The sequence below is a fragment of the Paenibacillus sp. FSL R5-0636 genome (assembly GCF_037974255.1).
Lineage (GTDB): Bacteria > Bacillota > Bacilli > Paenibacillales > Paenibacillaceae > Paenibacillus_AQ > Paenibacillus_AQ odorifer.
The window spans coordinates 230,686-461,371 of record NZ_CP150232.1 but is presented as its reverse complement, the minus strand read 5'-3'; the positions used below and the strand labels follow the sequence as shown (position 1 = coordinate 461,371).

At 45.4% G+C, this 230,686-nt stretch carries 182 protein-coding genes, 1 tRNA gene, 2 pseudogenes and 1 riboswitch (2 of these 186 running past the window's edge); of the genes and pseudogenes, 63 read left to right on the top strand and 122 right to left on the bottom strand.

What is annotated here, in order from left to right; all coding sequences use genetic code 11:
* Window positions 1-1,691: the 5' portion of an ABC transporter ATP-binding protein gene (locus tag MKX34_RS02035; protein ID WP_076297278.1), read on the bottom strand. 25 nt of this gene lie to the left of the window's left edge; the window shows 1,691 of its 1,716 coding nt (coding positions 1-1,691); its start codon is at window positions 1,689-1,691; its stop codon lies off the left edge, out of view.
* Between the two features lie 306 nt (window positions 1,692-1,997).
* Window positions 1,998-4,250 carry a glycoside hydrolase family 127 protein gene (locus tag MKX34_RS02030; RefSeq protein ID WP_076297277.1) on the bottom strand — a complete coding sequence of 751 codons (2,253 nt, stop codon included), beginning with the start codon at window positions 4,248-4,250 and terminating at the stop codon, window positions 1,998-2,000.
* 145 nt (window positions 4,251-4,395) lie between these two features.
* Here MKX34_RS02030 and MKX34_RS02025 point away from each other — a divergent pair, with 145 nt between their 5' ends.
* Complete coding sequence (locus tag MKX34_RS02025) at window positions 4,396-5,289, top strand: helix-turn-helix transcriptional regulator (protein WP_076297276.1); 894 nt, start codon at window positions 4,396-4,398, stop codon at window positions 5,287-5,289.
* A 47-nt stretch (window positions 5,290-5,336) separates the two neighbouring features.
* On the opposite strand, the gene MKX34_RS02020 is transcribed toward MKX34_RS02025, so the two are convergent.
* The 5 genes from MKX34_RS02020 to MKX34_RS02000 form a co-directional block, all read right to left on the bottom strand.
* Window positions 5,337-6,314: a phosphotransferase gene (locus MKX34_RS02020; RefSeq protein WP_038568402.1), complete on the bottom strand. Its 978-nt coding sequence runs from the start codon at window positions 6,312-6,314 to the stop codon at window positions 5,337-5,339.
* 102 nt (window positions 6,315-6,416) lie between these two features.
* Window positions 6,417-8,807, bottom strand: coding sequence for an ABC transporter permease (locus tag MKX34_RS02015; protein ID WP_076297275.1), 2,391 nt, complete (start codon window positions 8,805-8,807; stop codon window positions 6,417-6,419).
* 266 nt (window positions 8,808-9,073) lie between these two features.
* On the bottom strand, window positions 9,074-10,648 hold the full coding sequence (locus MKX34_RS02010; RefSeq protein WP_076297274.1) for a sigma-70 family RNA polymerase sigma factor: 1,575 nt from the start codon (window positions 10,646-10,648) through the stop codon (window positions 9,074-9,076).
* Window positions 10,649-10,733: 85 nt separating this feature from the next.
* Complete coding sequence (locus MKX34_RS02005) at window positions 10,734-11,063, bottom strand: carboxymuconolactone decarboxylase family protein (protein WP_036682746.1); 330 nt, start codon at window positions 11,061-11,063, stop codon at window positions 10,734-10,736.
* Between the two features lies 1 nt (window position 11,064).
* The gene (locus MKX34_RS02000) at window positions 11,065-11,469 is read right to left on the bottom strand and encodes a tautomerase family protein (protein ID WP_076297273.1); all 405 of its coding nucleotides are present in this window, start codon (window positions 11,467-11,469) and stop codon (window positions 11,065-11,067) included.
* 110 nt (window positions 11,470-11,579) lie between these two features.
* On the opposite strand from MKX34_RS02000, the gene MKX34_RS01995 reads away from it, so the two are divergent.
* Both MKX34_RS01995 and infC read left to right on the top strand, forming a co-directional pair.
* On the top strand, window positions 11,580-12,485 hold the full coding sequence (locus tag MKX34_RS01995) for a LysR family transcriptional regulator (protein ID WP_036682751.1): 906 nt from the start codon (window positions 11,580-11,582) through the stop codon (window positions 12,483-12,485).
* 61 nt (window positions 12,486-12,546) lie between these two features.
* On the top strand, window positions 12,547-13,065 hold the full coding sequence (infC, locus tag MKX34_RS01990) for a translation initiation factor IF-3 (RefSeq protein WP_076297272.1): 519 nt from the start codon (window positions 12,547-12,549) through the stop codon (window positions 13,063-13,065).
* Window positions 13,066-13,598: 533 nt separating this feature from the next.
* Here the strand turns inward: infC and MKX34_RS01985 are convergent.
* The 9 genes from MKX34_RS01985 to MKX34_RS01945 form a co-directional block, all read right to left on the bottom strand.
* Window positions 13,599-13,775 (bottom strand): histidine phosphatase family protein, encoded by a 177-nt coding sequence (locus tag MKX34_RS01985; RefSeq protein WP_143763766.1) that lies wholly within the window; start codon window positions 13,773-13,775, stop codon window positions 13,599-13,601.
* Window positions 13,776-13,793: 18 nt separating this feature from the next.
* Window positions 13,794-14,396: a response regulator transcription factor gene (locus MKX34_RS01980; RefSeq protein ID WP_076297271.1), complete on the bottom strand. Its 603-nt coding sequence runs from the start codon at window positions 14,394-14,396 to the stop codon at window positions 13,794-13,796.
* On the bottom strand, window positions 14,393-15,547 hold the full coding sequence (locus MKX34_RS01975; RefSeq protein ID WP_036682757.1) for a sensor histidine kinase: 1,155 nt from the start codon (window positions 15,545-15,547) through the stop codon (window positions 14,393-14,395). Before MKX34_RS01975 ends, MKX34_RS01980 begins: the two co-directional genes overlap by 4 nt.
* Window positions 15,548-15,551: 4 nt before the next feature.
* On the bottom strand, window positions 15,552-16,286 hold the full coding sequence (locus MKX34_RS01970; protein WP_036682760.1) for an ABC transporter permease: 735 nt from the start codon (window positions 16,284-16,286) through the stop codon (window positions 15,552-15,554).
* 2 nt (window positions 16,287-16,288) lie between these two features.
* The gene (locus tag MKX34_RS01965; protein WP_076224891.1) at window positions 16,289-17,197 is read right to left on the bottom strand and encodes an ABC transporter ATP-binding protein; all 909 of its coding nucleotides are present in this window, start codon (window positions 17,195-17,197) and stop codon (window positions 16,289-16,291) included.
* A 195-nt stretch (window positions 17,198-17,392) separates the two neighbouring features.
* The gene (gene nfsA / locus MKX34_RS01960; protein ID WP_076101226.1) at window positions 17,393-18,145 is read right to left on the bottom strand and encodes an oxygen-insensitive NADPH nitroreductase; all 753 of its coding nucleotides are present in this window, start codon (window positions 18,143-18,145) and stop codon (window positions 17,393-17,395) included.
* 31 nt (window positions 18,146-18,176) lie between these two features.
* Window positions 18,177-20,639, bottom strand: a complete 2,463-nt coding sequence (locus tag MKX34_RS01955) for a heavy metal translocating P-type ATPase (protein WP_036682766.1) — start codon at window positions 20,637-20,639, stop codon at window positions 18,177-18,179.
* Window positions 20,640-20,752: 113 nt separating this feature from the next.
* Window positions 20,753-20,953 carry a copper chaperone CopZ gene (copZ, locus tag MKX34_RS01950; protein ID WP_036682768.1) on the bottom strand — a complete coding sequence of 67 codons (201 nt, stop codon included), beginning with the start codon at window positions 20,951-20,953 and terminating at the stop codon, window positions 20,753-20,755.
* A gap of 53 nt (window positions 20,954-21,006) precedes the next feature.
* Window positions 21,007-21,354, bottom strand: coding sequence for a metal-sensitive transcriptional regulator (locus MKX34_RS01945; protein WP_051491259.1), 348 nt, complete (start codon window positions 21,352-21,354; stop codon window positions 21,007-21,009).
* Between the two features lie 266 nt (window positions 21,355-21,620).
* On the opposite strand from MKX34_RS01945, the gene MKX34_RS01940 reads away from it, so the two are divergent.
* From MKX34_RS01940 to MKX34_RS01905, 8 genes are all read left to right on the top strand, one after another.
* Window positions 21,621-23,141 (top strand): MDR family MFS transporter, encoded by a 1,521-nt coding sequence (locus MKX34_RS01940; RefSeq protein WP_036682771.1) that lies wholly within the window; start codon window positions 21,621-21,623, stop codon window positions 23,139-23,141.
* Window positions 23,142-23,152: 11 nt separating this feature from the next.
* The gene (locus MKX34_RS01935) at window positions 23,153-23,713 is read left to right on the top strand and encodes a PadR family transcriptional regulator (protein WP_339204290.1); all 561 of its coding nucleotides are present in this window, start codon (window positions 23,153-23,155) and stop codon (window positions 23,711-23,713) included.
* An 89-nt stretch (window positions 23,714-23,802) separates the two neighbouring features.
* On the top strand, window positions 23,803-24,018 hold the full coding sequence (locus MKX34_RS01930; protein ID WP_051491260.1) for a hypothetical protein: 216 nt from the start codon (window positions 23,803-23,805) through the stop codon (window positions 24,016-24,018).
* A 52-nt stretch (window positions 24,019-24,070) separates the two neighbouring features.
* Window positions 24,071-25,048: an aldo/keto reductase gene (locus MKX34_RS01925; protein WP_036682775.1), complete on the top strand. Its 978-nt coding sequence runs from the start codon at window positions 24,071-24,073 to the stop codon at window positions 25,046-25,048.
* Between the two features lie 379 nt (window positions 25,049-25,427).
* Entirely contained in the window at window positions 25,428-26,603 is a 1,176-nt protein-coding gene (locus MKX34_RS01920; RefSeq protein WP_038568378.1) for a hypothetical protein, read from the top strand.
* Between the two features lies 1 nt (window position 26,604).
* Window positions 26,605-27,195 (top strand): signal peptidase I, encoded by a 591-nt coding sequence (locus MKX34_RS01915; protein WP_076101220.1) that lies wholly within the window; start codon window positions 26,605-26,607, stop codon window positions 27,193-27,195.
* A 90-nt stretch (window positions 27,196-27,285) separates the two neighbouring features.
* On the top strand, window positions 27,286-27,894 hold the full coding sequence (locus tag MKX34_RS01910) for a TasA family protein (protein WP_036682781.1): 609 nt from the start codon (window positions 27,286-27,288) through the stop codon (window positions 27,892-27,894).
* A 169-nt stretch (window positions 27,895-28,063) separates the two neighbouring features.
* Window positions 28,064-28,393 carry a helix-turn-helix domain-containing protein gene (locus MKX34_RS01905; protein WP_036682795.1) on the top strand — a complete coding sequence of 110 codons (330 nt, stop codon included), beginning with the start codon at window positions 28,064-28,066 and terminating at the stop codon, window positions 28,391-28,393.
* Between the two features lie 107 nt (window positions 28,394-28,500).
* Here MKX34_RS01905 and MKX34_RS01900 read toward each other — a convergent pair whose 3' ends face one another.
* Complete coding sequence (locus MKX34_RS01900) at window positions 28,501-28,656, bottom strand: anti-repressor SinI family protein (protein WP_232061118.1); 156 nt, start codon at window positions 28,654-28,656, stop codon at window positions 28,501-28,503.
* A gap of 27 nt (window positions 28,657-28,683) precedes the next feature.
* Window positions 28,684-28,768, bottom strand: a riboswitch (cyclic di-GMP riboswitch).
* Window positions 28,769-29,238: 470 nt separating this feature from the next.
* On the opposite strand from MKX34_RS01900, the gene MKX34_RS01895 reads away from it, so the two are divergent.
* Together MKX34_RS01895 and odhB are read left to right on the top strand one after the other, a co-directional pair.
* Window positions 29,239-32,106: a 2-oxoglutarate dehydrogenase E1 component gene (locus MKX34_RS01895; RefSeq protein WP_036682783.1), complete on the top strand. Its 2,868-nt coding sequence runs from the start codon at window positions 29,239-29,241 to the stop codon at window positions 32,104-32,106.
* Between the two features lie 52 nt (window positions 32,107-32,158).
* Window positions 32,159-33,445, top strand: a complete 1,287-nt coding sequence (gene odhB / locus MKX34_RS01890; protein WP_076297270.1) for a 2-oxoglutarate dehydrogenase complex dihydrolipoyllysine-residue succinyltransferase — start codon at window positions 32,159-32,161, stop codon at window positions 33,443-33,445.
* Window positions 33,446-34,091: 646 nt separating this feature from the next.
* Here the strand turns inward: odhB and MKX34_RS01885 are convergent.
* The 17 genes from MKX34_RS01885 to MKX34_RS01805 all read right to left on the bottom strand — a co-directional run bounded on the left by MKX34_RS01885 (window position 34,092) and on the right by MKX34_RS01805 (window position 55,927).
* A complete protein-coding gene (locus MKX34_RS01885; protein ID WP_076297269.1) occupies window positions 34,092-35,054 on the bottom strand; it encodes a hypothetical protein in 963 nt (320 codons plus the stop codon).
* Complete coding sequence (locus MKX34_RS01880; RefSeq protein WP_339204285.1) at window positions 35,015-35,584, bottom strand: RNA polymerase sigma factor; 570 nt, start codon at window positions 35,582-35,584, stop codon at window positions 35,015-35,017. Before MKX34_RS01880 ends, MKX34_RS01885 begins: the two co-directional genes overlap by 40 nt.
* Before the next feature lie 365 nt (window positions 35,585-35,949).
* Window positions 35,950-37,698 carry a hypothetical protein gene (locus tag MKX34_RS01875; protein ID WP_076297267.1) on the bottom strand — a complete coding sequence of 583 codons (1,749 nt, stop codon included), beginning with the start codon at window positions 37,696-37,698 and terminating at the stop codon, window positions 35,950-35,952.
* Between the two features lie 28 nt (window positions 37,699-37,726).
* Window positions 37,727-38,413, bottom strand: coding sequence for a hypothetical protein (locus tag MKX34_RS01870; protein ID WP_038568362.1), 687 nt, complete (start codon window positions 38,411-38,413; stop codon window positions 37,727-37,729).
* On the bottom strand, window positions 38,413-39,363 hold the full coding sequence (locus tag MKX34_RS01865; protein WP_076297266.1) for a TIM barrel protein: 951 nt from the start codon (window positions 39,361-39,363) through the stop codon (window positions 38,413-38,415). Before MKX34_RS01865 ends, MKX34_RS01870 begins: the two co-directional genes overlap by 1 nt.
* Window positions 39,364-39,397: 34 nt before the next feature.
* Complete coding sequence (locus tag MKX34_RS01860) at window positions 39,398-40,270, bottom strand: carbohydrate ABC transporter permease (protein WP_038568356.1); 873 nt, start codon at window positions 40,268-40,270, stop codon at window positions 39,398-39,400.
* Window positions 40,271-40,295: 25 nt separating this feature from the next.
* A complete protein-coding gene (locus MKX34_RS01855) occupies window positions 40,296-41,198 on the bottom strand; it encodes an ABC transporter permease subunit (protein ID WP_038568353.1) in 903 nt (300 codons plus the stop codon).
* A 74-nt stretch (window positions 41,199-41,272) separates the two neighbouring features.
* On the bottom strand, window positions 41,273-42,883 hold the full coding sequence (locus tag MKX34_RS01850; protein ID WP_038574040.1) for an extracellular solute-binding protein: 1,611 nt from the start codon (window positions 42,881-42,883) through the stop codon (window positions 41,273-41,275).
* A 379-nt stretch (window positions 42,884-43,262) separates the two neighbouring features.
* Window positions 43,263-45,512 carry a helix-turn-helix domain-containing protein gene (locus MKX34_RS01845; RefSeq protein WP_038568352.1) on the bottom strand — a complete coding sequence of 750 codons (2,250 nt, stop codon included), beginning with the start codon at window positions 45,510-45,512 and terminating at the stop codon, window positions 43,263-43,265.
* A 281-nt stretch (window positions 45,513-45,793) separates the two neighbouring features.
* Window positions 45,794-46,690 (bottom strand): myo-inosose-2 dehydratase, encoded by an 897-nt coding sequence (gene iolE / locus MKX34_RS01840; RefSeq protein ID WP_076297321.1) that lies wholly within the window; start codon window positions 46,688-46,690, stop codon window positions 45,794-45,796.
* Between the two features lie 39 nt (window positions 46,691-46,729).
* The gene (gene iolD / locus MKX34_RS01835) at window positions 46,730-48,694 is read right to left on the bottom strand and encodes a 3D-(3,5/4)-trihydroxycyclohexane-1,2-dione acylhydrolase (decyclizing) (RefSeq protein WP_076297265.1); all 1,965 of its coding nucleotides are present in this window, start codon (window positions 48,692-48,694) and stop codon (window positions 46,730-46,732) included.
* Window positions 48,695-48,720: 26 nt separating this feature from the next.
* Window positions 48,721-50,181: a CoA-acylating methylmalonate-semialdehyde dehydrogenase gene (locus MKX34_RS01830; RefSeq protein WP_076297264.1), complete on the bottom strand. Its 1,461-nt coding sequence runs from the start codon at window positions 50,179-50,181 to the stop codon at window positions 48,721-48,723.
* A 120-nt stretch (window positions 50,182-50,301) separates the two neighbouring features.
* A complete protein-coding gene (gene iolC / locus MKX34_RS01825) occupies window positions 50,302-51,312 on the bottom strand; it encodes a 5-dehydro-2-deoxygluconokinase (RefSeq protein ID WP_038568343.1) in 1,011 nt (336 codons plus the stop codon).
* Window positions 51,313-51,576: 264 nt separating this feature from the next.
* Window positions 51,577-52,587 carry a LacI family DNA-binding transcriptional regulator gene (locus MKX34_RS01820; RefSeq protein WP_076101202.1) on the bottom strand — a complete coding sequence of 337 codons (1,011 nt, stop codon included), beginning with the start codon at window positions 52,585-52,587 and terminating at the stop codon, window positions 51,577-51,579.
* Window positions 52,588-52,768: 181 nt separating this feature from the next.
* Window positions 52,769-53,599 (bottom strand): 5-deoxy-glucuronate isomerase, encoded by an 831-nt coding sequence (gene iolB, locus MKX34_RS01815; RefSeq protein ID WP_038568337.1) that lies wholly within the window; start codon window positions 53,597-53,599, stop codon window positions 52,769-52,771.
* Window positions 53,600-53,637: 38 nt separating this feature from the next.
* The gene (gene iolG, locus MKX34_RS01810) at window positions 53,638-54,684 is read right to left on the bottom strand and encodes an inositol 2-dehydrogenase (RefSeq protein WP_076297263.1); all 1,047 of its coding nucleotides are present in this window, start codon (window positions 54,682-54,684) and stop codon (window positions 53,638-53,640) included.
* Between the two features lie 127 nt (window positions 54,685-54,811).
* Entirely contained in the window at window positions 54,812-55,927 is a 1,116-nt protein-coding gene (locus MKX34_RS01805; RefSeq protein WP_038568335.1) for a glycoside hydrolase family 88 protein, read from the bottom strand.
* A gap of 190 nt (window positions 55,928-56,117) precedes the next feature.
* On the opposite strand from MKX34_RS01805, the gene MKX34_RS01800 reads away from it, so the two are divergent.
* Window positions 56,118-57,029 (top strand): AraC family transcriptional regulator, encoded by a 912-nt coding sequence (locus MKX34_RS01800; RefSeq protein ID WP_038568333.1) that lies wholly within the window; start codon window positions 56,118-56,120, stop codon window positions 57,027-57,029.
* A gap of 215 nt (window positions 57,030-57,244) precedes the next feature.
* A complete protein-coding gene (locus MKX34_RS01795) occupies window positions 57,245-57,673 on the top strand; it encodes a hypothetical protein (protein ID WP_339204278.1) in 429 nt (142 codons plus the stop codon).
* Window positions 57,674-57,686: 13 nt separating this feature from the next.
* Here MKX34_RS01795 and MKX34_RS01790 read toward each other — a convergent pair whose 3' ends face one another.
* The 3 genes from MKX34_RS01790 to MKX34_RS01780 form a co-directional block, all read right to left on the bottom strand.
* Complete coding sequence (locus tag MKX34_RS01790) at window positions 57,687-58,943, bottom strand: OFA family MFS transporter (RefSeq protein WP_143760543.1); 1,257 nt, start codon at window positions 58,941-58,943, stop codon at window positions 57,687-57,689.
* A 126-nt stretch (window positions 58,944-59,069) separates the two neighbouring features.
* The gene (locus MKX34_RS01785) at window positions 59,070-59,798 is read right to left on the bottom strand and encodes a LytTR family DNA-binding domain-containing protein (RefSeq protein ID WP_076297261.1); all 729 of its coding nucleotides are present in this window, start codon (window positions 59,796-59,798) and stop codon (window positions 59,070-59,072) included.
* Window positions 59,795-61,399 carry a sensor histidine kinase gene (locus MKX34_RS01780; RefSeq protein WP_280513476.1) on the bottom strand — a complete coding sequence of 535 codons (1,605 nt, stop codon included), beginning with the start codon at window positions 61,397-61,399 and terminating at the stop codon, window positions 59,795-59,797. The genes MKX34_RS01785 and MKX34_RS01780 overlap by 4 nt, the downstream gene beginning before the upstream one ends.
* A gap of 260 nt (window positions 61,400-61,659) precedes the next feature.
* Between MKX34_RS01780 and MKX34_RS01775 the strand changes: the two genes are divergently transcribed.
* Window positions 61,660-62,175 (top strand): nucleotidyltransferase family protein, encoded by a 516-nt coding sequence (locus MKX34_RS01775; RefSeq protein WP_256717656.1) that lies wholly within the window; start codon window positions 61,660-61,662, stop codon window positions 62,173-62,175.
* Between the two features lie 74 nt (window positions 62,176-62,249).
* Here MKX34_RS01775 and MKX34_RS01770 read toward each other — a convergent pair whose 3' ends face one another.
* On the bottom strand, window positions 62,250-63,764 hold the full coding sequence (locus tag MKX34_RS01770) for a methyl-accepting chemotaxis protein (RefSeq protein ID WP_051491509.1): 1,515 nt from the start codon (window positions 63,762-63,764) through the stop codon (window positions 62,250-62,252).
* A 234-nt stretch (window positions 63,765-63,998) separates the two neighbouring features.
* On the opposite strand from MKX34_RS01770, the gene MKX34_RS01765 reads away from it, so the two are divergent.
* Window positions 63,999-65,093, top strand: a complete 1,095-nt coding sequence (locus MKX34_RS01765) for a GGDEF domain-containing protein (RefSeq protein WP_038568323.1) — start codon at window positions 63,999-64,001, stop codon at window positions 65,091-65,093.
* A 118-nt stretch (window positions 65,094-65,211) separates the two neighbouring features.
* On the opposite strand, the gene MKX34_RS01760 is transcribed toward MKX34_RS01765, so the two are convergent.
* Window positions 65,212-68,334 (bottom strand): EAL domain-containing protein, encoded by a 3,123-nt coding sequence (locus MKX34_RS01760; protein ID WP_051491508.1) that lies wholly within the window; start codon window positions 68,332-68,334, stop codon window positions 65,212-65,214.
* Window positions 68,335-68,639: 305 nt separating this feature from the next.
* Between MKX34_RS01760 and MKX34_RS01755 the strand changes: the two genes are divergently transcribed.
* Window positions 68,640-68,783: a hypothetical protein gene (locus MKX34_RS01755; RefSeq protein ID WP_167348483.1), complete on the top strand. Its 144-nt coding sequence runs from the start codon at window positions 68,640-68,642 to the stop codon at window positions 68,781-68,783.
* 174 nt (window positions 68,784-68,957) lie between these two features.
* Window positions 68,958-71,240 (top strand): TPM domain-containing protein, encoded by a 2,283-nt coding sequence (locus tag MKX34_RS01750; protein WP_076101188.1) that lies wholly within the window; start codon window positions 68,958-68,960, stop codon window positions 71,238-71,240.
* Window positions 71,241-71,331: 91 nt separating this feature from the next.
* Here the strand turns inward: MKX34_RS01750 and MKX34_RS01745 are convergent, their stop codons facing one another.
* From MKX34_RS01745 to MKX34_RS01650, 20 genes are all read right to left on the bottom strand, one after another.
* Complete coding sequence (locus MKX34_RS01745; protein ID WP_036687435.1) at window positions 71,332-72,948, bottom strand: ATP-binding protein; 1,617 nt, start codon at window positions 72,946-72,948, stop codon at window positions 71,332-71,334.
* A gap of 192 nt (window positions 72,949-73,140) precedes the next feature.
* A complete protein-coding gene (locus MKX34_RS01740) occupies window positions 73,141-73,929 on the bottom strand; it encodes a formate/nitrite transporter family protein (protein WP_038568317.1) in 789 nt (262 codons plus the stop codon).
* Window positions 73,930-74,345: 416 nt separating this feature from the next.
* Window positions 74,346-75,446 (bottom strand): toxic anion resistance protein, encoded by a 1,101-nt coding sequence (locus tag MKX34_RS01735; protein WP_036687432.1) that lies wholly within the window; start codon window positions 75,444-75,446, stop codon window positions 74,346-74,348.
* An 11-nt stretch (window positions 75,447-75,457) separates the two neighbouring features.
* Complete coding sequence (locus MKX34_RS01730; RefSeq protein WP_036687454.1) at window positions 75,458-76,165, bottom strand: hypothetical protein; 708 nt, start codon at window positions 76,163-76,165, stop codon at window positions 75,458-75,460.
* A gap of 34 nt (window positions 76,166-76,199) precedes the next feature.
* Window positions 76,200-77,255, bottom strand: a complete 1,056-nt coding sequence (locus MKX34_RS01725) for an ATP-grasp domain-containing protein (RefSeq protein ID WP_036687430.1) — start codon at window positions 77,253-77,255, stop codon at window positions 76,200-76,202.
* Entirely contained in the window at window positions 77,252-78,085 is an 834-nt protein-coding gene (locus tag MKX34_RS01720; protein WP_038568311.1) for an HAD family hydrolase, read from the bottom strand. Before MKX34_RS01720 ends, MKX34_RS01725 begins: the two co-directional genes overlap by 4 nt.
* The gene (locus MKX34_RS01715) at window positions 78,082-79,233 is read right to left on the bottom strand and encodes a cysteine protease StiP family protein (RefSeq protein ID WP_076101184.1); all 1,152 of its coding nucleotides are present in this window, start codon (window positions 79,231-79,233) and stop codon (window positions 78,082-78,084) included. The genes MKX34_RS01720 and MKX34_RS01715 overlap by 4 nt, the downstream gene beginning before the upstream one ends.
* Window positions 79,214-80,524, bottom strand: coding sequence for a phosphoribosyltransferase family protein (locus MKX34_RS01710; RefSeq protein ID WP_076297320.1), 1,311 nt, complete (start codon window positions 80,522-80,524; stop codon window positions 79,214-79,216). Before MKX34_RS01710 ends, MKX34_RS01715 begins: the two co-directional genes overlap by 20 nt.
* Before the next feature lie 76 nt (window positions 80,525-80,600).
* On the bottom strand, window positions 80,601-81,809 hold the full coding sequence (locus tag MKX34_RS01705) for an HpcH/HpaI aldolase/citrate lyase family protein (RefSeq protein ID WP_256715561.1): 1,209 nt from the start codon (window positions 81,807-81,809) through the stop codon (window positions 80,601-80,603).
* A gap of 224 nt (window positions 81,810-82,033) precedes the next feature.
* Window positions 82,034-82,774, bottom strand: coding sequence for a TerC family protein (locus MKX34_RS01700; RefSeq protein WP_036687425.1), 741 nt, complete (start codon window positions 82,772-82,774; stop codon window positions 82,034-82,036).
* A 27-nt stretch (window positions 82,775-82,801) separates the two neighbouring features.
* Window positions 82,802-84,082: a TerD family protein gene (locus MKX34_RS01695; protein ID WP_038568304.1), complete on the bottom strand. Its 1,281-nt coding sequence runs from the start codon at window positions 84,080-84,082 to the stop codon at window positions 82,802-82,804.
* Window positions 84,083-84,215: 133 nt separating this feature from the next.
* The gene (locus tag MKX34_RS01690; protein ID WP_036687422.1) at window positions 84,216-84,797 is read right to left on the bottom strand and encodes a TerD family protein; all 582 of its coding nucleotides are present in this window, start codon (window positions 84,795-84,797) and stop codon (window positions 84,216-84,218) included.
* Between the two features lie 57 nt (window positions 84,798-84,854).
* A complete protein-coding gene (locus MKX34_RS01685; RefSeq protein ID WP_036687420.1) occupies window positions 84,855-85,430 on the bottom strand; it encodes a TerD family protein in 576 nt (191 codons plus the stop codon).
* Window positions 85,431-85,459: 29 nt separating this feature from the next.
* Window positions 85,460-86,056: a TerD family protein gene (locus MKX34_RS01680; protein WP_076107382.1), complete on the bottom strand. Its 597-nt coding sequence runs from the start codon at window positions 86,054-86,056 to the stop codon at window positions 85,460-85,462.
* 124 nt (window positions 86,057-86,180) lie between these two features.
* Window positions 86,181-86,627 (bottom strand): tellurite resistance TerB family protein, encoded by a 447-nt coding sequence (locus tag MKX34_RS01675; protein ID WP_036687417.1) that lies wholly within the window; start codon window positions 86,625-86,627, stop codon window positions 86,181-86,183.
* A gap of 155 nt (window positions 86,628-86,782) precedes the next feature.
* Entirely contained in the window at window positions 86,783-87,505 is a 723-nt protein-coding gene (locus MKX34_RS01670) for an amino acid ABC transporter ATP-binding protein (protein ID WP_076107444.1), read from the bottom strand.
* A gap of 10 nt (window positions 87,506-87,515) precedes the next feature.
* Window positions 87,516-88,166, bottom strand: coding sequence for an amino acid ABC transporter permease (locus tag MKX34_RS01665; RefSeq protein WP_036687415.1), 651 nt, complete (start codon window positions 88,164-88,166; stop codon window positions 87,516-87,518).
* 93 nt (window positions 88,167-88,259) lie between these two features.
* Window positions 88,260-89,075 carry a transporter substrate-binding domain-containing protein gene (locus tag MKX34_RS01660; RefSeq protein WP_076297259.1) on the bottom strand — a complete coding sequence of 272 codons (816 nt, stop codon included), beginning with the start codon at window positions 89,073-89,075 and terminating at the stop codon, window positions 88,260-88,262.
* Window positions 89,076-89,300: 225 nt separating this feature from the next.
* A complete protein-coding gene (aguB, locus tag MKX34_RS01655) occupies window positions 89,301-90,176 on the bottom strand; it encodes an N-carbamoylputrescine amidase (RefSeq protein WP_076297258.1) in 876 nt (291 codons plus the stop codon).
* 54 nt (window positions 90,177-90,230) lie between these two features.
* Complete coding sequence (locus MKX34_RS01650) at window positions 90,231-91,259, bottom strand: agmatine deiminase family protein (RefSeq protein ID WP_076297257.1); 1,029 nt, start codon at window positions 91,257-91,259, stop codon at window positions 90,231-90,233.
* 244 nt (window positions 91,260-91,503) lie between these two features.
* Here MKX34_RS01650 and MKX34_RS01645 point away from each other — a divergent pair, with 244 nt between their 5' ends.
* Together MKX34_RS01645 and MKX34_RS01640 are read left to right on the top strand one after the other, a co-directional pair.
* On the top strand, window positions 91,504-91,686 hold the full coding sequence (locus tag MKX34_RS01645) for an Lrp/AsnC ligand binding domain-containing protein (protein WP_076297256.1): 183 nt from the start codon (window positions 91,504-91,506) through the stop codon (window positions 91,684-91,686).
* Between the two features lie 19 nt (window positions 91,687-91,705).
* Window positions 91,706-92,344 carry a LysE family translocator gene (locus MKX34_RS01640; protein WP_076297255.1) on the top strand — a complete coding sequence of 213 codons (639 nt, stop codon included), beginning with the start codon at window positions 91,706-91,708 and terminating at the stop codon, window positions 92,342-92,344.
* Between the two features lie 13 nt (window positions 92,345-92,357).
* Here the strand turns inward: MKX34_RS01640 and yfcE are convergent, their stop codons facing one another.
* From yfcE to MKX34_RS01615, 5 genes are all read right to left on the bottom strand, one after another.
* The gene (gene yfcE, locus MKX34_RS01635; protein WP_076297254.1) at window positions 92,358-92,906 is read right to left on the bottom strand and encodes a phosphodiesterase; all 549 of its coding nucleotides are present in this window, start codon (window positions 92,904-92,906) and stop codon (window positions 92,358-92,360) included.
* 125 nt (window positions 92,907-93,031) lie between these two features.
* The gene (locus MKX34_RS01630; RefSeq protein WP_076297253.1) at window positions 93,032-94,516 is read right to left on the bottom strand and encodes a glutamate synthase subunit beta; all 1,485 of its coding nucleotides are present in this window, start codon (window positions 94,514-94,516) and stop codon (window positions 93,032-93,034) included.
* Window positions 94,517-94,766: 250 nt separating this feature from the next.
* Window positions 94,767-96,722 carry a type I pullulanase gene (gene pulA / locus MKX34_RS01625; RefSeq protein ID WP_076297252.1) on the bottom strand — a complete coding sequence of 652 codons (1,956 nt, stop codon included), beginning with the start codon at window positions 96,720-96,722 and terminating at the stop codon, window positions 94,767-94,769.
* Window positions 96,723-96,829: 107 nt separating this feature from the next.
* Window positions 96,830-97,453 carry a C39 family peptidase gene (locus MKX34_RS01620; protein WP_036687404.1) on the bottom strand — a complete coding sequence of 208 codons (624 nt, stop codon included), beginning with the start codon at window positions 97,451-97,453 and terminating at the stop codon, window positions 96,830-96,832.
* Entirely contained in the window at window positions 97,450-99,951 is a 2,502-nt protein-coding gene (locus MKX34_RS01615; RefSeq protein WP_076297251.1) for a PAS domain-containing hybrid sensor histidine kinase/response regulator, read from the bottom strand. The genes MKX34_RS01620 and MKX34_RS01615 overlap by 4 nt, the downstream gene beginning before the upstream one ends.
* 280 nt (window positions 99,952-100,231) lie before the next feature.
* Between MKX34_RS01615 and MKX34_RS01610 the strand changes: the two genes are divergently transcribed.
* The gene (locus MKX34_RS01610; RefSeq protein ID WP_076297250.1) at window positions 100,232-101,047 is read left to right on the top strand and encodes a hypothetical protein; all 816 of its coding nucleotides are present in this window, start codon (window positions 100,232-100,234) and stop codon (window positions 101,045-101,047) included.
* Here MKX34_RS01610 and MKX34_RS01605 read toward each other — a convergent pair.
* Complete coding sequence (locus MKX34_RS01605) at window positions 101,040-101,816, bottom strand: YheC/YheD family protein (protein WP_036687402.1); 777 nt, start codon at window positions 101,814-101,816, stop codon at window positions 101,040-101,042. The genes MKX34_RS01610 and MKX34_RS01605 overlap by 8 nt on opposite strands.
* Window positions 101,817-101,997: 181 nt before the next feature.
* On the opposite strand from MKX34_RS01605, the gene MKX34_RS01600 reads away from it, so the two are divergent.
* A complete protein-coding gene (locus MKX34_RS01600) occupies window positions 101,998-103,137 on the top strand; it encodes a glycosyltransferase family 4 protein (RefSeq protein ID WP_052096721.1) in 1,140 nt (379 codons plus the stop codon).
* A 448-nt stretch (window positions 103,138-103,585) separates the two neighbouring features.
* Here MKX34_RS01600 and MKX34_RS01595 read toward each other — a convergent pair whose 3' ends face one another.
* Window positions 103,586-104,827: a DUF445 domain-containing protein gene (locus MKX34_RS01595; protein WP_038568289.1), complete on the bottom strand. Its 1,242-nt coding sequence runs from the start codon at window positions 104,825-104,827 to the stop codon at window positions 103,586-103,588.
* Between the two features lie 305 nt (window positions 104,828-105,132).
* Between MKX34_RS01595 and MKX34_RS01590 the strand changes: the two genes are divergently transcribed.
* Window positions 105,133-106,005 (top strand): Cof-type HAD-IIB family hydrolase, encoded by an 873-nt coding sequence (locus MKX34_RS01590; RefSeq protein ID WP_076107368.1) that lies wholly within the window; start codon window positions 105,133-105,135, stop codon window positions 106,003-106,005.
* A gap of 472 nt (window positions 106,006-106,477) precedes the next feature.
* Here MKX34_RS01590 and MKX34_RS01585 read toward each other — a convergent pair whose 3' ends face one another.
* Window positions 106,478-107,857, bottom strand: coding sequence for a sugar phosphate nucleotidyltransferase (locus MKX34_RS01585; RefSeq protein WP_076297249.1), 1,380 nt, complete (start codon window positions 107,855-107,857; stop codon window positions 106,478-106,480).
* Window positions 107,858-107,859: 2 nt separating this feature from the next.
* The gene (locus MKX34_RS01580) at window positions 107,860-108,696 is read right to left on the bottom strand and encodes a DUF6492 family protein (protein ID WP_076107365.1); all 837 of its coding nucleotides are present in this window, start codon (window positions 108,694-108,696) and stop codon (window positions 107,860-107,862) included.
* 1,308 nt (window positions 108,697-110,004) lie between these two features.
* Here MKX34_RS01580 and MKX34_RS01575 point away from each other — a divergent pair.
* Window positions 110,005-112,302 carry a UvrD-helicase domain-containing protein gene (locus MKX34_RS01575; protein WP_076297248.1) on the top strand — a complete coding sequence of 766 codons (2,298 nt, stop codon included), beginning with the start codon at window positions 110,005-110,007 and terminating at the stop codon, window positions 112,300-112,302.
* Window positions 112,303-112,366: 64 nt separating this feature from the next.
* Here the strand turns inward: MKX34_RS01575 and MKX34_RS01570 are convergent, their stop codons facing one another.
* The 3 genes from MKX34_RS01570 to MKX34_RS01560 all read right to left on the bottom strand — a co-directional run bounded on the left by MKX34_RS01570 (window position 112,367) and on the right by MKX34_RS01560 (window position 114,245).
* Window positions 112,367-112,951, bottom strand: coding sequence for a 50S ribosomal protein L25 (locus MKX34_RS01570; RefSeq protein WP_052096720.1), 585 nt, complete (start codon window positions 112,949-112,951; stop codon window positions 112,367-112,369).
* An 87-nt stretch (window positions 112,952-113,038) separates the two neighbouring features.
* Window positions 113,039-113,983 (bottom strand): DUF1861 family protein, encoded by a 945-nt coding sequence (locus MKX34_RS01565; RefSeq protein WP_038568279.1) that lies wholly within the window; start codon window positions 113,981-113,983, stop codon window positions 113,039-113,041.
* Complete coding sequence (locus MKX34_RS01560) at window positions 113,949-114,245, bottom strand: helix-turn-helix transcriptional regulator (protein ID WP_051491502.1); 297 nt, start codon at window positions 114,243-114,245, stop codon at window positions 113,949-113,951. Before MKX34_RS01560 ends, MKX34_RS01565 begins: the two co-directional genes overlap by 35 nt.
* Window positions 114,246-114,461: 216 nt before the next feature.
* On the opposite strand from MKX34_RS01560, the gene MKX34_RS01555 reads away from it, so the two are divergent.
* From MKX34_RS01555 to MKX34_RS01545, 3 genes are read left to right on the top strand one after another with little or no spacing between them, the layout of a single operon-like run.
* Window positions 114,462-115,643, top strand: a complete 1,182-nt coding sequence (locus tag MKX34_RS01555; protein ID WP_036687342.1) for a glycosyltransferase family 4 protein — start codon at window positions 114,462-114,464, stop codon at window positions 115,641-115,643.
* Window positions 115,643-116,749 (top strand): glycosyltransferase, encoded by a 1,107-nt coding sequence (locus MKX34_RS01550; RefSeq protein ID WP_076107360.1) that lies wholly within the window; start codon window positions 115,643-115,645, stop codon window positions 116,747-116,749. The genes MKX34_RS01555 and MKX34_RS01550 overlap by 1 nt, the downstream gene beginning before the upstream one ends.
* Complete coding sequence (locus MKX34_RS01545) at window positions 116,742-117,821, top strand: mannose-1-phosphate guanylyltransferase (protein ID WP_036687341.1); 1,080 nt, start codon at window positions 116,742-116,744, stop codon at window positions 117,819-117,821. Before MKX34_RS01550 ends, MKX34_RS01545 begins: the two co-directional genes overlap by 8 nt.
* Before the next feature lie 104 nt (window positions 117,822-117,925).
* Here MKX34_RS01545 and MKX34_RS01540 read toward each other — a convergent pair whose 3' ends face one another.
* The 13 genes from MKX34_RS01540 to MKX34_RS01480 form a co-directional block, all read right to left on the bottom strand.
* Window positions 117,926-118,162: a hypothetical protein gene (locus MKX34_RS01540; protein ID WP_036687339.1), complete on the bottom strand. Its 237-nt coding sequence runs from the start codon at window positions 118,160-118,162 to the stop codon at window positions 117,926-117,928.
* Window positions 118,163-118,272: 110 nt separating this feature from the next.
* Window positions 118,273-118,590, bottom strand: coding sequence for a hypothetical protein (locus MKX34_RS01535; RefSeq protein WP_036687337.1), 318 nt, complete (start codon window positions 118,588-118,590; stop codon window positions 118,273-118,275).
* 57 nt (window positions 118,591-118,647) lie between these two features.
* Window positions 118,648-119,523, bottom strand: a complete 876-nt coding sequence (locus MKX34_RS01530) for an alkaline phosphatase family protein (RefSeq protein WP_052096718.1) — start codon at window positions 119,521-119,523, stop codon at window positions 118,648-118,650.
* A gap of 4 nt (window positions 119,524-119,527) precedes the next feature.
* Entirely contained in the window at window positions 119,528-120,571 is a 1,044-nt protein-coding gene (locus tag MKX34_RS01525; protein ID WP_038568274.1) for an ABC transporter ATP-binding protein, read from the bottom strand.
* The gene (locus tag MKX34_RS01520) at window positions 120,568-121,371 is read right to left on the bottom strand and encodes an ABC transporter permease subunit (RefSeq protein WP_051491499.1); all 804 of its coding nucleotides are present in this window, start codon (window positions 121,369-121,371) and stop codon (window positions 120,568-120,570) included. The genes MKX34_RS01525 and MKX34_RS01520 overlap by 4 nt, the downstream gene beginning before the upstream one ends.
* Window positions 121,368-122,288 carry an ABC transporter permease subunit gene (locus MKX34_RS01515; protein WP_076297247.1) on the bottom strand — a complete coding sequence of 307 codons (921 nt, stop codon included), beginning with the start codon at window positions 122,286-122,288 and terminating at the stop codon, window positions 121,368-121,370. Before MKX34_RS01515 ends, MKX34_RS01520 begins: the two co-directional genes overlap by 4 nt.
* Window positions 122,289-122,379: 91 nt before the next feature.
* The gene (locus MKX34_RS01510; protein WP_076141409.1) at window positions 122,380-123,492 is read right to left on the bottom strand and encodes an extracellular solute-binding protein; all 1,113 of its coding nucleotides are present in this window, start codon (window positions 123,490-123,492) and stop codon (window positions 122,380-122,382) included.
* 274 nt (window positions 123,493-123,766) lie between these two features.
* Window positions 123,767-124,546, bottom strand: a complete 780-nt coding sequence (locus tag MKX34_RS01505) for an ABC transporter permease (RefSeq protein ID WP_036687327.1) — start codon at window positions 124,544-124,546, stop codon at window positions 123,767-123,769.
* A 15-nt stretch (window positions 124,547-124,561) separates the two neighbouring features.
* Window positions 124,562-125,338 carry an ABC transporter ATP-binding protein gene (locus MKX34_RS01500; RefSeq protein WP_038568268.1) on the bottom strand — a complete coding sequence of 259 codons (777 nt, stop codon included), beginning with the start codon at window positions 125,336-125,338 and terminating at the stop codon, window positions 124,562-124,564.
* Window positions 125,339-125,350: 12 nt separating this feature from the next.
* The gene (locus MKX34_RS01495) at window positions 125,351-126,391 is read right to left on the bottom strand and encodes an ABC transporter substrate-binding protein (RefSeq protein ID WP_036687322.1); all 1,041 of its coding nucleotides are present in this window, start codon (window positions 126,389-126,391) and stop codon (window positions 125,351-125,353) included.
* Window positions 126,392-126,413: 22 nt separating this feature from the next.
* Window positions 126,414-127,868 (bottom strand): aryl-sulfate sulfotransferase, encoded by a 1,455-nt coding sequence (locus tag MKX34_RS01490; RefSeq protein ID WP_076107352.1) that lies wholly within the window; start codon window positions 127,866-127,868, stop codon window positions 126,414-126,416.
* A 25-nt stretch (window positions 127,869-127,893) separates the two neighbouring features.
* Entirely contained in the window at window positions 127,894-128,433 is a 540-nt protein-coding gene (locus MKX34_RS01485; RefSeq protein ID WP_036687318.1) for a MarR family transcriptional regulator, read from the bottom strand.
* Between the two features lie 575 nt (window positions 128,434-129,008).
* Window positions 129,009-134,900 carry an S-layer homology domain-containing protein gene (locus MKX34_RS01480; RefSeq protein ID WP_179089317.1) on the bottom strand — a complete coding sequence of 1,964 codons (5,892 nt, stop codon included), beginning with the start codon at window positions 134,898-134,900 and terminating at the stop codon, window positions 129,009-129,011.
* 256 nt (window positions 134,901-135,156) lie between these two features.
* Between MKX34_RS01480 and MKX34_RS01475 the strand changes: the two genes are divergently transcribed.
* Entirely contained in the window at window positions 135,157-135,543 is a 387-nt protein-coding gene (locus MKX34_RS01475; protein WP_038568262.1) for a hypothetical protein, read from the top strand.
* 107 nt (window positions 135,544-135,650) lie between these two features.
* On the opposite strand, the gene MKX34_RS01470 is transcribed toward MKX34_RS01475, so the two are convergent.
* The 3 genes from MKX34_RS01470 to MKX34_RS01460 form a co-directional block, all read right to left on the bottom strand.
* Entirely contained in the window at window positions 135,651-136,667 is a 1,017-nt protein-coding gene (locus MKX34_RS01470) for an AI-2E family transporter (RefSeq protein ID WP_076101160.1), read from the bottom strand.
* 140 nt (window positions 136,668-136,807) lie between these two features.
* Window positions 136,808-137,992: a polysaccharide deacetylase family protein gene (locus MKX34_RS01465; protein ID WP_081384015.1), complete on the bottom strand. Its 1,185-nt coding sequence runs from the start codon at window positions 137,990-137,992 to the stop codon at window positions 136,808-136,810.
* A gap of 210 nt (window positions 137,993-138,202) precedes the next feature.
* Window positions 138,203-138,760 carry a transcriptional regulator gene (locus MKX34_RS01460; RefSeq protein WP_076297246.1) on the bottom strand — a complete coding sequence of 186 codons (558 nt, stop codon included), beginning with the start codon at window positions 138,758-138,760 and terminating at the stop codon, window positions 138,203-138,205.
* A 195-nt stretch (window positions 138,761-138,955) separates the two neighbouring features.
* Here MKX34_RS01460 and MKX34_RS01455 point away from each other — a divergent pair, with 195 nt between their 5' ends.
* The 6 genes from MKX34_RS01455 to MKX34_RS01430 are packed head-to-tail and all read left to right on the top strand — an operon-like array spanning window position 138,956 to window position 144,177.
* Window positions 138,956-139,861, top strand: coding sequence for a sugar ABC transporter permease (locus MKX34_RS01455; RefSeq protein WP_339204255.1), 906 nt, complete (start codon window positions 138,956-138,958; stop codon window positions 139,859-139,861).
* Between the two features lie 25 nt (window positions 139,862-139,886).
* On the top strand, window positions 139,887-140,732 hold the full coding sequence (locus MKX34_RS01450; RefSeq protein ID WP_076101155.1) for a carbohydrate ABC transporter permease: 846 nt from the start codon (window positions 139,887-139,889) through the stop codon (window positions 140,730-140,732).
* 35 nt (window positions 140,733-140,767) lie between these two features.
* The gene (locus tag MKX34_RS01445) at window positions 140,768-142,114 is read left to right on the top strand and encodes an ABC transporter substrate-binding protein (RefSeq protein ID WP_081382605.1); all 1,347 of its coding nucleotides are present in this window, start codon (window positions 140,768-140,770) and stop codon (window positions 142,112-142,114) included.
* 15 nt (window positions 142,115-142,129) lie between these two features.
* Window positions 142,130-142,918 carry an HAD family hydrolase gene (locus MKX34_RS01440; protein ID WP_076297244.1) on the top strand — a complete coding sequence of 263 codons (789 nt, stop codon included), beginning with the start codon at window positions 142,130-142,132 and terminating at the stop codon, window positions 142,916-142,918.
* A gap of 11 nt (window positions 142,919-142,929) precedes the next feature.
* Window positions 142,930-143,256 carry a multidrug efflux SMR transporter gene (locus MKX34_RS01435; protein WP_038574002.1) on the top strand — a complete coding sequence of 109 codons (327 nt, stop codon included), beginning with the start codon at window positions 142,930-142,932 and terminating at the stop codon, window positions 143,254-143,256.
* A gap of 51 nt (window positions 143,257-143,307) precedes the next feature.
* Window positions 143,308-144,177: a metallophosphoesterase gene (locus MKX34_RS01430; RefSeq protein ID WP_076297243.1), complete on the top strand. Its 870-nt coding sequence runs from the start codon at window positions 143,308-143,310 to the stop codon at window positions 144,175-144,177.
* A gap of 94 nt (window positions 144,178-144,271) precedes the next feature.
* Here the strand turns inward: MKX34_RS01430 and MKX34_RS01425 are convergent, their stop codons facing one another.
* The 7 genes and pseudogenes from MKX34_RS01425 to MKX34_RS01395 all read right to left on the bottom strand — a co-directional run.
* A complete protein-coding gene (locus MKX34_RS01425; RefSeq protein ID WP_036687301.1) occupies window positions 144,272-144,721 on the bottom strand; it encodes a hypothetical protein in 450 nt (149 codons plus the stop codon).
* Window positions 144,722-144,754: 33 nt separating this feature from the next.
* A complete protein-coding gene (locus MKX34_RS01420; protein ID WP_280513446.1) occupies window positions 144,755-145,672 on the bottom strand; it encodes an ATP-binding cassette domain-containing protein in 918 nt (305 codons plus the stop codon).
* Entirely contained in the window at window positions 145,665-146,684 is a 1,020-nt protein-coding gene (locus tag MKX34_RS01415; RefSeq protein ID WP_036687296.1) for an ABC transporter ATP-binding protein, read from the bottom strand. The genes MKX34_RS01420 and MKX34_RS01415 overlap by 8 nt, the downstream gene beginning before the upstream one ends.
* Before the next feature lie 15 nt (window positions 146,685-146,699).
* Complete coding sequence (locus MKX34_RS01410; protein WP_036687295.1) at window positions 146,700-147,545, bottom strand: ABC transporter permease; 846 nt, start codon at window positions 147,543-147,545, stop codon at window positions 146,700-146,702.
* A 4-nt stretch (window positions 147,546-147,549) separates the two neighbouring features.
* Complete coding sequence (locus tag MKX34_RS01405) at window positions 147,550-148,500, bottom strand: ABC transporter permease (RefSeq protein WP_036687292.1); 951 nt, start codon at window positions 148,498-148,500, stop codon at window positions 147,550-147,552.
* A gap of 69 nt (window positions 148,501-148,569) precedes the next feature.
* Window positions 148,570-150,186: an ABC transporter substrate-binding protein gene (locus MKX34_RS01400; protein ID WP_076141416.1), complete on the bottom strand. Its 1,617-nt coding sequence runs from the start codon at window positions 150,184-150,186 to the stop codon at window positions 148,570-148,572.
* A 127-nt stretch (window positions 150,187-150,313) separates the two neighbouring features.
* Window positions 150,314-150,474: pseudogene (locus MKX34_RS01395) on the bottom strand (peptidylprolyl isomerase); the annotation flags it as partial.
* A gap of 434 nt (window positions 150,475-150,908) precedes the next feature.
* Here MKX34_RS01395 and MKX34_RS01390 point away from each other — a divergent pair.
* On the top strand, window positions 150,909-152,486 hold the full coding sequence (locus MKX34_RS01390) for a glycosyltransferase (RefSeq protein WP_076297242.1): 1,578 nt from the start codon (window positions 150,909-150,911) through the stop codon (window positions 152,484-152,486).
* 56 nt (window positions 152,487-152,542) lie between these two features.
* Here the strand turns inward: MKX34_RS01390 and clpB are convergent, their stop codons facing one another.
* The 3 genes from clpB to MKX34_RS01375 form a co-directional block, all read right to left on the bottom strand.
* Window positions 152,543-155,185, bottom strand: coding sequence for an ATP-dependent chaperone ClpB (gene clpB, locus MKX34_RS01385; protein WP_076297241.1), 2,643 nt, complete (start codon window positions 155,183-155,185; stop codon window positions 152,543-152,545).
* 1,230 nt (window positions 155,186-156,415) lie between these two features.
* A complete protein-coding gene (locus MKX34_RS01380) occupies window positions 156,416-157,438 on the bottom strand; it encodes a J domain-containing protein (protein WP_179089316.1) in 1,023 nt (340 codons plus the stop codon).
* A 176-nt stretch (window positions 157,439-157,614) separates the two neighbouring features.
* Window positions 157,615-158,088 (bottom strand): Hsp20/alpha crystallin family protein, encoded by a 474-nt coding sequence (locus tag MKX34_RS01375; protein ID WP_076101144.1) that lies wholly within the window; start codon window positions 158,086-158,088, stop codon window positions 157,615-157,617.
* A gap of 409 nt (window positions 158,089-158,497) precedes the next feature.
* Between MKX34_RS01375 and MKX34_RS01370 the strand changes: the two genes are divergently transcribed.
* Window positions 158,498-160,144, top strand: a complete 1,647-nt coding sequence (locus MKX34_RS01370; protein ID WP_076107338.1) for an SWIM zinc finger family protein — start codon at window positions 158,498-158,500, stop codon at window positions 160,142-160,144.
* Window positions 160,141-163,161 (top strand): DEAD/DEAH box helicase, encoded by a 3,021-nt coding sequence (locus MKX34_RS01365; RefSeq protein ID WP_076297238.1) that lies wholly within the window; start codon window positions 160,141-160,143, stop codon window positions 163,159-163,161. Before MKX34_RS01370 ends, MKX34_RS01365 begins: the two co-directional genes overlap by 4 nt.
* 49 nt (window positions 163,162-163,210) lie before the next feature.
* On the opposite strand, the gene MKX34_RS01360 is transcribed toward MKX34_RS01365, so the two are convergent.
* Window positions 163,211-164,011 (bottom strand): hypothetical protein, encoded by an 801-nt coding sequence (locus MKX34_RS01360; RefSeq protein ID WP_036687271.1) that lies wholly within the window; start codon window positions 164,009-164,011, stop codon window positions 163,211-163,213.
* A 527-nt stretch (window positions 164,012-164,538) separates the two neighbouring features.
* On the opposite strand from MKX34_RS01360, the gene hflX reads away from it, so the two are divergent.
* Window positions 164,539-165,804, top strand: a complete 1,266-nt coding sequence (hflX, locus tag MKX34_RS01355; protein WP_036687269.1) for a GTPase HflX — start codon at window positions 164,539-164,541, stop codon at window positions 165,802-165,804.
* Window positions 165,805-165,960: 156 nt separating this feature from the next.
* Here the strand turns inward: hflX and MKX34_RS01350 are convergent, their stop codons facing one another.
* The 4 genes from MKX34_RS01350 to MKX34_RS01335 all read right to left on the bottom strand — a co-directional run bounded on the left by MKX34_RS01350 (window position 165,961) and on the right by MKX34_RS01335 (window position 171,430).
* Window positions 165,961-166,689 carry a hypothetical protein gene (locus tag MKX34_RS01350; RefSeq protein ID WP_036687267.1) on the bottom strand — a complete coding sequence of 243 codons (729 nt, stop codon included), beginning with the start codon at window positions 166,687-166,689 and terminating at the stop codon, window positions 165,961-165,963.
* 75 nt (window positions 166,690-166,764) lie between these two features.
* Complete coding sequence (locus MKX34_RS01345; RefSeq protein ID WP_038568227.1) at window positions 166,765-168,027, bottom strand: helix-turn-helix domain-containing protein; 1,263 nt, start codon at window positions 168,025-168,027, stop codon at window positions 166,765-166,767.
* A 761-nt stretch (window positions 168,028-168,788) separates the two neighbouring features.
* Window positions 168,789-169,922, bottom strand: coding sequence for an alanine dehydrogenase (ald, locus tag MKX34_RS01340; RefSeq protein WP_038568222.1), 1,134 nt, complete (start codon window positions 169,920-169,922; stop codon window positions 168,789-168,791).
* A gap of 281 nt (window positions 169,923-170,203) precedes the next feature.
* The gene (locus tag MKX34_RS01335) at window positions 170,204-171,430 is read right to left on the bottom strand and encodes a Zn-dependent hydrolase (protein WP_076297236.1); all 1,227 of its coding nucleotides are present in this window, start codon (window positions 171,428-171,430) and stop codon (window positions 170,204-170,206) included.
* A 220-nt stretch (window positions 171,431-171,650) separates the two neighbouring features.
* Between MKX34_RS01335 and MKX34_RS01330 the strand changes: the two genes are divergently transcribed.
* From MKX34_RS01330 to MKX34_RS01315, 4 genes are read left to right on the top strand one after another with little or no spacing between them, the layout of a single operon-like run.
* Window positions 171,651-172,709, top strand: a complete 1,059-nt coding sequence (locus MKX34_RS01330) for a glycosyltransferase family 2 protein (RefSeq protein WP_076101136.1) — start codon at window positions 171,651-171,653, stop codon at window positions 172,707-172,709.
* Complete coding sequence (locus tag MKX34_RS01325; RefSeq protein ID WP_076297235.1) at window positions 172,706-173,833, top strand: polysaccharide pyruvyl transferase family protein; 1,128 nt, start codon at window positions 172,706-172,708, stop codon at window positions 173,831-173,833. Before MKX34_RS01330 ends, MKX34_RS01325 begins: the two co-directional genes overlap by 4 nt.
* On the top strand, window positions 173,808-175,355 hold the full coding sequence (locus tag MKX34_RS01320) for a sugar isomerase (RefSeq protein WP_076297234.1): 1,548 nt from the start codon (window positions 173,808-173,810) through the stop codon (window positions 175,353-175,355). Before MKX34_RS01325 ends, MKX34_RS01320 begins: the two co-directional genes overlap by 26 nt.
* Window positions 175,356-175,374: 19 nt before the next feature.
* Entirely contained in the window at window positions 175,375-176,691 is a 1,317-nt protein-coding gene (locus tag MKX34_RS01315) for a glycosyltransferase family A protein (protein WP_051491495.1), read from the top strand.
* On the opposite strand, the gene MKX34_RS01310 is transcribed toward MKX34_RS01315, so the two are convergent.
* The gene (locus MKX34_RS01310; RefSeq protein WP_076297233.1) at window positions 176,677-177,777 is read right to left on the bottom strand and encodes a beta-eliminating lyase-related protein; all 1,101 of its coding nucleotides are present in this window, start codon (window positions 177,775-177,777) and stop codon (window positions 176,677-176,679) included. The two genes, MKX34_RS01315 and MKX34_RS01310, sit on opposite strands and share 15 nt — an antisense overlap.
* A 157-nt stretch (window positions 177,778-177,934) precedes the next feature.
* Here MKX34_RS01310 and udk point away from each other — a divergent pair, with 157 nt between their 5' ends.
* The 5 genes and pseudogenes from udk to MKX34_RS01285 all read left to right on the top strand — a co-directional run bounded on the left by udk (window position 177,935) and on the right by MKX34_RS01285 (window position 183,081).
* Entirely contained in the window at window positions 177,935-178,561 is a 627-nt protein-coding gene (udk, locus tag MKX34_RS01305; protein WP_036687251.1) for a uridine kinase, read from the top strand.
* 146 nt (window positions 178,562-178,707) lie between these two features.
* Window positions 178,708-180,298, top strand: a pseudogene (locus MKX34_RS01300) (spore germination protein).
* A 36-nt stretch (window positions 180,299-180,334) separates the two neighbouring features.
* Window positions 180,335-181,459, top strand: coding sequence for an endospore germination permease (locus MKX34_RS01295; RefSeq protein WP_143763765.1), 1,125 nt, complete (start codon window positions 180,335-180,337; stop codon window positions 181,457-181,459).
* Window positions 181,460-181,509: 50 nt separating this feature from the next.
* Window positions 181,510-182,709: a Ger(x)C family spore germination protein gene (locus MKX34_RS01290; protein WP_076107318.1), complete on the top strand. Its 1,200-nt coding sequence runs from the start codon at window positions 181,510-181,512 to the stop codon at window positions 182,707-182,709.
* A 141-nt stretch (window positions 182,710-182,850) separates the two neighbouring features.
* Window positions 182,851-183,081, top strand: coding sequence for a hypothetical protein (locus MKX34_RS01285; RefSeq protein ID WP_256717652.1), 231 nt, complete (start codon window positions 182,851-182,853; stop codon window positions 183,079-183,081).
* A 394-nt stretch (window positions 183,082-183,475) separates the two neighbouring features.
* On the opposite strand, the gene MKX34_RS01280 is transcribed toward MKX34_RS01285, so the two are convergent.
* The 4 genes from MKX34_RS01280 to MKX34_RS01265 form a co-directional block, all read right to left on the bottom strand.
* The gene (locus MKX34_RS01280; protein WP_076107316.1) at window positions 183,476-184,507 is read right to left on the bottom strand and encodes a LacI family DNA-binding transcriptional regulator; all 1,032 of its coding nucleotides are present in this window, start codon (window positions 184,505-184,507) and stop codon (window positions 183,476-183,478) included.
* Between the two features lie 164 nt (window positions 184,508-184,671).
* Window positions 184,672-185,505, bottom strand: a complete 834-nt coding sequence (locus MKX34_RS01275) for a carbohydrate ABC transporter permease (RefSeq protein WP_036687243.1) — start codon at window positions 185,503-185,505, stop codon at window positions 184,672-184,674.
* Window positions 185,505-186,347: a sugar ABC transporter permease gene (locus tag MKX34_RS01270; RefSeq protein WP_036687240.1), complete on the bottom strand. Its 843-nt coding sequence runs from the start codon at window positions 186,345-186,347 to the stop codon at window positions 185,505-185,507. Before MKX34_RS01270 ends, MKX34_RS01275 begins: the two co-directional genes overlap by 1 nt.
* 156 nt (window positions 186,348-186,503) lie before the next feature.
* On the bottom strand, window positions 186,504-187,886 hold the full coding sequence (locus MKX34_RS01265; protein ID WP_036687237.1) for an ABC transporter substrate-binding protein: 1,383 nt from the start codon (window positions 187,884-187,886) through the stop codon (window positions 186,504-186,506).
* Window positions 187,887-188,219: 333 nt separating this feature from the next.
* On the opposite strand from MKX34_RS01265, the gene MKX34_RS01260 reads away from it, so the two are divergent.
* From MKX34_RS01260 to MKX34_RS01250, 3 genes are read left to right on the top strand one after another with little or no spacing between them, the layout of a single operon-like run.
* Window positions 188,220-188,870 (top strand): N-formylglutamate amidohydrolase, encoded by a 651-nt coding sequence (locus MKX34_RS01260; protein WP_076101130.1) that lies wholly within the window; start codon window positions 188,220-188,222, stop codon window positions 188,868-188,870.
* Window positions 188,836-189,984 (top strand): hypothetical protein, encoded by a 1,149-nt coding sequence (locus MKX34_RS01255; RefSeq protein ID WP_143759130.1) that lies wholly within the window; start codon window positions 188,836-188,838, stop codon window positions 189,982-189,984. Before MKX34_RS01260 ends, MKX34_RS01255 begins: the two co-directional genes overlap by 35 nt.
* A 14-nt stretch (window positions 189,985-189,998) precedes the next feature.
* The gene (locus MKX34_RS01250; RefSeq protein WP_076107311.1) at window positions 189,999-191,348 is read left to right on the top strand and encodes a Mur ligase family protein; all 1,350 of its coding nucleotides are present in this window, start codon (window positions 189,999-190,001) and stop codon (window positions 191,346-191,348) included.
* Here MKX34_RS01250 and MKX34_RS01245 read toward each other — a convergent pair.
* The gene (locus MKX34_RS01245) at window positions 191,343-192,140 is read right to left on the bottom strand and encodes a hypothetical protein (RefSeq protein ID WP_076107309.1); all 798 of its coding nucleotides are present in this window, start codon (window positions 192,138-192,140) and stop codon (window positions 191,343-191,345) included. The genes MKX34_RS01250 and MKX34_RS01245 overlap by 6 nt on opposite strands.
* A 363-nt stretch (window positions 192,141-192,503) precedes the next feature.
* Here MKX34_RS01245 and MKX34_RS01240 point away from each other — a divergent pair, with 363 nt between their 5' ends.
* From MKX34_RS01240 to MKX34_RS01210, 7 genes are all read left to right on the top strand, one after another.
* Entirely contained in the window at window positions 192,504-193,397 is an 894-nt protein-coding gene (locus tag MKX34_RS01240) for a sugar ABC transporter permease (RefSeq protein ID WP_036687229.1), read from the top strand.
* Window positions 193,394-194,272, top strand: coding sequence for a carbohydrate ABC transporter permease (locus MKX34_RS01235; RefSeq protein WP_038568194.1), 879 nt, complete (start codon window positions 193,394-193,396; stop codon window positions 194,270-194,272). The genes MKX34_RS01240 and MKX34_RS01235 overlap by 4 nt, the downstream gene beginning before the upstream one ends.
* Before the next feature lie 52 nt (window positions 194,273-194,324).
* The gene (locus MKX34_RS01230; RefSeq protein ID WP_076107308.1) at window positions 194,325-195,710 is read left to right on the top strand and encodes a sugar ABC transporter substrate-binding protein; all 1,386 of its coding nucleotides are present in this window, start codon (window positions 194,325-194,327) and stop codon (window positions 195,708-195,710) included.
* 134 nt (window positions 195,711-195,844) lie between these two features.
* Complete coding sequence (locus MKX34_RS01225; protein ID WP_076101123.1) at window positions 195,845-196,834, top strand: LacI family DNA-binding transcriptional regulator; 990 nt, start codon at window positions 195,845-195,847, stop codon at window positions 196,832-196,834.
* A 31-nt stretch (window positions 196,835-196,865) separates the two neighbouring features.
* A complete protein-coding gene (locus MKX34_RS01220; RefSeq protein ID WP_076107306.1) occupies window positions 196,866-197,861 on the top strand; it encodes a BadF/BadG/BcrA/BcrD ATPase family protein in 996 nt (331 codons plus the stop codon).
* 6 nt (window positions 197,862-197,867) lie between these two features.
* A complete protein-coding gene (locus MKX34_RS01215; protein WP_076101120.1) occupies window positions 197,868-199,178 on the top strand; it encodes a 6-phospho-beta-glucosidase in 1,311 nt (436 codons plus the stop codon).
* A 189-nt stretch (window positions 199,179-199,367) separates the two neighbouring features.
* Complete coding sequence (locus MKX34_RS01210; RefSeq protein ID WP_076297230.1) at window positions 199,368-200,846, top strand: acetylhydrolase; 1,479 nt, start codon at window positions 199,368-199,370, stop codon at window positions 200,844-200,846.
* On the opposite strand, the gene MKX34_RS01205 is transcribed toward MKX34_RS01210, so the two are convergent.
* A complete protein-coding gene (locus MKX34_RS01205; protein ID WP_256717074.1) occupies window positions 200,828-201,802 on the bottom strand; it encodes a MerR family transcriptional regulator in 975 nt (324 codons plus the stop codon). The two genes, MKX34_RS01210 and MKX34_RS01205, sit on opposite strands and share 19 nt — an antisense overlap.
* Window positions 201,803-202,260: 458 nt before the next feature.
* Window positions 202,261-203,601, bottom strand: coding sequence for a PLP-dependent aminotransferase family protein (locus tag MKX34_RS01200; RefSeq protein WP_076297229.1), 1,341 nt, complete (start codon window positions 203,599-203,601; stop codon window positions 202,261-202,263).
* 142 nt (window positions 203,602-203,743) lie between these two features.
* On the opposite strand from MKX34_RS01200, the gene MKX34_RS01195 reads away from it, so the two are divergent.
* Window positions 203,744-204,667, top strand: a complete 924-nt coding sequence (locus MKX34_RS01195) for a DMT family transporter (protein ID WP_036687214.1) — start codon at window positions 203,744-203,746, stop codon at window positions 204,665-204,667.
* A gap of 96 nt (window positions 204,668-204,763) precedes the next feature.
* Here MKX34_RS01195 and MKX34_RS01190 read toward each other — a convergent pair whose 3' ends face one another.
* Window positions 204,764-205,411, bottom strand: a complete 648-nt coding sequence (locus MKX34_RS01190; RefSeq protein WP_076297228.1) for a hypothetical protein — start codon at window positions 205,409-205,411, stop codon at window positions 204,764-204,766.
* Window positions 205,412-205,571: 160 nt separating this feature from the next.
* Here MKX34_RS01190 and MKX34_RS01185 point away from each other — a divergent pair, with 160 nt between their 5' ends.
* The 3 genes from MKX34_RS01185 (at window position 205,572) to MKX34_RS01175 (ending at window position 209,109) form a co-directional block, all read left to right on the top strand.
* Window positions 205,572-206,309 carry a response regulator transcription factor gene (locus MKX34_RS01185; RefSeq protein ID WP_076297227.1) on the top strand — a complete coding sequence of 246 codons (738 nt, stop codon included), beginning with the start codon at window positions 205,572-205,574 and terminating at the stop codon, window positions 206,307-206,309.
* Window positions 206,287-207,639 (top strand): HAMP domain-containing sensor histidine kinase, encoded by a 1,353-nt coding sequence (locus MKX34_RS01180; protein ID WP_076297226.1) that lies wholly within the window; start codon window positions 206,287-206,289, stop codon window positions 207,637-207,639. The genes MKX34_RS01185 and MKX34_RS01180 overlap by 23 nt, the downstream gene beginning before the upstream one ends.
* Window positions 207,640-208,353: 714 nt before the next feature.
* Entirely contained in the window at window positions 208,354-209,109 is a 756-nt protein-coding gene (locus tag MKX34_RS01175) for an SDR family oxidoreductase (protein WP_076297225.1), read from the top strand.
* 103 nt (window positions 209,110-209,212) lie between these two features.
* On the opposite strand, the gene MKX34_RS01170 is transcribed toward MKX34_RS01175, so the two are convergent.
* The 6 genes from MKX34_RS01170 to MKX34_RS01145 all read right to left on the bottom strand — a co-directional run bounded on the left by MKX34_RS01170 (window position 209,213) and on the right by MKX34_RS01145 (window position 221,951).
* On the bottom strand, window positions 209,213-213,562 hold the full coding sequence (locus MKX34_RS01170) for a glycosyl hydrolase (RefSeq protein ID WP_081384014.1): 4,350 nt from the start codon (window positions 213,560-213,562) through the stop codon (window positions 209,213-209,215).
* Window positions 213,563-213,958: 396 nt separating this feature from the next.
* The gene (locus MKX34_RS01165; RefSeq protein ID WP_076297224.1) at window positions 213,959-214,303 is read right to left on the bottom strand and encodes a hypothetical protein; all 345 of its coding nucleotides are present in this window, start codon (window positions 214,301-214,303) and stop codon (window positions 213,959-213,961) included.
* A gap of 218 nt (window positions 214,304-214,521) precedes the next feature.
* Window positions 214,522-215,622: a glycerol dehydrogenase gene (locus MKX34_RS01160; protein WP_076297223.1), complete on the bottom strand. Its 1,101-nt coding sequence runs from the start codon at window positions 215,620-215,622 to the stop codon at window positions 214,522-214,524.
* A 164-nt stretch (window positions 215,623-215,786) separates the two neighbouring features.
* Complete coding sequence (locus tag MKX34_RS01155) at window positions 215,787-217,181, bottom strand: MATE family efflux transporter (protein ID WP_076297222.1); 1,395 nt, start codon at window positions 217,179-217,181, stop codon at window positions 215,787-215,789.
* A gap of 118 nt (window positions 217,182-217,299) precedes the next feature.
* Window positions 217,300-217,383, bottom strand: a tRNA-Leu gene (locus MKX34_RS01150).
* Between the two features lie 227 nt (window positions 217,384-217,610).
* Window positions 217,611-221,951: a bifunctional 2',3'-cyclic-nucleotide 2'-phosphodiesterase/3'-nucleotidase gene (locus MKX34_RS01145; protein WP_076297221.1), complete on the bottom strand. Its 4,341-nt coding sequence runs from the start codon at window positions 221,949-221,951 to the stop codon at window positions 217,611-217,613.
* Window positions 221,952-222,637: 686 nt separating this feature from the next.
* On the opposite strand from MKX34_RS01145, the gene MKX34_RS01140 reads away from it, so the two are divergent.
* The gene (locus tag MKX34_RS01140) at window positions 222,638-223,075 is read left to right on the top strand and encodes a hypothetical protein (RefSeq protein WP_076141432.1); all 438 of its coding nucleotides are present in this window, start codon (window positions 222,638-222,640) and stop codon (window positions 223,073-223,075) included.
* A 36-nt stretch (window positions 223,076-223,111) separates the two neighbouring features.
* Here the strand turns inward: MKX34_RS01140 and MKX34_RS01135 are convergent, their stop codons facing one another.
* From MKX34_RS01135 to MKX34_RS01115, 5 genes are all read right to left on the bottom strand, one after another.
* A complete protein-coding gene (locus MKX34_RS01135) occupies window positions 223,112-224,026 on the bottom strand; it encodes a polysaccharide deacetylase family protein (RefSeq protein ID WP_076105215.1) in 915 nt (304 codons plus the stop codon).
* Complete coding sequence (locus MKX34_RS01130; protein WP_076141434.1) at window positions 223,998-225,320, bottom strand: MFS transporter; 1,323 nt, start codon at window positions 225,318-225,320, stop codon at window positions 223,998-224,000. Before MKX34_RS01130 ends, MKX34_RS01135 begins: the two co-directional genes overlap by 29 nt.
* Before the next feature lie 154 nt (window positions 225,321-225,474).
* Entirely contained in the window at window positions 225,475-226,008 is a 534-nt protein-coding gene (locus MKX34_RS01125; protein WP_051491493.1) for a DUF1854 domain-containing protein, read from the bottom strand.
* Entirely contained in the window at window positions 226,001-228,196 is a 2,196-nt protein-coding gene (locus MKX34_RS01120; RefSeq protein WP_076224489.1) for an ABC transporter ATP-binding protein, read from the bottom strand. The genes MKX34_RS01125 and MKX34_RS01120 overlap by 8 nt, the downstream gene beginning before the upstream one ends.
* A gap of 160 nt (window positions 228,197-228,356) precedes the next feature.
* Window positions 228,357-230,686 carry the 3' portion of a phosphoketolase family protein gene (locus MKX34_RS01115; RefSeq protein ID WP_170914216.1) on the bottom strand. It continues 52 nt past the right edge of the window, so only the last 2,330 of its 2,382 coding nucleotides appear in the window; its start codon lies beyond the right edge, outside the window; its stop codon occupies window positions 228,357-228,359.

The window sequence follows — 230,686 nt, the reverse complement described above, 5'->3', positions numbered from 1 at the left end:
TTTCTATTCCATAACGCTTTAAAAGCTTCGCACTGTTCTATTAAATCATCAAACTTCCCTTCCCCAACAATTGACCCTTGATCCACTACCAGTATCTTATCAACGTCTTTTATAAAATTAAGCCTGTGGGCCACAATGATGATAGTTTTGTCCTTAAATTCATTCATAATCGTCTCCATAAGACTCTGCTCAGTGATATTATCAAGCGCTGACACAGGCTCATCCAGAATTAGAATATTTCTTTTTTGGGCAATGATTCTGGCAAAGGCTAATCGCTGTCTTTCGCCTCCTGATAATTTTAGACCTTTTTCGCCCACCAAAGTATCTAAGCGATCCGGCAAATGGCTTACTTTTTCCTGCAAATGAACTTTTTCCAAAATCTCATATAGCTCTTCATCGGATAGAGTATCCTCATCGAATACAATATTATCTCTTATCGTAGCATCGAAAATCGGCGTGTCTTGGGATAGATAGGAAATATGATCATAGTAGCTATTCAAACGAATCTCATCGATATCCTTACCGTCCAGTAAGAGTTCACCTTCGCCCTTTTTTAATAACCCCACAATCAATTTAATCAGCGTAGATTTCCCGCCTCCACTTAATCCGACAATAGCAACAGAAGTTCCTCGCGTAAGCGAAAATGACAGGTTATTCAGTATCTGCACATTCCCATAAGTAAAGGACACCTCCCTAAACTCAATATTGCCTTGGAGCTCAGTGATGGCTTCTCCGGATTCCAAGTTCTTATCTTCTGGGGCAGCAATAAATTCCTCGAATCTTCTGTAAGTCACTTTATTCAGTCTGTAATCTACAAATAAAACATTGAAGATGGCAATTGGGGTATAAATTTTATCGATGAACATAAACAATGCGACCACAATACCAAGTGAGGTCTCGCCTGCGACAATGCTTTTCACACCATAAATCAGGACAACAACTTTAATGATCGTGACAAATAACTCGAATATAGCAAAAAAAGCTTCATGAATCATTTTTAGCTGAGCATTTTTATGAATGATAGTGCGTGCGGTCTGGCTTAATTTATCGATCTCTTTCTCATATCTCTTGTTGGTTCTAAAGACGACCAATTCCATAAATCCGCGGATAGAGAATCTGGACATCTTTTCTTGCTCTTGGAGAATGGTTGCCTTCATGGCATACAGAAATTTCAACAACAGATTTGTTATCAGAAAGACGACCACATAGCCAGCTGCAATCACTAACATGATCCTTAGGTCATAGAAGCTGATAAAGACTAGACTGAATAGAAGAGTAGGTAACAACTCATGTAGTGTTTTGAGAAAAAAAGAAAAAATAATGCTGTTTCCAGCCGCTGCCCCGTTTTCGATTACCTTAATCATTTGCCCTGTTCCCATATCCTGATACGCTTGATAATCCATTTTTGATATTTTGGACAGTGCAATAATCTTTAACCTCTCCGTGATGCTGTTCGATAAAAACACACTCGGGTATTCGTCTATATAATTCAGGATCGCCACCCCAGCCAGCAGAACCCCATACACTATAATTAATGTGGATATTTCACCAAAACTGTTGATTACCGTGGCCTTATCTAATATTTTTTGAAAGACAACAACACCTAAACTACTTAACAGCTGAATGGCAAAACCCAATAAAATATAACCACCTACCCACCATTTTAGGTGAGCTAGACTCTTTTTTAACATATCGTTTATCCCCTCTTTTAATTGAATTCAAAAAAGCCAGGCACCCCTATCCCACTGTAAAAAACCATCCACAAATAAACGGTTCTCTAAGTTAAATAGGTTAAGTGCCTGGCTCTACAAAAACAGCTGCCTATGGCACCGTTCAAAGCTCTAGTTAGTTGTAATCAAAAGGGTAGACTCCCCCCTTGATAGCTGGTACGCGTTTCACCCAGCCCGATAACTAGTTCCTTGTAACGGTACGGAAAGACATCCATTTCACCTCAATTAAAAGAATTGTTCCTATTATAATTCTGTAAGCCTTTTTATTCAAGAATTACGTTTAACGATACGTAGTCCGGCCACTTGGCCAACCTTATGTCCTTCATGAGAAGCAAACTTGATCGTAACCGCTGATTTGCCGCTCGTGATCGGTTGCGGGAGTTCATAACGAATCGTCTCCAGCTTATTCATCTCCTCAGACTCAAGAGTGCCTACACCAAGTTGCTCCCCATCCGCCAAAATATCGAATGCCAGCGAAGTATCGTTCGACTTCAGATACGTGACCACCAGATCCACTTGCTCATCCGGCAAAACTTCCATCGTGAAGGAGAACCAGCCATTGATCCAGCTGTCCCGATACTTGCGATTGTGGATTTTGCCTAAGCCTACAAATTCACCTGTGAAATTATGATCGCGTTCAGGCTGCATTTCAGCAGGTTGTACCGAATCGACAGTTAACTGCTCAAGCAGCAAGTTATTCTCCACGGCTTCGCGATATTCAGCCTCTGCCAGCTTCCACTCTTCCGGTGTGAATAAATCCCAATACACGGAATAACGATGATCATGCATAGGGTAGAACGGACGAAGCTCATGATCCCCTGTATACCCTAAACCTTTCATCCGGAACACATTTTTGCTCACATTAGATTGGATGAGGTTGTCCGTCAGTGTGTCCCGATCTCCGATTAATACGGAAGCAAGGGCGCGATCGCTATTGGCCTCTGCATTTATAGACCCAAAATCACCTGCGAGCACAAGTGGCCCGTAAAGGAAGGCAACTCGGTTGGGATTATCCGGCATCGTCTCGATTCTCACCGACATCGGAATATCGTATTCGACAACGTCTCCATCCTGCCACTCTCTATCCAAAGTAAAGTAGTTAGATTTGCCTACATTTACTTGAACATCTTCACCATTTACGCTAACACTCATCCCTTGCTCAGCCCAGTAAGGATGTCTTAGCTTTAATGTGAATTTCGTTGGCTGTGCTGCACTGATCCGCAGTACACCTTGTCCCTCTGCCGGGAACTTGGTCTCTTGCTGCAAGCTAATGCCTTGCTCTTTCCAAGCCACTGTAGAAGGTACGTACTGATTGACATAAAGCTCATCTGCACTATGGAAGTATATCGCCGAGCCATACATAGAATGGCTTTCCATTCCCGAGCCTACACAACACGTAAAGCTTTCGAACTGCGAATTAAACGATTTATGTCCACCCATCTCAAGAGATACGAAGTAACATACCCGGCCATCTACCGGCTCCTGAGAGGCTAAGATGTGGTTATACATCGCACGTTCGTAGTAATCCGCATACGCTGCATACGCATCCCATTGGAACATATGCTTGGTCAGCTTCAGCATGTTGTACGTGTTGCATGTCTCACAGGAGCCTTCACCCAATCGGTCATTTAACTTATCCGGTTCACCAAAATGCTCATTATAGCTGTTGCCGCCGATCACATAAGAATGATGATTCACGACCCGATCCCAGAAGAAGCGGGAAATACCTGCATAATGCTCCTGCCCTGTTACCTCATATTGTCTAGCAGCTCCGATGATTTTTGGAATCTGTGTATTAGCATGTCTTCCAGCTAGGGTATCTTTTTCTATAGCAAGATCATTAAGCACTTCCCCATGATAAAAGCTTTCCGCTAACGCGAGGAAACGCTCTTCCCCGGAATCCTCTGCCAAATCCGTCAGCGCTTCATTCATGCCGCCAAACTCACAACGCAGCACCTCTTGGATCTGATCTTTACTCAGCCCTGCAAAAATATCCTCAAGCCACAGGCCCAGCTTCGTTTCAATAACGAGCGCCTTCTGATTGCCGGCCAGTCGATAAGCATCGCGAAGACCTGCAAACAGCTTATGCATCGTGTAAAGTGGCACCCAACCTCCGTTGAGGTCAAAGCCCTGTGAGCGAATGTCGCCTGCCTTCACTTCCTCAAATAACTCCTTGCCACGAGGAATGCCGGAAATAAAGCCATTGCCATGCGCATCCTGACATTGCTCTAATTCATCTACTACATAATTCACGCGTTGTAGCAGCTCTTCATTTCCCGTAGAGGCATACATTAACGCACATCCAGAAATATAATGGCCTAACGTATGGCCGCTAATGCCCTGAGATTCCCAGCCCTCGTAGTGAGCAGCCTTAGGCTCTAAGCCAGCATATTCGCGAAAACGCGACAGAAGCCGATCTGCCTCAAGCTTGAGTAAATAATCAGTATTTAACTCCATCGCATGGAGAAGTGGACCTGAATCAATTCGTACGTTCTGTAGATCAAAAGCTTGCGTCTTCAATGAAATCGCTCCCTCGCAATCTTGTCAGGGTTAGATGACAAGTGTATATTTGTATCCATAAGATAACACCGGAACGTTGATTTGTCGGTAGATCAGTCGTACAAATAGTGGACAAACCCGACTTATTGATTGCTAGGAGGACCGCATGAGCTATTTAAAAATAAATGCAGATGTACCTGTTCATTTTACAGCGGCAGGTGAATTCATCTCAGAAACACCATGGAAGCATTTGGAGCGTGTTATGGGGAACTACGAACTAATCATTGGCGTGAACGAAACAGTATATTTGAGTGAGGAAAACAAACAATTTGAAGTAGGCCCTGACGAAGCTCTTCTGCTCATGCCTAATCGCACACATGTCGGCTATAGAGAGTCACGACCCGGGGTTAAGTTTTATTGGTTTCATTTCGAACTGACAAACGAGGGGCTATTGCTGAGTGAGGAGGAAATGAAGCCTGAGGCAGAAGAAATCTTTTCGCGCACACAGCGCTTATGGTCCGTACATGATCTATATCTGCCCCAAATCATAAAAATCGAACATAGTGACCGGATTCATATTCTGGCGAATCAAATCCTTCATGTGGCCAATTCGGGGTATTTAACCTATTCCAGCGTTAATTATTTGCTGACCTCGCTTTTAATTGAGCTATCTGAGCATGCACTTCAGCCGTTCGCCAGTAAGCTGATCCGCGCACAGCAAGATGTCACCTTCGTCAAAATAGCTGAGTGGACAAGGATACATGCAAGCGAACCGCTTACCGTGGCCATCATCGCGGATAAATTCAATTACAACAAGGACTATTTAGCTCGGCTATTTAAACAGCATACCTCCATGGGGCCATTGGAATATATCCATTCAGCACGTGTGACTAAAGCGAAGGAGCTACTAACCAGAACCGCATTAAGCGTGAGGGAAATCGCGACAGAGACGGGGTTCACCGACGATAAATATTTCATGCGCCTCTTCCGAAAATACGAAAACATGACGCCCACCCAATATCGTAACGCTTATCATAAGACGTTTATGAATAATGACTGAAGTAAAGCCACCCCTAAATATGGAGTGGCTTCTTGTTTGGGTATTGTCTATTGGATAGAATGAACTTCACACCAATTACGTAGGAATTGCAGATTAGTATTGAAGTAATGATCGTTTTGCCACCCACAACTCCAAACCTGTGCGTTCCCTGTGTGCAGACCCATCAACCATATCTCCCGGATAGCAACAAATATAGGGATTGCCTTTAGATCGTTCTCAGATAATACTTTATGCTTTTGGTATGACTCCAGGAAAACAGTCCATTGTTCATTGTCAAAATGCTCTCGTTCTTTCCCTCTAACCCTTGACCACAAAAACACGGAAACATCATAGGCCCTCCAGCCAAAACCTCCGCAATCAAAGTCGAAATGAGTCAGGGTATCCTCGTAGAAATGTACGTTCGCTCCATGAAGATCACCATGACATGCCCCCCAATCCAGCTCTGATGAGATTTCAGCTATGCTATTTGCCAATACTTCCGACAAAGATTCTAGATAATCGATATCCTCTTGCCTGTGGGATAAAGGCTTGCGAATCGATTGAAGCGGTTCTTTAAGCAGATGATCCAGATTAAGCGTAAATCTTTGCTGCCCACATTCGAAATCATCCATAGCCAGATGCATCTTAGCCACTTGTTCACCGTATAATTCACAGCTAGTTTTTTCATCGGAATAATTGCCTTTTGCAAAAGTAAACAGTACTGCGTAACGTGTTCCTTCAGGAGCCTCCAGCTCAATTAGGTAACCACCATCCCTGCTGATTACCGGAGCCGATACAGGGATATTCTTCTTATTTAAGTGATTCAATACCTCCACTTCAAAATCAATCTCATGTTTATTTCGCCAATGAGCTTTATAGATCCTAAGAATGTATTTATCAATAGAGGTCTTTAGTAAATAGGTATCATTAAGTCCGTTCTCATAAAAACTACACTCCAAAACATCCCCGATTTCATAAAGATCATTAATTACGGGTACTAAGGCATGGGAAGAAATAACGGAATGATACACCGGTAGTTTCAGCATATAAATCACCCTTCAACGTTAATTGCTACTCACTATTTATTTTCACGTTTGGCCCGTATAAAGGCGAGGGATTTATTAAATATAGCTAAACTTTCCGCATCGTTAATTTAATTGCTCTATAATGCTCTGCTTCGATATTGTTCGTCTAACAAACTGAACCATACCAGTCTGGACAAGTAAAATAACCAAGAAATACAGGAAAATAGCACTCCAAGGGAATTGGTATTGAATGTAGGAAAGCCCCCCCATATTCCCCGCACTCTTACTTATCATGTATCCCATTAGATTGCCCGTAACAAGAGCCATCGTAAAGCTTCCGACAACTAAAAATCCTGTTTCATAGGTTAACATAGCCATTAATTGTTTTCGGCCCATTCCTATGGCTTGCATAAGGCCTAGCTCCCCTTTTCTTGCAGAAATAGTGGAGATTATGGTGTTCAAGAGATTGATCATACTGAATACTGCTATAAAAACCATAAAACTATACACTGAAATAGTGATAGTTCTAAAAGCAATTCTATTGGATTCCACAACTTCGGAAAAAGACAATAATTTGAGTGTATCCTCATTGAGAATCATACCCTCTAACTCACTCTTTATTAACTCTTCATTCGCTTTATCCATAGTAATAACTTCGTAGCTCTTATTGCTATTAAAAGGGGCTGTAGTTTGCATTACTTTGGGTGGAAGATAAAATGAAGTTCCTGAATTCTTATCCGGAATATCTCCAATGATCTCAAAATCATGTTTGGCCTTCTCCTGATCATTAGCAATTATGAATGAAATATGATCACCGACAGCGTAATGAGCCCCGTAATAATCTAAGTCACTACTGGCGCTGTTCAAGAGAATGTAGGATGCATCCGATGAATCAACATCCGGGATCTTCCCCTCAGCCAAATGACTACTCCATCTTTCGTTGTTTAACGTAGGGATATTCTCAATACTGACTATCGCGGCCCCGTCATCCGTTTTTATTCCTTCGATAGCAGCTTCAATATACTGATGTTCGATTACGTCCTCAACTTCATTTATAGCTAGGATTTTATTTTTTAAAGAAGTAGATAGTTGCCTTTCCGTCTGAAGATCACTTAATGAGGTTGTTTCAGAATACAAATCATTATTAATTTGAATATCAAACTGACCATGATTTGGAAAATATTTCTCTGCTTTTGAGATTGGGTCGACCGAGTTTAACAATGTCCCCAAGGAAACAAATAGCGTTCCGCTTAAAAAAAGAGACAGCAAAGTTAACACCGTCTTTTTCCTGCTTCTTGATAAGTTCAATGCAGCTAAAGAAAATGATGTTAGTCTTTTAGAGTTTCTTTTCTCCTTTTTTGTATTAACATCGGCATCTACATGTCTAATCGCTGTTATAGGGGAGATTCTTGATGCGAATTTAGATGGTGCGTTTAATGAAGCTCTAACTGTTACTTTGGTGAGCAAACCTGCTAAAAAAGCAAGTGAAAAACTTGGAGCTGCATTCCAGTGAAAGCCACTTAAAATCCAGCTCATTAAACATCCAAAGATAACTCCAATAGGGATATATTTTCTTGAAAGATTTTTCCCTTCATATAGAACAAGCTGTTTTATCTGCTTTTTTGTTGCACCGATTGCTCTAAGTTGTCCGTATTGTTTAATTCGCTTAGTAATTGAAATATAAAAGATATTGTAGATGACAAGCCAACAAGCCAGTACGATAATCAGCATGATAGACAGGATGGTTATCACAGTGCTTCCTGACAGATTATTACTATCCACATTCACATTATTGATCTGAATATTTCTCTCAGGGATACCCATTCGCTGCCCTATTTCTTTGATTTTTGACTTCAGTTCCTCGTTAGAATAACTGCTGCTATTGTTGATGCTAATTGCCGCGGAGTAATCCTCTTTGGAAAGAAACGGATCCGCCTCAACGAACGCGCTTGATACCAGAGCATTGTAACCGATTCGATTCTCGTTACCTGATGCGGTTGTTTGCAGAATTCCAGTAATCACAAATTGGCTGGTTTGAAATTCTTTGCTGGCGTTGTTTCTAAATTGCAAAGAAATAGAATCGCCAAGCCCCAGGCTTCGATCATCGGATAACTGAAAGTCTTTTTCTATTGCAATTTCATTTTCTTTTGTAGGAAATTTCCCCAGAACGATATTGGCATTTGATAAATCCATCATGGCTGGATCCGTGTAGAGAATGGACAATAAACGTTCTTCTTTTTTCTCTCTGCCTATTTCCTTATAGAGTCCGATTTTATTAATTTCCTCTATTTCTTTCAATCGTGAGATTTCATTGTTATTGAGGTTATAGAATAAAGCTTGGAAATTCGACTCATTTTGTAGGTTAGTAAAAGAATTATAACCAAAGGTCATTACAACAGTTAATAAAAATGCAGCTAAAGCTATTACACTGCCTACAAAGTAATTTTTGGTTTTTTCCGCTTTTAAATTCGCTTTTGCAATTCTTATCATTACTGTTTTATTCTGTATGGACATTGATACATCATCCTCCTATCGTGTAACAAATATTCCTCCCTTTACATCAACAAGTGAATACTTTCACTATTTATTCTATAGATAATATTCTCCAACAAAGATCAATCACCCTTTAAATAGATGATATATACTATATTTACTATTCATATAATATATGGATACAACAAAAAAAGACTTCCCCCTCTGGAGCGCTTGAGTATCTCCAAGTTAGTGGAAGTCTTTTTATGCTCAATATGCCTTGTGTAGCAAACATTTAGATTAATAAATTACGCCTCGGCACTTCTATCCTGAAGCGCACCGACCAACGGATTCCACCGCCAGCGCGGAGTCAATCCTTGCAGATGTACACCTCCAAACCACTCATCGCTGCCATTCTTCTGCACCCAGTTTTCGTTTCCAGTTATTACACTCTTACCTAGCTCTGTTAATACAAGCTCACAGTCTTTAAATTGCATTACTGAATCGTTATAAACAGGGAACTCATTGCATCCATGGGTTTGTAGCAAAGGGTACGGGCCTTGCACCAGCTTTCTTAGAATATGCCAATATTGCAAGTCGCCCATTCCCAAGATATGAAGCTTATCACCCACATTTTTGAACAGCTCATAGGGTGATTTTATTCCCTCATAGATCATCTCCAGCGTGAGTTGTTCTACGATACCAAGTCCGTTTGTAGTAGAGGGAAAGCGCGATAAATGCGCCTGAAAAGCGTCATGTGCAAAGGGCAAAGCCGATGTATCGGTAGTTAATCGTTGTTGCAGCAATTCTGGATTCGGTGATACATAGGCTTCCCAGAGTGCTTGACCTGCTTCTAGTTCTTTGGCTCCGATTAGCTTCCATGTGCCTGATAATGTTTCCATCTGCTCTATAGAAAGTTGTCCAAGTCCTCGAAATAACCTTATTCCCGGATATTCTCCAATGCATAGTAAGCTTAGCTTGGTGGTTAATATTTTCTGCTTCGAGAACCAATGGAGTAAATAACTGAGCATCGTCTGATCGAAAAGATCATGCTCGAACCATAACACCACTTCTTCATATTTATGAAAATCAGCTAAAATCTTCTCTTGCCTCTCACTATTTTCAATAAATTCCCTCTGCGGAATTCCCATCGTTTGTTCCAAATATTGCGCTCGAACTGCACGGTTATCTCCATCGGCAGGATCCAAAAATACGGGCCCATGCGAATATACCTCTCTCCACACCAGTACATCACCTTTAACGATTCCTTGCCGCAGCTTCTCTCCCACTACATCTCCATTTACAATGTGAAGCACATCTTTTCCCCCTTCGTACAAATGGTTGAATACGGAAAGAACATCTGCTACAGGTAATGCACCTTTCAGTTTGCGGCGGGCATCAAAAAGTCGCTTCTTCAATACCGAAACCGAAGTCCCCAGAAAGTCAGCAATCTCTTGTAGTGAGTATCCTTGAAAATAATATAATTGAACAGCAATCCGCATATTGGACGTTAATGCAGCTATAGACTCGTGAACCAGCCGCTGGGTTTCCTTTTTCTCAATAATATCTGCTATAGAAAATGAAGATTCTGTCGCTTGCGCAGCTTCATCGTAGGGTAATGCAGGATGCTGCTTTCTTCGCAAGATGCGATAACATTGCCGCACCACAATAGCTTTAAACCAGCCCGGGAATGCCTCTACTGCTCGTAATTTATTCAAATGCAAAAAGGCTTCTGTGAAAGCTTCCTGCACAGCATCTTCCGCTAATTGATAGTCACGCAGCTTTTCGGACGCAACTGCAATTGCCATCGGTGTAAAGTGCCTAACAATCTGTTCAAAAGCTTGTCGGTCTCCTTGTTTAGCCTCTTCGATATACTGAAGCATTTTCTCCCCCGCTCCCTTCTTCCGTATTATATACAAGTGCCAATGAAGTTCCTAAAGGTTACGGATGGGATTGAAAAGTTAGACGTTATTTATTTTTTCCTATTACATCCTTTGCAACCTCTAGAGCTGAAGAGGCTCGCGGCCAACCTACATAAAAAGAAAGGTGGGTGATAGCCTCCACGATTTCTTCAAGTTGTAAGCCGTTCTCTAAAGCCAAGCGCAGATGATAGGGGAGTTGTTCCGTCATGCCCCCCATCACCAAGGCAGAAATCGTAATCATGCTACGATCCCGAAGTGATAATTGCTCACGTCTCCATAAGTCCCCAAACAACACATTTTCCGAGTATTCGACGAATGCCGGAGCGAACTCGCCTAACGATTCCCGTACATTTGTGGCGATTTTCTGATGCGCCATATTACGCCTCCCTAACCGGAGGTTGTAGCATTTGAGCAACACCGTTACCAAACGACCAATCTTCGAATTCCGTATCGACGAGCACAATGAATATATCTTCTTTTCTGATGTTTAGCGTCATCGATAATTCCTCGGCTAGCCTCGCGTAAAAGCTTTTCTTCTGTTCCGTTGATCTTCCGGATTTTAGCGTAACTTGGATATATATCAGTCCGTCGCTTCGTTCAATATTTGAATAATCTTTACTATAAAAATATTCCCCCGCTTTATGCGCATGAAAAACCTGAAACATATCATCCTCCGGTACATGGAAATGCTGAATTAACGCGCTCATAATCGCTCTGCATATTCCTTCTAGCTGATGAATGTCGTATTGTTGCTCCAGATAACTGACTCTAATGAAAGGCATTTTAATTCACTCCTTCTTTGGAATTCTTTTATTGTACTCTCAGTATTTTGATTTATATAATTGAATAAGATAATAATCTTAATCAATTATACCGATAGAGGTGACAATCGATGGATCTAAAAGAACTGATGGCTTTTAAGACCATTCTTCAAGAAGGCACTTTCTCACGCGCTGCCGAGAAGTTGAATTATGCGCAGTCTACCATTACCAACCAAATTCAACGACTTGAAAAAGAACTGGGCATACAACTCTTTCACAGAGGCTGGGAAGTAGAACTGACAAGTGCTGGGCAAGTTTTTGCAGCGGAAATCGATAACCTTATTCAACACTGGAACTATGTATCAGAACTCACCAAAGCTTTACAGCATGACGAAATTGGCACACTTCATATCGGAGGCATTGAATCCATGATGGAATCCGTCCTACCGAACGCCTTGCGAAAGTTTCAGGAGCAAAAACCAAAGATGGCATGTAACTTCATTCAGGGTAACACTGATTCCCTCTCACAGCTTGTCCTCCAAAGTGAGCTGGATTTCGCCATCTGCGGTGAGCCGTCCGACCTGTCTTTCATTTATTTCGAACCGCTCTATCACGAGAAAATCGCTTTTATAGTAGATGAAAATCATCCTTTAAGCGGACGAGACGATATTTCATTTCGAGAAATTCTTGAATATCCAATTATAGCTGGAGGGCGCACTTGCTTATATTACCTTCGGTTAGCTAAGCAATTTTCGAGATTCGAATCAAAGCCCACTTTATCCACCATAAGCCAAATTTCTGCTATTCCTCATTTTGTAAGAAAGAACCCTGGGGTAGGGGTAGTGCTTGATTCGACAGCTTTAATGACAGATATCGTAAAAATAGATGTTGCACTAAGCGAACCGTTCATACAAGTAGGTATATTGCAGCGGCGCAACCGAGAATATCTAGCAACATCATCTAAAAAACTAATCCTAAAAATCATAAAAGAAGAAATTGAGAGGATTAGTAACGCTAATCCTACGCTCCACATTTGAACCTCAAGCTAGTTCCATATATGATAGCTTTATCATCGTTATCAGGGGAGGATTCATAGAAGTGGCAGTATTAATCAATGAACAAATCAGAGCATCCGAAGTAGTCCTTACAGGACTTAGGGGTGAGAAGCTGGGTATCGTCTCCCGGGAAGAGGCGCTGGCCATGGCCAGATCAGCAGGTGCTGATCTGGTATGCACCTCGCTAATGAGCAGCCCACTGCCCTGCAGCCTAACTGCAAAAGGCAAAGCAAAAGCGGCCGCGCAGAAAGAAGCAGCCTCAGCACGCAAGGCCAGTGGGGGTTCAGCTGCAAAGGGCGGCAGCAAGGAGAAGGTCAAAGAACTCCGCTTTACTGCTCATATTGAAGAGCACGACTACGATACTAAGCTCCGTCAGGCTGATAAGCATCTCCGCTCCGGCAAGCCGGTGCAATTAGTCGTGAAGGCATCCGGCGCCAAAGAAGCGGCTGCCTCCAAGGCCGTATTGGAGCGACTAGTGACTGACTTGAAGGAAGTTGGAACGAAGGAAACGGGCATACAGACAGGCGGCAAAGGTTCACAGGTGAAATTAAATCCACGGTGAAGAGTGGAATTTCAGATAGAGTAGGCTCAAAACTAAAATGAGTCGACCATTTCATGAAAAGCTGCTGCTATCTGCCAATGTAGCTTTATTGCGAGCAGAATTCAGAATTGCGTTCGGACACCACAGCCCTTATTCGTAACTATTTCGCTGTTCTGGGATGCTAACGGACTTCAGAGACTTTATATCACTAAAATAGCACGATATTCCCTCCATTTATGGAAAATAAGATCTCTCGAGTCCACAACTTCCTCCAAAAGGCTTAAAATGTACAAATAGCTGCATCTAAGTCCGTTAGTACAATAGCAAGTGGAAATCAGGAACTGGGCAAGGGGCACGATTCTTATATGCAAGCAAAAATGCCTTCGATGTCCCTAAAGAACGGTAAGCGCTTATGCGAGAAATAGAAGGATAATGTATCGTGCCGAACTTATACGTTCTTGTTGTATTTAAAAAAAAGGCCATCCTCTGCGGGATGGCCTTTCACTTCATAGACAATATCCTAGCTCGCTCTTAATCAGTCACCTTAAACATGATTACCCATTAATCCCCTTGGGCGATAGTTCATACCCCAATGGTGAAGCATATAATTCATCCAGACCGATAGATGCCATGCGTTTTCCCAATGCCGCTGCTGCTTCCTGATGCCCGAATTCCGTTAGATTATCTATGGAATAGTCCGGATCACCATGACGAATCAGAAATATTTGCATAACAATACCCTTCTCCCCTCAAATCCAGCCTTTTTCTTCCGCCAGCCGTACCGCCTCAATCCGGCTTTTCACTTCCAGCTTGTTGAGTATTTCAGAGATGTAATTGCGGACAGTGCCGTAAGACAGATGCAGCGAAAAGGCTATCTCGCTCGCGGTTTGCCCTTCTCCAGCCAGTTTTAAAATCTCTCGCTCCCGTGCTGTTAATGGATTCTCCTCCCGCAAACTGCCAAAGACTAACTCCGGAGATACCTCCCGATGTCCAGCCATGACACGACGAATAGATTCAGCTAGCTTATCTACAGGCTCGTCCTTCAACAAATACCCTTGAATACCAGCCTTTACTCCACGCTCAAAATATCCCGGACGGGCAAAGGTAGTCAAAATAATAATACGGGTCGGACACCCCTTACTCCGCAATATTTCTGCAACCTCCAGCCCGCTCTTGAACGGCATTTCAATGTCCATGAGACAGACATCCGGCTGAAGCTTGTCGATTAAAGCTAAAACCTCCGCCCCATCACAAGCTTCTCCGACTACTTCGATATCGTCTTCAAGATCCAGCAAAGAAGCCATCGCTCCCCGAAGCAGACGTTGATCCTCCGCTATAACAATGCTTATCATGCAGTCTCACCCCCTTGTGCATCTTTTACGATTAGCGGGATGGCAACGATCAGCTTAGCTCCCTGACCCTCAGCTGAGCTTAGCGACAGGGAGCCATCAATCAGGGATAGGCGCTCCGCCATCCCCTTCATGCCATTTCCATCGTTAAGCCCGCCGTTCCCTTTCTCCCCGTGCTGTAGGCCAATACCGTTATCTTTAACGGTAATTCGCACTTCTCCAGCCAGCTTTGCCACTCCTATGAAGCATTTATCCGCTCTGCTATGCTTCACGATATTAGTCACCGCTTCTTTGATACAGAGGCTGAGGATATTTTGCGTCAGGTCGGATACCCCCTCCAGAGAGATATCCCCTTCCACTTCTAAGGCGATCTCTGCCGTCCGCAGCATCTCTCCAGCTTCAGCCAGTTCCTCTGCTACTGAGACCGCACGCATTTCCGACACTAGCTCACGCACTTGACGGAGCGCAGCCCGTGAAGTGCGCTGGATTTCCCGCGCTTCCTCTTGGGCTCGCTCCGTATTTTTCGTCACCAGCTTCTCTACGAGTTGGCTCTTTAACGTAATCAAGGACAAGGTATGGCCAAGGGTATCATGCAGGTCACGGGCGATTCGCATTCGTTCCTCACGCTTCACCAGCTCTTTAATTACCTCATTCGCTTGATCCAGCTCTTTCTCCAGCTTCTGATTCCGATTCATGGACCTCACTCCGAACGGACTAATCAACATAATAACAATAAACGGAGCTAAAAATATCACACTTCCCCACTCCATCCCACGACCCACTAAGACCAGCACCGAAAGGATCATGATCACAAAAGAAGTAAATGCAATTTTGAAACCTTTATTCTCCGTATAATATGCGATAAAATTTGCGGTGAAAAAGCCCATGTACAGATTATAGGGGGTATAGAACACACTAAGCACCACGATGATCAACATTTGAATAATTAACCAAACATTAAACACTCCACCCCGCACCCAATACAGCTGGCGATAGCTGAGGGCAAATACCGCTATCATAATCCCGCCCAGAATGAGCTTCATTCCAGTCTCCCCGCGCAAATTCAGGATGGGCAAAACCAGATAAACAGCCCATACAAAAGGGAAAAACCCCTGTTTTTGTGGAAATAACCGGAACTTCGCACGCTCAGCCATTCATTCACACCGCTTCCTGTTTTTTTCGAATATAGACCGATAGTAACATAAAAACTACCAAATATCCGAGCAAAATCAAGACATTACTCCACGTCGGAGCTGATCCACGAACGATCTCCCAGGCTCCATTCCCATAGTTATAGGAAGGCAACCAATGACCAATCCGCTGCATTAATCGTGGCAGAATCTCAATCGGCATCCACATGCCCCCTGCTACAGCAAGAGCCATATAAATCACGTTGCTGACTCCACTGGCTGTATCCACCCGTTTCATAGCACCTACAAGCGTACCAATCGCTAAAAATGGTAGAGAACCGATCAGGATCCACAGCCCGCTAAGTACCCATTGACCTGCGGATAAAGAGACGCCATTGATTAAATAGCCTGCGATAAAAATACAAATGACTGAAAACAGATGCATCATCGTCTGTCCGAACATTTTTCCGAAAAAATAGATCGAACCCGGCAGCGGTGTAATCCGAATAAAGGTGGTCCAGCCTTGTGTTCGCTCTTGCACCAACCGGATGCCAAGCGTCATAATGGCTGAGCCCATTACACTGAAGGTCGCCATAGACATTAAATAATGAGCACGCCACGTTAGGTCATCGCTACCTGTATTGACCACCCGGGTGAAGATGAAATAGAACATGATGGGCATGAGCAAAGACCAGAACACATAATAGGGATTACGGATGATCCGCAGCATTTCTGCTTTACACTGTACAGTAATTAGTCTCATGGTTAGACAGCCTCCTCTTGGTTCATGGTCAATTGTTCAAAAGCCTCATCCAAACGTCCCTGATCAATTCGAACATCCTTCACGGGAAGTCCAGCCACAAAAATCGCTTTAAGCGCCTCATCTGTATCCTCTGTGGTCACATGAATGCGGCCATCTTTTTCATAACAATCCTCTATAGCAGCTAGGTCTAGCAGGTTGCTGCGCAATTGCGAGCGATCACCCACAGGCAGGAAGGACACGGAACGCTTCACAATCCGCGATTTAATCTCATCTGGACTTCCGTCCGCAACTAAGTGGCCTTTACTGAATAACAGAATACGATCCGCGATATCTTCTGCTTCCTGCAAATAATGGGTCGTGAACACAATCGTTTTTCCTTGCTCCGCAAGTCCACGAACCGTTTCCCAGAACCGCCGCCGGGAAGTAATATCAAGTCCGACTGTAGGTTCATCGAAAAAGATCAGCTCCGGATTACCCGCGAGGGCTAGCGCAAAGCCCAAACTACGCTTTTGACCGCCCGAGAGCTTCTCGGCGTATCTATTCAAATCGGCTGGCGCAAGTCCAGTAGCCTTAATTAGAAACTCCATATCCATAGACTTTGGATAATAGCTGCGGATCAGATCAATGATCTCCCGCACCTTTAGCCGATCCATTACACTTACTTCCTGCAGCATCGCTCCAGTCTTTTCACGTACTGCTTTATCCTTCGGATGATGCCCGAACAACTCCACTGTACCCTCGGTAGGCTCTATTAGCCCCAGCAGCATGCCTAATGCCGTTGTTTTACCCGCTCCGTTCGGTCCCAGAATAGCTGTAATCGAACCTTTAGCAATGTTAAAGGTGATATTATCTACGGCCTTTTTATCCTTATATATTTTGCTGACCCCGTGCATTTCTATAATATTATCCATAACGTAATCCCTCCGCTTCCGAATGCGTTTGATCTATTTCAATCATATGGAAAAAGAAGACATGACATTAGTATGGACTGTCATTTCTTTAAGATGACAACTGTCACCTTCCTGGCTCCGAATAAAAAAGAGAGGCTGCCCTATCAGTAGAATGAACTACTAATAAGGCAGCCTCTTTAGGTGAAGAAAGTTTAGTTATCTTCGAAGGAATCCTTTTTCCAGCAGGAACTCCTTCATATGCAGCCGTGCTGGCTGTGCCAATCGCTCCGCCATAATGGCCGACCAAGGGGTGTCTTTGGCGCCGTGGGTCCGCTCACGCATATAGTCTGAGGAGACTTTATCGTAAGTTTTGACCTGCTCCACAGTGGTTTCCGCATTGTAGCGATTACGATGCAGAACAGCCTCTAGTGGAAGCCGCGGACGCAGGCCCGAAGCTCCGTCAGGATAACCCACACACATCCCAAATATCGGGTAGACCAATTCAGGCAGTCCCAGCAATTCCGATACCTCCGCGATCCGGTTACGGATTCCACCGATATATACAATTCCAAGTCCTAGTGATTCCGCAGCCACTGCAGCATTCTGTGCGGCAAGCGCAACATCAACGGTAGCTACAATCAGGTTCTCAGCAGAATCTTCATAAGAAGTCTCTCCCTGCAAATGAGGTTTCGTCACCTCGCGCAGCCGATACAGATCAGCGCACCAGACCAAAAACACTGGGCATTGTTCTATATAAGCCTGATTGCCCGCTAATCCCGCAAGCTCCGTCTTTAGTGCCGGGTCAGTAACTGCAATAACACTATAGGCCTGAACATTGCTTGAGGTTGAAGCCATCTGAGCTGCTCCAATAATAGCGCTAAGCTGATCTTCACTTACTGGCTTATCCTGAAACTTGCGGACAGAGGCATGTTTCATTAACAGAGAAATTGTATCGTTATTTACTTGCACTGTGGCCACTCCCTAAATAGTGATGGTGATATTACAGCTTTACCCGCTGTAGCCGAAGTGCATTCAAGACAACAGACACGGAGCTAAATGCCATCGCAGCTCCTGCCAGCCATGGGGCTAGAAACCCAAGTGCAGCAATCGGTATTCCTATTGTATTGTAAGCAAGCGCCCAGAACAAATTTTGTTTAATATTTCTCATCGTTTTGCGGCTCATCATAATCGCATCAGGAATACTCTTCAAATCCCCGCGCATCAGCGTAATATCTGCTGCTTCCATAGCTACATCCGTTCCTGTCCCAATCGCCATACCCGTATCGGCAGTAGCCAGTGCCGGAGCATCGTTGATCCCATCCCCAACCATGGCAACCTTAGTTCCATTTTGCTGGAGCTTGCGTACCTCTTCAGCTTTGCCCTCTGGCAGAACCTCTGCTAACACTTTTTCGATCCCTGCCTGCTTCGCAATAGCCTCAGCTGTGATTTTATTGTCACCAGTGATCATAACGACTTCAATACCCATATCATGAAGCGCGGCTACAGCCGCTTTTGAGGTCGGTTTAATCGTATCAGCAACGGCCACAATCCCAGCGATTTCTCCCTCTACCGCTACTAGCATAGCGGTCTTTCCCGACTCCTCGAGCTTCTTCATAATTGGAGTCCATTCTGTGATATCGAGCTGATGATCTTCCATCATCCGCCGTGTGCCTACCATAACCTGCTGATCAGAGATAACCGCCATAATTCCACGTCCGGGCACATTATCAAACTGCTCAGCAGTAGGCAAAGCCAAACCTCTATCAGCGGCGCCAGCAACAATAGCTTCCGCAAGTGGATGCTCTGATAGCTTTTCGGCGGCTGCAGTTAAAGCTAACAAACGGTTTTCCGCGTTTTCTTTTCCATAAGCTGCAATTCCAGTAGTAGTCACAACATCGGTAAGCACGGGTTTACCATTCGTCACTGTACCTGTTTTATCTAGCACAACGGTCTGGATCCCTTGCGCTCCCTCTAAATGCTCCCCACCCTTGAAGAGGATTCCAAGCTCTGCTGCCCGGCCCGATCCTGCCATAATGGAGGTTGGCGTTGCCAGACCTAGCGCACATGGACAAGCGATTACGAGCACTGCAATAGCTTTTTCGAGGGCATCAGCGAACTGGCCAGGGGCTGCCCAGAAATACCAGATCAGAAACGTTATCACAGCAATACCCACAACAATCGGCACAAAAATCCCTGAGATTACATCGGCAATCCGTTGAATCGGAGCTTTGGAGCCTTGAGCTTCCTCCACTACTCGGATAATTTGAGCCAGCGCAGTGTCGCGACCCACTTTATTTGCTTTGATTCTCAAGATACCATTCTTATTCATAGTGGCACCGATCACGGTATCCCCTGGTTTTTTCTCCACAGGAATACTTTCCCCGGTCAACATCGACTCATCCACAGAAGAAGATCCCTCGACAACTTCGCCATCCACAGGCACCTTAGTACCGGGCTTCACCAATACAATATCGCCAGGAATGACTTCATCTGTCGGGATATTCATTTCTTGCCCATCCCGAATTACGAGGGCGGTTTTTGCCTGAAGACCCATTAAGCTTTTGATTGCGTCAGAGGAACGGCCTTTCGCCAGCGCCTCAAACCATTTACCGACGAGGATAAGGGTAATGAGTACAGCACTCGTCTCATAATACATTTCTACAGTATGATTCATTCCCTTCATGCTTAAGGAATCAATGGTCAGATAAAGACTGTAGAAATAAGCTGCTGACGTCCCTAATACGACCAACACATCCATATTGGCACTCCGGTTACGAAGGGCTTTATAAGCACCGACGTAGAACTGCCAACCGATGATAAATTGCACAGGGGTAGCCAGAACAAGCTGGAACCAAGGATTCATAAATATATCCGGTGTTGGAATCCAGCCGGTGAAGGAGAAATGACCCGCCATCGCCCATAACAATGGGAACGAAAGAATTGCAGAAATGATCCATTTCCACTTTTTATGCTGAATTTCTTTTCCACGACGATCCACATGATCCTTGCGGTCTTCTTTAAGAGAAGCTTTATAGCCGATACTGCTTACCTTCTCCATGATCTCCCTTGGACTGATATTACCGGGTGTATATTCTACATGTGCTGTTTCCAGCGCCAAATTCACATTAACTGCTGCTATGCCCGGTGTACGGCTCAACACTTTTTCAATCCGTGAGGAACAAGCAGCACAGGTCATCCCCGATATATCAAAATCCGCAGATTCTTTAATAGTGTCATAACCAAGAGAACGGATTTTATCTTCAATTTGTGGCAACCCTGATACTGTCGGATCAAATCCAACAGTAGCCTGTTCCAAGGCTAGATTCACATTCGCACGAGATACGCCGTCCATTCGGGACAAACCTTTCTCAATCCGGGTTGCACAAGCGGAACAAGTCATCCCTGTAATCTGTACAGTTGCCTGCTGTTCGTTTGGTGAAGCTGTTGTTTTGGTTTTATCCATGATTTCCACGCCTCCACATACCCCTATAGGGTATGATAATTTCTAAAAGAAAAGGCATTGGAGCTTCGGGTTGCTTCCCCATATCACTCCAAGCCTTATTACTGTGCTTCAAACTAAACTACGTCATACCCTTGATCTTCAATCGCTTCTTTAATCGCGCCAAGGCTTACTTTGTTCTCATCATACTCGACGGAAACTTTCTTAGCAGCAAGATCAACTTTAGCTGTGGCTCCAAGATTGCCTACGGCTTTCTCTACGGAGTTAACACAGTGACCACAAGACATTCCTTCAACGTTTAATGTAGCGTTTGACATTAATATAACCTCCAATAAATGTTGTGAAGCTATGCTCTAGAAGCATTAGCTTATTATTTCATTAATTTGTTAACCGTAATTAGGAGCTCGTCGATAACCTCATGTTCACCAGCTTCGATTCGCTCAACAATGCAACTTTTCATATGCCCTTCTAGCAGCAACTTACCGACACCATTTAACGCCGCCTGTACCGCTGCGAGCTGGTTGAGCACATCATCACAATAGGTATCCCGCTCAATCATACCCTTTACCCCGCGGATCTGGCCTTCAATCCGGTTGAGGCGCGTATTCAAGTTATTCTTGAATTCTGCCGAATGATGACTTTTTCGTTCTCCTGATGATGAAGAATGACAATTTATGTCGCAGGATTCTGCTGCTTGCTCTTTCTTGGCAGTAGACATAAGAATCAGCCTCCTTGGTTATAATATAATATACCCCCGCAGGGTATGTCAAGAGGCATTCCTAATTCATCCACAGATGATCTCCACTGGTAGTTTGTCCCTATATTACCGCCGTATTCTTCTACGGTTGGCTATACATCTCTATTTTTTAAAAAAAACTATTGCCTCCCTATTCAAATTTGAATATAATAAATTTTGCTTCTAATTATGAACATTTTTCGAACAGAACTATCACTATCACTATTAAGAAAAAGGAGCTGCGAAGCATGCATACTAAAGAAAGTAATCTTAAACTCGTAGTGGTTGGCCTGCTGCTTGGTATTCTTATGTCCGCAATGGACAATACCATTGTAGCTTCAGCTATGGGAACGATAGTCTCAGATCTTGGCGGTCTGGATAAAATCGTATGGGTCACCTCCGCTTACATGGTAATGGTAATGGCCGGAACCCCTATCTTCGGCAAGCTCTCTGATATGTATGGACGTAAACGTTTCTTCATTTTCGGATTGATTGTATTCCTGATTGGCTCGGCTCTGTGCGGTACTGCCACCAGTATCACACAGCTCAGCATTTACCGTGCCATTCAAGGGATCGGCGGCGGTGCACTAATGCCAATCGCCTTCACCATCGTTTTCGACATTTACCCGCCTGAAAAAAGAGGGAAATTGACCGGTCTCTTTGGAGCCGTCTTCGGAATTTCCAGTGTACTTGGACCTTTACTCGGTGCCTATATTACCGACTATGTTGGTTGGCAGTGGGTATTCTACATTAACCTGCCGCTAGGAATTATTGCACTGTTCCTGATTGCAACTTCTTATAAGGAGTCGATCTCCCACGCTAAACAGCGCATTGACTGGGGCGGAGCCTTCACTCTGGTTGGCGCGATTATCTGCCTAATGTTCGCTCTGGAACTTGGTGGTAATCAATATGCTTGGGATTCCAGTGCCATCCTTGGCTTATTCGTAGGTTTTGCTGTTCTCTTGCTGGCGTTTATCCTTATTGAGAGAGTAGCTGCTGAACCTGTGATCTCGTTCGCTATGTTCCGCAAACGGTTGTTTGCAACAAGCAGCGTGACCAGCTTATTTTATGGTTCTGCTTTTATCGTAGCTACTATTTATATCCCTATCTTTGTGCAGGGTGTATTTGGCGGCTCAGCTACGAACTCAGGGCTGATCCTTATGCCGATGATGATCGGTACGGTCGTTGGCAGTCAGACCGGGGGACTGCTTACAACAAAAACCAGCTTCCGCAACATTATGATCCTATCCGCAGTCTGCTTTGTCGCAGGGGTCTACAGCCTAAGCACTTTATCACCAGATACCTCCCGCCTCATGCTTAATGTATTTATGGCTCTGACTGGGTTCGGCGTAGGCTTTTCCTTCTCCGTGCTGAGCATGGCAGCTATTCATAATTTCGATATGCGCCAACGGGGGTCGGCAACATCAACCAGTACCTTCATGCGCTCCCTTGGAATGACGCTGGGAATTACGATCTTCGGGATTATTCAGCGGAATAGCTTTACTAACAGTCTTAGCGATGCTTTTGGCGGTAGTGAACAGTCAGCAGCCTTCGGAGATCCACGCGCTGCGTTAACACCTGAAGCAAGAGCGAAGATCCCTGCTGAAATATTAGAGAAAATATCAAGTGCGTTATCCACCTCTATTGCACAAACCTTTATGTGGGCCTTGATTCCTGCAGTGCTCGGTCTAGTCTTTGTACTGCTCATGCCAAAAGACCGTCTTACCATTCCTGCTAAAGCTGTTCAGGCGTCAGAGGGCAAAAGGTAACCATTATGTCCATGAAATTAGCCATTTTAGGTTTACTGCTGGAGCGGAACATGCATCCCTATGAAATCACATTAGTGATGAAGGAACGTTCCATGGACCGGATCACCAAGCTGCAGATGGGATCACTCTATTATGCTGTGGATAAGCTTGCACAAGATGGTTATATAGAAGCTTTAGAGATCATCCGCAGCAGTGATCGGCCGGACAAAACAATCTATGCCATAACGGAGCAAGGTAAAGCTTTATTCGAACAGCTTATCCTGCAACAAATTAAGAAAAACGAACCCTTCTATCATCCGATGTATATGGCCCTGGCTATGTCCCGTCATATCGATCAGAGCAAGGTTGAGAAGCTGCTCGAGGAACGCCTCCGGGAAACAGAACATCAGGTTAATCTGGCTTATCAGGTATACGAGGAGCATATCTCCATCGTGCCTCGTTCTGCCCTGCATCTAATGTACGGTACATATGAGCACACCCTGACTGAGCTGAAATGGCTGCAGCGCCTATACGATGATGTTGTAGCACGCAAGCTAAAAGACGTAGGGACACCGTTGAATTTAGAGGCCTAATGGCCTCTTTTTCTGTTTAAGGGAGTCAAAATACGTTTATTAACGAGCACAATATCCATTAAATCTCAAAGGAAGGCGAGGCGGTAAAAATGACCCAAGAAAAACATCAGCTGAATAGTGACAAACGGGATCACCCGGAACAATATCCAACAGAGAAAGAAAGTCTATTCGATCTTCATGAAAGTGAGCAGAATGTAGACCCGATTCCGATGGAAGATTTGACACTGGAAAAGCAAGAAGAAAAGAATAAAGAGGAGACCAAACACCGCTCTTCCAGCGACAAAAAATACCATACGGGCTTCTGAGAGTGTACAATAACTACAAGTACGCAATCATATTTTCCAAGGAGGAATCACATTGTTGAAAGCGTTACCTTTAAACAAGCGCGGGATTCCCGCAAGCCGCATTGCTTTAGGCTGCATGGGACTAGGCGGTGACTGGGACCATGAGCCGATTACTGCGGAGAATGTTAAACAAGGGCATGAAGCGGTCGATGCCGCACTTTCTATCGGCATCAACATGTTTGATCATGCAGATATTTACACTCGTGGCAAGGCGGAGAAGGTATTCGGTCAGATTTTTAAGGATCGTCCAGGACTACGTGAAGAAATCATAATTCAATCTAAATGTGGAATTAAGCTAATGGAGCCTGGGGACAGCACTAATACGTTTGATTTCTCTGGCCAACATATTCTGAACAGCGTGGATGGAATATTGTCACGACTTGGGACCGAATACATTGATATTCTTCTATTGCATAGACCCGATCCCTTAATGGATCCTGAGGAAGTAGCCTCCGCATTACATCAACTGAAGGCCGCTGGTAAGGTTCGTCATTTCGGGGTTTCCAATATGAGCGCCGCTCAGATCAAGCTGCTGCAGACTTATTGCGATGAACCTTTTATCGTAAACCAGCTGCATATGAGCTTGGCTAAGATCAGCTGGGTGGATGCTGGAATCAGTGTAAATCGTGAACCCTGGAAGGATATTATCTTTCCTGAGGGAACCCTTGAACATTGTCGAATGGAGAACATTCAGCTTCAAGCCTGGGGGCCACTCGCCCAAGGTCTATTTAGCGGGCGTTCATTAGAGGATCAACCGGAGAATATCGTCCAAACAGCAGCTATGGTCCAACAGCTTGCAGATGAAAAAGGAACAACACCCGAAGCTATTGTATTGGCTTGGCTAATGACACATCCAGCTGCCATTCAGCCTGTTATTGGAACTGTGAATCCGAAGCGTATTACTGCCTGTGCCGATGCGGACAAGCTGGAGCTTAGCCGTAAGGAATGGTACGACCTGTATGTTAGTTCACGTGGTTCAAAACTTCCGTAACATATACATTTATATTCTCAACTTCATTACTCCACTTATACCCGGCTCGCGTTTTTACTGCGAGCCGGGTATTTTTATGCGAATCACCCTAATAGATCGTTCTTTATTGCGAATATATTTAGTAATCGAGCGATAAATGGAGTTATTTAGAGATAAATTATCATTTTTGTTCTTTATAGAGTACAAATGCGCGTTATTGGCAGTTTTCTTTTTGTTTTATTCCATGTATGATTCATTACAGAAGTTGTTCTTAATAAAGAACGATAATAACGAACCAAAGAAACAGACATTGAGGGGAGGTATTCCTCTGAGACCCAGATCAGCAAGGAGAAGACCTAGAAGAAACAGGAAAATTGGTTTACGTATACTGCAATCAGGAATGGCTGTCTCCGTCTTATTTCTATATACCTCGCAGCAAGTTGGTGGTACCTATGGAGGCTTTGGAGCTGCTGCGCAAACCACTAGCACGATTAGCTTTTGCGAAGTATTTCCGAATTCGATCAAGGCACTGCTTACAGAGTTCAAAGAACATGTTAATCGAGCGCTCACTTTAAAAGAATCACTACAACCCTTTTCCTCATCAGCTAACTACTCGGACGTTTCGGGAATAGAAGGGATGTCGCTGGAAGAGCTTGATGTCGCTGCACAAGAGATTTCTTCGCAAATAGCGGCGCTTCAATCCCAAATAGATAGCGTTAACGAGCAACTGGCGGCTAACAGCCAAATTTGGAATCAAATCCACAATGAGCTAAGTGCAGCAGCAGCCTTACTCTTCCAGATAGGAGGATATATGACTTCTCTAGATTCAAACTGTCTAGAAATCAAGGATGAGCAATTTTTCAGAGATTTACAAAGCAGCCTGAATCAAAGTGGTGTGATCTCGGAATCCTTGAATGCTTCCTTAAATGGAGTTATTAGTTACCTAACCTCCATACACGATGTCGGTCTTCCATTCGCTTCGGTAGTTACCAGTGATGTTTATGGACAACTTGAATTACGCGAAGGAGAGTTCCCACAGCCGCTGCCATTCCTGATTACCTTCACTCAACCAGATGGCGTGATCTCTAGCGACCTCACCTCCACTTATGAAGCTCTAAATACCGAATTGACTAACCTTAAAGAATCGGCAACCTCAGGTATCACTACCCTTCAAGATAAACTCCAAATGATCAGTCAGACTCGCGAGCAAAAACTAGAAGAGCTTGAAAAAGCTCGGCTAGAAGAAGAGCAAGCAAAGAAAGAAGAAGAAGCGAAGAAGGAAGAAGAACGTTTGGCTGAGGAGAAAAAGCAACAAGAAGCCGAGGATAAAGCGAAAGCTGAGGCAACCCCTCCAACGTCAGGTGAAGCTGCTCCGGAAGCCCCAAATAAAGAACAACCTGAAGCCCCAGCCACTGACCCGGTTAAGCCGGAAATTGGTGAAGAGCTCACAATTCCAAAAGATGTTCCTCAGCAAGAGGCTCCACAAGAGACGCCAAAGGCGGAAGACAGTACGACTACCCCGCCGGTAGCAACCCAAGCTCCTTCGGACCCTCAACCTGAGAAAGGTGGAGAATAAGATGCGAATTAAAAAAATTATCAATAATACCTTATCGAGCTTAATGCTTGTGATCTTTATTCTGCTGGTGGCAGCCGTAGTGTTATCCAAGGCCTCCGGTGGTGAACCTGCTTTCTTCGGATATGAGATCAAAACCGTACTCTCAGGATCGATGGAACCAGGAATTCAGACAGGCTCAATTGTCGCATTAAAACCCGGAGGGGATATGAATCGTTTCAAACCAGGCGATGTCATCACCTTTAGGAACGAAGATAATCTGCTCATTACTCACCGGATTGTAGAAGCGACCGTCAATAACGCTACTGGTGAAGCTGTTTATCGCACTAAAGGCGATAACAACGACGCACCCGACATGAACCCTACCAGTTCTGCGAATGTTGTAGCTCAGTATACCGGGGTCACTGTACCCTATGTCGGTTACGCTATGAATTTCGCGGTTTCCAAAGCTGGAAGTGTAGTCCTCATGATCGTGCCTGGCTTGATGCTTCTGCTCTATGCTCTGTATACCTCTTGGAAGGCTGTAGCTGCATTAGAAAAGAAAAATGCTGCCCTACTGCCAGCCTCACCGTCCCCAACAGAAACACAGCCCTAAGTTGATTGTCCACTTCCGCTTACGAACCGGAAGATACAATATATAAATTTTATAAAAAATTCAAACACAAATTTGAGGAGGAATTTTATTATGGGTATCAAGAAAACATTGGGTCTTGGCGTAGCATCTGCAGCACTGGGTTTATCATTAATCGGCGGAGGAACCTTCGCATACTTTAGCGACACTGCGCAAAGCACAGCTACATTCGCAGCGGGTACACTCGATCTGAACTCCGACCCTTCTGTCATCGTTAATATTCCTAACCTGAAACCAGGTGATACTGTAACTAAATCCTTCAAATTGAAAAACGATGGTTCGCTCGATATCGGATCTATCATTCTGAATACATCGACTCAAATCACGGATGCTAAAGGAGATAACTACCTGGATTTAGCCGAGTTCATTAAAGTTAAATTCCTTAGAAATAATGATAAAGGAGTACCTATCGTCTCTCCTGAAAATGTAGTTTATGAGACTACACTTGCTGCTTTAAAAAGTCAGCATCCGGATCTCGTAAAAAATACAGGTTGGGATCAACTCTTTACCGAAGCATCCGGTATTAAAGCCGGTACCAATGACAGCTTCTCCGTCCAATTCGAATTTGTGGAAAATAACCAAGATCAAAATATTTTCCAAGGCGATAGCTTAACACTGACTTGGGATTTCGTAGCTAAACAAGGTGCGAAAAAAGACTACTAAGATCAATAAAGTAATTTAATAAAATACTCGAAGAGCAGCAGATCCTGAATCCGGCCACGGATAAGCAGATTGCTGCTCTTCTCTTTACAATAAACTTTGTCCGATTTATTGATATTTGCTATACTAATAACAAAAATTACGGAGGGGCGTCAGCATAGTGCCACAGAATATGGGCCAACGTATCCAGCAGCTCCGCCTAGACAAGGGTTTCTCCCTATCTGAGCTTGCGGACAGAGCAGATGTGGCTAAGTCGTATCTTAGCAACGTGGAGAGAAACATCCAATCCAATCCATCCATCCAGTTTATCGAAAAGATCGCTGACGCGCTTCAGGTATCCATTCATGCCCTACTCTATGGAGAACCAAATGATGCAGAGGAATCACATTTAGATTCGGAATGGTTCCGATTGGTGCAGGAAGCTATGGACTCAGGCATTAGCAAACGCGAATTCAAAGAATTTCTGGACTATCAGAAATGGAAGCTCGATCAAAAGGATTAATACTTCCTACTAATCTGGTACGATCCTCTCTTCTACTAAATCATATCGAAAAAGGACACAGCGAAGAACCGCTGTGCCCTTTTTCGATATGTAACCCCTCTAATGTATTACTGCACGATCTGCACAGTTTTCTCATGAAAGAACTGGCGGATTTCATCTGCCTTAATGCCAGCCTTCTTAGCTGCTAATAATAAATGTACCCACTCTTGATCCAGATCAATAAACTGCTGTTCTCTGTTGCTACCCTGGTTGGACTTTTCCAAAAAATCTCCCCCTAAGATTTTACGTCCCCAGGCAATCCGGCTGTCATAGTATCTCTACCTTAGACCCGCGACTTTGTGCCCCTGCCTTTCGGCAAGTTTACCTTTTACTGGACCCTTTTCACGAAAGGATCTGCTTAAAAAACTATAATATTACTATCTGCAATAACATTATACAAAAAGAAAGCGGAAAAGTGTGTCGATTCCTGGTTACTTTCTATTTTAAAAACGAAAAATAAAAGATTTTTTTTCAAAGATCTTGTCCGATTATCACGATACTCGTCCGTTACATAAAATAAATTGTACTAGCAAAATAAATATTTACTGACCTAATAGTTAAAAATAAGGATAATAGAATCATTTTAATAGGCCTTTAGAATGGGTAATGAGAAGAAACACCCTTCTTTTCATTAGAACAAGCTAACCTATACCATTTTGCGAACGTATTGGACGAAAGAATGAATTGATTACAGTGGCTGAAAGTAGCACAATAAGATGAGAAATGAAACCGCAATCATCACAGCTCCAGTAAGCGTTGACACAAAATGTCACGTATGGAGTTCATCCGTTAAGGAGGATGTATTCATGGCAGCCAAAGAGCCCTATAACGAATCCATTTGGAGTAAGTATTACGGACCCAATTTAGGCTACATTCAAGAAAGATATGAACAGTTTGTGAAAGATCCCTCCACCGTAGAAAATAATTATCGCGAGCTTTTTACAAATTCGGGACCCCCTCCCCTAACTCCGGATAGCGAACCGGCTCCTCAGCCGCGCATCTCGGGAGACACCGAATGGCTTAGAAAAGCAGTAAGAGCTTCCAAGCTAATCGCCAATATTCGTATATATGGCCATATGGCCGCTGAAATTGATCCGCTGGTACGCGATCAGAATCCCATGGCAAAATATCTTGAGCCTGAAACCTATGGGCTGACCCGCGAAGACCTGATTGCACTACCTGCCACGCTTATATGGGAAAATGCGCCGAATGATGTGCATACCGGGTGGGATGCCGTGCAACGTATGCGTCAGGCATACACCAAGACTATCGCCTATGAATTCGGGCATGTGCATGAAGAAAAAGAACTGCAATGGCTAAATAGACAGGCAGAATCCACCAGCTCACCAGCACCCCTGAATAATACAGAACGCAAAGAGCTCCTGAACCGCCTGATTCAGGTAGAGCAATTTGAAACCTTCCTCCACAAGACTTTTGTAGGTCAGAAGCGTTTCAGTCTTGAAGGCAATGATGCTCTTGTGCCGATGTTAGACGAAATCGTACGCGCTGCTGCACATGACGGTGCAGAGCATATTTTGATGGGCATGGCGCATCGCGGTCGCCTCAACGTTCTTGCACATATTTTGGGCAAACCTTATGATATCATATTTTCAGAGTTTCATCATTCTCCGAACAAGGAGCTTTTCCCTTCCGAAGGCTCCACAGGCATTAACTATGGCTGGACAGGTGATGTGAAATACCATCTCGGTGCAGACCGTGCTGTCCGTGAAGGAGAAACCGTACGCACAAGAATAACACTAGCGAATAACCCAAGTCACTTGGAATTCGTCAATCCTGTCGTGGAAGGTTTCACTCGTGCCGCACAAGAAGACCGGAGCACTGCAGGATTGCCGAAGATTGATACCAGTAAAGCTATGGCGGTGCTGATGCATGGTGATGCTGCTTTTCCAGGTGAAGGAATTGTTGCAGAAACGCTTAATATCGGCAAACTTCAAGGTTATCAAAATGGTGGGACGATCCATATCATTGTTAATAACCGAATTGGTTTTACGACTGAAAGTGAAGATTCCCGTTCTACGCATTATGCGAGTGACATCGCCAAAGGGTATGAAATCCCGATAGTCCATGTCAACGCTGATGACCCAGAGGCCTGCGTAGCAGCCGTACGTTTAGCTAGCGCATACCGCCATCAATTCAAAAAAGATTTCGTAATTGATCTCATCGGCTACCGCCGTCATGGTCACAACGAAATGGATGATCCTGAAACCACACAACCTATTGTCTACGGCAAGGTTCGCAATCATCCGACCGTCTACAAGGTTTATGCAGAGAGACTGAAAAACGAAAAGGTTCTTACCGCCGAAGACGTACAAAAGATGAATGCTGAAGCAGAAAGCGTATTGCAGCGTGCGTACGATAATATGAAGGAAGGCAATCATAAGAAAAAAGAACCCAAAGCCTTCATTCCTCTACAAACGGACCGCGCAGCGGCAAACACTACAGCGGTATCCATCTCCAGCCTGCAGGAGATCAATCGTGAACTGTTGACGGTTCCAGCTGGATTCCAGGTTTATCCGAAGCTGGAGCGCATTTTACAACGTCGTAAAGATGCACTGAATGAGGGTGAAAAGGTCGACTGGGCACTGGCTGAAACGTTAGCCTTCGCTACCATTTTGAAAAATGGGACGCCCATCCGACTGAGCGGTCAAGATGCCCAACGCGGAACCTTCGCACATCGCCATCTGGTGCTGCACGACAGTAAAACAGGAGATTTATTCTCTCCGCTACATCAGCTAAGCGATTCCCGTGCCTCCTTTGGCGTATACAACAGTCCATTGTCAGAGGCATCAGTATTAGGCTTTGAATATGGTTATAATGTGTTCGCACCGGAAACCTTCGTAATCTGGGAAGCACAGTATGGTGATTTCGCCAATGCGGGTCAGGTTATTTTTGACCAGTTCATTGCGGCTGGACGCGCCAAATGGACACAGCGCAGCAATCTCGTCATCATGCTGCCGCATGGCTACGAAGGACAGGGACCTGAGCACTCCAGCGGTAGGCTGGAACGGTTCTTGCAGCTATCCGCTGAGGAGAACTGGACAGTCGCTAATCTGACTACCGCTTCGCAATATTTCCATCTGCTGCGGCGCCAAGCAGCGTTATGCGGGCAGGAAGATGCTAGACCGCTAGTCATTATGACGCCGAAAAGTCTCATTCGGAATACGCGCAGCACTTCTGCCGGAACCGAGCTGGCTTCAGGACAATTCAAGCCTGTATTAGCTGAATCTTTGCTTGGCCAGAAACCAAGTGAAGTTAAACGGCTCGTAGTCTGCAGCGGTAAAGTGGCTATCGACATCCAAACAGAACTGGAAGCAGCACAGGATAAGGATTGGTCATGGCTGCATGTTCTTCGCCTAGAGCAGCTTTATCCGTTCCCGGAACAAGAGTTAAGCGAACATTTAAACTCCTTCAGCTCCCTTCAGGAAATTGTCTGGGTGCAAGAAGAGCCGAAAAATATGGGCGGCTGGAGCTATAGTGAGCCTCGGTTACGCGCCATCGCACCAAAGAATGCCGGCGTAAGATATATCGGCCGTCCGGAACGTTCCAGCCCGGCCAGTGGTTATGCAGATGTGCATAGCTTCGAACAACGTAGAATTGTAACAGAAGCCCTAAAATCAAATTCGAACGTACAAGCGGCTGTACCGTCCTCTTAAGAGGACGGTATCACAATAGCGTAAACCATTATGTTTGGGGAGGAAACGGCCTGTGTCAGAAATCTTAGTACCCGATCTGGGAGAATCCATATCCGAAGGAACCATCTACAAATGGCTGGTTAAAGAAGGCGACACGGTAGGTCAAGGCGATGTGCTCGCTGAGCTGGAAACGGATAAAGTCAATCTGGAAATTAGTGCAGAGGTGGAGGGTGTCATCTCCACCATCCTGCGTCAAGCGGGCGAGAACGTAGCCGTTGGCGAAGCCATCGGCATCATTGGAGCCGCAAGCGGCAGTACGCCGCGGGCCGCTGAAAGCGAAGCCGAAGCGCCTAAAGCGGCACCGGCAGGCGGCAACGCAGTAGCAGCCGTCGCGCCTGTAGCCGCGCCCGAAGTGCCTGCAGCAGGTGGCGACAGCCACGCTGCATTGGCATCGCCGGGCGCACGCAAGCTGGCACGGGAGCGCGGCATCGACCTCGGCGAGGTTAGCGCCCGTGATCCTATCGGCCGGATTGGTCAGGCCGATGTGTCCGGTCATGGTGCAGCAGCGCCGCAGGCCGCTGCACCGGTAGCTCCGGCGCCGCAAGGCAAGCCGGAGCCAGCGAAGCCGGCAGCGAGCAAAGCCACGCCGGACGAGGGCAAAAACGTGGAGCGCAAGCGCATGTCGCGCAGACGGCTCACGATTGCCAGCCGCTTGGTCGAAGCGCAGCAGACCGCGGCCATGCTTACCACCTTCAACGAGGTGGACATGACAGCGATCCTCGACATCCGCAAGCGCCGCAAGGATGCATTTAAAGAGAAACATGAAGTTGGACTAGGCTTCATGTCCTTCTTCACCAAAGCCGTGATCGGTGCGCTTAAAACCTATCCACTGCTGAACGCCGAGATCGACGGTGAAGATCTGGTCGTTAAGAAATTCTACGACATCGGTATTGCTGTTGCAGCGAAAGAAGGACTTGTAGTTCCAGTAGTCCGTGATGCGGATCGGCTCAGCTTCCCGGAAATCGAGCGCCAAATTGGCGAGCTCGCTTCCAAAGCACGCGCCAATACGCTCAGCCTCTCCGAGCTGCAAGGCGGAACATTCACCATCACCAACGGTGGCGTATTCGGCTCCTTGTTATCCACACCGATTCTGAATACACCACAGGTGGGTATTCTAGGGATGCATAAGATCCAACTGCGTCCGATCGCGCTGGACGAAGAAAGAACCGTAAACCGTCCAATGATGTACATCGCCCTTTCCTATGATCACCGGATCGTTGACGGCTCTGAAGCGGTAAGCTTCCTCGTCAAAGTGAAGGAATTGCTGGAAGATCCAGAAGCACTGTTGTTAGAAGGCTAACGCTCTTCGACTTTTCGACTTAAGAATATAAAGAAGGTATCCCTGCAGCTCTCGCTTGGGGGATACCTTCTTTTATATCTGGATCGACTTGCTGCCTTCCCTGCATACGATTTAACTGTATTTTATACACTTATTTATTTCTAATCCGCTCATATCCTCTTCTCTAATTGCATTCTCTACAACTAAAATCCGTAAAAACGTCTATTTCCACTAATCTAACCAGTAATAACTGTATCAAATACAACTAAAGGACCTATATACAGAATATTAGTGAACTTTAATTGCACATAATACAACTAACTTAGCGAATGCACCTACAAACTACTAACTACTAACTACTAACTACTAACTACTAACTACTAACTACTAACTACTAACTACTAACTACTAACTACTAACTACTAACTACTAACTACTAACTACTAACTACTAACTACTAACTACTAACTTCAAACCTCAAACCTCAAACTTCAAACCTCAAACTTCAAACCTCAAACCTCAAACTTCAAACCTCAAACTTCAAACCTCAAACCTCAAACCTCAAACTTCAAACTTCAAACTTCAAACTTCAAACTTCAAACTTCAAACCTCAAACCTCAAACCTCAAACTTCAAACTTCAAACTTCAAACTTCAAACTTCAAAACTCTACTTCAATAGCTCCTCAGCCAGCTGTAAAAATTGCTCCATGGTCAAAATCTCATCTCCATAGCTGGTGAGTGTATAATACGCGTCCTGCTTCTCGTTATACCAATTCAGATAATCATAGCTGACTTCTTCCCTTACTACCTTGTTATAGATAACTTCTGTGCCTGCGACTGTGAGCTTATTAGCTTGATTCTCAGATGTTTGTTCCACGAAAACCTTGCCGCCATGCATGAGCGTTGCTGAGATCCCTATAAAAGCATTGTTCTTCGAATAAGTTACACTTAGCCCCCCTGGCTCGGACCACGGTATAGCCTTCATAAACAAATTGCGCGTCCCCTTGTCCTTATTTGCCTGAGCGGTAAGATCATTTAATGTTTCCTTATACAGAGAACCTAGCTTAGCTGTATCCGTAGTCGGAGAATTAGGATGGATTACACCATATTTAAAAGCGTACCCCGCTGCCGTTTCGGGAAGCATTGGCGCCCCTGTTCTTTTGATTTCTTTTATAAAGTCAGAATACGCATCTATCCGCTGCTCTTTATACTTAAACTGCAATTCTGTCGCCAAGCCTGCTGCACCTGCTTTATTTTTCACAAGATAGCCGATCAATTCACCCGGTTTAGCGAACTGTTCTGCTTGCTGCGCATATTTATCATAAGAAGACCTCTCTGCAGATTCGGTCGGCGCAACATGTTGAACCTTCACTACTCCTTCACTATTGCGGATTTGGATATATTCAGATGCAGCATACGCAGTCACAGAGATCAGCAGAAACAGCGTTAACATGCTAGCCACTGCCGTTGTTTTATTCATCACCCGCAGCGAGAACGATCGCTTTCGACCTGTTATGCCAGTAATACGCCCCATGACCTTATCTTCTACATCTACCTCATCCAAAAGTTCATTGCCAGCCGAGGCATAAATTATATCTTGGTATTCATTGCTGATTTTGTTTCTTTCCATGTGATCTCCTCCTCCGACTTCATAGCTTCCTGAACCTTTAGCTTGATCCGATTCATTCTTTTAGTTAGCGCATTGGGACTGACCCCTAGAATCTCACTTATCTCTGCATAAGTTTGTTCCTCAAACACCCGCAGAATAAGCATGTTTCTCTCCTCAAGCGACAATCGCGCTAAAGATGCAGACAATGAAGGACTATACAACCGAGCATCCAGCTCCTGTTCAGGGCTTGCAGACAGTACTTCCGGACGAAAAATACGCATGACTTGCTTGTGCAGACGACGCCTGCGCAGCAGATTTAAGCAATGATGATATGCGATACGATAGAGCCAAGCCGAGAAATGCATTTGCGATTTGTATTGCTGGATAGATTGATAACCCTTTACCAAAATATCCTGAACCGCGTCCTCCGCATCCTGCTTGTTTTCTAACAAACGATAGCAATAGCGATAGATCGGCTTTTGGAATGCTCTGACAATTAAAGCATACTGCTCGGAATCCCCCTCCTGAATCCTAACGATTAGCTCTTCCAACTCTGTCGAGTCTAGCGAATCCTGTGGCGATGTAAGCACCTCCTTAACCTTTATATCTCTATAACACTTGACTGCCGAAAAAAGTGCCTATGTAAACCAAACTAAAGGAAATTTTATAAAAGGTGATAATCACAGCTTCGGAGAATATTTGAATTTCTGACGGCTGGTGTGCCCGGATTTCTTACTTATACCATTATGCACGGTTAAAATCTGGTGAGTCTATGCTTAGCAGATGCATAACAAAACCTCCCATTAGACCTGATAACTCCAGGTTTGCTTCTAATGGAAGGTTTTTTAATAAGGCTTCATTATTCTAAGACTGAGGTGTAACTTCAAAGCCTACTAGATTGTAAATTGTACAAAGGCTACTCTCTTATCATGGAAGGAGATAGAGTGATCGTAATCGTCTTATCGAACGAGGTCATAAAATTGACCAACACCGCCTTGCAGTTATCCTGCAGCTTCGCCTCACGCACCGTAGCCGCCAGATGGCCAAGCTCGCCCCCTGTCAGTTCAATCCAGTCCTCTTCACAACTATAGCGGAGGTTACCGCCGTTCCAGAGATAATGGTCCTCTCCGACAGCCTGCAATTCGCCCGAAGTGAAACATCCTTCCCGTCCAAAAACGAAAGACAACTGTGTCATAACCTCTCTAGGCTCCTCAGCATGCAACCGGAGGGTCCACCCTCTGTCCGTACGCTGAACCTCCGTCTCCACACGGAATGTCTGTTCATGCGTAAGTGCGCGGCTCTGGTGCGGGAGCAGATACCAAGGGCTTACCGGCTCCGCAGATGTTTGCGGAAGCAGTTCGCCTTCGACAGGACCGTAATACCCCTTCTTTTGTTCTCCTGACAGGTGGTATCCTTCCGGCAATTTGACCATTTTCTGCATCGGTACATATCCCGGAGAAAAGTAAGAAGCCAGCTGCACTGCAAGCAGCCTGACGGCACCGTGACGGAGTGCAAAAAAAGACGGCGTCTCCGTAATTAAGGTCACGCTAGTGTTCCCGTCCCTGTAGCGCGCAACCGGTGCTCCGAAATCAGTATGCAGCCGGCTGTGGTAAATTCGCCCTTGATGGCCGGACTTCTCCATACCCTGCAGATAGCCGTGTCGCGGAAAATCGCCGTTCAGTATTTTCTCATATTTTACAGGCAGAGCTGCCGAATCTTCAAAAGGTTGCTGAAGCTCCGGCTCCAGCAGCATCCGTACAAGTACGTTGACAGAGCAGACCCCCGGATTTTCCAGTGCACTGCCTGCCCATTCGGCCATCCCCGCAAACAATGGCTCCTTATCGAAACGGGCCAGAATAGCGTACGGTAAATAATATGGAGACAGGTCGTGAAAGCTCCCCAGATCCTGGCGCCCAGAATAATCGGTCACAACTTCGCCCTTAGGATGCACCAAATAGACCATCATGTGTAAATTCAGACGAACTGGCTCCAGCAACTGGGGCCGATCCAGCAGACGAGCGGCATGAATCAGCATGATGTCGCTGACCGCACTATAAATACCGTTGCTGCGTTCCGTCCATTCTCCATCAGGTGTAATATCCATCCCTTCCGCCAACCACTGATCCGCCCGCTGGACAGCCTCCTCCAGTCCGAACAGTTCATGCAGAAATCCCAGTGCTGCACACAATACCCAACGGTGATTCGGCGTGTGACAGCCCCCTGTAAGCATGACGGGAATAGTTCGCTTAAGAAACAGAAGCATATTATCAAGCACCTGTTGCAGTGGTGCCCAATCCTGCGACGCCAACAGTTGGTATAGCTGAGCGTAGCCGACGATGACAAAGGCTGTGTCCGGGGGAGAATGATAGTTCGTCCAGCCCGGAGAGATCGAGCCATCCTCATGTTGTGCACGCAGCACGAACTCCGTCGCCAGCAGCAGGCGGGCCAGAAGCAGCTCATCACGGTAGAATGCGGAACCCGGGTTAACCAGAGCCGCTCCCCAATAACACATATCGGTTGGTGTGCCGGTCGTATGATTAACCCAGGCAACGCCAGTACCCGGATCTATTGTCCCTCCGTAATAGCGGCTCGTCGGATCAAGTACCTGCCGGGATAATCCCTCCACTGACGCTCTATCATTACTGGCTACCAGTTGCTTGTACATTATACTTCCCTCCATGTTAACAATCTGCTCAATGTCTGGGTGGTAACAGGAGCTGAAGCCGCACCAGCTCTTGTCGGATACGTTCAGGAATTTCCGTGAACAGTTGAATCCAAGAAACGAACAATTCCTCCCGGTCCGCATATTCCCAGATCGAATAGGACAGGGAAGGCGTGAACCGGCAGGTTTGCAGATAACGGTGGACAAGACGGTCAGTTTCTTCATCCGATGCCAGTATATCGCGGAAAAAGTCACCATAAATCAGACCCTCCGCACCTGCCCCATCCTGTGTACTGGATGCGAATCCTGGTAACAGCTCAAAGACTTCAGGGAACGGGGCGAGGGCATGCTTGCCGGGTTGGACATAGAGGTCCACCCGTGTTCCGCTTAGATTGCTGCCCCCGCGCAGCAGCGCTTTAAGAAATTTCCCGTGAAAGCTCGCTTCGGCATCCACCACTTCCCCGTTTCTACCGATGTAAACCCACACATGCTCCAGATCATATAAATGCTGAATATCATAATCGTAATAAATCGCGTATTCCACAACGAACTGCACATCCGGATGCTTCACAGCTAGACGGCGCCGGAAGGAAGGAGACTCCTCCTCCTGCCGCATCACCGTTATACCGAGACGTACCGGAAAAAACGGCTCGTTCTGATCGAAAAATAAGCGCGGAGCATACTTCATAGCTAACCTACGGTCTTCATCGTTCAACATCAGACCTGCCCTCTACGCGCCAATTTGGCCATAAGCAGCCGATGACTTTCATCAATTTCTTCCGGCTGGCAAGCTGCCTTCAGCTCATACACTTTGACCTGCGCCCGTTCAATCATCGGCAGATACGCATCATAGAATTCCATATTCCCGCTGTTTACATAAGGGCACCAGTGGTCAGACAGACCGATGGTCTCATGAATGTGAACACCTACAATATCATCCATCAGACCTTCCATTTCCCCCACACTGTCGTACAAACCCAAACGGTCCATCATAATGGCATGCCCGGTGTCATACCATATGCCCACAGGCGCTCCCTTTAGCGCCTTAATAATCGTTTTGGCTTCCGCAAGCGTCGGAATCTGCTGCGGTTTGGAACGTGTTTCGATACCAAAGCGGACGTTTAGCCCCTCAGAAACTGCCCGGTTACATACTTCATCTAGGCTTTCAATAATTTTCTGCACATAGCCGGCGCTGTAAGCTTCCCGCCGCTCCATCAGTTCCGCCCATTTGCTGCGATAAGCGTTAGAATCTCTACCCTCTCCGTTATAAATTTGCTCCAGCTCTTTGCTGATATCATTTGGAAAGGGTACCTCACCGGGATGCACAACAACGGCTTCTCCTCCGTAACGCTGAGCGTACTTAGCCGAGCCAATCAGCAGCTCAATCGCCCGCTGCCGCTTCTCCTCATCCTCAAAACCTAGCAGCACGGAATCTGTGCCATAATCGGAGTCATGCACATGCGGGAAGGTGTTGTGGACACTGGAGATCCCCATCTCCCCCCGCTCAAGCATCGGCTCGATCGTTTCCAGCATTTCCTTAGTCACATTATAGTTCAGCTCCACCCGCTGAAAGCCGAGATCGCGGATTTCCCGCAGCATGGCGTCACCGGCAGTGTGGCGTTTAATGTTCCAGCAAGTTGAGAACGAAAATATGCCTTTGTCCTCCATAATTATGTTTTCCTCCCTTGTTACAGCTTACGGTTCAACCTTTTACGGCACCAAGCATTACCCCGCTGACAAAATATTTCTGCAGCCATGGATATACGGCAAGGATCGGTACTGTTGCAAAGATAACAGTGGCCGCTTTTAGGCTCTCTGGTGTCAGTGGGGTCCGGTTAGCACCTTCCATTTGTGTCAGTTCGGATACCATGTTGTTCTGCACCATCTGGAACAGCTTAAGCTGGAGCGGATACAAATCAGGATTATTGATATACATCAGAGAATCCTGAAAGCCGTTCCACCTTCCCACTGCGTAGAAAAGAGCCAACGTGGCCATAACCGGCATGGATAGCGGCAATATAATACTCATCAGTGTACGAAGATGGGAACTGCCATCGATCTCGGCGGATTCCTCCAGGCTGGCAGGAATGTTATTGAAAAAGGAGATCAGGATAATCAGGTTAAAGGGGCTGACCAGACCTGGCAGAATAAGCGACCAGACCGAATTAATCAAATGTAAATCACGGATCAACAAATATTCAGGAATAATACCACCGCTGAAAAACATGGTGATAACGATCAGATACATAAAAAATTTGCGGCCCTTCAATTTTCTTTTGGTCAGCGGATAAGCTGCTGCGACAGTGAAAAGCATACATAGCACCGTTGTGGCAAACGTCAGAATAACCGTAAAGACAAGAGAGCGGATCATCGCATTATTGGAAAAAACATTAATGTATGCATTCCAGTTCAATTCAATGGGGAAAATCGTTACTTCTCCAGAAGTAATTGCCCGGTTGGAACTAAGCGACACGGCAATCACATGCAAAAACGGAGCCAAGCAGAACAACACGAACAAGGCAACAAACGTTATATTGACGATATCGAATATCCGGTTTGAGGTACGTTCACTCATAGCACTCCGCCTCCTTCTTTCTTTATCATAAAATACCGTCTCCGGTCACTTTTTTCGAAATATAGTTGGAGCCAAAAATAAACACCAGTCCCACCACAGCCTGGAACAATCCGACTACGGTAGCCAACGTATATTGTCCGGATTCTAGACCCACCCGGTACACAAAGGTACTAAGCACATCAGAATACTCACGCACAGCAGTGTTACCGATAATGTAAGGACGGTCAAAACCGATGCTGACCATCTTCCCCAGATTGAGGATAAGCAGCGTCACGATAGTTGGTTTTATACTGGGAAGCGTAATGTAACGGATTTTCTTCAGCCTTGTCGCTCCATCCACTTCAGCAGCTTCAAACAGCTCTCGGTTGACACCGGTTAACGCCGCCAGATAAAGGATAGTCCCCCAACCAGCACTTTGCCAGACGCCTGTGAATAAGTAAGTGATCAGCCAGGGATTTTTTTCAGTCAGAAACGGAATGGGAGTAAGGCCTAAGCTCTCCAGCACACCGTTCACCATACCGGACTGGTTGCCGAATAATTGATACACAATCCCCCCGATGATCACCCAGGAAATAAAGTGGGGGATATACAAAATCGTCTGCGATATTTTCTTGAACCACACCGAACGAATTTCGAACAGCATAATCGCCAGGATAATCGGAGCCGGAAAAGAGACCAGCAAATCCAGAAAATTCAGCATAAAGGTATTGCGCAAGGTGGTATAGAACTCTCTCATTCCAAAAACCTCGCGGAACGCATCAAAGCCGATCCACTCGCTGCCTCCAATCCCTTGAAACAAATTGAAATCCTTAAAAGCAATCTGCACACCATACATCGGACCATAGCGGAAGATCAGGAAATAAATAATAGGCAGCGAAAGCAGCGCGTACAATTGCCAATACCGTCTAAAGTATGTCGCTTTGCTCAAGTCGTTTTCCTCCTAAGGAGAAAAACCGGGTGGAGCGCAGCACCATCTCCCCCCGGTTTTCACTATATATTTGTTTATTGAGCTGAAAGTTCCTTAAACGACTTCTCCAGTTCCTCTTTCAGCTTGGTTCCGCCCAAAGTCATATAATCTTTCATTTCCTGCTCGTAAACCGCTTCAAATTGCTCCGGTTTGGCCATTGCTGTCTTTACAATAATTACGTTGAGCTTATCTTTAAGCGTTGTGCCATATTGGGATTCCGCTTCTATCGGCTTGCCGAAGACGAGCGGACCCACCGTGTCAGCGTTGGCGATAGCGATTGATTGAGTCAGCATCTCCCGGTTACGTTCCGGGAAGCCCAGCGCCCATGCTTTTTCATTAGTGGCCTGATCACCAATGTTTTTGCCGTTGGAGATAATGGCCATGTCACCCGCGTTAAACAGACGATCGGCGAACTCCTGGGAAACATCTGTTTTAGCCACTGGAATACCGTCTACCAGATCGTAGTTTTCACCTTCAACGCCATTTTGGATATCAATCAGATTATTATCCGAAGCCATCCAATCGAGATACTTAACGGCTTCCACGGCGCGTTTACTACTCTTCGGAATCATGATGTACATGCCGTTGGAGGCATACCGGGATTTAATGTGCTTGTTATCAACGTTGGCGTTGGTTAAGACGTCTACCGGCAGCACCTTGCTTCCCTCTACATTTTTGTAGAGATTATCTAGGGTACCATCGGCATAGAACAAGACATCCACATCCTCCGACCAGTAGCCTACATTGCCGTTCTGGATATCCTTGGCCAACTGTGTTTTATCCTCGTCCAGACTGAAGTCCTTACTGATCATCCCTTCATTGTAGAGCTTATTAAGAAATTGCAGGGCATCCTTAAAGCCCTCATGCAGCGGCAGCTCATAACGTTGGCTGTAGGTCAGATCGCCGCTGATCGGCTTCATGAAAGAGAAAATCAACGTCTCGAATTGGGCTGGTGCCAGTGCCATGCCCATCGGGATGTTTTTGCTGCCGAGATTGCCCGGATCCTTTTCTTTAAACGCTTTCAAAGTGGTGTACAGCTCATCGGTCGTCGTTGGCACAGGCAATCCTAATTTATCTAACCAATCCTGACGGATGTAGGAGCTATAACGGCCTGTGATCGCCCGTTTACCAGGGATCGCATACTGTTGGCCTTCAAGCTGGCCGAACGCCAGCGTATCCTCGCCAATAAACTTTTTCAGATTCGGGCCATATTCATCGAGAATTTCTCCGACATCAGTCAAGCCACCTTGCTGGGCATACCGATAAAACACACTGGAATCATACGTAAATACGATATCGGGCACATCCGTATTGCTCGCCATCAAAACATTCAGCTTGGTAACTTCCTCAGAACGTTGGATAGGTACAAATTCCACATCAATGTTATTCGGATCTCCGAACTTTTCCTGCACTAGTTTAGTTAAGTAGTTATTGGTAATGGTATGAGGGGCTGGGCTGTTGCCGCGATCAAACACTTCCACCTTTAATGTAACGCGCTTGGCACTTTCGCCGGCTGCGGCACCCTCGGATGCTGTGTTGTTTTTAGAATCATTGGAACAGCCTGCTAGCAGAGAAACGCCCATTATTGCGGTTAATCCGATCCCGATTGCTTTCTTCAGAACTCCTTGATGTACGTTCACTGTCATTTTTCCATCCCCTTCGCCCTTGCAGGCTTTAATGGTGTATTTATGATCCCCTAGCCTTAACTCTATCCATCCCCAGCGGAATCCATAGCTCGTGATGCTTTTTACTGCCGTGCTACTGGGTCGCTTGTTGTTCTGGATGCCCACAGTATTTCACGAATTTCGGCAGTCTGACAATAAACCTCTTTCGGATGCTCATATCCCAGCAAAATCGGACTTCCGGTTTATCTATACAAACCATTTTCGTAGAATAAACCGCTTTCAAAAGTGTGAAAATAAAGACCGCATCGGTGTTCGCGCCCCCATCATAGAGGTTGGCGTGCACAGATGCGGTTATAAAAAACTATTGTTCACTTGCTATTGGATTAATAAAGTCGGCAGCCTATAGTCTGGAGGTCCCGCGCCCGCGCTTTAAAGAACGGTAGTCACCCGGCGTGATTCCTAATACTCGTTTGAATACCCTGCCGAATGTAATTGCATTCGCATACCCCACCTGGAGTGCAATATCCTGCAGCGAACATTCCGTTTCCACTAAAAGCTTTTCGGCTTCCTTCATGCGTAGCTCTGTTAGAAAATCAACAAATTTCATTTTAAATTCTGTTTTAAATAGATAGCTGGCATATTTGCCGGATACCTGAAACCGGTCGCTCAAATGCTTTAAGGAGAGATCGGGATTTGTAAAATTCTCTTCTATATAGTTCTTCATCTCGGTTACCATCGCCCGGTAGCTTTTAGTCTCACTGACAGAAACATAAGTGCGGAATAAATCAGTCAAATACTCAAACAAAATCCCCTTCATTTCATCTATGGATTCTGCCTCTTCCAGCCGCTTCAGCTGCTTCTCCGCATTTTCCGCTGACAGCTCATCCTGCAGCTGCTCAGACATGACAGCCACTTCCCGGCTCAGCATCTGTAGCATGGCCTGAATTAGAGAGCGAATATCATCATCTTGTAAATAATCCTGTTTAAAACCATCAAAAACACCTTCCAGCAGTTCCCGCCATTGGCCGCTCGACATCCGGAACTGCTTAACAAACTCAGCAATCATTTGTAGATACTTGAATGTCTCAAGAAGCGGCTGGCGCGTTTCTCCAAATTCCGTTAAAGCGATGTCTTCGTACATTAAAAGCTTGTGCTGCATCACATTCTCCGCTGCCGCATAGGAATCGCGAATCTCCCCTGGCCCAGCCGCCACTGGCCCGATAGCGAAGCTTAGGGAGAGGCGCAAATTCTGCTCCACCCAGGTGCGGCAGTCCTCAGCGAATACACGGATTTTCTCTGCCATCTCTTCATCACTTCCTGTGGTCAGGAAGAGAATTGCCGCCCGGTCAGTCCCAATCCACTCCGCCCAAGCCTGCAATTCCGCACTCCGCGCCAATTCTTGAAAGACATTCATCAGGGCAAATTTAAGCGTGTTCTGATCGCCCCTTGTATACCGATCTTGAAAAACCTTGTCGTAGCGGTTGATTTCGCTTAGCACAACCATAAAGCGGGATGTGGAATGAGCTCCGGAGAGCGGCGACAGCTCTTCCATCCGCTGGACGACATTGTCCAACCGTTCGCTTTGCAAGAGATCGTTGAAAAGCTTGCTGCGCTGTAACAGCAGATTCTCTCTGCTTTTCTTATCATAATCCGTCATATGGTTGATTAGATCTTCCAGCACCCCGTCAATGAGCATCATTTCGTCCGGTCTGTCGTTGGATTGGTCCAGCTTGCGAATTTGATGGCCTTCAATCCGGTTCATAATCACCTGAATTGGTTTATAGTTCCGCCGCGTAACATAGATCAGGTAAAAAATCGCGCACACAACCGTACCTAAGGCAATAGCTACCCAAAGGTAAGAAATCACCGACACCCAGCTGAATAGACTGCCCGTTTTGATCCCGCTGGAAAACGTCCAGCCAAGCCTTTCCATATATAAAGTGTTCAACTGCTTCCCATTCTTGGCACCTTCACTGTCCGAATGGGCCTGATAGACCACCTGTCCATCTGCGCCAAAGATGGTCAGAAAGGACAACTGTTCGTTGACCATACCGTCGACGATCTGTTCCATTCCGCTCATCTTGAGATTGATTACGAGCACTCCCTCCGAGCCGAAGGGCAGCGGCATTCCTTTATTTATGGTAAGCACACGTATAGACGTACGCTGAAATTCATCTTTGTATTCCCTAACAGGCTGCCAGCCTTCCGATAAAGAGCCGGAGGTGATGCGGCCAATCCAATCCTCGTCTACAAATCCTGAAAGGTCCTTTAATCCAGTTTCTGTTAAAACGCTTTCATTTCTCTTGTCATAAAGATAGATGGACTGAATATAGGGCGATTCACGCGTCAAGCTGCGTAGATTCTGGGCAACAGCGTAGACGGTCGCCATATCAATCTGGCCTTGATTGTTAAAATAACGTTTATAAGCATCGCTGCGTTCAGCAGCCTCCAGCACTGACAATTCAGCTTCCTTGATCGTTCGGTCCACATTATCCATAAGATAGCTGGCGGTGATACGGTCCGCTTTTTTGGTTTCCATTCGTGAAATATCATTAATAAATACAAAAGAGGCAAAAATCAGTATCGTCACAGTAAGCAAAAAAATAGGAAAGTAGGACAGCAGTAATCGGCGATACCAGGAACGGAACAATAGATAACCCCCTCTGTACAACCGTTAGGATACCCGGCCACGGTTCAGCCGTTAATGCACGAGTAGTTCATAGATATTTGGCTGCACCATCATGGAAATGGAAACTCTTCCGCCTAATTTGCTGCCATTATAACACATACAACATGAACCCGACCAACGAAGCCATTCGTATTTTACACCTGCTCATTAAAAAGGCGAGGTGCGCACAGCCATAGCCGTGAACCCCCGCATATAAATCTGTCCGAGCAGCCGCCAAGCACCAAGTAGTGGCCCTCCTCGGCCTATAAACCACTCAGATCTCTGATATAACGGCGCGCCTTGATCGCATATTCCAGCGGATCGGCAAGTGCCGGATCCTGCTCCGCTTCCACTACAAACCATCCCGTATAAGAGTAACTTGCCAATTCGGTGAAAATCTCCGCAAAGGATATACATCCATCGCCAGGTACGGTGAATGCGCCCGCTTTTACAGCCTGGAGAAAACTGAGCTGATCCCGCAGCACACGCTGAACAACCTCCGGACGTATATCCTTCAAATGGACATGTTTAATCCGAGGTAAATGGATATGCAGCACTTCTAAGGGATTCTCACCGGCAAAAGCTAGATGACCGGTATCGAACAGCAGGGACACCTCTTCCGGTTCCGTGAGCTCCATTAGCTTAGCAATTTCGGCCCCAGTCTGCACCCCTGTCCCCATATGATGATGGTATACAAGCGCCATCCCTTTTTCAGCAGCCAGTCGGCCAAGCCCACCCAGTCCATCGGCAAGTGCGGCCCACTCCACTTCTGTGAATACAGGTTTATTAGCAAATAGCGGCGTATCCATTTGTCCCTGAATACTCCGCCCTTGCTCTGAGACGACAATCACCTTCGCACCCATCTCATATAAAAAATCACGATGCGCGCAAAAAGCCTCCGCTGTCTCCTCATATGGCCGCACAGTCAGATACGCGCTGAACCAAGCGCTGGCAATCTCAAGTCCACGAAGCTCCAGTGCCCGGCGCAGCCGTTCCGGAGAGCGTGGATACTTGTTGCCCACCTCGCTTCCCTGAAACCCGGCAAGCGCCATTTCGCTAATGCACTGTTCAAAGGTATTGTCTTTTCCCAGTTCAGGCATATCATCATTAGTCCAAGCGATAGGAGCAATCGCCAGCTTGACCGCATGTTCTTTGAACATCATCGATTCTACCCCTTCCGTTTCTCAGTATTACTAATACTAATAACTGCGGGCCTTTCCAAGCTGTTCAAGCTTCTGCTCGTGGGCAGCCCGAACAGCCTCACTGCCGGACACTTCTGGAACACCAACATTCCACCAGGCTCCGTAACCATGTGTCATTGTCTTGGGCAGCACCTTAATGTCGATTAGGGTGGAACGATCCTGCAGCTGAGCCTCCCTCAAAGCGTCACGCAGCTGCTCAGCCGTTGACGCACGGAAGGTCTTCACTCCATATCCCGCGGCACTTGCTGCATAATCTATGCCTATCAGTTCGCCGCTCAGCTGACCTTCCGGGCCCCGGTAGCGGAATTCAGTCGCCATGCTATCCAGTCCTTGCTCCATCTGCAGGTTGTTAATGCAGCCAAACCCCATGTTATCTAGCAGAATGACGTTGATCTTCTTATTCTCCTGAAGGCTCGTCACTAGTTCTGAATGCAGCATTTGATAGCTGCCATCGCCCACCAATGCATATACCTCCCGGTCCGGTTCCGCCAATTTCACACCGAGTGCACCGGAGATTTCATACCCCATACACGAAAAGCCATATTCCATATGGTAAGTATCCGGCACAGTGGAATTCCACATCCGCTGCATGTCGCCCGGTAAGCTGCCTGCGGCTCCTATCACAATGGCGTCTTTCGGAAGATATTCATTGAGAATCCCGAGTACCTGTGTTTGCGCCAGCGAAGTGTTCAACTTCGCCGCATATTCAGATAGCTTCTCGTCAAGATGTCCGGCAACTTCCGGCACGAAGGAAACTGAAGAACGATCTGAACGATCTGCCTTCTGATTCACCGTATACTCCACGTCAGATAGACGCTTTCTTTCCACTTCCCATGCCCTTTTTGCCACTACAATTTCATCTGTATAAGCGGTGCGGTAACCGCGCTCCTCCAACGTGGCAGACAGCGCTCTAAGACCTTCGGCAGCATCGCAGACCACAGCCAGCGCATCCAGCTTGGAGGCATGGTAGAGGGAAGCGTTAATTGTCAGGAACTCCACCTCGGGATGGGCGAACAAACTCTTCGAACCTGTCGTGAAGTCCGTAAACCGGGTACCCACACCGATCACCAGATCCGCTTCTGCGGCCAACGTATTAGCACAGCCATTCCCGGTAACTCCTATGCCACCGAGATTGTAGGCACAGTCGCTTGCCACGGCACTTTTTCCGGCTTGCGTCTCACCGAATGGGATGGCGAATTTCTCTGCAAATGCACGTAATTCCATCCCTGCATCTGCATACCGGACTCCACCCCCACAGACCAGCAGAGGTCGCTGTTTGCTGGCAATAAGATCAGCAGCCGCAGCAAGCTCATCCGGATGCGGAGTACGGGAAACGATCCGATGGATGCGCTTGCGGAAGAACTCAAGTGGATAGTCCCAGGCCTCCCCTTGCACATCCTGCGGCAGCGCAATCGTGACTGCCCCGGTGTCTGCCTGATCAGTCAGCACACGCATCGCGTTCAGCAATGCTGTCATCAGTTGCTCTGGCCGATAAATCCGGTCCCAATATTTGCTCACCGCTTTGAAGGCATCGTTGACCGTTATCGACAGATTGTAGGTGTGCTCCATTTGCTGAAGTACCGGGTCCGGTTGACGGGTGGCAAAGGTATCGCCGGGGAGCAGCAGCACGGGAATCTGATTCGCCGTCGCAGTGGCAGCGGCTGTCAGCATATTGGCTGAACCCGGCCCTACCGAAGCGGTGCAGGCCATGATTCGCCGTCTGCGGCTCTGCTTCGCGAAGGCAGTCGCCGTATGAACCATTCCTTGCTCATTTCTCCCCTGATAGACCGTCAACTCACCCGGCGCCTCCTGAAGTGCCTGCCCCAAACCAAGTACATTGCCGTGGCCGAAAACGGTGAATATACCGTGTACAAAACGCTCCGGTCCATTGCCAAAGTCCACATATTGCTGGTTCAGAAATTTCACCAGCGCCTGCGCCGTCGTTAATCTAATCGTATCCACATGAAGCCTCCCTTTCGCCGTTTTTGTTACTGCCAGCGGGCAGTGACGACTTTTTTGCGTGTATAAAATTCAACCCCGTCGCTTCCATTCGCATGCAAATCGCCATAGAAGGAATCCTTCCAGCCGGAGAAAGGGAAAAAGGCCATCGGTGCTGGCACTCCCACATTGACACCCAACATGCCTGACTCGATATTTTCCCGGAAATAGCGCACTTTCCCGCCGTCATTCGTAAAAATACATGCCCCGTTGGCAAAACGAGAGGTATTGGCAATTTCAATCGCCTCTTCTACATCCTTGACACGGATCACTGCCAGGACAGGCGCGAAGATTTCCTCCTGCCAGATTTTCATTTCCCGGGTCACTCCATCAAACAACGTTGGGCCGATAAAATACCCCTGTCCCTGCACCGCATCATCCGCCCGGCCGTCTCTTAGCAACTTAGCACCCTCGGCCACGCCTTGTTCAATATAAGCGACCGTTTTGTCTTTGTGACTTTGGCGGATAACCGGCCCAAGAAACGTGTCGTCGTCCAAACCATTGCCGATGTTCATCTGCTCACATTCCCTCAGGAGGATGGAGATCAGCTCATCAGCAGCCTCTTCCTGCACCGTTACCACGGAGCAAGCCATACAGCGCTCTCCCGCCGAGCCGAAGGCTGCGTTGACAATCTGTGTTGCCGAAGCCTCAAGATTCGCGTCTGCCAACACGATAGAGTGATTTTTCGCCCCTGCCAACGCCTGAACCCGCTTCAAACACGCCGTACCCTTCTTGTAGACATATTCGGCCACTGGCTGTGAGCCAACGAAGGAAATCGCCTTCACATCAGGATGCTCCAGCAGGCCGTTTACCACCTCATGCGCACCGTTAACCAGATTGAGCACGCCTTTCGGAAGCCCGGCTTCCTCTAGCAATTCGACCAAACGCGCTGCCAGCAGCGGTGTGCGTTCGGAGGGCTTCAGCACAAAGGTATTCCCACAGGCGATGGCCAACGGGAACATCCAGCAAGGCACCATCATCGGGAAATTAAACGGTGTGATCCCGCCGACTACACCGATAGGGTAGCGATACATTCCAGACTCGATGCCTGTCGCGATATCGGGCAGCTGCCGGCCCATCATCAGCGTAGGCGCACCTGCCGCAAATTCCACACACTCAATGCCGCGCTGCACCTCTCCGTAGGCCTCTTTGAAGCTTTTTCCATTCTCCAGCGTGATCGTCTTCGCCAGTTCATCCCAATGGTCCACCAGCAGCTGCTGATATTTGAACAAGATCCGCGCTCTGCGCGGCACCGGTGTCTTGGACCAGCCTGCAAAAGCCGCCTTTGCCGCCGCCACTGCCCGATCAACATCGACTCTGCTGGACAGCGGAACACTTGCCATCTCCTCACCAGACGCTGGATTGTATACCGTTTCTGTCTGCTCCGCAGCCGCCTCTACCCACTGCCCGTCAATATAGTTGTTCAGCACTTGCACGGTTTGCTGTGCCATTCTACTCACTCCTTCATCTCTATTAATGCGATCCCGCGAATGTAATCTAATCTAATCTAATCTTGCATAGCTATTCGATCCGGGGTTGTTTGAGTTGTGTCCTCTCCAACCTCCGCCTACTTACTCTGCACCTGAAGTGATTTCCTCGTTAGACAATAAAAACGCTTCCAATTCATCCAAGGTTGGCATGGCATCCGAACAGCTGTGGCGGGAGATGACAATGGATGCCGACGCGCTGCCGCGGCGCATGGCCTCACCCACGCTTTCCCCCCGCATTAGACTGTGAATAAAGGCTGAGGCGTAAGAATCTCCGGCTCCAAATGTCTTCAATACTTTAGCGGGAAAAATACCACTCCGATGCTTCTGCCCATCCGCCGTGTAGGAGATTGAACCACTCCCGCCATGCTTGATAACGACCAGCTTTGCTTGGTGCGAGAACCAGCGGTTAACTGTTGCTTCGTCATCTGCATCTGTTACATTGTACAGGCTCTCCATCATATTAAATTCCTCACGGGTACCGATGATACAATCGCATTTCTCAGCTGCCAGATTATAATAAACCGCTGTTTCTGCGGCTGACTTCCACGTATAGGGGCGATAATCGAGATCAAAAAATACAGTGACATTGTGCTTGCGGGCGAACTCCAAAGCGACAAACACAGCCTCACGGGACGGACTTTGTGCCAGTGCAGTACCTGAGATCAGCAGTGCCTTGGACTTCCGAATATACTCTTCCGAGATCTCCTCCGTACTCAGCAGCAAATCAGCCACATGATCCCGGTACATCAGAATGCTGCACTCCTGAGGGCTCTTTATTTCAGTAAAAGCAAGCCCAGTCACTGCACCAGTCTGGTCAACACTCACCTGGCTATCGTCAATGCCATTCCTTTGCAGATAAGTTCGGATAAAACGGCCCATCTGATCATCGGATATCTTACCGATAAAGCCAGTGCGCATCCCTAGCCGTGCTGCTCCAATTATGATATTGGCAGGAGAGCCGCCAACATATTTGGTAAAGGTCAGTGTCTCTTCCATTGGTCTTCCGGTTTCATTAGCGTTCAAGTCAATACAGAGCCGACCGACAGCGATTAAATCCAGCGGTCGTGCAGGATCGAACTGTAAACCGTTCATTATGACGCCTCCTTGAGAAAACTTCAGTGAAATGGATTAATGAGATACAACAATCATCGGGGGGATGGGTTAAGCGCTTAACCTAATTTCCATTAGTATAGTTTAGAAATTGGAGTTTGGCAATCCTGAACTTAAACGAAGTTGGGATCTGAACTCATGTATCAGAAAAAAGCAAAGAAAAGACCTGTATCTCGCCGCTAAGCGAAGTACAGGTCTTCAGATAGGAGTCGGCGTTCTTACTCCGTTTGTAGAGTTTGTGTCTTCCTAATGCGGTGCCGGTCCGGTGGAATGGCGGACTATCAGTTCCGGCATCAGCATGATCTTGCGCTTAGGACTATCGGGATTGTCGATAGATTCGTTCAGCAGAATCATCGCCTGTTCCGTCATCTCACGCAGAGGCTGAGCAATACTGGTCAAGGTGGGATGGCAAATTTCAGCCAGCATTGTATTGTCAAAACCCACTACGGACAGATCACGGGGAATTGACAAGCCTGCGCTGCGTGCCTCCTTCAATATCCCAATCGCGAGCAGATCGTTGCAAGCGAATATCGCGGTCGGCCGGTCTTCCTGCGCCTGAGCCAGCATCGCGGCAGCCGCTTTGCGGCCGTTCTCCAGCGTGGCTGAGGTATGCGTGAGATTAGCCGGATTGTCAAAGCCAACACCTGCTGCCTTGAGCGCATCCATAAAGCCTTCCACGCGCAGCTTACTCCCCGGTAAATTGTCAGAGATAACGCCGAGCCTGCGATGGCCCAAGGACAACAGATATTCTGTCGCCTGATAGCCTCCCTTATAGTCATCCACCGTGACGCTGTTGCTCTCCATCATCCGGATATCAGCCGAAAATAACACAAGCGGCACGTGATCAGCCAGCAGGCGGCGGACCATATCCGGATTCCCTGTATGAGAAGCAATGATTATACCGTCCACCCGTTTGCGCAGGAGCAGTGAGATATACCGGGCCGCCTTCTCATCATCCCGGTCTGTACTGCATACAATTAAGTCGCTTCCCTGCTCCTGAGCATAATCCTCAATACCTCGGGCCGCCTCAGCAAAAAAGGGGTTGGAAATATCGGGAATCATCAACCCGATTGTTCCCGTTCGGCGACTCGTCAGCGCAGAGGCCACCAGACTCGGCTGGTAATTCAGCTCCTCCATGATCCGATGAACCTTCTCCCGTGTCTTATCGCTAATTCTCCCGTTCTTGTTCAACACCTTGGACACCGTAGCGATGGAGACTCCCGCTTCCCGTGCCACATCATATATCGTAGGTTTCATCGTTAGTGAGCCCGCCTTTACGTTCGTACAATCCTATACCTAGATTATAAGGAACTCTTCTGACAGTGTCTATTAAGCGGTGCAAGGGACTCTGTTACTGTGGCGAACATTTGGTCAATACATCGACACAAAGAAGGAGCCTCCGCCTTGCGGAAGCCCCCTTTTCGTGCGTGCTGCTACACTATTCCTTCTTATCCTTCTGGTGTTGCTGCATCTCGAACAGCCATTCATGTTCCGGATCATTATGAAAAACCCATGTGCGGACCGGACCTGCCATCACATTGAGATAATAAGAATCATAACCCGGCGGTGCCGATACAGGATGATAGCCCTCCGGAACCAATACAATACTGCGGTCAGACACCGCCATCGTCTCATCGAGGCTGCGGTCATCATTATACACCCGCTGCACTACAAAACCATGAGCCGGGTTAACCCGGTGGTAGTATGTCTCTTCCAGATAAGACTCAGCAGGTAGATTGTCACAGTCATGCTTGTGCGGAGGATAGCTGGACCAATTGCCGCCACCCGTACGCACTTCCACGACCAGCAGGCTCTCGGCTTCACTCTGCTCAGGCAAAATGTTGACCACTCGCCGTGACATGCTGCCAGAACCGCGGGCTTCGGCTACAGTATCGCACGGAGTGATCAAACGTGGCGCATATTTGCCCGTTCCTGGTGCAAGGCAAACCGCAAGTTCCAGCTCCGTCAAGGCCGTAACTTCATAATGCCCTCCCGCCGGAATATACACCGCATACGGCGGCAAATCCTCAAATACAGACATACGTTCACCGATCCCGGCGAACAACTGGGCGCCTGCTCTCACATCCGCCTTGCCCGCCAGCAGCACCAGACAGATTTCATTCCCTTCCGCGCTGCGGCTCAGCGTATCCCCAACCTGCAGCTGGTACACTTCAAAACCTACATACTCCCATCCAGCGCTCTCCTTGCTAACTGCCGCTACAAGTCCATCTTTGCCGGGTGCTCCGGCTTTTATGATTAGATTGGACATCTTCACAGACCTCCCCCATCTTCAGCATCTGCATCCGCTTACAAAGCATGTGTCGCCGATATTCCCTCTCCGGCACAAGAAGACAACTTGACCGGAAGCCCGGTAAGATAGGATTCTTTAGCGGCTTCGGCAATCCGTTCCGCCTGTTGCCCATCAAGCCCGCTGCAAATGATAGGCTCCTGCAAGCGGATTGCCCGGGCAAATGCGGCAACCTCTTCCACGAAAGCCTGGTTATACCGCTCGAGAAAGAAATGAAGCGGCTGATCGCGTGTGACCGAAGCAGCGGTTGAAACCTCTACAGTTGTTGGACGGCAGTTGTCGGCGGTGGCTGAGCCGCAGGAACCGAACACCTCCACACGTTGATCATAACCATATACAGCCTTACGGCTGTTATCAATGACGCAGATTGCGCCACTGGCAAAGGTCAGCGTGATGACAGCTGTATCCACATCATCGCAGCGCCCAAACATCGGATCAACGAGATTGGCACCTCGGGTATAAACTTCTGTTACTTCCTCACCCATCAGATAACGGGCCATATCAAAATCGTGAATCGTCATATCCATAAACATCCCGCCGGAAGACCGCACATAAGCCTCACCCGGAGGCTGCGGATCACGTGATGTGATCTTCACAACATGTGGACTGCCTAGCTCTCCTGACTGAACCAGTTGCTTAAGTTTGCGGAAGCTAGGGTCCATTCGCCGGTTGAAGCCGACCTGTAGCAATACACCCTCATCCTCCACTATCTTCAGTGCCTGGTGGGTAAACTCTGACGACAGGCTGATCGGCTTTTCACAGAAAATATGTTTCCCAGCCCGGGCTACTAGCTCAATCCATGAGGCGTGGGTATCCGTAGGTGTGCAGATAAACACAGCCTCGATCTCAGGGTCATTCAGAAGGTCTTGCCCATTCACAAATGCAGAGCCAAGATTCCGGCTCTCTGCCCAGACCAGCAATTCCTCACTTACCACAGCCTCCGCAATTGATTTCAACTTAAACGACGGCATCACACGCAGATTATCTGCATGAAGCCGGCCAATTCTGCCTGCCCCAATAATGCCAACTACGATCGGATTTACCATGTTTGCTTATCCTCCTTCGAGGTAAGCGCTTAACCATCCCGAAAATAGTATACTCCAAGCACCAGCGAAGTTACAAGCAAATATTTCTCCAGCTTTTTTGACTCTCGCCTTAGCTATTTACTCAACCTCAACAGTAATGTAACGCTTCACCTAGTGCGACTAAAACCATGGCCTGCCCGTAGGCCATAGGGGCAATAATGATTTGCTTATAATCTTCTTTTGCAGCACCAATCGGAGTACCGCCGGATACACCAAGCACCGTGCCTTCATCGTCAATTCTGTCCAGCACCGCCCGGATCGCTTTCAGGGCATGACCTGCATACGATTCCGGCAACAACCCCCTGCGTACGCTATGCAAAATACCCGCTGCGATAGCTGCTGAGCCTGACGTTTCAGTATAACTGCTAGAGTCGTCCAGCAGCGTATGCCACAATCCATCTCCGCTCTGGCAGGCTAATAAAGCTGTTGCCTGTGCGTTCAGGATCTGTTGAAGATATTCAAACACTCCACTGTCCAGATACGGCCCCATCAAATCCAGGTATTCAGGCAGGCCGAGTGTAAACCAGCTATTACCCCGGCACCAGAAGGCTTCGCTGAAATTATGCCGGCCGCCAAAATGCCAGCCATGAAAAAACAGCCCTGTCTTTTTATCATACAGGTATTTGATATGCAGCAGCAGTTGGTAAAGCGACGCTTGCCGCCATGCGGAATTATCGTATTTCACACCCATTTTTGCCGTGAACAAAATAGCCATAAATAACGTATCAATCCAGATTTCATTATCGTTGAGCGTAACTTCATCCTTGCTCGCTCCTGTTGTGACATGCTGATAACCAGACTCCTTCGTCCGCGGCAGGCCATGCATCAACCACTGTACCCATTCCAGGCTTAATTCCTCCGATTCCTTCAGTTCCATCAATGACAGCAACGGCGCTGTTGTATTGATATTCCGGCTCGGCAGCCCCTTGCCCAGCTGCTTGCTCATCCAAAGCTTGGCATATTCTTGATAACGCTCATCCTTGAAATGCTGCTCAAGTTTTTGAAGTCCGTAAAGCCCCACTCCCTGCGGCCAATCCCATTCCTCCATGCCAAAATCACGAGCAAAATACCCCCGTCGTCCCGCATCCTCCCCTAAATTTTGCAGTTCGGCTTCGTTTTCCGGCCGCTCCAGCTTCAGCAGCTTATCCGTCACGCGGTTCAGCTTTTCAATGATCTCAACTTTACTAATCCGGCTGTTGTTCATCTGTTTTCCGCCCCTTCGCCTGCCATTTTGGGTCTTCCCTCATGTTGGCTAGTTCCATTCACCCGTAATATATCAAACCATTCCATACAAAAACTACTTTATATTTGCTGTAATAACCCTCATATATTGCAAATCTTGCTTTTCTGAACATATAATAAGTGCATATTACAGAATAAGGCGGTGAGAGCATTTGCTTGAAAGCGACTTACTGTACGAACAAGGATATAGCGTACGTATCAACACGCCCGTTGATCCCCTTTTTTACTATTTTGATTATGACCAGCGTTCTCACGATATCAATATGGAGTTTCAGCATTTTCATGATTTTTACGAGATTCATATCTTAATGGATTCCCGAGCCACTCATATTATCGATGGGAATGTCTGCGCCCTCCAGCAGTATGACATCGTGCTCCTGCGTCCTTATCGGATGCATAAGACACAATATCCGGAAGGGCCGCCGTTTAAGCGGCTGATCATAAACTTCGCCATGCCCAAGGATATACCCGGTTTAGAGAACGCTTACAAAAGTATGTTTCTCTCATTTTGGGAAGAAATACCGATCTACCGTTTGCCAAAAGAGTTGCGCAAAGCCGTGTTTGATCCTCTTAACGCTATCTTCACCTTATCACACAGCACTTCACCATTAAATCCAGTACTGATTCACAGCCTTTTCCAACAGTTTCTATGTGCTTTATACCAGCGCAGGGATCAGAACAGCTATGTCCCAGAGGAGATCGGAAATGCCATTATGCAAAAAATCTACTCGATCACCGCATACATCCATAGCCATTACAACAGCGAGTTATCCCTTGATTTCCTCGCTAAAGAGTTCTTTATCAGCTCCTATTATTTATCACACCAATTTAAGTTAATTACCGGCTCCACGCTGACAGAATATATTCAGATGACCCGGGTCCGTAATGCCCAGCAATTGCTGATTTACACCCGCCTGAAGATTTCCGAGATCGCCGGGCAATGCGGATTCAACAGTTTCTCCCAGTTCAACCGCATATTCAATAAACTTAGCGGGGTCTCCCCATCCGAGTTCCGCAAGAATCAGATCACATCCAACACTGCTTCGACCACACTGTCCTATTGATGTACTTGCTTACCTAGTTACAAAAAATCCGCTGTGCGTCCGACAAATCTATCCACCCTCTAAATAAACATATTGAGCAGTAACGGAGGCAATGTTTAGACGCAAAAGAGAGACGAAGGGAAAGGAATGGCAAAAGTGATGGTGCAGGCGCACAGACGTTGGTACAGATGCAGGTACTGATGTAGGTGCTGGTGTAGGTGCCTGTAGTGATATAGGTGCTAGGTGCTCCTAGTGATGTAGCTGGTGCTGGTGCTGGTGCTGGTGCTGGTGCTGGTGCTGGTGCTGGTGCTGGTGCTGGTGCTGGTGCAAGGGTAGTCACGTTTAACTGTATTTCATACAACTATTTTTTCACGCATCACGCCACCATTAGATATAGCTGTATTTGGTGCAACTATTTCCTTGGTTTTTTCGCCTCTAAGCAACATCTCGAGGTTTTAGTTGTACAGAATACAGCTAAAATCCGAAGATTCACTATTTCATACGGAATAGTTGCACAGAATGCAGTTACTTCTCAGATCCCATCAAAACCCCTTCTCCCAATTGAAGATAATCCGCCCAAACAAGTCTCAGCTCAGCAAGCCACCGCAAATCAAAAAACCAGGCAGCGATTCTCCACTAACCGGAGAATCGCTGCCTGGTTCTAGCTTCAATTACATCTTAAGCTGTACGTTCCGTTGCTTTGAGACGCAGCGCTTTTTTCTCTTTCGACTTCGCCACTGGCGGCTTCAGAGAAATCGCGATGATGCAGGCCAGCAGGCACAAGAGGCCAAAGATAACAAAGGTTGGTTTGAACCCGCCTAGGAAGACGGCGATAAACGAACCGGAAAGGGCACCAATACCAAAACCTTGGTAGACGATTCCGTAGTTCTTACTGTGATTTTTCAGTCCGAAGAAGTCGCTGACAATGGCTGGGAACACCGTGATATTCCCGCCAAAGCAGAACGCAATGGCTGCTACACAAGTGAAGAAAAGTCCGAAATTCAGGGTCGCGTAGCTGAGGGTCAGCATAGCCGCCGCAGTTACAGCAAGCGATGCGCCTACCAGCTTCAAGCGGCTCATTTTGTCAGATAAAGCACCCAGAATTAAACGTCCCGCTGTATTAAAGATCGCAATCATAGCCACCGCACTAGCTGCTGTCTGTACATCAAGTCCAGCCAGCTGCACGCCGATATCTTTTACAATACCGATCAAATACAGACCACACATACAAGCGGTGAAAAAGATGATAAATAGCAGATAAGCTTCTTTTGTCCGCAGCATTTCTTTGACCGTATAGTCTTTCGGTGAACTCATTACTGCAGCTGTCGTTGAACCCGCTGGTGCTGGGGCCGCTTGAACCGGAGCTTCTCTTACGAGCAAGGAACCGATTACAATCATGCCCATAACAATCAAACCCCAATACATAAATGTATTAGACACACCCACTGAGTCAATCAACCCGCCGTTAATATATTTAAAGATCAAACTCCCTGTTCCATAAGCACCAACGGACACGCCGGAGATTAAACCTTTATTATTCGGAAACCATTTAATTAAATTAGATAATGAAGTGATATAAGCTGTCCCATCCGCAAAACCAACGATCACCCCAACCAATAAATAGAACATGAAGAGTGAATTGGCCTGCGAGCTAAGGATCAATCCTAGTCCGAGCACAATCCCAGCAGTAGCAGTCAAACGGCGAAGCCCGAAACGATCCTGCAGCTTCCCTGCGAACAAGGTCGCGAAAGCGAGTGCAAAGCTCGTTATAGAAAAAGTAATCGAAACGGAGTTAAGCTCCCAGCCAAATTTTGTTACCAGATGCGCATTAAATAAACTCCATGTATAGATGGTACCTAGACCCATTTGCATAATTACTGTACCTAATACGATTAGCCACCGTTTGGTGCTTTTGCTGTCCATTGTCGTAGTCATGGTCTTTTCCTTCTTTCTCTCTCGTTGTCTGCTACAAGAGCTTCTATCGCCTCTTTATTGTAGCTAAACCAGCCGATGTTGAGAGAAATCCGGCATGAGATGACGGGAATGAAGAATGAATTGCATTTATAAGCGCATAATCTGCCTGAATTCTTTTACCTTACTACGACTTACCGGCACTTCAAAATCTAAATCATGCAGGCGCAGCAAATACGTATTGTTGAACCACGGGATGATTTCCTTGATCTTGGACAGGTTAACAATATAGGAACGATGGCAGCGAAAAAAACGATCCTGCGGCAGCCGCTGAAAGAAATCGCTAATACTAAGTGCCATGCTGTATTCCTCACCTTTAGTCATCACACTTGTACTTTTTTCCTGCGCGGAGGCGTAATAAATATCGTCGGCATTCACTACGATAATCTTTTCATTTTTCCACAGATTAACCTTGTCACTGACCGGATTACGCTCCTCTTCCCCCTGTCGTCCACGGCTGGCAAACGCATTTTCCAGCTTGTGCAGCATGGCTTTAATGCGAACCTCGCTATACGGCTTAAGAATATAGTCAAAAGCTTCAATCTCAAACGCCTCAGCGGCATGCTCCTTATACGCAGTGATGAACACTATGTAGGGTTTTACCGAGAATCTACTGATATTCTGTGCCAACAGCACCCCATCGATAGAGGGAATATTAATATCCAGAAAAATCACATCTACCGTATCACTCTGCAAAAATTTAAGTGCGTCCAGCCCATCTTCAAACTGTACCGTTATATCGATCCCGCTGTGCGTCTCTATTAAATAAGCCAGCTCCTGTCTTGCCAGCTCTTCATCCTCTACGATGATCGCTCTCATTGGTCCTCCTTTTTAACATCAAAAAAGATGTTCGTCCCTTTATCCAATCTCTGAATGGTAAGTCCAGTCCCATAGATCAGCTTTACCCGTTGGTGTACATTAAACAGCCCGATTTTATTCTCCGGCATATCGCCAGTATAGACTTTCTCTATCGTTTCCTCGCTGATGCCAGCTCCGGTATCGCGAATGCCCACCCGTACGGTATCCCCGTGGTCTTTTACAGAAATCGTTACTGTTCCTGTCCCTCTTACCTTCAGTATGCCATGTATAATCGCATTTTCTACAAGCGGCTGAATGATCAGACTCGGAATCCGAACCTGAACCTCATCAATATCATAAAGCACGTTAAGCCGGCTTCCAAAACGCGCCTTTTCGATCTCTACGTATTGCTGGACCTGCTGTAGCTCTCGTTTGATATCAATGAATTCATCGGTAAGCTCCAGATTGTATCTCATATAACCGGACAGATTCACAATCAGCTCACGCGCCTTATCCGGATTAATTCGAATCGAGGACGCAATCGCATTCAGTGCATTGAATAAAAAATGCGGGTTAATGCTGGTCTGCAGTGCCTTCAGCTCCGCTTTGTTCGCCATTTCCTTAATGCCTTCCACCCGCGACACTTCCATCAAGGTAGAGATCATTTGCGACAGACCCACGGCCATAGCTTGAAGTGAGTAGGTAATCTTGTGGGCTTTGGTGTAATAGATTTTGAGCGCTCCCGTCACCTCACCCTTTTCCTTTAAAGGAATAATGATCAGCGACTTGATCTGCGGATTCACGTAATCACTATCATCATTACGGATGGTAATTTCACCACTGGACAACGTTACTTTAGTTTCCTCACTGATAATATCGTTAGTTGTCTCATAATCCTCCTCACCCACACCAACATAGGCACGAATAAACCGAGTATCAGTAATCGCTACAGCGTCTGCACCGATATCCTCTTTGATGATCTGGCAGATGGTGTGCAGCGACTCCTGGTTAATATTGCGAAAATACGGCAAGGTCTTATTGGCAATATCAAGCGCCAGCTTGGACTGCTTAGCCGCAATCCGTTCCTTCTCACCTTCCACGCTCTGCACTAACACGACAATCAGGCCGACACTAATCTGGCTCATAATCATCGGAAAAGCGATCTTGGACACGATATCCACACCCAGCGACATCGGCTGAGCCATCGCTAGAATGAGCAGCATCGTCAGTGCCTCACAGGCCATTCCCGCCAAGATGCCTGCTATCCAGCGACGCTCACCAGAGGTGCGGCGATAGATTATCCCAGACACTATGCCCGCGGTGATACTCGTAATCAGACAAGGAAGAGAGGTTACCCCTCCGATATCAATCAGAAAACGGTGAACCCCTGAGATGATGCCTGTTATAAGTCCAACCCATGGCCCGAACAAAATCCCGCCAGATACGATGGCGATAATTCGTACATTCACAAGCGAACCTTCCACATTAATTCCGCTATAAGTGCCGAAAATGGCAAATAAGCTGAAGATCATCGTTGCAATAGCAAGCTCTTGCGGAGCGTAACTCCCTTTTTGAAAAACCTCTTTAAACCGCGGCAGACGAGTCAATACAAATAGACACATCAGCAATAACGCAGCTCTTTCCAACAATTGCAGTAATATAGTAAACGTATATTGCACGGTCACCGCCTCCAAAGGTCTCGATGTCGATTCATTATAAAGATAGTTCATGCCTCTGTCCATTCAGCCTGTCCCTTTATACCTCTATTGAAACTCTTGTTGTATGATATTAACAGATTGGAAGCATGAATATCGGAGGTGACAGTTTGCACAAAATAGAACACGAGGCAGATATCATTCAGCTTGTACATAATGATCCCTGGATGATGGATATTTTAGAAAATGCCAGATCGCTACAGTTACCTGACTGGTGGGTTTGTGCTGGGTTTGTACGTTCAAAAATCTGGGACACCCTACATGGCTTTGAAGAACGGACCCCTTTGCCAGATATTGATGTTATTTATTATGACGGCAGCAATCTTCATGAGGAAGTGGAAAAGCAATGGGAGGCAAAACTGAGAGAATTAAATCCCCATGTGCCATGGTCCGTTAAGAATGAAGCAAGAATGCATACCATTAACAACCTTGCACCCTATACGTCATCTGTAGATGCCATCTCCAAGTTTCCGGAAACAGCTACAGCGCTTGGGCTTTCCTTAGATGAATACGGCAAGGTTATCCTAACCGCTCCGCATGGGATTGCGGATGTTATTAATGTAGTGTTGCGGGCTACCCCTCATTTCAACAATAATCCAAGCTTACTCCCTATTTATGAAAAACGAATTGCACAAAAAAACTGGCAGGCAACGTGGAAGCAATTGCAGGTCAGCGCTACCTAAAGCTAAGTTGTGTTAGCATCGGAATAAAAAAACAGCAAGCCTCTGCTACAGAAGGGCTTGCTGCTGTTGCTTTATTACACCGCTAAATCAATACCCACCACGCCTACTACATCTCCCTGACGATTCCGGATTGCTCTAGATAATGTAATACAAGAACGTTTCGTAATCGCAGATACGTAAGGTTTAGAGACATATTCACCTTCATTCATGGCCCCATTCCACCAATCACGCCGCTTAGCATTCAACAAGCCAGCCGCTGGCTCGGAGTAGATAAAGGTTCCATCCGTCCGATTAGACCAAATGGCTTGTACATCTGGAATTTTCTTAATGTAAGCGTTCAAAACACCTTGATGAACTTCAGTATCTGGAGCGTAAAGTTCTTCCTTGGCGGAAATCGTCTCCAAGAGACTCTGCATTTCCTGAAGCCGGGCTGCATATTGGCTCATCTCAATTTCCGCTCTGCCCGCAATGCTAGTAACCGATTGCTGCAAGGATTGCGACTCCGCTAACAGATTGGCGCTGACTTCGTTCAGCTGCCCAATTTGATCCCGCTGCCGTGTCACCTGCTCCAGCGTAAGGTCTACATTGGCAATCGTCTCATTCACGATCGCCACCGCACCGCTCAGCTCCGTTGTCACTTCTACAATCAGCTTGCCCTGCTTCGCGGCAGCATCGATTGTTTCCGTCACGGCGCTGCCTACTTCATCTACTCTCGACGCGATATCATCGAGTCGAAGCTTCACCGTGCCGACCTCGTTCACCCCACGCTCCACTGAGACTTGCTCTTTCGTAACGGATTCCAGCACCTGCTGTACTCCATTATTAATGTCAAGCAAGATGCCTGAGGAGCGGTCTACCGAGCTCTTGCTTTGATCAGCCAGCTGCCGAATCCGGCTGGCCACTACTGCAAATCCGCGGCCCTGTTCACCGGCCCGGGCCGCTTCAATAGAAGCATTCAGCGCGAGCAATGAGGTCTCATTCACAATGGAGTTAATCAATGTATTGATCTCCTCTACCATCGCAATATGATTACTCAGGGTAGTAAACTTAGCTAACATGTCCCCACTCTGTGTTTGCAGATCCTTCATCACCCCATCTGCAATGCTCAGGGAATCTACCATTGCTGTCATTCCTTGCCGGGCATATTGCATATTCGAGCCTAGTTTTTCCGTCAATTCTTCGATATGTGCTGTAACTGAAGCTACACCGCCCATCGTCTGATAGGCCCCTTCAATATTGGCTTTAGCTTCGTTGCTGCGAATCCTTAAATCCGTTTCATACGCGTGTGAATAATCCGCTGTCTGCTGCAGCTGCTCTGTATGGCGGCTGATTTCTTCAAGTGCACCATGCAGCCGATCCGAGGTAACTACAATCTCATTGCCAAGAAGCTCCACTTTGTTCTGTGACTCCTTCAGCAGCGCTTCTTTGCGATAACCGTAGCGGGATGTATTCAGCGAGAACCATCCTAGAGAACCCATAAACAGAATAATCACCAGCTTATGAATCCAGAGCATGTCAATCAATAAGCTGTACACACTGACAAGAAGCAACAGGACGACTACAAAAATCTGGTTTGGACGGATCTGCATCTTCAATTCCACTCCACTCGATTGATGTTATGTATTCTAACATTATATCAGCAGAGTTAATTAAAGGAAATACTTTCTATAGTATTCCTTTTCGTTCAATCATTCCCCGGGCCAGGCAATCTCCCCTTATAAAGATGCTTGTTGAACTCCCGCTTCCAAGAAAGCCATCAAGAGGAAACCTGAGCTTATTGTCGAATATATAAGCATATTGCCACTGGAAAAGAGGATCACATTATGCGCGCCACACCTCAAACTCCTCGTCAGACCTATTGGAATCGTGTGCTTCTCAATTCATTCTGGATCATCCTGATTGTGTATTTAAGTATTCAGTTCATTGTTTCTCTATCCTTATGGAGCCAGCGTCCGGAAACCCCAACCAGGAACGATTATATTGAGCACTCGTTGATTTCTGATTCCATCATAGTGAGTTTGATCATTATTCTAGAAGTAATCTATAGATGGAGGCCTCTGTGGGCCCAACTCGCCATTACGGTTGCAAGCCATCTATTTGCGGTTTTGATTATCGTCAATCTCAGCGATGAGTTGCATGTTAAATCATTAATTATGCTGTTCCCGCTACTAGTCTCGATGATCTATCTGAAGAGCAGTTATATGATAGCCACTTCTGCTATTTCTCTACTGTACACGATCATTTTATTCATCAGGACACCCATTCACGAGTACTTACCGATCACCCAAACTATCATTATCGCTCTTATTTTTGCAGGCACTGCTTTGGCAGGTTTTGCAGTAATCGTTCGTGGACGTGATTTGATGCAATCCCTGCAGAACTCCGTTAAGTCAGAACAGGAATTACGCATTCAGAATATAATTATGGATCGTCTATCTAAGATAGACCCCCTGACTGATCTGTATAATCACAAGACTTTTCACGAATATTTAGGTTGGCTAATTGAGCATCAGCAGAGTAATCCATTCTCCATGCAGCTTGCCGTTATGGATATCGACAATTTCAAAAAAGTAAATGATTGCTATGGACACTCCGTTGGAGATATCGTATTACAAAAAGTCGCAGCGATTCTGCTCGAGTATATCGGTCCTGATGATTTCGCCGCGCGGTACGGTGGCGAGGAATTCATTGTCATTTTGACTACCAAAACCTTTGAGCGATCCTATGAAATCATGCAACAAATTCTAGCCAAAGTAGCCGATACCCCTTTTGCCGAAATGGAAGGTAAAAGCATAACCGTCAGTATCGGGATGCATGATTACACAGGCGCAGACTCCAAAAATTCCACTTTTCAGCAGGCTGATGATGCACTTTACGAAGCTAAAAACACCGGGAAGAATAAAATTGTCATCAGCTAGTGACAAGCTCCACAGACACTGTTTATCTGTCGGAGCTTGTTTTTTTGCAAAGACTTAATCTCAGAAGCATTACACACCAAAAACCCCCACCTTGTAGATGAGGGCTGTGTATCAACTGCTATATTCCGTAACGCTTCTGCGGTTCCAAAAGCTCCACCACTTCCTGCTTCGGAACAGGTCTGCTAACCAGATACCCCTGTACCTTATCGCAGCCCGATTTTCTGAGGAAATCCAGCTGGCTGATCTCTTCCACTCCCTCCGCAACGACCTCCAGCCCCATATTGTGTCCCAGCTGTATAATGGTCTGCACAAAAGACTGGCTGTAAGCTTTTTCCGAAAGCGAATCGATAAAGGTTTTATCCATTTTAAGCGTAGAAATCGGCAATTGCTGCAAATAACTAAGAGATGAGTACCCCGTTCCGAAATCATCCAGCGCAATACGAATGCCTTGGGATTTGAGGAATTGAAGCTTATTCACGATACTCTCAAACGATTCCATAAAGATAGACTCGGTGATTTCCAGTTCAAGACAACTAGGCTTTAGCCCGCTTTCAGCCAGACTTTCCTGCACCATCTCGACGAAATCATCCTGCAATAGTTGAATAATGGAAATGTTAACTGATATCTTGTAAGGAATGCCCATACGATCTTGAATGCCCTTCATAAAGATGCACGATTCCCTAAGCACCCATTCTCCAATATAAATAATCAGCCTGGAATCCTCGGCGATTTTGATAAAAGAAAGTGGAGATACAAAGCCCAGCGTTGGACTATTCCAGCGAATTAAAGCCTCAAAACCAGAGATTAATCCAGACTGGATATCCACCTGCGGTTGATAATATAGCTCAAACTCATTATTATTCATGGCACTGCGCAAATGCTTCTCTATATTCATCCGTTCATTAAACGCAGTATGCATGGATTTGTCATATACCACATAAGTCCCCTTGCCATCCTCTTTTGCCCGGTACATAGCGACATCCGCATTTTTTAAGATTTGCTCGGTGGTCTCCCCATCTTCCGGATAAAAGGAAATTCCGATGCTTACGGAAACGTACAAATAACTCTCTCCGATTAAAAAGGACTGCCTGAACGCTCTCATGATACGCTCCGCCAGGTCTAACACATCCTCGTGGTCTTCTATATCCTTAATAAAAATCACGAATTCATCCCCACCGAGCCGAGAGAGCATATCCCCTTCACGCACCAACGACTGCAGCCTTTTGCTAGCCTTCTGAATGAGAACATCACCGGATTTATGCCCTAAGGTATCATTGATGTATTTAAAATTATCGGTATCTACGAACAACAGCGCCGCCTTGCCTCCTGAACATTGCAGATATTTCTCCATAGATTCCAGTAGACATACACGGTTGGGTAAATTACTAAGCTCATCCACATAAGCTAGACGATGCATGTGTTTTTGATTCTCCACCAGCATATCGTATTGCTCTACAAGCTCCTGCTGTGTGGCTGTTAGCTGTTCATAGGTTGCCTCAAGCTCCTGATAACTGTTGCTCAGCTTTAGCTCTACCTGCTTCCGCTTACTAATATCAATCAGTGAACCGATAAATAACACAACTTCATCCTTTGGATCAACGATAGCTTTACCACTTACCTCAAACCAGACGAATTGATTATCTTTGGTCCGCATGCGGTATTCCGTCTCGTAGATAGGTGTTAAACCTGCCAGATGATCATGTCTTGCCTTTTGGGATGATGGCTGGTCATCGGGATGAATAATACTAAGCACCCCATTTTCGAATGAATTGATTTCATCCTCCGTATAGCCCATGAGCTTGTACCAGCGATCCGATAGATTATACAGTCCTGTCTCCCAATCAAGCTCCCACATGTAAGCACCAGAACCCTCTGTCGCGAGACTGAACCGTCGTTCACCTACCTGCAGCTTAGCAAATTGCTCCTGTAGCTCGACCTCTGTCGCTGACAGCTCTTCGTAAGTAGCTTCCAGTTCCTCATAACTTTGCTGAAGCCTTAGCTCATTTTGTTTGCGCTCATCGATATCCACTCCTACAAGCACAAAAATATCAGCTGCCTGCTTATCCAATCCTTTTAACAAGGTGGTCCGAAATGAAAAATACCGCGCTGCTGGCGAATTGTCCGGAAGTTTATGCTCGATATTATCAACATAGTCAAGCTGTACGGCTCTTTCCAGCAGATTCCGAATAGCCGCCGTACTGCCTGTCAGACCCTCCATATCCGCAATGTTTTTGCCCACTACTTCATTCTCGCATAGGCCCGTCATTCGCTCAGCGTAATTGTTAAACCGAACTACCTTTTTATCCGCCTGCACAGCCCAAACCACCATACCGCTATGCTCTATTACATCCTCAAAAAATTGCTGTTCCGAATAAACCGCACGCCGTAAGTGATTAATATACATTTTTAGCAAAACCGCACTAATGATTAGAAGACCAAGCAGAATAATGGCTCCCACAATAAATCTATTGCGCATCATAACTTTATAATAATCTGAATGAACGTAGAAATAGTGCTGATACAGCTCTTCAAAAGCACCGGAACGATGCAGGCGATCCAATCTCTCGTTAACATAAGTTACTAGCTCCGGAGCGGATTTACTTATTGCAAAAGCAACATCCCTAGGGTAGAGATTGCTCATTTTTTTGATAATACTCCCCTTCAATTTCTGTTCAGCAATCAGATAATCGATCACTTCCTGATTCTCAAATAGAAGGTCGATTTCCCCTTTTTCAAGAGCCTTTAAAGCTTCAGGAGTCGTTGCATACTCTATGTAATTTGTAATCCCCACCTTGCTGTTCAGCACGGTTGCAGAATACTGTCCATTCCCTAACCCAATCTTATAACTTCCCAACGTCTTTAAATCGATCTCATCCTCAAGCTCTCGCCTTGCATAGATGGAAATATAGTTTTTAATAACCGGATCTGAAAATAACACCTCTTGGTTACGCGACTCCGTAATTGCCATAAGACCTGCTATCTCAATATCTCCTTGAATCAGCCGACTGTAAACTTCATCCCATTGCCCAGTACTGTAGTGAATAAGATAATCCTGCTTCTCAAAAATCATCGTGCTCAAATTAATATCAAACCCGGTCAAATACCCATTTTCTACATATTTATACGGTGGATATTCCAGTTCTACTTGGTACCTTATATCCTCTCTTTCGGCGTGAGCGGCTGTAGGAGGTACGAGCAAAAGCAGAAAAATAATCAGAAGCAACATTGTGCACCGCTTCATTGCCCAATTCCCCTTTTTGCAAAAATTTAGAATTTAAAGCATTATTCTAAAAAGTATTCGACAAAATATGGTAAGATTCCTGCTAATTCTTTCCTAAAACCACACATTATACGCAAATCCCCATCTTTCGATGGACTCTTTTATTTGTAAATGATAAAAGTTACGAAGTCTGGATTTTTATATTGCTTTTTACATAGAAAATGTGGATAATAGCAATAACGACAAACGATGATAATGATTATCATTATTATAAGCGTTAATAATTTCAATTTACTATATTTAAGTTAAAAGGAGACTGATCACCCATGAACGTTACCTCTACCCGAACAACATTACAGGTTGACGATTATCTGGATCTGCTCAATCTTGCCGTTAAAGTTGGAGATTTGAAATGGCAAAAAGAAATTAAATCCAGACTGCAATACATTCTCTGTCTGCCGACAAGATAATGCTTCTGAATATACGCCGTGTTCCCTTATTGGGAGCATGGCTTTTTTTGTTAGTATGCCGACATAGCTATATAATAATAGGAGTATCTCCAGGTCACCTGATGGTTAATGATATAGTATAATTATCAGCATAATATATAGAATAAAAAGCCCTTCAGATCGGAGCGTGTCAGCTTGAAAAAGTATATAGCTTTATTCTTAATGCTCAGCCTGTTATGGATACCCGGTGCATATGCCGCTGGAATTCCTGCACAGCAGGGATTCGTTACCGATAACGCTGAAATGTTCAGTTCCGCAGAAGCCGCGTCTATTTCTGCTACCGCTACTGGAGAACTCCTGACCATCCACGTACTCACTGTAGATTCCACAGACGGTACTCCAGCTGATAAGTATGCAGACAAGGTTTACGACTCGTGGAAACTGTCCACGCGGGATCTTCTACTGCTGATCTCCGCTGGTGACCAGTCCATTGAGCTAAATTTCTTAAATCCAGACTTTCAAAGCTCGTTAAATACTTGGTCTAAGAATCAGGGAGGGTCCTCGGGAAGTTCAGCCATCCAAAAACTGCTCGACACTTATTTCATTCCTTATGCCAAAAAAGGGGACTTCGCTGGCGGGACAAAGACTTTGATAAATGCCATCCATTCTATTGGAGATCGTGCCGGCAATACTGGAGGAACCGCAGGAAGCGGGAGCGCAGTCGGCGCCGGGAATGGTGTAAACCGCTCCAGCAGCTCCATGTTTATGATTGCAGCGATTCTTATCGGAGCCCTTCTAATCCTCCTTGTACTCTTTGTAGTGGTTACGGGCCTGCGTCGCCGCAAGCAGCTTAGCGAGCAACAGAAACAGTTATCTAATTTAATGGTCCAGGCAAATCGGGCACTGGAATCGCTAAATCCTTTTCAAGGGATCGTTCAAGGCAAGACGGGAGAGCTAGTCGAGGGTATTTCTAAGCGGCTGTCTGCCAAGCTCGTTGAAATCTCTGCACTACAAAGTGAAGGTCAAGGCGTTCAGCCGGCATTTTATCGCTTGGCTGCCCTCAAGACAGCTGTGAAACAATTACAGCTGACCGAAGCTTCCTTCCGCGCAGCGCTTGAAGAGGAAGAGAAACACATTGCTGTCATCAGCGAAGCTGACCGCAATGTCAAACAGCGTATTACAGAGCTGAAAGAGGATACGCCGGAGCTTGAAGAGCAACTGCAAGGTGCAGTTAAAGAAACCGGGTATGAACTTCAAGAAATTGTAGAAGAACTTAAGGAGCTTGCGGAGGAGACAGCTAAGGCAGACCAATTAGAGCTTTTTGATCCCATTGCTGCACAAGAGGTTACCGAGGATGCACAGGAACGTCAGGAAAAGATCGAACAGGATCTGAAGGATGTTGATCTCTATGATGATAAGCTAAACAAATTCCCTACGGTATTAGCTGCGGCACGTGCCAAAATCACCGGGATCATTGAACAGAATTCACTGCACAATATGAAGGTTAAGCCATATGATCACCTGGAGCAGGCCCGCGCAGAATCGTTGACTCTTGAAGCGCCACTGCGTATAGGAGATATGGATGAGGTGCGCAGAATCGGCGCCAGTCTAGACCTTCTTCTGGATGAAGCTATTGCTATGACAGAGCAACAAGCACTGCTGCGGCAGAATAACCGTAGAGATCTAGAGACATTCCGCACCACATGGAGCCATTTGAAACAGCGGCGAGACGAGCTGCAGGCACGAATTACAGAAGCACGTGTACATTTCGAAGAACAGCATGTAGCTACTATAGAGAATATTCTGACGGAGTGGAGCACACGTCTTCGGGAAGGCGCAGGTGAAGTGGCGCAAATTGAGAACTGGACCAGTGATGAACGGGGCGAATATGACAAGGCCCACGATGCGCTGGAGCGCTTGCTGTCATTGCAGGATGAAGCTGGCCGGCAATATGACGGTGTCTCTGAAAGTCTAAATGTATTAAATGAAAGACTTGATAAAGTACAACGTCTCTTCTCCGAAGGACAAAGCCGGGTAGAGACGACCCAGCGAATGCTGCACAGCAGAGGCTTGTCTTCCAGAATCCGCTTTGAGTTGTCCTTATTGCCGGAATATAGCCAGTTGGAGCAACGGCTGTCATCCCGGCCTTACAACCTAGAGGAACTGGAATCGATTGGCCGCGCTTATGACGCTCACATCACTTCCTTTGTGAATGAAGCGAACCGAATCATTCGCCAAAAGGAAGAGGAAGAACGGCTGGCCCAGCTAGCCATGATGAGAGAGCAACAGCGGCGTGCACAAGCCCGTAAACGAATGTCCTCTGGTCCTCCTTCTTCAGGTGGATTCGGTGGGGGACGTTCCTCCGGCGGCTCTTCCTGGGGCGGAGGCGGCAGTGGCGGCAAATCCTCCGGCGGTTCTTCTTGGGGCGGTGGCGGCGGCAAATCCGGTGGAAATTCATCGGGTGGCTCAAAGTGGTGATTCCTCACCATTAGATGCAAATGGATATACAAAAAGACTCTTTCGCCTATACCGGGCGGAAGAGTCTTTTTAATTATGAATTATTGCTGTTTCATTTGTGGTATGAATGTGCCATTGGAAGATAAATTGTAACGGCTGTGCCCACTCCCTTTTCACTAGCTATTGCCACATATCCTCTGTGGGCAGTCACGATTTTTTTGACAATCATGAAGCCAAGTCCATTCCCATCACCTCTGGTCGTGTGAAAGGGCTCCCCTAATTTCTCCAGAACTTCCTTGTTCATACCCTCTCCATTATCGGTAAAGGTAATCACCTGGAATTCATCTTTCACATCAAGAGTTACTGTAATGCTCCCGCCAAAAGGCAAAGCTTCCATTGAATTTCTTAGGATATTCAGGAAAATCTGCTTAATCTGATTGCGGTCACATTCGATCTCAGCATCATAATGGATCTTTGTATTCAACGCTATATTATTCATCTCCACCTGAATCGCGAAGATATTCAATACTTCCAGAAGGATCGTACTACATTGTTCAGTCATATAATGCGCAGCCTGCGGCTTACCCAGAATAAGAAACTCGCTCACAATGAGATTCATTCTTTCCACTTCTGACATAATGAGATCATAATGCAGCAGACGTGAATCTTTATTAGCCAGTTGAAGCATCCCTTTCACCGTAGTCAGGGGATTGCGAATCTCATGTGCAATGCTCATGGCCAGTTGTCCTGCGACCACTAGCTTTTCTGTATTGCGCAGCACTTCTTCCGTTCTTTTCATCTCCGTGATGTTGCGCAAACTTCCAATCACACGCGCTAAGTAACCATTCGCATCGTAAACGGGTAGTACATCTAACATATAATGCTCGAACAACCCGTTTTTCTCCTGAATCACTTCTAACCCGGCACATGCGACATGATGTATGATGACATGTTGAAAGTATGCGCCCACATTCCTAATTTCAAAGACACTAGTTCCAACAACAGACTCTTGATGCTCACCACCCAAATGAAGCATGGCTAAACCGTTCTCATTTATATTCACGACTGTTCCGAATTGATCTGTTATGATTACCCCTAAGTAATTGGTCTCTAGCAAAATCCGATTTAATAATTGCAGCTGAGAATTTCCTCTCCGCAACAAAATCTCACGTTCAATCGAGTCAGCCATCGTACAGAGCAGAGGCAGCAAATGGGGATGGGCTACATCTATATCTGCCATAAATGAAATTGTACCTAAGATTTCCTGCCCATTTTCTTTATAAAATGGAGCCGTACAGCATACTAAATGATGCAAAATATGATGGAAATGGTCTCGTCCTGTCAGCTGGAATGGCCTCTGATATTCAAGGGCTAAAGCGATTGAATTGGTACCCACCTCTTTGTTCATCTGCACGCCTTCTTTGATGCCTACCTGTCCTACGAGATCAATAATCGTCGCATCTCCCTGGAACGCCAATAGATAACCTGCATCATCCGAAATCGTAATTAGGATCGGGTTCCCCTTTACTGAGGACAGAAATTTTTTGACAAAAAATTCGATAACCTCAATCACTTCACTATATACGCTAAGCTGCGCTCCCAATTCATCAGCAGAATATCCCTTTGCAAAGACAGGCGGTTGCTCAGGATCAATTCCTTGGTCTATACAATGCTGATTGGAAGCCTTAATAATGGTCTCATCCGTCAGTATCCCTGTTGTCTCATCCAAAGCCCTTACCCCATTCTGTATGAATCTTCAATTTTGCATTGCATAATTATGTATTCTACCTCTCTCCCTCTAATCCTTTTCAATCCTTAAAAATCAAATAATCCCAATGTTAAAAAATAACTTTCTGCACAAAAAAACTCCACCCCTGTAAAAGAGCGAAGTTTTGGAGGATTATTTTTTTCTGTTTTTCTGTTAATGCTTAGTGTCATCCAAAAAAGGTTTATTCACATAATAATACATTACCCCCATCAGTACGCCACCGCCAATTAAATTGCCGATCGTAACGGGGACAAGGTTATGGAACACTCCATACCACGATACCGTTCCGGGATGATCAAGTACAAGCGCAATCGCAAAGGTACACATATTGGCAATACTATGCTCATAGCCGGAGATGAAAAAACAGAATACGAATAAGACCATTGCGAACATTTTGGCCCCATCGCCTTTCATATTCATGGGTATAAAAAAAGCCATACAAACGAGCCAGTTACAAAGAATGGCCCGAAAGAAAAGCTGACCTGCCGGGGCTTCCATCTTATGCTCCACTACATATAACAAAAATCCGTTTACATCTGAGCTATAGAACAGTCCTGTCAAAAAAATCAGCAAGGCAAAAACGGCAGCTCCAAGAATATTACCGATATAACTCATGATCCACATGCGGACAACCTCAGACCATTTCATTTTCCGTCTTAGTGCCGTGTATGTGTAATAAAAAGTATCTCCGGTGAATAAATCCCCACCACCAAAAGAAATTAGAATAATAGCCGCTCCGAAAGTTATCGCAGCCATTGGATATGCAAAGGGGGATTGCTCCATAAAGAAATAGTTGCCTGTCTTAAAGGCTACAATTACACCGAATCCGATAAACATACTGGCCAGCATGGCTCTGGCAATATAGCGCATTACGCTTTGCCGGAATATCTTCTGTTTCTTAAGTGCTAAATGTTCAACCTGAAGCAGCGCCTCGTTCTCCATGTGACCTCCTTAGGGATTTTGGTATTTCCAGCTGATTATGGGCTAATCGTACAGCCTTGCGTTATTATACCCAATAACCCGCTGGAAATTACTTGAACCAATTCACGCCAAAAAATCCCTGAATACTTACGGGGAAGCGAAGCTACCTCTTGCTAATTGTCTTCATTGATTTTAGCAATGGCTTCTGCTTTTTCACTGCTGGCGACGATGATAAGCACGAGTATCAAACAGCCTAAAACCATAGCCTATCCCCACTTCCTCCACATGTAGTCTTGTGACAACTTATGTATGTGGATAGGGCTTTATGTTTGGCTACAGCAAACTTCATTTGATTAGACCAAAAAAAGCAGAGCAGCGAGCCCCCAGAAACGAAGGCTCACTGCTCTGCTATATTTTTACGGTCTTTTTTTAACTAATTAGTTCAAGAAACTGCTCAGTTGGCTCTCTGCTTCACCTTGTTTCAGCGCCTCAGGCTTGTCCGCTTCATTGAGACCTAGACGATTGCCCAATTGGGTATTGATCGTCGTCATTTTGGATGTATAATCCTGGCAGCTCTCGATAATACGACGGTTTGACTGTTCCGAAGTGTCTAATGCGCTAAGCAGATCGCCGATCGCTTGATTCACGGCTTCCATAGACATGGAAGGTTTGGATAGAAGCTCGGTCGTTTTTTCTGTAGTCGTACGCAGCAAGCGTGCATTTTCTTTAAACTGATCTTCAATCGTCTTATTTGTTGCTTCTACAGCATTGATAACATTCTCCTGATCGGCCAGCGACATCGCAATCATTGCCGACACTGTGATCAGATTAGAGGTCTTATCAATCGCATTATTCACGGAATCGATCAGTTTATCATTATTGTCATTGATGATATCTGTAGCAGCGATCGCTTGATTGTACAATAGAATCATCTCTGTCATGGACTGAATACGAACCATCACTTTACGTAGACCACGCTCCAGATAAGCTTTACGGAACTCATTCTCAGGCTTCGCAATCTCCACCTCGAACAGCTCTTTTAGCTTATTGCCGAAGGCAATTTTGGTCTGCAGGTTATAGATCTCCTCCATAGAGGTACGTTTCAGCTGGCGCATATTTACAATACTCTCTTCGAGGGTATCTCTGCCGTCGCGTAGGCCGGTAACAATCGCATCAATATTCGTGCGGACAGACTGATATTTGTACACATAGTTCTTCATCGGACTCTTCCGCAGCATTTTGCCGAAAAAGCTAACATTCTTACTCTGTTGCAGATTTTCACACTCATTCCGCAGCTTCATAATCATGTTAGGCACTTCAACACGCTTACCGGACATCAGGTCATTTACCGGACGATCCAGCAGTTTGAGGGTTTGGCCTGCTTTTTCCTGCGTCTTCACCCCAAGCTTCCCGATATCATCCATTAAAGAATCCAGTGTGACTGTATCTGTTTGGGATACCTTCTCGATCAATTGTGCCGCTTCTTCGACTACCTTTTGTTCATCTTCTTTTTTTAATTGGATCAACTGCGTGGACATGGGTTTCCCTCCTATAATTCGGAACTGCTATACCGCTGATGAATCAGTTCCGCCTTCGTCTGAAGTTCCATCAGGTCTTTATGTTCGATCGTCGAAGCAATATCCGATATTTTGGAATCAACATCTCTTAGACCGTTCAGCAGCGTTCTCCGATTCTTCGTCTTTGCTTCACCACTTAGGCGCAAAAATGGGTTAATCACACCATTCAAATCCTTCAGAATCAATCTGCGGACCGTGTGATTAATATCGCCATTATTGAGCTCCTGCAGCAGCGGAATTACACGTTGAAGTCTCGCAAAAAGCGCCAGTGATTTCTCGACAATTTCATTGTCCAGTGTATCCTTCTGCCCTTCGGAGATAATCATATCTTCCAGAATGCTAAGGTACTCAACTACCGGAGCAAATTCCGGTCCAATCTTCGTCGGTTCTGCCTCAGTTCTACCACTATTGCCCGGATTAAATGGTGCAGCATTATTTGCCGCACTATTTAATTGCGGAGCATTTGCAGAGGGAGCTGGAGCAATAGGTACCGTCTCTGGACCTGCTGGCAGCACCTCAGCCGGAAGGTTGGTTCTCGGACTTCTCGTTGCAAGAACCCCTACAGCAGCACCTGCTACAGGCAACAGCAAGGAGAGTAACTCAGGCAGAAAAGAGCTCGTTAATACAGCGACAACATAGCCAATACCGGCATACAGCAATATTTTCGATTTAAATTTAATTTTTCTCACCTCTTGTGAGCGAGATTGCGAACGCTCAATTCACGGGATCCGAAATTACGGATTCGCCGTTTATTTTCATAATTAACGGCTGCTCTACATGGCTGGCAAGCACATTATCGCCGAACTCCGCAGGCTGTACCTCTCCGCCGAGTGCACTTTTGACAGCCAGGTATGGAAAGTTAATTCCAGACAGACAAGAAATATGAAGACCTCCAGACATCCGGGGGTTAATCTCCAGCAGTTTAGGAATTCCACCACTATACTTCATTTGAATATTGAAATTGAAAGGTATTTTATATACCTCTGCTACCCGAGAAGCGATCTCCTCCAGCTCCGGAATATGCTCCATCAGCCGCAGACGGCCGCCAGCTTTACGACGGGGCACAGCCGCTAACAGTCTGCCGTTCTCATCTGACAAGCAATCTATACTGTATTCATAACCTTCCAGCAATTCCATCACCATAAGTTCAGGGAATGTAGCTTCACTTCCCAGAATACGATAAGCCTCTTCGAAGGATATCAGCGGTGTTACATGACCAAACAGCTCCTGCAGAGGACTACGTGTGTTATCAATGATACGGAAGCCGAGGCCCCCCTCTGTCTCCGTAGGTTTAAAGCATACGCGATGCCCTTTGGCTACAAGATCATGATAAGCCTCTTTGAACTGCTCTGCTGTACTGACCACATGATAATCAGGAATTGTCATAATCCCGGTTTCCTTAACACTTTCGTAGAACTTACCCTTATCCATGATGGTCTCCAACAAGTCCAAATCTCTACAGACCAGAACCTTGGTACCAATCGCATCAAACATAGCAGCATGCAAAGCTATATCCAGCATATGTAACCGTGGAATAAAGATATCGATCTCATTGCGGCGACAGAAATCCACACAAAATTGAACATATTCTATTCCAGTCAGTGCCGGTTCAGTCCCAGCAACATCAGCCCCTTGAAGTGACATATGGTGAATATCTGGGTGCGTGGCGAAGATTTGTACAGGAACGCCATCCTCATTATTGCGGATGAGATTCATATAATGGTAAGCGACGGAAAACCAGCGATTGAAATAAATGTTTACCTTTTTCATAGTGGCCCAACTCCCAATACGGTTAAGTTATTATAGATCATGTTTACATACTGTAGAATTTCATCACCAGCAAAAACACCCGCTTGCTTCGTAAAGGGATACCTTGATTTTACAAGACCACTCTGCTGCTCTGCAAATATTTCTCCATGACAAGGAGCAATCGCATAGTCCGCACTTTCTAGTAAACTCTTATCCAACAAGGAATCTCCCGATGCTACCATCGGTTCTGACCGAACCGTCCGGCGTACATAAACAATCGCATCACTTTTATTTACAGCGGCAGGAACGACATATAGCTTGCGCCCTTGTAAGGATACCCGCCAGCCCAAATCGTATAATCGCTCTGCCAGATTCGTAATCTCATCCATAGGTAATAAATCACGCACTACCACAAAGGTATAGAATAAATCATCACAATACCGCTCACTAATGATCCATTCCTCGTGCACTACAGACCTAACGTGCATTCTAACTTCTTCTGCCGCAGCCGATTCATTTTGAACAAGCCTGCCCACAGAAGCTCTCCAGCTCTTATCCACTTCGCCACCAATCAGAATATTCCCGCCATTACTAGTAATCGCGTAGTCTGGAATAATCGTGTCTTGAAACAGATTAATACGCTTATACTGCGCGATTGTACGTGTTGTAACGGGCATAAAGATAATACGGGAAGTAAGCTCCATCAGATCAGCCAATGCTTTTTGGGAAATGTATGAAACCGTCTTGCCATCCACAACCTCCGCAGGAACCAGGCCCGGAGTATTCTCCGGGACACCGATTGCATTTAGGGAATAGATTAACGTTCGGTCCAAATCACTGGCATAGATCATTCCGTCTCACCTCTCAGCGGTTTAATAATCCCGCAACAGGAATAGGTGAGTCCAGGGAATACTTCTACTGGAACCCCCCTATCCTCTGCTAAGAGAATAATATGACGGAGATTTGGATTATCCATAGTATCGACAAGAATCTTCCACGGTACTCTGCGCAGCAGCACTCGGGTTGTTTCTCCGACTCCGGGCTTGACCAAATTGATGTTATCTATGCCGAACACTTCTTGAATACTCTGAATATCACGCAGCCCCTGCCATGTAATTTCTGGCGGGGATTGCTGCATCTGTTCAGCAATCGCTTGTGCTTCTTCCGCAACGGAGGAGAAATACGGGCAGATCGCCGCAATGAATACATTAGATACATCCGTATCGAGCCATTCCTTGTAGAATTTAGCCCCATGGAATTCTTCCGGACCGATTAAATCGTCGCGCAGCACTGTCCGGCTCATCAGCCCTGACACCGTAGAATTGAGGCATGCACTAGGAATAAGATAATCCTCTCTAGTACCGAACGTGCCTGAACAATTCCCGGGATCAGCCAATACGGCCAGGTCATCATTTAGCCGAATGCCATATTTCTCATACAGGCTGTTGCACGCTTCAATCAATACCTGGCGAATAGCTCCTTTCCCCGTCCATCCATCGACAAACTGCAAATCAGCGTCAAGCCCGTGCTTTTGCAGAATATAGAGGATTGCGTTCTCATCAATCCCCTTGCCCCGAATGATAGAGATACTATAATGCGGCAAATCAGCATCATATCGCTCTTGGATATAACGCTTAATCAGTACACCAATTGGTGTTCCCGCTCTTGCCAAAGAGACTAACACCGTATCAAGTCCCCGTTGAGCGACAATCATCTCAGAGACTACCGCTACTGCTAGAGCGACCTTCTCCGCAGATTGCTCCAGCGTCTCGTGAAATAACTCAATATACTGCTCAGTAGGCTGATATTCCACGGGCAGCATCTCAGAGTAATGTACACCTGATTGAATGGCGGCCTCTCTTTCGTCAGTCGCCCGCTCCAGTGAAACATCACTCAGATCCTTTAGCAAAAATATAACATCTGATGGAGAATAGCTGCCTAGCGGAACCGGTTCGGCTATACTTCTGTTTAGAATTTCTTCAGTTACTGTTCCCTTCATTGGTAGGGCCTCCACTTCTTCTTTCCGAGGTCAGTACAATAAGATGCACTTTATGGCGGGCCAGTTTCTTCAGTATATCAAGCATAGGTTTCATACGTTCATGCGGTACATCACGCTCAATCAGCACAAATATATCATCGTATTGATCAGGAGCTACATTATAGATAAAGTTTGTGATCTCCGGGTCGCCGGCTGAAGGATAGGCAGCAGCACTATGCACCCCATAATCCGGTCGACGCTCAGGGTGGATTGGACTTCTAGTGGAAGACTGATAAGCAATCCCTTCCCCCATTTCCGCCGCCACTCTCATCGGAAGATACATAAATTCCCCTACGCCCATTACCAAGGCTTTCTGTCCTCTACGCAATTGCCGCAGCTGTTCAGCTATTCGTTTCACACCCTGATCAAGCCCCGGATTATCCTGCGACACAATTCCGAAACGTCCACTATATTTCATATACGGCGCTGTGTTAATCTCACCATATGAATCGATAGAGGATACCTCCAGTCGTTCCATTCCATCTGGAGCATAAGTGGTTACAACCTCACACTCTAAAGCAGCCTCTCTATCCAGCTGCTCTGTATCCTTATTAAATACTGGTGAACCTATCACTTCAATATTCCCTTGCAGCAGACATAACGACTTAATGCGAATCCCCAGCTCCTGCTCAAGATCACTATAGCGTTGAAGATTGCTGCCGCTTCTCCAGTCCAAAAGGGAGACTACCACATATTCCTCCCGCGGGAACTTTGACTGAATATCCCGAATCGTATTGATCGCGGTTTTCCCAGTCGTTATCTCGTCATCTACCAATATAATGGGCTCTGTCCCAGATAAGAGTTCGGCATCCAAGGCATAACATAGATGATCAACCGCATGAGAATGTTCTTCTACAAAACTTACAACAGACTCCAAATCAGGAATATGCTCACGCGTAGTATGAATATATGATGCCTGCTCAGCAAAGATGTTGTACACACTGTGACCCAGTGCAGTTGCCGTTTCTGCGAATCCAATAAAAACCACAGGCTTGGGCAAAACCAGCTGGACCGCTAGCAAATGTTGATAGGCTTCCTTAGCAAATTCAGGATGAATCAGCCCATGAACCGCCATATCCAATAACTCTGTCATACGATCACTGTCCACGGAATCACCGTTCATCTCCTGATATAACAGCAGCGCCAATGCTGCTCCGCTTAGAAGTGAAGTATACGGATCGACGGGGATATGCTTGCCAAGCACCTTACTGACAAACAGAAAAGTCCGCTTTTTATTAATTCGCGCCGCCATAGAGAATAAAGAATCCAGAGGCATATGAAAGGGGTTAAAGGTTTCGGTTACATTCACTTGCAGGTTCTCGACTATGTTATACGTGCGTAAATTCGTTTTCGGGTAATAATCCGACAAAATGCTGTTGTTCATGTAACACCCCGTATATTTGAGATCGTAGTAAAGTTCGTCTTGCCCAATTGAGATGGGGCTTAATTTCATTCATTTTATTAAAATATTGACTCTTAAACACGCCCAAACTGCCATCATTACTTTCTACAATGCTTAAAGCATCTACGTATTCCTCATGCATAACCGTATACATCGCCTGAACAGGTCTGAGGTGAGAAGGATGGATAATCGTCTTGCCTACAATTCCATTCTCTTTATCTAAAATAACCTCACGAATTAGCCCGTCTACACTGCTCGAAATATAGCTATTCCGCATATCACGGCCGTTTTTTCCGTAAGTATCCTCAAATGGCGTCTGCCGTAGCTGCGGCCGGAGAACTCGATGGCCTTTATTCGCAAAATACTCCCAGACGGGTCCTGAGATCACATATCCCTCTTCAACCCGCCCAAACACATTGATAATGTCCGAGATACAGTCACGAATAGGAGTAAGATCATAAATACTAACATCAGGACTGCGACGCAGTCCGAACAGACTGGAGAAATCCGTTGCCCCAATTCTAACGTTTAGGACAAGTTCACGGTAATTACGGAGTAAATCACGGATAGATAGCAGACTGTCCACTCGACTTTCCCGATAAATAATAGGTGCAGTTTCCAAGATTGGCATCCCGTAAAGCACAGGATCATTATAACCACGCGTATTGTTGTACTCAGCTAACGTTTCAAAATATTGAATTCCATTGTCCACAGAGAACTTAGGAAAAACAAACCCTGTTAACATCGTTACCAAGGATCCCAAGCGGAAAATCATTTGCCGGAGTTGGTCCGGGTTACGTACTCGTATAAAAAGAAGCGGGAGGCTGTTTGCCGAATCCAGCTCATTTTCTGCGTAAGCAGCTAGATAAATAAGATGCTGGATAATAGACTCCTCTGCATTGTCAACCTGGTCATCTCCGATTGCGTCCTCCAGATCTATAATAACCGTCACCAGACCTGCATTCTTGAGCTTAATGATGTCTTCTGCAACACTTGCACGGGTAGCCGGCATATAGAGGGCAGCGCCGACAGCGTAGGCTAGCAGTTCCTTATTCGTGGTATGATCAAATGAGATAGGCGAAGTGTAAAACAAAGAGTTTTCTTGTTCTTTCGTCAGGTAATCGAAGTATCTCAAATCGGTTCCCCCTTATAGTTTTGCGAAGCCAAGCAAAACAAGCGTAGACCTCTCCTCATAGAGAGTGTCAGAACCGGCAATACTGTCCCTTGGGATGGCATCTTGGCTCTCTCAAATATAAGTGAAGGCCTACGCTATAACATATACGATTACCTGAAAGAAGCAGGCGTTTCTATTCTTGCATGATCGGCTCCGACTTCTCTATGGTGCAATTACTTTTTTAATCATGCACTTTTGTGGGCATCTTTTTTCTTACGTCTAGCACTGTAGAGGATCGTACCCACGAACACCGCTATAAGGATTGTAAAGAATACGACATGCGGCAATTCAAAGCCAAAAGCACCCGCTAGCATCTTACCCGCAATAATGGCGATAAGCAGGAACGCTGCCTGTTCCAATTCAGGGAATTTATCAATAAGCTTCAAGAATACCTGCGCCACTCCGCGCATCATCAGAACTCCTAATATACCACCCATAAAGAGAACCCAAACCTGATCGCTAAGTCCAAATGCAGCAATGACACTGTCAATACTGAAAGCAATATCCATTAATTCAACAAGGAGTACCGTCTTCCAAAAAGAAGTGCCTTTATTCTCCGTATGCTCTTCGCCACTGCCCTTAAATAAACCTTTATATGCGATATAAAAGAGATACAGCGCACCAAGAACCTTAACCAAAGTAAACTTAATAAGAAATGTCCCTAGTCCAATGGCCAGGAATCTGAACAAATAAGCCCCTAAGATACCGTAGAAAAGTGCCTTTTTCTGCTGCTCCTTAGGTAGATGCTTAACCATAACGGCAAGCACAAGCGCATTATCTGCAGAGAGCAAACCTTCTAGTAGAATTAAGCTTCCGATAATCCCCCAGCTCACAGGATCAGAGAGCGTGCCTACTACATCACTCCATGAGAAAAAATGCCCGTAATTCTCACTAATATTTCTAAAAAAATCTGCGAACCAATCCATTACACTTTGCGCCTCCGGTAAAATCGATTATTTGCTGCCCGCAACCCAGCGCAGCCCCCATCCATAGGCTTCATCCATCTCACGATGACCACTGTAATATTGCACCAGCCGTTCAACACTAAATGTTTCATTGCTTACATTCCGGAATAACGCAATGGCACACATCCCTTTTCGGTTGTTATGCTCGTCCAAATTTACAATGATATCAGGTCCTCCGCCTTGTTTGATGGTGACAACCCCATCGGCCTCCGACCAGTTGGTTACCCCTTTATAAATAAAGGAAAACACTAGAATGCGTTCAATCTCGGAAATTTTGATACCATTTATACGCAAATTCTCACCAGTAGTTACGGAGCCTGTACGATCATCCCCATCAAGCATGACATAAGGAGGTTGATTTAATGAGCCAAAGGCATTGCCTAACGCTTGTACCACTCCTTTACTGCCATTCTTCAGTTCATACAGACAAGCAAGATCTAGATCTACGCCATTTTTACGACTAAAGAGTCCGCCCTGTTTCTGGTTCCAGTTGAGATTAATCAACACTTCCCCCAGATCACCACTGGCTGATTTTTTCAAATTGATGGAATCGCCTTTTTTCTTCAGCTCGATTTTCTTCAAGTTGAGATTTATTGGCGAAGGCGGAGGTGTGGGTGGAGGGCTCTCTTCACGTTTCACTGGCTGCGCAGGCGGCGTTGCGAAGATTTGTGGTGGAATCTGCGGCTTAACCTCCGGCTGTGGAGCAGCAGGAGCAGGCTCCTCATTCGCTTCAATACCAAAGTTGCTGCATATCTCTTTCAAACCTCCGGCAAACCCCGCTGCAATGGCACTGAACTTCCATTCACTGTTATATCTATATAATTCCCCTACCACAATGGCCGTTTCCACGGAGAAAAGATTGTCGAGATCACATCGGAGCAGTTCCGCACCTGTTACTTGATTCAGAATCCGAAAATAGGCCTGACTTACTTGCCCAAAACTTTGACCCCTTTTCTCCCCATCATAGATGGTAAGTGTAAAGGCAATCTTCATCACATCGGAAGGAATCTTATCCAATTGAACTTCGAATTGCTTGCGGTCATTGAATCCTGGCACATCCTTATACCTAATATAAGAAGTGGCTGGATTATTATAAAATATTAAATCCTCGTCTTTACTTACCTTACCCTCTGATCCAAGCAGGAAAGCAGAGCTATCAATCTCCAGAGCAGCCGGAGCATTCCAGCCGATTTCTACGATTATAGAATGAAGTCCAGCATTGCCTTTGGTCAGATCAGCTTTTTGCCCTTTGACTACGTTAACACTCATTCTTACGCCACCTTTATAAATGGAGTAAACCAACCCATAATTTTGTAAAAAAGAACCCCACAAAGTGGAGTCTGTACTGCTCTAAATATTTAGAAAAAGGGCAGGATCGGTAATGACCCCGCCCACTTGGATGCTATTGCGCGTCCAGTCCATAGTTTCTGCATAAAGCGCTTAGACCGCCGGCAAAGCCACTTCCAATCGCCTGGAACTTCCAATCCGCACCATTGCGGTAGAACTCACAGAATACAACAGCTGTTTCAGTTGAGAAGTCTTCACCCAGATCAAAGCGAAGCACTTCACGATCGTTAGAAGCATCTACCACACGTACAAAGGCATTGGAGACTTGTCCAAAGTTTTGTGCCCGAGTTTCGTAATCATAGATCGTTACCGTTATTCCGATGCGCTGAATATGAGCAGGGATTTTGCTGAAGTCAACAACAATCTGCTCATCATCTCCGTCCCCCTCACCCGTACGGTTATCCCCCGTATGAGTCAAAGAACCTGCGCCACCCGAGGGATTATTGTAGAATACAAAATCATCGGAGCCCTTGGCTTTACCATCTTCATGCAGTAGAAAGGCTGAAGCATCAAGGTCAAAATCTTGGCCGCCGCTATACTTATTAGTATCCCAGCCCAATCCTACTACTACCTTCGTCAAACCCGGATTAGTCTTGGTAAGATCAATCCGTTGTCCTTTAGAGAGACTGATCGTCACTGACAAAACCTTCTTTCATTTATGAATTCAATTCATCTTTAGCATGCAGAATGAAATTTATTGCAGGCCGTAGTCGCGAGTCAAACCGCTCAAGCCGTCTTTGTAGCCACTGCCGATAGCATTGAACTTCCATTCTGCACCGTTACGATACAATTCGCCTACAACAACACCAGTTTCAATAGAGAAATCCTCACCGAGGTCGAAACGAATCAATTCTTCATTGTTCAGATCGTTTACGATACGTACGTAGGAACGGGAGACTTGTCCAAAGTTTTGGCTTCTTGCTTCAGCATCATAAATTGTAATAGTAAAAGCTACTTTGTCTACATCAGCAGGGATGTTCTGAAGATCCACTTGAACCTGCTCATCATCACCATCGCCTTCACCTGTACGGTTATCGCCGGTATGAACAACAGAAGCATTTTCATTTTGCTTGTTATTGAAGAAAATAAAGTTTGTTTCTTTATCAACTTTACCACTAGCATTGGTCAAAAAGACGGATACGTCCAAATCGAAATCTTTTCCGCCGTCATATTTATTAGTGTCCCAACCAAGACCTACTGTGATTTTGGATAGACCTGGGTTTGTTTTCGTTAAATCGATCTTTTGACCTTTGGATAGATTAATTGCCATGATTACATACCTCTTTTCTTATATTTGGATTATACGTAGCGTTCTGCAAGTTGATTGATATGAGCGGCGTGGCTGCCTTCACCAATTGCAGCGAATTTCCATTCCCCACCTTGGCGGTAAAGCTCTCCACAAATAAGTGCCGTAAAACCTGTGTAGTTGTCTGATAAGTTAAATTTAATCAACTCATTATTCCCGGCAGCATTCATTACCCGAATATACGCTGATTTGATCATTCCAAAATCCTGTTTGCGATTCACTGCATCGTAAATGTTAACGACAACCAGAACCTTGTGAACATCGGCAGGAATGGCTTTCAAATTAACCATGATTTGCTCGTCATCTCCGTCGCCTTCACCCGTCAGATTATCTCCGGAATGAATAACCGAGTTGCAAGGACTTTGCTTGTTGTGGAAGCAGATCAGGTTACCCTTCTTAGTTAGCTTACCATCCTCATTTAATAGCAGTGCTGAGGCATCACAGTCGACATTCGCCTGTTTCTTGACTCCAAAGAATCCCCGCGAGGCTTCAATCGGATCCCAGCCTAAGCCCACAATTACATTGGACAAGCCCGCATTACCTTTAGTCAAATCAATCTTTTGACCTTTTACCAGATTAATTCCAGCCAAATCAACGTACCTCCGTTTCCGATAAAAATCATTATCTGTTAGTCTAGCTTTTAGGTGTTATATCAGTGATACGATAAAGATTAAATTACGTTTCAACGAACTTTCATCTATGACTCCACCTAATTTATAAACTGAATTCGCTAGGGTTTAATCCCAAGACGCTACAAATATTCCGCACAACTGCTTTTTCATAGTCATCAAAATCGCCATCGGCCGATCCAATTGCTGAGCATACGCCCACGATTAAACGTCCTGCATCTGGTTTGCCGCTAAACTTTGCGATGGCCTTCAAAGCCTCTTGTTTCCCTATTTCCGGTGAGAATTCGAAGTTGCTTACATAATAGTTAAATTGAGCAATGACATCTCTCATGTCAAATACCTTCAATTCATTACTCATATTCATATAGCCGGCCATTTTATTTTTCTCTGCTTCTTCTATTTTACCGTCAGCCGCAGCTACCAAAGCGCAGCCCGCAACTACAGCATTCATAAAATCTTTATTTTTGAATTTTTTCACTTGATCTGTTAGTCCGCTTTTGGTTGTGTTTAACCAGTTTTTAAATGTGCTCATCGTATTCTCCCTCTATCACTGCAAGATTATGATAACAAAAGATATCCCCAGAGCCTCCTCTCCACGTTCCGACAGATTTTGCATATAAATCCCTGAAATAACCGTTACTCTTCTAATATACCTGATAAAATAACAAGATTCTACTTTCCACAAAATTACAGCACCTTTGATAGAAAGGAGCGTGTCCGTTCTTGCACAGGATTTCCGAACAGCTGCTCCGGACTTCCTTCCTCCACAATCTCACCTTGTTCCATAAACAGCACACGATCTCCCACCTCACGCGCAAAGCCCATTTCATGCGTCACCACGACCATCGTCATCCCCTCACGGGCCAGCTCCTTCATCACAGCCAGCACTTCCCCCACCATCTCCGGGTCAAGCGCCGAAGTTGGTTCGTCAAAGAGCATAATCTTGGGCTCCATAGCCAGCGCCCTCGCAATCGCTACCCGCTGAGCCTGACCCCCAGACAATGAGGCTGGGTACATCTCTGCTTTTTCACTTAGACCTACTTTTTGCAGCAGCTCCAGCGCTTTTTGCCGCGCTTTATCGGGAGACCATTTACGCACCTGAACCGGTGCCAGCATAATGTTCTCTATAACCTTCATATGAGGAAATAAATTAAACTGCTGAAACACCATCCCAAGCTCTGTACGGATATCGTTAATCTTCGTACTAGCCGCCATCAAAGAAGTGCCTTCAATTACAATCTCGCCACGCTGCGGCTGTTCCAGTAAATTAAGGCAACGCAAAAAGGTCGATTTACCCGATCCGGACGGACCGATAACCACCACTACCTCCTGACTGAAAATATCGATACTTATGTCGGCCAGCACCGTATTTGTTCCAAATGATTTATGTAAGTTCCGTACTGAAATCATAGGCTCCATCCTATTTCAGCCTCCGTTCAACGTAATTCAGCAGCTTGCTAAGAGAATAGGTAAGAATGAAATAAATAAGTGCCGCTGTCAAATAAGGCTCCCATATCCGCAAATATTGCCCTTTCATCGTGTTGGTCCAATACATTATTTCCGGTGCAGCCACCAAAGCCAGAAGAGAGGAGTCTTTCACAAGCACAATAAACTCGTTACCAAAAGCCGGAACCATCCGTTTGATCGCTTGCGGTAAAATAATAAATCTCATCGCTTGCCGATTAGTCATCCCCAGTGAAATAGCGGCTTCCCGTTGCCCACGATCAACCGACTGAATGCCCGCCCGAAAAATCTCAGCCGAATAAGCAGCCGAATTAAGCGACAGAGCGACAAACGCAGTGATTAGGGCGTTGGTTTTGCCGTAAAGCGGGGGAATCACTCCAAAGTGAACAATCAGAATCTGCACATACAGCGGTGTTCCCCGAAAAAAGTTGATATATGAATGAAAAGGCCAGCGCAAATACCATTTTGGGGCCATTTTGCCGAATCCGATTCCCAGTCCCAAAATAGAGCCAAATAAAATAGAAACTACAGAAATGCCGATAGTCAGCAGTGTCCCTTTTAAAAGGACGGGCAAATAATGAATGATAATGTCCATTCTAAAATCCATAGGGCTCTCCCCTTCTCTTCTTTATGTCATATCTCTTTAAAAAAATAAGCATGCGCAATAGCTATCATCACGCATGCTTATTAGGTTCTTTCCTTATTTTGCGTTCAATAAGCTATCCAAGTTAGGTTCTTCGCCGAACCAAGTTTTGTAGATTTCCGCGTACTTTCCGTTTTCCAATACCTTCTTAATAGCCGGATCCAGTTTCGCTTTTAACTCACTGCCCTTAGGGTAAAGAATGCCATAATATTCCGCTCCGAAGTTCTCCGTGTCTACAATCCCCACCAGCTTCTGCTTAGGATTGTTTTTCATGTATTCACGTACAATGGCAATATCCGCTACGACCGCATCGGCTCCGCCGCCATTCAGTTCCATCAATGCCACCGCATTGCTGTCAAAACGTTTCAAGTTAGGGTTGTCGACGCCCATTATTCCGCTCATCAGGTCATCTGCAGTTGTGGCCCCTTGTATTGCAACTACTTTATCTTTAAGATCAAGTGCATTTTTGATGTCGCTGCCTTCTTTAACCATGATCATATTGGTAGATTCGAAATAAGGGATGGAATAGTCATAGGTTTCTTTACGTTCATCCGTAATGGATACTGAAGACAGTCCTGCTTGATACTCCGTTCCCTGCTTCACACTTTGAAGCATCGTTTCCCAGCCTGTGTTCGTTACGTCATAGTCTATTCCCGCTTCTTCCATAACTGCCTTAATGAAATCGATGTCGAATCCTTTGATTTTATCCGTGTCCATGTACTCCATAGGAGCGTAGCTGGCATCACTGGCAAACTTAATTTTCTCTGCCGGGGATTCGTTACCAGCTTTACTGTTATTTGCTCCACAACCTACCAATCCAACCACCACCAATGCGATAAAAACTGACATTAAAGCGCGAATTTTTATTGTCATATCTCCATACCCCCTATTTTTGGAAATAACTTAAAGAGATTTTAACAGATTAAAGGATTCATGACAATTAACTTTTCTATTTTATGTAAGGTTATATAACATAATATTATTATTTTATAAGTTTTATACGTACATCACTCTCAAAAAATTACCATCAAACACAAAAAGGCACTGCCAGAGATTGTATTCTCCCTAGCAATGCCTTTAGATTTAACCTTAAACCTATTAAAGTGTGATATCTCCATCATAAGTACCGATCAATTTATACAGATCCGGCCGGCGGTCACGGAAGATTCCCCACTCGATCCGTCCAACTTCCAAAGCATCCAGATCGAATTCGCTTACCAGCACGGTTTGCTCATCACGTCCAGCCTCAACGATTTTATTGCCCTGAGGACCTGCAATGAACGATGAACCGTAGAAATTAATGCTCGAATCCTCATCAATTTCTTCACCAATACGGTTGGAAGCCACGACTGGAATAAGATTAGCAGCTGCATGTCCAAGCATACAGGTCTGCCAATGATCCTTGGAATCGATCGATCCATCCTGCGGTTCAGAACCAATAGCCGTTGGATAGAACAGAATTTCTGCTCCCATCAGGCTCATTACTCTAGCCGCTTCTGGATACCATTGATCCCAGCAGATACCTACGCCAATCTTGGCATAACGAGTGTTCCATACCTTAAAGCCAGTATCTCCCGGATTAAAGTAGAACTTTTCTTCATAACCTGGGCCATCTGGAATATGACTCTTGCGGTATTTACCAAGCACCGTTCCATCAGCATCGATTACAGCAAGTGAATTGTAACGCGCGTAATTCTTTTTCTCATAAAAACTAATTGGCAGCACCACTTGCAGCTCCTTGGCTACTGCTTTGAAATGATTAATCGCCTTGTTATGCTCAAGCTCTGTTGCATATGCGTAATAATCAGCTTTCTCTTTTTGACAGAAATACGGAGTCTCAAACAGCTCCTGCAGCAAAATTATTTGCGCACCCTGTGCTGCCGCTTCTCTGACCAATGTCTCGGCTTTGCTGATATTCTCATCAATATTGCTGGAACAACTCATTTGTGTCGCAGCTACTTTTACATTTCTCAAGAATCTGTCCTCCTTGTATATAAATGTCCCTTTGGACGTTTAGTTTCCTTCAAATTATTGCTGTGCAGGCATTTGCTGCGTAGTGCAATGTACATTCCCGCCTTCGGTGATAACGGCCATTCCGTTAACTGTACGAATCTTGCGATCCGGGAACAAACCAGCGAGCACTTTCTCAGCAAGTGTATCCGTTTCTGTTGCGGTGCCGCCAAACACAGGCAAGATAATTCCGCCGTTCACGAAATAAAAGTTCAAATAACTGAGCGTCAGACGACTGCCGTCATGATCGACCCGTGGTGGCTGCTGAATCTTGATAATCTCCAGCTTACGCCCTTTGGCATCTGTAGCGTTCTCCAGAATACGCAGATTTTCTTGCGTAATCTCATAGTTCTCATCCTGCGGGTCCTCACAGACCTGGATAATAACTTTGCCTGGTGCAGCAAAACAAGCAATATTATCAACGTGACCATCGGTTTCATCGCCGCTAAGGCCACGTCTCAGCCAGATAATAGCTTCTGTACCTGTATAGTTCCGCACGTACTCTTCGATCTCTTCGCGCTTCAGCTCCGGGTTGCGGTTTAGGTTAAGCAGACACTCTTCTGTAGTAAGCAAAGTGCCTTCTCCATCCGTATGAATCGAGCCACCCTCCATCACAAGCGGTGCATCAAAACGGGTGATCTGTGCATGCTCCAGAATCTGCGGAGCCACTTCGTCATCCAGATCCCAAGGTGAATATTTACCGCCCCAAGCATTAAACTTCCAGTTCACACCTGCCATTTTTCCTTCTTTATTAACAATAAAGGTAGGTCCGTTATCACGCAGCCAAGCATCGCTATGCGCAATAGGCAGCAGCGTTACATTCGGTCCGCCGACCAGATGTTCTACCCGCTCCACGTCCTCCGGGTTCACAATGACCGTGATCGGTTCAAACTCGGCGATGGCTGTGATAATGTCAGCATAACCTTGACACACTGACTCGTGGTTGTCCGGGAAACACATAGATTCCTGCACCGGCCAGGAGATAAAAGTACGTTCATGCTTGCCCCATTCCGGTGGCATTGTATAGTTCAAATCTTTAGGATTCATGTGTTAACTACCTTTACTAATATATTTGGAGCCAGTCCTACCCTTAAAACTCCTTCCTCATCATACAATAATATGTTCTAGTGCTCAATTCCCTGGGACATTAATAATGTTGGAAGGAATTTTTTTGTTCGCAGCCCTCATTTTGCAGTTAAAAAATTTAAGTTTCATCCGTTACAGCAAAGCTAAATTTAATTATTTTAATCTAAAGAAGGATATCATTTAATAATTTTACTTCCGCACAACCATTATTCAATCGCCGCTAGTACTGGAATGTCATCATATCTCAGGGGAATACGACTATCTCTTGAAGGTGGGTCTGCCGGATTTATCCGAATTAGAGGGTTTTATAACGCATACGCTCAAGGCCAATCATGACATTATAAGATCAAATACCGTATTTATTTTGTCCACGTTAAAAGAAGAATAGATAAAAGGAGTGAAGCCTTATGCCTTGGGAGTGGATGGCAAAAGGAATGCTGTTGGGGCTTTCTATTGCGGCTCCTTTAGGGCCTATCAGCATCTTATGCATCAAGAAAACCTTAAGCTCAGGTTTCAAAACTGGTCTATGCTGCGGCTTAGGGGCTGCCACAGCTGACGCAGTTTACGGTAGTATCGCCGGATTCGGCTTATCCGCCCTCACCGCTTTTTTGGTTGATTATAAAACGGTACTGCAAGCCTTGGGCGGATTGTTTATTTGTTATCTTGGCATGAAGTCGCTATTAGAACCTCCTGAACCGGAGAGCACAGAACCCAATTCCCCAAAAAGCTCACTGAATTCATACACGGTAACGCTGTTGCTGACGTTGTCCAATCCCATGACAATTATTTTTTTCCTTGGCGTATTCAGCGCATCTGGCGTCCTTCTGTCTCATAGCAGCTCCAATATGCCGTTTCTAGTTAGCGGCGTCTTTCTGGGTTCCGCATTATGGTGGATGGGTTTGACAGGGAGCACCGCTTTGTTCAGAAACAACATAATGTCAGGACGTTCGAAACAGCTCATGTTCAACAAACTATCCGGATTGGTAATGTTGTCCTTTGGCATTGTCTCCCTTGTTCAATCTCTCAATCTTCAGGAGTTCCTTTAAACGATCCCTCTCACTATACGGTAATCTTTTTTACCACATTGCCTTCAAAATCCTTAACGATAAATTCCCCGCCCTCTAGAACAGCATAGGAATTAGGATTATTCTCTTTAGGCAGCGATATGGAGCCGGGGTTCAGCACGTATACTCCCTCGTTTACATCGGCAACTGGTATATGGGTATGTCCCTGAATAAAAATATCCTTCTCGGAAAGCGCCGGCAAATGCTCAATGCTAAAGCCATGACCATGTGTAGCGTAAATCCGTCTGCCTTCGTGCAAAAGCATTACATAATCGCCCATCATCGGGAATTCCAGCAGCATTTGGTCTACCTCGGCGTCACAGTTTCCACGCACTGCGGTTATCGGCTTGTTTTTGTTATATACGTTAAGCTTATTAGCAACCTCTTGTGGGTTATAGTCCTTCGGCAGCGGATTTCTTGGACCATGATATAGGAAGTCTCCTAGAATAATAAGACTGTCCGGCTGCTCTTCTTCTACCTTTTCCAAAGCCCGTTCCAGCCAAAATAAAGATCCGTGAATGTCGGAAATAAACATTAACTTCATCATGTATTCTCCTTTTCAACTTAACTTAAGTAAATATGCGCTTAGACAATAATCTTAACCTTGAACATACCACAACGCAAAGCAGACGTTCCCAAAGGAACGCCCTGCTCGCTATATCTTAACACTCACGGCAAATTCGAGGATCCCATCAAAAAGCGGTCTACTTCGCGCGCAGTCTGACGCCCTTCGTCAATAGCCCATACTACAAGGCTTTGCCCGCGCCGCATATCACCTGCTGTGAACACACCTTCTACATTGGTTGCTTGTGCTCCGAACTCTGCTTTGGCGTTCCCCCGCTCATCGCGTTCCACCCCAAGCTCGCCCAGTACAGTTTCTTCAGGCCCTGTGAATCCCAAAGCCAGCAATACCAGCTGCGCTTGCAGGGTCTCCTCACTGCCCGGTACTTCGACCGGTACCATTCGTCCCTGTTCATTACTTCTCCATTCAATGCGCACTGTACGCAGCTCCTGCACTTGCCCGCCCTCATCGCCGACAAACCGTTTCGTCGAAACCAGATAACGGCGTGGATCTTCTTTATACAGTGAAGCGGCCTCATGCTGACCATAGTCCACTTTAAGCACCTTTGGCCATTCCGGCCAAGGATTGTTAGGCTGACGAGTCAGCGGCGCCTGTGGCATAATCTCGAGCTGAGTTACACTGCGGCAGCCGTGGCGGATTGAGGTGGCCACACAGTCTGTTCCAGTATCCCCACCGCCGATTACAACTACATCCTTACCTGCTGCAGATAAATACTCGCCATCTGCAAGCCCTGAATCCAGTAGGCTCTTTGTATTCAGCGTTAAAAACTCCATAGCTTGATGAATCCCACGCAGATCACGTCCTTCTATCGGAAGATCACGTGCCTGTGTAGATCCACCACACAGTACCACAGCATCATGCTCTGCCTTGAGCTGTGAAGCTGGGAGATCTCGGCCGATCTCTGTTCGAGTTACGAAGGTAATACCCTCAGCCGCAAGCAGATCCACCCGGCGCTGCACAGTCTTTTTATCCAGCTTCATGTTGGGAATACCATAGGTAAGCAGACCGCCAATCCGGTCCGCCCGTTCATACACAGTCACCGTATGTCCAGCCTTATTAAGCTGTGCCGCACAGGCAAGGCCTGCCGGACCTGAACCCACTACAGCAACCTTCTTATCCGTGCGATGAAGTGGCGGCTCAGGCACAATCCAGCCTTCTGCAAAACCTCTATCTACAATTGACTTCTCAATAGATTTAATGGTGACAGGTTTGCCGTTCATCCCTACCGTACAAGAGCCTTCACAAGGAGCAGGACAGACACGGCCTGTAAATTCAGGGAAGTTGTTTGTCTTATGCAGACGTTTTAGCGCTATCTCCCAATTTCCACGATAGACCATATCGTTCCATTCAGGAATCAAGTTGTGCAAAGGGCAGCCGGAAGCCATACCAGACAACAGACGTCCTACATGACAGAATGGCGTACCGCAATCCATACAACGTGCCCCTTGCTCGCGCAGCTTTTCTTCATCCATAGGAATCGAAAATTCATTCCAATTCTTAATTCGCTCCAATGCCTCACACTCGGAGGGTGTCTGTCGTTCAAACTCTAAAAATCCGGTTGCTTTCCCCATCTCTTTCATCCTCTCTACCAAAGAAAAGTACTCTCTGTCACTTTCTGCTGTTATGCCACTCTAAAGCGCCAAAGTAAATGCCTTAATATTAGCATCCTAGATCTTTAACGAAAATGAGTAATGTCACCTTTTTATGTAAAATAAAAGCATCCTTTCAAAAGAAAGTTCCGCGCAAAAAAGCACACAGCGCACTGTACTCATTGAGCACAATACTCCGTATGCTTTTGACGAATTATCTATAACAAACCATCTAGTTCACCGTCAGCACTACCATTCCAATCCCACTTACATTTAGCTTATTACCCGTCAGATTCTGCACAAGATCGGCTCCAAAAACCGTTTTCCATGCCCCGAGCTGTGGCAGAACCAAAGTCGTCTGTTCAACATTAGCATTAAAAAGCACATAGATATGCTTCGCCGCATCTCCTCCAGCATGGCCACGCAGCGTATAAGCTACCGAACTTACCGGTGCTTTTTCAAATACTAGATGATTCCGAATGTCATCTGCCGTTCGCATACGGAAAGCCGGATGCGCTTTTCGCAAGGCAATTAGCTGCTTCAGATAAACCACATCGTCTTGATGAGCAGCGCACAGTTCCCAATCCAATTGGTTGATCTTCACCGAGGATTTATAGCTGTTCTCCACCCCGTTTTTCGTGCGCATAAATTCCTGACCCGCATGGACAAAGGGGATTCCCTGACTCATGAACACTATCGCAGAAGCTAATCTATGCATAGATTGGCGCTGTTTGTCCGTCTCCCCTTGTGTGGACAGTAATATTTTATCCCATAACGTATGATTATCATGACATTCCACATAATTGACGGTTTGCTGAGGCTCCACGGCAAATTGTCCAATGCCTGGGGCAAAAGCAATGCCTCCCGCGACTCCTGCCTTTATCGCAAGCTCCAGACCCATCATTCCGCTGATGAAGCCCGGTTGATCATGAAGAAAAATATTCCCTTTAATTGCATCCCGGAAATCATCATTAAAATGTCCGATTCCCGGCAAAAGCGCCGCATTCTTCTGATGGGCAAGCCGCTCCATCGGCAACTCTGTCCCCATCATCCAACCTTCACCAATCGTCATGATGGACGGGTCAATCCCATCCAGACGACGCCGGATTTCCTCCATCGTGTCGAGATCAATCAAGCCCATCAGATCAAAACGAAAACCATCGATATGGTATTCTTTGGCCCAATAAACTACGGATTCCACAATGAAGCTGGACATCATCAATCGTTCCGAAGCCACGTCATTCCCGCAGCCAGAGCCATCCGACAGGCTTCCGTCTTGCTTGTAACGCAAATAATAGCCGGGAACCAGCTTGGTAAAATTCACGCGGTAGCCATCGTACACATGGTTGTAAACCACATCCATAATGACGCGGAGGCCCCGATCATGAAGTGCTTGAATCATTGTTTTTAGTTCACGGATACGCACTCCAGGCACATAAGGATCTGTAGCATAGGAACCTTCTGGCACATTATAATTCTTCGGATCATAACCCCAGTTATAATGCGGTTCATCCAGCCTCGTCTCATCTACACTCTCTGTAGAATAATCATAAACCGGCAATAGCTGTACATGGGTTACACCGAGGTTCGCGATATGATCGAGACCAGTGAGAATACCCTCCGGTCCGCGGGTCCCTTCTTCCGCCAAAGCAAGATATTGTCCTTTATGGGTCATACCACTTGCTGGATGGATAGATAAGTCACGCAAATGAAGCTCATAAATGATGGCATCTACAGGATCATCCAGGGGTGGTTTATCTTCCGTCCACCGCTCAGGATCTGTTTTGCGTAAATCTAAAATAGCTCCCCTATCACCGTTCACTCCTACAGCACGTGCATAAGGATCAACCGCCTCATTCCACTGTTCTCCAAGACGTACTCGGTAGGTATAGAACTTGCCATCTAAATCACCGTCAACTGTAATTCTCCACGTGCCCCGGATATCACGGATCATAGAATACTTACACTCGGCTGCTCCCTGCCATGAATTATAAAGTACCAGCTCCGCTTCTTGAGCGGTGGGCGCCCACAAACAAAAAGCTGAACTACCCGGTGAGTACGTTAGGCCAAGATCGTCCCCATCATAGCTGAATAACTGATCAAACTCCTGAGCAAACACGGAAATCCCTCTAGTAGCCGCAGGGTCCCCATAATAAATGGGTTCCTTCATTTCCCTTTGTACGGACAAAGCACCTATCCCCTTTTCCAGTTATTAACTGGATTATAGTATGATCGTCTAAGTAGTGCAAACGTTTGGACTCGAATTTTTCAAGCTATTTTGTCAGGACAACCCCTCTACCTCGATGCATCTGCAATATCTAACCCGACCATCGTAATAATGTCTTTATTTGCAAAATACGGAATACGCCGTTCTTTACCTAGAGTAACTCTACCATCCTTGTACCGCACACCATTATCGTGAACAATCAGGGTAGGACGCTCTCCGTCATCAAATACCTCATATCCTATACCTAGTACCCAATGGTAATCGTAAGTAAACTTGCCTCTCCACCGCAGACGAAACCACTTATCAAATTTAACAGCCACAGGCCGGCCGGCATCAATTTCTGTTTTATATACTTCAAAATCATTAAACGTAGTAATGAGTAACTTTTGCTGATCCTTAGGTAAAGTCGATGAATGGATATAGTTCTTCAGTTCTTTGGTAAAACAGCGCACACTCATCCCCCAAGGTCTTCCGCCGTGATGGCTGTATATGTAATTAATATGAGCGGCTTTGGAAGGAAAATGACCTTTCCCCCGAATAAAGTCCGCTCCGAAATGGGTGTTCCAATACTCCGTTAACGCTGCCATCGTAGCTGGGCCACACGCAGAGGACGGGGATTCGACCCCAACCTCCCACTGTGTATATGGCTCCGCAGGCAGTTTGTTGCTAATCCGAGGCTGTCTATGCTTCATTCAGATAGATCCCCTCTTAAAGGGCTAGACTTAGGAGTAATATGTGGAGTCGCCTCCGGAAGTAAAATCACATTTGTACCGGCATCCAATTCTCCTTCTACAACTGCTGCCCCTTCCATTGTTGTCTCCCGTTCTTCTGTCTGCACTGTATCTTCCACATCTATCTCAGCTTTACTATCAGGATTGATCTGCAGCGTGAAATAGAAATTAGAGCCCTCTCCTTCACTGCTCTCTACAGCGATAGCTCCGCCCATCAGCTCAACGAGCTTTTTACAAATCGCCAGCCCCAATCCGGTCCCGCCATATTTGCGGTTAAACGAGGAATGCAGCTGATAAAAAGACTGAAACAGCCGATGCTGCTTCTCTAGAGGAATACCGATTCCCGTATCCCTAACATTAAATTTCAAAGTTAATTTCTTTTGATCTGCGGACAGCTTCTGCTCTACGTAAATACTGATACTGCCCCGATCTGTAAACTTGATTGCATTGCTGACCAGATTGACCAATACCTGACGCAACCGCCCGGCATCGCCCATAATCAGTGGCGGCACTCCAGGTGCCATGCTGCATGATAACTGAATATTTTTCTCCAAAGCCTTCGCTGTAAATAGATCGATTACGCTGTCCAATACGGCTTGAAGCTGCACGGGCTCATTTACAATCATCATTTTTCCGGCTTCAATTTTGCTGTAATCCAGTATTTCATTCAAAATAGATAGGAGCGAGCTGCTGCTCTCCTTAATAATGTCAGTATATCCAAGCTGTTCTTCATCAAGCTCCGTCTCCGCCAGGAGATCCGTCATCCCTACAATTCCGTTCATCGGAGTACGGATTTCATGGCTCATAATAGCTAAGAACTCAGACTTAGCCTGGTCTGCTTTTTCCGCAGATTCCTTCGCCCGAATGATTTCCTTCTCATCCGTGATATCCCGGAACACTACAACAACACCCTTCGGCTCCCCCTTATCAAACAGAGGGGTTACCTGATATTCCGCAAGAAAGCTAGAACCGTCCTTACGCCACAAGACCGCATCATTACTCTGATAAGATACACCTGACTTAATAGCCTTCATTAGTGGAGATTCCTGCGGCCGATAATGGCTCCCATCGAGTGCTATCTGCTGAATTTGATCCAAATAAGGATGGCCCATAATTTCATCATGTTCATAGTCCAGCATTTGCAAACCTGCAGGGTTAATGAACGTCACCTTCTCCTCCATGTCGAGTCCAAAGATGCCTTCCGAAACTGCATTTAAAATAAGAGTGTACTCATTGCTAAGCTTCTCAATTTGTTCTGTATAACGGATGCGCTCTGTAATATCACGGGAAATCCCATACACACCTACTACTTGATCATCTACAATAATCGGAATATTGGTAGTATTAATCTCTACAAAGTGTCCGTCTTTATGAATAAGCGTTAGATCATAGCTTTGAGGATAACCCTGGGCGGCTAAGTTAAAATGATACAACGTCTTCTCTATGTCCTTCTCATGGACAATGGGGCCAAAGTACATTCCGATCAGTTCATCCAGCGAATACCCGGTCAACTTCTCCAAATTCGCATTGGCGGTCAAATAATCTCCATGCAAATTCATAGAGTACACGGCAGATGGATTATATTCGAACAAAGATTTATACCGTTGCTCGCTCTCCTTAAGCTTGAACTCGAACTGCTTGCGCTCCGTAATTTCACGTCCAATCGCTATAATCTCCATGACATTCCCCTCATCATCATAGGTATAACGACTGCTCGACTCGAACCAGACATAGGTGCCATTCTTATGGCGGTAGCGGTAAGCTACAGCCGGAATAACGCCAGAGCTGCGGCTCTGCTCCATTAAACCTTGCATCATAACTAGATCATCCGGATGGAGATAATTATAGGCGCTTGTCCCAACCATCTCTTCAGGCTCATAACCAAGCAGGGTACGACTAGCCGAAGAACAATATAAGAAAATACTGTCTTTGACCGCATGACGCGAGATTAAATCCAGTGAATTCTCGGACATTAATCTATAATTGCGTTCACTTTGACGAATTTGTTCTTCCATTTGCTGCTGCTGATCCAGATGATCCACCGTTTCCTGAGCTGCGATCTTTAGTTCCGTAATATCCTCGGCATATACTATAATATACGAAGGCGCTTGTCCTTCTTCTGCTCCTAACCCAGAGAACATGAGAGACAGGCAGACGGGTTGACCTTCTTTGTTTAAAAAACAATGCTCCTTCTTCCAGCTGCCCGCTGGCGATTTCTGAAGCTCATCCATTACCACTCTATAGGAGAGCTCTTTTGAATGTGCCTCTCTATTTTCCGATTCTGTAAAAAGAGCCCCGGCAAGAAACTCGGCTTCCGTAAAGCCAAGTAGATTGCAAAAAGCCGGATTGACTTTTATCCAGTTGAAATTGCCGTTATTCGAAAACAGTACGGCCATTCCTTCTGGAGACCTCATAAATGCATGATCCAGAATTGCGTTAAATTCTACCGAGCTGCCCATTTAAGCCAGACCTCCTTTGTTGCTAGCGCTAAAGCTCTCATACCTTCTTATGTCAGTATACGATAAGAGAACTGGGGAAAGAAATGTCTAGCGCATTATTTTAAATTGGAAATATTTAAATTTAAATTATTGACGCAAGCAAATAAACAACTTATATTTAACAATAAATATATCGTTCGTGACCTATTACGATGGAAGCACCCGTAATAAAGGCTTTTGCCTTTGCTACGGGTGCTTTTTTGTTGTCTTCAGGAATACGGACAAAAGGAGGAGCGAATCAATGAACGCACTAAAGTCATTCCCCTTACTACTACTGGTGATCCTGCTATCGTTAAGCACATCAACAGGAGCTTTTGCTGCAGCAACGACTGAATTAACACCTTCTATTCAAGCGGCTTTTGATCTAACAGCTGCCACTGCCGAGGCTCCTGCAAGGATGAAGATGACTAATCTGTACAATGAATTATCTACTTTAAAGATGCAATACAATAACCGTGAGGAGCAGATCCGAACCCTTCACTATAACAATGAGCAAACACTGATTGCGGTACGTAAGCAAATTAAAGAGATTGATTTAGAAGCCGTAGCTCAGCTGGAGGTCACCGTTAAGAGCTGTAAACAGCACTATCAGCCCTTATTCGACCAATACAATGCGCTTAATAAACGTATCAAGATCGCCAAGGGTCTTAAAAATAAGACTTTGAATACCGTACTACAAGCCCAAGGCGATGCTATGAAGGTCCTGGTTCAGTTGGCTCGCAAAGAGATTAGCGAAAAACAGAATCAGTTGAATGCAGCCAAACAGACACGTACCCGAAAGATAACCTATGCCCGCAAAACCTTGTCTGGCATTGATAGCCCACAAGTCTCAATTAAATCTAACAAAAGCGTAGTCACCTCATTGAATAAACGGATTTCCGCAGATTGGAGTGACTTCAAAGCAGCGATTCGCAAGCAAAACCTTACATTAACCACTCAGTCTCTGTCCTCACTCGTCTCGGGTTACCGCCAAATCGCAACGCACAAGCAAAAGATCATAGAATTAGAACAAAAGATTTCTGTTGTCATTGCTAATACGAGGAAACAGATCATTTAGTATTTTTTTTCTTCTCATTCGCTCTGCGGTAAGCCATTACTTTGCGGTACATGCTTTTATCAGAAAGATGTTTAAAAATATATGGGTCCGGACTAGTATTCACTTCAATAATCCAAGGCGTCATGGATCTATCCAATCCTACATCGACACCAATCTGTCTAAACCCAGGATATTTCTTATGGTAGAAACGTCCGGTATCTTCTCCTAGCTTTCTCAGTATCCTAAGCATTTGCGCTTGCTGAGCTTCGTTCAGATAAGGAGACAGCAGCTTTTCCATAGCAGTTAGTTTGCCGCCGCTATGATAGTTGGTAACAATCTTACCTTTCTCAGCTACCCGACCAATCAGACCGGTAGTTTCCCATTTGCCCTGCGGGCTGAGCTGGACCATCACACGGATATCAAAGCGGTGTTTCCCGTGCTTTAGCAATACTATTCCTCTCTGGATCAGGTAACTACGTCCACGCGTCGCTTTCTTTAAGGATAAATGGAAGGCGTCGAAGGTTCTAAAAGTCTTAAGTCTTGTTCCACTTTGGTACTTGTATTCTGTTCCATAAGTCTCTCTACTCTGTTCAACCTTCATCACACCATTGCCATAGGTACCGTATTCTGGTTTGACATAAACCATTCCATATTTCAGCAGCATAGCTTTCAGATTGACTTTACTGAATTTTACTGTTTCGGGAATCAACGGTGAAATTTCAGTGCTTCGCATGAGCACCTTGGTTTTAATCCATTTGCTGGTCAATGCAGACTTTAACTTCTTTCCCAACTGTCCTCTCCCCTGTCCCTCAGAAAATAATCACGGCCTTAGTAAGCCTTAGTATTTTATGCTGCAACTGTACAAATGGCATGAGTGAAACGCCCTCTCCGCTTTCGGATGTATCTACTGTTTACTGTGTTGCATATGGTGGAAGAGGATATCCATTAGCGGATAAAAGGAGGCGTGAACCATGCACATTTGTATCATTGCACCGGAGCAGTTCCCAGTTCCGGGAGACGGTTCAGTAGAAATCTGCATTTGGGCCATTGCCAGAAGGCTCGCGGAGAGACATAAGGTAACCATTGTAAGTCGGAAGTTACCTGGACTACCTGCTGCCACTATATTGGAGCAGGTCAGAATTATCCGGTTGCCCGCAAGCACCCCAGCCCATTATCTTACTTCGGTATTAGAATACATTCAGAAAGAATCCTTTGATATCATTCAGGTTGATAATCGCCCCCATCTTATGTCTGCTGTAAAGAAACAGCTTCCTCATATCCCGGTATTTCTGTTCCTGCACTCTCTTACCTTCACACCGGGTACAGATAAAGTGGCAAATGCCTTGGCAAAAGCAGATCTGATCATTGCCAACAGCCACTCCTTACAGCGAAGATTGGATCGCCGCTTCCCTCAACTGACCACAGGGATTCACATTGTCTTATTGGGAGCCGATCTTGATCGGTTTACCCCTGTGCAGACATCTGAAAAACAACAGCTTCGTAGTTTTTACAGACTTCCGCAGACCTTTACCGTTTTGTTCGTTGGTCGGGTTATACCCCGCAAAGGAGTGCCTATATTAATACGTGCTATGTCGCATTTAAACAAACACCTCCCCGCTCATCTCGTCATCGCAGGCAAGGGCAAGCCGTCGTACATACGGCAGTTGAAGCTACTTGCACGGCGGCTGAGAGTGTCAGTTACTTTTCTAGGAAATGTAGCTCATGAGAATATTCACACCCTTTATCAGGCAGCAGACTGCTTTGTATGCCCTTCCCAGAATCATGAATCCTTCGGGCTTGTTAATGTAGAAGCTATGGCCTCCGGTCTACCTGTTATCGCTTCTAATAATGGGGGAATCCGAGAGATTGTCGCCTCTGGCCATAACGGTTATCTGGTAGAACGATATCGCGAGGCTTTACCCTTTGCCCGACATTTGCTGCGGATAGCCCGCAATCCACAATTGGCAGTTACCATCGGATCACAAGGGAGAACAGATGCGCTTGAAGCCTTCAATTGGTTGCGTACAGCGAACCATTTAGAACAGCTGTACCAAGCTTCTACATCACCACAGCAGGGGTACAGAACTCTTGCAGGCGGAATGCAATTGTAGACTCAAGAAAAGTAGGGGGGCCCATAAGCCATCAACTGGCTGCTGGGTTCCCTTCTTTTTGGTGTTTGCTTGAGCTAAACAAACACCAATCTCCGATTGAATTAGGTCATATATGCGTATAAAAGGTAGCTATCGGACACAGCTGACCCCAAACGCAGCTTTATCCCACATTTGCAATGCTAAAGGACCCTATAACCACTATTGGCATGAAAAATGCCCAATATGAACGCATCCATAGGAATAACGTCGGTGGAGTCCGCAAACATGTTCCAAAGGCCAAAAACTAACAAATAACGTCATATGGGTCCGTAAGCCTCAGAGAAGGATTATTACTCCACGATGCAGACAGGCCATAAGCAACAACAAAAAGCAGCGATCCTCCAACACGGGAGAATCGCTGCTCTGCTTTTTTTGTGAATTTTACATTAAATAGGTAATTTCCTTCAATTCAAATCAATTGAATAACTGTAAGCACAAGCCCTACGACAAACCCGCATAAGGCTCCGTTCACACGAATCCATTGCAGATCTTTACCCACTTTATCTTCCAACATATTCACTAGACTAGCGTCATCCATGCTGTCCAGATTCTCTTTTACCAAAAGACCTATTCTGTAGTGGTTAGCCTCTACAAAAGCAATTAATGAAGCGCGAATCCGCTCTTCCCAGCTACTGATCCATTCTTGTTCCTTACCAATACGACGTACAAGCAGGGTATATAACGTGAACAGCTTGCGTCCGCCAGCCGCCCGATCTTCTTCCAGTAGGGAAATTGCTTTGCTGCGAATGTTCTCCAATTGCGTATGCAGAAATGCGGTTGCTGCTTCGCCTTCAAGCTCATTCAGTGCCCATTCTTTTAATGAAGCCAGTCTAGCCTCATCATTAACAATCTGGAACAGGGCCACTCGAATCTCACGGATAATCTCTTCACGGTATGGGCTATCCTCTTCCCGAAAATCGCGGATACCGGACTGCAACATACCTTGCAGCATTTCACCAAGCATATCTGCATCCATAAACCCGACAAAAGCCTGAAAGGCCATGCCTTTAAGTCCGCCAAGCTTCACTTCAGCCAATTTCTCGCTGGCGATCTTGCCAAGCATAGCTTTCGTTTCAGGACGTCCGCTCCAATTAGATACCCCTTCCAGCGCATAGTCCAGAGCAGCTACATCTTTACCGTCATTCATTAACTTAGTAACTATTTTATCGGCCGCAGCGCCAAGCTCAGCTTCACGAACATATTCGGAGGCTGCCTTTTGCAGAAACGGTACTGCCTTCTCTACCGGAAGACGAGACACGAATTCGCCAAGCTGCTCCAATATTTGTACTCTTGCCTTCTTTTTACTAAAAAACTTTGTCAGCAGCTTGGAGCCCATTGATATAAAGCCAAACTTACGCAGCTTGTTCTCAATGCTTTCCTTGTTAAGAAGCTCAGTCTCCATCGCGGTGATTAGTGATTGGATGATCTTATCGCGATTCTTGAGCAGTAGTGAGGTATGTGGAATACGTAATCCCATCGGATGGCGGAACAACGCCGTTACCGCGAACCAGTCGGCAATCCCCCCCACCAAACCAGCCTCGAAACCACCTCTCAGTAGAATCACGGCTAGGTTTTCAGGTAGAAACAGTGTAATCAGAAACCCACATGCCATAAAGGCGAGTGACATGGTGGCTAAGTTTTTGGATCTCATAAATAGTCCCCTTTACATAAGCAGCTGCCGATGTCCTTACGCAGGAAAAATACCGTCGGTCACATTCCTCGAACATAAGCTGACGATAGATTCGGCTAGTCGGTTAGTTTGACAACTATTGTACCACGCCTGAACTATTTTCTAAAAATATACTGTAAAAACCTTTTATCTCCTGTTGGACGTTCATTATTGTACAGTTGCATGAAAATGGTTTTTGGTTTTCAGAATATTAATGATAAGATACAAGTAACGTTTCAATACCCCTTAAAAAGTACCACTTTACCTGGAAAAGGAGCTCATACAATATGCTGATTGCTTTAGATATGGATGGAACATTACTGAACGAAGAAGGAAACATCAGTCCAAAAAACCGCGAAGCTATTATAAAAGCTCAGAAACTAGGTCACATTGTTATCATTGCTACAGGGCGCTCTTTTATGGATGCAGAACGTCAGCTTCGGCTAGCGGATCTGGAATGTCCTGTAGTCAGTCTAAATGGCGCAGTCGTCACATTATCTGATCGCACCCTCGCGGCAAGCACGCCGCTGAATAAAGCGGACATCATTCCCGCTCTACGCTGGATGAACGAAATTCCGGACTTGTATTACGAGGTATACACTGAGGATAACGTTTATGTAGAGCTGAACAAACGTGTACGGTTAGAGAAATTATCTGCACTAAGCGATGATGAAGTTCCTGAAGAAGTCAGCTGGCTGCTAAAAGCAATGATCGATCAACAGTTTCAACAAGCAGCGGTAACCTATGTGGAGAGTATGGAAGAGGTGTGGAGCAAGGAGGAAAATGTTATTTATAAAACATTGGCTTTTTCTCTAAACCGAGAGCTGCTCAAGGAAGCCTCCACCCGCTTCGCGGCTATTCCGGGCTTAATTATCACCGCCTCCCATGTGAATAATATCGAGATTAACCATGAAGAGGCCAACAAAGGCTCCGGTGTAACCATGCTTGCTGACCATTATGGTATATCGCTAGCGGATGTAGCTGTCATGGGCGACAGTTATAACGATCAGCCGATGTTCGAGAAGGCCGGCTACCGGATTGCTATGGCTAACGCAGCGCCAATTCTTAAGGAAATGGCGGAATTCATCACCACCAGCAATGAGGAAGACGGAGTCGCGGCAGGAATTGAGCATCTTTTGAATAGAAATTCTAAAGAGTAATTCCTGTATAAAGCAGTGAATGCACAAATAGCATCGTGGGCAGTTCTGCTCACGGTGCTATTTGTGGGTTTATTTTTGTTAGGCAGGGATCTCTCATTTACACTTTAGGTTTAGCTCGTGGCGTGCCTATAGCTTACTTGTGGCTTACCTATAGCTTACTTATCGCTTTCCTGTAGCTTACTGTGGCTTGCCTATTGCATCCCCGTCCCTCTCAAGAATTAGTTGTACTTCGTACAGTTAAATGCTCTCTTTTAAGAGCTAATTCGGATTTAATTGCACTCTGTACACTTATATTCAGCAAATCTATTCAGAACGCAAAAATTCGCTATTTTTAACTGTACAAACTACATCTATATCGCAAGGCATTCGCTACTCCACGAAATAGTTGCACTGGATACATCTATTTCACTTCAGCCGCGCAATCTATCCATATCTATAACAGCCTCCGGGTTAAAGCGAACTACCTTTCCATTCATCCCAAATCATCAAGGAAGCTGTCCTCCCCCTCCCATTCGGCAGACACTCGTACATAGTCATCCACCTCAGGAAATTCCAACAGTTCAATGATAATCAATTCGAGCGCTGTAATTGCCCGCAGCCCATGCTTCGTACCAGCAGGAACCGTGACCGTGTCCCCGGCGGCAACCGTATGAAGTTGACCATTCATCCGGTATTCTCCATTTCCAGAAAGAAAAGACCAAACTTCTTTAGTATGTTGATGAAAATGGTAGCTGGTGTGCTCACCTGCCAAAATGGTTATTTTGGAGGTCGTAACCTCAATACCTGCTGCCGTGCGAGAGAAGTCCAAAATGCGTGAGGTGCCCCAGCGTTTTTCTTCAATCATCGGCTTCGCCGCATGGCCCTCCAGCTTCTGCTTAATTCGTTTTGCCTGCTCTATCCCAGCTACCAATATACCATCTGGCCCTGCCGCCACGATTAAACCCGGGGCTCCGATAATATGCACAGGGCAAGAGAGTTCGTTGATCAAATGGGTACCTTTTGAATCCTCTGAGATACTCCCCTCGCCAATCACCGTTCCTTGCAAATGGGGAACAAGCGCATCCCAGCTGCCAATATCCGCCCATACCCCAATATAAGGGATGACTACCGCACGCCGCGTGTGTTCCAGCACCTCATAGTCAAAGCTTCGTTCTGGCAATTGATCATAATGCTCCATAAATTCCATGTAATCTACTGGAAGATCCCGTTCCACCATACTTGATAGCAAATATCCTAATGAGCAGGAAAACACGCCGCAATTCCACAGTCCTCCCTGAGAAATGAACTCAGCCGCTGTCGATTCGTTCGGTTTCTCTGCAAACTGCTCAACATTTAAAAAAGACGTCCCTCCTACCCCTGACCCTTCACCAGGCAGAATATAACCGAACTGTGTAGAAGGAAATTCAGGTAAAACACCAATCAAAGCAATATCTGCTTGTGATTCGGCAAGTACACTTGGAAATTGATGAAGCTGTTTAAAAAAAGAAGCCTCCACATACGAATCCACCGGAATGACCACTACGATCTCTTTTGAGTCCATACCCTTCACAGAATGCAGATAACTCGCCGCCAGAGCTACTGCAGTAAAAGTCCCCCGTTTCTGCGGCTCCGCTAATAAAGGGACTTGAGCACCAACGGATTTGCGAGTAATCTCCACCTGACTGCGATGAGTCACAATGCAGCTTGAATCCAACAAGCCTACTTCTTCCAGCCCTCTGCATACCCGCTCGATCATCGACTCCACACCGCCAGCTTCTGTTGGAAGCAGCCTTAAAAAAGCTTTAGACCTGATCTCATTTGATAGCGGCCATAACCGCTTCCCCGATCCCCCTGAAAGGAGTACGATCTGCAACCCTATCGCCCCCCTGCGCTGGATTTAGCCCCCGGTGTTCTCACATACCCCTTTCGTTTATGAAAAGACAATGATCTATACTTCTCAGCCAGCTGATTCACTCTCTGCTTGGATAGCTGTCCTGCATTCATATGGAGACCTTTATTACGCGCTTTTTGAATCTTCATTCCCTCGCGATTCTTCGAATACAGGTAATTGGCATAGGTTTCGAATTCAGAAAAGGCAAATTGCTTGGAACGGTTCATACTGTGTAAAATAGCTCGATACCAAGGCATTTGGTGTTTTGCTTCTATCTCTCTTTTCATTTGAGTCAATTGACTGCGTTCAAACAGCATATAATGGGTCACAAATGACGATTTTGCGGTCACCTTGCGGCCCATGAGTTTCCTATAGGTTACAAAATACTGTGGTTGGCTCCAGTTCCGGCTGTAAAAGAGTGTCTTGCCGTCCGCCCGAAAACGGTGGGGGGTGATCAGAACGGTATCGGCATCAATAACCAGAAAATAATCCGCCGTGCAGAGCTTGTCGCCATTCAGCTTCAGCAGCTGTTGGAATAGCCAGCCGGAACGTTCCCAGGTGCGTGAGCGATAATGAATGTCTTTTTTCGTAATCGGCAGCACCGTATTCTCATCAATAAAGGTACAGCCTTTTGTGCGACAGAACTCAATCATCCGTTTCTTTTTGGGAGCAACAATTAATATCCGGCCGATGGGATGCTTAACCTGCTTTCTAACAGCGTCAATCACATGGGGAAGGGTCTGTAAATCTTTTTCAATCGCGGGAATCAGTACGTCTATAGTAACGGCATGTCTGATGCGGACCTTACTGGGCGAGGGCATAGGGTCATCTCCATATCATGTTTTTGCTTTAGGATATGAGCATGATAGGAAAAGGGAATGGGCATCACAGAATTGTTCAGGGGAGTGGCAAACGTGCGCTGAACAATTCTGTGATGCGCGGGGCGGAAATTTTTATATTATAAAAATAGAAACAGACCTGCACCCAGCGCCCTTTAGTAGGGCGAATATGCCTCTCATTTCGCTTACGGAGGCGGATTCATCCTTTTCTAGGGCATTTTTGCCTCTCATTTCGCCCACGTGGCCACATTCCTGCCTATCTGCGGGATTTATACCGTACATTCCGCCCACGCAGCCACATTCCAGCTAATCTACGGGATTTATACCGTACATTCCGTCACGCAGCCAGATTCCAGCCTATCTACGGGATTTATACCGCACATTCCGTCCACGTAGCCACATTCCTGCCTATCTGCGGGATTTATACCGTACATTCCGCCCACGCAGCCACGATCCAGCTAATCTACGGGATTTATACCGTACATTCCGTCCACGTAGCCACGATCCAGCTAATCTGTGGGATTTTTACCGTACATTTCGCCCGCGCAGCCACGATCCAGCTAATCTGCGGGATTTATACCGTACATTTCACCCACGCAGCCACATTCCAGCTAATCTACGGGATTTTTACTGTACATTTCACCCACGCAGCCACGATCCAGCTAATCTGCGGGATTTTTACCGTACATTTCACCCACGCAGCCACATTCCAGCTAATCTGCGGGATTTATACCGTACATTCCGCCCACGCAGCCACAATCCTACCTATCTACGGGATTTATACCGTACATTCCGCCCGCACAGCCACGATCCAGCTAATCTGCGGGATTTATACCGTACATTTCACCCGCGCAGCCACGATCCAGCTAATCTGCGGGATTTATACCGTACATTCCGTCCACGTAGCCACATTCCTGCCAATCTACGGGATTTATACCGTACATTCCGCCCACGTAGCCACATTCCTGCCTATCTGCGGGATTTATACCGTACATTCCGCCCACGCAGCCACATTCCAGCTAATCTGCGGGATTTATACCGTACATTCCGTCCGCGCAGCCACAACCCTACCTATCTACGGGATTCATACCACCGTTGTGTCCCACTCCCACACCAATCCCCAGATTTTTACTGGCTCAATATCCAACACTTTTCCTGTGCAGCAAAAAGCTTGGGATGGTATATTGTAGATTGGCTAAATTTTCGGCACATTTTAAGATGAACTCAAACATCATAGAACTAGGTTTGTTGAGATCACTACTCTATACAGAAATAATGAAGGTGAATCTATTGAATAAGCTTTTATTTCATACTATCCCGCTGGGAGCTACTGGTGAGCGGATCCCGCAAGCGGCTGTGGCCTCAGCGCAGACAAGCCAAGAACTGGTAAAGCGGGAGGATGAGGACTCCGCTTATTTCCGCAGGCTGGAAGAAGGCGGCATCCTGCTCAACCGTCCGCAGATTTCTGCGGTACGGCATCATAAAGGGCCGCTTCTAACACTGGCCGGCGCAGGCTCCGGCAAAACCTCGGTTCTGATCTGTAGAACCGGTTATTTGTTGTCCGTGCGCGGCATCTCGCCAAGTCAGCTGCTATTGCTGACTTTTTCGAGTAAAGCTGCGGCGGAAATGCGCGAGCGGATCGCCCTATTACCGGGAGTAGGCCCAGCGGATGTCGCGCGGCTGCAGGCCCGCACGTTTCATTCCTTTTTCTTATTTTTCTTGCGCAGACAAGGATTGCAGCAAGAAATTTTCAGTGAGACGCGGCGCCAGCACATTCTGTTGAAACAAATCATGCGTGAGCTCGGGCTACCTAAAGATGCCTATCCACCGGAAACGCTACTCTCCCTGCTCTCTTCCTGCAAGATGAACATGGGTACCGTAGAAGGCTTGCCTGAAGGAACCACCGCTGAAAAAGAAATGAAATCCATTCTGGAAATCTACGAACAATGGAAACTAGACAATTTCAAAATCGACTTCGATGATGTCCTCTTAATCGCCTATCGGATGCTGAAGGAGCGTCCAACGCTTTTGCAGGAATTGCAGATGAGATATCTATACGTGATGGTGGATGAGTTCCAGGATACCAATGCCTTGCAGTATGAGTTAGTCAAAATGATTGCTCACCCGCAGCATAATCTGATGGTAGTTGGCGACGATGACCAGACGATTTATTCCTTCAACGGGGCACGCAGTGAATTCATTCTGGAATTCGAGAAGCTGTACCCGGGAGCAAGGGTTATTACACTTGATATTAATTACCGCTCTGGTCCAGCTATAGTCGGGCTCGGCAACGGTATTATCCGGCACAATACGCGCCGGCGTTCCAAAACCCTGCAAGCTGCCAAAGGCAGCGGGAGTCAGCCCCGGTATATGCGTCCGCAGACAGCAGACGAGGAAGCTGAGCAGATGGTTGAGCATATTTTAAACGAGGTTTCGAGCGGCAAAAGAGAATATAGCGACTTCGCCATGTTATATAGAGCGTCCAGCAGCAACCGGGCCGTTCTGGAATTACTTCTTTTACGCGATATTCCCTATATTGATTATGGAGAAGGCCAATTACTGTACGAACACTGGCTAATTTCCCCGGTCGTGGATCATATGCGTCTCTCCGTGAATCGGCGGAATTTTGCGGCTATGGAGAACATCCTGCCTACTCTATATATGAACCGTGAAAAAGGTATGAATCACATCCGGCAGATGGAAGCCAGACAACCAAAGCAAGGCCCACTAATCCATCTGTTGTCCATGCCCGGCATGGAGGATTTCAAGGGCACTAAGCTTAGAGAGCGGCTGGATCTAATTCGCAATATGCGCGAGTTAACCCCAGTCCAAGCGATTCGCCAGATCCGCACGCAATTCTATGATTATTTCATCGAAGCGAATGAGCGGCATCAAGCAACCTTGCATCGCGAAACGTTAAAAGAAATGCTAGATGAACTAGAATCGTCTGCAGAGCGATTTGATAGTATTCCTGCCGTTCTAGATTTCATAGATAATGTTACGGAACGTAATGAACATAATCGTCAGCCAAGCACCAAAGAACAAGGGAATCGGATCGCGCTTATGACCATTCACAAATCCAAGGGCTTAGAGTTTCCTGTGGTCTTTTTGATTGGAGCCTCTGAAGGAATTCTTCCGCATAGCTCCGCACTGGAGGGCGACCGGCTCAAGGACCGCAAGCTGGCCGCTGCAAATAGTGGTAGTTCAAGCTTGGCTGCACTGGAAGAGGAGCGAAGACTGGCTTACGTAGCTGTTACTAGAGCCCGGGAAGAGCTATTTATCAGTTCACCTGCGAGGCATCGAGGCAAAAAAGCAGAGGTCTCCCGCTTCATGTTATCAGCCTTCCGCTCTGCTGTTTCTTCCACAGCAACGACTACGGTGAGCAGAACAGTAACAACAAGATCCTTACCTACCAGTCGCACAACTGCGACAAGAACCCATGTCGTTCCAGTATGGAATTGTACCAGCAATACCTGTCCTGGCTGGACACGCATGAAAGCGGGCGGAGCTGAGGATCATTTAACCTCAAAGCCCTGCCCGTTATGTAGTTCCTCTATGGCAAAGGACCAACGAGAAGTTCCTGTATGATTCAACGCAAAAAAAGCAAGTTTCCTCTTCCCTGGAAACTTGCTTTTTTAATAAAAATATAGGTTTAGGCTGGAGTTACTACCGCTTCTTCTTCCTCTTCTTCATGCACGGTCTTGATCTGGATCATTACGGTTGACGGTTCGGTCAACACTTCAATCCCGTCCTTAAAGATCAGATCAGAGACAAGCAATTGGTCGCCAATATCCAATCCGCTAATATCCACTTCCATGGAGGTAGGAAGATCTTCAGGCATACAGCGAACTTCCACTTCATAAATTTCAACCTGAAGCGTACCGCCTGCTTTAATACCTACGGCTTCACCTGCAAAATGAATAGTCACCTTGCTGTCCATGCTCTTTTTCATATTTACATGTTGAAAATCAATATGCAGAATTTTGCCGGACAGGGTATCCTTCTGAATGTTCTGAACCACGACCGGAACCTCTAGATCTTCCGATACCTTACCTTGCAGAATTGCGCGCGGATTCTTTTTGAGAATGTCCAGAAGTTCTTTTTCATTCACTTCCAACGTCAGAGTCTCTTTACCAATACCATATAATACAGCCGGAATACGTCCTTGCTTACGCGCCTGATTGATGTTGGACTTGGTGTCAGTCTTACGTGTGTTGAATTGAATAAACTTATTCATTGGGTTTCCCGCTCTCTTTGACCATAAATTCTTGTCACACTAAGTGTAACATGACCATATAATCTAGTCAAACCAACTGAAAGAACGCTAGGATTCATATTCGTCAAACGGGTCCGCGATCTCAATCTGATACGCTTCTGCGTCACTCACCCCTACAGACAATACCGCCCGGCCTCCTCCAAGACGTTTCAAGCCACCGCTGAAGATGACATCCTCCAGTTCTTTGCGCTTGCCCGGGCCCGCCGGAAAATCACTGCGGACTGCTATTATTTTGACCGGAGTTGCCTTATAAGTCTCAGGATTCAGCGAAAAAGCCATGGCATAATAGTGTTTGTTTCCGGCGCTATCGAAGCAAGCAATGTGGCCCAACACGCCCACCTTCCCACCCCGCAGCAGATGAGCTTCATTGGCTCCACCCCACTCTTCGGGCACGAATTGATCCTGTAGCACCTCGGCATCAATGAAGGTCTGCTCATTCAGTTCGTCCAGCGAAGGAATCACTGTGAACCCAATCTGCCCTCGCCCACCCCGTTCGCCCTGCGGCCGGGTAAATACGCCTACACTGCCATTATCAAGCTCGATAAGCCGGATATCCTTCATCGTGCCGGGGCCTGAAGAAAAGTGGGTCAAAGAATCGATGTGATAACCCCGGTAGAACTGGGTCACCCAGGAGATAATCCGATGCGGATCATCCGCTGCCGTAATCACTTCCACCCCGCCCACAATAAGTTCCCCCCTGATCCGGGTCCAGCACGGGTCCTGTAAATTGTACGTATGCGTATGCGCACGAGGTCTCCAAACCCCATCATGGCATGTAAAAAAGAAGACTTGAGAGAACTCACTGTCCCGTTCCTCAACTCTTCCCATTAGTACCTCTTCCCCGTTATACATAAACGGGGCGGTTATATTATAGACATCCCGGTGCCCAACACCGGTGAACGTCAATTTATTTACAGTGGTTGTACCGCGTCCGGCATGATATGTATCCAGAAGCTGCTTACAGGTGGCTGTCTGTGCCGGGTTCCTTGTCATCGCCGTCCTCCTCATAATCATTTGAACGATCGATCACCCAATCGTTGTCTTCCGCATCCATGGCAATCAGCTCGCCGGGCTGGACATTAAAGTATACACATAATTTTAGCAACAGATCCCTTGGATACTGCACCATCTCATTCTTATACATTCGGCGTACCGAATCAAAATGGTAATTGATCTCTTTAGCAAGCTTGCGGATCGATAATTTCGGATCATGCCTCTCCATGACCTCACTCAGTTTACTGCGTATGACTGGCATTCATACACCTCCTCCAATAATATATCCGTACTAACCCCAAGGCGTCAATCGAATTGACAAGATAAAACGGTCATGTTACAGTTGGATTAGGAAATAATTTGCAACATTTCTAATTTTAGAAAACCAAATACCTTTCCCTATTCAGAAAATAGAGTCTTCTTTATTTTCTTTTTTTGTATCCAGACCAATCGCAAGACCATTAGGGAGGCTCTTTGAATGAAAAATACAGTCCGTAATCACAACATCGTGTTCCTGGGAACCAGTCTGCCGCGAGAGTGCGGTATCGCCACGTTCACACAGGATCTGCTAGATGAACTTATCCACCTTCCCGGCTTTAACCCGCCCCGGATTATTGCCATAAACAACAATGAAACCTACGCTTACGATCAGCAGGTAATACGGCAGATCGACCAGCATAATTACGCAGATTATATAGATACGGCCGATTTCCTCAACAATTCTGATACCGATTTGTTGGTCATCCAACATGAATTTGGCATCTACGGCGGAGAAAGCGGTGAATACCTGCTCCCCTTTGTCGAACGTTTGAACATTCCGTATGTTGTTGTTTTTCACACAGTGTTGACCAAGCCCTCCCCTAAGCAGCATCAGATCATCCGATGTCTGGCCGAGCGTAGCGTGCAGGTCGTGACGATGGCAGAATCAACCCTTACCGATTTATCTACTATTTATGAGATCCCAGTTTCCAAAATCACATTCATCCATCACGGTGTCCCTCAAGTTAGCACAGCCTCACGCACCAGCCTTAAAGCACAATACGGTTATCCAGACCGCAAGATCCTCTCCACCTTCGGCTTCCTCAGTCCCGGCAAAGGGATTGAATACAGCATCGAAGCCATGCGCGGCGTGGTCAAGCGCCATCCCGAAGCACTTTACATTGTCTGGGGCAAGACCCATCCGGTCGTCAAGCTGGAATCCGGGGAAGTTTACCGCCAGAAACTGACGGACCTCGTAGAAATGTTTGACTTGCAGGACAATGTCCAATTCGTCGATAAGTTGCTGACCCAAGAAGAAGTAATAGAGTCCTTGGTCATGTCAGATATCTATGTGACTCCTTATCTGGGTAAGGATCAGGCCGTCAGCGGCACCCTGGCCTACGGAGTCGGTTATGGCCGGGTCATCGTGTCGACCCCTTACCGCTACGCCCAGGAAATGCTGGCAGAAGGCCGCGGTCTACTGGCTGATTTTCATGATTCTGCTTCCTTGGAAGCCTGCATTTTGCGCTTGCTGAACAGCCCTGCTCTGGTGCAAACGATGGAAGACCGCACGTTGAAGCTCGGGCTCACTATGCGCTGGAACGAAATCGCCAAAATCTATGCCGCCTTGTTCCACAGCCATATCCAGAGCTCGGCGTCAGCTGATCGGAGCGTGATTTAATGGAAACCTCCACCACAGTACAGTCTAAACCAGGCTATATGCGCAGAATCACGGACGATACAGGAATCTTTCAGCATACCAAGTTTGGGGTTCCGGACCGCTCAAAGGGCTACACTACCGATGATAATGCCCGCGCCCTGATTGCTGCGGTCTTAATGTACGAGAATTCCCGGGATGCCGTGGCACTCGATCTCATTCATACGTATATCTCTTTTATCTATCATTCCCAGACAGCGGACGGCAATTTTCGCAATTTCATGGATTATAACCGCTCCTTTATAGAGGATAAAGGTTCTGAAGATTGCCAGGGACGTACCTTGTGGGCACTAGGGTTCGCCTTGTCGCATGCAGCTTCCCTGCCTGACAACCTGATGAATACCTGCCGGTATTTGATCAATCAGGCACTGCCGCATCTGGAAGCCTTGGGCTCACCTCGGGCCGGAGCCTATGCCATCATCGGCTTAAGTTATCTTACCGAAGCACCCGGCCCATTAGGTTATGCTTTTCCATACCCGCATACTGAAAACACGACCGAAGAAGCCGCCTTTCTGCCAAGGGCAACCATTGAGAGTCTGATCGAAAATATTGCGGTTCGGCTGCATAATCAATATACCCGCTATAAGGGGCACGGCTGGAATTGGTTCGAGGACAGCATCACTTATGGCAATTCCATGCTGCCCTGGGCTCTGCTTCGGGCCTACCTAATCTCCGGGAATAAAAACCTGCGGGAGACCGCCAAGGAAAGCCTGGATTTCCTAGCTTCAACCACCTTCTCCAGCAAAGGCTACTATAAACCGATCGGCAGCCATGGCTGGCTGCTGCGCGATGGGCTGGCTGCACCCTATGATGAACAGCCCATTGAAGCCTGCGAGATGCTGCTGGCCTGCCGGGAAGCAGCTGTTGTTCTTGAGGACCCCTCTTATCTTGCGCAGGCAGAATTATGCTACAACTGGTATCTAGGGCATAATTCCTTGGGAATCCCCCTAATCGATCCGCAGACTGGTGCTTGTTATGACGGTATTCATGCGGCGGGGCTCAACCTGAATCAAGGCTCGGAGAGCATTATATCCTTCACAATTGCCCGGTTGGTGATGCATCATGAATAAATATGCTACGATCCTAGCCGGCGGGGGCGGAACACGGTTTTGGCCCCTGTCCAGACAAGAAATCCCAAAGCAGCTGCTGAACATTAGTGGCAACGACATTATGTTAAACGATACGATTGAACGCTTCAAAGGGATTATTCCTCAGGAGAATACAGTTATCGTTACTAATCGTACCCAAGCAGTATTGTTGGAGAGTATTATGCACAGCAGCGTTCTCAAAGCTAATATTCTAATTGAACCTGTGGCGCGAAATACAGCCGCTAGCATTCTTTTTGCAGCATTATCTATAGAGAAGTCTCATGGCAATTCTTTAATGGTCGTCCTTCCTTCCGATCACTATATAACGGATGAGGAACAATTCCGTCTTACACTAGACGAAGCCTGTACTGTTGCCATGGAGTCAGACAAAATAGTAACCATCGGAATCAAGCCTACTTTCCCATCTACTGGCTACGGCTATATTGCCTTTGATAAGACGCCGATTGCGACAAGCCCAGTGGCTGTATATGATGTAGATGAATTTGTAGAGAAACCAAACTTTCAGAATGCACAGAGTTATCTGGCATCCGGTAATTATCTATGGAATAGTGGGATTTTTATTTGGCAGACCTCTGTCATTATTGATAATTTCAAACGTTATCTACCTCGACTCTACAAAACCATGCTGCCCATCAGTGATTGTTTGGGTACAGATCAGGAAGAGGAAGTTATTAATGCCATCTACCCAACGCTTCAGAATATTTCGATTGATTACGGCATTTTAGAACGCTCTGATGAAGTTGTCGTGCTTTCCGGACAATTTGGCTGGAATGATATCGGTAGCTGGGATGCACTGGGTTCAATCTTCCCTCCGGATGATGCAGGCAACATTATAAAAGCAAATCATGTGGGAATAGATACCCATAACTCAATCATTTATGGAAATGGCAGACTTATCACGACCATTGGTGTAGACGGGTTCATCATTGCGGATACTGGGGATGCACTGTTAATCTGTCCCAAGGATAAAGCGCAGTCAGTCAAAGATATCGTGGAGCTTCTAAAGGAACAGGGAATGACAGAATATATCTAACTAAAAAGAATGCAAAAAGACGGGCCATTGCAGTACATGCATGGTCCGTTTTTTATCTAATTATATAAGTTGAACAGTTTGTACATGTTTTGTAAGCGCCAAACTTAGGTCCAAGCCCACAAGAACCCGTCTCGATCCCAAGCAATTCTCCCGCCATGGAGTTTCCGGAAAGCTTTCTTCACTTCTTTGGAGAGTGAGGCATTGCCGTTCTCATTCACAAATACAAATTGTTCTCCAAAATTCTCTTTCACATATTCAATCGCCGCCGTCTGATGCAAGGTACCCGTAAAACGAATCTCCTTCACCATCCATTCTGCTACTTCTTGTGCGGTTATTTCCATATGGATGCGCCTCCTCTCTGTGCTTACTGCTAAAATGTGCCCTCATTATAACATGAATACAGCCCAACCGGACAAACGTCCGAATTGGGCTGTATTGAAGTCATTTTACATCACTGTGGATAGATATGGTTCGAAGGATAACGGGACTTCTGTCCTCCACTCACCATCAACAGAATCCCAGTAATTAAGTGCAAGAACCAGCCCACAAAAGGAATCCATGCCAATAAAGAAGTTATAATTCCTAGCACTGAACCGTAGATAGACTCACGGTCTCTTGAAGATAAAATCAATGTAATCACATGTAGAATAAACATCAACCCCAGAACGGAATACCCCGTGCCAATAACAATAGCAGCACCCAGGATTGGAATTGCCAAAATAATTTCACAGGAACCCGTAATCCATTTCATAGCTTTAGAAGCGCTCAATAGACAACCTCCTAATTGGTTGAAATATATGATTTTTCTCGTGCTAATTATTTTATTTCATACCAACGGCAAAGGTTCTTCCACTTTGTCATGGGATTGCTTCTGCACAAGTGGAGGCAAGCCCTCCTTACTCATTGCTGCCGAAGGGGCCAGCCCCAAACAGTGGCACATTAAAGGAGCCAGTCGCAGCTGTGGCAGTACTTCTTCCTCTTTTTCCGAAGATAATACATCTACCCCAAACGTATATAATGGCACATCTCGCTCGGAAGGGGTTATCCCGCCGTGGTACCCATTTGCGTTCATTCCATGATCTGCCGTAATCATAATCTTATAGCCCTGTTCCATCCAAATGGGCAAAACAGTGGCCAACAGACCGTCAGCATTACGCACTGAAAACTCATATTCCTTGCTCTCTCCGCCATAACGATGCCCGGCGTCATCTATATTCATGGAGTGAATGTATAGGAAATGCGGATCATAGGCACTCCGTAAATACACAGCGTCGGCAAACACATGACTGTCGGGATAGTGATCCTCGAAATAAAAACTGCCATGCTGAATGGGCTTCATCACATTGTGCTGATGGCGATCAGCAAGCGGATCAAAAGGGGCCGAATTATAAAGCTCACTGACCCAATGATAGGCGACAGCAGCTGTGCGCAAATTAGCGCCCACTGCCAGATGGAATACGCTCTCTTCATGGCTTGGTCTCACAATATGGTTAGCCGTAATTCCATTTTTGGACACGGGTGTACCCGTCAAGAGCACTTCATAAAGCGGGCGTGACAGACTGGGTAATTCCGATTTCACTCGGTGACATGATATTTTCCCCTGCTCCACCAGATGCTCCATATACCCCATATATTCACGTGCGGCCTCATATCTAAGTCCGTCCAACACTACCACAATAAGTTTATTGTTCATTTCAGTCATCTTATTACGCTCCCTCTCGTTCCAGATGCAGCAGCTCAGAAGGGTTCAGAGCCAAGGTGACGTTAGCCCCTTCCACCAGCCTCAGCCAGCGTCCGTCATTTAAAAGATCAACCGTTAAAGAAATGTCTTCCACCTCTACCGTACACCTAACAATATTGCCCAATACGGAGACAGATTTAATGATGCCATCCACCAGTTGCAGTCCGGCAGCAACCTCGTGAAGTCCCGCGCCCTCATGCAGCAGCGTAACCGCCTCAGGCCGAATAGCAAATCGGTCCTTCGTGCTATCTATCCCCCGGAACAACGTCATCACTTCTGATCGGGTCAATACATTGTAACTGCCCATAAACCGGGCAACGAACTCTGTTCGTGGTGCGGAGTACAACCCCTCAGGTGTGCCATCCTGCACAATCCGGCCACCGTTCATAATACAGATGCGGTCAGAAAGAATCAGTGCTTCCTCCTGATCATGCGTCACGAATAGTGTCGTCATGTTAAACCTTTTTTGAATATCACGGATTTCAGCACGTAAATTCTTGCGTATCTTAGCATCTAGTGCGCTTAAGGGTTCATCCAGCAGCAATACTTTGGGCTGCACCGCTAGAGAACGAGCCAGCGCTACCCGCTGCTGCTGTCCACCAGAGAGGGACTGCGGATATACATCCCGTTTATCCTCCAGATCGACCAATGCCAGCAATTCCGCGCAGCGATGATGGCGGGCTGATTTCGATAGTCCCCGCATTTTCATTCCATACTCGATATTTTGGCTCACCGTCAGATTGGGGAACAAGGCATAAGACTGAAACACCATTCCTACCTCGCGCTTACGGGGCGGCAAACTCCCCAGATCTTTATTTTCCAAAAGAATTCTGCCGCCATCCAGCTCTGAAAGACCGGCTATGCAGCGTAGCAATGTGCTTTTTCCACAACCGGAGGGGCCTAGCAGTGTCACAAGCTCACCTTCACGGATCTCCAAATCAACATTGTCTAACACACAGGTATTCCCAAACATTTTGCGTACACCCTGCAGCTTTAGATAATCATTCATCCCTTAATACCTCCCCCCATCTTTTTACCGAGCTTCATTAGTACCATCGAAAGAATTAGAATAAACAGAAAATAAGAGATCGCAATCGCACTGGCCAAATGTCCACTTTCACCAACCCTTTGATATAGATATACCTGAATCGTCTGAATATGTCCGCCAACTAACATGTTCGTAAGAACAAATTCGCCGAATAGAACTGAAAATGATAACAGTGTAGAGACGATAACCCCAGGCCATATATTAGGCAAAATCACATTCAAGAAGGCCGTTCTTCGGCGGGCACCAAGCAGCTCGGCAGCATGCAGCAGTTCTACGGCATTAACCGTTAACAGACTATTGCGAATGCCCTGATACATATAGGGAAGGATGACCACAAAATATGCGCCCACCAATAAATACGCTGTTCCAGCGATATCAAAAGGACCAGAGGAATAGGTACGAATAAGACCTACCGCAGCCACAACACCAGGCACCGCATAAGGCAAAACAACAATACCTTTCATAAAGCTCTCCCAGCGCGGAAAATAGAGGGTGATGACAAAAACAGCTGGCAGCATCACGGCCAGACTCAGCACCACGCTGATCAGGCATAAATAAAGCGAGGTCCAAAGCGCCTCCAGAAAGCGAATATCCTCAAACATTTCCCCAAACCAATTCAAGGTCCAAGCTCGGGGCAGCAAGGTATTCTGCCAATCTTGTGCAAAAGCATAAATGCCCGTTGCCAAAAGAGGAAGCAGCAAATATACCATGAGCAGCAGCATGAAGGTGCGTGGAGCAAAGCCTGCTTTACGTATATTCATTGCCCTACCTCCTCACGAGCTGTCCATAAACGCCGGGGAGCTGTGGTTTTCACATCCGGTTTACTGAGCGCTTTCGTTCCGAACCTCTCCGCGCGCCGCACCATTAAATGGTTCAGATAAACCGCCAAAATCGTAGTCAGACCAAGCAGAACAGCAAGCGTACTCCCCATTTGTGGCTGTGTAACCACATCTCCGGCAACCAGTGAACCGATACGTACCGCCAACAGATTGTAATTTCCGCCAACCAATGCGTAAGCCGTGGCATAAGCCCCCATTGCATTAGCAAAAAGAATTCCAAGTGTGCCAAAGATCGCTGGAGTTAGAATAGGCAGGCCAATCGTCTTCCAGAACTGCCAAGGCCCAGCCCCCAGTAAGGACGCTGCCTCTCTCCACTGCTCACGGATTCCGTAAAAGGACGGGTACAAAAGCAATAAGGCTAACGGAACCTGAAAGTATACATACACCAGTATTAGACCTGACCAGCTATATAGATCAAAATCGGCAAAAACACTCCAGCCCCACTGTTTAAATAAGAGTGTAAACACCCCATTATTTCCGAGCAAAATGATATAAGCAAACGCCAGCGGAACACCTGCGAAATTAGAGGTCATATTCGACAGCATTAGAAGTCTATCGCGTACTCTCGGGGTAAACCGGGTAATGCAATAAGCACAAAAAAGTCCGATAATGATCCCTATCAGACTTGAGGTTATGGAGATTAGCAGACTGTTCTTAATCGCCTGCATGTAATAGGCACTTTGCAATGCATGCAGATAATTGCCTAACGTAAATCCCGTTCCGTCCGCTGTGCGTAAGCTTCCCGTCAGCATGGATATTATAGGTACCAGTTGAAAGGCTAACACCATTAGTGCAAATGGAATAAGTGCCAGGATCACACCGCGGCTTATTTGTTTCATCTTACTCGCTCCTTGTCGCGGGAATAGAACAAAGGCGCCTTACGGCATCATGACGAAGGCGCCCTGCTTCTTTTTTGGGGAGAAATGCATACTAGTTCAAATGCACAAGCACACGTTCCTGCCACAATTGAGGAATGGTTTTTGCCGTCTCTTCCCATACCTTGTAATCACCAACAGGCTTAGCGTTGACATATTCGTCTTTTGGTAGCAGCTTAGCTGCAACATCATCCGGCAACGTTACACTGTCACGGATCGGACGAGCGTAACCTTTGGCAAGATTAATCTGTCCTTCATCACTAAGGATGTATTGGCGTGTAAGCTTCGCCGCGTTAGGATGCGGCGCATATTTGTTGATGATCGTGGCATACCCGCTCACGACACTGCCTTCTTGTGGAATGGCTACAGCGAAGCCATCTTTGTTGATCTGGTCTCTATAATTCAAAGCGTTGAAATCCCACAGCAGGGTAACTTCCACTTCACCTTTTTCAATGTTGGCAAGGGAAGCCTCTGCATTGGAGAGACGTCCTTTTTTAGCTAAATCCTCGAAAAAAGCAATCCCTGGTTCAATGTTCGACTCGTCGCCACCAAAGGCAATCGCTGCGGCCAATACAGCCATCTGTGCTTGAGCAGCTTTGGTTACATCACCAACGATGATTTTGTAATTGCCGTTCTTCAGATCTTCCCAGCTCTTCGGCGGATTCGCCACGAGCTTAGTGTTAGTCAGAAAAGAGATGGTGCCTTGATAGCCGACGATCCAATTTCCGTCCTTGTCCTTAGCCCAATCAGGGATTTCATCCCAGTAGGATGTTTTATAAGGCTGGGTTACCCCTTTCTCCACGGCAACCGATCCAAACGCAATCCCCACATCTCCGATGTCGGCCGTTGGTTTGTCTTTTTCCGCATCAAACTTGGCAATTTCCTCCGCGCTCGACATATCGGTATCCGAATGTGTAAGACCATACTTACTGTCCATATCACTCCATGTATCTTTCCAGTTCGCCCAAGAATCCGGCATTCCTACACTGACGATACTGCCCTCTTCTTTAGCTTTACTCTCGATCTCAGTCAGACTTAATTCTTTGGTGCCAGCCTTTCCATTCGTTGTTTCTTCAGCCTTGGCTGAATTTCCACAAGCAGCAAGCAACAGGACGAGCAAGGATAACATTAGACCCATTGATAATTGATTTTTGATCCCTTTTTTCATGATTTCCCCTTCACTCCTATTTCTTATTTGCGGGCTTCTTTATGCTCCAACTGTTAGGCACCCAATTGCAGTATAGGCGTGTACTATTTTCGCGGCATTAAGGAGAATAGGAATATTTGTAAATAAAAAGAAACGACCTGTCGTCTTTTTTAGATGACCGCCGTTTCCCTTAGAAATACAATTTACTTACAATGACAAAAAATATTCGTATAAACTTCAGTCCAAGTAAAAAACTGCCCGACATTTCCAGGCAGTTTTACATGTATGAATATAACTACCGTCTACGCGCTGCCACACTGACAACACCGTATCTGTAAAGCACCTTCTTACCGAACCAGCCAAAAAGCCGATCCGTAAAGAAGCCCATAAAGCCAAGGCAGAACAACCCGACAAAGATCCAATCCGTACGGAAAAACAACCGGGAATTCCAGATCAGATAACCTACGCCTTCGTTCGAAGCAATCATTTCCGCGCCGATAATCGCCATATATGAGGTGCCCATCGCTAAGCGGATACCCGTAAAAATATAAGGAATCGTCGCCGGAACGACCACATGAATCAGAATTTGCCACTCACTGGCGCCCATACTGCGGGCTGAGCGGATTTTGTCCTCTTCCACGGACATCACACCGGTTAAAGTATTCAGCACCACGATAAAAAAGGTAGCGTACATAATTAACGCAATCTTCGACTGCTCCCCAATACCAAACCATACTAGGAACAAAGTAATGAATGCAATCGGCGGGATAAAACGGATAAAGTTCAGGAAAGGCTCCGCAAAAATACGGATCAAGTTCACCTTCCCAATGATTAGTCCTACTGGAATCGCCAGTAAACTGCCGAGTACCCAACCAATGAGCACCCGATAAAAGCTAATCCCTATATATTGCAGCAAGGTTCCGTCTTCCAGCAGCTCCCGTCCGCCCTTAAGTGTACTCCATGGTCCGGGGATCACATCGGGGCCATAGATTACAGCTCCAAGCTGCCAGACGCAGAGCGCGGTAATCCATAGAAGGGTTACGGAAACCCACTTCTTCTCCACCCATTTCCTCATCTGTCTCACCCTATCCTATTCTTCGAAATGACCTTGAATTTGATTGTATAACGAGTAGAATTCCGGTGAGGTTACGTCCCGCGGATACGGCAGTGTATTGTCATAAATATCTGTAATATTAGAGGACGGTCCTACTGACATAATGCCAATTCGTTCTCCCAGCAATAACGCCTCCTGAATATCATGAGTTACAAAAATCACCGTCTTATGTGTCTGGCGCCAAATGTTGACCAATTCCTTCTGCATCGTTCGGCGCGTCATCGCATCCAGCGCACCAAATGGCTCATCCATTAGCAGAATCGCTGGATCATTCGCCAGCACCCGAGCCAGCTGAACACGCTGCTTCATACCCCCAGACAGCTCCTTCGGGAACTTCTCCTCATGCCCGTTCAGCCCAACAAGCCCGATGAACCTATCCGATATTGTGTGCCGTTCCGCCTTTGCGATTTTCTTCATCCGCAATCCGAACTCCACATTCTGCCGGACGGTTAACCAAGGGAATAAGGAGGAATCCGCCTGCTGGAACACAACCGCCCGATCTCTGCCGGGCTTATTCACCTCTACATTATCCACCCGTAGATGCCCACCGGATTTGGAGACAAACCCGGCGATCATATTCAGCAGTGTTGATTTCCCGCAACCACTCGGCCCAAGCAGAACGAAGAATTCCCCACCTTTAATTACGAGATCTACATCTTTTATAATGTAGTGAATGTCCCCAGCAGTTGGTTCGCTGTAGCTTTTACGGAGCTGCTCAATATGAATGGTATGCTGCTTAGCAGGTAATGACATTCTGAACTCCCCCTATTTCTTGTACGTAACCTCTTCTGGCAATGCCTTCGCCAGCGGCTCAAGATTCAGCTTGCTATCCAGATCGAAATCCTTCTCGATGATTCCGTTGTCGACCATATATTTCTTCTGCTTGGTCAAACTGTCATACGCTGCTTGAGTAAATCCTAGTGCCCACGGATTATTCGGCAGGTCTTTTATCGTAGATTCCTTAGGCTGCTTCACTTCCTTATACATCAGATCAGCAACCTCATCTGGGTGAGCCTGAGCATAGGCTCCAGCTTCATCCACCGCTGCTAGGAAATTCGCTATACCTTGCGGATTCTTAGCCGCAAAATCATTTCCCGTTACAATCCCCATCCCCAATCGAACCGTGGTTTTAGACATATCCGTCAGTTCATGAACACCTTTAAGCGCATAGAGCTTATCATTCAGAACCGAACCATAAAACCATGCTCCATCCACAGCACCTTGCTTCAAAGCGATATAAGCTTCATCAAAGGCACCCTGTCCTATTAACTCCACATCACTGAGAGCGGCATTATGCTCTTTCAAATATTCATCCCAAAGGTACGGAATGAAGGTGCCGCGTATGAAACTCAGCTTCTTTCCCTTCAAGTCTTCAGCCTTCTGAATATCGTCCTGTACGAACAATTTCCATTCAGTGGACGCTTCATCAGTCGCTAATCCCGCCGAGGCGATAATAGCATAATCGCCCTTCGCCACTGCGTTCAGCAATGGGAAGTCTGCCCCGAAAGCCACATCCACCTGTTTAATAAAAAGGGCATTTACACCTTCCGCAGGGGAACCAAAGTTGACTAGTTCAGCGTCAATCCCGTGTTTGGCAAAGATGCCTTTATCTAATGCCACCCGAAAAGTGGGATTCGTATTGATGTCAGCAATTTTTATCTTTAATATCTCATCTTTGCTGTTCGCCGCTCCCTCTTTAGAGGCATTAGAGGCAGCCGCATCGCCCTTGGAGCTGCAGCCCGATAAAAGGATAACCACTGATAAAGATAAGAGCAGAAAGCTTGAGCTGATCCATGATTTTTTCAACCGACACATCTCCTCAAATTTGTTAATTTACCTTGCGGCTGCTGCCTTCATCCGTCGTCGCCACACAAGCAGCTCCTTCAACAAAGGGCAGGGTTGTCGCCACACTTACCACAGAATCCGATCCTTTAGGTGCAGCCCCCGGGACTCTGAACTGTGTTACGTCTATTGGCTCAATCGCTTGTTCAACTGGTGCTTCCAACTGTGGTACCCAGGCATAAGGCACACGGTAGGAACGATAGACCATGTTGGTATTTCTGGAGTCCGTAAATGGCGAGATATATTCCCATACCAGTTCATGTTCTGGCGTAACCTCAAAGAGTCTGCCGTTAGAACCTTCTGTAATTAAGGTATTGCCATTCGGAAGCCGTTGAGCTGAGCTGATATATGGACTGTAGAATTTATAAGAATCGGTTGGGACAGAGAAACCAGCTTCTGCCGCTGTATATTGCCACTCAATCTCAAGGGTCACGGGATTAATCTCCAGAATTCGCGAGTGGTCGCGGAGTGCATTTTTTTGCCCAAAAGGAGAAGATGGATTTGGAAGACCATAACCGCCCCAGCCCCCGTTATCGAATACAAGTAAGTTACCTTCTCCCGGCAAACCTTTCGGAATGATGTGCGCATGATGCTGGCCAATGATCCAGTCGATATGCTTCACTTCTGGCAGCGAGTAATCCGGACCGATTCTCCAAACGATGGCTCCGGTACGCTTATCCGTTATCGCAATAATATTTGCTTCCCGCGCATCCCAGATCACGTTATCCGGATGGAAACGCTCGTCACCTGCATCGTAAAACTTATTGGGTCCTACATAAGAAGCCGAATTGATATGCAGCCAGTCCCCAACACCGCCACCTAGATTTCCGAAAGAGCGTGAGTTAGGATCACGGAATAGTACATTTTTGGCAGCTTCATCAAAGCCTAGCTCATCAAAATGTTCATTTGGAGCCCACTCCCAGACGATATTCCCCTCCCAGTCCACCTCAAGGATCGTGTCATCAAGCAATTGTTTGTCGGAGATCTGAGGATTGTAGATATTTTTGTGAGCAAGAATTAGCGTTTTGCCACTGTCTACCTTGGGTTCAAGCCCTGGTGCAAAATATCCGACCGGATTGCCTTCGCGCTGATAGTCATGATGCTGGCGGGCATACCAGAGGGGTTCATAACCCGGATCTTCTATATGTTCATAGCTGTTATATTTCCACACGATGTTCCCATCCCAGTCCACCTGTACCAGATCTACATTATCCTGTATGCCGAATTTGGGATCTCTTCTTCCTGTGCTGCCCAGCACATAACCACCCGGGAAGATTTTAGCCGGAAATCCAAGCAGCCCCTTCCACAAATGTACCTCTTTACCGTTCATATCTATCAGTACAACACCTTCTTCACCAGCTTGAAATACAGTATAGCCACTCCAGGCTTTGTCAGGGTTATATACGGTTGCTCCAGTTGGATAAATGGTTGAATGTCCCATCGTTCATCTCTCCTATTTTCAATTTTTAGTAGCTAAGATAATTACTTTTTTTGGTGGTTGTTCGTGGCTTCTGTTCAAGGGTTGGAGAGGTCTCTGCATTCTCCTTGGCGAGCTTCAGCAGGATATCCGAGAATCCTTCTAAATTGCTAATGATCCGCTGATAAAAGTCATTTTGCTGCGCCAATTCCTCCTCCGTAAACCCCTCAAACAAAAGCGAAATACATCGTTCTCCGATGTTGCTGTTCTGCTCCGCCAGCTTGCGGCCTTTATCCGTAATATCCAGCATTACCGTTCTACGGTCGCCTTCTTTACGTCTGCGCACGGTATATCCACCCGCCTCAAGCTTATCGCTCAATGCGGTAATCGCACCTGAGGTGAAGTCTAGTTCATCCGCTAAGTCTCCTAGCCTTTGCTCACCATCGCGAATGATTTTGTGCAGAATCAGCATGCCTGGTAAGGAGATGCCTGCTACGGCGACCTTATCCCGCTCTTTCACGAATCTGCGAACCGCCTTGCGAAATGCCCAATCTGTCTCCTCCAGCTGTCTCCAATATTGTTCGCTCATGCTTACCTCTGCTTTCTCCCAATCAGCCCATAAAAAAAGACTCCCAGCACCTACCCCTGACAAGGGAAAAGTACGGGAGCCTTTGGTGGTCCAATCAGCTCGGTTGAATTATTTCACTGTTCATTTAATTACTGTTTAAGTATTGGTGATATCATATACCCCTTTATTCCTACCTGTCAAGTGCGTATTTTTAAGAATTCAAAAAAAGAGCACTCACAAAGGTGCACTCCAACTTGTAAGCTTATTGACCACTTTCCAGTACAAGCGCATGACTGTCTTCATCATAAACCTGCATAAAAGATGATACGGCCGGTAAATAACGCTCTAACCGGTAAATATATTTTACCCGATTCCTGAAGTGGCAGATTGGAGATATTTAATTTCACTTGCACTCCTTGCAATCTATCTTTTATTTCGAAAAATTTGAAAATTAAAAATTAATCCAAAATATTATATATAAAAAATCATATGAGTAGTGAGAATTTCCTTTTTTTCATAGAAGAACATGAAGACTACACGCCAAAAATGACAAAAAGCAGACCAGAGTCACCTCTGCCTGCCTTTGCCATCCAATCTTATAAATTAATTATTCCATATAACAGTTTTGCGATTTCAGCGCGGGTTACTTTACCACGAGGGTCAAAGTTATTGTTGCCCTTGCCGTCAAGGATTCCCTTAGCCTGTAAATCAATGACTGCTTGCTTCGCCCACTCAGATACGCTATTCATATCCTTGAAGCTTGCAGTAGCAGCAACGGAAGCTTGCGATCCAGCTTTATACTGCATCAGTTTCTGCAAGACAACTGCCGCTTCCTCACGGGTAATTGCATCTTTAGGGCGGAACTTGCCATCACTGCCTTGGATCAATCCAAGCTGGACAGCTTTGTCTATCGACTGTGCATAATAAGCATCTTTAGATACATCTGCGAAAGCACTCTGGGCGATAGCTCCACTTGCCTCATCCAATCCGAGAGAACGAATGGCCAGTGTAACAAAGTCTGCGCGGGTTACATTCGCCTGTGGTCCATAATGCGTATCGTCAATCCCTTTAATCACATGCTTAGCCGTCAGCTTGGAAATATACGACTCTGCCCAGTGGCCAGCAGTATCCCTAAATTGCTTATGGTATTCCAGCACCGCAAAGGAGGAAAAGTGATTTGTTGTGAAGGTAACGGTATTATCCTTAAACACTCCACCCAAATATTCCAACGTGCTGCCATTTACATAATAGACACCCGCAAAATCCGTATCGAGCTTAGCAAACTGTTCCTTAGTCAGCGTCAAGGTAACCGTAACAGCACCTTTAAGCTGATGGATAGCTGTTTCTTTGCCGCCTGCTGATGTACTGAGGTTCATCGTAACGGTAGCTCTAGCTGGACCCATTCCAGCGACATTGGCCTGTACAGAAATCATACTCATATCAATGCTTAGTAGCAGCAGATCACTGCCTGCCGGGATGGCTGGTAAGGAGCTTGTCGGTACGCTCAATGTAACGTTAGAAGACACAATATTCAGGTTCAGCTTCTTATCGATAGCCTGTTGTATACTCGCTGCATCAAGAGCAATTCTAATCTGATCTTGAGCCGAAGCGGCTCCGCCTACGCTAATCTTTAGGCTTCCCCCTGTAGCAGCTTCTTCTATCCGCTTCTTCAAGGCTGACGGATCAGCTGTATACGTTCCATTACTTCCTAATGTAAGTTCAATGTTTCCTTTTTCCGCTACCGGTGTGGTGGTAGGCGTTGGAGTCACTATTGGCACTGGTGAAACTACTGGAGGTGCCGTTGTCACCTCAGGTGTTGGTGTCGGCGTCACTTCTGGCGATGGCGATACCTCAGGTGTCGGCGTTACCTCTGGCGACGGTGTTGGTGTCACCTCTGGTGTCGGCGTCACATCCTCTTTTCCAGTGTAAAAGCCCCAGATATCTGAAAGCACACTGCCGGAGTGATCATCCTCAACCTTTGTGTACCATTGGTAGTAGCTATCCGGATTTAGCTTACTCCAAATGACCTGAGTCTCCGCGCCACTCTCTACTTGTTGATTGGCCGAAATTTCCTGATCGCTGTAAACCTTGACTCCGATATAGTCGGTAGCCACACGTTTAGTCACAGGCTGTAGATCCAGATCCAGAACGAACTCATCTTTGCCTGGATATTCGTCTTCATCATAGTAGTTATAATCATCCAAATAAGGCGAATAAGTCTTCACGCGAAGTTTGTTATTAGCAACATCGAACTGAAGCAGACGGATATAGCCAAGGCCTCCTTCTTCAGCACCTTGATAATCTGCCAGCATTTGATAGACACTGCGGTCTGGAATACCGTCACCGTTATCATCCAGCTCGTCCACCTTAAGCTCAGCATCATGATAATGGCCGGACAGTGCTGCGATTACGTTTTTGTTAGGTTTCACAACCATCTCAAAAATCTTATCCGCAATAGGTGCACGGTTATTAGAAACCAGCAAATATTCATGGAGACAAAGAATCGCTTTACGCTCTGGATAACGGGCAACGATCTCATTCATCCATTCGATTTCTTCCTCAGCCAATCCCCAGCCCATGTATACAATAACAAAATCATTTCCGTTCGCAGACACTAAATCGTAATGGCCCCTGTTGTTGTCATAAGAGCCACCGAAGGTCGGCATATTCTTGAATCTCCACTCCCCAAAATACTCCCAGAACTTCGTGTAATCCCCGGTTTGATGGCCTACGTCATGATTACCCGCAAGAACACCATAAGGAATGTTAGCTTCCTCCAGAACCTTCATGTTCCGGTCAGCTTCCTTCCACTCATACTCCTGATAGGATTTATCCACGACATCTCCTGTATGGATTACATATTTCAGGTTCAAGCTCTCTTTGTTGTCAGCTATCCATTCTACATTTTTACGGTAAATGTAAGGGTAGCTCTGTGAATAATATTGTGTATCAGACATCCATACAAAAGAGAAATCATACGTATCTTGTGTTACTGTAGGTGCTGTCTTAGCCACAGAAGCAATTTCGTCCTGAACCATTACAGCAATGCTATTTCCATTAGCATATGCTCCAGCTGTAACCGTGGATTTCAGCTCAAAATCCTCTGTTCCAGCGATTAAATGATCCAGATGTAACCATTTTTGTTGAGCAGGGCTCCAAGCGTAGAGACTTACTTTACGTCCCGGCAACGAATTCCCTTTCCATTTAATATCTACACGATCTGACGCCTTAACCGACTCATCCAGCTTAATTTCATAACGCTGATAAGGGAATTGATCAACAGCATCATTAATTAAATATTGTCCGTCCACCGCACTTATTTTACTGTAGTCGTCACCGCTAAGCGCTTGTTCGCCCGCAGGTTCGGATTGTTTCGGCGGCTCTGTATCGGATGCGTTTATAAACCCAGCAAAGCCGTGCTCTGGATGGTTAGCATCGTACTTGAATCCTCTAAAGAAGGTAACGTTTATCTTATCCTGATTAGGATCTTCAACCTTAACCTTTAAAGTCGGATTAGTACCTACAGCAGTCTCCCAGTTCGTAGGAGAAATAAGCAGTGGTGCAAATGGATTCTCATTCGGCACATGGAATGCAATTACCTTTTCTGTCTGATTGCCGATCTTATCCAAGGCTGTGATAGAAAGCGTATGATCCCCAGCGGATAACTTCCCGGATGAAGTAGCATAGGGCAGTTCAATGACATTACCGTCCAGCTTTACACTGACCTTATCTACACCCGCATAGGTATCCTTAACTTCAGCAGCAATTTCAAAATTGCCACGGTAAGTTTGTCCTTCTTCTATCGATGCTTTAATGGATGGTGGCGTGTTATCGACAATCACGTTTGATGATACTTTCGTTCCACCTTCGGTAAGCGTTACTTTATGTTCTCCGTCAGGTACTTCTTTAGTATTCCAGTTATACGCCTTTGAACGGAACAAATCCGCTTTCAGATCAAACTGGAAGCCGAGGGATTCGTGCTTACCTGCGCTGTCCCCCATCTTGATTTCCTTATCACGTTCTGCATAAGCCGGATCCCAAATTTCGGTACCGTCTGCCAGCAGGAGACGAACATTTTTCACTTCAAAATCATCCTTATTCTCCTCAGGACGAGGGTCAAAGGGGGAAGATTTAGAGCCCGCCCGAATGTAAATCACATTATCCGCGCCCACTTGTAAAGCGGCAGAAGAAATAGGAAAAGTCAATGTAGTATACGTAGTAATCGGGTCCAGAAAGGTATACAGAATACTGGCATCTCCTAGTTCTTCCGGTCCCATCGTGATGGCATTTTTAAAATAATAATCCACATTTTTGGCTTCAAATACAAAGTAGGCATCATTCTCAAGTGCAGTATATGCCTCGTTATTGCCCAGTAGCAAACTGTCGATGCTCAAGCCTAAATCATCAGCCTTAGCGGTGGCAGAGGTTCCTTTTACGGTCACAGAACCATTGATCAATTGCCCCTCCTTCACGTTCAAACGAAGTGGGGATTGATCCTGTCCTCCTGTAACTTTTACTTTTATTACTGGAGATTGTGTTTCATTCGTTCCATCAGAAACGACAAAGTAATATTGAATTTCATTTCTGCCAATCAAATCAGCAGAGGTCAATTTAAAGTGATACAAGCTGTCGTTGAAGTCTTGGGATAGATTGTGGCTAACAGCCTCCGGCTGCTTGTCCGAAGATACTCTAACCTCCACAGAAGTAACAGCTTTATTGTCATCAGCAAAAGCCTTCAAATCGAGACCCATCGACTGGTCAATCTCCGTTACGCCCGTCAGATCTTCTACTGATGGTTTCTCTGTATCCGGCTCCACATGGATCGGCGTGTTTGGAAGTTGTGTTACATCCGTATGGCCTGGTGACGGAACGGCTGAGCCCGTACTGATCTTGAGCATTTTGCTTAGTCCATTGACAGGATACTTGTATAGAAGGGCTTTATTTTCTTTAGTATCGTCACCTTTAGCTCCGCCATCGTAGGTGAGGTCTGCATCATAATACGCGGAGGAAATTTCTTTCTCCGTGTTACTTTTGATTACGACTGCCCGGCGGCCTGAGTTCGCCATACCATCGCTTTTGATCAAAAAGAGATTGGTGCCTTCAATTAAGTTTGTGTTGAATTCTGTATTGAAATCATTAGCAGTGTAAGTGCTATTTGCACTATTAATAACCCAAAACACCACGGACTGCTGTGCAGGAATCAGAAAGTTCTCTGGTGTCGAAGGCCACTTCACATCAGAAGCGTTACCTTTATCAGGATAACGATAATAGACCTTGTAGTCCTTGAAATTAACTGGTGCATCGGTATTGTTATAGACCTCAATGAATTCAAAAGCGTCGCTGCTCGTTCCTTTTACATTCGTCGAGTTTGGCAGCAGCTCTGTGATTAACAACGGTGGCACATTGTTCGGATCGAACGCCGGCAGATTCACATGAACAGAATAACTCTCTGTCACATTGTTAACGCGGATGCTGTAATGCAGCTCCGGCTCTTCCAGCGCAGCTGCAGGAATCATTGCCGCATAATCGTCCCCACCTTTTGAGGTCATGGTGATTACCGTATCTTTCACCTGAGAAGGAGAGCCATACTGTAGCTTCACTACGGGTAGTGATCCATCTGCCCCGCTTTCCAGATTAGTAATCTTCGCACTGATAGGAAGATCGGCTGGATCAACACTACTCTGTGCGATATGTTCAATCACTGGCTGCTTGTCCCCAGGAACTAGCTCAGGCACTTGTTCTGCCTCTACGGTTCCAGGCGTAGCCACAACCGTTCCCGAATTCGCCATGAGGTTCATAACAGAGCTATCTGCCTGCAAATATTGATAGAAGATCCCGTTATTCTCCTTCACCTGTTCTTTTCCATAGGAAGCAGAAACAATTAACGTATCTCCTGCATTGCTTTTAATTTGTAAATTACGCGCAGAAGTATTAGCCATCCCCCCGCCACCGTTGATCCGGAACAGATTCACTCCTTCCTGCAAAGCTGCAGAAGGACTAAAGTTTTTGATGAAATCCTCCGTAGGAACATTCAGATTATTGCCGTTCATAATCCAGAAAACAATATTTCCATGCGCCGGTATTACAGCATCACCATTAGGTGCCCATGTATCTTTGTCATTATAAAAGAAATAATAATCCTTAAAATTAACCGGCTTGTCCGTATTATTGTAGATCTCAACAAACTCGTAACCATCTACAGAGGTTCCATCTGTCCCTTTTACATTTTTAGTATCCGGAACAACTTCTGTAATCAGTAATGCTCCTGGATGGTTAGGTACCGCGTACACATCTGCCATTACAGTCGGTTGACTTAAAAGCGTGTCGAGCTCAACCTGTTCATCAAAATGCGCCTCTAATTCGGAAGATGTCTGCTCCATCTCCAGCTGCTGCTCCTCGGCATATCCTGCTGGAACCATGATTCCAAACATCAGACTGCTGGCAATTACGCTGGATAGAAAACGTTTAGCTTTTGCTGTTATTCTCAAAACTCCGAACACTCCCCATTTGTTTGATTGTGATTCAATGCATAAATATGCATTGAAGCTCATCTGGAAAGTATACCTGTGGTGTATTATCGCTATATCATAGCCGTGTTAAATCTTTAGGTTATTTTTAATATTGCTTAAGCTTCAGTTCAGCTTCACGGGTTACAATATAACTAGTTAGAACCCATTTTAAACGATACTTTAGACGGATGCTTAAGCAAGATAAGTTATTGCAGAACAAGAAAAGAGGACTCTAATGGATATAAAAAGAGTGATCATAGTCGGAACGGTAGTTGTAGTGATGTCTTTTGGAAATGCTTGGACTAGTCTTACCGCTAATGCAAGTTCGCCTGTAAAATGGTCCACCGCAGAGGTCGCGGATCAAGACGAATTATTGGAGGTACTTAACCAGCCAACGGACGAGGATCTATACGAGGCCATATATGACGGTAAGTCACTTCAAGATATTGCATCAGAACAAGGCCAAGATATTGAAGCTGTAATCGATCTACAGGTTGCCCAGCTAACGGATCAATTGGATTCACGGTTAGCCGCTGGAAGCATAACAACCGAGCAGTATGCGGCATATAAAGCGGAGCTGAGGGACATCGTTTCAGATAGTGTCCATACTTCCTTCGGTTAAGGGAATACATACAGCGACGCTGTAACATACACACAAAAAAACCGGCTAAATGGATCTTCCATTTAGCCGGTTTTTGTATATCTAATACTTATTTTATAACAGAATCCCTAAGTTCCTATCTTGTTCTCTCTATTAATCTCCAGAATATCAAGGAAGAATACAAAGATCGGAATCCCCAGAATCAGACCCCATACCCCGAGATAATGCTCAGAGAATAACAACACGATAAACGTATAGAACATAGGCAAATTCATTTTGGATGACATCAGTTTAGGATTTAGGAAGTAGCCTTCTACAAAATGCAGTACGGCAATCATTGCCAGTACGTATATCGTCATAACTAGGCCACCAATATTGTAACCAATAATACAAAGTGGGATTAGCGAGATAACAAAACCTACAACCGGAATTAAACTAAGCAAGAAGATCATAATGGATAATGCGAAAAGGTAAGGAAAACCTAAAATCCAGAGTCCGATCACCGTAAAGCATGTATTAAACAACGCGATCAGAATTTGTGCTTCGATTACTTTTCCGAAAGAAGAGATGAATTTTCTGCCAAAATACTCAAGCTCTACATAGAACCAAGAGATTTTGCTCTCTTTAAGGCGGGAAGTGAAACTAACGATCCTGTTCTTCTCAAGTATAAATACAAAGCTCAAAATGGTTGATAAAACAAAGCTGGTGCCCCAATTGCTTATTTTCAAGACATATTCAATACCGTCTTTCATATACGACTGATAGTTCAAATCCTTAAGCTGGGCGAATATATACTGCACTATATCATTCTGCGGGATGTTCTCAGGGGTCAAATTGGTCAAAAAATTCGTTAACTGTTTAATCTGTATGAAAACCTTAGGCAGATAATTAACGAGGGTTATGACAACTACAGCGATTAAGGCAAGGTATAGAATAACAATAATCACTTTGCTGTTAACTGCTACATATTTGTTAATGCGTTTCGTGAGCAGCACTTGAAAGCTATTCATTACATACGCAATCAAAAACGTCAACAGTACCAAATTAAGCATATCTCTAATGCTGAATAGCAGCAGAGCAACCAATCCTAAAATCAAAAAACGCCGGACCGTTAAATTTGCGTAATAACGCTTAAACAATTCCATCAGTTCTCTCCATTCGCCTACCAATTAGTACTCTGTTTATAGTCTACAGTAAGGAATTCACTTATAGCAACTAGTGATTCGCCTAAAATGACGAAATTACTCACTTTTTGTAATCTCATCATCAATAAAAGTGACACTTTTCATGCTCCTGCATCCATATGAGTCAATTCAACGATTCGGCGTTTCGGATCATATTTCATATCTATATGCAGATCTTTGCATAATTGATGAAACGGAACCATCAAGGTTCCCTTCCTCATTTCAGGAGAATTCCTTACCATATTCACCTTTTGGTTGTTCAAGGTCAATTCCATGGGCAAATCGATATGCTTCATCTGATCAAGCGTCAACGCAGCAGTAAGTGTCTCACTTCCCCCGTTAATTCGTGCGGCATTCCGATCCGCTCTAGTGTTAATCCCATCCTCAATTTTGAAGGTCAGTGAAATCCCCAGCGAATCACAAACAGCCAGCAATCTGTCATTGTAGGACCCATAAGGAAAAGCAATTGCCGAATCCGTATTGCCCAATTCTTCTTTCAGCCTTTGCTCCGCCTTGGCCAGATCACGTGTAACTCTGCTGTAGTATTCAACATTCATCTCATTCCTGTTCTCATCATCAACATATAACAAAGCACTTGCAGCTGGCCGCTGCCCGCCCTCGGCATCCACAATCCCATAATGATGCAAATCATAGGTATGACTATAAAATCCCATCCCAGCATGCTTCATTTCCCGCATTTGCTCCCAAGTGAGCTTCGGCACGCTATTCGGATCTGGGTGATCAATTGTAGATACGATAACAAAATTGACGGCTGTATATCCGTATTTTTGCAAAACGGGGAACGCCAATTCATAAAAACTTTCATATCCATCATCAAAGGTCAGCAGCACTGCATTGTCCGGAACTGCGCCGTTATTCAGCATAAATTCGCGGTATTCCGCCATGGTGATCACATGAAAACCTTCCTGCTTCAGCAGATTCATTTGATCGTCAAACCGATCAACCGATAACACCCAAGGAAACTGTGGCATGGGCTTCTCGGAAAGATGATGATACATCAGCACAGCCACCTGATCTCTGTAGTAAATGCCTTTCGGAAGCGGTCCGGATTTCTGCCAGCCGATTTGTGTATTTAGTGCCTGTTCAGCTACTGCCTTCGGGATCATAAGATCATCAGACGAGGCTGGGTTGGCAGCTATCGTCTTTATCATTTGACCATTTACGTTAATAGTAATTGTTGAAGGTTCACGTTGTGTATTCAAAATAGCAGCAAGGCTTAACAGTAGAACTATGATAACAAGCAGCATATTTTTTTTCGTTTTCAATCTCAGAATCTCCTTAACAACATTTCTTGTCCCTATGTAACTATATATTTTATGGAAGTTCCACCTGCTATTGGTTACATTTTCTTCTTATTTTTGTTTCTTTATCATAAAAAAGAGGGCGAACCTCAAGCCTGAACCGGCTTAAGGAACACCCCGCAAAAATGGAGATCTATATACAATTATGTACATCTATATGTGATTGTAGACGGTCTAGGACCTTCTCTTATCTGCGAAGTAATTCTCTTCCCCAAGCTCGCCCACGAACTGCTGCAGCCAATGATAATATTGAACGGCATGCTCCAGCTTCTCCAGATCCTTCAGGCAGAATTGCCGCTCCTCCTCAGACGTATCCACGGCTTGAACCAGTCCCTCCAGCTCAGGAATGACAACGTCCAAGGCTTGCTTCATGACATCAATCTCCCGCTGCAGCTTCATCCCAAAAAAGTTCTTAAAGGTCTGAAAGAAATCTGTTTCCACTGCATACAGATCCTTTCGGTCCCGCTTCTCCTCCAGCTTAGTGACCATCTTGGAAGCCATCAAAGAACGGACCCCATAGCTCATATTACTCTTGCTCATATTCATCACATTCTTCATCTCTTCAAGCGTCATCGGACGGTCTTCAAAGAACATAATTCCATACAGCTGCCCGAATGAATAATTCGCACCATATAGGTCCATCGTCTGAGCAATCGCATCGATCATCGGACGCAGCAGCTGCTCGCGTGGAGATAAGTCTTTATTCTCTTCACCAAAGGCTACCTGTTTCATAGCTGCACCTTCATTCCACTTATAATCTACCCTTCTATTTTACACAAAATAGCAACTACCTGCGCTAATCTCTTAAATTTTTACATAATCTCGCATCGATCTTTACGTCCACTTGACCACGCAGCTGCTCGATGAGTGTACAATTTTTTTTGAACGGAAGAGCTTTCCTCAGAATTATACCGCAAAAAACAGAAGATGGAATGGGGTATCGACAGAATAATGAAACGTTCGAGATTTATAGGGGAGTTGAAACCGGTGCTCTTCACCTTGCCGGCAATGATTCCATTCGTTGTATTTTGGCTAGCGCCATTACTTTATGTATTTTATCTCAGCTATACCGAATGGGACTTCATGAGCCCCGAGAAAACCTTTGTCGGACTAACCAACTATCTGGATCTGTTCAGCAATCCTGCCTTCTATAAAGCACTTAGAGTGACTCTGTTATTCTGTGCGGGAAGTGTGCTGCCCGTTATTCTGATCGGACTTGGACTAGCACTCCTGATGAACGGGAAGCTGAAAGGCTCCACCCTCTATCAGGTATTGCTGTTCTCCCCTTGGGTCACGCCGACCGTGGCTGTATCCATTGTGTGGTCCTGGATCTATGAACCCGAAATCGGCCTTGCCAATACTGTACTTGATCTATTAGGTCTAGAAAAAATCGGCTGGCTTCAAGATCCTAAATGGGCGCTGCTCGGCGTTCTGCTCGTGACGATATGGAAATCGGTAGGCTGGGCGATGATTTTTTACTTGGTAGCACTACGCAATGTCCCTACGGATCTGCTGGAAGCTGCTCAACTGGATGGAGCAAATGCTGTTCAAAAGTTCATCCGCATTACCTTACCGCTTATCTCACCAACGACACTGTTTCTGTTCATCGTACAGATCATCGGGGCGTTACAGGCTTACGACCAGATTAACGTACTCACACAAGGTGGACCGTCGGGATCAACACGTACCTTGCTCTATATGTATTATCAGTCTGCCTTTGAAGCCTTTCAGATTGGAGAAGCCTCTAGTGTCGCAATGATTCTGGTATTTATATGTATGCTGCTATCTGTAGTCTCACTAGAGGTTAGTAAACGGACAACCCATTATCAATAACTACTGCTGTAAAGGAGAACGACTGATGAATGCAACGACCGTACGCGTGGGCAAGCTGACCCGCCATCTATTTTTTGCAGCTATTGCACTGATCATGGCCTTCCCCTTCTATTGGATGGTCACCAGCGCCTTAAAAACCAATGATGAAATCTGGCAGTCTCCGCCCACAATCTGGCCTAAGGATCCGCTGTGGAGTAATTTTTCAGCCGCCTGGCACGAAGCCCCTTTCTTCAGATATATGGGCAATAGCATATTTGTCGCTGTGTCGATTGTTATTTTGCAGGTAATAAATTCCGGGATGATGGCCTATGCGCTTACGCATATGAAATTCCGCTTCAGAGGGCTGTTCTCCGGCGTTATTCTTTTCGGCTACATGGTTCCAGCCACCGCTGTTTATCTTCCCGGATATTTGGTATTGTCCCAGCTCCATCTACTGGATTCATATGCCGGATTAATTCTATCCAACTGTGTAAGTGTCTTCTCCATTTTTCTAATTCGCCAGGCCTTCCTTCAGGTTCCCCATGAGCTGGTGGAGGCTGGAGAAGTGGACGGTTCCTCACATATGCGGATTCTGTGGACCATTCTTGTCCCCATTACACGTTCTTCCTTTGCTGTGCTAGCCCTGATCACCTTCATTGATCAGTACAATAACTATTTCTGGCCGATGCTGATCACCAAAGACCCTAATCTCCAGCTAGTCTCGGCGGGTCTGCGTAGTTTCTTTACTCAAGGAGGTGCTTACGGATTAAAATGGCCGCTGATCATGGCCGCTAGCGCATTCACCATCGCCCCGTTGCTGCTAGTATTTCTACTAGCTCAGAAAACGATCATGCAAAGTGTCAACATGACCGCTGGTTCCAGCAAAGGATAAGCTAACAATTCTATTTTAATAAGAGGAGAATGATGATGAACGTATTGAAGAGACTGTCCACCCTGTCTTTGGTTGCCGGATTTACAATGTTAACAGCTTGCGGAGGAAATGCGAATACAGGCAATGTTACAGCGGCAAATGGAGCTTCTTCCTCCCCCTCCACAGAGGCTGCACCCACACAAAATGCGCCGGTAACGATTGAATTCTGGTATGGTCTCGGCGGCAAGCTTGGTGAGAATATGGAGGCACTGATTCAGAAATTTAATACCTCTCAGCAAGAGGTCATCGTCAAAGGTATCGCGCAGGCAGACTACACGGAAACCGAACAGAAGCTGCAAGCAGCTATCGCTACAGGAAAAGTGCCTGCGGCTGCTCTCTCCTCCAATGTAGATTGGGCCCGTAAAGGATATTTCGCTCCGATAGACGAGCTTATGGCACTGCAGCCAGATTTTAATAAAGAGGATTTTGTCCAAACCTTTCTAAATCAGGGCCAGATTGATGGTAAGCAATACTTCCTGCCGATGTATGGAACAACGCAGGTCATGTACTATCGCAAAGATGTTTTTGAGAAGAATGGGATTGATGCGAGCACACTAAAGACTTGGGAAGATCTAGCTGCCGCAGCTGCGAAAATGACAGTGAAGGACGGCGGCAAAACCACCCTTTATGGTTGGGAGCCTATGTGGGGTTCAGGGAACATGATTGATGCCGTACTCAGCAAAGGAGGCACTATCCTTAGTGAGGATGGAAAACAAGTTATGGTCGACTCTAAAGAGTGGATTGAAACCTGGGATTTGTTCCGCAAGTGGATTCACGAGGATAAGATCATGCGAATTCATTCCGGCGGTCAAGGCTGGGAGTATTGGTACAAGACGATTGACGATGTAATGAAGGGTCAATCCGCAGGCTACACCGGCTCCAGCGGCGATCAGGGAGACTTGGACTTCAGCATTGTTTCGGCTATGGAGCAGCCAGGCTGGGCAGGGATCGGTGAGGGCAAACCCGTAGCCCAAGCACTTATGGCCGGCATTCTATCCAAAGCTAACGACAGTGAAAAGGAAGCAGCTATGAAATGGCTAACCTACTTCACAAATGCTGAGAATACTGCGTCCTGGTCCATTAATACGGGATATATTTCGGTGCGCCAATCCGCATTGCAAGACCCGGCATTTGTGTCATTCAGCGAAAGCAATCCACAGATTAAGGTCCCATTGATGCAAGCTTCTCATGGTTCTGCACCTTTCCAAGACCCAACTGGCGGCAAAATTAACGATGCGTTGACAATCGCCGCAGATAAGGTGCAAATTGAGAATATCCCAGCAGCACAAGCACTTAAGGAAGCACAAGAAACGGCACAAGCAGCGCTTGATAAATTAAAATAAAGGGCGGTGGACTTCATGTCTGAGCTCATCACTCCACAAGGCAGATACGCTGTAGCAGCTATTCTATTCGATAAGGATGGTACGCTGCTCCAGTTCGTATCCCTCTGGGGCAGCTGGGGTGAATGTTTTTTAGAGAGATTCACGAAGTATATGAAGGAAAAAGGACTACAGATTGCAGAAGAGCAGCTCCCTGCATTAATGGGAACTATACACAATGCCCAGGGGAGCATTACCGATTATGATCGCAACGGACCGCTGGCTATGGGGACTATGAGTGATCTTTATGCCATTCTGTCATGGCAGGGTTATCTGCAAGGTTTATCTTGGGCGGAGTCCATGGAGCTTGTCCATCAATGCCGTCTCGAAGCGGATGTTATGTTAGAAGAGAAACGCCCTGTTCACTCCCTTCCGGGACTTCATCGTTTTCTTGATGAGTGCGTGAGTGCAGGCATCCCTCTCGCCGTGGTGACCGCAGATGAAACAGAGGCCGCAGACAAACATCTCCAATGGCTGGGCATACGGCATTATTTCTCCGAAGTAATTGGAACAGATCTTGTGGATCAGGGTAAACCTTTCCCCGACATGGTGCAGCTGGCCTGCAAAAGGTTAGCCGTGGAACCCGCGTACACAGCGGTTATCGGCGATACTAACGGGGATATGCGAATGGCTAAAGCAGCGGGTGTACAGGTAGCTATCGGCCTAGCAGAAAGCGAAGGTACTAGTGCTTCAACACATATTCTCCCGGATGCAGATCTCATTGTACAATCTTATGCTGAGCTCAGAATTGAGGTTACTTCCCTGTGAGAATAGAAGGAATGTGGGCATGGATGTTTCTGACGCTGGCTATTGTGTTCGAACTCTCAGGGACCATCTCAATGAAAATATCTCAGGGGTTCACCCAGCTCTGGCCTTCCGTGCTTATGTTCCTGTTCTATGGAGCCAGCTTCACCTCCCTGAATTATGCTCTCACCTCGATTAAGGTAGGCGTAGCTTATGCGATATGGTCAGGAGCGGGAATCATTCTGATTTCCTTCATAGGAACCCTGTTCTTTGAAGAAAAGCTAACCCTATCCTCACTACTATGGATAGCCGTCATCATTGTCGGGATCATAGGACTGAACATTAGCGGCAAGACGCATTAGCGAACAGCAACAGTATTGGATAGGTTCATAGATGAAGGAGGATGCCCAAACATGAGTACGAACACATCACCTGAAGATAAACCAGTTATCACCTTTCAGATCATTACGGATACCCATGTCACTGCTGACTGCAATCATGAGTACAATCTTAACTTCGAGCTGGCACTCCGTGATATAGCAGCGCATGGAGAAGGCAGCAGCGGGATTATGCATATCGGTGATGTCACAGACCACGGCTTCCCTGCTGAATACGAAGAAATGCTTCGTATCCTCAAACAATATAAAAACGACCTGCCCGAGATTACCTTTACCTTAGGCAATCATGATGTGGGGCTCGGAAATTGGGAATCACGTTTAGGAATGTATACGTCACAGACCGGAATGTCCGGACCCTATCATGATCACTGGATCAATGGCTATCATTTTATTTTGCTAGGGACGGAGCAAGGATTACCCAAGTTCTGTGATCTCTCCTCTGAGCAGCTTGATTGGCTGGAGCATAAGCTTGGAGAGCAAGCTTCACCAGAGCAGCCTATCTTTCTCTTCCTGCATCAACCGCTTAAAGACACCGTAGCCGGATCACTGGAATCGCAAGATTGGTATGGTGTCACACAAGATAAGGAATTAAAAGAAATTCTGTCGAGATATCCCCAGACCTTGTTATTCACTGGACATACCCATTGGGAGCTGGAGGTAAACAACACTATGTTCCCTGGCCATGGAGAGATCGCAACGATGTTTAATGCTGCTTCTGTCGCCTATCTTTGGACTAATGAAGATAAACATAAGACGGGCAGCCAAGGCTTCTATGTGGAAGTGTATAGCGATAAAGTGCTTGTCCGGGGCAGAGATTTTAAGACAGGAAGCTGGATTGAGGCTGCACAATATGAGGTAGCTTACCCAGCGGTAAGCGTATATTAATGATAAGCATTTAAGCGAGAAATATAACAAAAAAAACGATTGTGCACAGGGAGTCCTTCCCCGCAACAATCGTTTTTTACTGTAGCTATTCAGCTTATCGTCCAATGGGCGCAATCCGGTAGACAGCTGTATCTCCATCCGCTGCCTTCGTATCGCTCTCGATCTGCCAACCGAAGGACAACACAGAGGCCAAACGTTCCTTCTCGGCCAAGGTTAAAGCCACCTCAGCGGCTTCCTTACCTTCCTCAAGCTCCAGAGCCGCTTCTTTGCCCAGAGCTACCCATATCCAGCTGCGAATCCCACGAATCGTATTGTATTTGATCTGATAGCCTGTCTTCACCGCTTGCCCGAACAACTCCGGCTGCTCTGACTGCAACGCGGTCAGCTGCTTATAATCAAATTGGTATTCGCTCTCGTCAACGGGCAAATCGCCCTCTGCCACTTTACGAAGAATATCCTCATCAGACCACCCCAAGGAGCGGAGTGATTCCACCAATAACGCATCCCACTGGGATAACTTTACCCGGTTTAAGTTCTCTGACATTCTGATCCCTCCCAATCTATATATAGAGTCTAATCATACCGTAAAATCATAAGCAACATAATGGCCCGGGCTTACTTCCTGTAGTGTAGAAGTCTCAGCTCTGCCGTACTCTTGCGAGTATCCGTCTAAAATAATTCTCTGATTGGCCCGCCGGGGATCCGTCTCCAAGATGGAAGACAGCAGCGCCTTTGTATAAGGATGAATAGGATTATCGTACAGCTCATCACTTTCGGCTACCTCTACTAGTCGACCGCCATACATCACGCCGATCCGGTCAGAAATATGCCGTACCATCGACAGATCATGTGCGACAAAGAGATAGGTCAAGCCAAATTCGGACTGCAAATCCTCCAGCATGTTCACTACCTGGGCCTGGACAGACACGTCCAGCGCTGAGATCGGCTCATCACACACGACAAACTCAGGTCTTACGGACAATGCTCTGGCAATCGAAATCCGCTGGCGTTGTCCACCGCTGAATTCATGCGGGAAGCGGTAGAGATGTTCTCTTTTTAAACCTACCTTTTCCAGCAATGCCGCAACAGCTTCTTTGCGTTCTTCACCTTCGTGGATGCCGTGGATTTTCATAGGCTCACTGATCAGATCAAGCACATTTAAGCTTGGATTAAGTGAAGAATAGGGATCTTGGAAGATCGACTGAATGCGTCTGCGAAAAGGTTTTAACTGCTTCTCTCCAAGCTTGCTCAGCGGCTGCCCGTCAAAAGACACTTCACCGTCTGTGTAATCATATAAGCGCAGCAAGCAGCGTCCAACCGTGGACTTGCCGCTTCCTGACTCTCCAACCAGCCCAAAGGTCTCTCCCTGACGAATCTGAAAGCTTACGCCATCTACTGCCTTAAGCACCGATGTATCGCGTCCCCACATATCCTTGCCTTTGGAGAAATGTTTTTTGAGATTATTTACGTCCACTAGAATCTTATTGTCACTCAACCGAACCGCTCCCTTCAACGCCAGCTACGGCTGGAGTCTCCTGCACACCATCTGCTAACCAGCACATCGAACGGTGACCGGGCGATAATTCGATTACCGGAGGACGTTCGCTGCAACGGGCAAAAGCATTAGGGCAACGCTCCATAAAGGGACAGCCAGAAGGAGGATTCAACAAATCCGGAGGTGTACCTTCGATTGGAATTAGACGTTCACGCGATTTGCCGTCACGTTTCGGAATCGAGCGAAGCAGACCTTTCGTGTAAGGATGCTGTGGGCGATAAAAAATATCCTCCACCGTACCTTCCTCCATCACTAGTCCACCATACATTACGATAACCCGTGTACATACCTGAGCCACCACACCCAAATCATGGGTGATCAGTGCTATAGCTGTACTGGTATTATTTTTTAGCTCTTTAAAAAGATCAAGAATTTGGGCCTGTATCGTTACATCAAGCGCAGTTGTCGGCTCATCCGCAATCAATAGCTCTGGCTGGCAGGAAAGAGCCATGGCGATCATGACCCGCTGCCGCATCCCGCCGCTGAATTCATGCGGATACTGCTGCAGCCGCTGCTCAGGATTATTTATACCCACCTGCCGCAGGATACTTGCTGCTTCTTTGAACGCTTCTTCCTTATTTAAGCCGCGATGCCGCCGGATGACCTCCGTAAGCTGCTGGCCGATTTTTTTCACAGGATTAAGAGAGGTCATGGGATCCTGAAACACCATCGCTATGCGGTTGCCACGCAGTTTTCTCCACTCTTTTTCCGAAAGGTTAGATAAATTCTCACCACGAAAATTGATATTTCCAGCGATAATTTTACCCGGAGGTGTAATCAACGACATAATCGCCTTCGCAGTTACACTTTTCCCGCTTCCGGATTCACCAACAATCCCTACCGTTTCTCCAGCATCTATATGAAAGCTAACGCCACGAACTGCCTGATTCTCCCCATCTCGAGTTTGGAAGGAAACCTTCAAATTCTCAACAGACAATAGCCGTTCCGTCATGATGTCTTCACACTCCTATCTTCGGATCAGCTTCGGTTCAAAGCCAACCCGCAAAATATCGCCCAGAACATTAAAGCTCAGAACCGTTAATAGTATCAATAACCCCGGGAACAATGCCAAATAAGGTGCCTGAGCGATATATCCCTGTGCATTGTTAAGCATACTGCCCCAAGTGGCATTCGGAGGTTGTACCCCGAACCCAAGGAAGCTTAGGGACGACTCCATCATAATCGCGGAAGCGATATTATTCGTCGCACCTACAATCACAACAGGTACTAGCCCCGGAAGAATATGACGCCAGATAATTCCGAAGTTGCTCTGGCCGGAAGCTTTTGCATATAGTACATATTCCCGTTCTTTAATCGTCATCGTCTCCGCACGAATCACACGGGCAATGTTCATCCACATTAATAGAGCAATAATTAAAATGATGTTTCCTACACTCGGCTTCAGAAATACGCTGAGCAGCAGCAGCACAAGGAAAGATGGAATGGACATCACTACATCAAGCATCCGCATCAATAGATTATCAATCCATCCGCCAAAATATCCACTGATTACGCCCACCGTCACACCTATACCCGTGGCAATGATCATTGAAGCAAAACCAACTAGCAAAGATACCCGGCCGCCATACAAAGCTCGGGCAAAATAATCCCGGCCGTAATCATCCGTACCAAACCAATGATCCGCTCCGGGCGCTTTCAAACGTGCCAAAACATCCATTGCATTCGGATCATGTCCGGACAAAAAAGCAAATATAGAGCCTAGTGTGAAGACGATTAAAGTAATGAGGGCTGCGACACCCAATTTATTCGTAAATAGCTCATCTCCAACACTTTTCCATTTACTGCGATTCATGAGGTCACCTCGTCAATTTAATTCGTGGGTCCACGAAGCTATATAGAATATCCGCGACCAGATTGCCGATGATCAGCATTAAAGAAGAGAACAAAGTTATTCCCATAATTACGGGATAATCCATCCCTTTAACCGCAGTCATCCCTAAAGAGCCAATACCCGGCCATGAAAATACCGTCTCCGTTACAATTGCACCCGCCACCAGATCACCCATCGACATCCCGAGCAATGTAATTACTGGCAACAGTACATGCTTAAGCACGTGACGGAACAGAATCGTTGTCTTGCTGGATCCAAAAGCATATTGAATCTGCACATACTCTTCTTTTAGCTGTCCAATCGTACTAGAGCGGATGTATCGTACGTAACCGGCCAGAAATCCAAAAGCCAATACGGCGCAAGGCAGAATACCATGCTTCAATACATCAACCGCTGATTCCACACCAATGGTTCGCATCCCCATAATAGGCAGCAGGTGCAGCTTAATTGCAAATAAGTACATAAGTAATATGGCCAGCCAAAATAAAGGTACTGAAATTCCGATATAGGATAAAAAGTTAATTAGTTTATCCACCCAGCGGTTCCGGTTAGCTCCAGCAAGCAGACCCATCGGGATCGCCAACAGAACGGCTAAGCCGATTGCACTGCCCATCAAACCTGCTGTTGCAGGTAAACGTTCTAGAATTTGCTCCAATACAGGCTGATGATTCACAAGGGAATAACCGAAATTGCCCTGCAGTACTTCTTTGATCCATATAAAATATTGAATGTAGGCTGGCTTATCCAGCCCAAGGTTATGCCGGATGCGCTCAATATCATCCGCGTGCATATTCGGCGTAACGAAGGATAGTACCGGATCCCCCGGAGCCAGCTTAATCATCGCAAAGCACACAACCGAGACAAAAAACAGCATCGGCAGGGTTTGCAGTAATCTTCGGACGATAAGTTGTCTCATACGTATATTCTCCCAGTTCTATATCGGTAAAAAAATAAGCTGGATTGACCAGCTTATTTTTTCCCGTTCTTATTTAAGGTAGATTTTCGATAAATCTTCAAAAATAACGACAGGCTTCAAGACTGCTTCTTCTAGACCGCCGTAGTTCTTGGAGACAGCTACAATAGTCTTAGTATTAGCAATTGGATAAATCGGTGCATCATCAGCAATGATCTCTTGGATCTTCTTATAGATCTCACCACGTTTAGTCACATCTGCTTCTCCTGCACCATCATTGAACAACTTATCGACTTCAGCATTATTATAATGCGAGTAGTTAGAGTCTGCAGTAGATGTATACAAAATTCTGTAAGCATCAGGATCGTAACCCATAATATAACCTGCAATCGCAAGTTCAAAATCTGTTGAATTCATATCACTGAATTTCTGACCATATGCCGAGGCATCCATATTTTGCAGTTCAACTTCAGCGCCAATGGCCTTTAGCTTTTGCTGCACGTATAGTGAAATGGCTTCCTGAGCTTTATTACCGCTCGATACAATCAATCTCAATTTCAGATCGCTAACCCCTGCCGATTGCAGAAGCTCTTTGGCTTTTTCTACATCATTATCAAAAGAAGGTACGTCATTAGTATAGAACAATGCATCCGGAGTCAAAAAGGACTTCGCCGGGTCTGCATACTCGTTAGAGGTATAAGCAGCCTGAATGATTTCATCACGACTTAGGGCTAGAGACAAGGCTTGACGAACTTCTTTTTTAGCAAGAGCACCTCTATCACTGTTTGCATTGAACAACAGGTAGGACAATCGGCCTTCACTATAAGGCAGGATTTCGAAATTGTTCGAAGCCTCAATCGTTCCAACATCCTGTGGATCTAGATATTTAATGTTGATCTCACCATTCTGAAGTGCGAGATTGGCAGCATTCGTATCTTTAGCAATCCGGTACGTTATAGAATCAAGATGTGGTTTGCCACCAAAGTAGTTATCAAATCTCTCGAGTGTAACATATTCGCCTGCTTTGTATTCTTTAAATTTAAATGGGCCAGATCCAACCGGAGCAGCATTCTTGGTGCTTTTCTCTAGATCCGTCTCATTCTCAAAAATATGCTTTGGAATCGGAAATACTTGCACTAGTGTAGCTTCAAAAGCTGGGCTGACCTGCGGAAGCTTGAACTCTACAGTCAGATCATCCACCTTAACTGCCTTAACGGGTTTATCACCGATGAATAGGTTCGCTCTCAACATGCTGTTTTGCTTCTCATCGAGGATGCTATCAATCGTGAACACGACATCGTCAGCTGTAAGCTTTTCTCCGTCATGCCAAGTTAGTCCACTTTTCAGTTTCAATGTATAAGTCAGGTTATCTTCGGAAAGTGTCAGGCTGTCTGCCAAGTAGAAGGTCTTCTCTCCGTTATTCACTTGGAACAATGGCGCGTAGAGCGCTTGGTCAATCGTCAGACTGACACGATCACCAGCATAGTTCGGATTTAGAATGACAGGATCTGCAGCGACCCCAATAATTAAGTTGCCACCATCTTTTGGTTCAGTGCTTGCTGTCGATCCTTCAGTAGCCGTAGGCGTCTGATTTGTATTTGTGGAAGCGGCGTTATTTCCCCCGGAGCACGCGCTAATCAAAAATGTTAACAAAACCAAAGTAATAACTCCAGATAATCCTTTACGCATAAGTTTCTCCCCCGTGTCTATATTGTCTTTGTTTGTTTTTTATATTGTATATCGGGATACTAGGAATTACAATGGATAGCATTTCACATTAATGTAATATTGAGGGAACTGATAATTCCGACCTTTTTCATGACTCATCCCCACGCTTTAAAGTATCCACATGGTCCATACCTGAAATGACTCTTCCGAATACAGTATGCCAAGGGTCGCAATACCCCCTTGGACAATAAATCCACGAACCACACGTTGGAAAGTCAGACCGTTATAAAAACCTTGATGGACCAGCTTCATCGTGACTACTCTCCTAAACTCTGTTCAGCCACCAATATGAGCTTCAGTCTTCGCTGTCTCTTCCGGTACGTATATTTCCTCAACATCCCCATCCAGCAGAGGTCGGTATTTACCTTTACATCATACCAGAACACATCCGCACGAGGATTCATGGCCAGTAACAGATCGATTAACTACTGAGCTTTTTGTGGTGATTTATCCATAGTCTCATTCCTGTGCTCATCTGGCTGGCATTCTTATCTAATTATCCGGTAATTGTACAGCAGATCCATAAAAATTAATATATCTAAAAAGTTCAATTTATCCAACTCTCATTTCTCATTTACTATAAGAACTTTGCGAAATAAGGATTATTACTATCTAACTGTAAATATATTGAGAACATACCTATACCTCTCGGAAGAAAGGGAGAGTCCCCCAAGGAGGCCGCAATGAATAAGACACGCGTATTAATCGGCAGCCCGATCCATCAAAAGCCCAATGTGTTGCGAGAATTTCTGAATTCCCTGCTGCGCCTGAATATCGAGCAAATCGAACTGGATTTCCATCTGATTGATGACAATGATGATGAAGCGTCCAGCCGGCTGCTCCAGGAATTCAAAAGCAAGGGTGAGCATATTTTTATTCAAAGCTCCGGCTTTCACGATGCGTACATTCGCAATGATACGACCCACTTTTGGAATTCTGATTTAGTCTGGAAAGTCGCCAACTTCAAAAACCTCATGATTAACCGAGCGCAAACCCTGAACTATGACTACCTCTTCCTGATCGACTCTGACCTCATCCTCCACCCAGATACGCTAGGACATTTAATAGGGACGAACAAAGATATTATTTCAGAAGTATTTTGGACACAGTGGCAGCCAGATACCATGTTTCAGCCGCAGGTCTGGATGCATGACGAATACAATCAGTGGGAGATACTTCCCGGCGAAAAACTGCAACCCGAGGAGATCAACCGCAGATTTCATGAATTCATAGCCAAACTCCGCAATCCTGGAATCTATGAAGTGGGGGGTCTCGGCGCTTGTACATTGATTAGCCAGCATGCGATAAAAGCCGGGGTGAGCTACAATCAGATCCGGAACATTTCATACTGGGGCGAGGATCGCCATTTCTGCATTCGTGCCGCGGCCCTTGGCATTCCACTATTTGTTGATACCCATTATCCTGCCCTTCATTTGTACAGAGATAGTGATTTGAGCAAGGTTGAAGATTTCATCAGAGAAACAACAGGGGTAAAAGCTGAATCGGCACCCACACCCATCGAGGAAAATTCCAATGAGGCTGCAGCTGCTCCTATAACCAAAAAACGCCCCAAGCTAACCCTTACCATGGTTGTAAAAAATGAAAGCGGGCGCTTCCTGCGACAGGTTCTGGAGGAACACCGCAAATATATCGATGAGGCTGTCATTATTGATGACGGTAGCACCGACAATACAGCAGCTGTCTGTCTGGAAGCACTTGACGGCATTCCCGTTCATCTCGTGCATAATACCGAATCCAAGTTCAGCAATGAAATTGAGCTGCGAAAACAGCAGTGGGAGGAAGTCCTAAAGACAAATCCCGAGTGGATTCTGAGTCTGGATGCGGATGAGATCTTTGAAACCAGCTTCGCGGAAAATATAGATACCTTGCTGTTTGCTGATGGGGTCGATCTGTTCTGCTTCCGCCTTTACGATTTATGGAACGCGAACCATTACAGGGAGGATACCTACTGGCGCTCTCATCTGAACTACCGCCCTTTTTTGCTTCGCTATAAAGAAGACTTCAACTATGTATGGAATGAATCCCCACAGCACTGTGGGCGATTCCCGGAAAATATCTTCGAGCTGTCTCATCAGCTAAGCAACCTGCGGCTCAAGCATCTCGGTTGGTCCAAAGCCGAGTTCCGGCTCGAAAAATATCTGCGTTATATGCTCCTCGACCCCGACGGCAAATACGGCTGGAAAGAGCAATATATGTCCATCTTGGATGAACAGCCTCATCTAATCCCTTGGGTGGAGTGAGGCTTACAATAAAAGGGGCGTTCACAAAACCATTAGGGTTCTGTGGACGCCTTTTTTTATTCAGAACTCTGTGGTCCATCGACTTCTGGCTTCAGAATGCTTACCGTCAGCTCGTTGCCGGATTCATCCACCTGAATAACTGATCCCTCTGCGGCTTCACCAGCAATAATCGCACGTGCCACACGTGTCTCCAAGCTGCGCTGGATGAATCTTTTCAACGGTCTTGCCCCATACACAGGATCAAAACCTTCCTTAGCGATAAAACGCACCGCCGATTCAGTTAATGCCAGCCCGATCTCCCGTTCTGCCAGACGTAGACGCAATCCATCCACCAGTTTGTCCACAATTTTCTCGATCTCACCCAGTGTCAGCGGCTTGAACATTACAATGTCATCCACCCGGTTCAGGAACTCTGGACGGAAATGACCACTCAGTTCCTTCATCACTCTATCCTTGGCAGCTTCCGTGAGCTGACCTTTTTCATCGGTGCCTTGAATCAGATGAGGTGAACCGATATTGGAAGTCATAATGATGATTGTATTCTTGAAGTCAACCATTCGGCCTTGTGAATCAGTCAGCCGTCCATCATCAAGCAGCTGCAGCAGAATGTTAAACACATCGGGATGCGCCTTCTCCACTTCATCGAGCAGCACTACAGTATAAGGCTGACGCCGCACAGCTTCCGTGAGCTGCCCGCCTTCCTCATATCCAACATATCCTGGAGGTGCGCCGACGAGACGGGAGACACTATGCTTTTCCATATACTCCGACATATCTATACGGATCATGCCATCTTCGCGGTCAAAAAGAGATACCGCAAGCGACTTAGCCAGCTCAGTCTTCCCTACACCCGTCGGGCCAAGGAACAGGAATGAACCAATCGGGCGATTCGGATCTTTGATTCCTGCTCTTGCCCGAAGCACCGCATCGGCCACCAAGCTGACGGCTTCGTCTTGGCCCACTACCCGTTCATGCAGCGTATCCTCCAGACGCAGCAGCTTATCCCGTTCGCCTTCTACCAGTCGGCTAACCGGAACGCCGGTCCAGCGGGAGACAATATCTGCGATTTCCTCTTCAGTAACAGCCTCACGTAGCAATCTTGTATCCTGATCCTGCTGTGCCGCTTCTTCCGCTGCTTTCAACTGACGCTCCAGATCAGGAATAATGCCGTAGCTCAGTTCGGCTGACTTATTAAGATCATATTCCTCCTGTGCATCGACCAGATCCTTACGTGCTTGCTCCAGCCGTTTTTTGAGGTCGCGAATCCCTTGGATGGCCGACTTCTCTTTCTCCCAGCGCGCCGTCATTCCTAGCTGCTTCTCCTTCAGGTCAGCGAGCTCGCGCTGCAATATTTCGAGTCGGCGTTTGCTGGCGTCATCAGTTTCTTTTTTAAGCGCCGCTTCTTCAATCTCCATCTGCATCAGGCGGCGGGTCACTTCATCCATCTCACCCGGCATGGAGTCTATCTCTGTGCGGATCATGGCGCAAGCCTCGTCCACTAGGTCAATCGCCTTATCCGGTAAAAATCGATCCGTAATATAACGATTGGACAATACACCTGCGGCTACCAGGGCGCTGTCATGGATTTTGACCCCGTGGTGGACTTCAAACCGCTCCTTCAGACCACGCAAAATGGAGATCGTATCCTCTACATCGGGTTCGCTCACGAGCACCTGTTGGAAACGGCGCTCCAGCGCAGGGTCCTTCTCTATATATTTGCGATATTCATCGAGCGTTGTGGCACCGATACAATGCAGCTCACCCCGGGCCAACATCGGCTTCAGCATATTGCCCGCATCCATCGAGCCTTCGGTTTTACCTGCGCCCACAATTGTATGCAGCTCATCAATAAAAAGAATAATGCGGCCGTTGCTTTCGCGAACCTCTCTCAATACCGCCTGCAGGCGTTCTTCGAATTCACCACGAAACTTCGCGCCTGCCACAAGTGAACTCATATCCAGTGAAAAAATCGTCTTATCCTTCAGACCCTCCGGTACGTCTTTGCGTACAATCCGGTGTGCCAAGCCTTCCACAATGGCTGTTTTCCCTACACCTGGTTCACCGATCAGCACAGGGTTATTTTTCGTTTTACGGGACAAAATCCGGATTACTCGGCGGATCTCGCCATCACGACCAATGACTGGATCAATCTTGCCCGCGCGAACCTCAGCTACAAGATCACGGCCGTATTTCTCCAGCACCTCATAAGTAGCTTCTGGCTCCCGGCTGGTTACCCGCTGATGTCCACGAATCTCAGCAAGCACCGACATCAGCTTCTCACGGGTCAGCCCACGGCGGACAAAAAGATCCCTTAGCTCACGATTCTCCCCGCTCGAATCTGACACCATGGCCAGCACAGCATGCTCCACAGAAACAAACTCATCCTGCATCTTCGCCGCTTCCTTCTCCGCCTGCTCCAGCAGATGAATCAGCGATTGCGAGGCGAAACGCCTTACCGTGCTTGCTCCTGACCCGCTGATGCTCGGCTTGCGTTGAAGCAATTCATCCGTGCTGCGCATCAGCTCAGTCACAGGGATATTCATCTTTTGCAGCAATCTTGGCAGCAATCCTTCTGGCTGCTGGAGCAACGCTTTTAACAGATGGAGATTATCGATCTCCTGATGACCGCTGTCTGATGCCAGCGACTGCGCCGCAGCCACTGCTTCCTGCAGCTTTTGAGTTAATTTATTGAAATCCATAGCTCTCTCACCTTTCTATTTAAGAGTGATTATATTAAATCGGCCTTTTTGGCCGGGGATAGGTTAATTTAGCGGGAATTATCCCGCTTATTTCGAGTAACTGGCTGGTTTGCTCTCATTCTACGGGATTTATACCGTTCTTTTCGAGTAACTAGCTGGTTTACGCTCGTTCTACGGGACTTTTACCGTTCTTTTCGAGTAACTAGCAGTTTTGCGCTCATTCTGTGGGATTTTTACCGCTCTTTTCGAGTAACTAGCCGTTTTGTACTCAATCTACGGGATTTATACCGTTCTTTTCGAGTAACTGGCTGATTTGCGCTCATTCTGCGGGATTTTTACCGCTCTTTTCGAGTAACTGGCTGGTTTGCTCTCATTCTGCGGGATTTTTACCGCTCTTTTCGAGTAACTAGCTGGTTTGCTCTCATTCTGCGGGATTTTTACCGTTCTTTTCGAGTAACTAGCTGGTTTGTGCTCATTCTACGGGATTTATACCGCTCTTTTCGAGTAACTGGCCGTTTTGTACTCATTCTGCGGGATTTTTACCGTTCTTTTCGAGTAACTGGCTGGTTTGTACTCATTCTACGGGATTTTTACCGCTCTTTTCGAGTAACTAGCTGATTTGCGCTCATTCTGCGGGATTTTTGCCGTTCTTTTCGAGTAACTGGCCGTTATGTGCTCATTCTACGGGATTTTTACCGTTCTTTTCGAGTAACTGGCTGGTTTGCTCTCATTCTACGGGATTTTTGCCGTTCTTTTCGAGTAACTGAACGCTTTGCGCCCAATCTACGGGATTTTTGCCGCTCTTTTCGAGTAACTGGCTGGTTTGTGCTCATTCTACGGGATTTATACCGTTCTTTTCGCACATCGAGCCCCATTCGACGCACTCTAAGGCACTTTTGCCTCTCTTTTCGCCAGACGAGCCCCATTCGTCACATTCTAAGGCACTTTTGGCTTTCTTTTCGAACAACGAGCCTGATTCAGCGCATTCTAAGGCACTTTTGCCTTTTCTTTTCGACCATCGATCCCAGTTTGGTACTTTCGAAGGCACTTTCGAAGACACTTCTTTTCCCACCATAGTGCCGACTTTCACCGTTTGAGCGAAAAGTTCTTTTATAGTTAGTGGCTAAATAAGTTACTGTTCTGCAACTAGCATTCAATTCAGCCTTTCACCAATCAGAGTTGATCACAAACGAGTGAAATCACCTCACCTCTACCTCTTCTACCTATCTATTAATTACCCACTTTCGCCTTTTGCCGCTGGGTGCCAGTGTTTTGACGTTTAGCTCTGGCTTCGAAAGGGCTGGAGTCTGCCAGCTTTCGGTACAAATTTTTCTCCGCTTCGCTGGTGGGTTCAGGGATAACAATCTCAATACCAAATAAAATATCGCCGTTCGCACCATTCTCACGTTTTAAGCCCTTGCCGGGGATGCGTAGCGTTTTACCGCTCTGAATTCCTGCTGGAATCTTCAATTTCACGGCGCCGCCACCCGGTAATGGAACCTTCACTTCTCCGCCCAATACCGCTTGCCAAGGAGCAATTTCAACCATGCCATATAAGTCAGCATCGCGAATCTCATAAATGTCATGAGGAAGAATATGAAGTGCAAGCAGCACATCGCCACCCGGAGTGTTTCCCGCGATTTTAATAATTGTACCCTCATGGGATCTGGGCGGAATGTTCACATCCACCGTTTTGTCGCTGACCTGTACTCTTACAGTGGCGCCCTTATAAGCCTGCTCCAAGGTAATATCCAGCTGCGCCTGCATAGTACTGCGGGCCTCGCCCCACGGATTGCCATTCGCACGCCCCGTTCCACTTCCCGAGAAAAAATCAAAGCCAGCCCGATCCGCCGAGCCCCGATTTCCAAAAAACATCCCGAATAAATCTTCCTCCGAAATACCAGAACCTCCCGTTGAATAAGTCCCACCGTTCCAGCTTCCACTTCCACTTCCACTTCCACTTCCACTTCCACCAAATTTTGAATCCCAAGAAGAGGCTCCACTCGCCGCCCCTCCACTAGCTCTGCCACGTTGAGCTCCATAAAGCAGCTCTTCATCATAGAGTTTTCGTTTATCCTCATTACCAAGTACTTCATAGGCTTCAGCTGCTTCTTTGAATTTCGCCTCTGCCTCAGGGGCTTTGTTAACATCGGGATGCCACTTCTTGGCAAGCTTCTGATAAGCCTTTTTAATTTCTTGTTTAGTAGCTTTTTTGCTCACGCCCAAAGCATCATAATAGCTTTTACTAGCCACTCGTGCTTCCTCCTTTCCATACCTAATCTCATACCGACCACCATTGCACTCCGAGAAAAGACGCACCATAGCCGGAATCCTCCACTACAATGCGCCTTCTATTTCATAACACTATATTAAAAGCCCGCTGCCATCTCTAGAAGACTGAGCGGAAGTCCATTCCGCTTAATTTATGCTTATTCAGACTGCGAACCGGTAGAATTAGAATCTCCGTCTTGAATCTCGATGCGTTTACCTTGCATTTTTTGCCGTTTGGGAACTTCCAGCTTCAGCACTCCATCTTTCAAAGACGCGCGAATTTCTTCCTCGGCAATATCTTGAACATAGAATCTGCGCACATATTCACCATATCGGCGTTCTCTGCGTACAATCTGATGTTCATTGTTCTCCTCGGCATTTTCTTCCTTACGTACCGCTTTTATCGTCAAATAAGGACTGGCATAATCAATGTCGATTTCTTCTTTTTTCAAACCAGGAAGTTCAGCTTCAATCAGGTAAGCCTGCTCACTCTCATGAATATCTGTTCTGAAGGACATCGTGGAACTCTTAATCGGTGCAAAAAAATCATCATTAAAAACATCATTCAAAGACTTAGCCAGCATACCAAAAGCATCATCTCTACGTTTACCAAAAGGAACCATATCAAACATTATCCATTCTCCTCTCATTGACTTTGACTTTATTTGACCTATGACCTTATTATAGTCCCCTAACTGAGGAATAACAAAACCGATTTAAGCCGATTATCGCTCAAATTCAGGCGAATTAACTGATTTCACACGAGAAAATTAGTTCTTTTTATTTATTTGACCAATTTTGACCTTTGTTTGATCTTTCGTAAATGACACCTATATAATCATGACCCAACTTGCAGTACGATTATTATATGTTCAGACCTTCCGTTCAATACAAGCCATTAGCTTCTAATCATCTCCACGCCAGCTTTTAAACGGAGTTTCCTTACGAGCTATCAAAATTTAACGATTTAAAGATGAAGCCTGCAGAAGTGATATAATGAAAGACAAATAAAGACCATTTTCGTTACAGGAGACCAATTGTATGCAACCAACCTATGCTATGGATGATACGCAGTGGAGTAAGCTCATCCAAAATGTCGCCTATTATTTCGATGATCTTACCCTCAAGCGAGGGTTCCAATATTATAAACAAAATCGAGTGCAGCCGTTTACCATGACGGAGCCTCGTAAGATTAACGCTCTAGTTGAAGGTAGAGAGGATTACCGCGTCACCATTGATCTCGACGGCTTCACCAATTGTCATTGTAATTGTCCAGTATCAGGTCATTGCAAACATATGGCTGCTGTGCTGCTGAATTATGCCGAACAACAGAATAGATCTGTACAGGTTCTGGCCAACGCTAAAGCTGCATCCTTTTTGCCCAAAATATCAAGCACAGCAACAAATGCCTCTATTGGAGCCGATGCAACTCGTCAGCAGCAAATGAAAGAGATGGCCAACCGCATTGCTGGCGGAAAAATCACGGAGTGGCGGGAGTATTTTGAATTCTGTGTCTCCCCTCTAGCCCATACCACCCGAAATCCTGAATATGTGAGTCGGGCCTTGTCTGCAATCAATAAATTCAAACCGAAAATGCTTCCGGAAACGGAGAAGCTGTTCACTCTGCATGCTCATCTTTTTCTGTTGGAAAAGCTTGCTAAGCCTTCTGCGCAATCCGTCGGTCAGGCCGCTTACGCCCCTTCTCTTGGTTATTACACACAGGTAGCGGTCTCAGAACTACAGGAAGTAATCACAGGTCTATTAAAAAAGACACTCCCGCTATCTCCCGAGCAAGAGCAGGATCTATGGCCGTATGTCATCGATACTTTATCTTATCTGCGGCGCGAGATGTTGACGGAGTCGCGGGATCGCTCACGGGATCAACCCTCTTTTTCTCTTAGCTATGATCTGCTGTGGAGAAACTGGATTTATCCAAATACAGGTGGAACTAAGCTTTACCTGAATGAAATCGAACAGCTGCAGCAAGCAGAGGGTGAATTAGGTGCTTCCCTTTCACAACATGCGTGGCTGTTAGCTCAGAGCCGTATGTATTACTATCTGATGGATGACCAGAAGGCTTGGGACTTATTGAATAAAGCGGCCGAGCGCCCGGGTCTCCATCCCGATGAGCTCATGAGCTTCACCTCTCCGCTGCTGGATGCAGGGGACTGGTCCCGTTTGGTGGGTTGGCTTGCTCAAATCGGTCCACTGCTGAGCAGCAGACTCTATAATCTCAATAGCTATTCAACCAGTTGGGAAGAAGCTGTTCGTCACCTGCCTGAAGCTGAGCCGCAAATGTGGGATACACTAGCCACCATGTTACCTATCTCTGGCGAAGTCTATGAAGAGAAGCTAATCACCTATGAGAAATGGCAGACCTGGATGGATTATCAGCTGTCCATCGGTAAACAGCCCTCCGAATTTCGTGTCAAAGACCTCCAACCGGTGGAAAAGAATGCGCCTGAGGTTCTGCTGCCCTTTTACCATCAGGCCGCCGAAAGATTTGTGCTGGATAAGAACAGACATAGCTACAAAGCGGCTGTGAAATTATTGAAACGATTATCCAAGCTGTATAAAAAGCTGAAACAAGAAGAACGCTGGGAAGAGTTCCTCACTGCCTTCGCCATTAGGCATAGCAGGCTCCGTGCGCTGCAAGAGGAGCTTCGGAAAGGAAAGCTAATACCATGAACATGCATTTACGCACGCTGACCATCCGGCTTGCATTAAGCCAGTATGGCGATGCTTTAATATTTGGAATGAATGAGCGCGAAGATCTCGTGCCGGGCTTGCAGCTTAAGCAGCGGCTTTTCGCCTGGCATGAAGCGTCTTTTTATGGTACGGAGTTAACCGTGCAGCCAGCTGGCGAAGGCGTGGAGCTAGTGATTCTTCCTGCTGAGCAGGTCATCCCCTTCTTTGCCGAGCAGAAGCTTCTGGCGCATATCGAATGGAGCTGGGAGGGCGATGCCGCCCAGCTCACAGAATTGGCGCTACTTCTGGCTATATGTCTGGAGCACAAACAGTATATTCCCGACATCTCAGCCTACCGCGCCGGGAGGCTGCAATGGACTTGGGACGAAGGGGCTCTTGCGCAGGTGGCAGTGGACAGTGACACTGCTAAGGGAGCCCTTGAGGCGCTAAATGGCGGCAGCGAATTTAGCCGCGGATTACGTGCGGCGTTCTCTGCCGCCGTATCGCAGCGCTATTACAGCACGGAGGCCGAGGCCGGCGACCTCCGCAGCGAATTCCCGCTTCTCTTCGATAGAAGCGGAGCACTTGCAGCGGGCATGGATACCGCCGCGTGGCTTATCGCCATTGGCTGGAAGGCGGACACCGCGCCTTTCCGGCCCGCGCTACAGCTGCTGGAGCCCGATGAGGATGAATCCTATTGGCGGCTGCAGCTGATCCTTCAGGACAAGCGCGATGAATCCGCGCTTGTTCCCATCAGGCTCGCCGATAACGGCGAGCCGTACGGCTTGTGGCCGGCCGCGTGGTCGGCTCACGTGCATGAACGGGCCGCGGGATGGCTGGAGCGCCTCCGCGGCAGTCTGCCGCCCGAGCGCTTCGCGGCGGGCGGCGATGTGCTGGCCGAGCCGCTCAGCGATGCCATCGCTTGGCGGTTCTTGACGGCCGAGAGCCAGCGGCTGCTGGAAGCAGGCTGGCAAGTGCTGCTGCCGGCGTGGTGGGAAGCCGCCAGCCGGAAAAAGCCGCGCCTGCGCGCAAAGATCAGCTCCGGCGAAGACAAACGCAGCGGCGGTGAGTCGCTGTTCGGTCTCGATTCGATCATCGATTTCGATTGGCGAATCTCCATCGGCGACGCGGATCTCACTGAGGCCGAATTTGCCGAGCTGGTCGCAAGAGGGGAACGGCTCGTCCGCTTCAAGGGCAAATGGGTCTCGCTCGATCCGGCTCTGCTGGCGCAGATCCAAAGAGCCATGGCGGGAATGGACAAGTCGCAAGGCTTGTCCTTCCAAGACGTGCTTCAGCTCCATTTGCTAGGAGCAGGTGAAGAGGCAGACGCTGAAGCTACGGAAGAGCAGTTGCAAGAGGATGCCGCGCGTCTGCGTCTGGAGGTAGAGCTGAACGAGCATTTGATCAGCCTTATCGGTCAGCTGGGCCAGCGCTCAGAATGGCCTAAGCCGCCCGTACCTGCAAGCCTTAAGGCGGAGCTGCGCACCTATCAGCATGAAGGATTCGCTTGGCTGACCTTTCTGCGCCGCTTTGGGCTGGGGGCCTGCCTAGCCGATGATATGGGACTAGGCAAAACAGTACAGCTCATCGCCTATCTGCTACACATCCAAGAGAACACGGATGCAAGCTCAGCCCGGCGGCAGACCGACCCACCAGGTTGGCCTTCATTGATCATCTGCCCGACCTCCGTGTTAGGCAATTGGCAGAAGGAGCTGCAACGCTTCGCGCCTTCTTTAAATGTTATGCTTCATTACGGAAGCCGCCGTCTGGACGCAGGATTCTTCTATGGCGCAGCTTCGCAAGCCGATGTGGTACTCACCTCTTATGCGACTGCCGCGCTTGACCAGGAGCTGCTGAAGGAATTCACTTGGGCGACGATCTGCCTGGATGAAGCTCAAAATATCAAAAATGCCCAAACCAAACAATCCGCTGCTGTACGTAGTTTTCCAGCACTACACCGGGTTGCCTTAACAGGGACGCCTATAGAGAACAGATTATCCGAGCTGTGGTCCATTTATGATTTTATAACCCCAGGTTATCTGGGCAGCGCCAAGTCTTTTAATGACCGATTCACGAATGCTATTGAGAAGGAACACGACGCGAAACGTACAGCGGACCTACAAAATCTAGTGAAACCTTTCATGCTGCGCCGCAAGAAAAAAGACCCTAATATACAGCTCGATCTACCTGATAAAAACGAAATGAAAACCTATGTTCATCTGACTGCCGAGCAAGCAGCGCTTTACGATCAGACCGTAAATGGACTCTTGGAACGGATGAAGAAGCTGGAAGGCATTGAGCGCAAAGGGGCAATTCTTGGAGCTCTGACCGGGCTTAAGCAGCTATGCGATCACCCGATGCTTGTAACAAAAGAGGCTATCCCTGAACTGGATACGGACAACAAGCTGGATACCAGCTTTCTTATTAACCGTTCCTCCAAACTCGAAAGACTGCTGGATATGGTCAAGGAGCTGCGCGCGGAAGACGAGCGCTGCCTGATTTTTACTCAATATGTGGGTATGGGAAAAATGCTTCAGGCGGTTCTCCAGCAGGAGCTGGGCGAACCTGTCCTTTATTTGAACGGAAGCACCTCCAAACAGGCGCGCGACCGTATGATCGAGCGGTTTCAGACACCAGCCCCTGCTGCGGAAGATGGGTCTACACGTCCAGACGCACCGCCGTCTGATCAGCCGAATGTATTCATCCTTTCACTCAAAGCTGGAGGAGTTGGCCTGAACTTAACTGCAGCCAATCACGTATTCCACTTCGACCGCTGGTGGAATCCAGCGGTGGAGAATCAGGCAACTGACCGCGCTTACCGCATGGGCCAGACTCGTGATGTCCAGGTGCATAAGTTCATCGCCCTGGGTACACTCGAAGAACGGATTGATGAAATGCTGGAGAATAAGCAGCAGCTCAGCGACAATGTGATCTCCAGCTCAGAAGGCTGGATTACCGAGCTGTCCACTGAGGCTCTGAAAGATCTCTTTACCTTGCGTAGAGACTTAAATGACTAGCAAAAGGAACATTCGCGTAGATGCGAATGTTCCTTTTTCACAAGAATAATTACCATTGCTCGGACATTTTAAAGGTGACTGCGAGATCATCCCCGCCCGAGAGGGAGTTTACCACCAATGTGACAGGTTCATCATGGAACTCGTATGAGAGTCGCTCATTAAGCAAATTGACCGCCAGATTCGCATACGCACCAGAAATCCCTGATCCTGTACCTTGCATAATAACTTTTCCACCCGTGACCGTAGTGCAGGTATAGTTCACTAGCAGTGCCGTGTCCGTGGCAGGAATATTCGTAGTCGGTGTAGGATAATTCTCGAAGGTCCCATCAAGTGTCCCGCCTGCAACGATCATATAGCGCACTGGTCTTTTGGACATAACATCTAAAGCTGCCGGTCGAATCTCAGCCGCAAGACCTTGTGGAATAGCAAAGCCGGGACGCCTCATAAAACTGATTGCTGCGAAGTCAGTCGATGTAACAGACACGTTATCACGTATTTCCGAAGTTATCCGGCTCACTTGAAACACTTCAAGATCAACGGCGGTCCATACACCGTCCACATCAACAAGAAAAACCTGAATCTTCATCTGCTCCTGCGAATATACAAAATTAAATTGGAATAAATCCTCTACCATGACATAGGTCTTGCTTAAGGTCTCCTGATATTGCAGCTCAAATAACTCTTCAACAAAAATGGCCTGGGGACTGACACTATTGGATAAGCCCGTAATATAACAAAACGCGCCAGCCGATCCATTGTTAACAACTTTGATCACTACTTGATCTATTGGCCGAGTACCGTCGACAGGTAAATTAATAATGGTGTTTGTGGACAGAACAGGCAATGTCATCACACCTCCTATATATCAATTCATATATGATATGTAAACATTGTTTAGAATTATTGGATGTAATTAAAATACAAGAGATGTTCCAGAGCCTAAATAGAGATTTGCCACTAAATAACGAATGTGGTAAACTCGACTTAACTTTTTATGAACGGAGGGTTACGTGTGATAGACTTTATCCGAGTTAGAACTTTGCGCGGCTAATTGAATAGCGCTAAAGCTCTGCCCATGTGCAGAGGACTCAGGATTGGTCTACCCATTTTTAAAGGTAACCCGATAATTTAACAACAGCGTGTAGGGAGGATTCTCTTCACCTCCATTCCTTTAAGAATTGAACATCCATAGAAGCCGATTAGCCAACTGCTGCTCGCAAGGGATCAAAGTGCCTCTTCCCTGCGACTGGACTGTTGTTTAATTCATTCTACCTATGGAAGGCCCTAACTCTGACGTCCTCTAACGAACCGTAAGCACAGGCAGATTGCCTGTGTTTTTTTGCGTTTATTATTTACTATTGGAGGATGAATAAATATATGGAACAAATACGAGAAAAAGCAATTATAGTCGGTGTCCAGCTTCAGAACGAAACGAATTTCGCCTATTCGATGGAAGAGCTGAGCAATCTGGCAGCTGCCTGTGACCTTGAAGTCGTAGGAGAGCTTAGTCAAAAGGCAAGTCGAATTAACCCCTCCCATTATATCGGGACAGGTAAAATCGAGGAATTATCGGCACTTTTAGAAGCACACGATGCTCCTATTGTTATTTTTAACGACGAACTGTCACCTTCACAGATCCGCAATTTGGAGTCCGCACTGGACCGTCAGGTCATTGACCGGACCATTCTGATCTTGAATATTTTTGCGGAAAGAGCGAAGACCAAGGAGGCACAGTTGCAAGTTGAAGTAGCCAAGCTGCAATATATGCTGCCGCGCCTCACAGGTCTTCGTGAGTCGCTGGGCAGACAAGGTGGCGGAGCTGGACTTAAAAACAGAGGTGCGGGTGAAACCAAGCTAGAGCTGGACCGCAGAAGAATTGAAGAGCGGATCACTGCTTTACAGGTTGAACTGCAGCAACAAGTAGCAAGACGTCAAATCCAGCGGAAACAACGGCATAAAAATGAAGTTCCCGTCGTCTGCCTTGTAGGCTATACGAACACCGGAAAGTCCAGCTTAATGAATGTCATGGTAGAGACTTACCATCCAGGTTCCAATAAACAAGTATTCGCCAAGGATATGCTGTTCGCTACACTAGAGACATCGGTTCGCAGCATTGAGCTGCCTGATCACAAAACCTTTTTATTAACAGATACTGTCGGATTCGTCAGCCAGCTTCCCCATCATCTGGTCAAAGCGTTCCGCTCCACTCTTGAAGAGGTTACCGAAGCGGACTTATTGATTCACGTAGTCGATATTTCCGATCCGCAGCATCAACAGCATATGGCGGTTACGGATGAGACGCTTAAAGCACTCGGCGCTGACCAGATTCCAACGATCTATGCCTATAATAAGGCTGATCTGACTGATTTGCCTTACCCGCAAATTGAAGGTGACAATGTCTACCTTTCCGCCAAGCAAAATAGTGGAATGGCTGAACTTACCGCTCTGATCCGCAGCCATGTTTTTACGGACTATGTCCAGTGCGAGATTCTGGTTCCATTTGATCGGGGTAATGTAGTCTCTTATTTCAATGAACATGCCCATGTTCAATCTACTAGCTATGAAGAAACAGGCACACGCCTTGAGCTGGAATGCAGAAAATCTGATTTCGAGAAATTCCGCAACGATTTTATTGAGCTATAACAAATTAGAAACGACGTGGTAGTCCTTAATTAAAAAAGAGGGATAGAGTTTTCAGAGTTATCTGAAGCTCTATCCCTTTCTTTTGTGAATAAAAAAATGAACAATACAAAAGTGCCCTCTCTTTGCATTGCTCAGTAAGTATACAATAGGCAGACGCTAGATCTTATAAATATAGTTTCTAGACCCTATTCTTGAACATACAGTGTATCGGAAGCTTCTATTGTTGGCTGCCGGTAAAACCGTTCCTGCAGATAACCGCTGTAAGTAATTAAAGTCTGGATGCACCGATTCATCCGTTAAATAGGCCGAGATATCACTCCCATATACTCTTTCCTGATTCAGAGAGTCTATGATGATCTCTCCAGTAGTAATCCCTATGCCATGGCCGTAGAACAGATCATTTTCAAGCTTAATTGCATTCTCGCCCTGCCATTCTGGCTTGCTCGGAGCATGATCGGGATTCTTGAAATATACAACGTCTCCCCGCTGCGTGTGGTCCTTGTTGTAGTTTGTGATTAAGCGTAAATTCTCATCATAATTCCAGTCCCATAAGAACAAGTCCTTAAAATACTTATTAAAGGCTCCTTCACCTATAGCTTCAATTGTCGCCCTATACAAAACAATAACCATGGCTGTCGCGCATTCGAAGGCATATAAATGTCCATTCCGAAAAATATCTTTAATCCCCACTGTGGGTTCCACGCCAGCGTTCAGCTGAAGTCCACCAATCTCTGTACGTGTCCAAAACAGCGGATTACAGCGGGAATCATCAAATGTTGCAAAATCCACTCCACTTTCATTTAAAGCTTCAGCCGATTCCACGATGCTTTCTCTCATTTTGCGTTCAAAGTCAAGGGCATCGGGTGAACGAACTTCCTTCACCATGCTTAGTCCCTCCAATGTTATAGGTTCTAAATATAGGTTATTGTACGTGTTCGTCACCGGGTTGGTGCTTAATTCTCATGATTCCCAGGCATCGACAAACCATTGGTTAAGCTGCCGTGTCTCTTCCGTCAAAATATCGAGGAAAATAGAAGTCCGATAACCCGTATCCTTCAAGCTTTTGCCCGTAATCTCTGCGATTCGGTTTAATCTATAAAGCAATGTATTAGTGTGTATATGTAAAAAAGCCGCGGATTCCTTTAAATTGCCGCTTAATGATAAATAGACAGCGATGGTTTTGAGAAAATCACTTTTATGCTCGCGATCATGTTCTTTTAGCGGATATAGCAACGGGCTTTTACGAATTCGACTGCGCTTTTGCTCCATAATAGCCGGTATATATGCCCAAAATCCAATCTCCTCGTACAATAGCAACTCTCGCCCATGAAAAGGCAGCAGCTTTTTGATCTCCACAATGGATACCGCTTCCCAATAGGCAATAGCCGCGGACATATATTCAGTGTAATCGAGACTACAGCCAGCAGCCAGTGTGCAGCCTTCACTCTTATACATATCCTCCATTGTTTTATGCAGGAATGAAGATAATCCACCCGCCCCCTCGATCACAAAGCTGAAAGAAAACAAAATAATCAGCCGATTATGCTCAGCCGTCAGAAATAATAATTGTAGACCGGAATAAGAAGCCATAACCTGCCGAAACCGGAGTATTAAATGATCATCGATTACCTTGTCACTCTCAAACACGCTAATATAATATTTTTCCGGCAAAAGAATGGACCAAAATTCCGCATCCTTTTTAATATTTGCTTCGTTGTCGTAGTGGGAGGTAATCAGCTTCCAGAAAAAATCCTCATGCGTTTTGTCCTGCTTCGTTTTCCAGCCTCGCTGCTTAAGTAAATAACGACCTACGATACCTGCCGCTTTCTCAACGATATTTTCGGCATGCCCTTCTACCAGGTTGCCTGTATCTACTACCCATATGTACCCGAGAATTTCCTTCTGATGTTTAATACAAATGGCCAGCCGGGGGCCAAGTCCCACCTCCAGCACCGCAGGAATTCGAATGGGATGTGCCGCGCTCTCCAGCTGCTGCATAATCCCTTTTTTGCGCAAGCCAATAATCACAGCGTTAGGTACACGCTTCCCGATAATCGTTGAAATCCGCGCGGAGTCACTCTCAAATTCATGCGAGCTGTAGCCAATCACATGATGATTGCTGTCCTCGATGGTAACTTGAGACTGTAGCGATTCACTTATCGCATCTGCCAATGATTCCATACTGTCGAAAAAACGATCAAATAATGGATCTTTATCTTTCACTAGCTTCACTCCCACCTGAAGAATAACCAAATCCTGTACTCTAGAGTGATTTCATTATAGTATGCATCCCCCTAACTGACTATAAGATAAATAGCTGGTTTAGGTGAGGGACGAGATCGGCTAGTTGAGGAAGGTGTTTGGGACGGGGATGTTTGGTGGGGGTTTTGTTGGGGTGGTGTGGGAAGTTTTGTGGGGTGTTTTGTCGGGGTGTTTGGGAAGGTTTAATAGTTGTTGGTGTTTACCAAATGTTATAAGTGGTTTTTAGGGAATAACCCCCGGAAATTCTGTGTTTTAATCATCACACGATCATAATTAGGGAAATCCTCCCTAATATTCTGCACTTTAAGCATCACACGATCATAATTGGGGAAATCCTCCCTGATTTTCTTCCGTTTTGCGTATAAACAGGCGTATTCCTCGTTTTTTAGGGAGGAATTCCCTAATAACAGCATTTTAAAGCTATTTTTGCGTTTTTTTAGGGAGAATTTCCCTAAAACATCTCTCATCAAAGCTTTCACCGTCGCAGAAGCAAAAAGCTAATCAAAATTAGCTTGATCTAGCCAACTTCACTACGTAATCTTTCCACCATCACACCACACGAGCAAACATCTAATGTATCTAATCACACTGAAACGCAATCTATTTACTTTAACACCGTACTGACAAACTTCCACCCGATCTCCTCCGCAAGAAACGCCAAACAGCAAGCTCCCCGCAGAGAGCTTGCTGTTTGGCTCATTCCATTATGGAACGTGTTTATTTTAGATCAATGTGAATGTCTGCTCCATGGCTTGCTCAACCGAATAAGGTGTCTCACCCAACGCTTCGGCAACAGCTTGGCAGGTGATTCTGCCATTGGCTACATTCACGCCGCTTCTTAGGCCGTCATTATCCTGAATCGCCTTGATCACACCTTTATTGGCAATTTGCAGGGCATATGGAACTGTAACATTTGTTAAGGCAATAGTTGAGGTCTTAGGAACAGCGCCCGGCATATTAGCCACGGAATAATGCAGCACGCCGTGTTTCACAAACACGGGATTATCATGTGTCGTCACTCTGTCGATGGTTTCTACAATGCCACCTTGGTCAATGGCCACGTCGACAATCACCGATCCCGGCTTCATGGTCTTGACCATTTCTTCGGTAACCAGCTTCGGTGCTTTGGCACCCGGAATTAACACGGCACCTACCAGCAGATCGGCTTCAGCCACTGCTTTCGCAATATTATAAGGGTTAGAGATCAACGTATTGATCTGTGCTCCAAAAATGTCATCTAATTGACGTAGTCTCTCCGCACTGAGGTCAACTATCGTAACATCTGCACCTAAGCCAATAGCCATTTTAGCTGCATTAGTACCTACTACACCGCCGCCAATAATACTCACTTTACCTCGGCTAACGCCAGGAACACCGGAAAGAAGAATACCTTGTCCGCCGTAGTTCTTTTGCAGGAACTGCGCTCCCAATTGGACGGACATCCGGCCAGCTACTTCACTCATCGGTGTTAACAGCGGCAAGGTGCGTCCATGAACAACCGTCTCATATCCGATCGCAAAGACACCTTTGTCTTTAAGCGCAGCAGCCAAGGCAGGCTCTGGAGCAAGATGAAGATACGTAAAGAGAATAAGGCCTGGACGGAAATAGGGGTACTCCGTTGCCAATGGTTCTTTTACCTTCATCACCATTTCAGCGGAGCTCCAGACTTTTGCTGCATCCTCAATCAGTTGTGCTCCGGCAGAGACATACTCTTCGTTAGGAAATCCGCTGCCAACACCGGCTCCAGCTTCTACGAGCACTTGATGACCTTCAGTAATTAAACTAACTACACCCGCAGGGGTTATGGCAACACGATTTTCATTGTTTTTAATTTCTTTAGGTACTCCGATAATCATCATTCATCTCTCCCATCTAATGTAGATCCCTTATGTAAAGAATGATAACATATGATTAGCATTCCCATTTTGTTAAAAAATTAAAATATTATCTACCATGATTGTGTTTTTACACAAAGGATCTGACTTAACTGCCCATTAATCTTTAACCACTTTGGTACTCAACACAACCATCTTTATTATCTCATAAAAAAAGACACCCTATAGAGTGCCTTTTTGACGATTTTGTATGAAATTAAAGCGACTACCATATCGCATAATGTTATATTAAGTTACATGGACTATCTTGATAATAACAACATCACTGTTTCTAACACTACATTTACCCCTTTTTCGCAGTCTTCATAAGAGGTTAGTTCCTCTTCACAATGGCTTTTACCATTCACGCTAGGCACGAACACCATTGCGGATGGCAGAAAGCTGGCTACGAACTGTGCATCATGCCCTGCACCACTTGCGATCTTTCGACTGGAATAACCTAAGGTTTGAGCCGCTTGCTCCACCAAATCACACACATTCTGATCAAACCACACCGTATCTCGGCCCCAAAGCTTAGTTTTGCTTACTTCACAACCCAGCAGTTGCTCTGGCAAACCGTTAATAATGGCTTCCACTTCACGCACAATCTCCATATCTTTATGTCTGGCTTCAATAGTGAAAATCACTTTATTGGGAATGACGGTATGGATATTAGGAAGCACATTCATTCTGCCCATGGTATACACAAGCTCGGAATCGAGCGCCCCCAGCTTGCTCCGCAGCTCAATAATCAGGTCTGTGGCAGCAAACAAAGCATCTTTGCGCATCGCCATGGGGGTTGTGCCCGCATGATCGGATTCTCCCGTCACCTCAATCTCGTAACAGGCCATACCAACTACACAGTCAACCAGCCCAATCGCCAGCTCCTCTTTTTCAAGAACAGGCCCTTGCTCGATATGAAGCTCCAAATAAGCGGTGGCTTCGGTGATACGATTGCTCATTTCTCCCTTATATCCACTCTTCTCCAGCGCTTCACCAAAGCTAATGCCCGCTGGATCCTTTTTGTTCAACATAACACTATTATCAAACTTTCCGGATAGCACACCAGAGGCCATCATCGATGGCTCAAAACGTGCCCCCTCTTCATTCGTAAAATTCATAATCGTCACCGGAACCTTCGGCTTAATCCCGTGATCTACAAGCGTCCGCACAACCTCTAGACCCGCGATAACCCCTAGGACGCCATCGAATCTGCCCCCTTTTTTCACAGTATCCATATGCGAGCCAATCACAATCGGAGGCCCGGAAGTTTCGCCTGCCAATGTGGCATACATCGTCCCCATATCATCCATCTTCACAGACATTCCGAGCTCTTCACAACAGGCACGAAAATACTCCCGAACTTTAATATCCTCTTCGGCCAGCGATAATCGGGTCACGCCATTTTTATCTGTACGCCCATAATCGGCAAATGCCTCGATTGTATTCTTCAGTCTCTCACCGTTCACGAATATTTTTTGCAGCTGCATCCCAGATCCCTCCGCTTCGAACGTTTTGTTGGCTTTCTATCTATGTTAAACCAAACCATAATATTTTCATTTTACATATTGTAATAATTATTATTCACATGATGCTACAACGAGTAGAGCCAGCAATAAGTAAACTAAAGTAGTATATACAATCTTTTCATACGAGGGGTAAGCTTAAGATAGCTTATCATCCCGTTTTACACAGGAAAGGAGCGAGCCCATGAATCTAAGCCTTGTGATCCCGGTATACAATATAGAGCAGTATATAACCCCTATATTCAATTCACTCCTTGACCAAAGCGATCCGCATTTCGAGGTCATCATCGTAGATGATGGTTCTACGGATAACACTTACAACGTTATAGAAAAGATTCTTTCGCGTAATCCCGGCCTTTTCTGTAAAGTCATTCGAACGGAGAATCATGGAGTAAGCGCGGCTAGAAATAGGGGTTTAGCTGAAGCCACAGGTAATTATGTTCTTTTTGTAGATGGAGACGATTATGTCTCCGCAGACTTGGTCTCAACCCTTCAGTCTTATACCCAAGATGAACAACCCGAGATTATTTGCTGGGGTTATAATCATGTCTCCGAAGGCAGAGAAACTCTATTGAGCTGTACCTCTGATTTCAGCGACGTGACGGGAAGTGAAGCACTGGCGCGGATTTTCGTGAACAAGAGCTTGCGAATATGGACAGGGAGTATCGCTTATAAGCGAGAATTCCTACTTCTCCACGAGCTAGGTTATACAGAACGCTGTGTGAATGGAGAGGATCAAGAGTTCATCTACAAAGCCTTGTCCAGAGCGGCCAGAGTCATCTCAATCCCGGATATACTATCATTTTATTTACAGAGAAACTCCTCCATCTCCAACAGCTATAACGTGAATAAATTTGATGTAGTGGATGCTTTTAAAAGGGTGGATGAATATTTCAAAACCTATCCCTTTGCTGAACTAGATACGATCTCCCCATTGTTAATGAACCGGGAGCTGATTGAGAACTACTTTTTCAACCTCAAAACCTGTCTAAATGGTACGGAAGGGGTAAGCATTCAGGAATTACTTCGTGACATCAACCATACCTATCCCAAGCTCAATCAAGAAATGGATGAACTCATAAGACGTTATAGAGGAGATAATCGCAGATTAACCCTTTATATCAGAACATTTTTAATCTCCCCGCTTCTATATCACAGATTCATCTCTGTGGAGAGAAGCTTATCCAGGTTCAAGCGAAACCTACTTAAAGGGAACGGAACCCGAAAGGAATCTAGAATATGAAAAAAATGCTGATATACGCCTATACTGAATTTAATCTGGGCGATGATCTATTCATTAAGGTGCTATGCGAAAGATATCCGGATACCAGATTCAGAATTTGCGCACCACGCCTCTATAAACTATGTTTCAAAGAGATCCCTAACCTCAAAGTGTATCCTTCCGATTCCCTTCTTCTAAGAGGCATTGGCTATATTTGCAGGAAGCTAAAGATACATAATGTGGCTCACAAATATCTGGCAGATCACTCAGATGGCGTCGTTCATATCGGCGGCTCGATTTTCATGGAGGCAGACCACTGGGCAGAGCATTTCAAGAATGCAGAAGTCATTCGTAATCAAAATAAGCCTTACTATCTGTTAGGATCTAATTTTGGCCCTTTTACAAATCAAGAATACTATGATGAGCACAAGCGGATTTTCAAGGATTATACAGATATATGTTTCAGAGAACAGTACTCTTATGATTTATTTAAGGATCTGGATAATGTCCGCTTAGCCCCAGATATTATTTTTCAGCTAGACCCGCCAGATATTCCAAACGAACCGGAGGATTACATCGTCTTATCCGTTATTAAACCTTCTGCGAAAGGTCTGAACGGTTTTGACAACCTCTATTATGAAAAAATGAAAGAACTCGCAATTTATTTCATTGAAAAAGGTTACGCGGTTCATTTCATGTCATTTTGCGAACACGAAGGCGATCAACTGGCAATTGAAGAGATTCAGCATCTTATGGGTCCCTCTTACAAGGATGCTATGCAAGTGCATTTATATAAAACGAACATGGAAGAAGTATTGTCCGTGTTAGCTAATGCCAGATCTATTGTGGCTTCAAGATTCCATGCAATGATTCTGGGCTGGGTATTTAATAAACCGGTATTCCCCGTAGCCTACAGCAAAAAAATGATCAACGTAATGGAAGATGTTGGGTTCACAGGTCTGTATGCCGATTTCAATACGCTGGAACAGGTCCAGCCTGCACAGATTTTTGAAAGTATGATCACCTGCTCTATGGATGTCACACTGCAAGCAAAACAAGCCGAAAGGCATTTCGAGCATCTAGATACGTATTTATCGCTTTACGAAAGGGGGATTCGTTATGAAAGCCAAGCGGAGCATTCTTAACTTATCCTTTGGACTGGGAAGTCAACTCATCACGATCATCCTCGGTTTTTTTATACCCAGACTGATAATGGTCAACTATGGCTCTGAGGCCAATGGGTTGATCGCTTCGATTGTGCAGATTATTAGTTATTTGGCGCTGCTGGAAGCAGGTGTTGGGGCGGCCTCAATCCAAGCGCTTTATAAGCCGGTAGCTTCGGATAATAAAAACAATATCAACTCTATTCTGGCTGCCACCTCCAGCTATTATAAAAAAACAGGCATTTACTATTTCTTCGCCGTACTGCTACTCGCCATCGTGTACCCGCTGGTGATCTCTTCTGAGATCGATAAATTATCGATTATGGTCATTATTTTGCTTACAGGGATGGGCGGAGCGATCAATTATTATTTTCAGGGGAAATTCAAGGTCCTGCTCGCTGCGGAGGGAAAAAGCTATGTAGAGACTTCTATTGTTACTGTAGCTAATATTATGAACAGCCTGATCCGGATTCTGTTATTACTGCAAGGTGTGGACATTATTGCGGTTCAAGCTTCCTATTTTATCTTAACTTTACTTCAAATCATCGCTTTCTATATTTATATGAATAAGAATTACAAGTGGATCAACCTGAATCTCAAACCAGACTATGAAGCCATTGGTCAAAAGAATTCCGTATTAGTCCATGAAATCTCCTACTTGGTGTTTAGAAATACGGACGTACTCATATTAACCATCTTTACGAATCTAAAAATCGTCAGTATCTATGTTATGTACAATATGATTTTTACGATCGTGGATAATATCGTCCAGACCATAAACGGAAGTGTGAAGGCTGCCCTCGGGCAAAGCTACCATGAGAGCAAAGAAGCATTTATTAAATTTTATGATGCTTACGAAGTGTATTTTATGGGGCTTATCTTCTCGATTCTAACGGTGGCTTACATTTTGATTTTACCCTTTATGAAATTGTATACGGCTGGGGTAAACGACGTGAATTACATTGATATGTGGCTGCCGGTCCTGTTCGTAGTCATCAAATTATTAACCAATGCCAGAACGTCTTCCAATAATGTGATTACCATCGCTGGACATTTCAAAAAAACACAAAACCGTTCCATTCTGGAATCCGCCATTAATCTGGTGGCTTCTATTGTCTTCGTAATCTTCATGGGAATTTACGGTGTACTAATGGGAACGATAGCTGCCCTCTTATACCGCTCCATAGATATTGTAATCTATGCCAGCAAACATTTACTGGACCGCAGTCCTTGGGTCACTTTTAGAAGATGGCTCACGAATGCAGTAGTTTTTGTAGGCATTATTCTAATCATCACCGCCATCGACATCCCGATCCATTCCTATCTGGGGCTTATGATCTGGGGTGTACTTCTAGGATTTGTGATCTTGCCTGTATATTTCGTAATCGGCTCTTTAATGGAACGGGAAGTCTTCCTTTATACATGGGAACATCTCAAAAAGTATCGATATAAACTCAAAAATAAAATTAACGCTCAGCCTGAGGTAAGTGGTTTATCCAAATAACACAACAGGAGGACTGGAAATGGATCATAGCGAGGTTTTACAGCAAGCCTGTTACGTCTTTTTAAATGACCTAAATGATGAAATAAACCATTCACCCACCATCCAAATAGATGATACAGAACTATTGCAAAGATGCCGCCAGATCATAGATCAAGAACAAAATGTACAAATCAAACCTTATCTGGAAACCTTATCTGAGGTTATTCATGCTTATCTCACGGGGAGGGCTTCAGAGGATACCTTGAAATTCTATTTATCTGAACAATTCAGCATTGTTGCCAGCGATATCGCAGGTTTAATTCAGGGGTTGGTTAAAATGGAAAGCCGCATTTCGGATACGGAAATTTCCTATCCAACGGTCCAGGCCTTAGCCGATTCCCCCAAGATCAGTGTCATTATCACTACCTATAATAGAAAAGCATTCCTATACCAAGCGATCCAAAGTATCTTAATGCAGGACTATCCCAATAAAGAGATTACAGTGATTGATGATTGTTCTACAGATGGCACGGAAGAGTTAATGCAGCAACACTTTGGGGCGGAGCCACGGGTCATTTACATGCGCAATGCTACCAATAGCGGACCTGGAAATAATCGCCGAAAAGCTTTCGCTGCACATGGTGATGGGGAATATGTTCTTTTTCTCGATGATGATGATTATCTGATCGACATGAATTATTTCAGTAAAGCGGTCCGCTTCCATCTCCTTCATCCCGAAATTTCATTTGTAGCTGCGAATGTGTTCCTGGAGTATTCCAAAGCCAAACAACTAAAAATCTCCAATCTGCAGCTTAGCAGCATTATTAAGAAACGCGATTATTTCATGAATTTTGAGAAAAAAGGATATCCAAAACCCGCCTCTACTTTAACTACTGTCTTTAAACGAGAGGCCTTAATGGCTATGGATATCCTAGATATGAATATGGTCAACGATGCTTCCATCTATTTGCGTTCCCTGCTGGTAGGTGATGCGGGCTTCATTGATGTGATTGCCGGCGTGTACAGAATACACGGGAACAATATCACCTTTAATCTGAGCCAGGGATTCTTAATTGAGAATCTGGAAGAAAAGAAACTCATTAAGAATATGGCCGTGCAGAAATATGGATATAACGCACAGGAAATGACGGAATGGTTCAACCATAATGCTTACGATACGATCTCATACTATTTATTAAATTCTGCAAAAGATGCTACAGACTTTAAATTCATGTACCATTGGGCGCTTAACCATTGCCCGCTGATCTACAATCAATTAAAAAATGAGTTTCGCATGAAGCTTATTAAAAAACAATTATTACGAATCTCCTTACTCCGTACGTTACTCGGCAGATGATTCGCTCATTAGCTTATCGAGCAGCAGAAAAAACTCTCTAAGCTTTTCTTTTGGGATGTCGGCATACTTGTCTCCAATGCTGATCTCACAATAAGAAGTATGTTCCCCGGTAGCTCTTATTCCCGCGCTTAAACCGATTCCTGTCGCCTCATACACCGCTGACAGAATCGGTTCAATTTGTTCCTTAGACATGTGAAAATGCATGTGAAACATATTGGAGACAGGTTGAGCGGGCAGAGTGGTTACGTCGTGACATTGATTAACCCAAGCAGCAAGCTCCTTCGCGCCTTCATAATACTGCTGCATCCTGCCCTCTCTTTGCCGGAAAAAATAATCAGAAGAAATGATGTACGGATATAAGCTGATTAAGTCTCCACCATGCCGCCGTTTCCATATCTTTGATTGCTTCGTAAAGTCTTCGCTGCCTGCAAGAATTGCCCCAGCGATTCCTCCAATTCCTTTATAAAAGGATATATACACACTATCAAAGAGTGCAGAGATTTCAGCTGCTGACTTCCCGTAATACGGAAGAATCTCAAATAATCTCGCCCCATCCAAATGCAATTTAATGCCGCGTGCCCGGCAATGAGCAGAAATAGCTTCAAGCTCCGTGTACTCTGGCAGCTGACCACCAATCTCGCGCTGGGGTAATTCCAGCAACAGACAAGCGATATCCTCCTTTAGATTCACCACATCCTCCAAAGTGATTAATCGGTCCTTATCCGCAAGCAAGATAGGCTCAATATGATGTAATTCCTTCATGCCATCCTGCTCATGGATCTCCAAGTGGCATAAGGGATGATAGGCTACTTTTTTCACCTCTTTTTCATCGCACCAGATTCTTAAAGCGATTTGCTGCGCCATCGTTCCGCTCGGAAAGAAAACCGCGGTTTCTTTGCCCAGGATATTCGCCATTTTCGTCTGGAAATCTTCAATCACTTCGCCCGTTCCATAGATATCAGATGCCGTACTGTTCTCTACGGCTGCCAAGGCTTCCTTCAACACTTGCACATCTCTATTCCCATTCCCTGCGATTTGATAGGCCGTTTCATTAAAAGCCTCTTGTACTGATTTTTTTCCGTTCATTCGTTGAATAACCCCTTCCGGATTTACCTTGTCCCTAATATAGACGAATTTCCAAAAATCCCATCTTAATTTTACCCGATCTAAGGTGAAAAAACATGAGCGCTGTGCTACAATATTGGAATTGCAACGGCAATCTTAGGGAGGGTTATTGAATCACATGCTCATTATTGGTATCGCCGGCGGCACCGGCTCGGGAAAAACAACCGTAGCCCGCTCCGTCATTGACCGTCTTGGAACGGGAAAGGTAACTTTCATATCTCAAGATAACTACTATAAGGATCACTCACATCTCAGCTTTGCTGAACGTGAATCCATTAATTACGATCATCCTTTCGCTTTCGATAACGAGCTGCTCATTGAGCATCTTAAATCTCTGCGTGAAGAACAGACCGCATTCGCTCCCGTGTATGACTTTACAGTCCATGCCCGCTCCACTACAGAGACGGTAGAACTGAAGCCAAACAATATTGTAATCATTGAGGGACTCCACGTCCTTTCTGACGAGAATCTCCGTGAAATGCTCGACATCAAGGTATTCGTGGATGCCGATCCTGATGTGCGTATTCTCCGCCGGGTCCTTAGAGATATTGAAGAACGTGGACGGAGCATCCAGTCGATCCATCATCAATATTTGAGTACAGTTAAACCTATGCATGAAGCGTTTATCGAACCATCCAAAAAATACGCTGACCTGATCATCCCTGAAGGTGGCCATAATGAGGTTGGTATTCAGTTGTTGTCCATCCTAACGGAGAAGCATTTATATAACGATTGGACGTCTTAAAGTCTTAATTAAGCGCTTCTAGCTAGCTGCAGAGAATCTCTCTGCGGCTTTTTTGGTGTGTATGAACCCATCTATGGTTCAGAATAATCCCACCTCATTATGGTAATAGCTATATTTACAGCACCAGCGGAAGAGGGATAACAACTATGGGATTTCTGAACAGAACAATAACAAAAGTTTTTAAGAACCCTTCATTAGGGCACCCCAACCCCACTAAAGAATTACCTAAGGAACCTATTAAAGAAAAACTTCAAGATAATATTCAATATATAAAAACAACTCGGCAATAGTACAGATCTTGTGATTAGAGAATTCTTTATTGGTTCCAAACACCAGATTAAAGCAGCTATTTTCTATACAGATGGATTGGCGGATAGTAAAGCTATTCAGGATTTCATTCTGGAATCACTAATCTTAGAACTTCCAGATCCAAGTCTTGATACACAAACAGCCAACTATCAATTATTAAAAGATCACATGCTCACTGTAGGGGATATTAAAGATGCGACGGAGTTCAATTCTTTATTCACCTCTCTATTATCCGGAGATGTGATCCTCTTACTCAATGGATATACCAAAGGGTTCACCATAGGCATGCGTGACTGGAAAGACCGTGGCGTAACGGAAAGTGCCACTGAAACGGTGATTCGTGGACCAAAGGAAGCCTTCACAGAAAGCTTACGCACGAATACCGCATTAATCCGGCGGAAAATAAAAGACCCCAATCTTTGGTTAGAAACACAGCAAATTGGACGTGTAACACAGACAGACGTAGCCCTCATGTACATCAATGGCATTGTTAGTGATGAGATTCTGCAAGAAGTACACTCACGTTTAGATCGGATCGACATTGACGGTATCCTGGAAAGTGGCTATATCGAAGAATTAATCGAGGATGAAACCTATACCCCATTTCCAACCATCCATCATACGGAACGTCCTGACGTTATAGCTGCTGCTCTTATGGAAGGAAAAGTAGCCATATTAGTAGATGGGACTCCTATAGTAATGACGGTCCCTACCTTATTCGTTTCCTTCATGCAGACAGCGGAAGATTATTATCAACGTGCCGATGTCAGCACCTTAGTACGGATGCTTAGATACTTCAGTATTTTTATTTCACTACTAGCCCCATCTTTGTATGTAGCTATTACTACCTTTCATCAGGAGATGCTGCCCACAACCCTGCTGATCAGTCTAGCTGCACAACGGGAGGGCGTACCGCTTCCAGCATTTATTGAAGCACTCTTAATGGAGCTTGCCTTCGAGATTATAAGGGAAGCGAGTGTACGAATGCCTCAAACCATAGCCCAATCTGTATCCATTGTAGGCACCCTGGTGATTGGGACTGCGGCAGTTGATGCCGGCATTGTTTCTGCTGCCATGCTTATTGTCGTCGCTATTACTGCTATCTCCAGCTTTGTGCTGCCATCCTTCGATCTTGCCCTGACCATCAGAATGCTCCGTTTCCCGATGATGTTCCTTGCTGCATCTTTTGGTTTGTTCGGAATCATCATCGGGGTTATTGCGATAGTTCTTCACATGTGCAGCTTACGTTCCTTTGGCGTTCCTTATTTGAGCCCGTTTGCTCCCTATAATCTCGCCGATCAAAAGGACACCTTTTTCCGAATGCCGCATTGGGCTATGTTTACCCGCCCTAAGCTAATCAATAAAAAAAATATCGTTCGGGAAAAGAGCACACCACCGGAAAAACCGGGAGATCTCACAGAGGAATAGCCCCTGAAACCTTGACCTATGAAGTGATAAATTGGAGTGAACAAAACCATGCTCGAAAAAGGTAAAATAAGTACTCGCCAGCTTACCATACTGGTTATGTTCCTTACGATCGGGGACTCCATTCTCGTAATCCCCCCTTCCACTACACACTACGCCAGACAAAATGCCTGGATTTCCGCATTAATTGGCATGATCGTAGGTTTACTAGCCATCTATATGTACAGCAAGTTCGCAAAGTTGTACCCCAAACTAACGCTTATTGAAGTGATTCAAAAGGCTTTTGGAAAATGGATTGGGACTATTCTATCGCTTTTGACCTTAATGTATTTTCTTATCGTCACCGTTGGAAGCATGCGAGAACTCAGTGAGTTCGTTACATCCGAAATATTACCGAGAACCCCTATTCCGGCTGTTTTAATCTTATTCATGGTGATCGTGATTATGGCTACACGACTAGGTATTGAAGTCATAGGACGAGCTGGAGAGATCTTTACACCTATGATTATTATCCTATTTCTGATTCTGACGGTCGCAATTATTCCTCAGATGGAGATTGTCAGATTACTGCCCATATTGGAGGATGGCATAAAACCAGTGGTGAGAGGGTCTATTTCCATTACGGCTTACACCTTTTTAGAACCGGTTGTTTTTCTAATGTTTCTCCCTTATGTACACCAACAACAAAAGATAACCAAAGGCTTATTACAGGGCTGTTTCTTAGGCGGTATTATTATCTTCCTGACAATCACTATTTCCATATTAGTGCTGGGTCCGGATCTGACAACCAGGGATATCTATCCCAGTTATAACATTGCAAGGCGCATATCCGTTGGTGGTTTCTTCGAGCGGGTGGAAGCCATGATAGCACTACTTTGGATGTTAACCTTGTTTATAGAAGTTACCTTATACTTCTATGCTTTCGTTCTGGGGTTGTCTCAATTATTCAAACTAAAAGAGTACCGAGTGCTAACTCTACCCACAGGATTAATTTTGGTTACACTAGCACCTCTTATTGCGCCAAATTACACCTATTACAACAAAGTATTCGATAATTATTGGGTGTACTATGTTATAACCTTCGGGTTATTTCTACCCTTGGTGTTGTTAGGTCTGGGGATGTTTCGAAGGGCACTGAGCAAAGGCTTAAAATCTAGAAGCTAAAGATGGGCTGGGAGTCATGAATACCGAAAGATCTAACGGAGGATTAAACCATGAAACGAAGATCGCTTCTGATTTGTGTTCTTATTCTCATGCAAATATTTGTAACAGGTTGCTGGAGCCGCCGAGAATTAAATGATCTTGCGATTGCTGTAGGAATAGGTATCGATAAAATTGGAGATCAATATCAAGTTTCTGCACAAGTGGTCTTACCCAGTCAAATCGCTGGCTCAAAGGGAGGCTCTCCTCAGGCACCAGTCAACCTTTACAAAGCGACGGGGCATACCGTATATGAAGCCCTTAGGAAAATCACAACCGTTAGTCCACGTAAAATTTATATCTCTCATTTACGAATCCTAGTCCTTGGCGAGGATTTGGCTAAAGAGGGAATTAGTGATGTTCTTGATTTCATGTCAAGAGATACCGATACGCGAAATGATTATTTTATAGTGGTAGCAAAGGATGCAAAGGCAGAAGATGCGTTGAAAATATTAACCAGTCTTGAAAAGATTCCTGCCGTGCGATTGTTTTTCAGTCTGGAAAGCTCGGAGAAAAATTGGGCACCTACATCTACTGTGACATTAGGAACACTAATTACAGAACTTGTGAGTAGGGGTAAGAATCCAGTCTTAACAGGTGTTGTCATCGAGGGGAGTCTAGATGTAGGAGAAACTCCGAATAATGTTGAAACGGTAGACTCTCCAACAGAATTGAAATACTCCGGATTGGCCGTATTCAAGGAGGACAAATTGATTGGTTGGCTAAATCCTGAGGAATCAAAAGTGTATAACTATTTAACCAATAAAGTTGAGAGCACTGTTTTCTATATCCAATGTCCCGAAGGTAAAAAGGTTTCGCTTGATGTATTTGAAGCCCGTTCCAAAATGAAAGGCAGCATCCATAGTGACAAACCAGAAGTCAGTATTGAGCAACATATAGAATCAGATATAGGAGAGGTTCAGTGTAGAAATCTAGAACTGACAGACACAAAAACTATCACCGAATTAGAACAAATCGCCAATAAAAAAGTCCAAAATTTATTTAAAACTACTATTAAAAAGGTACAGAATGAATACAAAAGCGATATTTTTGGATTCGGCGAAATCATCCATCGTTCTAACCCGCAGGCGTGGAAGAAACTGCGAAACAATTGGGATGAGACCTTTGTTAACCTTCCAATAAGCGTAAAGATGGATATTAAGATTCGCCTGTTAGGGAAAGTGACTAACTCTTTCCTAGAAGAGACGAAGTGATGAATTGGAGTGAACAAAACCATGTATAACATCGCAAGGCGCATATCTGTAGGTGGAATCTTTGAGTATCGAGTGTTAACCTATTACTACACTTGGTTTTGTTAAGCGCAGGTAACTAGATGGTTTGGGAGGTTGTGAATATTGGGTATAGTAGTGATTCTCATAGTTGTAGCCATTATAGCAGCCATTGAAGTTCCCCTGATGTGGAGGAAAAAATTAATCAAGGAGATATGGATTTTCTCATTTCTTCTGTTGCTGGGAACTTTCTTCAGTCTTATTAATGCGTTACATATTTCGTTCTCTAACCCACTGGGATGGATGATATTTATCTATAAACCCGTCTCGGATATGGTAAATGCCTGGTTATCCTAAAATGGGACTGAACCATTCCCTTGAGATGGCTTAGTCCCCATGATTAAACGACGTTGCCAAATCAGCAAGCGCCCTAAAGTTTGTTGCTAGCCGTTCACGCGCCAGCCAGTAATAAACTTCCTGGCCTCTCTTTTTATGGTCAACAATGCGGGCATCCCGTAGGATTTTGAGATGATGTGAAATCGCTGGCCTGCTTATTTCGAATTCCCCTGCAATTTCCCCAACATTCAGCCGACCTTTATTCCCTAATAACGTAACAATCCGAATCCGAGTAGGATCACCAAATGCGGTGAGAAACCGTGTGATGCTGTTGATATCGTTAGGTTTAATCTCTTGCGGTTCTATCTCCCCACCCCGATTCGTAAATAAACTTAAACATACTCACTTGTTGAAACTACAATAAAGACCTCGTAGATTCTCTAACTATTAATTCTGCCGGGAAAATCTGATGCGCATGATTAACCTTCTTATTGATGAGATCAAAAAGAATCTTAATCGTCGCTTCCGCAATCTCTACTACCGGCTGTTTGATGGTAGTAATAGAAGGATTATAATAGAAGGAAATATCCAATCCGTCATAACCAGCAACCGAGTAATCTTCCGGGACTCGCTTGCCCGCTTCAAATATCGCCTTACAGGCGCCGATAGCCATACTATCTGATAAGGTGAAAATAGCGCTGAACTCTTCTCCTAACTCTAGCAATTCTTTTGTAACCGCATACCCATTTTCCATACTGTAACTGTCGATATCTTCTTTCATCCGCCGCACTAGCCGTTCATTATAAGCGATTCCATGATCAGCTAAAGCCTTTTTATACCCTTCATATCTCAACTTACCGATACTTACATCTTCTTCTGGTGCAGTAATGACCGCGATTTTCTCATGCCCTAGATTACATAGATAGTCGACAATTTTATAACTCTCATTAAAGTCATCTACAGATACAGAGGAATAGTCGCTCAAATCAAACTCTTCCGTCATCCCAATCGTACTAAGGACAAATGGAACCGTTAATTGCTGTAATTTCTCTTGAGAGTGTGAGAATAACCCCCCTAAGAAGACAATTCCCTTCAACCGTTTTTCTTTCTCCAGCTCAATCGCCACTTCGATCTCATCTTGATTCTCATCAACTCGTTGTAGGATGAAGGAGTATTTCTTGCGTTGAATCTCTTTTTCGAACACTTTGATCATCGGGCTAAAAAATGGATTGGATATCCCTTTAATCAATACTGCAATCGTTTTCGAATCAGAACGTTTTAAATTTCTTGCACTGTTGTTCGGAACATAATGATTTTCTTTGATAACCCTCATAACCATCGCTTTTGTTTCTTCATTAATATCCGGATGATTGTTAATAGCCCTTGATACAGTAGTCACGCCAACACCGCATAATTTGGCGATGTCTATAATAGTCAGTCTCTCCATTTCTATCTATCCTTTACTTGTTAGTATCTATCAAACTCCTTAATCCTTATTCAACTTCATAGTCAAAATAAGAAAGCAGGGGATTCCTGATGGTCACCCATCAAGAAAAACACCCTACTCGCTTCTTACATGAATATTAATTTATTTAACGAGGTAGATCAAGCTTAACCCTTAACCGCACCTGCAACGACACCTTCGATGATGTACTTTTGACAAGTCAGGTAGAAAATGATGATTGGCACAATAGCTAAGACCAGCATCGCCATCATAGCTCCCATGTCAATCGATCCGTATCCACCTTTTAGGTACTGGATCGCAATAGGAATCGTTTTATACTCTGTACCAATCAGCAGGTCTGGCAATAGGAAGTCGTTCCATACCCACATTACATTAAGGATAGCTACAGTTACAGCAATAGGTTTCAGGATGGGCAATACCACTTTAAAGAAGGCCTGAGGTGGATTACAGCCATCAATCATTACCGCTTCTTCAACTTCAAGCGGGATAGACTTCACAAATCCGCTAAACATAAACACAGACAGCCCTGATCCAAACCCTAAATAGATTAAGATAATCCCAATCGGATTGTCGAGATGCAGCACGTTTGCAGTCTTAGTCATTGTGAACATAACCATTTGGAAAGGCACGATCATCGAGAATACAAACGCATAATACATCATACCTGTGAATTTGGACTTCACCCGGGTAATGTACCATGCAGTCATGGAAGTAAATAACACGATCACAGCCACCGAGCATACCGTGATAAACAAGGACATTCCGAAGGCACTGAAAAAATCAATCTTTGCTACACCACTAGTATAGTTCTTTAAACCAACAAATGTAGTCTCATTAGGGAATAAGAACGGCGTATCACTAATGTAGAACTTACCCTTGAAGGAGTTCATCAGAACAATAAAAATAGGAGATAAGAACGCAATGGCCAAGACCAACAAAATGGTGAATATGGAGTAATCTTTTGCTCTAGTCTTTTGCATTAGTTCTCAACCTCCTTTCTTCTAGTAATGACAAGTTGTATTAAGGCGATTAAGGCTACTAAAGCAAAGAATACGACGGCTTTCGCTTGACCGACACCTTCCCATCCTGATTTTCCGTAGAATGTATTGTAGATGTCCAGTGCTAACATGGAGGTCTGCTTAGACGGAGCACCAGCGGTTAATGCTAAGTTCTGGTCAAACAATTTAAATGAATTGGATAAGGTTAAGAATAAACAAATAGTAATGGACGGCATTACGAGTGGAATAGTCACATTACGCAAAATCTTAGAACGTGAAGCTCCATCAATTCTTGCGGCTTCTACTATATCTTTAGGAACATTCTGAATACCTGCAACATAGATAATCATCATGTACCCTATCAATTGCCAATTCATAAGAACGATTAGTCCCCAAAATCCATACGTTGCATCAGAGGTCAAAGTGACACCAAATTTGTACAAAATCCCATTAAAAATCAACTGCCAGATGTATCCTAATACGATACCGCCTATCAAGTTAGGCATAAAGAAGATCGTTCTAAATACGTTGGTACCTTTTAGCTTTCTAGTTAACAACATCGCCAAGATGAAGGCGAACACATTAATAGTAAGAACAGATAACACTGTGAATTTAACGGTGAAACCTAATGCATTTAGAAACTCTTGATTCGAAAAAGCTTTAGCGTAATTGCCAAACCCTATCCATGTTGCATCATTGACTGTAGTAAACTCTGTAAAAGACAAATATATACCCAAAAGAAAAGGGATCACAAATGCAATTCCAAAGGCTATTATGGTCGGTAATGCAAAAAGAGCAAAATATTTTTTTATCGATTTTTCCATGGAGTCTTCTCCTATCTCAGTATGGAAAATGATGAAACGTAGCAAGATCCACTCAAATTGTTGCTTAGTGCCACTGAATCCCGAGGGAGCCCAGTGGCACTAAGCTTTTATCTGTATGACAACTGAGAGTTATTCAAGCATCTTTCCATGCATTTATTATTTTGCTTTTTCAGCCTTCCAAGTGTCCTTGAAGATGGTTACAACTTCATCCCAAGTTTTGTTTCCTTGAGCGTATTGCAAGAGGGCATCACCAAAGACGTTTTTGAATTCTTCACTTGGGAATGCTGCGAATGTCCAAGCTACAGAAGTAAGATCTTTTTCCATCCAAGCAGATACTTCTTTAGCAAGTGGATCTGCTGGTTTTTCGCTGTCTTCAAAGGTATTGAATGGAGCGATGAAACCTAGATCGTTAGTTACATAAGCTTTACCTTTTTCACTGGAGAACAACCATTCCAAGAAAGCGATAGAAGCTTGTTGGTTCTCAGCAGATACTTTGCTGTTGATTGCGAAATAGTTTTCTGTACCTACAGCCAGACCTTGTTTTTCTTCGCCTTCCATACCGGTGTAAACAGGCAAGAATTTGATTTCTTCAGCTTTAACTACGTTACCGTCAACATCGTTGATTTGTGACCAAGCCCAGTTACCGTTTTGAACCATTGCTGCGTTACCTAGTGCAAATTCAGCCATGGAGTCAGCTACGGATTTACTACCCAGCAAGGATTCTTTAGTTACAGAGTTCTTGATGTACAGATCGAAAATATTTTTAAATTTATCGTTGTATTTGAATTCAACTTCTTTAGAAGCTAGACCCGCAAGAACGGTGTTGTCAAACTCAGTATTGTCTTTGAATTCATAGTACAGCGGCAAGTTTGCAAGGTGAGTCTGCCATCTCCATTGCTCGCCAGCAGCGAGGGAAGTGGAGGCGAATACACCTTTAATGCCCAGTTGGTCTTTTTTAGCCGTCATATCTTCTACTACTGCCTTCAAAGTATCGAAGTTATTGATCTCAGTTGTGGTGGAGATCGATACCGCTTTATCAGCCAAAGCGAAGTATTTCTTCATAATTGCGTCGTTGTAGATGATGCCGTATCCTTCAACTACGTAAGGGATACCATACACGCCTTCACCTTCAGTTACAGCCAAGCTTTTGTCGGACAGATAGCTGTAAAGCTTAGTATCTTTCAAATCCAAGGTGTAATCTTTCCAGGATTGAAAACCAACAGGTCCGTTAATTTGGAAAATAGTTGGCGCTTCAGACTTGGAGATTTCGGATTTCAATTTAGTTTCGTAAGTACCCGCAGCAGCCGTTACGACTTTTACCTTAACTCCTGTTTCTGCTTCGTAATCCTTAGCGATCTTTTCATATATTTCTGCAATCTCAGGTTTGAAGTTCAAGAAATAAACTGACCCTTTTTTACCAGATGTAGCGTTTCCATCATTGGATGCAGAATTATTTTCTTTATTCCCACATCCTGCCGCTAAGACAACAACCATAGACATTACTAACATGAGCCCTAAATATTTTTTGATATTCTTCATTCTTCTTCCCCCTCGTACTTTTTATTAGATTACTTCGCATGAAGACGTTCCGATGCTCTCAGTGAAAATTATGTCAGCGTTTTCATTTGCTTAAGTAATCCCCAGCCTACTTTTTGGTATCCTTATCGGTATCCTTATCGGTAACGTTTTCAATTGAAATATTAGCACACCATTTTGAACTTTTCAATAGCTAATCTTTTAGAATCATTTTATGGAAAAACTGCCCACGGCAAACCTTGCAAGCGTTATAATAGATTCATCCTTATTCATGAATGGTGAATGCTTAGGACATACTAATGGTTAACGACCCATTAAATAACTATGAATAGGTGATTGCATATTTTATCTCTGATCGAACAGTATGAGCTACAATTCTCCAATAATAATTATTTTGGCGATATCGGGGTAGATCCCTCCTACTCGATTGTAGAAGGCTCCCTTCCTGTACTTGTCTCAGCTCCACATGCCATTAACCATTTTCGAGAACATGCTGTAAAACCAGCTGACATGTATACAGGCTCCCTTGCCCTCTTGTTACAAAAGCTCACAAATTGCTACTGTATTTATTCGAATAGCTTCTCCAAAGAAGACCCAAATTACATCTTAGGTGGAGAATATAAGGCTGCGCTACGAGCGCTTGTCAAAGAACATCGCATTCAGTTTGTGATCGATCTGCACGGGGCTTCCAAACTTCGGGAGTTTGATATTGACCTAGGGACACTGTACGGAACCTCTATACGAGAGAATAATTTAAATGACGTCATAGGCATCTTTAACAATAATGGTATTACCAAAGTTCGACAAAATCATACATTTTCCGCTTCCCATCCTGGAACGATTACTTCATATTGTGCTAAGGAATTGTTAGTTCAAAGTATTCAAATTGAAATTAATCGAAATTATCGTAACCCGAATGCGTTTGATTTATTCCAAAAAACCATTCATTCCCTTGAACAAATCATTAAACTATTGGGCGGTGTCTGACATTATTATCGAGCAAACCTTTACTATTCTAGACAAACAAAGCCTTCAACCTCGTGAAGAAATCACAATGAACTCTGAAGAGTTAAAGGAATTAGGTTTAGTCCAGCATATCTTCGTTGATCTTACAGCAGAGAATGGTGTGAAAGTCAGCTGTTTAATTTTATCGGCAGATGAGGTGCCAAGAGGTACAATCCAATTATCCAAACGGGCAAAGGACAAGCTCGGGGACTGCCTCACTACAGGATTAACTATAACGAAGCCAGAATACGACACAGTTCTTCGGGGAATTCCTAAAGTGGACGAGATTGCCAAACCCTATGTAAAAGCCTGTCCAGCACTCGTCCGTAAATATACGAATCAAGTGGAACTAATCAATCCCACAAACGGCTTCCGGGTAAACCTAACTTTACGAGAAGATAGCACAGCCAAACCGAATACCCTTTACTTCAACAGATACATCATGTTATTGCTTGAAACCCATTCCGAGGGGCATGACCCATTAATCATTACTCGCGCTAGGACGCGTTCCCAACCCAAGCCAGGTATACATAAACTTATCAATCAACTGATCCAACGGCCCTTAAGTGCATTAGGGAACTTTTTTATTGGCAAAAGAGAGCTCACCCTCAGAGTGGGCCATCCTTACCCTTTTGATGAGCACCAGAATTTATGCAGAATTCATCCGAATGTTAGAAAACTGCTAGGCATGGAAGAAACAGATCAGATCGTGATCTCCTATAATTTAAAACAAATCACCATCCCCATCTTAGACATCGATACGGAGCATATTGCCCAGTCGGTCAAGCTTCATGCGGATAATGAGCAGCTTAAATTTATCGACAGCCACTTATTTATCGGAATCACCGCCTTATCGCGTAACGAGTTAGAAATTCCAAGCATCGGCACATCAGTTACCGTAAAAAGAAGTATGTACTCCTTATTCCTAAAGCACTTAAACAAACTGGTCTTACCTGTTATCGCTTTGTTGTTCACCATAGTACAGCTATATAAAGATTTGAACTGGAGCATCGCTCTGACCGTCATCATTTCTCTTGTGTTACTTCCGATTATCATCTACACAACACTATCTGAGGAACGCGCCAAAATTAATTAAATGGAGGGATTTCCGTGGAATTCACTTCACAATCCCAAGTTGAAGATATGATCTACAGCTCTTATCTAAGAGCCATTAACAACATTACACAAACTTTGGATGAAGAAGTTAGAAAACCGGAGTTAACCAGAGTATTACTGGATGCAGTTGGAAGTCCGGATCGTAATCAAAAATACATACTGGTCACAGGCAGTAAAGGTAAAGGCTCCACCTCTAGATTTATCTCCTCTCTGTTAAGTCACTTGGGATATAAAGTGGGGTTATTCACCTCCCCTCACCTGGTGGATTTCAACGAAAGAATCCGGGTCAATGGGCAGGCAATAGCCACCGAAGATTTTGTACGATTAGGTAATGTAATTCGCGGGGGCTTCCACCAGATTGAGGAGCAGCTTGCTGCTGACGAATATCAAGGTCCGGTTGGGGTTGCTTTGGCTATTGCGGCTTTGTACTTTAAGGAGAAGGGTACAGATATCAATGTGATTGAATGCGGTAGAGGGGGAAGGTTTGATGACACCAATGTCCTGAGCAATGACTGGGCTGTCATTACCCCAATTATGGAAGAGCATGTAGCCCATTTGGGACCTGATCTGAGCAGCATTACACTGCACAAGCTGGGGATTGTCAAAAACAACACAACAAATGTCTATGTTAGCAAACAGAAATCGGGAGTTCTTGCGATCATGAAGGACAACCTCTCCTCCAACCCTGTGCAATATTATGAAGAACAGTTTTTAGCTGAATCTATCACAACCACTTCTATCGGGACTACTTTTGATGTCCGGACGAAGCAAGCCATTTATCCATCCTTGACCCTCCCGCTATTGGGACAGTTTCAAGCGGTCAATGCTGCTAGCGCAGTGTCACTTTGTGAAGAGATTACAGGGGGACCCTTGGATCAGGAGATCGTACACCACTGTTTTGAACAATTACAATGGCCGGGGCGTTGTGAAGTTATCTATCATGACCCGCTGACGATTATTGACGGAGCTATTCATAGAGATTCTGCAAGCTATCTGGCTGAACTTATTCAATTAGTGAATCCTGAGCGCAGCCGTACCGTCACATCCATCATCGGTGTCCCTAAGGATAAAGATTACACAGGGGTCATCGAAGTCATGAGCACAGTCTCGGATCAACTAATCGTAACCAAACCCGATATAAGCCATCTATTTTTCCCTACGGATGCCCTGCTAATCGCCAAAAGTTTTCTCAAAAAAAGTTCCGAATTCCCTTGTTTAGAGGATGCTCTTACGTATCTTAAAGAACAATCACCTTCGGAGATTATTGTAATCGTGGGTACGCAAACTCTAATCGGAAATGCCAAAAGATTATTCGGGCAATCGCTGCTGAATATCGGCTTATAACTGATTCATACGCTGAAGAATAACTTCCCTGTAAAGGTCTGAGAGGCCAGGTACTTCACTTGGATTTTGCTTGCAATATTCATCTAACATCACCTTATGGTTGACCTCAATCACCATCAAGCCTTGATTTGTCTCTAAGATATCTACTGAGCAGAAATCAAGGCCCAGCGCTTTAGAGGTCCGGGAGGCAAGCTCCGCCAGCGCCTCTTGTTTGGCCTGATCTTTCACCTCAATCGTAACAGCCCCGTTAATCAAATTATGCTTCCACGAACGAACTCTTTTTTTGCCAAGGAATACACGCGCCTGATGATTAAAGGTTACAATTCTATACTCAATCTCCGCTTCATAATAAGGACCTATTGCCCCATTAAGCTGTAAAGAAAATAATAAATCGAGCTTTTCGTGCAGATCGGCTATCTCATTGATTTTGTACACATGCTTTCCCTGCGCCCCGTTATCCTGCTTCATAACTACCTCCCCATTGCGCGCTTGGAAATAACGCTCAGCCAATGGATAAGGATTCAAATTGCTAAATTTGGAGTCAGGATGCGGCAAATAAATATGTTCTACGGCTGGGATATTCGCCTTATGCAAAACATCATAAGTTAGAGATTTACTCATGGCAATAATCGTAGAAGCACTGTTGTTTAGTCCGATCTCAGCGTCTACCATCACAAATGATTTCACTCCATCTGTCGCTCTATATACGAAATTTGGTGTAATTTCCTCAAAGCTAATCCCTGAGGCTGTAACAGAATGCTGGATCATTTTTAAGTAAGGTCTAGTCGTCATTCAGTTTCCTCATTTCTAACAAAATATGACCAAACCTAATCATAGCATGAGAAATATCAATCAAAAAATAATAATATTGCGTTATAATAGTTAACACAATAATCTCTCAAATCTTGTTCTAGGTCCATTTTTCACAAAAATAGCAGAATACATGTTACGTTTAATAACTGATAGCGCTTTTATAGTTAAAATAAGTGTTGATTATTTAGTGATCATCCTCTATGATAAGCTTATTAAAGCGAATCAAAAAGTTAAAGCGATTAAACTTTAATCTCTAGGCGCCTAGTATTATTGCTAATTAATAGTGTTAGTTTGATTAAAAGTTAAAGCGCTTATACTTTTAAAACGAGAGGTTGGTGTGTCATGATCAATCGCGAGAACAGGCGGCAGACGTTCTACATGTATCTGTTCATTTCTCCTTGGATTATCGGCTTCCTAGTATTCGCCCTTTATCCTATCTTATCATCGCTTTACTTCAGCTTTACTGATTATGACATCATACACCCACCTAAATTTATCGGGCTCGCTAACTACACAGAGATGTTTCACAATGACCTGTTCTGGAAATCGGTGGTTGTCACGCTGAGATATACCTTCATCGGTGTACCTATCCAGCTTGCGCTCGGTCTTGGCTTTGCGCTATTGCTCCACCAGACCATTCCTCTGCGCGGCTTTTTCAGAACAGCAATGTATTTTCCAAGCATGGTATCCGGCGTGGCCATGTCCCTGCTGTGGTACTGGATCTTCAACCCGCAGATCGGGCTCTTCAATTACATCCTTTCCTGGTTCGGTATTCATGGACCGGCTTGGCTGATGAACCCAGACACTGCGCTATATGCCTTGATTATCATGACTTTCTGGACAGCAGGTTCAGGAATGATTTTATTCCTCGCAGGTCTGCAAGGCGTACCGGCAAGCTTGATCGAAGCCGCTAACCTTGACGGTGCTGGGCGCTTCAGAATCTTCCTGAACATTACCTTACCGATGATCTCTCCCGTGCTGCTCTTCCAACTAATTATGGGACTGATCGATTCCTTCCAAGTCTTTACCCAAGCTTTTGTCATGACTCAAGGGGGGCCGAATTACTCTACCTGGTTCTATGTCTATAATCTCTACACCAGTGCTTTCAAAGAATATCGTGCCGGTTATTCCTCAGCCTTGGCATGGGTGCTCCTTATCGTAGTTATGCTGTGCACCGCACTAATTATGAAATTGTCTAACCGTTATGTTCACTATGAAGGAGGCGGACGCAAATGAGTACAGTCAGAGCGCTAAGCCCCCGGACTAAAGGAACAAAACGCCGCCGGAAAGCGGAGCCTGTTAAGATTTTCAGCTTTATTACTCTAGTAGTTACAACATTTCTGATGCTGCTTCCTTTGTTCTTCATGGTCTCCACTTCACTTAAGTCCAAACGCGAGATGCTGAAGTTCCCACCCACCTTTCTTCCGGAGAGCTGGCAGTGGAGCAATTACACAGAAATATTTGATACCCTGCAGTTCGGTACACTTTATAAAAACAGTCTGATTATCGCCGGCTTTAGTGTTGTGGGAACCTTGATTTCTTCGGCGCTAGTCGCCTATGGATTCGCCAGATTCAGAGGTACAGGTAATCAGGTGTGGTTCATCCTGCTGCTGAGCACCATGATGTTACCCTATCCAGCCATTATGATTCCGCAATTTGTACTCTTTTCGCAAATGAACTGGATCGATACCTTTTTACCCTTGATCGTGCCTGCTTTCTTCGGTTCAGCCTATAATATTTTTCTGCTGCGCCAATTCTTCTCTACATTGCCTGAAGAGCTGTTTGATGCCGGACGCATTGATGGCTGTGGCGAAATACGAATGTGGGCTACCATAGCAATCCCACTCTCCAAACCTGCACTTGCAACCGTAGCTATCTTTGCTTTTATCTACAACTGGAATGATCTGCTTACGCCAGTGCTTTACTTAAGCTCATCAGATAAGTTCACGCTACCCGTCGGGATGGCTTCTCTCACCTCATCGAGGTTCCGCATTCCACCTTGGCATCTGCTGATGGTTGCTTCGGTTCTAGCTATGGTCCCAATCGTTACGCTGTTTGCTGTAGCCCAGAAACAGTTCGTCGAAGGGATTGTACTTACAGGGATTAAGTAATAATCCGCCATCCGGCGGCCAAATATACTTGAAATCATGGAGGGTTTAGCTAATGAACAAGAACAGGAAAAGTATTGCGCTTTTACTTGCAGCAACCATGCTCGTTGTTCTAGCCTTATCAGGCTGTAGCGGCGGCAAATCGGCGGGTAACGCCCTATCTGAAGGAAACGGTGGCTCTACTAATTCTGGAGGCAAAGCAGAAACGGTAACGATTACCCATTACACAATAGATTCAGAAGACCGCACATTTGTCGAAAAATTAATCCCTGACTTCGAGAAGCAGCATCCGAATATTAAAGTGAAAGTGGAAAAAGCGCCATATGAGCAGTTCGACAGCAAGTTGCAAACGCTAATTGCCGGCGGCAAATCGCCCGACGTGACAAGTCACTGGGGGTATGGAGGTTTCGCAGAATACTACAATAAGGGTATGTTGCTCGATATGACCGACCTTATGAAAGAGGATGGTTTCAAGGCAGAGGATTATAGCATCCCAGAGAATCTGATGAGCATCTACAAGGTTAAAGATCACACTTACGGCATCCCGGTCAATATGTATGTCACCTTGATGCTCTATAACAAAGACATGTTTGATGCTGCCAAACTGACTTATCCAACAAGCGATTATGAAGATAAGAGCTGGACGTTTGAAAAAATGGTCGAAGAAGCTAAACAAATGACGCTTGTATCCGATGATATCGCCAAAACTCAATATGGCGTAGACTTCACTTGGTCCGAACGCGATATGCGGCCATTATATTTTGGAGCGGAGCCTTACTCAGAGGATACATGGACTAATGGCGGCGTGCCTTCCGAGACTTATTTTGACTCCCCTGAAGTGATCGCTGCCTACAACAAGCTTTTTGATCTTGTCTTTAAGGATAAAGTCTCTCCTTCTTCCGAATGGAGCAAAAGCGTAGCTGGACAGAACGGTGATCCCTTTGTTGCTGGTAAAATCGGCATGTCTATCGGAGGCTCATGGAACCTTGCAGGCGCAAATGACTTCCCCTTCAAAATTGGCGTTGCCGCTGTGCCTTGGGGAGGCAATGATAAGGTACGCAGCACCCTTTATGTCGATCCGCTGCTGATCTTGAAGGACTCCAAACATCCGAAGGAAGCTTTTGAATGGATCAAATACCTGATCACAAGCGATGTACAGGAGAAATCCATTGAGCTTAGTGGCGGTAACCCACCAGTCAACACCGAAGCTGCAGAAGCTTACTATAAACATTTTGAAGGTATCGATCCACAGGATATCAAAAATGTCTACGAGGGTGCTGTTAACTACGGCTTCGAATCCTACAACCACTTAATTACCAACTACTCGCAAATTAATGACATGTTCATTAATGAATTGCAGCCAGTAGAAACTGGACATAAGACGGTTGAAGAGGTGATGGCGACGATTCAGAAGAAAGTTACAGAGATCATTCAGCGATAACTGTTTGGCAGGTATACCGCCCCTTTAGGGACGGTATACCTGCGTGAAATCATACGTTTAGCGGACAGTCTGCCAACCCTGTATACTGGAAGTAGAAAACAGGATCGGAAAATCTGCCGTGAGGAGAATTAAAGATGAAAGTGAGTATTTTTGATGTAGCCAAAAAATCCGGATTATCCGTTGTAACCGTATCCCGGGTGTTAAATGGGGCCGAATCGGTGCGCGAGAATAATCGCCAAAAAGTGCTGGAGGCAATTAAAGAGCTGGATTACCGCCCTAATGCTGCAGCACGCAGTCTGGCAAGCGGTAAGACGGGAATTATCGGTATTATTGTCACTACCCTGCAAGATTCCTTTTTTGACGCAGTGGTCAAAGAGCTGAATGAAATATTAGCGATGCATGGTTATTTTTTAGCGATATCCATCTCAACAGGCATCGAATCGGATGACAGCCATTATTTAATTCAGGAGGATCGTGTAGACGGTTTAATTCTGCTCTCTCCAATGGAAGAGGACAATTATATTGTGGAGTTAAAACGGCGGGGTATCCCTTATGTGCTGATAGATAATCAGAAGCCCGAAAATGATACCTACTCCATCACGATCGACAACTTCAAGGGGGGATATGCAGCTACGCGTCATCTGCTGGAGCTGGGACATACTTCAATCGCTCATCTCTGCGGTCAGGAAATGTTCCGGAGTACGCGGGAGCGGCGCAGTGGATTCCTACAGGCGCTTCAGGAACAAGGGCTGACCCCCTTTGAGATCGTACCAGGTGATTTCGATATTGGGATGGGATACGATACCTGCAAACGTTGGCTGAAGGAAGGAAAGCTGCCCACCGCCGTATTCGCCGGGGATGACAATATCGCGCTAGGAGTCATCAATGCCCTGATGGAAGCGGGTATTCAGGTACCCGAAGAGGTGGCAGTGGTCGGCTATGACGATCATTATATTGCTTCACAGCTTCATCCACATCTGACAACAATACGTCAGCCTGCGGATAAAATCGGGCTGGCAGCCGCGGATATGCTGCTCAAACGCATCTCTGGAAAGATGAAACGCGGAGCCGGGATGCGGATTGATCCGGAACTTATCGTACGTGAGTCTACCGGAGCTGAGTAGATTAAATTTTATACACTAGGAGTGACGACCATTGACTTACTACTTGGGGATCGATGGGGGAGGCACGAAAACCTATGCTCTGCTAAGCGATGAACATGGCAATGTTCTTGGTAAAGGCAAGAGCGGTAACGGCAACCACCAGACAGGCGCCCTTGAGGCCGCCAACAGTATTCAAGAGGCCACATTCGGGGCACTGGCTGAAGCCGGACTCCGGTTGGAAGACATCCAGCATACCTATCTCGGACTTGCCGGTGCTGATCGCGAGGCCGACTACGCTATTCTCCATCCGATGATACGCCAGATAGGATTCACCAAATACACTATTAACTGTGACACTATGATCGGTCTACGCGCCGGAACGAATCGCCCATATGGTGTCGCGCTCATCTGCGGCACCGGCACCAATTCAGCAGGCAGAAACCTGCAGGGAGAGCATTATCAATGCGGCGGCTTTGACTATATGTACGGTGATTTTGGCGGAGGTGGCGCACTCAATATTGAGGTGTTTCGTTCCGTTATCCGAGCTTGGGACGGCCGGGAACAGCCCACCCTCTTAACAGGCTTACTGCTAAAAATGCTAGGTTATGAGGAAGTTGGGCATTTGTTTCACGATTTCCTCGATCATTGGAAAAAAGTCCCTGTAAATGTTGCTCGCCTGCTCTTTGAAGCAGCAGCTGAAGGCGATGCCGTAGCGTTGGAGATTTTACATCGGCAAGGGGTTGAACTAGGTAAGTCTGCGGCAGCTATCATTCACAAGCTAGGCATGGAGCAGGAGACCTTCGATGTGGTGCTGGCAGGAAGTCTGCTAACCCGAGGGGATCGCGGTTGGATTCGCCAGCCTATCGAGAAAGCTGTACATGCTGCAGCCCCTCAGGCAACCGTGGTTACCCTTGCCACAGAGCCTGTAGTCGGTGCAGTATGGTCAGCTATGGATCAAGATGGATTGGCCCTTAGTAGTGAAGTATATGACAAAATGCGGAAATTTCAGGATTATGAATCGATCAAACAAACTACAAGACAGGAGTGATTAATCTTGGCAGCTAACCAAGGATTAAAGATTGCAGTTATCGGTGGAGGTTCTTCGTATACCCCAGAATTAGTAGAGGGATTCATTCTTCACTATAAAGAACTTCCCGTGCGCGAATTATGGCTTGTAGATATTGAGCCTGGTCTTCGCAAGCTGAATATTGTAGGTAACTTGGCAAAACGTATGGTGGAGAAATCCGGCCTTCCGATTGAGGTTCATCTGACAACAGACCGCCGTAAAGCTATCGAAGGCGCCGACTTCGTCAGCACCCAGATGCGTGTCGGCATGCTTGATGCCCGTGCCCGTGATGAGTCGATTCCGCTCAAATATGGCGTTATTGGCCAAGAAACAACAGGTCCTGGGGGAATGATGAAAGCACTGCGCACCATCCCTGTTATTCTGGATGTATGCCGTGATATCGAGGAACTGGCTCCCAACGCATGGCTGCTCAATTTCACTAACCCTGCTGGGATGGTCACCGAAGCCGTTCTGAAATATTCTAAGGTTAAAAGTATTGGCCTGTGCAACGCACCTATCGGCCTGATCAAGCAAGTCTCTGCCAAATATAATGTAGCAGCAGACCGCGTATATGCCGAATTTGTGGGCCTCAACCACTTGCACTGGATTACTCGTATCGATGTTGAAGGTGAAGACAAGCTGGATGATATGCTTGCAGATACAACCAGCTACAGCGCTAAGAACGTACCGGCAAGAGAATGGAACCCGGAATTCCTGCAATCCCTTCATGCACTGCCCTCATACTATTTAAAATATTTCTATATGACCGATGCCATGCTCGAAGAGCAGATGGAATCCCATAAACAAGGCATTAACCGTGCTGAAGTCGTCAAACGTGTAGAAGAAGAGCTCTTCGAGCTTTATGGCAATCTAGAGCTAAGCGAGAAGCCGAAGCAGCTGGAACAGCGCGGCGGTGCTTTTTACTCAGAAGCAGCTGTTAATCTCATGAGATCGCTCCATAACGGATCAAACGACATTCAGACCCTAAATGTCGCTAACCGCGGCATATTGGACTTCCTGCCAGATGACGCCAGCATTGAAGTGAACTGCGTGGTCACCAAAAACGGCCCGCTACCTCTGCCACTGACCAAAATTCCAACCATGGCTAAAGGACTCATTCATGCTGTCAAAACCTATGAACAGCTGGCGATTGACGCCGCTGTAACCGGAGATCGCGCCCTTGCCCTTCAGGCGCTCGCACATCACCCGCTTGTTCCGTCCGTGGACGTAGCGATTCGGATGCTGGACGAAATGCTGGAAGCTAATAAAGAGTTCCTGCCGAACTTTTTTGCGAATTAATTCATACCTCCTATCGAGAAATAACTAAAAGAGACCGAACCCGGTCTCTTTTTTTTCTTGTTATAAATCTTAAATAATCCTCTAAATATAGTGAAGTCACAGCGAGCAATTGATTCTCCCCTAACAGGAGGTTTTATACTTGGATTCAGTACAGCAGCCAGAAAAGAAAACCAAGGAGGATTATAGATTATGAGATTACTTGAAATCACACTTGTCTTATTTAATGTATTGTTGTTGGGTTGGCTAACCTTAGGACGGCCCAAAACACAGCGCGGGTGGCTGATCGGCGGCGGGATTTCTACTGCTTTACTGCTTATCCATGCATTCGTGGAAGGGTTGCGGTGGCCGATGATTCCAGTGTATCTGATCACACTATGGGCAATCGTGGGCGGAACAAGACTTTTCTTCCGATCCGCAGCAAAGGCAGCAAGAAAACCGCAACGGCGTTGGAAAACACTAGTGCTGACTGGAGTTGGGGCGGTTTATGCTGCCGTTTCCATTGCTCTGCCCCTCCTGTTCCCTGTATTTTCTTTTGCGGAGCCCACAGGTCCTTACAAGATAGGAACCGTCACCTACCATTGGACCGATTCTGCACGGGAAGAAAAGTTCACAGAAACATCCGGTGACTCCCGCGAATTAATGGTGCAAATCTGGTATCCAGCAAGTTCAGAGTCTACAGGGAGCCCGGCGCCATATTTATCTGATCCTACTCCGTATATAGAAGGGCTGCATGAATTTTTACAATTGCCGGAGTTTTTATTCTCAGGATTAAAACTGGCCAACACCCACGCTATTGCGAATGCCGGTTTGGCAGATACGGAAACTAAATATCCGGTGCTTCTTTTCTCACATGGATTTATGGGCTACAAGAATCAGAACACCTTTCAAGTCGAGCAATTGGCAAGCCACGGCTATATTGTCGTAGGGATTGAACATGCTTATAGCAGCGTAGCTTCGGTATTTCCAGACAAGTCTGTGGTAACGTTTGATTCAGAAGGAAAAACAGGCTATGAGCAAATGAAGTATTCTTTTATGGATCGGCGTAATGAAGTCTGGGTAGAAGATGCTAAGTTTGTGCTGGATCAAATGGAGACCTTATCTGCGGACGATCCTAGTGGTCTGTTTACAGGCCGGATCGATCTTGAACATATGGGTATGTTCGGTCATTCCTTTGGGGGAGCCACGACGGTGCAGATGCTGATGGATGATCAAAGAATACAAGCAGGCATTGATATGGATGGGGTACTTTACGGTGAAAAACGGATTCCTGCAGACGGCTTGAAGAAACCTTTTTTGCTCATGAGTGCCGATGACACCTTAAAAGGAGTAGACCAAACCAGCGATGCTGAAATCGCCGCACTACGGACGGATAGGAAAGAGATTACAGCCTACTATAATGAGCTATTCGCCCGGTATGAGCCAGTAACTGCAGGCGGGAACTATTGGCTGACTTTCAAACAAAGCAAGCACATAAGCTTCTCAGATCTATATCTGCTTACCCCCTTATTTGAATGGATGGAAGATGTGGATGTGCGCGGAACACATGAGCTGATTAATGAATATACGCTGGATTTTTTTGACCATTATTTAAAAGGACAGCCCTTGCAATATTTGAATAACAACCTGGGAGACCATCCGAAGTATACACTTCAACAAGGTGCGGAATGAGAATTCTCCTGCCCAAGCTTCCATTGTAGCCCTTCCATCAGCAAGGCGTTGCCTCTCACAATAACATCCCATTTGGGATTGAGGAGCAAGCATAGTTTATTAAAGCGTTCTATCCGTTCGGTAGGAGCAGTTTGCATCAAATGAGCATATTGGCGGAAAAAGGCGGCTTTATCGCGGAACTGCTCTGGACCTGCATACATCATCACAAAATCTTCAACAATTGCCTGTACAACAGCGCTGTCTGCTGATAGTTTTTGTTGCAAGGCTGCTTCCACCCGAATTCGGATATTCTCCAGCGTCCGAATCCAAACCGCAGCGGGAACGCGGGGATGTCTAACCATATTGAAAAAAGGCAGCTCAAATCGGACAAGCTCCTCCATGTACTGTGTATCGTTCATAAGTGCTTGCAGTTCGTTCCAAGCTACGGTTTGTCCGGCTGTCACTTTGACTTCATTCATAATATATTTATTGAACAAATATAAAAAGGTATCCCGCCATTCGGACGGCAATTGACCGAGCGGCTGTATTTCTTCTATTTTACTGGAGATGAACCGGGTTCGCTTATCAGCATTCATGGACAAAGAATCAACCAGCTCATTCATGTAATCCATGGAATCACCTGTTGAGACATGCTCTTGGGCTTGGCGCAGAATCGAAATCATATTGGTCAGCGTACTGACCTGGGTCTCCAAAGCTTCAATCTGCCAGTTGAGTGCTGTAGTGAGCTGGATTTCTCCAGCGATAACTTGGCGAATCTCGTCAATGCCGAAGTCCAAATAACGTAACGTTGTGATCAGCCGCAGGCGGGAAATATCTTCAGGAGTATATAAACGGTGCCCGCCTTCGCTGTGGCTGGATGGTTTCAATAGATCGATATCGTCATAATAACGAACGGTTTTAATAGTTGTGCCCAGCAGCTTAGCCACCTCGCCGATGGTTTTCGTATCTTTACGCAAGTGATCACCCTTTTTGATGGAATCATACGATGTTGGAATGGATTGTACCGAAAGGAACGACAGCTTTCAATTTGCTTGTTGCTGATACTTGCTACCCAAGCAAAGATGGATAAAGCATCTTGGTAATTTGCACTTAGCCAATTCGATATCGGACACAGCTGACCTTAAAAGCGGCTTTTTCCCACTTTTAGAGTGCTATCGGACCCCACAGCAGTTGTTAGCGTGAACACCACTCAATATGATCACTTTCTACTTGAATAGCGGCGCTGGGGTCCGAAACTCTTCTCCAAAGGCTAATAAATAGCAAATAACGTCATCTGGGTCCGCATGACTCGGCCGAAGATTGCACCAGAAAATGTGTTCGGATATTTATAGAGAAATCAGGGATTACTGACCTTTTATTATAGATGGCTCCCAGCATTTCCACCATTATTATCCACTGATTTATCGCTGCGCTCTCAGCGTATTTCTTGCATTACCTGTTCAATGCCAGAGCGAATATCCGGCTCTTTTACACTGGATACATTAAGCTTTAGAATCTTCTCTTTATTAAAAGAGGGCAAATACCCGCTGTCCGCCATTTCGACGCGAATGAACTTTTTTTGCAGACGTTTGATCATCTGTTCTGTCTTTACGCTGTCACTAAGCTTCAGATACGTATGCACGCCAAGCTGGCCGGTTGGATGGTAAGAATAATGCTGTGCTGTTGCTGTATCTAACTCTCTCATAATCGATTCATGGAGCAGCGTGGATCTTTTTTCGTAGCAGGAACGCATCTTTTTTCGGTGGCGCTCGAACATCCCGCTTCTCAGATACAACTCCAGGGCAGCCTGAGACAGCATAGAGCTATCTATATCCATCAGTCTTTTGAATCGGTTAAAAGAGTCACACAGGACCTCTGGCAGTACAGCGACACCGACACGCAGGCCCGGAAAAATAATTTTGGAAAAGCTTTTCAAATAGATCACATGGGAAGCATCGTCATAAGCGTAGATCGGATCCTCTTTTGCATCCTGCTCCAAGTCCGCCATGTAGTCATCCTCAACGATGTACACATCGTATTTAGCTGCTAGCTGAGCAATCGCCTTCTTCTGGGTACGGGTATAGGAGACGCCAAGCGGATTATGAAATCGCGGGACGGTATAAAAGAACTTGAACTGGCCTGTCTTAAATAACCGCTCTAATTCATTCAAGTCAACCCCAGCGTCCGAACGCTTTATCCCCTCTGTCTCAATGCCATACGTCTTCAGATATTCCATAAACAACGGGTAACCCGGCTGCTCAATCAGCACTCGCTGCCTGCCATTCGGAAAAGGAATTCGGGTCAATACGCCAAGCGCCTGCTGCACACCTGAGGTAATAAAAATCTGATCCGGATTGGCAAATACCTGATAAGAAGCCAGATGGCGCTGCATTTCACGAATAAGAGAAGGAAGCCCCTGCGGCGTTCCATAGATGAACAAGTCATTGCGGTACATATCAATCGCTTTATTAATACAATGTTGGAAATCCAGATACGGAAAAATATCCGGGTCGGGTGCAGACACCGTAAAATCGATCCAATGTGCACCTTCGTCTTTTCGCTGTCCGCTTCGTTTCATGACATAATAACCACTTTTTGAGGCGGCATAGATTAAATGTTTGTCCTGAAGATCCTGCAACGCGCGAATAACCGTACTTTTACTACATCCATAACGTAAGGACAACTCCCGGATAGACGGTAATTTATCCCCCTCACGATACGTATCCTCGGCGATTTGCAATTCCAGCTCGTTGATTAACTCCGAATACTTATACATCCCTTTCACCTTCCTCCAAGCTTATTCTGTACCGGTACAGATGAATAATAATTACATTGTAGCACAGCTACTCTAGCCTTAGAATAAAGAGCAGAACAGGACCGGTACCTAAATGCGCGCAACACTTTGGAGGTCTTTACTAATGAATACATCTTCTACTCAAAAAGCGATAGCAGCAGCTGTCTTGAATGCTATTATTGTCGGGTTTTCCTTTATATTTGTAAAAATGGCCCTAACCGTCTCGGATCCTTTTGATACGCTAGCTCATCGCTTCACGTTATCTTTCCTTGCCGCTTCTTTATTTACTTTTCCAGGGTGGGGGCGGGTGAAGTTTGGAATATCCAAGGCCGCAGTGATCATCCCACTGGCTTTAATGTATCCAGCGTTGTATTTCACCCTTCAAGCGTATGGGCTTCTGTATACAACCTCCGCTGTAGCGGGTATTATTCAGGCCACAATGCCCATCTTCACCATCCTTTTGGCGGCGATGTTCTTGAAGGAAACCACGAGCAGCTTCCAAAAGATCTCTACATTAATCTCAGTTGCAGGCATTATTCTTATCTTTGCCATTCCAGGTTTGAGTATCTCTTCTTCTAGTCTTTGGGGCGTCTTGCTCATCCTAATCTCAGCTTTATCCCTTGCCGGTTATAATGTTGCAGCTCGAAAGCTGACACGTACCTGGAGTCCCAAAGAACTTACCTATATGATTACTTTGTTCGGATTTATATTTTTTAATGGACTTTCGATCATTAAGCATGGTTCGGCAGGAACCTTGGATCAGTATTTCACACCTTTTCAAGAGCCCAAATTTATATTCTCCATGCTCTATCTCGGCGTACTCTCCTCCCTCGTGACCTCCTTCCTCTCCAACTATGCTTTATCACGGATGGAGGCTTCACGCGTGAGCATTTTCGGCAGTCTTTCAACAGTTGTCTCTATTCTTGGTGGTGTACTTCTGCTGAATGAGCAACTGGAATGGTACCATTGGACTGGTACAGTGATGATCATCGCCGGGGTGATCGGTGTGAACTGGCGGAAGCAAGTAAGGGCCAAAGGCAAAGCGTGAAGATTGATATGCATTCAAAAAAGACACCCCGCGAGGTGTCTTTTATCTTTACCCTTTTCAGTATCTCTATTCTGTATCAAGCCTCGCTAATCGCCGTTATTTGGCTGTTTCAAGCTCCTTGATCTTCTCTTTATATTGGTCCAACAGATTAGCTAAAGCTTCCTTGATCACAGTCGCATCTTTGGATTTAGCGGCACTATTCAGATCATCTTGGGCTTTGAAAAAAGCTTTATCCGCGTCGCTAAGATCTGGAATGGAAATAGCAATTGAAGTCGCGTCTACTGCTTTAATTGAGGTAGTGATATTGCTATTTACCTTCATATCATTGACTACAGGTACTACTTCAAGGTTACGACCAGCTTCGATATATCCCGCAGGTAGAGCTTCGGTGGATAGTATTTCTTTTGATAATTGAACTCCCTCCACCAGTTCCGCAGGCACAAGCTCGGCAAGTGCGGTTACACTAAATCCAGCAACCTTATAATACTGATCCAAGGTGTTCTTCCAGTCTTCTTGGGTATTAGGTGCGTAGGTCTTAGCCAACTCCAGGGGATCTACCCAATCAATAGTGGTTACTTTAGTGGCAATTGTTCCTTTAGAGGCAGCAGTAACCACGGCTGCGGCCGTTGTTTTCGTGTTTCCGTCTTGTGCTCCACTTGCTGCGTTCGTTGCAGACGGTGCAGCAACGGCGGACACTAGCAGGGTGGACAGCGCTAACTTTTTAAATAACATCTGTTGATTCATAAATACAACACTCCTCGTCGATTCGAATGATCTTACAAGACCAAGCTTACAAAATGGGTGTGGCAGAACATTGGTTAATTTGTGGAAAAACGATGGCAGCCGCCCCTACCCACCTCTGGATTGATATACTTGTAGGAGAATAATTTGGAGGTAACCCGAAATGAATAATCCATACCTCATTGCCGTAGTCGACGATGATGAACATATACGCAATCTTGTTGAAGCTTATTTACAAAAAGAAAATTACCACACCATCGGCCTTGGCAGCGCTGAGGAAGCATGGACCTTGTGGCAGACAAGCCCCCCGGATATGTGGGTACTCGACGTTATGCTCCCCGGCATGGATGGTTATGAGTTCTGTAAAAGGATTCGTAACGAAGCCGAAGTACCGATCATTATGATCTCCGCAAGAGATAATGAAGTGGATAAAATATTAGGATTGGAGCTTGGCAGTGACGATTATCTAGTCAAGCCGTTCAGTCCTCGTGAGTTAGTCGCCCGGATCAAACGGCAGCTTCAACGCTGGTACAAAATGAGTAATCAGGCCGAAAAGTTGCACAGTCAGGCCACTTCCACCCGTCTTGAAATCGACCAGCTTCTACTATTGCCGGAAGAAAGACGTGTATTCTGGTGTGGTGAAGAGGTGGACTTGACCAGCAAGGAATTCACCATGCTAAAAGTATTCGCTGATGCCCCTAACCGGGCATTTACAAGAGATGAGCTGCTGAGCTATGTGTGGGGAGACGACTATTTTGGAAGTGATCGCGCCGTGGATCATCTAATTAAACGGATGCGCAAAAAACTGGAGCATTTGCCCATTGAGGCTGTATGGGGACACGGATACCGCATGAGAACAGATGGGGGTGAGCATACGAATGAAACTAGCACATCAGATTAATTTAGCCTTTAGTATTGCATTGGTATTGCTACTATCTATTACTGCTGTCGTGATCCATTTTGTACTACTCAACCATTTTGTCGGAACACAAAAAGAGGATTTAAGAACCATTGGTGCGGCGATGTCAGCTACATTGACTGAAGAAAGTAAATACATCGGGGAGATTGGCACTCAGCTGGAAGCTCTGCCCGTGACCATACCTTCTCTAAGCACTGCAGGCGTCGAAGCCATTCTTAGCGATGAGACAGGAAAAGTCTTGTCCACATCATCAGAGATGAGTTCAATAGCAATAAACTACGATGCCAAGAGTGTCACAGGCCAAGCCACTGAGCTCCAGAACATTTGGAATGGAACAGATACACGGTATATTACTGAAGTGAAGGCTACACCTATAGGCACGCTAACTCTACTAACCCCTATGAGCGCAGTCACTGCTATTGAACAAGCTTTGCTCAAAAGACTGCTGATCGTTTTCAGTGCAGCGGGAGCATTTATGTTCCTATTTGGCCTATTTATCACCAAGAAGCTGATTCAACCTCTAATGAGGCTGCAACAAGAACTCCGCAAAGTCAAAGAACGCCACTTCTCAGATGTTAAATTAATTAAGGCAGGAGGGGAACTTGGCTCTGTCGCACAATCGGTATATGACATGGCAGATGAATTGAACCGTTTTAACCATGTGCAGAAACAATTTTTCCAGAATGCGTCTCATGAATTAAAAACCCCCTTAATGTCCATTTCCGGCTATGCTGAAGGAATCAAGGATGGAGTTTTTGAAGGTGAGAATGTAGTAAAAGGGCTAGACATTATCATGAGCGAAAGCAGCCGCTTGAAGAAGCTCGTGTCCGAAATGACTTTACTTGCGAAGCTGGACAGCGAGGAAGATATATTCAAGCCTACGGATATTTGTTTAAAAGATCTACTTACAGAAACCATCGAAAGAATGAACCCTCTATTGATGAAAAAAGAATTAACCCTCCATATCTCCCACGATCATCAAGATTCTCTTACGATTCGTGCGGATAGAGATAAGCTGCTACAGGCGCTTCTTAATGTAGTATCGAATGCCACACGTTACGCTAACCAACATATCTATATCCATGTTTCGGTCAAGGAGGGCCGGGCCCTGTTATCCGTAAGTGACGATGGTCCTGGAATTTCGGACGATCTGCTCCCCTATCTCTTCCATCGGTTTGTAAAAGGAAAAGACGGAGAATCCGGACTTGGACTGGCTATTTCCCGCGCAATCATCGAGCGTTGTGGAGGTCAGATCAGCGCAGGCAACCGAAGAAATGGCGGTGCGGTCATCTCGATGGGGTTTCCCTTATAATTATTCGTAAGAGGCTGTCTCAAAAGTAGTGAACTCTACTTGGGGGCAGCTTCTTTTTTATGGAATGGACTTGAAAAGAAAAGTAATGGATTTTACTGTGCCATATGACACCACGCGTAGTGTTCTATGATATTGGGTTGGGCGGTGGGCGTAGGCAGTGGGCGGTGGGCGACTTGCTAGGTGTGATTTTCGTACGGCTTGCGGTAGGGTTTAAACTAATTAGGGAAAAACTCCCTGAAAATAACCGGTATTCGCTCTAAATGAACGAAATCAGGGAATTCTTCCCTAATAATTAGGGGGATTTCTTAATTAGTTACTAAATCGGCCGAAAATCAGGTAAGTTTTCCCTAATTATAAGTCTGATGAACAGAAATCTCTGAATTTCAGGGAGAAATTCCCTAATTACTCTATAAGTACTTCACTTATTGCATCACTTGGAGCATCACTTGGTGCGCCACATGAATCATCAACTGTTCATCACTTGGTGTGCAGCTTAATTCAATCACTTAACAAGTACATAAGAGCTGGAATAGGCGTCATCAGCTGCTGTGTTATTCATCATCACCCTCTATATTCATCTTGGTAAATGATGCCGTTTCTACTTCATGGTAAATATAGCTACTATTTTGGGTAATATATAGTCGAAGTAACAATTACACCTTACCTCTGATAAGAGTTAAATACTACATTTTTTCACAAAAAGGAGATAGCAACATGAGCAGACTTGCAGGAAAAGTAGCTATTATTACTGGTGGAGCAGGCGGTATTGGTAAAGGAATGGCCTTGGCTTTTGTTAAAGAAGGCGCTAAGATAGCCATTATTGACCTCAATGAAGAAACCGGTAAAGAAACAATTAAAGAATTGCAAGAACATCAACCTGAGTCTATCTTTATTCAAGCTAACCTCAAGGAACACAATAAACTAGCTAACCTTGTTAAACAAGTAGCTGATAAATTCGGAAAAATAGATATTTTAGTAAACAATGCCCACGCATCCAGAATGAAATCTATCGAAGAAACTACACAGGCTGATTTCGATTTATCTTTTGATACAGGCTTCTATCCAACCTTCTATTTCATGCAAGCAGCACTACCCTATTTAAAAGAAACTCAAGGTAAAATTATTAACTTTGCATCGGGCGCCGGTCTCAACGGTGACACCAATCAAGGAACATATGCTGCTGCAAAAGAAGCCATCCGTGGAATTACCCGGGTAGCCGCTAATGAATTTGGTCCATTTGGAATCAACGTAAACATCATTGCTCCAATTGCTAATTCCCCTGGCATGATTGAATGGGCAGAAGCAAACCCTGAGTATTACCAAAACATGATTTCAAAAATTCCTTTGAGAAGATTGGGTGAACTGGAAAGTGATATTGGTCGTGTTGCGGTATTCCTAGCGAGTGAAGATTCCGATTATATTACGGGCCAGACTATCATGGTAGATGGCGGATCTATTAAGCTTCGTTAATTTCAAGCAGATTCTCGTAGACCTTAAAATGAATAAATTTGATGCTAAATAAATAAGCCGGAAGTGAACATCGTGAAATGTTCGCTTCCGGCTTTACTACTTTCTATTTAATCGTGATTTCGTCCACATATACGGTAGCACTACCCACCGGATCGGTTGCTGTGGTCATGACTTGTACGCCAATCGCTTGGGTCAAATTACGATCTGCTACCTTGCTGATATCCAATGTTATTGTAGTAAATCCATTGGTATCTACTGGTGCAGCCGTAGAAGCAGTCCATGTTCCCCAGCTTGAGCCACTTTGGGTGAACAGCTGAGCCATTACACCGCTAACATCGCTTGCATCAATAGGTACAACCTTGATTTTAAGCGTAATTGTTGATGCATTCGCTAAATTGGTAACCACCATACGACGCAGCTGGAACTGCCCTCCATTTAATGTTAAGTCCGCTTGCATCGAATGAGTTCCCTCAGCATACACAGCATTGCTCACCGATAGATTCTGGGCCAGTGCTGTATTATATTTATTATTTTCATCCACATTGATGCTGAAGCCTTGCAGTGTATTGTCCTCGAAGCCATAGACGACAGCTTCAGGTGCGGTACCATTCTTCAGGGTCCGAACATCATCCAGATACAGCGTAGAAGTTCCCATGCCACTGAATCCCTCGAGCTTGATACCTATGGCTTTTACACTATTAAGATCAGCAATACCTGCCAAGTTGAGCGAAACCGTAGTAAATCCGCTCGAATCTACTTTCACAGCTCCACTGTCAGCCCAAGACCAGGTCGATCCCGTCTTAATATACAAACGTGCATCCGCTGTTCCGTTCGACAGTTTAATTTGTGCGCTTAATTTATCTACCGCGCTCAGATCCAGACTGCCATTTTTGCTGAGCTCAAAAGCTCCACCTGAATCGAGTGAGAACAAGGAGCTTAACGAATGAGTTCCTTCAGCAGCCTCATCAGTCGAGATCACTGCCGCGGTTGCACTGGCATTATTCTGCTCTACTGTCCAGTCCTGAGTATCTTTTTCGAAGCCATACAACAGCTTCGCCTGTTCTGGCGTGCTGCCAGGACCTTCGCCCCCGTTAGGGACGCCACCCGTTCCATCATTAAACGCTGTAATATCGTCAAAGTACAGCGTACCAGACGTACTTGCTACTGTGTCCTTTTTATTTACGTAGATAGACACTGCCCGAATGTCCTTAAGGTTCTCTTTAGTGATTACTTTACCGGCATTTCCTGTATCCCATGGCGCTGGAGCGAACTGGCTGAATGGAATTTCCACCATGCCAGGTGTCGTACCTGCCAGTGAAGGATAAGCTTCAAAAGAGATGCCGCTTGCATTGACCTGAATAACAAGCTTGTGGTCACTGCCATCAGGTGCAATCCAGAGCTTCAATTTGTTGGCGTCCGACCAGTCGGCATTATTCATGTTTTTGGTACGACCTGTATAACCTTGACCATCCACATTATAATCGAACCTCAGGCCATACTTACCATCATTTTTATGGTCCGCATCAAGTGAGATCTTATTTAGATCACCCGCAGGACTTAATGCCGCACGAAGTAATTCATCATTCCCTTTGTAATTCTCAAAAGTATCTACAATCAATGGGTCCCCAATGCCCTGCACGTCACTTACAAAGATTTGGATCGTTTGTGAAAGTACAGAACCATCCTTTGCATAGGACTTAACAGTAAGCATCACGCCTGATTCGTCGAAGGCTACACCTGGTGTCCAATCTGCCAAGTAATAGAAACCTTCTGTGTCAGCTGCCATACTGTACTCTGTTGTGTCATCCCCAATCAGATAGGTTACTTTATCCACGTCCTGATTCAACACACGAACACGAAGGGTCGATGCTTTTGTCGTGGGCACTGTTTGGTTTGCGGTTGGTGAGGCAATGTGTAAAAAAGGTTGCTCGGTTTCTGTAGTTACCTGTTTCGAATACGCATCCGCAACAGCCACTTCATAGCTGAAGCTTGTATACGGATCCTTATAATAGTCTACGAAATCAGGGAGCAGTTCATGATCTCCTAGTCCGTTTGGAGCATTTCTATAAGGGACAAAGATAGAATCTGTATTGAAATTCGCCCAAGTCTGCATGTACGCCATCCGTTTAGCATCCGGATCAGACTGCAGCGCAGCGATTAGCTTGGTAAAGAATTTCAGGTCCTTCGTTCCAGTTGGCTTCACACCCGAATAACCGAACTCAGTAAATGCTGCAATTTTTCCCTTATCATCCGCCAGCTTCGAAATCAGCTTAGCATCCTTCACAACTGAATCAAACCAACCCTCAGTGGTTCCGTCATAATAATTATCGAAGCCAAGGATATCAACATAGTCATCTCCCGGATACGTCTCAAGGAAGGTCGCATCTGTGCCGTTAAACGGACTTCCCGGTGAGAATGCATATAAGAAGTTATGCACATCTTTTTTGTCCCTTAAGTATTCAACGGTATAACGATAGATTTCAGCATACTGCTCCTTCGTACGGTAAGGCGCACCCCACCAGAACCAGCCACCATTTTGCTCGTGGAATGGACGGAAAATGACTGGAATAGCTTTACCATCATCATCTTTTAAGTTATTCGCAAAGTCCGCAATCATATCCAGGAATGCATTAAATTCTGCATGCTTGTCACCGCCGGGTAATATATGCGTAAGCACATTTCCTTTGGTGTCATAAAAGTCCTTTCCTGTGACGAAGTTCGGCATATGCGAGCTTAATGTAAGCACGCCGCCTTTTTCATAAGCAGACTTCATCACGCCGATTAATTTATCACGATTCTCCAGCTTGCTTGCGCCTAAATCTCCCGGTTTCTCAAAACCTTCAAGACTAAGTGTATCCCAGCCGAACAGCCCCGGAAGGTCGCCTACTGCATTCTCGACCTCAGACTGCGTTCCGTCCTTTTCAGTAATAGAAAGTCCTTCTGTAGTAGCATGCTGATGTCCAAACAAGATCTCACTGCCGCGGATATCCTGTAAGTAGGCGAATAGTGATTTAGTCTCACTACTTGCATCAACATCCGCTAAATTCTCGATACGTCCCACAGGACCCGTCGGGTCGGTCGGTGTCGGTGTTGCTGTTGCTGTTGGTGTTGCCGTTGGTGTCGGTGTTGCTGTTGCTGTTGCTGTTGCCGTTGGTGTCGGTGTTTCCGTTGCTGTTGGTGTTGCTGTCGCTGTAGGTGCCGCGGTTGGATTAGTCGGGCCTGCCGGCGTTGTTGATGAACCCGATGCCGAGCTAGGCGCTGGGGTAGCCGTTGCTACAGGACCTTGATTGCCTTTGATAATGACAATTGTGCCAGGAGCAATGGGCTTACCGTTCAACGTTACTCCTGTTGCTTTAACGTCCGCTTTTGCAATGTCGCCCTGACCAGAAAGGGTGGTTCCAGTCGCTTTATCAGCAACGTTTAGATTTGCAATCGATGCGCCTTCACCTAGGATCAGTCCCACAGTTCTATTTAGAATTCCCGTGGTGATCATCGTCCCAATTCCAAACTCCAGCCTTGCTAGACTATCTACCGTTAGCTGAGAGATTTGGGTTGTACCACTCGTGAGGACACGAACCTCACCCTCTTTACGATTTATATTTACTTTGCCTAATGAGCTATTCTTAATAAGAATGGAGTTTACCCCGCCACCTGCAATAAATGTGGTGCCCGTAACCTTAATGCCCTCAAGGGTCACTTCGCCGTTACCGATCCCAGCGGTTAGATACAGGTTTCCGTTTATCGTTGCATTTTTTAACACAACACCATCATGATTAACGACTACATTTCCAGAAACTATTCCTCCTTCAAAGCTTCCAGATTGCGAGTAATAACTCTTCACTATTTTATTAATTAACGTTATAACTTCGGCACGGGTGATCCTTCCAAGCGGCTTAAAGGTTCCATCCTCATACCCTGTGATCAATCCTGAGAGCGCATCAACTGCATCCTTAGCATAAGCTTGAATCTGAGAGGAATCATTAAATCCACTCAATGATGAAGCGCTTTCAGTAGCTTGAAGAGTAAATATCCGAGCCAACATCGTCACCGCATCCTGACGCGTTATATAATCAGTAGCTTGTGCTTTATTCTCTGAGTATCCTTCATAATACCCAGCATATCGTGCCAACGAAAGCTGATCTGCATACCAATCGGCCGCTTTTACATCGGAAAAAGATTGATCTGACTTCATATAGAAACCGAATACCTTATTCAAGATCGTAGCAAACTCAGCTCTTGTAATTCCTTCATTGGGATGAAAAGAACCATCCTGATACCCGTTTAAAACGCCATTTTCTACCCACTTCGCAATATTTTGTTGTGCCCAGTGACCCTGTGTATCACCGAATCCAACAGTGGATGGTGCTGCTGCTGCAGAAATTACAGAAGGGATAGGAGACATTATCATTGCACAGGCAAGTATACTCCCCAGCCACTTTTTCGCTTTTTTCATTCCTAATTCTCCTTCGAAAATAAATGGATTTGATAATAAGAATAGCCAACCAGCTGTTATGAACCCAATAACTATCTGTCCTTATAGAAGACAATTACAGACCTACTCGCTAACTATTCACCTCCACATCTCCAACTTTGTTATTGATAACAAATGCTAACAAAAACTTCTTATTTCGTTACACATTCCGGTATATGCAAGATTATAGCGGTTACATTGGCATAAAACAATCAAAATATCGCCTTTTGTTATAATTATTTTATCTTTTACGTTAGCATATATGTTAGTTATTTCGAAAATAAATAACAAAATTCAATATAATATAACAAAAATAGACACCCCGTAGGAGTGCCTCCAATGATCATATAGATGAAATCCAATTCATTTATCATTTTTTTATTGGTGGCATGGAAATACAGATGTACCTTCCCGCACCTCTTTCGTCAGATCGTCCATAGTGACAAGATTACGTGTAGTTCCGAGAACGATAATGACATAATACGATTGCCCACGTGAATCCTCCAGCACTACCTGATAACCCGACCCTCCAAATAAGGGTTTGCAAACCGTTGCAACTGTCAGCGACGCACTTTCCGTGTACTCTTTGCGCACATAATCCATCCCAAGACTTCCTGCTGCCCGCTTGTTCTGACGCTCCGAATTTCCGTGAATTACCGCTATTATTACCGCTCCAATAATTATGATAATAAGGATTAGATAACCCAATTGGTTTTTTCTCATCTTTCCTTCCTCCTTATTACATAGAGTACAATTGGCACAGCAGCGGGGCGATTAGCAATAATCTCGTTTCTGTAGGCACCCTATCCCGCGATTAAGTGCCGAAGCCAATAGCTATATGCAAAATTTTACCACTACAGTACTTCAAAAGCTTACCCTATATAAAAACAAAAGGCACCCCCAAGTGTGCCCTCATTATCACTGCATATTAGTTGTGCTAGTTATTTATAAGACTCTGCCAGCGAGTTCGCTACCACTATCGCATTGTACACATCTTCCGAAGTAACCGGGAACGGCATATTGCCCATTGTGTCTCCTTCTGCACAAGCAGCTTCAGCAACTTGGCGCCATTCGGATTCGATAAATTCCGTACACCCCAGATCGGCGAGGGTTAGCGGAAGATCTACATCCTTGATAAGCTTAATGACAGTTTCCAGCTCCTCATTTGAGGCATTTTCCAGTACTAGCTGGGCTAAAAGACCAAACGTAACCTTTTCACCATGCTGAGCTTTGTGTAGTGAAGGAACGGCTGTCATCCCATTATGGATAGCATGCGCGGCAGCCAGACCACCAGATTCAGCACCCACACCACTTAGATAAATTGTCGCTTCAATAGTTTCCTCCACCGCGCGTGTATAGAGCTTCTGATCAACCGCACGTTTTGCTTTTACCGCATTCTTAAGTAGAGCTTCATAACAAAGTCTTGATATACCTAGACCCGTTGTAGAAGGTTTCATGAGTACGAGATTGTCGCCATTAGAGGCATAACAGGCACGGGCTTCAAAATAAGTAGCCAGTGCATCGCCAATTCCAGCTGCGAAAAAACGGGAAGGCGCTGAAGCTAAAATCGCTGTATCAGCCAAGACTACATCCGGATTACTTGGGAGGAACAAGTATTGATCAAATGAACCATCTTTATTATAAATGACAGCCAGCGCTGTACATGGTGCATCAGTAGAAGCGATCGTCGGAAAAATAACTACAGGCAGCTTCTCATAATAAGCAGTAGCTTTGGCGGTGTCCAGTGTTTTACCTCCGCCGATACCAACGATGATATTCGCCCCAGCTTTACGGGCAAGTTCCCGATTACGATTAATCTCTTCCTGAGTACATTCATAATTGAATTTTTCAAAAGTAGCCTTATTGCCCGCACCTTCGATGGAACTTCCCGCCTCTTTCTTAGCACGTTCCAAAATGAACTCATCACAGATCACATAGGCATGATCGCCAAACGCCTTAATATACTCATTCAGATCTGAAAGTAAGTTATGGCCGGAGATAAATTTCTTTGGTGAAGTAACGGATCTAACGAAATGTGACATTGTGCAAGACTCCTTGTTGTGTGTTTTAGTAAGCATAAAGACGCAATTCCTACATATTATTACCCCGCTACCCAAGAAATACTCAAGTTGCATTCTCCAGAGGCACTCATCAGAGCATGCAAAAAAGACACCCCACAGGGCGTCCTTTGATTTTTTTATATCTATTATATAACACGATGCTGAACCCATTTCTTGCCCATAAATCGCCGTAGGAAAATCAAACCTCTGATCCCCCACTCACAATTCATCGCCAGCCAAACGCCGAGTATACCAAAGTCCAGAACAATACCTAAGATGTATCCGAGCACTACACGGAACAGCCACATCGTAAGCATCGAAACCATGGAGGTAAACTTGGAATCCCCTGCCGCTCTAAGCGCCGAAGGTGTAATAAAGCTTATGGACCATAACGGAATTTGCGCAATCGTATTGATGAGCACAATCAGGAAGATATCTCCCACAATCTCAGCAGGAGGATGGAACATCGACACTAACGGATTGAAAAACGGCATAATCAGCAAACCCATCACCACCAGAGAAAGAGAAGAGGTGACAAGGAAGGATTTAATGAATTTTCGAGCATCCTTAACATTATTACTTCCCATACATTGTCCAACCACTGTAATAATCGTCAAGGACAACGCATTCCCGGGGATTTGCATAATCCCTGCAAAGGAGGAGGCAATCGCATTAGTCGCAAGTGCATACGTACCCAGACTAACGATAAAGATCTGAGTCAGAATTTTACCACCATTAAAGAACATCTGCTCCGCCGCAAACGGCATCCCGATGAACATTATTTTTTTCAGCATAGACAGCTTAACCACTACAAGATCGCGAATACGGATATGCAGATCGTTGTCCAATCGGAATAGATAATAAAGTGCGCAAAACGCCCCCAGGTATCTAGCTATATTTATAGAAATGGTCATCCCCAGAACACCCATATGCAACAGGTTAATAAAGACGAGATTCAATAAGACATAAGTTAAATTCATAATTAGCGAAAGCACAAGCGAGGCCCTCGTTCTACCAATTCCACGAAGAGCACCACATACCGCCTCCACAACAGCTATACCAAGATAAGAGATACAGCTCCCAATCAAATATATTCGGGCGTTCTCCATAACCTCTGGTGAGGCCGCTCCAAATAGTAAATTTAACAGCGGATTGTGAAAAAGAATTCCGAACATCCCAATAGCAAATGCCATCAGCGAAACAGATGACGTAGCACCTGCCGTAGCTTTTGACACCATGAGGTCATTGCCGCTCCCTTTATACTGCGCAACAACAACCGTCCCACCTGTTGAGACGGCAATAAACACACTAATGAGAAAAATATTAAGAGAATCTATCATATTGACCGCACTGATAGCTGCCACACCAGACGAGCTTATCATAGCTGTATTCACTAGATTAAGACCCACCACAAAGGCCTGATCCACTAGGATAGGGATGAATAAAGCAATCATCTGACGATAATCTATCGATTCACCAGAGAAATACTTTTCCAGAAACCGCACACTTTGCTTCGTATTTACACCTACATTAGGCTCCATCTTTGCTTCACTTCTTTTACATAGAGTTTGTCAAATTGAATTATGCGTATAAATAGAAAAAGGCTCTTCAGGTTGAAGAGCGATTCAAAAGTATTGCCTGTTTATATGCACTTAGGTATGCGGTCGAGAGGACTCGAACCTCCACGGGGGTTAGCCCACACGGACCTGAACCGTGCGCGTCTGCCAATTCCGCCACGACCGCACAAAATATTAAAAAATACAGTGCAGAATATAAGTTAACATGATTTCACAGAAAGAGCAACAACAAATTTAACAAGTAAAAGCGCCATCGGCGTCCTTGTAAGGACAGTAAGCGTTTAAGGGAAGACTATAAGAGTATTGGTGCCACTTATACTTTCTTATATTTAAAAAAAGTGTATCGATGCCCTCACGAGGATCATCGATACACTTTTAGTTAGAACAATAGAATTATGATGCTTGTCCAAGCATGCGATAGATGATAACCGCTGCTTGAGCGCGATTAGCTATACCCTTAGGTGCAAATTTCCCACCATCAACACCGTTGACGATTCCCAATTGAGTTAGCTGTGCGATAGCCTCTTGTGCATAAGGAGCAATACTGGATTTGTCTGCAAACTTACCCAATGCTGCATTTTTATCAATCGGCTGTAGTTTGTCTTTCAGTGCGTTAGCAACCATAATGGCCATTTCTTCACGAGTCACTTCACGACCCGGTTCAAATTTGCCATTTCCAGAGCCTTGTACAAGTCCAGCCTTCACCGCAAGGGCGATAGAATCCGTGTACCAAACTCCTTGTTTAACATCGTTGAACGAACTGGTTGTTGCTGAACCCGTAAGATTCAGTGCGCGTACCAGCATCGTAACGAACTCTGCTCTAGTCACTGTTTTGGTTGGCGCAAAAGTATTTGCATCCAGACCTTTCAGAATGCCCTTAGCAGCCAATGCTTCAATAGCTTCTTGCGCCCAAGCTACCTTACCCAGATCCTTGAAGTTTGCTGCTGGCGCAGTAGTTGGTGCAGGTGTTACCGTTGGTGCTGTTGATGGTGCTGGTGTTGCTGTTGGTTTCGCGGTTGGAGTAGGCGTTGGAGTTACACCGGTAGAACCGCCTCCACTGCCATTGCCCGATCCCGAATCAGCCTTTAATTTATTAATAATACGTCCTTCAATGGCCGCTTTAATCTCTTTGCCATTAAACGTTTTTACAATGTAGTCGTAGAATACGTCCAAATCAATAGGTCCAGCCAATGAATCACTAGCTTGAGTCAGAACCTTGTAGTTATCTCCACCCGCAGCCATAAAGTTATTTACTACTGCTGTATATTTCTGCGTAGGATTAATTGGTGTTCCATCAGTTAGTGTGAGGCTCGCAATACGATCAGCTACTGGCAGATACATATTCGCTGTATATTTCAGTCCGGAAATTTGCAGCGTTTTGATATCTGGTGTTCCATCAGCTTTTACATTCCATTGCTGTTGCAGCAATGTTTTGATTTGCGCTCCGGTTAGTGTCAGCTTCACAAGCGTGTTGCCGAATGGCTGAATTTTAGCCAGATCGCCGAAGGTTACAGGACCTTTCGGAAGGTCCGCACGGATACCGCCTGGATTCATAAAGGCGAAATCGGCAGCTTTTGCACCATCGCCGAAATCAGCATTACGCATAGAGTCAGCAATCAGATTACCAAGTGCAGCCTCATTATTGTAAGCATCGGTACGAGTGATAGTTCCGTCCGTTGTACCCACTGGTTGAGTGAGCTCAGGATGCTTCTCAAGGTAAGCATTAACCAGTGCCACACTTTCCGGATCTGGTGTTACCCCATCATGGAAGGTGGAAGTTACCACAGCAGACTTGTCCTTCACATCACCTGTTTTAGGATCAATGATCAACTTGATATCCTCAAATGCTGTACCGTAAGAATAAGCTTGTACAATCAGCTTGCCGTTTACTGTTCCATTTGCAAGTGCATGGTTATCACCAGCAACGATAACATCAACAGGGGATTCCGCAGGAAGCGCATTGGCCAGATCAGCCGCTTCACCTGTAGTCACACCATCTTTGGTTGTTGCAGGATCATGTGCAAGCACGATAATCGTCTCAACACCTTTAGATTGAAGCTCCTTAGCGTATTTCTCCACAGCCGCCACTTCCTCCTCAGGCGTGAGGAAATGCACGCCGGCCGTACCGGAAGGCGCTACCTTGCTTGGTGTGGATTTTGTTACAAGACCAATAAAGCCAATTTTCACACCGCCCACTTCTTTGATTACATAAGGATTAATAATTGGCTCGCCAGTTTTGGCATTCACTGCATTCGCATTAACATAATCAAAATCAGATCCAGCATGGTTAACTTTATTATCCTTAGGGTCGATACCACCATAAAGCTGTGTCATCAGTGCATCAACACCTTGGTCAAATTCGTGATTACCAAGAGAACCCACATCAAATTTCATCATGTTCATCCAAGCATGAGTCGGCTCATCGCGCTCAAGGGATGATACTGGAGCGGATGCTCCAACGGAGTCACCATTATGGAAGAGTAATGAGTTCTCATACTTTGCACGAGTTGCTTTCAAATAAGTCGCGAGATAGGCTGCTGTGCCTACAGACTTATTGTTCACTGTAGAAACAGTGTCGAGTTGACCGTGGAAGTCATTAATTCCAAGAAGGTGAACCTCCACATCTTCCGTCGGTGCAGGTGTCTTCACACTTAGATCTAGCTTGAAAATTCCAAAGCCCTTATTATCTTGCTGTCCAGTATCGGAAATGTTCGCTGGGAGTACATTTGCCGCTTTAGGTGTTGTTGTAAATGTAACATCAACATTGCCTTCGATAGGTGCCAAGGACCAGTTACCATCAGCAGTTGGATCAATCGTACCAGCTTCACTGATGTAGTCCATCAGAACCTGACGATTCTCATCTTGAGAGTCTACAACCAGCTCTGCACCTTTAACACCCGGGAAGTTCCCGCCACCACTTGCGCGGTAATTGTTAGTAACAACAATGAAATCCTGATCTAGATCTAAAGGTTGATCATTGTAAGTGACATCCGTTACACGACTCGAAGAAGCATCATTAATCGTACCATCCGGATTGTACTTCACGTTTTTCGTCACATCAATTTTATATTGAACCCCATCGATTACATCGAAGTTAAAAACCGAAAATTTCGTATTCAACAGAGACTGCGGAGTCGAGATCCCTGGTTTGATGCGGTTAAATGCGCCCGCACTCATTTCCAACCATTCTTTCACAACAGAACCCTTAACTTTGATTGCTTTAAGGGTATTATCATATAAATACAGGTCACTTGCGCTACGAATAGTCAAGTCACCCTTATCAATACTGGTGTACTCATCAGGTCCGTTGCGTCCTGCTTTAAAAGGAGCACCAACACTAAGAATGGCAAGGTCCTTATATTGAGGAACATTGATATCAATATAATTCTGAACGTACCACTTTTGTGCATACGTAACAAGTTGAACCGTAGGATCATCCTGAACCATTGCGAAATAGCTGTTCATCGGAGCTGTTGTAACACCCAGCTTTTGTCCAGTATAAGCAATAGTAGCCTCATGTGCTGCTGCAACAGCTGCATCTACAGCCGCATCAGGCTCAACCAGTGGTATATTCACTTTATTCTCTGTCTTATAAATAGAACGAGCAGAAGCTTTTGAACTTTGCTTGTCTACCGTCCAGTCATTACCATCGTATACAATGTTCAGATCGATTAGACCCAAATAAGCTCCGCCGTAACCAGCTTGTACAGCAGGCGTACCGTTAATGTGACCATTCACATTATCGATCACAGCCTTTTCGTTTGCATACGGTTGTTTAGTAACAGGATCTTTGAACGACGCGTCCAACGTATCGTTATTCCCTGTTGGGAATACCTTATGCGTATGAGAGAACGTAATCGCATCAATATCAGGAACCTTACTCAAAGCGTTAATATCATTCTCAGAACCGTCTCCTGTAACGGCGTTAACATCAAACCCCGTATGGGCCATAGCAACAATAACATCTGCTCCCTTAGCTTTCATTTCAGGAACAAATTTTTCTGCCGTTTTAGCAATATCTTCAACGACAACTTTGCCTTCCAGATTAACCTTGTCCCACTCCATGATTTGAGGAGTAACTAGGCCGATTAGACCAACTTGAATCGTCTGCTCATCGCCGTTACTATCCGTAACTTTCTTAGGAAGAATAACATAAGGCTGATAAGCATTTGTAACGCCATCCATTTTATATATATTCGCATTCACATAATCAAAATTGGCTCCAGTAGTCATCTCATTACCAGTGCTACCGTTTATCGTACGATCTAAAAATTGTAATCCATAATTGAATTCATGATTACCAAAAGTCGCAGCATCATATCCCATAGCGTTCATGGCTGCAATCATCGGATGGATATCAGTAACATTAGTAGGATCCTTCAGATCCGATTCCTTCGCCACATAAGTACCTAGCGGAGTTCCTTGAATCAAGTCCCCATTGTCGAGTAGGAGGGTGTTGGGTTCTTCACTTTTGGCTTGTTTCACCAAGCTTGCTGTGCGGTCAAGACCGACAGTTACTGAAGCCGCATTCTTAAAATAGTCCCAGCCGTAGACATTGGTGTGCACGTCCGTCGTGCTCATCAGCCGGAGTTTGGCTGTGGCTGCGGATGCTGCTTCAGCTTTATCTGTACCCCAAGCTGCACCCAAACCAATACCTCCAAACACCTGCAAAGAAAGCACTGCAGTTGCTAATACAGAAGCAATCGGCTTATTCCATCGTGTCTTCCATCCCATAATAATATTAGTCCTCCCTATCATTTTCACATAATTTCTGTGATATTATATCACACAAATATAACCAATTATCATATAATTGTAAAAATAATATAAAACAATGTTAAATATAATAACATAAGAAGAAAGACCTAGACTTATGAATCCGTTTTTATAGGTCAAGAGTCAATAGATGCAAAAAGAACACATCTTCACCAGATGTGTCCTAAAAACAATCCTATATAAAGTCTAGAAAAGTCGAATCTATATCCGGCACTACTTTTTACCCATTCATAGCAGTAATCCCAAAACAGATTGCAGTTATTAGAGATAAGGGTGTCATCACAAGTTTTTCTTTCATGCTCCTCGACAATAAGTTCATTATAGTATTAAGAATTAAATAGACTGCGAAAAAATAACATACCCTTCTATCAAAAGGTAATCCAATAGAGATCACATTACCTGCCTGCAATAAGTACAGGATGGCAATTAGCTGTATCACTACTGAAACTCCACACGCGACTCTCATTTGTGGAGGCATAATTCTATGCCTTCCTCCCATTGCAAATTCCCCATAAGGCAGTCCCAGAGACAGCAGTACATAAAGAATCACTGCTCCCAAATATTTTTTTATGATGAACCAGCACAAGCAACACAAAAATATCTGAGTAATATAGAAGTAAATAGACCAATGAGGTGATCCACAAATGGCAAATACAACGAAGATTCGCAAACGTGCTGAACAGCTGAAAGGTAGACCCGTGTGTATTACGTTACATGATGGACGTACGTATATAGGATGGATAACCGGCCTCGATAAGAATGGACTGACCCTTTCCAAACCGCGTAAAAACAAACACAGAAAATCAAAAAAACACTCTTCTTCCCGCTCCCGGAAAGCAAACGTATCAGGATTAATGCCCTTATTCGGCTCACTTTTCGGAATGGGTGGAGGCGCTCTAGGCTCCGCAGGAGCAGGGGCTTCCAGTTCTGGAGGCGGTGGATTTGGCGGATTTGGGGGGTTCGGGGGAATCGGCAACTTTATTGGAATGGTACAAAAAACTATGCCGGTTATGAAGATGGGCTACAATATGATTAAATCTATTTCCCCCTTCCTTAACGGGCTAAAAGGATTAATGGGATAATCAAAAGACACCCCTCAAGGTGTCTTTTATTTTTGCTCATAATCTTATCAGGTTCTTTAACAATCTGCCTGCAGATCTTAACCGTGGACGTTTTAGATGCTCCTGTACATAACGATAATTCGTCAATTCAACCTTAGCATCACTGAGGGCATAGGTAAAATCATCATCAAAGGGCAACTTATACTCCCAAACGCGCTTACTCCAGTGCGGAATATTTGCTTGCATCCATGGATCGTCTATCCCGGGATGAATATAGGTCTCACTAACGCCATCCGGCAACGAATACAGCTTAGCAATAATAGATCTTTTAAAACTTTCATACGTCTCGCCTTCCTCTACACCAAAAGGATGCGATAGCAAATAGTCGGGAATCGGCACCCCAAACGTATCCGCCAGCCCTGCTCCAAGGGCAACTGGTCGTTTAATATTTTTCAGCGATGCCAAAAGCGGATCCTCAGCATGGATGTATCTGAAGAATCGTGAGGGCAATCCCCAGCGCGAAATTTTCCACAACGTCTGCGGTAGCAAGCTGCGTCCTGTTTCCATTCCGTATAAACTACCCATGTGGTTGTCTACATGGCTAATCACTATTCCCGACTGTTTTACTCGCTCGTACTGCGCATCTATCTCCTTTAGTACGGCTTTTGTCTGCGCTCCCTGTTCGAACTCTTTTACCGTCCTATATTGATGTCCGCTCTCGTCGTGAAGAGAAGTCTCTCCCGTCAGGCTCGCCCAGCGCAAAGCCTCAAATTCACTAGTCATCGTCAAGTGAAGTCCCACATTTCGTTGTTGCCTGCGACTACACCATGCAGCTGCCTCCTCAAACCCAGGGGCCACCGCCATAATCGTTGCGGAGGATACTTTTTCCTCTTCCAGCAGATGTTTAATCGCCTGATTCATGGGGGGACTTTGTCCAAAATCATCACAATTGATGATTAATTTTTTGTTCATAGTCAGCCTCACCTCTCAAAGAGTCCATAAATGTAAATTTCATTGTGAAGGATATGACAACAGCTATGGCCAACAGACATAATGGCACCACACTTATTAAATACCTAAATGTCGCTTCAGGATTGGACCCTGGGTCATCACCGCCTTGATAGCCAAAGATCATACCTACAATGAAAAAAGCTAACGCAGAGATTAACCCGCTTGAACGAGTAATGAATCCGCTTACAGCCGTGTAGATTCCTTCTCTTCTCAGACCTGTTTTTTCCGCATCCTCATCAATAATCTTGCCACCTACTATTGCTGGGGTCACTAGAAATCCGGCTAATCCGAAACCGACAACTACGCCAGCAGCCACACCACTTAAGAGATCATAACCAAACCATAACGGAATTACCGATAACGCATATAAGATCAGTGATAACCGCCACGCCTTGACCCCGTCCATCTTACGAATCATCCAGTACCACACGAATACTAATGGAATGACCGAAACAAACACAGCTGCGAGTAAAATCGATACCTGAGCCTCTGAGATATGAAGTACATATTTTGCATAAAAAGGAATCATCGAGCTTACAAGTCCATTCACCGTTTGAGCAAAAGAGTTCGAAATATTAAACACCCAAAACTTTTTATTCCGAATGGTCTCCCGAAAAGCTGGAATCAACTTCAAGGGTTCCTGCTCTGTGGGCTCCTTCTTTTCTTGGACATTCATCATACATAAAAACATAAATACTCCAAAGAGACAGGCATACACTATAGCCATATTAGAGAAATTAATAGCTGCAAAAATAATTGGCGTTAAGGCAGTACCGATTAACAAAGCAACGACCTGATAGCCTTGCTGAATCGCGGAAGCTTTTGCCCGAATACGGTCTCCTCGGAAGAGCTCCGGGAGTAACGCTCCATAGTTCACCCACAACACAGTAGCGACTGCCTCATAGAAAATAAGTGTGACTAAAAACCAAGTGAACAATCCATTCTCAGATAATCCGCCGGGAGGGGAGAAAACCAGTACAAATGCCAGCATAAATAACGGAATTGAGCCAAATACCCATGGTCTGCGTCGACCTAAACGAGTCTCTGTGCGATCTGACCAATAACCAAATAACGGATTGTTTACCGCATCCCAGATCAGAAAGATTGTTCTGGCTAATGTAGCAAGTCCAATGCCCAATCCTAATTTTTCTACATAAAAGTAACTGTAAAATGAACTAAATGCCTGACTTGGAACCATCATCGCAAACATCCCTAAAGCAAAGGTGTACGGCGAATTGATCCATTTACGCTTCACTCACATACCTCCCATATGGAAAAGATCCGGTTGTAATATATTACCATACCAATGAGAGAACGCCATCAATTTTTTCCTTCGTAGAATCTACGGATAAAAAAAAGAGGCTCCGCAGACCATCAACAAATGGCTGCGGAGCTTTTTCACAACTAGACTATAAAACATCCTTCAGCTTGCTCCGGCTCTGAACATCCAGGGCTAGATAATCACGGATTTCGCATCTTTTCCCATTGATATCTGTAAGAATGATTCGCTTATGACTTGGATATTGCATATGCTCGTGCAGGTTCCGCATAACGATCCGGGTCTGGCCCAGATTCGTTTGCAGCTCCCAAATCCACATATCCGCTTTTTGCTTAATAGAATCAATGCGGGTTACAACCGGAAGAAAATACCGCAGCCGGAGCTCTGTGTCCACTTCCACGCGACTTTCTTCATCGAGCTGATCAATGTCACGAATGACTCCGATCTCCTCACTCTTGGAGTTACGAACTGAAATATACTCCGTGGTATATTGGAATGGAAATATACGAAAAAGAATTAATTCCTCATAGACCTGACCCTCCACTACTCCTTGAAACACGCCACCTTGACTGCGGCTAAAAGAGATTGCACCCGGTTCAAGAATGTTAATCTCATAGGGATCTTTAGGATTCAATTCCCCGTTAACAAGATTCGGATCACTCATGCATCTCAACCCCCTTAATCTGCGACATTTCCTTCTGTGCCTCAACTAGCTTGAAGTAAGCACCTTCTGCAGCAAGCAATTCCTCATGTGTACCCACTTCAATGATCTTACCGCGTTCAAGCACTACAAGCCGGTTCGCATTTCTTAGCGTGGATAATCGATGGGCAATCGCGAATGTCGTTCTGCCTTTTACCAGTCGCGAGATCGCTTCTTGAATTTGCCGCTCGGTCACTGTATCTACAGAAGCTGTTGCTTCATCTAGGATTAGAATTCGTGGATCGTGAATTATTGCTCGGGCAATAGACACTCGCTGCTTCTCTCCACCAGACAATTTATGTCCACGTTCCCCAACTCTTGTATCATAGCCATCCGGCAATTGAACGATAAAATCATGGGCGTTGGCGATTTTTGCAGCGCGCATGATTTCTAATTCCGTAGCGTCCGGTTTAGAATAGGCAATATTCTCAGCAATCGTTCCGTCGAATAGAAACGTCTCCTGCAGCACTACACCGATCTGACTACGCAGATCTGACTGGCTGATATTTCGGATGTCCACATCATCGATGGTAATGGTTCCCTCATCTGTGTCATAGAAGCGACAGATCATATTAATGAACGTCGACTTACCGGCACCTGAATGTCCGACCAGACCAATCATCTCGCCCGCACCCACTTTTAAATCCACGTTCTTGAGCACAGGATGATGTTTTTCGTATCCATAAGTAACCCGCTTAAACTCAACCTCACCATTTACGCGGCCGATGGCTGCTGGATTTACTGTATCAGGCACATCTGACGGAGTATCCATAATCTCAAAGACCCGATCTGCTGCTGAAATCGCATGGCTGGCCCAGTTGATCATTTGGCTCACCCACTGCAAAGGTCCGAGAAGCATCCCAAGGTAGGTCACCAAAGCAATTAGCGTACCGATGGATAATTGACCCTCCAGCACCGTTTTTCCGCCATAAAACCAAATTAATAACGTACCAACACCAGCAACCAACGCAAAAGCAGGAAACATCCCCTGCCATAAGCCTTCGATCCGAATATTATGCCGCACCAACTCCTTATTGGCGACCGTATAACGTGACATCTCTGTTGTTTCCTGGCCGAATGCTTTGACTACACGAATCCCCTGCAAAGAATCGCCAACCAAAGCGTTTAATCTAAAAATAGATCTCCACTGCTGGTACCAACGTCTGCCAATCATCGGCCATAACACGGTCGACAGCACCACCATAAGCGGCATAGGCAGCATAGCAAGCAGCGTTAGCTTCCAATCCATACTGAACATAATAGTGAAAATAGCGATTACCCGCAGCGATTCACCCGAGACCCAGATTACACCGTCAGTCATAAATTGCCGCATCGCCTCTGAATCATTATTCACCCGTCCAATAAATTGCGAAGATTGTCTTCGGTCGAAAAAAGATAAAGATAATTTCATCAAGGAATGATACACATCATGACGAAGATCACCCATGATTTTGGAACCAATCCATACCCCTATAAGTCCACGTACAGTCTGCATTAAAGTTATTACTAAGGACGTGGCTGCTAGCCCGATCACAATCCATAGAAGCGTCGAGCCCATATCCTTTTCTGTCAACACATTATCAACGATCATCTTCGTCAAAAATGGTGGAACAAGCTCTACCAATGTAGTAAAAATCAACATAATCGCCGCAGCGATCATTTGGATCTTATAAGGCTTAGCGTAACTCAACATCCGAAATAGAACCTTGCCGTTACTCTTGCACACCGGACAAGCTTGTGAATCTTCCGGCAGCGGATTGCGGCATTTTGGACAATTTCTTGGAAACTCTTTTTCAGAAGCGGTTGGCCGTTCCTCGCCTTTAGCTACAGCGCCAATTAATTTAGCAGCAAAACCAAATATAGAGGTAAGTGATGCTGTATAACGTATAAGTATAATAGGCCCCGCTTGGGTATCCACAAGCAACGAACCGCCGCCTACCCCGCCTACTACCCGGGCATCGGTAATATTCGAGACTAGAAGCTTTGAGACCAGTTTCCCGTCCGTCCCCCAAACGGAAACCTCCTTCTCAGTCAATACAAGCCACTGCTCACCGAATTGCCCATCTTTCATTAAATCAGATACAGAGTGAAATAAAGGTTGTTCTGCAAGCTGTATTTCTATAGACTTGGGAAGTTTATCAATAGATGTCATACATTTCTCCCCTTTCTTTACCCACCTATTTACTCACATATATTTACAGTGGTAAAGATGAAAAAATGATTATAATTGTTTTGTATGGTTACTTGAACAAATAAAAAGACACCTCTAAAGGTGTCTTTTTGTATTACTTCCTATGGTACTGGCTATACGCTTATTTCAAAGCTTTCCATACCCAGTTCTCTACTTCTGGCAAATCAATACCCTCTTCACGAATGAATTGGTGATGTTTCTTAACGATAGCATCCATTTCATCTGCGATCGCTTTATAGTCGTTAGCATTAGGCAAGCTCAGAACAGCTTCCTTCGCCAAGTCAAAGCGGTCCATTTGATTCAATACGCGCATATCGAATGGTGTTGTGATATCGCCATTCTCGCGGTACCCGTGTACATGCAGGTTATGGTTATGGCGATCAAAGAACAAGTCTTTAATCAGACCTTCATATCCGTGGAAAGCGAAGATAACTGGTTTATCTTTTGTGAAAAATTGATCAAACTCTTCGTCAGATAAGCCACGCGGATCTAATTTTTGACTTCTCAGTTTCAACAAGTCTACCACGTTGATATATCTAATCTTAAGGTTCGGCAGTTTTTCATGCAGGATAGAGATTGCAGCCAAGCTTTCGATAGTTGGTTCTGTACCTGCAGAAGCAAAGACAACATCAGGCTCTCCACCTTGATCGGTGCTTGCCCAGTCAATAATCTTCAGTCCTTTATCCACCAGCTCTTGTGCTTCATCCGCACTGAACCATTGTGGACGAGGATGTTTGGAAGAAACGATCAAGTTAATTTTTTGACGGTCATTTAAGACGGTGTCAAAGACAGCCAGCAAGGAGTTCGCATCAGCCGGCAAATACTCACGGATAAATTCTGGTTTTTTATCAGCCAAGTGACCTAGCAAACCTGGATCTTGGTGAGTGTAACCATTGTGGTCTTGTTGGAATACAGTTGAAGTTGCTACCACATTCAATGATGGAATATCCGCACGCCAGCTTTGATCTGTTGCTTTACGCAGCCATTTGAAATGCTGAGTAATCATCGAATCCACGACACGCAAGAAAGCTTCATAGCTTGCAAAGAAACCATGGCGACCTGTCAATACGTAACCTTCAAGCAAACCTTCTGCCTGATGTTCAGACAATTGGGAATCGATAACACGGCCATAAGAAGCTAGGAATTCATCATTCGGCTCAATCACTTGATCCAACCATTGACGTTTCGTCACTTCAAAGACAGGTCCCAGACGGTTGGACATTGTTTCATCCGGTCCGAAAATTCTGAAATTGCGGTTCTCTTCGTTCAGAGAGATAACATCTTTCATGTATTTACCCAGAACGGCCATATCTTGTGCTATTACTTCACCTGGTTTGGAATTATCAAGTGCGAACTTACGGAAATTCGGTAAGTTTAGATCTTTAATTTGGTTGCCAGCATTAGTAACTGGGTTCATTCCCATACGTCTGTCGCCAGTTGGCAGGATCTCAGCAAGTTCAACATTCAGACGACCATTCTCATCAAATAATTCTTCTGGTTTATAGCTGTTCATCCACTCCAATAACGCTGGAGCGTGCTTCATATTCTTTTGATCCACTGGAATCGGCACCTGATGGGCACGGAACGAGTTCTCATTCGGAACACCATCCCATTGCTTTGGACCCGTCCAGCCCTTAGGAGAACGGAAGACCAACATTGGCCAAACCGGACGCGTAAGGTCATTGTTGTCACGTGCATTCTTTTGAATCGCTTCAATTCTTTCTACGATGGTATCAAGCACCTTAGCCATTTCTGGATGCATTAGATCAGGATTTTCGCCTTCAACGAAGAACGGTTCCCAACCCATACCTTTAAAGTATGCAGTAATTTCTTCTTTGGATTGACGAGACAGAATCGTTGGGTTACTGATTTTGAAACCATTTAAGTGCAAGATCGGCAGAACTGCACCATCAGTAACTGGATTGATGAACCGGTTGGAGAACCATGAAGCCGCTAATGGGCCAGTTTCAGCCTCTCCATCACCAATAACAACAGCGGAGATCAAATCTGGATTATCCAGAATAGCACCTACACCGTGGGATAGAGAATAACCTAATTCGCCACCTTCGTGGATCGATCCAGGTGTTTCAGGGGCAGCATGGGAAGCAACTCCACCTGGGAAAGAGAATTGTTTGAACAATTTCTTCAGACCTGGGATATCTTGTGTAATTTCCGGATAAATTTCAGTATAGCTACCATCGAGATAGGAGTTCGAAACCATGACCTGACCGCCATGACCAGGACCCTCGATATAGAACATATTCAAATCATATTTAGTAATGACCCGATTCAAATGGGCATAAATAAAGTTCTGACCGGGAATAGTTCCCCAGTGTCCAATTGGCTTAATCTTTACGTCTGCTTCTTTCAGCGGTTCTCTTAACAACGGATTATCTTTCAAATACAGTTGACCTACAGAGATGTAGTTAGTTGCGCGCCAGTATGCATCAA

Bases quoted from the DNA above. Each gene is read 5' to 3' on its own strand.
- MKX34_RS01525 (WP_038568274.1), bottom strand. From the start codon at position 120,571: ATGAATGATTATCTAAAGCTGCAGGGTGTACGCAAAATGTTTGGGAAT.
- MKX34_RS01460 (WP_076297246.1), bottom strand. From the start codon at position 138,760: ATGAAACAGGTAGCCTTTGGTGAAGAGAATAAAGACTTATCTCCACGC.
- iolE (WP_076297321.1), bottom strand. From the start codon at position 46,690: ATGTTCAAAGAACATGCGGTCAAGCTGGCGATTGCTCCTATCGCTTGG.
- MKX34_RS01785 (WP_076297261.1), bottom strand. From the start codon at position 59,798: ATGAGAGCGATCATCGTAGAGGATGAAGAGCTGGCAAGACAGGAGCTG.
- MKX34_RS01980 (WP_076297271.1), bottom strand. From the start codon at position 14,396: ATGATAAGCATTGTTATAGCGGAGGATCAACGTCTGCTTCGGGGAGCG.
- MKX34_RS01510 (WP_076141409.1), bottom strand. From the start codon at position 123,492: ATGAAAAAAGGGATCAAAAATCAATTATCAATGGGTCTAATGTTATCC.
- MKX34_RS01225 (WP_076101123.1), top strand. From the start codon at position 195,845: ATGAAAGTGAGTATTTTTGATGTAGCCAAAAAATCCGGATTATCCGTT.
- MKX34_RS01240 (WP_036687229.1), top strand. From the start codon at position 192,504: ATGATCAATCGCGAGAACAGGCGGCAGACGTTCTACATGTATCTGTTC.
- MKX34_RS01290 (WP_076107318.1), top strand. From the start codon at position 181,510: ATGAAACGAAGATCGCTTCTGATTTGTGTTCTTATTCTCATGCAAATA.
- MKX34_RS01180 (WP_076297226.1), top strand. From the start codon at position 206,287: ATGAAACTAGCACATCAGATTAATTTAGCCTTTAGTATTGCATTGGTA.
- iolB (WP_038568337.1), bottom strand. From the start codon at position 53,599: ATGTCCAATCTAATCATAAAAGCCGGAGCACCCGGCAAAGATGGACTT.
- MKX34_RS01520 (WP_051491499.1), bottom strand. From the start codon at position 121,371: ATGAATATACGTAAAGCAGGCTTTGCTCCACGCACCTTCATGCTGCTG.
- MKX34_RS01560 (WP_051491502.1), bottom strand. From the start codon at position 114,245: ATGCCAGTCATACGCAGTAAACTGAGTGAGGTCATGGAGAGGCATGAT.
- MKX34_RS01860 (WP_038568356.1), bottom strand. From the start codon at position 40,270: ATGAGTGAACGTACCTCAAACCGGATATTCGATATCGTCAATATAACG.
- ald (WP_038568222.1), bottom strand. From the start codon at position 169,922: ATGATTATCGGAGTACCTAAAGAAATTAAAAACAATGAAAATCGTGTT.
- MKX34_RS02005 (WP_036682746.1), bottom strand. From the start codon at position 11,063: ATGGCGCATCAGAAAATCGCCACAAATGTACGGGAATCGTTAGGCGAG.
- MKX34_RS01765 (WP_038568323.1), top strand. From the start codon at position 63,999: ATGCGCGCCACACCTCAAACTCCTCGTCAGACCTATTGGAATCGTGTG.
- MKX34_RS02010 (WP_076297274.1), bottom strand. From the start codon at position 10,648: ATGCTTCAGTATATCGAAGAGGCTAAACAAGGAGACCGACAAGCTTTT.
- MKX34_RS01245 (WP_076107309.1), bottom strand. From the start codon at position 192,140: ATGACGACTAGACCTTACTTAAAAATGATCCAGCATTCTGTTACAGCC.
- MKX34_RS01790 (WP_143760543.1), bottom strand. From the start codon at position 58,943: ATGACTACGACAATGGACAGCAAAAGCACCAAACGGTGGCTAATCGTA.
- MKX34_RS01265 (WP_036687237.1), bottom strand. From the start codon at position 187,886: ATGAAGAATATCAAAAAATATTTAGGGCTCATGTTAGTAATGTCTATG.
- MKX34_RS01190 (WP_076297228.1), bottom strand. From the start codon at position 205,411: ATGAATCAACAGATGTTATTTAAAAAGTTAGCGCTGTCCACCCTGCTA.
- MKX34_RS01425 (WP_036687301.1), bottom strand. From the start codon at position 144,721: ATGTCAGAGAACTTAAACCGGGTAAAGTTATCCCAGTGGGATGCGTTA.
- MKX34_RS01735 (WP_036687432.1), bottom strand. From the start codon at position 75,446: ATGTCCACGCAGTTGATCCAATTAAAAAAAGAAGATGAACAAAAGGTA.
- MKX34_RS02020 (WP_038568402.1), bottom strand. From the start codon at position 6,314: ATGCTGAAACTACCGGTGTATCATTCCGTTATTTCTTCCCATGCCTTA.
- MKX34_RS01665 (WP_036687415.1), bottom strand. From the start codon at position 88,166: ATGGATTTTAGAATGGACATTATCATTCATTATTTGCCCGTCCTTTTA.
- MKX34_RS01685 (WP_036687420.1), bottom strand. From the start codon at position 85,430: ATGGCAATTAATCTATCCAAAGGTCAAAAGATCGATTTAACGAAAACA.
- MKX34_RS01590 (WP_076107368.1), top strand. From the start codon at position 105,133: ATGCTGATTGCTTTAGATATGGATGGAACATTACTGAACGAAGAAGGA.
- MKX34_RS01210 (WP_076297230.1), top strand. From the start codon at position 199,368: ATGAGATTACTTGAAATCACACTTGTCTTATTTAATGTATTGTTGTTG.
- MKX34_RS01375 (WP_076101144.1), bottom strand. From the start codon at position 158,088: ATGTTTGATATGGTTCCTTTTGGTAAACGTAGAGATGATGCTTTTGGT.
- MKX34_RS01310 (WP_076297233.1), bottom strand. From the start codon at position 177,777: ATGAACGGAAAAAAATCAGTACAAGAGGCTTTTAATGAAACGGCCTAT.
- MKX34_RS01145 (WP_076297221.1), bottom strand. From the start codon at position 221,951: ATGGGATGGAAGACACGATGGAATAAGCCGATTGCTTCTGTATTAGCA.
- MKX34_RS01875 (WP_076297267.1), bottom strand. From the start codon at position 37,698: ATGTACAAGCAACTGGTAGCCAGTAATGATAGAGCGTCAGTGGAGGGA.
- MKX34_RS01830 (WP_076297264.1), bottom strand. From the start codon at position 50,181: ATGGCACAGCAAACCGTGCAAGTGCTGAACAACTATATTGACGGGCAG.
- MKX34_RS01955 (WP_036682766.1), bottom strand. From the start codon at position 20,639: ATGGATAAAACCAAAACAACAGCTTCACCAAACGAACAGCAGGCAACT.
- MKX34_RS01445 (WP_081382605.1), top strand. From the start codon at position 140,768: ATGAACGTATTGAAGAGACTGTCCACCCTGTCTTTGGTTGCCGGATTT.
- hflX (WP_036687269.1), top strand. From the start codon at position 164,539: ATGGAACAAATACGAGAAAAAGCAATTATAGTCGGTGTCCAGCTTCAG.
- iolC (WP_038568343.1), bottom strand. From the start codon at position 51,312: ATGAACGGTTTACAGTTCGATCCTGCACGACCGCTGGATTTAATCGCT.
- MKX34_RS01405 (WP_036687292.1), bottom strand. From the start codon at position 148,500: ATGAGACAACTTATCGTCCGAAGATTACTGCAAACCCTGCCGATGCTG.
- MKX34_RS01775 (WP_256717656.1), top strand. From the start codon at position 61,660: ATGATGGATATTTTAGAAAATGCCAGATCGCTACAGTTACCTGACTGG.
- MKX34_RS01930 (WP_051491260.1), top strand. From the start codon at position 23,803: ATGACCCAAGAAAAACATCAGCTGAATAGTGACAAACGGGATCACCCG.
- MKX34_RS01660 (WP_076297259.1), bottom strand. From the start codon at position 89,075: ATGACAATAAAAATTCGCGCTTTAATGTCAGTTTTTATCGCATTGGTG.
- MKX34_RS01620 (WP_036687404.1), bottom strand. From the start codon at position 97,453: ATGAAGCATAGACAGCCTCGGATTAGCAACAAACTGCCTGCGGAGCCA.
- MKX34_RS01550 (WP_076107360.1), top strand. From the start codon at position 115,643: ATGGAAACCTCCACCACAGTACAGTCTAAACCAGGCTATATGCGCAGA.
- MKX34_RS01365 (WP_076297238.1), top strand. From the start codon at position 160,141: ATGAACATGCATTTACGCACGCTGACCATCCGGCTTGCATTAAGCCAG.
- MKX34_RS01580 (WP_076107365.1), bottom strand. From the start codon at position 108,696: ATGCCCTCGCCCAGTAAGGTCCGCATCAGACATGCCGTTACTATAGAC.
- MKX34_RS01335 (WP_076297236.1), bottom strand. From the start codon at position 171,430: ATGCAGCTGCAAAAAATATTCGTGAACGGTGAGAGACTGAAGAATACA.
- MKX34_RS01650 (WP_076297257.1), bottom strand. From the start codon at position 91,259: ATGAATCCTAAAGATTTGAACTATACAATGCCACCGGAATGGGGCAAG.
- MKX34_RS01915 (WP_076101220.1), top strand. From the start codon at position 26,605: ATGCGAATTAAAAAAATTATCAATAATACCTTATCGAGCTTAATGCTT.
- MKX34_RS01455 (WP_339204255.1), top strand. From the start codon at position 138,956: ATGGAATGGGGTATCGACAGAATAATGAAACGTTCGAGATTTATAGGG.
- MKX34_RS02015 (WP_076297275.1), bottom strand. From the start codon at position 8,807: ATGTCCATACAGAATAAAACAGTAATGATAAGAATTGCAAAAGCGAAT.
- MKX34_RS01935 (WP_339204290.1), top strand. From the start codon at position 23,153: ATGAAATTAGCCATTTTAGGTTTACTGCTGGAGCGGAACATGCATCCC.
- clpB (WP_076297241.1), bottom strand. From the start codon at position 155,185: ATGGATTTCAATAAATTAACTCAAAAGCTGCAGGAAGCAGTGGCTGCG.
- MKX34_RS01120 (WP_076224489.1), bottom strand. From the start codon at position 228,196: ATGACATCTATTGATAAACTTCCCAAGTCTATAGAAATACAGCTTGCA.
- MKX34_RS01965 (WP_076224891.1), bottom strand. From the start codon at position 17,197: ATGGATAATATTATAGAAATGCACGGGGTCAGCAAAATATATAAGGAT.
- MKX34_RS01360 (WP_036687271.1), bottom strand. From the start codon at position 164,011: ATGACATTGCCTGTTCTGTCCACAAACACCATTATTAATTTACCTGTC.
- MKX34_RS01390 (WP_076297242.1), top strand. From the start codon at position 150,909: ATGAATAAGACACGCGTATTAATCGGCAGCCCGATCCATCAAAAGCCC.
- MKX34_RS01565 (WP_038568279.1), bottom strand. From the start codon at position 113,983: ATGACAAGGAACCCGGCACAGACAGCCACCTGTAAGCAGCTTCTGGAT.
- MKX34_RS01165 (WP_076297224.1), bottom strand. From the start codon at position 214,303: ATGAGAAAAAACCAATTGGGTTATCTAATCCTTATTATCATAATTATT.
- MKX34_RS01195 (WP_036687214.1), top strand. From the start codon at position 203,744: ATGAATACATCTTCTACTCAAAAAGCGATAGCAGCAGCTGTCTTGAAT.
- MKX34_RS01710 (WP_076297320.1), bottom strand. From the start codon at position 80,524: ATGGCGGCGCGAATTAATAAAAAGCGGACTTTTCTGTTTGTCAGTAAG.
- MKX34_RS01370 (WP_076107338.1), top strand. From the start codon at position 158,498: ATGCAACCAACCTATGCTATGGATGATACGCAGTGGAGTAAGCTCATC.
- MKX34_RS01515 (WP_076297247.1), bottom strand. From the start codon at position 122,288: ATGAAACAAATAAGCCGCGGTGTGATCCTGGCACTTATTCCATTTGCA.
- MKX34_RS01185 (WP_076297227.1), top strand. From the start codon at position 205,572: ATGAATAATCCATACCTCATTGCCGTAGTCGACGATGATGAACATATA.
- MKX34_RS01610 (WP_076297250.1), top strand. From the start codon at position 100,232: ATGAACGCACTAAAGTCATTCCCCTTACTACTACTGGTGATCCTGCTA.
- MKX34_RS01720 (WP_038568311.1), bottom strand. From the start codon at position 78,085: ATGATCTATGCCAGTGATTTGGACCGAACGTTAATCTATTCCCTAAAT.
- MKX34_RS01155 (WP_076297222.1), bottom strand. From the start codon at position 217,181: ATGGAGCCTAATGTAGGTGTAAATACGAAGCAAAGTGTGCGGTTTCTG.
- MKX34_RS01350 (WP_036687267.1), bottom strand. From the start codon at position 166,689: ATGGTGAAGGAAGTTCGTTCACCCGATGCCCTTGACTTTGAACGCAAA.
- MKX34_RS01160 (WP_076297223.1), bottom strand. From the start codon at position 215,622: ATGTCACATTTCGTTAGATCCGTTACTTCACCAAAGAAATTTATCTCC.
- MKX34_RS01905 (WP_036682795.1), top strand. From the start codon at position 28,064: ATGGGCCAACGTATCCAGCAGCTCCGCCTAGACAAGGGTTTCTCCCTA.
- MKX34_RS01700 (WP_036687425.1), bottom strand. From the start codon at position 82,774: ATGGATTGGTTCGCAGATTTTTTTAGAAATATTAGTGAGAATTACGGG.
- MKX34_RS01760 (WP_051491508.1), bottom strand. From the start codon at position 68,334: ATGAAGCGGTGCACAATGTTGCTTCTGATTATTTTTCTGCTTTTGCTC.
- MKX34_RS01125 (WP_051491493.1), bottom strand. From the start codon at position 226,008: ATGAGTGATCCGAATCTTGTTAACGGGGAATTGAATCCTAAAGATCCC.
- MKX34_RS01940 (WP_036682771.1), top strand. From the start codon at position 21,621: ATGCATACTAAAGAAAGTAATCTTAAACTCGTAGTGGTTGGCCTGCTG.
- MKX34_RS01235 (WP_038568194.1), top strand. From the start codon at position 193,394: ATGAGTACAGTCAGAGCGCTAAGCCCCCGGACTAAAGGAACAAAACGC.
- MKX34_RS01995 (WP_036682751.1), top strand. From the start codon at position 11,580: ATGGATCTAAAAGAACTGATGGCTTTTAAGACCATTCTTCAAGAAGGC.
- MKX34_RS01945 (WP_051491259.1), bottom strand. From the start codon at position 21,354: ATGTCTACTGCCAAGAAAGAGCAAGCAGCAGAATCCTGCGACATAAAT.
- MKX34_RS01530 (WP_052096718.1), bottom strand. From the start codon at position 119,523: ATGACTGAAATGAACAATAAACTTATTGTGGTAGTGTTGGACGGACTT.
- yfcE (WP_076297254.1), bottom strand. From the start codon at position 92,906: ATGAAGTTAATGTTTATTTCCGACATTCACGGATCTTTATTTTGGCTG.
- MKX34_RS01555 (WP_036687342.1), top strand. From the start codon at position 114,462: ATGAAAAATACAGTCCGTAATCACAACATCGTGTTCCTGGGAACCAGT.
- MKX34_RS01895 (WP_036682783.1), top strand. From the start codon at position 29,239: ATGGCAGCCAAAGAGCCCTATAACGAATCCATTTGGAGTAAGTATTAC.
- MKX34_RS01320 (WP_076297234.1), top strand. From the start codon at position 173,808: ATGAAAGCCAAGCGGAGCATTCTTAACTTATCCTTTGGACTGGGAAGT.
- MKX34_RS01325 (WP_076297235.1), top strand. From the start codon at position 172,706: ATGAAAAAAATGCTGATATACGCCTATACTGAATTTAATCTGGGCGAT.
- MKX34_RS01435 (WP_038574002.1), top strand. From the start codon at position 142,930: ATGTGGGCATGGATGTTTCTGACGCTGGCTATTGTGTTCGAACTCTCA.
- MKX34_RS01540 (WP_036687339.1), bottom strand. From the start codon at position 118,162: ATGGAAATAACCGCACAAGAAGTAGCAGAATGGATGGTGAAGGAGATT.
- MKX34_RS01715 (WP_076101184.1), bottom strand. From the start codon at position 79,233: ATGAAGGGAACAGTAACTGAAGAAATTCTAAACAGAAGTATAGCCGAA.
- MKX34_RS01695 (WP_038568304.1), bottom strand. From the start codon at position 84,082: ATGAGTGTTAACGTAGTCAAAGGGCAAAAAGCTGATCTGACCAAAGGC.
- MKX34_RS01485 (WP_036687318.1), bottom strand. From the start codon at position 128,433: ATGAGCGAACAATATTGGAGACAGCTGGAGGAGACAGATTGGGCATTT.
- MKX34_RS01500 (WP_038568268.1), bottom strand. From the start codon at position 125,338: ATGTCATTACCTGCTAAGCAGCATACCATTCATATTGAGCAGCTCCGT.
- MKX34_RS01415 (WP_036687296.1), bottom strand. From the start codon at position 146,684: ATGACGGAACGGCTATTGTCTGTTGAGAATTTGAAGGTTTCCTTCCAA.
- MKX34_RS02025 (WP_076297276.1), top strand. From the start codon at position 4,396: ATGAGCTATTTAAAAATAAATGCAGATGTACCTGTTCATTTTACAGCG.
- MKX34_RS01570 (WP_052096720.1), bottom strand. From the start codon at position 112,951: ATGAATAAGTTTATTCAATTCAACACACGTAAGACTGACACCAAGTCC.
- MKX34_RS01470 (WP_076101160.1), bottom strand. From the start codon at position 136,667: ATGGAATTGTTTAAGCGTTATTACGCAAATTTAACGGTCCGGCGTTTT.
- MKX34_RS01740 (WP_038568317.1), bottom strand. From the start codon at position 73,929: ATGGAGAACGAGGCGCTGCTTCAGGTTGAACATTTAGCACTTAAGAAA.
- MKX34_RS01615 (WP_076297251.1), bottom strand. From the start codon at position 99,951: ATGGGCAGCTCGGTAGAATTTAACGCAATTCTGGATCATGCATTTATG.
- MKX34_RS01475 (WP_038568262.1), top strand. From the start codon at position 135,157: ATGGATATAAAAAGAGTGATCATAGTCGGAACGGTAGTTGTAGTGATG.
- MKX34_RS01885 (WP_076297269.1), bottom strand. From the start codon at position 35,054: ATGGAAAGAAACAAAATCAGCAATGAATACCAAGATATAATTTATGCC.
- MKX34_RS01985 (WP_143763766.1), bottom strand. From the start codon at position 13,775: ATGCAAATATTTCTGATTCGTCATGGTGATCCGGACTATTCCATAGAT.
- MKX34_RS01545 (WP_036687341.1), top strand. From the start codon at position 116,742: ATGAATAAATATGCTACGATCCTAGCCGGCGGGGGCGGAACACGGTTT.
- MKX34_RS01595 (WP_038568289.1), bottom strand. From the start codon at position 104,827: ATGAGATCCAAAAACTTAGCCACCATGTCACTCGCCTTTATGGCATGT.
- MKX34_RS01230 (WP_076107308.1), top strand. From the start codon at position 194,325: ATGAACAAGAACAGGAAAAGTATTGCGCTTTTACTTGCAGCAACCATG.
- MKX34_RS01490 (WP_076107352.1), bottom strand. From the start codon at position 127,868: ATGGGACATTCAACCATTTATCCAACTGGAGCAACCGTATATAACCCT.
- MKX34_RS01920 (WP_038568378.1), top strand. From the start codon at position 25,428: ATGGCTGTCTCCGTCTTATTTCTATATACCTCGCAGCAAGTTGGTGGT.
- MKX34_RS01440 (WP_076297244.1), top strand. From the start codon at position 142,130: ATGTCTGAGCTCATCACTCCACAAGGCAGATACGCTGTAGCAGCTATT.
- copZ (WP_036682768.1), bottom strand. From the start codon at position 20,953: ATGTCAAACGCTACATTAAACGTTGAAGGAATGTCTTGTGGTCACTGT.
- MKX34_RS01175 (WP_076297225.1), top strand. From the start codon at position 208,354: ATGAGCAGACTTGCAGGAAAAGTAGCTATTATTACTGGTGGAGCAGGC.
- iolG (WP_076297263.1), bottom strand. From the start codon at position 54,684: ATGGTAAATCCGATCGTAGTTGGCATTATTGGGGCAGGCAGAATTGGC.
- MKX34_RS01330 (WP_076101136.1), top strand. From the start codon at position 171,651: ATGAATCTAAGCCTTGTGATCCCGGTATACAATATAGAGCAGTATATA.
- MKX34_RS01725 (WP_036687430.1), bottom strand. From the start codon at position 77,255: ATGAAAAAGGTAAACATTTATTTCAATCGCTGGTTTTCCGTCGCTTAC.
- MKX34_RS01975 (WP_036682757.1), bottom strand. From the start codon at position 15,547: ATGGCTGAGCGTGCGAAGTTCCGGTTATTTCCACAAAAACAGGGGTTT.
- MKX34_RS01450 (WP_076101155.1), top strand. From the start codon at position 139,887: ATGAATGCAACGACCGTACGCGTGGGCAAGCTGACCCGCCATCTATTT.
- MKX34_RS01670 (WP_076107444.1), bottom strand. From the start codon at position 87,505: ATGATTTCAGTACGGAACTTACATAAATCATTTGGAACAAATACGGTG.
- MKX34_RS01505 (WP_036687327.1), bottom strand. From the start codon at position 124,546: ATGAGGAAATGGGTGGAGAAGAAGTGGGTTTCCGTAACCCTTCTATGG.
- MKX34_RS01780 (WP_280513476.1), bottom strand. From the start codon at position 61,399: ATGTGTCTATTTGTATTGACTCGTCTGCCGCGGTTTAAAGAGGTTTTT.
- udk (WP_036687251.1), top strand. From the start codon at position 177,935: ATGCTCATTATTGGTATCGCCGGCGGCACCGGCTCGGGAAAAACAACC.
- MKX34_RS01910 (WP_036682781.1), top strand. From the start codon at position 27,286: ATGGGTATCAAGAAAACATTGGGTCTTGGCGTAGCATCTGCAGCACTG.
- MKX34_RS01170 (WP_081384014.1), bottom strand. From the start codon at position 213,562: ATGAAAAAAGCGAAAAAGTGGCTGGGGAGTATACTTGCCTGTGCAATG.
- MKX34_RS01135 (WP_076105215.1), bottom strand. From the start codon at position 224,026: ATGAACAAAAAATTAATCATCAATTGTGATGATTTTGGACAAAGTCCC.
- MKX34_RS01430 (WP_076297243.1), top strand. From the start codon at position 143,308: ATGAGTACGAACACATCACCTGAAGATAAACCAGTTATCACCTTTCAG.
- MKX34_RS01280 (WP_076107316.1), bottom strand. From the start codon at position 184,507: ATGGAGAGACTGACTATTATAGACATCGCCAAATTATGCGGTGTTGGC.
- MKX34_RS01140 (WP_076141432.1), top strand. From the start codon at position 222,638: ATGGCAAATACAACGAAGATTCGCAAACGTGCTGAACAGCTGAAAGGT.
- MKX34_RS01770 (WP_051491509.1), bottom strand. From the start codon at position 63,764: ATGCAGATCCGTCCAAACCAGATTTTTGTAGTCGTCCTGTTGCTTCTT.
- MKX34_RS01270 (WP_036687240.1), bottom strand. From the start codon at position 186,347: ATGGAAAAATCGATAAAAAAATATTTTGCTCTTTTTGCATTACCGACC.
- MKX34_RS01870 (WP_038568362.1), bottom strand. From the start codon at position 38,413: ATGTTGAACGATGAAGACCGTAGGTTAGCTATGAAGTATGCTCCGCGC.
- MKX34_RS01640 (WP_076297255.1), top strand. From the start codon at position 91,706: ATGCCTTGGGAGTGGATGGCAAAAGGAATGCTGTTGGGGCTTTCTATT.
- MKX34_RS01600 (WP_052096721.1), top strand. From the start codon at position 101,998: ATGCACATTTGTATCATTGCACCGGAGCAGTTCCCAGTTCCGGGAGAC.
- MKX34_RS02000 (WP_076297273.1), bottom strand. From the start codon at position 11,469: ATGCCTTTCATTAGAGTCAGTTATCTGGAGCAACAATACGACATTCAT.
- MKX34_RS01805 (WP_038568335.1), bottom strand. From the start codon at position 55,927: ATGAACAACAGCCGGATTAGTAAAGTTGAGATCATTGAAAAGCTGAAC.
- MKX34_RS01820 (WP_076101202.1), bottom strand. From the start codon at position 52,587: ATGAAACCTACGATATATGATGTGGCACGGGAAGCGGGAGTCTCCATC.
- MKX34_RS01200 (WP_076297229.1), bottom strand. From the start codon at position 203,601: ATGTATAAGTATTCGGAGTTAATCAACGAGCTGGAATTGCAAATCGCC.
- MKX34_RS01675 (WP_036687417.1), bottom strand. From the start codon at position 86,627: ATGAGCACATTTAAAAACTGGTTAAACACAACCAAAAGCGGACTAACA.
- MKX34_RS01275 (WP_036687243.1), bottom strand. From the start codon at position 185,505: ATGCAAAAGACTAGAGCAAAAGATTACTCCATATTCACCATTTTGTTG.
- MKX34_RS01970 (WP_036682760.1), bottom strand. From the start codon at position 16,286: ATGAGACTAATTACTGTACAGTGTAAAGCAGAAATGCTGCGGATCATC.
- MKX34_RS01850 (WP_038574040.1), bottom strand. From the start codon at position 42,883: ATGACAGTGAACGTACATCAAGGAGTTCTGAAGAAAGCAATCGGGATC.
- MKX34_RS01630 (WP_076297253.1), bottom strand. From the start codon at position 94,516: ATGGGGAAAGCAACCGGATTTTTAGAGTTTGAACGACAGACACCCTCC.
- MKX34_RS01865 (WP_076297266.1), bottom strand. From the start codon at position 39,363: ATGGAGGACAAAGGCATATTTTCGTTCTCAACTTGCTGGAACATTAAA.
- MKX34_RS01410 (WP_036687295.1), bottom strand. From the start codon at position 147,545: ATGAATCGCAGTAAATGGAAAAGTGTTGGAGATGAGCTATTTACGAAT.
- MKX34_RS01400 (WP_076141416.1), bottom strand. From the start codon at position 150,186: ATGCGTAAAGGATTATCTGGAGTTATTACTTTGGTTTTGTTAACATTT.
- MKX34_RS01315 (WP_051491495.1), top strand. From the start codon at position 175,375: ATGGATCATAGCGAGGTTTTACAGCAAGCCTGTTACGTCTTTTTAAAT.
- MKX34_RS01755 (WP_167348483.1), top strand. From the start codon at position 68,640: ATGAACGTTACCTCTACCCGAACAACATTACAGGTTGACGATTATCTG.